Here is a 200,245-nt window from a genome sequence, read left to right as displayed (position 1 = left end):
CATTTCGCTGCATTCGTCGCCTTGCCCTGAACAACGGCAACACTCGCGCAGAGCCGTGCAGGATTAAATGGATGTCCACCATAGGCAGCTTCTTCACACCTCACCAAACGCGCCACAAGCATCACGATTTATGGCAATTCAGAATGATCAGACAGCCGTTGGCATTTTTCTTGAATGTTTACTTTCTGAAATCTGTCGACGCTTTGGCTCGACCATGTGCATTGCCGGTACCAGCGTAGGTACCGCTCATCATTGTTTTACTGTTGTGCAAACAGAGCATTGGCGCTCACTGACTTATGTCAGTGGGCGCTTTTTTTTTGCGTATTGGAAAGCCCTTATGACCCAGACTCACAGCACCGCCAGCATTACCCACACCACTTGCCCCTATTGCGGCGTAGGCTGTGGCGTAACCGTCCGTCAGCATGGCAATGTGCTCTCACCGGTATCCGGTGACATACAACATCCTGCCAATGCTGGCCGCCTGTGCGTCAAAGGGTCTTCATTACATGAAACCGTCGACCAGATTGACCGGCTGCTTTATCCCACGGTATTGGGTAAACGTACCAGCTGGGACAACAGCCTCAATCTGGTGGCCGACAAAATGCAGCAAGTCATTCATGATCACGGCCCGGATGCCGTAGCCATTTATGCGGCCGGACAAATCCTGACGGAAGACTATTACGTTGCCAACAAACTGATGAAGGGGTTTATCGGCAGCAGCAACCTGGATACCAATTCCCGCCTTTGCATGGCATCTGCCGTGGTTGCCCACAAGCGGGCTTTTGGCTCCGATACCGTGCCCGGCTGTTACGACGATCTCGAAGAAGCCGACCTGTTGATTCTGGTCGGCAGCAATGCCGCCTGGGCACATCCGATTCTGTTTCAACGTATCGCTGCCGCCAAGCAGGCCCGCCCCGAGATGAAAGTAGTGGTCATTGACCCACGCCGCACCGCCACCTCTGACCTGGCCGACTTGCAGTTATCGCTTCGTCCCGGCAGCGATGCCCTGCTGTTTAACGCCCTGCTGTGCTGGCTGAGTGATTACGATGCCCTCGACCACGATTTTATCCAGCAACACTCGGAAGGCTTTGCCAGTACATTACAAGCAGCGCGCGACAGCACCCCGGACTCATTGCAGGAATGCGCCCAACAACTGGGCCTGGACAAACACGATCTGGAAACATTTTTTCAATGGTTTGCCAGCACCGCCAAAACCGTCAGCGTTTTTTCACAAGGCATTAACCAAAGCAGCAGCGGCGTCGACAAGGGTAATGCCATTATTAATGCCCACCTCGCCACCGGACGGATCGGCAAACCCGGCGCCACTCCCTTTTCCGTCACCGGGCAGCCCAATGCCATGGGCGGCCGTGAAGTCGGTGGGCTGGCCAACCAGCTGGCAGCGCATATGGATTTTTCTGCCCCGGAGGTCGACCGGGTACGGCGCTTCTGGCAGGCTCCCAACGTTGCCACTCGCCCGGGCCTTAAAGCCATTGAGCTGTTTGATGCCGTCAAGCGCGGCGATATCAAATTCCTCTGGATCATCTCCACCAACCCGCTGGTCAGCATGCCGGATGCCGATGACGTCAAGGCCGCCCTGGCCCGTTGCGAACTGGTGGTCGTCTCTGACTGCATGGCCAATACCGACACCACGGCCGCCGCCCATGTGTTATTACCCGCCGCCAGCTGGGGAGAGAAAAACGGCACCGTCACCAATTCCGAACGCTGTATCTCCCGCCAGCGCAGTTTCTTGAGCCCTGCCGGGGAAGCCAAACCGGACTGGTGGATACTGGCCCAGGTCGCTCAGCGCCTGGGATTCGAAAAAGCCTTTGACTACCAGCACCCAGCCGAGATTTTTGACGAATACAGCCGCCTGACCGGCTTTGAAAATAACGGTGAACGCGACCTCGACCTGTCTGGCCTGAGCGGCCTGAGCCGGAGCCAGTACGATGCCATGGCCCCCACACAATGGCCGGTCAATCGCCAGTACCCACAAGGCCGCAAACGCTTTTTTGACGACCAGCGGTTTTACACCCCCAGCCAGAAGGCCCAATTTATTGCAATCACCGCGGCACTGCCCGCCTCCCGCCATCAGGATGGCAGCCTGATCATGAACACCGGCCGGGTACGCGACCACTGGCACACCATGACCCGCACGGCAAAATCAGCCCGACTGGCGCAACATATTCGGGAACCTTATGTGGATATTCATCCAGACGACGCCAAGCGCCTGACATTGGTCGATGGTGCCCTGGCCCGCATCAGTAATCACCGGGGGAAAATACTGCTGCGCACCAATATCACCACTAACCAGCGAGCGGGAGAAATCTTTGTTCCGATGCACTGGACCAGCCGCTACGCCAGCGCCGCCCGCATGGGCGTATTAATCGATAAAAGCTGTGACCCGTTTTCCGGCCAGCCAGAACTGAAATACACCGGTGTCGAAGCCGAACCTTTCCCGACCGCCTGGCAGGGCATGATACTCAGCCGCCATGACCTCGGCGCCGTTCCTTGTGACTATTGGGTGTACGGCCTCAACGACGGCTGTCACGGCTATGAAATCGGCGGTAACCAGCCTCTTGAACAGATACAAGACTGGGCACAACAGCAACTCCCCGACGCCGAATGGCTGACCCTGCATGACCCGGACACCCAACATATGCGGCTACTGGCGATTGTGGATCAACAACTGGCGCTGGTACTGTTTGTTCATCAGGATCAGGCCATTGGCACCCGCCAGTGGCTGGTGGAACAGTTTGCCCAGACCAGCCTGACCATTACGGAGCGTAAAGCGCTGCTGGCCGGACGCCCCCTAGAAGGTGTCGTTGATCAGGGGCGTATTGTCTGCTCCTGTTTCGGTATTGGTGAAAACACCATTCGTGACGCTATTCGCAGTGGCTGTCACTCCGCTGACCAACTGGGTGACACGCTGAAATGTGGCACCAACTGTGGCAGCTGTGTACCAGAACTGAAGGCCCTGATTCAAGACACCCACAGCGAGTGCAGTTAATCTGGACGACCTTGTTCAGCTTTTGGTCGATTTGGGAATCAGCTTCAGTAATGCCCGACCCTCGTCATCGGTCAAGAGCAGCCAGGTATCATGTAACCAGCGGTACTGACTGGCTCCCTGTAAGGCCGCCAAAAATCTCTGTTCCTGCATCATCAGGGCCGGAGCACAGGCTTTGCGGGTACTGATCAGTTGATCAAAACGGATATCACCATTATCCAGCTGCTGCCAGCGCCCGGAGTACTGATTGCAGCCGGAGGAACCACTCACCTGGCCATCCATCCCAAAATTCACGGTAATCATGGAGTAATCGATGATGCCGCCCTGGTTAATATCCTCCACCTGCCATTCAAGCGCCGATGCCAGACTGGTTGACGCCGATGCCACAGCGTCTTGCTGACCAGCCGTGGAATCGTTACTGACAGAGGCAGGGACTGGACTCTGACTGCTGCAAGCCCCCAAAGCGGCAACCATTATTATTGAGGAACATAGCCTAACGATCGTTTTCACAGCGACTCCCGATACCTTTTGTCAGTAAATTGAAAAGACCGATTATGACCGATACCATCCAGAAAATATCCGGATTATATAACCGCGACCATGATCAAATCAGCGCCCATGCCGTTGAGGCAACAGTGTCGGGGGGTATATCGAGGGTACGTCGAGCCAACATCGCAAGCAGACCTGTGGAACTCCAGTTCAGCCCAAACGACGGATGCGTGATACTTTTGTGTCATTCTTGTGCCCGAAAGTGATCACCACCTCTAAGGTTATTCCTAAAACAACTTAAAACTATCCCTTTTAATACTTGAGGGAAATAATAGAAGTTTGGGATAATACGCCCCCTGATTTTCAGGCTTGGCTACTTTTTAATCACAGCGGAGCAACCACTGCATGACCGAGTATTTACTGATTCTGGTCAGTACCATTCTGGTAAACAACTTTGTACTGGTACAGTTTCTCGGTTTGTGTCCATTTATGGGCGTTTCCAACAAGCTGGAAACCGCCATCGGCATGGGTGCCGCAACCACCTTTGTGCTGACACTGGCCTCGCTGTGCAGTTATCTGGTGTACACCTTCCTGCTGGTGCCACTGGAGCTGGTATACCTGAAAACCATCAGCTTTATTATGGTGATTGCCGTCGTTGTCGGTTTTACCGAATTGGCTATTCGGAAAACCAGCCCATTGCTGTATCGGGTTTTGGGTATATTCCTGCCCCTTATTACCACCAACTGCGCCGTTCTGGGCGTCGCCTTGCTGAACATCAAACGCGATAACAGTCTGGTTGAATCCATCCTTTATGGCTTTGGCGCTGCGGTTGGCTTCTCTCTGGTTATGGTGCTGTTTGCCGCCATGCGTGAACGTATTGCGGTCGCGGATGTACCCAAACCTTTTCAGGGATCGGCCATTGCCATGGTCACCGCCGGTTTGATGTCACTGGCATTTATGGGATTCACCGGCCTGGTCAGCATCTGACCAGAACGAACAAGGCACTACTATGACAACAGTTCTGATTGCAGTAACCGTACTGGCGATTCTGGCCCTGATTTTTGGTGCCATTCTTGGTTTTGCGGCAGTACGTTTCAAGGTTGAAGGCAACCCCATCGTTGACCAGATCAACGACCTGCTGCCGCAAACCCAATGTGGCCAGTGCAGTTACCCTGGCTGCAAGCCTTACGCCGAAGCCATTGCCAACGGCGAGAAAATCAACAAGTGTCCTCCCGGTGGCGAGGGTACGATTCAGTCTCTGGCGGATTTACTTGGTGTTGAGCCAGAACCACTGGATGCCGAACACGGTGCTGAAAAAGCCCTGCCCACCGTCGCGGTTATTCGTGAAGCCGAATGTATCGGCTGCACCAAGTGTATCCAGGCTTGCCCGGTAGACGCCATTATTGGTGCCGCCAAACAAATGCACACCGTCGTTGCAACAGAATGTACCGGCTGTGATTTGTGTGTTGAGCCGTGCCCGGTGGACTGCATCGATATGGTGCCGTTAACACCGACGACCAACACCTGGTATTGGCAAGCACCCACCCCCGGGGTTGAGTTGATTGCAACCGATCGTCAGCCCAATACCCACGACACCAGCAGTAATGACCACAAAGGACAAGCCGCATGACCCATCAGATTCAGCTGCACAGCTTTGATGGGGGCATTCACCCGGCAGAAAACAAACAGCAAAGCACCCGCACACCGATTCGCCCTGCACCACTGCCCGCCCTGCTGACGCTGCCACTGGGCCAACATATCGGCGCACCGGCAGTGCCTTGCGTTGCTGTCGGTGAACGCGTTCTTAAAGGTCAGCTTGTCGCGCACGCAGATGGTTTTGTCAGCGTGCCCCTGCATGCGCCCACTTCCGGTACGGTGGTGGCGATTGAAGACCGGCCGGTTCCCCACGCTTCTGGCTTGACCGCGCTTTGTCTGATCATCGAGCCGGATGGCCAGGAACAGTGGATCGACCACCAAAGCCTGCTGGATGAACTGGGGGTCACGTCTATTGAAGATATCGCCGCCAGTGATCTGGTTGAGCGTATTCGTGGCTGCGGTATCGCTGGTATGGGTGGCGCGGGTTTTCCGACCGCGGTCAAACTGGCCGTTAAACGTGACGATAACGGCAACAGCCCGATCAATACCCTGATCATCAACGGCGCCGAGTGTGAACCTTATATCACCGCCGACGATATGTTGATGCGTGAACGGGCCGACGAGGTGATTCATGGTATCCGCGTATTGCTGCATATTCTGGGTGCCCAGCGTTGTCTGGTAGGCATCGAAGACAACAAGCCAGAAGCGATTGCTGCGTTAAACAACGCATGCCAGTCGCTCGACCAGTCCAGCCAGATCAGTATCGTTGCCATTCCGACCAAATACCCGTCGGGTGGTGAAAAACAGTTAATCCAGATTCTGACCGGCGAGGAAGTACCCTCTGGCGGCATTCCCGCCAACCTGGGAATCGTCTGCCAGAACGTCGGCACCGCCAGCGCCATTTATCGTGCGGTTTACCATGGCGAACCACTGATCAGCCGCATCACCACCGTCACCGGTGACGCCGTCAGTGATCCCGGCAACTGGGACGTCATGCTGGGAACACCGGCATCGCACCTGTTGCAGTTATCCGGCTATCAGCCACAGCCATTGCCACGCGTCATTATGGGAGGCCCGATGATGGGCTTTACCCTGCCGGATGACTCGCTGCCGCTGGTCAAAACCAGCAACTGCCTGTTAGCCCCCAGCGTGACAGAAATGCCCGTTAACGAAGCCGCCATGGCCTGTATTCGTTGCGGTATGTGTACTCTGGCCTGTCCAGCCCAATTATTGCCACAGCAATTGTACTGGTTCAGCAAGGCAGAAGAATTCGACAAGGCCGAACAGCACAACCTGTTTGACTGCATTGAATGTGGTGCCTGCTCGTATGTTTGCCCCAGCCAGATTCCGCTGGTGCAGTATTACCGCCACGCCAAAGGGGCGATTCGTGAAGAACGCGCCGCCCATCAAAAATCCGAACAGGCCCGTGAACGGTTTGAACGTCGCCTGGCTCGACAAGAGCGTGAAGCGGCTGAAAAAGAAGCCAAACGCAAGGCCCGGGCCGAAGCCGCTGCTCTGGCAGCAGCCAATAAAAAAGCCGCTGCCGCGGCGGAGAACAGTGCTTCAGCCACTCCCGCCGCCAGTGGTGGCTCAAGCAGTAGCCCAGCGGCGGCGGCCTTGACCTCGCCAGCGCTGGAAAAACTACAAAAGCAGCTGACTGCCGCCCAGACCGCGATCAGCAAAACCAAAGAAAAACTCTCGGCCGCACAACAAGCGTTGTCCGCCGGGGACGAAGACCAGCAAACCAAGGTAGCAGCCCTGGAAAGTGCACTGGTCAAGGCCCAGACACGGATGAAAGATCTGGCCAAAGACATTGCCGCCGAGAAAAAAGCCCTCAAGGCGCAACCGGCAGCCGCGACAGATACCGCCGCCGGCCCCGACAAGGGCGACCCCAACAGCCCGGAACGGCTGCAACGCAAATGGGAAACCGCCCAGGCACGCCTGGATGCCGCCATCAAGCGACTGGAAGAAGCCAAGGCTCAAGGTCTGGATACAGTCGCAGCACTGGAAACCGGCATCGTCAAACAGCAACAGCGAGTTGATGAAGCCAAGGCCACCTGGCAAGCCGTAACCGGCGCGTCGGTAGCGACAAACACAGACAGCACCGAACCCAGCAGCCAGTCCTCCGCAGAGGCCGACGCAGTACGTACAAAAATCCGTGCCGCCCAAGACCGCCTCAACAAGGCACAGGAACGACTGGCCATGGCCCGAGAGCAACAACTGGATACCGTCGATGCCCTGACTCTGGGTGTTAACAAACAGCAGGACAAGCTCAACGCCCTGACTCAACAGCTGGCTGAGCTGGAGCAAACGGCCAGCCAAACGACTACCACAAGTGGAACCGACTAATGGCGTTGATGACCCTTTCTTCCCCTCACGCACACGGTAACAACAGCACCCAAAAGGTGATGCTGACGGTCACTCTGGCCACCCTGCCAGGGCTGGCGGTAATGACCGCCTTGTTCGGCTTTGGCACACTGATTAACGTGGTGCTGGCGGCACTGTTCGCGATCGCCACCGAAGCCCTGATACTCCGGATTCGTCAACGTCCGGTGATGTTCTTCCTGAAAGACAACAGCGCCCTGCTCACCGGAGTACTGATTGGCCTGGCGCTGCCACCGCTGGCTCCCTGGTGGATCACCCTGGTGGCCACGGCGTTTGCGATTATCTTCGCCAAACAGCTGTACGGCGGTATGGGCAACAACCCGTTTAACCCGGCCATGATCGGTTACGCCCTGGTGCTGATTTCCTTTCCACTGCAGATGACCACCAACTGGGCACTGTCCAGCCAGATGGGAGCTTCCGTTGCCGGGCTGGGTGATGCCCTGTCAGTAATTTTTGCCGGTGGCAGTGCCGACGCCTTTAGCGGCGCCACACCGCTGGATACCTACAAGCACCTGATCAGCAATAAAACGGCCACAGAAGTCCTGACCGACACCACCTTTAATGGCTGGCTGAACGGTGGTTGGGAATGGGTCAATCTGGCCTTTCTGGCCGGTGGTCTGGTGCTGCTCTGGCGACGTATCATTACCTGGCATATTCCGGTGGCCATGCTGGCCGGACTGTCGCTGTGCTCACTGATACTGGGATGGGACGCCGATATGTACACCCCGGCTTCACTGCACTTGCTCAGTGGCGCAACCATGTTGGGAGCCTTTTTTATTGCCACCGACCCGGTATCAGCGGCTACCACGCCACTGGGAAAACTGATCTACGGCGCCGGCATCGGGATTCTGCTCTATATCATCCGGACCTGGGGCTCTTACCCCGACGCGGTGGCCTTTGCCGTGTTGCTGATGAACTTTGCCGCTCCCTTTATTGATGCCTACACCCAGCCACGCACCTATGGTCATGCCAAGGCCAATCGCGGCCTGAAAAAACCGGAGGCCAAATAATGAAAGAGTTACTGGCTTCCATTCAGCGTAATGCCATTGGCCTGGGACTGTTTGCCATCGTCACCGCGGGTGCCATCGCCATCGCCCAGGTCGGTACAGCCGACCGCATTGCCCATAACATGCGTTTGGCGCAGTCCCGTGCGCTCAACGAAATCATCCCGGCCAATCAATACGACAATGACCTGCTCACCGACGTGATCAGCGTAAACCGGAACTTTGATACCCGGCTGTTGGGCCCTCTCCCCGACGATGCCAGTATTCATCTGGCGCGCCACCAGGGACAGGTGACGACCGTGATTTTGCCGGTGGTCGCGCCAGACGGTTACACCATGGAGATCGGCTTGCTGGTTGGTATTCATGCCGATGGCCGCCTTGCTGGCGTACGGGTAATCAGCCACCGCGAAACCCCTGGACTCGGTGACAAGATCGACCTGAAAAAATCCGACTGGGTCATGGCATTCAACGGCAAGTCATTGCTATCCCCAGCAGAAAGTGCCTGGGCCGTCAAAAAAGACGGCGGCGATTTCGACCAGTTTACCGGTGCCACCATTACCCCAAGAGCGGTCGTGACTGCGGTCAAACACGCGCTGCAGTTTTTCGAACAACACCAAACCCAACTGCTGGGCTATCCGCTGCCTGCATCGGCCAGCCGTGTGGAGAATCATTAATGGCTACCAAATCCCTGCGGGATATTTCCCTCGACGGCTTATGGAACAACAACCCGGCACTGGTCCAGTTACTTGGCCTTTGTCCATTGCTGGCGGTGACCGGTTCGGTTGTGAACGCCCTGGGCCTTGGCCTGGCCACCATGATGGTGCTGATTGGCTCCAACTTTTCGGTCTCGCTGATTCGTAACCACGTACCGGATGCGGTGAGGCTGCCTGCCTTTGTGATGATTATCGCCTCCTTTACCACGGTCGCCGAACTGGTGATGCAAGCCTTTACCTACGAGCTGTATCAGGTGCTGGGGATCTTTATTCCCCTGATCGTCACCAACTGCGCGATTCTGGGCCGCGCTGATGCCTTTGCCTGCAAAAATCCGATCCTTCCCTCCATCGTCGACGGCTTTATGATGGCGTTGGGTTTTACCGCCGTCCTGGTGGTGCTGGGTGCCATGCGTGAAATACTGGGTCAGGGTGTGATTTTCTCCAATATGCAGCTGCTGTTTGGAGCGGATGCCGCACACTGGAAAATAGAGCTGTTCAGCGATTACCCGGATTTTCTGTTTGCGATTCTGCCACCAGGTGCCTTTATGGCCATGGGCTTGCTGATTGCGGTGAAGAACATCATTGATGGCCGTATCAAAGCGGCGGCAGAAGCGGCCAAGGCACCAACGGAAGTCGGTGGCAAACGGGTACGAGTGACCGGCAAGATCGGCTGACCCACACAATATCACCGCAGGGCCCGGCTCCGTCCGTGGCCATGTCACCCTGGAATAACCGGAGCGGGAAATAACCAGAGGGAAACAACCGGGACACCCAAATCAGGATGGACTCAAAACACGGCTGCCCATCAGCGGAGCAGCCGCATCGCAATAACAGCCCCAGTCTCCAGCCCCTCCAGCAACCCTGCCGTTAAAACATCAGTGCCGCACTCATCCGTACCGTGCGCGGCTCCATTACATGGTAGTGCAAGCCTTCCTGCGCTTCGCTTTCTCCAGCCAGCTGGCTTTCGTACCAGTAGTCGATGTCGTGGTCATCGCTATCGAGCAGATTGAGTACTTCCAGACCAAACTGCCAATTCTGTAACTCCAGCTGTGTGGCGGCATTAAGCACCAGGTTGCTGCCTGCCCGTTCCGAGTTATCTTCAAGTAACGCACGGGGGCCAATGTAACGCATACGCAAGCTGCCAGACCATGGCTGAGCGGACGGCGTCGCGCCAATATAGGTCAAGCCAGCCTGAGCGACGGATTCCGGAGCACCCGGAATATAGTCGCCATCATCCGAGCTGTCGCGAAAGCGGGCGCGGGTATAAGCGTACTCCAGGTCGGCGTTCCAGGCTTCGGTAAGGTTGAGGTAGCCGGTCATTTCTATCCCTTGCCTGCGTGATGACCGGGTGGCTTCCGTGTTACCGGCGTCACCAACAAACAGCAGCTCGCTATCAAGATCCAGTTGCCACAACACCAGTGAAGCATTCAGGCGTTCGGCTATCAGACCACGCACGCCCAGTTCATAACCGATGGAGTCCACCAGTGGATCAACGGCATCAACGTCGCTGCCATCCGCCGGATCCACCTGAATAGTGGTACCGCGCGCATCGTTGGAGTGCAGCCCTTGCCCAATCGACAGATAGATTTCCCGGTTTTGATCCGGTGCGTAGACCAGGCTGCTTTTCAACGACAGATTAGTATCATCCGCAGTGCCGCTGTTGGCGCTCAGATCAACGCCGTTCTGGTTCACATCCACCCGGCTGTCTACGTCAAAATCAAAGTAGTCGTAACGTACGCCAATCATGGTGCGCCATTGCTCGTTCCAGTACAGCGTGGTATCGGCAAACAAGCCCAGGCTTTGCTGGGTCACTGCGTCGCTGCGAATGGTACCAAGGCGCTGGCGTTCAGTGGTGTGATACAGACCCACTTCATCAATATCATCAAGCTGGTAATCCGCCCCGATGCGGGTACTGGCAACCACACCGGCCAGCTCGGATTGCTGCCGATATTCGATCTGGCCGCCGTAGATCCAGCGATGATCGACCTGTTCAAACTGATCACCATTGTCGCTGTCATCCAGGTAATAAGTGAAGTTCGACCACAGGTTCATATTGTAGCGAATAGCGTAGGCCGACAGGCTCAGGTTGGCGCTTTGCCATTGGCTATTGATGCTGTAGCGGTCACTCTTGCCGCCGACAGTGTCGTCAAGCGAACCCAGTTCATCAATCTGGCCGCTGGCCACTGCCCGTTCCGGGATCTGATCGGCGCTGTTCCATTGGTTGTCGTAACCCATCAGGCTGATCGACCAGTCGCCACCGGCTAGCGGCTGGCGGTATTTCAGCCATACATTGGTTTTATCAATGTCTTCGCTCACATCCGTCCAAGGGCCATCGTAACCCTGTTTTTCCAGGGCGTAGAAGAAGTCCCCCGTACCGGTGTTAACACTGTCCATCAGCAAGCCGCGCTGATAGGCATCCTGCCCCAGGGTGATTTTGGCGAGGCCCTTATCCAGCCGGGAAGCCGTCGTGAACGCTGCGTTGCCGGAGCTACTGAAGTCACCAACGCTGGCGTCGTAACTGCCCTTCTGGTATTCCAGCGATTGAATTGCTTCAGGAATCAGGAAGTTCAGGTCGGTGTAACCCTGACCATGTCCGTGACTGCGCATATTGACCGGCATCTCGTCTACCAACACGGCAAAGTCGGTGCCATGGTCAAGATTAAACCCCCGCAGGAAATACTGGTTGGCCTTGCCCGAACCACTGTGTTGGGTCACCACCATGCCGGGGACCAGTTCCAGCACTTCACCGGTGCGCAGCAACGGGCGCACCTCAATGGCATCCTGATCAACGTACCCTTCGGAAGCAGAAATGGCCTCTCCCAGCATCGGTTTGCGGCCAAACACATGAATACTTTCCAGGTCATGATAGCTATCGTCCATGTCGATGCCATGCGCATGGACCATCGCTGACAAACAGGCCAATACCATAGCCTGCGGCAAGACAAGCAGTGTATTAACCGCTGAATAAATAGAGGCGGAGCGTTTACGATTCATAAAGATTCCCGGATTACGGCCGTGCTTGCAACGGCTTGCCAGCCACGGTGTGGACAGTGTTATCCGGGGGATTGAAGCATTACAGGCCAATACCGATAACAGCTCGGTGTTGGTCATCGGTTATTAAAGATTTGCTTTCCAGATTTGCTTTCCAGGTGCGCCTCTCCGCTAACATCAGCTCCAGTCTGGGGCTGGCAGCAAAAAACACCTTAACAAACACCTTAACAAACAACGGAAGGTGTAAGATTGGGTCATCAAGTGGAAAATACTCAATCTTTTATGACCGTCTCACTGAAACGCTGGCTTGGTTTTCATCGCTGTCACTCCCGCACCCCAACGTTGGGTGAACGGGAAATTCTGGTGATGGAGCTGCTTTGGCAGCAGAGTCCGCAATCAGCCCAGTCTTTACAAGTACAGCAAGAAAACATCAGCCTCAGTACAGTGCAGAGTACCCTTGAGCGTCTGCACCGCAAACACCTGCTGGCACGGGAGAAAAGCGGCCGCTCCTATCTATACCGGCCACTGCTGCAGAAAGCTGATCTGGTGGCCTGTTTGTTGTCTGATATAGCTACAGATCTCGGCGATGCCAACGGCCAGGCACTGGTCGCCGGGTTTGTCGACTATCTGTCGGCCACGACTCCGGAGGCTCAAGGACAGTTGCGCCAGGCACTGGAACAAGACACCCCCTCAGCCGCCAACCCAAGCAATGATCAATAATCTGGCTCCTGGACTGACCGATGTATTTCTTGGTGGAGCCGTAGCGCTTTGTGGTTCTGCCTGGTTGTGCAGCCTTCTCACCGACCGGGTGTTACGTTTCGGCACCAGCTCATCTGCCCAGCAAGAGCGCTGGCTCTGGTATTGGAGTCTGATGCCCTGGATGGTTGGCTTGTGTGCAGGCCTTTGGCTGGCCAATCCCGACTGGCTTGGCTTCTGGTTTATCCCCCACTGTCACGGCGATCTATGCGGCGTCCATGCACCAGAACTGATTGAGTATTCCGCAACGGCAATTAACAGCCTGCTGGTCCTGAGTCTGATATTGGCCATGGTGCTGGGGTCGCGCCTGTGGCAGTTACAGCGGCGGCATCGGCAACTGCAATTGATGCAGCACCTTTCAACTCTGGATCGCCAGCGCAATATTCGACTGGTGCCGTCGACAAAGCGTCTGGCCTGGTGTGTTGGCTTTTGGCAGCCGGTGATTTACCTGTCACAAGGTTTGTTTGATGAACTGACCGAACGCGAACGCCGACTGGTGTTGATTCATGAACACAGCCACCAATGGCGGCGCGACAATCTCAGGCGCTGGTTGCTGCAACGGCTGCTTTGGTGCTGGCTGCCACAGACCCGCCGTCGATTAATATCCATGTATCATCAAGTAACTGAACATATCGCCGACGAACTGGTGCTACAGCAAGGCTTTCAGCCACACGAGCTGACCAATCTGCGCGATCGCATGGCGACGAGCGATCCAGCATTGGCCTCCGAAACGGTTCTGCCATCAGCGTCGACAGCAACTGGCCGCTATCTGACAACCCTGCTGGCACTGTTGGCCATCGTACAAATATTGTTGTTCGGGATATTGCTGCACCCACTGCTGGATTATCTGTTTCTGCACTGAGTGATCCGCCACTCATAAACAGACATCCATTGTTGAAAGGATGCCTACATTCAGCTGAAATGGGTGTCCATCTTTAGTCGTGACACAGCAGGAAATTAAAACAACAAATCCCTGGCATCACATCTTTTTTTATAAAGGGTAAAGTCTTTGGCATAAACACGTTTTACCACCTCTATTAACTTGGGTGTATATAAAGAAGCAGGACTAGGGCACTTTCCTTGCCTCTTTAATATCGAAATATCAAAAGCATTTATTTGACTATAATCTTTATCATCCAATAGTTCATAACCATCAATACCATGCATGGTCAGTGGTCGAGCATCGATCACATCAAGAGAAATCTTCTCTTTTAATGTGCTTATCGCTTTGGAAAAATTTTCCAAAGAAAAATAATCAGAATATTCTTTATACAATAAAAAATCACTTTGTTGACACCAGTGAATATCACTATTCAAAATATCTTTCTTTTGCAAAGATAAAACAAATGACTCAAAGGTCAAATCATCTAATTCAATGTTTCGATTCAGAACATCCCGATACATCCAGGCATTTATCTCTTTCGCAACAAATTTATCAAGAAAAACGCTTGCCAGGCGCCTGAACGGGCAACGTAAAACAACAAATTTATAGTTGGCTCGCACTGCTTCTGCCAAAGAAGGCATAAATGTACCATTATTATTATGTATCCAATGGCCTTGCTCTATTCCATCAATACAACCATTAGCGACAGCAACAGATAGACGCATAGTTGAACAGCCATTTTTAGGTATAAAACTATAAATAGCATTAGCATGAAACAACGTCATTGCATGTTGCATCGCAAACTGGTGTTGATCATTTTTCGGCAGGGATAGCTGACTTCCAGATGAGTATTTAAACAATGACATAATAATCCTGATTCTGGTTCGAGTAATTTATTTTAAAATAAAATCACAAGAATTTACATAATACATTCATGATAATCAAGCCATCTTTTTACAATAGAGCCAGACGAACGAAATAAATCCGATAAAATCTATTTCAACTTGTGGTTATTGGTTCTATTCTTTAATTGCCATCCAACATTTTATTTGTAAGATTCAGCAGTAATTTCTGGGATTTTCATGAATAAACAAGCGATCAATCCGGACGAATAAGCCGGACAAAAATAAGCCGGACACCCACTATTAAACAGATACCTATATTTCATCCTTCCAATGGGTATCCATTCAAGAGCGTTAGTGGGTGTCCACCTTCAGCATCCACCTTCAGCATTAGTCCATCAATTCAAGTGCATTCAAGTGGGTGTCCATCTTCAGAAACTGACCATCCAGGTCGGCAACCAGCCCACCGCCCAGCGCTCTGCCAGTTTGTCGATCCCCAACAGCACCGCCAGACCCAGCAACAGCATCATGCTGCCCAACAGGTATTTGCCAGCACGACCACCGGAAATCATCCGGTTATTCAACCGTCGTAATGCCGCCGATGAGGTCAGCCCTGCAACGATCATTACCGCTGCGGTTCCCAAACCAAAGGCCAGCATAATCACAAAGGCCAATGCCAGATCCTGCCCTACCGACGCCAGTGCAATCGCCGCTCCCAACGTTGGCCCCACACAGGGCAACCAGACAATACCGGTTAACAAACCGGTGCCAAATGGCCCCATCCAGTCGAGTTTGGCGCTGTTGATATTGCGTCGCGACATCCACATCGACAAACGCAGGGTCAGCGCATCCGCCAACGGCCGGATCACCAGAATCAGCCCCATCACAATCAACAGTGCCGCCGAGAAGTAACGGAACAGTTCCGGGTCCAGACCCAGACTGACCAATACAAAGGTCAGCAGCGAACCGGCAATCGCGAAAGCCAGACTGAGCCCGGCTCCCATCGCCAGCACGCCCATCTTGCCATTGGCACGGGCAACCCCGACAGTCATCGGCAATAGTGGCCAGACACAAGGAGAAAGAATGCTGAGCATACCGGCAACAAATGCCAGCGGAATCGACGAAAACTCCAGCATGATCAGCAACCGATCCGTTGTTTCAAGGCATCTGTGATCACATTTTGCCGTGTTTCAGCGACACTGAACCAGCTACGTTCACCGCCGGTATACAACACAAAAGTGGACTGCCGTGGTGCCTTGAAATGACGCACCCATTCTTTTTGATCATCAAAGTCGACCTGTAAAATGGTCAGATCACACTGGGCATGCTCTTTCTGGAAGGCAGACAGTACTTCGCCCTGCAACTTGCAGGTCGGACACCACACCGCATGAATATCAACCAGCACCGGGGCTTGCTGCTCGACCAGTGCCTCAAACCGCTCTTGTGTGAAGGGTTCAAACAGGCCTTCGGCGGCGGTGGCCCAATGGGAAAAAAATGCCAGACAAGCCATCAATAGCCAGTTATTCCGGCTCGTCGTCGAGCGCAGGAAGTTAACAGAACGGGACATAAACATACTCTTGTAGTCAGGGAATTTACTTTACAGTCGTTTATCAGACTGTTTTCTTACAGGTAATTCCTGCTTCAACGCAAAAACCCCACAAAAAAATCGCTCCAAAACAGGGCAAAAAACAATCCCGATCGCCCAGAATTAATGCACAGCCAGTACAGTTCTGGATAAAAATGTCAGAACTGCGTCTTGTATTGCCCATTGTATTTTGCCGACCTAGCCACGATGCTGATCACAAGGGGTCATGAACGATTTCAGTGCATTATTTGAGCAACAGTAACTTATTGGCACTTTTATTGAATAACAGAGCGAAGCAAGCAAACGCTTTTATTACTCGATACTACTCACACAGGGAGCACACTATGTTGAAACAAGTGACGATGGCTGCAACAGGCCTCGTACTCGGTCTTTCTATGACAGCACAAGCCGGAACGCTGGAAGATGTACAGAAACGAGGTTCCGTATCCTGTGGTGTCAGCACTGGACTGGCCGGTTTCTCTCAAAAAGATGAAAAAGGCAAGTGGAGCGGTATCGACGTTGATGTCTGTCGCGCCGTTGCTGCTGCCGTACTGGGTGACTCTGACAAGGTTCAGTACAAGCCACTGACCGCCAAGGAGCGTTTTACCGCGCTGCAATCTGGCGAAGTCGATATGCTGTCCCGTAACACCACCTGGACCCTGACCCGTGACGTATCACTGGGCCTGAACTTTGCCGGTGTCAACTACTACGATGGCCAGGGCTTTATGGTTTCGAAAAGCCTCGGTGTCAGCAGCGTGAACGACCTTGACGGTGCTGCGGTTTGTATTCAGGCCGGTACAACTACCGAACTGAACCTGGCGGATTATTTCCGCGCCCACGGCATGAAATACACCGCGATCACCTTTGATACCTCCGACCAGACCCGTTCCGGTTTTGAAAGTGGCCGCTGTGACGTACTGACTTCCGACCAATCCCAGCTGTATGCCCTGCGTATTGGCCTGAAAAAGCCATCAAGCGCCATGGTATTGCCAGAAGTCATCTCCAAAGAACCTCTCGGACCCGTAGTACGTCAGGGTGACGACGCCTGGTTCAACGTTGTGAAATGGTCACTGGCTGCCTTGATTGAAGCTGAATTCCTCAATGTCACCAGCAGCACGGCATCCAAACTGGCCAAGTCCGGTACACCGGAACAACAACGTCTGTTGGGTAACACCGGCGACGCAGGCTCCAAACTGGGCCTTGACGCCAAGTGGGCCTATAACATCGTCTCTCAAGTAGGTAACTACAGTGAAGTCTTCGAGCGTAACGTCGGCTCTGGCTCACCACTGAAAATTGCCCGCGGCCTCAACGCCCAGTGGAACAAGGGCGGCATTATGTATTCCAACCCGATCCGCTGATCGCCACGATGACATTCACCCGCCTTTTGGCGGGTGAATGCGTTTTACCGGATACAGAGAGAGACCTATGACCAACGGTACGCGCCCTACCCAGCCTGCGGGCTCGGCTCCCGCGTTTTATAATAACCCCCGTTTCCGTGCCTTGTTTTACCAGCTGCTCCTGGTAATCGGGATCGGATATCTTGTATTTCTGATCATCAGCAATACCCTCGCCAATATGGAATCCCGGGGTATTCAGACCGGCTTTGATTTCCTCAGCACCACGGCCGGCTTCGACATTCTGATGACCCTGGTGGATTACGACGCCACCCATACCTACTTCGATACGTTTATTGTTGGCTTGCTCAACACCATACTGGTCGGTGCCATTGGTATTGTGCTGTCCACCATCATTGGCTTTTTGATGGGTGTTGCCTATTTTTCCAGCAACTGGCTGGTACAGCGCCTGTCAGTGGTGTACGTCGAAATATTCCGCAACATCCCTCTGCTGCTGCAAATTTTCTTTTGGTACTTCGCTGTCCTGGCGGCGTTACCCAGCGCCCGTAACAGTTACAGCCTTGGAGACGCTTTATTCCTGAATATCCGCGGGCTGTATTTGCCCAAGCTGATTAGCGAACCCGGTGCCGGTCTGGTGTACGGCTCGATCGTTGCGGCCATCATCGGTGTTTTTGCCCTGTACCGCTGGGCCAAACGCAAACAGGAACTGGAAGGTGTACAACTGCCGGTCTTACGTCTGTCACTGGCCTTGCTGATCGGTTTGCCACTACTGGCAACCCTGTTGTCCGGTATTCCTTTCACGCTGGATTACCCGCAATTAAAAGGCTTCAACTTCCGTGGTGGCATCACCGTTATCCCCGAACTGATGGCGCTGGCGGTTGCCCTGAGTATCTATACCGGTGCCTTTATTGCCGAAGCCGTGCGCGCCGGAATCCAGGCCGTGCCTCATGGCCAGACCGAAGCCGCACGCAGTATCGGCCTGAAAGACAGCCAGATCATGAAGTTGATCGTTGTACCACAAGCCATGCGGGTTATTGTGCCCATGCTCAACAGCGAATATCAGTCGCTGGTGAAAAACTCGACCCTGGCAACAGCCATCGGCTATCCCGACTTGTTTACCGTCTTTGTCGGTACCAGCCTGAACCAGACTGGGCAAGCCATTGAAATTGTCTTTATGACTCTGGCCGTCTACTTCGCCATCAATATGACCATTTCGTTCACCATGAACTGGTTCAACAGCAAAGTCAGCCTGGCAGAGAGGAAATAACCATGAGTCACCCGGTCGTACCCTCTGATACCACAACGCCAACTGGCGGTCGTATCTTTCACCCCAAAGCCGCTGAGCCAGCGCCCGTTACCGTTGTTGGCAAACAAGCCTGGCTCAAGAACAACCTGTTCTCCTCGCCACTGAACAGTGCCATCACTCTGGTTCTGCTGGCATTACTGGGGTCATTTATCCCGGCATTGGCCGACTGGCTGTTTATTTCAGCCCATATCAGTGGCCAGACCCAGGATGCCTGTACTGGCGACGGTGCCTGTTGGGTATTTATCAAGGTCTGGATACAACCGCTGATGTATGGCAACTATCCGGATGCCAGTCTGTGGCGGGTCAATCTCAGCCTGATATTGCTAGGGGCCGTATTATCCTCCCCTTACTGGTTGCCGCCGAAACTGCGCAACAAGGTCGATATCATGTTGCTGCTGGCCTTCCCTTTTATAGCCATTATCATTCTTGATGGCCGTTTACTGGGTCTGGAATACGTCAGCACCGCCTACTGGGGTGGTTTTTCTCTCAACCTGTTCCTGGCGTCTGCCAGTATTATTCTGGGGATGCCACTGGGGTTTCTATGGGCTCTGGGACGACGTTCCAATATGCCCATGGCCCGCAGCATCTGTGTGGTACTGATCGAATTTTTCCGTGGTGTACCGGTACTGGCACTGTTCTTTATGGGCTCGGTCATGTTGCCGCTGTTCTTCCCGGAAGGCACCAACGTCGACAAACTGTTGCGGGTCTGGATCGTACTGACGCTGTTTATGGCGGGGTATATGGCCGAAGTGTATCGCGGTGGTTTTCAGGCGATTCCATCCGGACAGTATGAAGCCTCCGCCGCCATTGGCCTGAGCTACTGGCAAACCACCTTGCTGGTGATTTTGCCGCAGGTGATCAAGGTCTCCATGCCGAATATTCTGGCCACCTCGGTCATGCTGTTCAAAAACACCACCTTCCTGATGATCATTGGTATTTTTGAAATTCTCAGTACAGCCCAGAATGCCCTTACCAATTCCAACTGGCTGGGTGGCTTCTCCACCGAAGCGTACCTGTTTGTTGCGGTGATTTACTGGATCTGCTGTTTCAGCATGTCGATGGTCGCCACCCGCATTGAACGCAAACTAGACACCAGCCACAAGTCCTGACTTACGGAAACCAAGCGATGAGTACCAATCTGAACAACAGCAACGTCTCTCAGGGCACAGCGCCGATACAGGCTCCCGGCGATGTCATCACCCTGGCCAGCCTGAACAAGTGGTACGGTGATTTTCATGTTCTCAAGGACATTAATTTCACCGTCAAGAAAGGCGAACGTATCGTTATCTGTGGCCCCTCCGGCTCGGGTAAATCGACCATGATCCGCTGCATCAACCGCCTGGAAGAATTCCAGCGCGGCGCGCTGATCGTCAACGGCATCGAAATGATCGATGACGTCAAAAACATTGAAGCCATTCGTCACGATGTCGGTATGGTGTTCCAGCATTTTAACCTGTTCCCACACCTGACCATTCTGGAAAACCTGACCCTCGGGCCGATCTGGGTGCAAAAAAAGCCCAAGGCCGAAGCAGAAGCCATGGCGATGAACTATCTGGAACGGGTCAAGATTGCAGAACAGGCGCTGAAATACCCAGGCCAACTGTCTGGCGGTCAGCAACAGCGGGTAGCGATTGCCCGGTCACTGTGTATGGCACCAGAAATCATGCTGTTTGACGAACCCACCTCCGCCCTCGACCCGGAAATGGTCAAGGAAGTGCTCGACGTGATGGTCGAACTGGCGGATGAAGGCATGACCATGCTGTGTGTTACCCATGAAATGGGCTTCGCCAAAAAAGTGGCTGACCGTGTGATCTTTATGGACGGTGGCGAAATCGTTGAAGAAAACACACCGGTTGAGTTTTTCGAACAACCAGAAACCGATCGCTTGCAGCTGTTCCTCAGCCAGGTACTGCAGCACTGATCAAACCCTCGATCGATGGGCTGCATTGCAGCCCATCACGCTGACCAATACCAACGCTGGCTATCCTTTTATCCTTTGTATCCCTGGCTTCGGCCCCCCGCCTGATAGCGTCATAGCGTCCTAACCCTGGTGGCCCAGTCGTAACAAAGACAAACCAGACACAGCATACCGACACCACCCTATCGTGGGTTTATTTCGTGGGTTTATTTCCTGGTTGCACCCACCTTGTTATCACAGAGCCAATCCAGCGCATCGATATAATTATCAAAAAAGCGCACTTCCCCAGCAATAAACCAACTGGCAATTCTGGCAATCCACTGCTGCCAGTCGGCATTACCATAAATGGCAATCCGCTCAAATTCGGAGCCATGCTTCAACCCCAGTTTGAGATCATCCCAGGCGGCCTGTAACTCCCAGCCTTCAAATTCGGAACCATCGATCATGATTCTGACCTTGGGATCATTGACTTCCGCCAGCGCCCCATCCAGCAACGGAGTAATGGTTTCATAATCGCGATGCGTCAGGATTCCCTGAGCCTTGAGAGAGATAAAAAACCGCTCATTTTCACGGTTGATTCCAATCGATAACCCATGCTGTTTACGCGTCATTGCAGCCTCCTTGATCAGACAGTCATGAAGAGATAAGTATCAGATTACCCAAGAATAAAACGACCACAAGCAGCTGCATCAAGCCAACTGCAACTCATCGTGCCAGAAAGCACCGTAGTCAAACCCCGCTAACTTCATACACTGTAGGGGACATCCATTTAATCCTGCACGGCTCTGCGCGAGTGTTGCCATTGTTCAGGGCAAGGCGACGAATGCAGCAAAATGACGAGTCCTTTTCAAATTCGTCAACACCGCACTGGACGGCGGCAACCTGCTCCCTTCGGGGGCTGCCGGATGATCTCGACTCGGTGTCGCCGACGTTTGACTTGACCCGTCAGGCCTGCAAGTCGGCTTCGTGATTCGAAACCATCCGGTAGCCCAGAGTAAGCACCGGATTATATGGATGTCCCCTGTACACTTTTACCCTGTCGATGGAGACTGAATCATGAGCGATACGACCTATACGCCTCCCAATGTCTGGACCTGGGAACCTGGCAATGGCGGCAAGTTTGCCAATATAAACCGCCCGGTAGCCGGAGCCACTCACGACAAGGAATTGCCTCGGGGTGAACACCCATTGCAGCTTTACTCCATGGGAACACCTAACGGCATCAAGATCACCGTAATGCTGGAAGAGCTGCTGGCAGCAGGAAAAACCGCCGCAGAATACGACGCCTGGATGATCCAGATTGTTGATGGCGACCAGTTCAGTTCCGGTTTTGTCGACGTTAATCCGAACTCCAAAATTCCAGCGCTACTGGATTACAGCGTCACACCACCACAACGAGTATTTGAATCCGGCTCCATCCTGATGTACCTGGCCGAAAAGTTTGATGCCTTTATTCCCACCGATGCCGCTGGCCGTACCGAATGCTTTAACTGGTTATTCTGGCAAATGGGCAGTGCCCCCATGCTGGGCGGTGGCTTTGGTCATTTTTACGCCTACGCCCCAGAAAAATTTGAATACCCCATCAACCGCTTCACCATGGAAATCAAACGTCAGCTCGACGTACTCGACCAGCACCTGGCACACAACACCTTTATGTGTGGCGACGAATATACCATCGCCGATATCGCCATCTGGCCCTGGTATGGCGCATTGATTCTCGGACGCCTGTACGATGCCGCCGAATTTATTGAAGCCGAGGGTTACACCCACGTGATGCGCTGGGCCAAAGCCATTGATGCACGCCCGGCGGTTAAACGCGGCCGTATTATCAACCGCAATTTTGGTGAGCCAAACGAACAACTGTTAGAACGTCATAACGCCAGCGATATTGATACCGCTTTGAACGCGGGTAAATAAAAACCGCCGGAAGTGCTCTAACAAACACAAACGGCACTGTTGTAGTGGTTCAATAATCCCGTACACCTCTCTTATGGTGGTAATCTTACCACTTACGTTGGTGCCCGAAATTATTGAACCACTACAGGTATGCTTTCTTAAGCATTCATATTGAACTTAAGTAAGCTTTCCAACCTTTAAAATTGGTGATTTCTTCCGCACCTTCTATTCCAGAAGGTTCACATATAAACCCGCTCACTTGACTGCCATTCGCAAGAATCACTTTACCTATACCTAGTGGCGCTGGAATGCATGCCACAAAGCTACCGAAGTTTTCAGTAGGTATAGACCAAACTTCCACTTCAATCGCTGAGCCTTTTTCTTTGTCTAAAACAAGCCCGGGCCTTAACGGCGGGCCACCGGCTAAGGCGTACATGCGATAACTGGCTGCAGTTTTTGTTTTGGCTTTCAACATGGCTCCACGCTCAACAAGTTGCCAATTCAATGGCTGCCCTGTTAAATGAGCACCACAAACCATCACATCAATGGTTTTAGTGCTTGTCACTGGTGTCGTATTTTTCGGTGTGGCGATGCTGTCTAGAGCCCCTTTTTTCAAAGGTAAAGCTTGCTGAATACGGTTAGCAATCGACATCAACTCTCTATCACTAAAAGTCGAACCGACTAAAGTAATACCAAAAGGCATACCACTTTCCATCATCATCGTCGGCACAGCGATAGAAGCGAGGTCTAATAGGTTCATGAAGTTGGTGTAATAACCCAGCTCGCTATTATGCTTAATCGGCTCTGCCAACATTTCTGAGACCGTGAAATGACGACCTGCGGTTGGCGTTAGCAAACAATCGACCTGCGCTATTTGTGCTAAACAATTTTGTTTTAAATCATTAATACGATACTGCGCTTTAAACAAAGACGTAGCAGGTGGTTTTCCACCGGGTGCAATAATTTCTCGAACCACAGGAAATATCGCCTCTGGCTTGTCGTCAATCAAAGGTTGAGCGGCAATATAACGCTCCGATACCCACGGGCCTTCATACAACAGTTTGGCGATTTCATCGAATGGGGCAAAATCAATTTCTTGGAATGAAAAACCTTCGTCCTTGAGTTTTGCCAAAGTGGCTTCATAAGCTTTTTGATAACCTTTGTCACCAAAGAATTTCAGCTGATGTTCTGGGATCACACCGACCATTAATGGCCCTGTTCGCAATCCATATTGCCTTGCTTGGTTCAAAAATGGATTAGCACGGCTGTAACCATCTCTTTTATCAAAACCTTCTGCTACTGATAAAACAAGATTCGCATCGTCTGTGTTGTAAGAGAAAATGGTGATGCAGTCCAAACTACGGCATGCTGGTACTAAACCGGTTGCCGATAACAAACCGATACTTGGCTTCACACCGACAAGATTATTAAAACAAGCTGGAATACGACCAGAACCTGCCGTGTCGGTTCCTAAACTGAATGAAGCTAACCCCAATGCAACCGATACCGCAGAACCTGAACTAGAACCACCGCTCACATAATCGTAATTAAACGCGTTATGGCACGCGCCATAAGGTGAACGTGTACCATTTAGCCCTGTTGCAAATTGGTCTAAGTTCGCTTTACCAACAGGTATAGCACCAGCATCAATAAGCTGTTGTACGACTTGAGCAGAAACGTCCGGTGTATAAGCAAACTCTTTACATCCTGCCGTCGTCGGAATACCTGCAAGGTCAATATTGTCTTTAATAACAAAGGGAATCCCCCACAATGGATGAGTACCCAAAGGTTTTTCTTTTAGACCTTCTAACCAAACAGATTGCTCTGCTTGCGATAGCTGATGAATCCAAATATTGTGGTCTTTATACTGCTCTGCACGCTGTCGAATATCTTCCATAATTTTCTCTGGTGTGACTTTTCCTTCTGCATATTGAGCGCGCAGTGCATCAATGCCCATATCAAGGCTATGTTCTATTTCGTTATTCATCGTCATACTCATAATTCTCAGTTCCCATTCTCTACTTATTTGCAGCTTCTAACACGACAATGGCTTGCCCTGCGCTGACTCGACTACCGTCGGTTAATAACAAATCCGTCACGACACCGGCTTCTGTAGCGTATAAAGGAATTTCCATTTTCATCGACTCTAAAATAACCAATAGTTCGCCTGCTTGTACTTCTTGTCCTACGGTTACCTCTGTCTGCCATAAGCTGCCAGAGACAGGGCTATCGATAACAATCGCGTCTTCATTCCATGTCACTTCACTTGCTACTACATCCGCTTCTTCACTATCAAAATGGAATTGGCCATTGGCGTGCCAATTCGCCAACTCCGTTTCGAAGGCCTCATTGCGTTGCTGCTTAAAAGTATCGATGCTGTCGCTTTGTTCCTCTATAAAAGCTTGATAGTCAGCCAGAGAAAATTCACTTTCCTCAATACGAATTGGGCTTTTGTTATTAGAAAAGCCACCATGAGGGAAATCGTCACGAATTTGTTGTAGCTCTTCATGACTCACCTCGTAGAAACGAATTTGATCGAAGAAACGTAATAGCCAAGGCTTGCTGAATTCTGTCGTTTGGCGGTAGCGGTTCCACATTTGCAGCGTTCGTCCCACGAATTGATAACCTCCAGGTCCTTCCATGCCATACACACACAAATAAGAACCGCCAATGCCAACGGAATTTTCTGCGGTCCATGTTCTCGCTGGGTTGTATTTGGTTGTCACCAAACGATGACGAGGATCCACTGGCGTTGCGACTGGTGCGCCGAGATAAACATCCCCAAGCCCCATTACCAAGTAACTCGCACTGAAAAGAATGTCTTTCACATCATTTATGCTGTCCAAGCCATTAATACGGCGGATAAATTCCAAGTTGCTTGGGCACCAAGGGGCATTCGATCGTACGGATTGGCTGTATTTATCAATGGCTTCTTGGCAGGCTTTATCGTCCCAAGAAAGCGGTAAATACACGATACGAGAAGGCACAGATAATTCCGTGAGTTTTTCGCTGAGTGCCATTTCAGCTTGCTCAAGATGCTCAAGTAATGCGGTGTAACTTAATACTTGGCTATCATAGTGAATCTGCAAAGAGCGAATACCTGGAGTGAGTTCTCGCATGCCTTTTAACGGATTTTGTTCTAGCCATTGCATTAAAGCATGAACGCGAAAACGTAAACGAATATCTAAAATTTGTTCGCCGTATTCCACTAACAAGAAATGATCGCCAGCAGCACGATAAACAATCTCGTCGCCAAAACGATCAGCAGGTAAGGTTTTCAGAATAGGACTCAAAACAGGACAAGGCATCGTCCTGTTTTGAATGCTTGTTAATTCAGACAAACCTTTATTTTGTTCCGCTTCTAACGCGACAGCATCTTCAATACTGACAGAGACAAAACGAATTTTATCTCCCGCACGCAACTGCCCAAGCTTCCATAAATCAGCCGTAATGACGGTTGCAGGACAAACAAAGCCACCCAAAGAAGGACCATCAGGTCCAAGAATCACCGGCATATCTCCGGTAAAATCCACGCTGCCAAAAGCATAAGCGTTATCGTGAATATTCGAAGGATGCAAGCCAGCTTCACCACCGTCTTTACGAGCCCATTCAGGTTTAGGCCCGATTAAGCGTACTCCCGTTCGGCTGGAGTTATAGTGAATTTCCCACTCTGTTTCAAAAAAGGTTTTAATGTCTTCATCGGTAAAGAAATCCGGTGAACCATGAGGACCATAGATAACACGCAGTTCATATTCATTAGTAAGTTCCCGCAGCAAACCAGACGGTACAACGGTGTTTGGTTCTTCTGTCACGGGTTCCAGTACATGAAGTACGTCACCCGTTTGAATCGCACGCCCGTTGTGGCCGCCAAATTGTCCTAGCGTAAAGGTGGACTTTGAGCCCAAATAATCTGGACAATCAAAGCCACCTGCCACCGCAAGGTAGCTTCTTGCACCACCGTCTTTGATTCTACCTAACGTCAATGTTTGACCCGCTGATAGCTCGATGACTTGATTAAGAGGAATCGGCTGACCATCTAACTTAGCGTCAATTTTTGCCCCTGAAAGCGCAATTTTTGTGTCATAACTGAAACATAACGTTGGCCCTTGGAGAGTAATTTCCATCGCAGCCCTGTCTATTGGGTTGCCTAATAAACGATTGGCTAAGCGGAAATGATAATTATCAAACGGACCAGAAGGTGGTACGCCGACATTCCAGTGATGCTCACGACCTGGAAAGTCCTGTAGAGTGGTTTGCGTGCCGCCACTTTGCACATCAATACGTTTTGGTTGATATTTAAACTCATTAAGATAACGGGTACTGACCTCTCCCTTTAAAAGAACAGGATCAACAACAAGATTACGTAGGTAATCTAAATTGGTTTCCGTACCATAAATAATACTCTCATCTAATGTGTTTTTTAGCGCTAGAAAAGCACTGTCTCTATCTTCTTTGTGAACAATAACCTTGGCGAGCATTGGATCAAAATAAGGCGATACTTGTATGCCTGTTTCTATCCAAGAGTCGATACGTACTTCATTGTCTTGGTTCTCAGGAAAGGACACCTGACTAAGTAAGCCAGACGACGGCTGAAAGTTTTTATAAGGGTCTTCTGCATAAACTCGAACTTGTACTGCATGGCCTTTGGCCACCAGATTATGACGTTTATCGTCTAAGGCCAAATCTTCCCCAGCGGCTAAACGAATCATCCACTCTACAAGGTCAACACCGTAGACTTCTTCTGTCACACCGTGTTCAACTTGTAAGCGAGTATTTACTTCCAAAAAGTAGAAGTCTTCACTGTCCATGTCATAAATAAACTCGACCGTCCCTGCATTACGGTACTTAACGGAAGACAGCAAAGATTCTGCTGTGGCATGAAGCTGTGCACGAACTTGTTGAGTTAAATGTGGGGCAGGACATTCTTCCACGACTTTTTGGTTGCGGCGCTGACTGGAACAATCTCGCTCCCCTAAAGCCAATGCTTTACCTTTACCATCGGCAAAAATTTGAACTTCTATATGACGCGCACGAGCGATGAATTTTTCTAAAAACACACCGTCATCGGCAAAGTTATTCGCGCCCAAACGCTTCACTGAATCGAAGCCGTCTTGAAGCTCCTTTTCATTGTGGCAAAGCTGCATACCGATACCGCCACCACCAGCGGTACTTTTCAGCATAACGGGATAACCAATATTATTAGCTGTCTCGCAAGCGGAAGTTAAATCTTTTAATAAGTCTGAGCCTGACAATAAAGGCACATTCGCTTGTTCCGCTAACTCACGAGCACGATGTTTCAGACCAAATTCCACCATTTGCTCTGCAGTAGGGCCAATAAAAGCGATACCTTCTTCTTCACAACGACGAACAAAGGTCGCATTTTCACTTAGAAATCCGTAACCGGGATGTATAGCGTTCACGCCAGATTGTTTCGCAATAGAAAGGATTTTCTCCATATCCAGATACGTTTCGCTGGCACTACCTTCACCCAATGAAAAGGCTTCATCGGCCTGTTTAACATGTAAACTCTTAGCATCTGATTCCGCATAAACGGCTACGGAGCCAATCTGCATTTTTTTCAGCGTTCGCAGAATACGGGTCGCGATCGCGCCACGATTAGCAATGAGTACCTTGTGAAACTCATAATTGGTTTTGCTCTGCATACTTTAACCTTGTTCGGGCCGTCCCGATTGCACTCTCATCACAATGGCCGTCCACTGTGCGTGTTATTATTCAAATCTCAATATGCCTCTCTTTTACTACCTTAAGCGAGACTCAATTAAGCTTCCCAAACTAATAAATTAATCGGTGTTGGGTTGTAACCATTACAAGGGTTATTTAATTGCGGACAGTTCGAAATCAGTATCACTATGTCCATCTGAGCTTTCATTTCCACGTACTTTCCAGCACCAGAAATGCCATCTTCAAACGTTAAACCACCCTCTTCCGTAACAGGCACATTCATAAAGAAATTGATATTGTGGCTGATGTCGCGTTTCGACAAGCCATACTCTGGATTTTCCGCAATCGCCAACATCCAGCTATCACGACAGGCGTGCATACAACGCTTTTCTAGGTCATAACGTATGGTGTTACTTTCTGTTGCACAGGCACCACCTAAGGTGTCATGTCGACCACAAGTATCTGCTTCAATGGTGATCATTACGTTATTTTCGTTGGTACGAAGCTCTGATCCAGCGGTCAAATAAACATTCCCTTGTTCACGAATAGTGTCAGTTGCACTATAACGCTCAGACGGTTTATTGGCGTTGTAAAAAAGTGTGTCCGCTGCTTGGTTACCTTCCAGGTCAACGATACGAAAATAACTGCCTGATTTGATAGTAGCGATAAAATAATCGCCCGCTTCAATATGAAAAATTTGGCTTGCTTCATTGGTATTTAATACGCTTTCTTTGATCATGGATTAACCCTCATAGCCAAGATAATAAAGTTCGTTGTTCGCAAAACCTCGTTCATTTTCTGGGCGAGAAATTTTGCAAAAATCGTCTGCTTCAACTGGCGCTGCTTTTTCTAATAGAATTGAAACTGGCTTTTTCGGATAGGTCGTTGCTTGGCTCAAAGGATGAGCACAAGTGTGCAGCATAACCAAAGTATCCATTTCAAAACGCAAAGTGATACGACTACCCGCTGGGCTGTTGTCTTCTACTAAACGCATATTACCATCAGCATCTGTGACAACTTTGCTAAACAAATTTAAGTTCGCAGTACTGTCCGCTTGAGTTAATCCGTATTTTGCCATCTCGACTAATAAAGCATCCGTACCATTTTGCAGCCATTCATTATGATCTTTTTGATAATCACGCTTACCCCATTTCGCTTCCACATGAGAGGCATGGCTGTTTCCGCTCACAGTTTCATGCCAACCTACTGAATCTTCGATGATGGAAGCGAAAATACGCCCCATATCGGAATACAGACAATGACCTTTTGTTAGCTTGAAAGTATGTTGTCCTTTTAATGTATCTGGCGCGTTATAACGCTCTAGCAAGTTCTCAGGGTTGTAAAAAACCATGCCAACATTGGCACCGCCTTCCACATCTGTTAGCGTCATTTGCATACCGCGACGCACTTTCAAAGACCAATGACTGGCTGCTGGAATAATAGTTCTGTAATTTTTCATTGCTTTTCCTTTTCAACTAATTACCAGTCATCAAACTGGCGCTTGGATCTACAGGATGAAGTCGGTCATCAATTTCCTCATAAAGGTCTTTTGAACCATGACCAAGCGGTAAATCGTAAGTAATGGAAGCCCCATAAGCATTTGGAGAATGCGGATCGTGGCGCACCTTATCGAATACCCAAAGTCTTGAGCCTAGATAAAACCCTTCTTTTAAGTCATGAGTCACCATAAAAACGGTTAGATTGTGATCTCGCCATAGTTCCAACACTAAAGCGTGTATATCGGCTCGGATACCAGGATCAAGGGCACCAAACGGTTCATCAAGTAGTAGAATTCTTGGTTTGCATATAAGCGCTTGGGCAATAGCAAGACGCTGCCTCATACCGCCAGACAGTTCATCGGGATAACGATGTAACGCATGATCTAAACCGACTTTTTCTAACATTTCTGTTGCTTCTTGCTTCGCTTGGCTCTTTTCTTTACCGAACAAGTAGCCCGTTAAAGAAGACTTTTGGAAACCTTTAGCAGCGATCACATTTTCCAAAACGGTCATATGAGGAAACACAGAATATTGCTGAAATACGATGCCACGATCTGGACCTGGCTCATTAGGTATCGATTTTCCATCCATCAACAATTCACCTGAACTTGGATCTTCAATACCTAAAATCATTTTCAAAAACGTACTTTTACCGCAACCAGACGCGCCGACTAACGTAATAAACTCACCTTCTTGAACCGTCACATCAACGCGTTCTAGAATGACATCTTTTCCATATTTTTTACCGATTTTCTTTGCTTGAATAATCGGATTAATCTGAGTATTAATTTGGCTCATGATTTCGCCTCCTGACTCCAAGGAAAGAGTTTTTTATTCACTAGTCCCAGTAAGTAATCAAACAAAAATGCCAATAAAGTAATCCACGCCACATAAGGTAAAATGACATCCATAGATAAGTAACGTCGTACTAAGAAAATTCGATAACCTAAGCCGTCCGTTGACGCGATGGCTTCAGCAGCAATCAAAAACAGCCAACCAGATCCTAATGACAAACGCACCGCATCGATCAATTTCGGCATCACTTGTGGCAAGAGAACACGGATTAAAATTTGGAGAGTACTCGCACCTAACGTTTGCGCTTTCACCAGCTGTTCGCTGGGAATCTCTTGTGTTCTTCGCTGAATATCCCGGGCGATAAAGGGCGTTATCCCCACGGCAATCAGAACAACTTTAGACATTTCCCCTAATCCCACGACGATGAATAAAATCGGTAAGAGAGCCAGAGGTGGTACTAACGAAATCACAGTTAAAAGAGGAGAAAAACCAGCAGAGACTAGAGGTAAAGCCCCTGTTAACAGGCCTACCAGCAAACCGATTACCGCCGCTATCGCAACACCTGACGCCAGGCGAATCAAACTGCTTAATGTGTCTTTCCAGAAAATGAGCTCCCCAGTTCGTTTACTGGGCTCAAATGCCATTCTGTACATGGCATCTCCCATTTGACTGAACGCTGGTAACAATTTGTCATTGGAATTAACCGCCAACCTTGCTTCCGATCCCATCATATAAACGATGATTAAAAGAAGAAAAGGAAGCAAACCCAGCAAAATCCCACGGGTTCGAGTCGGCTTATAATTGATCAGTTTTTTCATGCTATTACTCCTCAGTGTTTCCCACTTACCATTGGCGCTATTACCGTAACGCCAATGGTCGTATTGGAAATAGATTATGAGCTAATGCTTATAACTGACCGTTTTTGGCCATTTCCATATAAGTAGGATCAAAGCGAAGTTTTATATAGCTTGGGTCACCGAAAACGCCTGCAGGGGTTTCAATACCAATCACGCCGGCACCGGGTGCACCATCGCCTAGCAAGCCATGTTCAAAAGAGAACTCAGCGACGTTTTGCATTGTCGCGATAAGTTTTTCACTATTGGTTAGAGATAAAGCCGCTTCGGGTGTGTAGAACATCTCTGTGCTTGCTAACTGTGCATCATAACCAGCAAGATCCGTTTCAGAGGCTTCTGCCATGAAAGTACGTGTATCGATTGCTACTTTATCGCTGCCACTCATTAACTCCATGATTTCATACCAAGCGCCCACTAAAGCTTTACCTAGATTAGGATTCGCGTTTAGCGTGTCAGTATTGATCACCAATAGGTCAATAATTTCGCCTGGGATTTGAGAGGAATCAAACACCTTGTTGCTATTAGGCTGAGCTAGGATTTCACTTACTAGAGGGTTCCAAGTCACAACAGCCGTAATATCGTCAGTACCATAAACAGAAACCATGTCAGCATCAGATGTGTTAACAACATTCACATCCGCTTCTTTTAGACCAACCGTGTCTAATCCACGAGCCAATAAGTAGTGAGACACACTTAATTCAACAAGGTTAACTATTTGACCTTCGATGTCTGCAAGAGAGGTTTTATCTTTTAGAATGATGGCGTCATTGCCGTTGGAGAAATCACCTACGATTAACGCCGTGCTGTCCACACCACCTGCAGCAGGAATCGTCAATGCGTCCATGTTTGTCATGGTACAAGCATCGAACTGGCCTGTGGTGTATTGGTTGATAGATTCAACGTAGTCGTTGATTTGCACGACATCAATATCGATACCGTATTTGTCGCCCCATTTTTCGACGATACCTTCTTGAGCGCCATATGCCCAAGGCATCCAACCGACATAAATAGACCAACAAACTTTAAAAGAATCCGCCGCCATGGTATTGGCAGAAACAAGAAGGGAAAATAGTAGAACGGTTACTTTTTTTGAGCAGTATTTCATTAGAAGTCACCTTTTCAGTTTTAAAGTTACACATGGAGTACCCTTGGCAATAACGCCATGCGGTCTCCCGGGCTTTTATCCCGCCGTGTAACCCTGAAACATCAAGGTCGAAAGCTCTCGGACCAGTCTTCACTAAACTTTTCAGCCTAGCCGGAACCCTAGCTTTCTATTGAATTCTAAATTGTCTTGTCCGATATCACCAAAGATACTAACAAAAAAATTTAAGCATATAGTGTGCCAAATCAAAAACCACTTTAAAAACAAAGTGTTAGATTTTAATCATATCTATTTCACTCTACTCAAAGACAAGTATTGCTCTAAAATAGAGCAATACTGATAAGCATTGCTCTATTTAGGGTCTACTTGTAGTGGTCAACTAATCCCGGACAGTGTTTTGAGTTTTTCCTCAGCCTGCAACGGGCGAAATGCCACCATTGAATGCGTGAGATCGCTGTCGGTTGTAATAGCCCATCAAGTAGCTCCCGACATCTTTCTGGTCATCCGGCACCTCATTTATAGCGGCGATCTCACCACCTACGTGGTGTCCCGAATCATGGGACCACTACATACCACCCCGAATCGTAGGGACGCCCTCCATGGCTGCCCCAATATCTACTCCAATACCCGCTCCAATACCCAATCTAACAAACACAAACGGCACTGGTATGGCCACGGACGGCGCTGTTCCCTACCGTTCTGTCGCCATCGGTTATTTCAGTTTACGCACGCGTTTGGCAAATGGTGCCTTGCCTGCGCTGCCTTTTCCTGCGCCAGCGGCCTTGCCATTGACCACGCCTTTGGCTTTTTTCGCTGCGGCGCCTTGAGAGCGGGCTTTGTTATTGCCGCTGTCGGCTTTTTGCGCAACCGGTGCTTTGGTGGCCTTGCCTTGCACACCACGTCCTTTGGCGTGGTAGCCAGGACGCTGGCGGCTACCGGAAGGAGCATCTTCGGCGGGGATCAAGGCATCCGGGCCTTTACCAATCAGGTCATGGCGTCCCATACGTTTGAGTTCTTCACGCAGCATCGGCCAGTTTCGTTCGTCGTGGTAACGCAAGAAGGCTTTTTGCAAGCGACGCTGTTCAATGTCGCGGGGAATGGTCATTTTGGCGGTTTTGTAGCTCATCCGTTGCAACGGGTTACGTTCGGAGTGGTACATGGCCGTGGCCAGTGACATCGGTGATGGATAAAAAGTCTGCACCTGATCAACACGCATTTTCTGGCTTTTAAGCCAGCGCGCCAGGTTCATCATGTCTGAGTTTTCGGTGCCTGGATGGGCAGCAATAAAATACGGCACCAGATATTGCTCTTTACCGGCTTCTTTCGAGAACTTGTCGAACATGCGTTTGAAGTTGTCGTAGGTGCCCATCCCCGGTTTCATCATTTTGGTGAGGACGTTTTTTTCCGTATGTTCCGGGGCTATTTTTAACAAGCCACCCACGTGGTGGGTCACCAGTTCACGTACATATTCCGGATCTTCTACCGCCAGGTCGTAACGCAAGCCAGAGGCAATGGCGATACGTTTGACGCCGGGCAAGGCCCGCGCAGCACGATACAACTCGGTGGTCGGTTTATGGCTGGTTTTGAGGTTTTTACAAATACCGGGATACACACACGACAGCCGACGACAGTTTTTCAGGATCGTCTCGCTTTTGCAGTTGAGCATATACATGTTGGCGGTTGGGCCGCCCAGGTCGGAGATGGTGCCTGTGAACCCTGGTACCTTGTCACGGATTTCTTCAATCTCGTGAATGATGCTTTCCTGCGACCGACTCTGAATAATGCGGCCTTCGTGCTCGGTAATCGAGCAGAAGGTACAGCCGCCAAAACAGCCACGCATGATATTCACCGAAAACCGGATCATATCGTAAGCCGGAATGCGGGCATCACCATACGCCGGATGTGGAATGCGCTGGTACGGCAATGCAAAGACGGCGTCCATTTCGTCGGTTTCCAGCGGAATGGGCGGTGGGTTGACCCACACTTCCTGGGTACCGTGTTTTTGCATCAGCGGGTGCGCGTTATAGGGGTTGGATTCCTGGTGTAACACCCGTGAGGCATGGGCATACAGGGCGCTGTCGTTGCGTACCTTGTCGAATGAGGGCAAGCGAATATAGGTGCGGCTGTTGTCGTGTTCGACCTTGCGCTGCAATGGCATCGGGACAATTTTGACCGGCATGATATCGGTGTCGGCATCGGCCCCTGCTTCCAGCGCTTGCTGGTCGGAAGCACAGCTGTCGCTGTTGGCTTCTTTCATTTCATAGGGGTTGGCAATAACGTCGATTTTCCCCGGCCAGTCGATGCGGGTTGAGTCGATTTCAGTCCAGCCTTGTGGCGCGGCATCACGCAAAATGGCGGTACCACGCAGGTCGATAATATCCTTGATATCGCGCCCTTCGGCCAGTTTGTGGGTTAGATCCACCAATGCCCGTTCAGCGTTGCCGTACAGCAGGATATCCGCTCCGGAATCGATCAATACCGACCGCCGTACCTGATCGCTCCAGTAATCGTACTGGGCAATCCGGCGCAGGCTGGCTTCGATTCCGCCAATCACAATCGGAATATCCTTGTACACTTCACGGATTTTCTGCGAATAGACAATTACGGCCCGATCCGGACGCTTGCCCGGTTCACCGCCGGGCGTGTAAGCGTCTTCCGAACGTACCTTGAGATCCGCTGTGTAGCGGTTGATCATCGAGTCCATATTGCCCGCTGATACCCCAAAGTAGAAATTGGGTTGGCCAAGGCAGGTAAAGGCATCGGGATCGTTCCAGTCTGGCTGACAAATCAGGCCAACACGGAAGCCCTGGCTCTCCAGCAGCCGTCCGATGACGGCCATCCCGAAACTGGGATGATCGACATAGGCATCACCACACACCACAATAATGTCGCAACTGTCCCAGCCCAGCTGATCCATTTCCTCTCGCGTCGTTGGCAAAAACGGTGCGGTGCCGAAACACTCGGCCCAATAGGGAAAATGCGAAAACAGGTGTGGCACCTCGGTCGTGACCGGCTGCTGGTTGGACTGCGACATAAAATTCAAGCTCTTGTATACACGGACTGGCGGACGCCAAAGATTGGCTATTCTCCCAAAATTCGGCCCAAGACTGAAGAATAACCCAGTCAAATAGTCGGAAATTGGCGGTAATATCCCTATTAATTAACACCTGACCGCCTCAGCCGTGCAAAAGACCAGTATCTGATCACAAAAGCGTCATTGGCCGCTGCGTCCATAACAACAACAGGGAATCCATGCGCGCTTCTGTTATTCCAGCAAAAACTGCTAACATCCTTATTAACTTATCGAGATACAGCCCAACATAATGGCCCACCGTGAATCCCGAGCAAAACAGGGGAGCCCTCCGCCCCGAATCATGGTTGTTGATGACCAGGCCCCTCGGGCTGCCATCCTGCAACAGGCATTATCGGACGCCGGTTGTGAAGTCGTTGCCTGCCTCGCCAGTGCCCAGGGCCTGATGAAAAAGGTGATGGAACACCAGCCAGACGTCATTATTATCGACATCGAAAGCCCGGATCGGGACATGCTGGAGCATATGACCGTGCTGAATCAGCACAACCCCAAGCCGGTGATCATGTTTTCTGATGAAGACGACCCCGCCACTATTGAAAAAGCCGTACGGGCCGGAGTCAGTGCTTACGTTGTCGATGGTCTCAACCCCGCTCGCGTCAAGTCCATTATGGATGTGGCCGTCGCCCGCTTTCGGGAATTCCAGGCTTTGCGTGGCGAGCTGGAAAAAACCAAAAACCAGTTGGCCGACCGACGTCTGCTGGACGAAGCCAAAGCCTTGCTGATGAAGCAAAAAAACATGTCGGAAGAAGAGGCGTATCACGCCATGCGCAAAATGGCCATGGATCGCGGCCAACGTATGGTGGATGTCGCCAAAAACATTATTTCGGTAATGAACCTGCTGAACGGTTGACTATGACAGACTCTGATCCACTGGAAAAATCCAGCCTGATACTGGGCTACATGCCACTGAGCGACAGCCTGCCCCTACTGGTAGCCGATGCCCAGGGTTACTTTGCCGCAGAAGGCCTCAACGTCGAGCTGCAACAGGAAGTCTCCTGGGCCAATATTCGTGACAAGGTACTGGTCGGCCATCTCGATGGTGCACAAATGCTGGCCCCGATGTTACTGGCGACCCATTTGGGTCTGGGTGGTCTGAAAAAAGCCATGATGGCTCCCTTTGCCTTTGGCCTGAACGGTAACGCCTTTACGATCTCACGATCGTTAGGCCAACAGCTGGAAGAGCAGGCCTCCGGGCAATCTCCTGCAGGGGATGCTATCGCCTCAGGCAAAGCACTCAAAAAGCTGGTTCAGAACCGCCGTTCCCGGGGTGAGTCGCCGCTGATTTTTGCCACTGTTTATCCCTACTCCATTCACAACCTGTTGCTACGGGACTGGCTGGCCGCATCGGGCGTGGACCCGGATCAGGATGTGATTCTGGTGGTACTGCCGCCATCACAAATGGTTGATCATTTATCGCTGTCTCATATCGATGGGTTTTGTGCCGGTGCCCCCTGGAACTCAGTAGCGATCCAGCAAGAAGTTGGCGAATGCTTGCTGACTGGCCCGGACTTGTGGCACAGCGCCCCCGACAAGGTACTGGGACTGACCCAGGAGTGGGCCAATACTCACCCCAACACCACCCAGGCCCTGATCCGGGCACTGGACAAGGCCACTCTCTGGCTGGACGATCACCGCGAAGCCGCAGGAGCCTTATTGGCCGATGCGATTCAGATTCCGGTTGCAGCGGCTTTGCCAGCACTGGTAGGCGAGTTTGTTTACCGCCCCGGAGAATCCCAGCAGCAGCAGCCGGATATGCTGGTGTTCCACCGCTCATTGGCCAACTATCCCTGGCAAGAGCATGGCGTCTGGTTCCTGCAACAAATGCAGCGCTGGGGCTGGGTCAGTTCCGCCCTGGACTGCGAAGAAACTATCCGCGAGTGCTACCGTAGCGACCTGTACCAGCAAGCATTACAGCGGCCTGCACTCGTGGCAGAAGGTACCCGGCTGGCGCTGGATCATCGCGATCCGTGGCAGCTGGATGGTGTGGCCATGGCACCAACGGCGTTTAGTTATCATCGTTAATCCTGTCAGCAGAAACCACGACCAGAGACCACCGTCAGAAAACGCCCAAAACCGGGCTAACCTGGCCCGTTATTGCACCAGTCTTGTGCCGATTGATCAGGCGATGAGGGATTACCACTTGTTGGTCCAGCCTTGAGGTATTCACCAAAATACCACCCAAGGCCAGCTGTATGGGCATGACAGTGGTTTTTGTTTCTTTTTCCGGGTGATGCTCAGGTTTTGGCACATCGTTTGAATATCAGTCCTTATACAAGTCCAATGGCGGACTGCATTTAAAACACAGAATTCAAGCAAAGGCGCTACAACGTTTACACGTTGTGGCGCTTTTTTTTGCTTCAAAACCTGCTTCAGAGAGGAAATATGATGCGAGTAATTACTCCATTACGCCGAACATTACTGACCAGTGCTGCCATTCTGGCAACCGGACTGGCGACGCTGGCGGCACCCGCTGCGCTGGCAAAGCAGTACCCTGAGAAAGAAGAGCTCACGTTCGGCTTTATCAAACTGACGGACATGGCGCCTCTGGCCATTGCTTATGAAAAAGGCTACTTCGAAGACGAAGGCCTGTACGTCACTCTGGAAGCCCAGGCGAACTGGAAAGTGCTACTGGATCGTGTGATCGACGGCCAGCTGGACGGTGCTCACATGCTTGCAGGCCAGCCGTTGGGCGCCACCATCGGTTTTGGTACCAAGGCCGATATTATCACCGCCTTCAGCATGGACCTGAACGGCAACGCCATCACCGTCTCCAACGACATCTGGCAACAAATGAAGCCTTATGTCCCCATGGGAGCCGATGGCAAACCGATCCATCCAATCAAGGCCGATGCCCTGAAGCCGGTCGTTGACAAGTACAAGGCAGCAGGCAAGCCCTTCAATATGGGCATGGTATTCCCGGTATCGACCCATAACTATGAGCTGCGTTACTGGCTCGCAGCCGGTGGCATTCACCCTGGCTACTACGCCCCCGCCAAAGGCGATACCTCTGGCAAACTCAATGCCGATGCCTTGCTGTCGGTTACGCCACCACCACAGATGCCCTCCACCATGGAAGCCGGTACCATTTACGGTTACTGCGTGGGCGAACCCTGGAACCAGCAAGCCGTGTTCAAAGGCATTGGCGTACCGGTGATTACCGACTATGAAATCTGGAAAAACAACCCGGAAAAAGTCTTTGGTGTAAGCCAGCAATGGGCCGATAAATACCCGATCACCCACAAGGCCGTGGTCAAGGCACTGATTCGTGCCGCTGCCTGGCTCGATGCCGACAACAACGCCAACCGTCCGGAAGCCGTTAAAATTCTCTCCCAATCCAACTATGTGGGGGCTGATTACGACGTGATCGCCAACTCCATGACCGGCACCTTTGAATACGAAAAAGGCGACACCCGGGACGTACCGGATTTCAATGTTTTCTTTCGTTATAACGCAACCTACCCTTACTACTCCGATGCGATCTGGTACCTGACCCAAATGCGCCGCTGGGGACAAATTGCCGATGCCCAACCGGATAGCTGGTACATGGATATTGCCAAAAAAGTCTACCGTCCAGACATCTATGCCGATGCAGCCAAAGCCCTGATCAAGGAAGGCAAGCTGGATGCTGTGGATTTCCCGGACTTCACGACCGAAGACGGCTTCAAAGCCCCACAGACCCAGTTTATCGACGGCGTAACCTATGACGGTAAAGCCCCCAACGCCTACCTGAAAAAATTCAAGATTGGTCTGCAAGGCAACGACAAAATCTAACACTCGATAGATTTATCAGACCCCGTATCGACCCATACCAACAACAACGGTCGATGCGGCATACACGGCGGGGCGATGCCCCGAACGTCAGCAACCACCGTGCGACCCGGAGATATACAACATGAATATGGCACTGTCGAAATTGCCGTGGCTTGAGCCTATAGTGAAAATCCTGCAAGGCGACAACATCGGTCTGAATTTCCAGATCATCGCCAAAGCCATTGGTGTGCCGCTGGCCGGTATCCTGGTGTTCCTGATGATCTGGCACGGAGCCGCCAGTAATATCGAAACCTCGTTGGGTAATTTCCCCGGCCCTGCGGATGTGTACGAACAGAGCAAGGGCCTGATCAGCGAACACATTGCCGAGCGCGAAAAGGCAGAGGCCTTTTATGAACGCCAACAGCTGCGCAATGATGCCCGCGTGGCCGAAGACCCCGATTATGTGCCAAAGATTCGGGATTACACCGGCAAAGCCACGTATTTTGATCAGATCCTGACCAGCCTGATAACCGTCATGACGGGCTTTATTCTGGCCTCGCTGATCGCTATTCCACTGGGAATCCTGACAGGCCTGAGCGCCACGCTGAACGACGCGTTTAATCCGATTATCCAGATATTCAAACCCGTATCCCCACTGGCCTGGTTGCCACTGGTGACCATGGTGGTCAGCGCCGTATACGTCTCGGATGACCCGGCGGTGCCCAAGTCGTTTGTGAACTCCATGATCACGGTCATGCTCTGCTCGCTCTGGCCTACCTTGCTCAACACATCCGTGGGCGTTGCGTCCATTTCACAGGACTTGCAAAACGTCAGTCAGGTGTTGCGCCTGAACTTCATCACGCATGTCACCAAAATCGTCCTGCCCTCTGCCATTCCCATGATTTTCACCGGCTTGCGACTGTCATTAGGGATTGCCTGGATGGTACTGATTGCTGCCGAAATGCTGGCCCAGAACCCCGGGCTGGGCAAGTTTGTCTGGGATGAATTCCAGAATGGCTCATCCGACTCCCTTGGCCGCATCATGGTAGCGGTAATCACCATTGGCCTGATCGGTTTTGCCCTCGACCGTCTGATGCTCAGCCTGCAAAAAGCAGTGTCCTGGGACAAATCAGCCAACGTACGTTAAGCCATTAACACCGGAGAATTTATTATGAGCGTGATCCTCGACATCAGCCGCGTTGGCATCGAATTTCCAACCCCTAATGGCGCCTTCCGCGCTTTGCGCGACGTTGACCTGAAAATCAGACAGGGCGAATACATTTCCCTGATTGGGCACTCGGGCTGTGGCAAGTCCACGGTGCTGAATATCGTTGCTGGCTTGCTGCAAGCAACCGAAGGCGGCGTCATGCTCCACGGCCGTGAGGTCAACGAACCGGGGCCGGAACGGGCGGTTGTATTCCAGAACCATTCGCTGCTGCCCTGGCTAACGGCCTATCAAAACGTTGAGCTGGCGGTCAAAACCGTCTTCCAGGGCAAAAAATCCAAAGCCGAGATGCGCGCCTGGATTGAGCACAATCTGGAACTGGTACATATGACTCACGCCATGCACAAGCGCCCGGACGAAATTTCTGGTGGCATGAAACAGCGGGTCGGCATTGCCCGGGCACTGGCAATGGAACCCGACATTTTGCTGATGGACGAGCCGTTCGGGGCGCTGGACGCCCTCACCCGTGCCCATTTGCAAGACTCGCTGATGGACATCCAGAAAGAGCTGAACAACACCGTTATCATGATTACTCACGATGTCGATGAAGCTGTTTTGCTGTCGGATCGTATCGTGATGATGACCAACGGCCCGGCGGCGACCATTGGCGAAATTCTCGACATTGATCTGGAGCGGCCACGTAACCGCCTGGAACTGGCCGACGACCCTCGCTATAACCACCTGCGCCATCAAGTGCTGCGGTTTCTTTATGAAAAACACAAAAAAGTCGCCTGATCCGTCCTGATACACCTGCCCTCCGTCTTGCCCCAATCGTCACAGCAGCCACCGTTCTGATACTTTTATGTCAGAACGGTGGCCTGAAATCATGTCGTAATTCCTACAAACTCATCCTTTTGTCTTACAAAAAACAACAGTAAACGTTTGTTCTGACGACTTTATCCGTTCAAAACAGCGCCATTAAAGGTTTTTCACTCTGGTATGTAATTTGCCGTTATATAAACATATATATAACGAAACCATGGCTCAGATAATATTCACGAGCCAGGCAGCAACTAGCAATAGCAACCGCAGAGGATTACCCCGATGGAGCAGCGTTACAGGAAAGCAGTACCGGCCGGCGTCCTGAGTATTATGACCGCCATGGCGGCATCAGCAGACAACACCGATCGTTTCGAACTGGGGCGTATCGAAGTCAGCGCTGAACAGACATTACCAGCCACCAGCAGTGAATCAATCGACACCCAGGCACTCCGCGAAGAAAACCGGGAAACCGTTGGTGAAGCGCTGGATTTGCTCCCCGGCGTTACCCTCAGTACATTCGGTTCCCGTAATGAACAAACCCTTTATATCCGTGGTAACGACCTGCGCCAGATTCCGGTTTTTATCGATGGCATTCCAGTGTATGTACCCTATGACGGCTATGTTGACCTCGGCCGCTTTACCACCTACGACCTGGCTGAAATCAATGTCAGCAAAGGTTTCAGTTCAGTCTTGTATGGCCCCAATACCCTGGGTGGAGCCATTAATCTGATCAGCCGCCGGCCACAGCAAATATGGGAAGGCGATATCGGTATTGGTTATGCCAGTGGTGAGCAAGATGGCAGTGACAGCCAACGGGTCTGGATGAACATCGGCAGTAATCAAGGGCTCTGGTACAGCCAGATCAGTGCCTCCTGGCTCGACCAGAATGCCTGGGCCTTATCCGATGATTTTGAAGCCGTTGATACAGAAGATGGCGGCTTGCGTGACAACTCCTATCGCAACGACCAGAAAATCAGCCTGAAACTGGGCTACACCCCGAATAGCAGTGATGAATACGCCATTGGTTATATCAATCAGCAAGGGGAAAAAGGCACTCCTCCCTATGCCGGTACTGACAGTTCCACCAGTGCCCGTTACTGGCAATGGCCATACTGGAACAAGGAGAGCCTCTACGTCGTGACCCAAACCAGCCTGGGTGAAGGCCGCTATATAAAAAGCCGGGTGTATTACGATATTTTTGAAAACTCACTCTACAGCTACGATGACGACAGCTACAGCAGCCAGACCTATGGCTATGCCTTCCGCAGCTGGTACGATGATTACAGCTATGGTGCCAGCCTGGAATATGGTCAGCCACTGGGCAATCACAGTCTCAAGGCCGCCTTGCACTACAAGCTCGACCACCACGAAGAACACGATGACGACGACCCGAAACAGAATTATGAAGACGACATCGTCTCGCTGGCTGTGGAAGACACCTGGATGCTGTCGCCGCAGCAATACCTTGTAGCCGGTATCAGTCACGACCGCAGAAGAAGCCTGCAAGCGGAAGAGTACGATAGCGACACCGGTCTGATCAGCGATTTCGACAATAACAACGCCAGTGCCTGGAATCCGCAAATCGGCTGGTTTGCCCAGCTGGACAAACAGCGTGAAGTCCGTCTGACCCTCTCCCGCAAAACCCGCTTCCCGACCATCAAGGACCGCTACTCCTATCGCATGGGGTCGGCGTTGCCCAACCCGGATCTGGAAGCAGAAAAATCCACCATTCTGGAGGCTGGCGGCTCACAACTCTGGGGCGACTGGCTACGGCTGGACGGCACCGTTTTCTATAGCAAGATTCGTGATCTGATCCAGTCTGTTGACCTCGATGAAGACACCTACCAGCTGCAAAACATCGGCAAGGTCACCAGCAAAGGGCTGGAACTGAGCGCCGTCAGCTGGATTGGCGACAGCCTGCAACTGGATGCCAATTACAGCCTGTTGAAGCGCACCAACGACAGCTCCGACCTGGTCCTGACCGATGTACCAGACCACAAACTGCAGGGACGTATCAGCTGGCAGGCAACAGATCCTCTCCGCCTGGCCATTCGGGGCCAGTACGAAAGTGAACGTTACAGCGACAGCGATGGCACTATCGAGCTGGCCGCCTGGAGCCGAATCGACCTGACTGCCGACTACGATTTCACCCAGACCCTCAAAGGCCAGCTCGGCGTTACCAACCTCGGTGATCGCAACTACGCCCTGGATGACGGCTTTCCTGAACCGGGTCGTCAGTGGCATGCCAGCCTGAACTGGCAATTCTGAAGGGAGTGATACCGATGTTATATCGTCACCTGCTGCTGCCAGCGCTGTTGTTACTGCATACGCTGACCACCAGCGCCCAGACCATTACCCTGATGACCAGCTACCCGCAACCGGTCGTATCAGCATTTCAGCAAGCGTTTGAAGAACAACACCCAACCCTGCAACTCAATGTCCTCTGGCGTATGCCCTTTGATGCCCTGCCCTACCTGTTGCAACCGCAGCAGGGAGGCGTGGATGTCTACTGGACGCCATCCCAAACCAACTACCTGCGCTTAAAAGCCGCCGGTGCTCTGGCACCGTTAAAGCTGGATCGTACTGGCTTGCCGGATCATCTCGACCAGACCCGGCTGCGGGACATGGACGATACCTTTATTGCCAGTGAAATTGCCGGTTATGGTTTGTTTATCAACCCCCAACGTCTGCAGCAACTTGCCGTTGCCGAACCAACCAGCTGGCACGATCTGACAAACCCTCGGTTGCGGGGCACGGTCGCACTGCCGGTACCCTCGGCGGTCGGTTACGCGCCGATGCTGATCGATCAGCTTTTGCAGGCCGACGGTTGGCAACAGGGCTGGAACAACTGGCAAGCCATTGCCGCGAACAGCCAACTGGTTGATCGCCGTGGCAGTTTTGTTACCGACAAGGTCAGCACTGGCCAGGCAGCCATCGGTCTGACCATGGACTTCTTTGCCAACGCCACCATTGCCAGCGGCGCAGACGGGCGCTTTGTTTACCCGCAACAAACCGCCTTTAATCCAGCCCATATCGCCCTGATGACGGATAGCCGCCGGCCGGACGCTGCCCGGTTATTTATTCGCTTTGTGCTCTCGGAAGCAGGACAACAGCTGTTGTTTCACCCGGATATTCGCAAACTCCCTATACGCCCTTCGGTCTACCAACAGGCACCGGACAATATACCCAACCCCTTCGGCCTGGCACTGGACAGTCGTTATAACCCGGCCAAGGGCCTGAGCCGACGCCCCCTCACCAACGCCCTGTTTGATGCCGCCATTACTCATAATCACCCGGCGCTGATCGAGACCAGCCGGCTGCTGCATCAGGCCAGCCAGCTAGCTGCCCCGGAACCGGAAAACAACCCGATACTGCAACAGGCTTACGCGCTCTTTCATCGCCTGCCAGTGACCGAACCCGACGCTACCTCCGAGATACTGCACGATTTTCAACAACGAGAGCACAACCCGGCCGCCGACGCCCGTTGCCAGACACTGGAACAGCAGTGGCAAGGCGAGTTCGCCCGCCAGTATGCCGCCGCCGCTGATCTGGCTCGCCAGGTGATTGCCGGAGAGGCAACCTTATGATGCCACCTGTTGTTATAACGCTGCGGTTGCTACTGCTGTGGTTAATACTGCTGCCCAGTCTTGCCGCTGCGGATCCAATCACCAGCTCGGCACTGGGTCGACGGGCGCTGTCACAGCCAATGCCCGGATTAACAGCCACAGAGCTTGAACAGTTTCTGCAAGGACGCAGTCTGTTTGCCCAGATGTGGGTGATTTCACCCTCGGCGGATCAGCACGTCGATGGCCTAGGGCCGCTGTATAACGCCATCTCTTGTGCCAGCTGTCACCCCGGCAATGGCCATGGACGGGCACCCGACAGGCCCGGCCAGGCCATGCGCTCCATGTTGGTACGCCTGAGCTTGCCCGGCCACGATATCCATGGCGGGCCACGGCCTCATCCGTTCTGCGGTGACCAGCTGAATGAACAGGGCGTGCCCGGTGTGGCAGGCGAAGGGAAAGCCAGTGTGTCGTATCAGGAACAGGTAGTCCGACTGGCGGATGACACCGCAGTAACATTGCGACGACCACAACTCAATCTGTCCGCCAGCCGCTGCCAACCTGCCACAGAGCTACTGACCTCCGCCCGCATTGGCCCGGCGCTGGTTGGTCAGGGGTTGCTGGATGCCATCCCCAACGCGGCTATTTTGCAGCGGGCCGACCCGGAAGACCGTGATGCCGATGGTATCTCCGGCCGCCCCAATCCGGTTTACGATGTCGCCCTGCAACAAATGACGACTGGCCGTTTTGGTTACAAAGCCAACGTGCCCAATTTGCGCCAGCAGATTGCGTCGGCCTTTCACGGTGATCTGGGTATCAGCTCCTCTCTGTTTCCAGACCAGAATTGCACCGCGGCACAAACCGACTGCCAGACCGCCGCCACCGGTGGTGACCCGGAATTGAGCGACGAGCAACTTGATCAGCTGGTGTTTTATCATCAAACGCTGGCATTACCTGCCCGACGTCAGCCCGAGGCACCGAACGTACAACTTGGCGAACAGCTGTTTTATCAAGCCGGTTGTGAGAGCTGCCATCGAGCACAATTCAAAACCGCGGCCAATGCCAGCCCGGCGATTCTGGCCAATCGCACCATTCAGCCCTGGAGTGATTTGCTCTTGCACGATATGGGGCCAGAGCTGGCGGATAATCGCCCGGATTTTAACGCCAGCGGTCAGGAATGGCGGACGACGCCATTATGGGGAATCGGGCTCGCGGACAAGGTCTCCGACCACCCCGGTTTTCTTCACGATGGCCGCGCCCGTAACCTGCTGGAAGCGATTTTATGGCATGGTGGAGAAGCCAGTAAAAGTCGAACGGCCGTTACTCTGATGAGCCGTGAACAACGTCGGGCCTTGCTGGATTTTTTACACTCGCTGTAAAGCAGCTGGGGCCTGGTCTGGGGTCTGGGGCATCAAGCAGGAAGACAGGGTCAGGCAACATGCCCCAGAATCCACCAGGCTTCCGCCATCGCAATCAGCATCAGTAGCGCACTCAGCGTCTGCCAGAAACTCAAAGGATGTCGCTTGATCAAAGGCTCTCGGGTGTGTTGCTGCAACAAGCTGTTATTGGGCTGATAGAGGTCGGTACGAAACTCGGAAAAGGAATCATACCGTTGTCGTATCACGGGGTGTGCCGCCTTTTGCAATACCAGCTCCAGCCATAGCGGCAAGTCCGGGCGGTATTGCCGAATCGGTCGATATTGCCATTCATGCGTTGATTTGGCCCCACGCCGCCCAGCCTGCTCCATGGCAAAGGGTTGTTGGCCAGAAAGCATTTCGTACATCATCACCGCCAATGAAAACAGATCACTCTGACTGTTGGCGATACCATCAATCACATATTCTGGGGCGATATAATTCACCGACCCCAGCGGCATATCTTCATCGTCGAAAACGCCGGACTCTGCCAACCCCCGTACCATAACGGTGCCGTAATCAATAATCTTGATATTGCCGTCAGCGGCCAGAATAACGTTTTCCGGTTTAAGATCACGGTGCACCATACCCATTCGTTGCATAACCCTCAGGCCATTAATCAACTGGTCGGCCAAGGCCCGTACCTGGGGTAAATCGGCCATCGGGTGATCCAGCATCCACTGCCGCAGACTGCAGCCATCAATCCATTCACAGATGTGATACAGAAAGCGGCTGTTGGCCTGCTGCGGATACACTTTCATCAGGTTGGGGTGATCAAGGCGACTGCCGATCCACTGCTCCCGGGCAAAACCATCGAGATACACAGGGTCATCTTCAAAGTTGAGCGATGGCGCTTTAAGGGCATAAAAACGACCATCACGGCGATCGATTACTTTATAAAGATGGCTGCGGGCATTGGCATGTATCACCTGCGTCACCCGGTAATAATCCAGCGTTTGGCCAACAGCTAATACCGGTGGAATGACCCGGGCGCTGACAGCCCGTTGTGTTTCATCCAGCCCGGCAGCGGGCAAGGACTGAATCCGTACCATCACACAGGTCAGGTTGTCATCCGATCCGGCCTGCAAAGCCGCATCCAGCACGTCTCGACAAATATGCTCAATCTGATGCTGGCGCGTATCCGCTCCAACGCTCGCCATGGCTTGTTGCAGCTGCTCATGACTGACAAACCCGTGAACACCATCCGTGGTGAGCAATAATTGATCGCCAACCTGCAGATCACAGGTCAGATAGTCCACTTCCAGACGGGAGTCCATCCCTAACGCCCGGGACAAGGCCGAGCCACCCTGGCTATTGTGTACATGATCACGAGTGAGCGGTTCCAGCACCCCCTCTCGCCAGTGATAAATCCGGCTGTCGCCGACATGAAACAGGTGGGCCGTGCGGGACTTAAGCACCATGCCGCTAAAGGTCGTGACCAAACCATTGTGCCGGGCACTGGCCTGCTGGCCATGATGGAATAGCCAGGCATTCAGCGCCGACAGCACTCGGGCGGCAGCGGTTTTGACATCCCAGCTGTCTGGTGTGCTGTAATAATCCTGCAAAAAATGCGTCACGCTGGTGGCGCTGGCCTGCTGCGCGTTATCACTGCAACTGACGCCATCAGCAATACAGACTCCGATGCCCTTGTATTTGACGGCTGACAAGGTCGGCTGATAAAGCGCAAACGCATCCTGGTTGAGCACCTTGGTACCAGCGGTAGTGACACCACCAAACTGGATGTCTAATGTGTTGCTACTCATAATGGCTCAGGTCCAGGATCGTTTTGATCAACATCAGTTCACACTGATCATTTCGACAGTGCCATCGTCGTTTACTTCAGCCATATGGCCCTTGGGTTCTTTCATTGCCAACAGAGCAATAAAACCCACCACCGCCGTGCCTGAAATCACCATAAAGAAAGTCGAGTATTCCACCAGCGACAAGATCGTCAGATAGGTAACCGCTCCAACGTTACCATACGCCCCTGTCATACCGGCAATCTGGCCAGTCAAACGACGCTTGATCAGCGGCACCACCGCAAACACAGCCCCTTCCCCCGATTGCACAAAGAAAGAACACACCATGGCTGCCACTACCGCCAACCAGACCGGCCATTCGCTATCCACCATTCCCATCACCAGATAGCCCACCGCCAGACCCGCGGTCAGAATCAACAAGGTCGGTTTACGGCCAAACTTGTCAGATAACCAGCCGCCTCCCGGGCGCGACATCAGATTCATAAAGGCATAGGCAGACGCCACCATACCGGCGATCACCGGCGACAGATCAAAGGTTTCGGCAAAAAACAGCGGCAACATGGACACCACCGCCAGCTCGGAACCAAACGTGGCGAAGTAGAGAATATTCAATACCGCCACCTGCCTGAACTCATACCGATGCATCTCAGGCACGGCTTCGCTAAAGACGGTTTTGTTCACTTTCCAGACGTGTGATACCTCATAGGCGTACAGCAGCACCAAACCGATATAACACATCAGCGCCGTGGTCTCGGACAACATGCTCACTCCAGCAGGCGATAACTTCCAGGCCAGCAGCGCCATAGCGGCATACATCGGCACTTTCATGATCAGCAACAAGAAGAAATCTCCCTGGCTGGTCACTTCCATTGCTCCCATGTGTTTGGGTTTGAAATAGGTCGCGCCCTTGGGGGTATCGGTAATGTTCTGGTAATACACCACGCTGAACAACAGACTGATCAGCCCTGTCAGACCAATCGCATACCGCCAGCCATCATCTCCGCCAAACCACAGCGCAATCACCGGCAAACAAAAGGCCGCGGCGGCAGAACCAAAGTTGCCCCAGCCACCATAAACACCTTCGGCAGTGCCCAGCTCATTCGCCGGAAACCATTCACTGACAATACGAATCCCAATCACAAAACCGGCACCGATAAAGCCCATTAAAAAACGGGCAATGGCGGCTTGTGTAAAGTCCTCAGCCAGGGCAAACATAAAACAGGGAATCGAACACACCGCCAACAAGGCGGAATACACAATACGAGGGCCAAAGCGGTCGGTCAGCATGCCGATAATGACCCGCGCCGGTATGGTCAGCGCGACGTTCAGGATCAACAAGGTTTTGATTTCAGAAGGCTGCAATCCCAGGCTGGCAGCCATGGCCTGCAACATCGGGGCGTGGTTAAACCACACCAGAAAAGTGATAAAAAATGCCATCCAACTGAGGTGGAGGACTTTCATCTTGCCGGTAAACGACAACAGATTAAAACGTTCGGCGCTCATAACATGCTCTCTGATCCATAATACATACAGTAGCTCACGCCCCACGACGGCAAAGATAACCGGCACGGCAATACAACGAATTCAAAAAGACAGGAGAAACAAACAGAGGGAGTTATTGCACCGGAGCGGTAGCAGAACAGGCACCGTGTATAAGTTATCGAGACCTCATACAGACACGCAACAGCAGTTACTTTCCCAGCGATAACGACAGCCGGTGGCTATCGATCTCTGATCAGTTTTTTTGAATGCGCCGTTGCGTAAGTGTCAGATCACAACGCTGCGAATCTGACGAATAACCAATAACGAAGCAGGAAGAATGCCAATGATCATTGCCGATGCATCGGACCCGACAAAAATCAGCCCCCGGTTCCATCGTCTCCACCGTCAATCGGCATGACCTCTGCCTGAGCGTTGACCTTGGCAGCGGTCTTTTTTGTTGCATCAGTGCCCCAATCGCGGCTGTTTATACTTGCCAACACCTTTTTATCGCACCGATTTCAGGCAAAAAACCACAGTAAGGTTCTATTTGAGTGCGAAATCATTCTTTGCCACATCAGGCTACTGATACCTTTCTTACTGTCATAGCTGATTATTTTGCTGCCCAGAAAGACCACCTCACAACAGATACCCCCATGTTGAGCAGATCGGCAGGCTCCATACCGAGACCGATATCCACCCGCTCTGGCATAAAATCTGCTTTGATTCCACCACGTCGACGCCGCAGGTAACCTCCTGACTGATCAAAGAAGATCACGGCACACAACATCGACACACATATTCCCTATAGCAAAGGCGCTCCCAGGTTGACTGGTGAGCGCCTTTTTTTATGCGAAAAAAATGATATGAACAGCAATAGTCTCGTTATTATTGGTAACGGCATGGCCGCCAACCGGGTTCTGGAAGAACTGGGCACCGACCACCCGTTCGATACCATCCACGTACTCAGTGATGAGCATCTATGCCATTACAATCGCATCATGCTGTCACCCTTGCTGGCCAACGAAACCACCCTGGCAGCGATTACTCCCCACGATGCCAGCTGGTATCAGCAGCGCCGTATTCATGTGCACCTGAATACCGCGGTTACCGGGATCGATACAGAGTTACAGCAAGTGGTCACCGCGACTGGCCAGCACTTCGACTATCAAGCGCTCCTGATCGCCACCGGCTCCCGCTCCGCCATTCCCAGCATGCCAGGAACCGACGGCGACCAGCCCGACAACGTACTCGGCTTTCGTACCATGACGGATGTCGATGCCATGCTGGCAGCACTGCCGACCCTCAAACACGCCACCGTCATTGGGGCCGGTTTGCTCGGTGTTGAAGCTGCAGTCGGGCTCAAGGCCCAGGGCGTAGAGGTAACACTGATGCACCGCAACCCGGTGCTGATGAACCGCCAGCTGGATGCCACCGCCGCCACGATCTTGCAAGAGGAGCTGACCCAACGGGGCATCGATGTACGCACCGGCGTCTCACCACAATCCCTGAGCCTGAACGCCAACCGCGCCACAGCCGTGCACTACCGGCTGCGCAACCAGCCAGACACCGACACCACAACCATCCGACTCGACACCGACCTGGTCGTATTTGCCACCGGTATTTTACCCAACCGGGAACTTGCCGCCGCCGCCGGGATAACCACCCGCCGTGGTATCTGCGTCAACTCGCATATGCAAACCTCAGACAGCCATATTTATGCACTGGGCGAATGTTGTGAATTTGAAGGACAAACCTACGGCCTGGTCGCCCCCATCTGGGAACAGGCCAAAATCGTCGCGGCAGGACTGGCTGCCATCCCCCCTCTGGCATCTCCCTTACCCCGTTACGCCGAACAGCAGCATCTGACCAAACTCAAGGTCTCAGGGGTTGATATTCACAGCATGGGGCAATTTGAAGCCACAGGGCACGATCAGGTTATCCAGCTACAAGACCTGACATCCGGTGTGTATAAAAAACTGGTGATTCAGCAGCAGCGTATTGTCGGCGTGTTGTGCGTCGGCGATGTACTGGATTCCAACTGGTATTTTGACCTGCTTAGCCAGCAGGTTGATATCCGTGCCATCCGCGCCAACCTGATATTGGGCAAAGGATATTGCGATAACAACGCCGCCGGTTTGCAACACAGGGTTGATGCGTAGGGGCTGGCTTCGCTCATAGCCATTACTCGCCGTTGCCGACAGCCATGGCGAGCGTACCGCTTTATATGCGAATCCAGAATCCATGCGCTTTCACACGTCTTGCAGATCTCGACAGGTTGCCCTGCCTCTCTCACTGAAAAAGCCATATCAACGGTACGGATAGCGTTGGCTGACTACGCGGATAGTCGCTACCGGCCCATCCGCTTGTAATGACATGGCAATGACTCAGCAACCGAGAACTAGCCATGACTGAAAAACGCAGCCTGCCTGAATGGCGCGACTACATTGCCGGATGTCTGGATTTTCGTCCTGACGATGGTGTTTTCCGTATCGCCCGCGATATGTTCACTGAGCCGGACCTGTTCGATCTGGAGATGGAACACATTTTCGAGAAAGTCTGGATCTACGCCTGCCGCGAAAGTGAAATCGCCAACAGTAACGACTACATCACTCTGCGTGCCGGCCGCCAGCCGCTGATCGTTACCCGCGACAGCAAGGGCGAACTGCACGCCATGGTCAACGCCTGCCAGCATCGTGGTGCAACCCTGACCCGTCTGCAAAAAGGCAACCAGTCGACCTTTACTTGCCCATTTCACGCCTGGACGTACAAGAATGACGGCCGCCTGATGAAGGTGAAAGCACCGGGCGAATACGCCGAGGATTTCGATAAGTCCTGCCGTGGCCTGAAGAAGGCGCGGATCGAGTCCTACAAGGGATTTGTTTTTGTATCGCTGGATACAGAAGCCACGGATTGCCTGACCGAGTTCCTCGGGGATGCCCGTATCTTCTTCGATATGATGGTGGCGCAATCGCCAACCGGCGAACTGGAAGTACTGCCAGGCAAATCAACCTACACCTTCGACGGTAACTGGAAGCTGCAAAACGAAAACGGCCTCGATGGCTATCACGTCAGCACCGTGCACTACAACTATGTCGCCACCGTCCAGCACCGCAGTGAAGTGGATTCAGCCAACGGCAAGGGCTCCGACACCCTCGACTACAGCAAACTGGGAGCTGGTGACGCCGAAACCGACGACGGCTGGTTCGGCTTCAAAAACGGCCACACCATGTTGTTCAGCGATATGCCCAACCCTGCTGTTCGCCCCGGCTACGATACCGTCATGCCGCGTCTGGTCGAAGAACATGGCCAGCAACAGGCCGAGTGGATGATGCACCGTCTGCGTAACCTGAATATTTACCCAAGCCTGTTCTTTATGGATCAGATCAGCTCACAGTTGCGCATCGTACGCCCGCTGGCCTGGAACAAAACCGAGATCATCAGCCAGTGCCTGGGAGTAAAAGGCGAATCCGCCAAGGATCGCGAAAACCGTATTCGCCAGTTTGAGGATTTCTTCAACGTCTCGGGCATGGGTACTCCGGACGATCTGGTGGAATTTCGCGAAGCCCAGCGTGGCTTTCAGGCCCGTCTGGAACGCTGGAACGACATCAGCCGCGGTTACCAGGACTGGCAGTACGGTCCAACCAAAAATACCGCAGCATTGGACATCCAGCCTGCCATTACCGGCACAGAGTTCACTCATGAAGGCTTGTACGTTAACCAGCACGGCAACTGGCAAAACCTGATGCTGAAAGGCATCGATGCCAACCTGCTGAAATTGCACAACGACACAGGAGAGGGTCAGGAATGAGTACGCTACAACACCAAATCGAACAGTTTCTGTACCTCAATGCCGAGCTGTGTGACCAGCGTGACTGGGAAGGCTATCTGGCCATGTTCACCGAGGACAGCGAATTTCATGTGCCGCAATGGGACTCGGAATACGAAGTGACCACTGATCCGAAAACCGGTCTGTCATTGATGTATTACCCGACCCGTTCCGGCCTCGAAGACCGGATCTTCCGCCTGCAAACCGGTAAATCCGCGGCTTCCGTACCATTACCGCGTACCCAGCACCAGGTCCACAACGTCCGCATCAGCAAGCTGGACAACGACGTTCTGGACGTCAAAGCCAAGTGGCAAACCGTATTTACCCGCATGGGTATGACCGAGCAGTTCTACGGTGACGTGACTTACAGGCTGGTGCCTGCGGCAGGTGGCTGGAAGATCGCCCGCAAGCATGTGGTGGTGTTTAACGACACCATTAACTCGGTGCTGGATTTTTACCATCTCTGACGTCCAGCACTGCCGGAATCTGACACCTTTGAATCCGGGCAGCGGTAAAGCCCGGTATCTGCAAACCTGATAATGGCAAGACGCCGCCCGGTCTGTTACATGCAGACAATGGCGGCCCTCCAGAGGACCCCACCATGAAACATAATGTCGCCCTCAGTTTTGCCGATGGCAACACCCTGTTCTTCAAGGCCGGACACAATGATCTGCTGATGGACGCCGCCCTGCGCCATGGCGTCACCCTGCCGATCGACTGTCGTGAAGGTGTCTGTGGCACCTGCAAGGGACTGTGTGAATCCGGTCAATATGAAATTGAATACGCCGATGAAGAAGCCCTGACCGGGCAAGAAGCCGAGCAACGCTACGTACTGTCTTGCCAGACGCGTATCCAGTCGGACAGTACCTTCTACTATGACTTTGCCTCCAGCCTGTGCAACCAGACCGGTCAGCCAGGCAGTTTGAAACGCACCGCCACGATCACAGGCTTACAGGATGCATCCGCGGATTCCACTCTGCTAGCGCTGACATTGGCAGCCGACCAGACAACACTGAACTTCCTGCCCGGTCAATATGCCAACCTGCATATTCCCGGCACCGAACTGACCCGCGCCTATTCATTTGCCATCGGGCCTCAAGTCTCCGGAGAGCTGCAGCAGCTGACCTTTCTGATCCGTAAATTACCCAACGGCCAAATGGGTAAATACCTGCATCAGGCCCGTGTAGGCGACACCCTGGAGCTGGAAGGACCATTCGGCACCTTCTATCTGCGCGAACCGGACAAGCCCATGTATTTTATTGCTGGCGGCACCGGCTTGTCGGCGTTTCTGGCCATGCTGGATGTCCTGAAAGAGCTGAAAGAGCAGCCAGAATCCGTCAGTTATCCGATTCGCCTGTACTACGGTGTTAATCGCCTTGAAGATCTGTGCGAACAACACCGACTGGACGCCTACCGCACGCAACTGCCGGACTTTGACTGGACGCCTGTCGTCTCAAACCCCGCTAGCAACTGGCAGGGCTCTACGGGCTACATTCAGGAGCATTTGCCACTTGCAACGTTGCGTGACGCACCCTTCGATATGTATCTGTGCGGCCCACCGCCAATGATTGATGCTGTGACCCACTGGTGTGTCGACCATCACCTGGATAACGGCAAGCTGTATTCAGAGAAATTTACCGCGCCAGTCAGCTAGAGTTCGTTAGCTGACCGGCTCGCTCGTTTTCCTTCCTCGTTGCCTGATCGATTTGCGGACCTTGTGTCCGCTTTTTTATGTCCGCCAGACGGCGCGCCTGTTGCTGCATTCCAATCCGCTCCCCTCCTGCAGAGCATCGCTGACAATTCTCTGTTGCAGACAATCCCAACAATACCAAACTTCTGTTTTTATTGCGTTTTACGGATGTGCCTCGCCTTTTCCGGCTAGTGGGAGACGCCGTATCTTTACAGAATGATTGCAACACAACCACATCACTCAGGAGTGTTGCAATGACAGGAACCACGATTGAAATCACCAGTCCAGACGGCCAGTTCAGCGGTTATCTGGCTAGCTCCATCGATGGCAAAGGACCAGGTCTGGTGTTGTGCCAGGAGATTTTTGGCGTCAACGCCGACATGAAAGCCGCCGCCGATCATCTGGCGGAAGAAGGCTATACCGTACTGGTCCCGGATCTGTTCTGGCGTCAGCAAGCTGGTCTGGAACTGACCGAAGCTGATTTTGAAAAAGCCCTGTCGCTCTATCAGGCGTTCGATGAAAACAAGGGGGTGGACGATATCCAATCGGCTCTGGCCACCCTGGCACAACGCCCGGAATGCGAAGGCGATCTGGGTGTATTGGGCTATTGTCTCGGCGGCAAGCTGGCTTATCTGGCTGGTTGTCGCCTGCCCGAAGTTACCTGCGCCGTTAGCTACTACGGTGTTGGTATCGAGCAGTCTCTGGCAGACCTGGAAGGTCTGAGCGGCAAGCTGGTGCTGCATATGGCTGATAACGATCAATTCTGTCCAGCGGAAGCCCGTGAACAGATTCTGGCCGCGGTGGCGGACAACAAACAGATCCACGCCTTTGTCTACCCGGATACCGAACACGCTTTTGGCCGTGTCGGCTCCAGCCATTACAACAAAAGCGCTGCCCTGCTTGCCCATGAGCGTTCCATCAAGTATCTGCGCAGCACACTGGGGCCAGACTACGATCTCGAAGCCCTGTGGGAAGAACACATTCGCCACGAATTCGATACCCGTGACGTACCGGCGACCATGGCAACCATGGTGGCCGAACCTTATGTAAACCATATCCCCACCATGACCGGCGGCGTCGGCAGCAGCCAGCTGGCGCGTTTTTATCAATATCACTTTGTCCATGGCAACCCGCAGGACATGGCGATGATTCCCATCTCTCGCACCGTCGGCGCGTCCCAGGTGGTAGACGAGTTTGTCATGACCTTCACCCACGACTCTGAAATCGACTGGCTGGTCCCTGGCATCAAACCGACTGGACGCCAGGTCGAAATCCCGATGCTGGGTGTCGTCAAGTTCCGTGGTCCCAAGCTCTATCACGAACACATCTACTGGGATCAGGCCAGCGTACTGGTGCAGCTGGGCTTGCTGAATCCCGACGGCCTGCCGACGGCCGGGGCCGCCACCGCTCACAAACTGCTTGATGAATCCTTGCCTTCCAACACGCTGATGCCTTCCTGGGCCAGCAGTGCAAACAAAACCGTCGACTGAGGAAAACCCATGATCAATCTGAGCGATAAAACCGCCGTGGTCTGTGGCGGCTCCACCCTGATCGGCATGTCCGTTGTCAACGTGCTGCTGCAACAGGGCGCCCGGGTCTTTGTGCTGGATATCGATGACAGTGCCGAAGCCGAACTGGCCTCACTGGGAGCCACGTTCATGCCGCTGGATGTGACCGATGACGAGGCCATCAAGACTGCAGTCAGCCGTATTGGCGAGCAAGCCAGCGCGATCAGCCTGCTGATCAATATGGCCTGCAGCTACGACGACGATGGCTTTGCTTCCAGCCGTCAGCAATGGCTACGGGCACTGGACATCAATCTGATCAGCATGGCCATGGTCACCAAAGCGTTCCATGAACAATTGCAAGCCACCCGTGGTGCGGTGGTGAACTTCACCTCGATTTCCGCCGGGTGTGCCCAGACCGGCCGCTGGCTGTATCCGGTATCCAAGGCCGCTATCAAGCACCTGACCAAAGAGATGGCGATGGATCTGGCAGCCGATGGCATTCGTGTGAACTCGGTTTCACCGGGCTGGACCTGGTCCCGTGTTATCGACGAAGTCAGTGGCGGAGATCGCGCCAAAGCCGATGCCGTTGCTGCCGATTACCACCTGCTGGGTCGTCTGGGAGATCCGACCGAGGTTGCCAACGTCGTGGCCTTTCTCTGTTCCGACGAGGCCAGCTTTGTCACCGGTGCCGACTACGCCGCCGACGGTGGTTATGCGGTGATGGGCCCGGAACAGAACAAACCGGCAATTCCACGCCTGGCGGGCTAAGCCAGCCGGCCGATGATTTTTTAAACAGCCACACAACACCAAAAACAAAAAAAGTAATCACTTAACAAAACAAGGGTACTTATTATGCGCCGTATCGCTATCGTTGGAGCCGGTCAGTCCGGCCTGCAACTGGGAATGGGATTGCTGCAACAGGGCTATCAAGTCACCATGATCACCAACCGCACTGGTGACGACATCAGCAATGGCCGGGTCTCATCGAGCCAGTGCATGTTCGATGCTGCGATGAAAACCGAGCGGGATCTGGGCATCGATTTCTGGCAAGACAGCTGTCCACAAGTGGAAGGCATCGGCATCAATGTGATGAACCCGGAAGCGCCCGGCACCAGCCTGTTCAACTGGGCTGCCCGTCTCGACGCCACTGCCCAGTCTGTCGACCAGCGGGTGAAAATGCCGGTCTGGATGGACAAATTCATCGAGATGGGCGGCGAGCTGATTTTTGAAGATGTTGGTATCGACGCTCTCGATCGGCTGGCCAACGAACACGAACTGGTACTGCTGGCTGCCGGTAAAGGCGACATCGTGCGCTGCTTCGAACGCGATGATATAAAATCCGCCTTCGACACCCCCCAGCGTGCACTGGCACTGACTTACGTGCACGGCATGACCCCCAGCGAAGACTTCTCTCGCGTCGCCTTTAACCTGATTCCTGGCGTAGGTGAGTACTTCGTGTTCCCGGCGCTGACCACCACTGGCCCTTGCCACATCATGGTGTTTGAAGGTATTCCCGGTGGTGCCATGGATACCTGGCAAGATTGCAAAAGCGCCAACGATCACCTGCAAATGAGCAAGGACATCGTCTCCCGTTACGCCCCCTGGGAAGCGGAACGCTGCGGCAACATTACCCTCACTGACGACGGCGGCTATCTGGCCGGACGCTTCGCCCCAACCATTCGTCATCCCATAATGACCCTGCCGTCTGGCAAGCACGTCTTCGGCATGGCCGATGCCATTGTGGTCAACGACCCGATCACCGGTCAGGGCTCCAACAACGCCGCCAAGTGCACCGCGGTCTACCTGCAGTCTATTCTCAGCCGTGGAGAAGACCTGTCCTTCGACACCGAATGGATGCAATCGACCTTTAACAGCTACTGGGATTACGCCCGTCATGTGGTCGCCTGGACCAACAGCATGCTGACGCCACCGCCACCACATATCCTGCAACTGCTGGCGACGGCAACAGAACGCCCGGACATCGCCAGCCGAATCACCAACGGCTTTGATGATCCCCGCACCTTTTCCCCTTGGTGGTTCGATGCAGATGCCTGCAGCGAGCTGATGAAAAAAGCGGAAACCTGCTAAGGAGTCATTATGGAAACCCTGATAAAAACCGGGCTGCTCAGCGCCAGCGATGCCGACAGCCGTACCTTGCGTACCCTGTTTGGCCAGTTCGCCACCGGCGTGACCATCATCACGACGATGGCCGCCGACGATACCCCTGTCGGCCTGACGGCCAACTCCTTTTCGTCGGTGTCACTCGATCCGGCACTGGTGCTGTGGAGTCTCGACAAGCGCTCCCCCAACCTCGAACTGTTCCGTCATATCGAGCACTTCGCCATCAACATTCTGGGTGCCGATCAAGAGGATCTGTCAAACCGCTTTGCGCGGCCATCGGACGACAAGTTCGAGGACGTGGACTATTACCGCTGTGACAACGGCACCGCCGTACTCGACGGCGCTCTGGCCACTCTGGTGTGCCGTAACGAACGCCAGATCGATGCCGGAGATCACCTGATTTTCATCGGAGAAATCCACCACTACTCACTGGCAGGCGGTCAACCGCTGCTGTTCCACGGTGGCCAGTATCAGTCTCTGGCCCAAACCTGTAGCGCCTGACTTTTGCGGAGATAAACCATGAAGTATTCGACTCTATTGACTCGACCGGTGTCAGCACCGGGGCTGACCAAAACACTGCCACTGGCCATGGCTCTGGCGCTGACGGCCAGCCCGGCAGCACAGGCTTACGACCTGCCTGTTGTAAACCTGGGGTTGACCAGCTTTCTCGACGGTGGCGTACCGGCTGGGCCAGGGGTTTACCTGCAGGCCTATTACCAGAACTATTCCAGCACACGCCTGAATGATCAGGATGGCGAAGCTCTGGAACTCCCCAAAACCGATCTGGACTATCAAGTGTTAGTGGCCCAGATGACCTGGCTGTCGAACTATCGGCTGGGTAATGCCAGCCTCGGCATTAATACACTGGTGCCTTTCGTTACCTCCATGGAAGTGGATGACGGCATCAACAATATGGCGCTGACCGCACAATCCGGTACCGGTGACTGGCTGGTAGGGCCATTCATCCAGTTCGATCCGGTCATGGGCGATAATGGGCCAAAATTTGTCCAGCGTATTGAGCTCCAGTTCAATCTGCCCACCGGCGACAACGACACGGACACCAGCATCAATCCAGGTAACAACGCCCTGTCCTTTAATCCGTATTGGGCAGGTACCTACTGGTTCAGCCCTCAATGGACGGCATCAACCCGCCTGCATTACCTTTACAACGCCAAAAACACCGATCCATCCAGTGACTTTGGTGATGTCGAAAGCATGCAGGCGGGTCAGGCCTTCCATGCCAATGTGGCGGTCAGTCGCGACATGGGCAAGGGTTGGCGTCTGGGTATGAATGGCTATTTTCTGGAACAAATCACCGACACCAAAGTGGATGGCAAAACCGTGGCTGACCGTAAGGAATCCGTCTACGCCGTCGGTCCGGGGGTGATGTACAGCTTCTCTGCCGACAACCACATCGTCGCCAATGGCTACCGTGAGTTTGAGGTACAGAATCGTCCGCAAGGCAGTCGTATGCAGGTGCGCTGGATTCATCACTTCTGATTCCCGGTTCCGGCAACAGTTGGTCAGCTGCCATGGCAGCTGACCAACCGCTCTTTCCCTGCTCATGCTCCAGCGAGGTCATCATGCATAACAGTCAGCTTACCGACATCCAGACCAGTAGCCACAGCCGCTCACAAGCACATCTGTGGATGGAAAAGATCTGCGGCCCACATGCGCTCGATACCCGCATCGGTACCGAATCCCTCGACTTTCATTACCACGCTCGCCGGCTGCCCGGACTGGCGCTGATGTTCGGTGATATTTCCTATGGTACGGGAGTCAGTATTGGTGTGGATGGCCGTAACGGCTTGCAGGCCTACAGTATCAGTCTGCCCATCGAAGGAGAGCAGTTGCTCAAAACACCCGGATGCCAAACCCGGTCCGATCGCCGGCACGGGCTGATCCTGTCGCCGAATGCGTTTCAGCAACTCGATATGGAATCTTCCTGCATCAAGCAACAGCTGGTTATCCCGGCCTCTGCCATGCGTACGGTGGCGGAATCCTTGATCAATGAACCGCTCGAACAGCCGTTGCTGTTCGAGCCGTCACTGAACATGACCAACCCGGCACTGGAAGCCTGGTGGCAAATGGTGCAACAACTGATGGGCGACCATACCAGTATGCAGGCGCTCTACAGTCATCACCTGCTCAGTCGCGACCTGGAAACCAGTCTGATCAAGGGGCTACTCCTATCCCAGCCCAACAGCCTCAGTTCACGCCTGTCTGCAAGCCATACCGAACGCTCATCACTGCCCGGCTACCTGCAACGCGCCTGCCGCCTGATTCAACAGCATCTGGACGAAGACATCAGCATCGATGCCATGGTCGCCGCCGCCCGTGTCAGCCGCTTTACCCTGTTTGCTGCCTTCAGGGAGCACCTCCACAGCACCCCAATGAACTGGCAGCGCAGCCAGCGCCTTGACCGGGCAAGGGAACGACTACTCGCTGGTACAGGCCAACACAGTGTGTCAGCGGTGGCGCTGGATTGCGGATTTACCCATCTGGGACGATTTGCCAGCCAGTACCGGGAACGCTTCGGAGAACGCCCTTCCGACACATTGGCCAGAGCGCGCTCCATGCGGCCGGGCTAATCAACCATACGCAAACAAGAACATAACAAACCGGCAGGGAGTGCCAGCATCAACTAGCGGCGAAACCTCAACGTTTCAGATGGCAACTCATTAAAGCGTTGTCGATAATCCTTTGAAAAACGCCCCAGATGGCTGAACCCCCAACGAAATGCCACGTCGGTAATCGAAGTCATCCCCTGGGAATGCTTCAACGCCGCATTCACCTGCTCCAGCCGTAAATCCCTCAGCAGCGCCATCGGCGTTGTATCCCGATACTTGCGGAAACCAGCCTGTAATGAACGCACACTCACACCGACCTGTTCCGCCAACATCTCGACCGACAACGGCTGATCCATATTGGCGCGGATAAACTCCTCCGCCTGCTTGATGAAATATGGCGCCACCTGGGGCGTGCTCTGGGCGTGTAACTGATCAAACACATCACTCTCAATGCCGTACAGCAAGGCATTCAGCAAGGTGGATTCAAACTGCCGCATCACCAGCGGCTGATGGATCGGATGACTGCTTTCCAGCAAACCTCCCACCAGCATCATCAGCAACTGCATGACATATGCCCCACCTGGCGTATCAAAATCCAGCTGCGGCGAAAACACCGGCGAACGCTGACCCCAGCGATCCAGATGCTGACGACAATGATGCTCGAAATCCTCCCTGTCGATACGAATCACCAACTGCGGAGAACTCCCTTGCCACATCATCGACAGAGGCTGCTCGGGTGATATCAGTGAAGCCATCTCCGGTGAGGAAATAAAACGCTGGTTACTGCACTGGATTTCAGCGTAACCCTTCATCGGAATCTGGATCAGATAAAAATTATCCAGCCGACCCGGATCAATCTGCACACTGTGGTTGTACTCCAGCCGGTGCAGCGTCAGCTTGCCCAGCACCATCCGATGCATGGTGGCTCCGACCACATCCTGACCAGCACGCGCTGTCAGCTCATGCGGCTTGAATACCTTGCCGACCTCATCACATACAGCTCCGGTGTTGTTTAGCAGAAAGAGCTGGTTACGATGGGAAAACAACGATGTTTTCTCGATGGCCCCAGTGTTACTGATCTGTGCCTGAAACATGCGCGCCTCTGAGTAATTCTGTATCAGTCTGGTGCAAGGGTTTTTCACGGATTTTGCGCTATCCGGATATCCACTGCGCTAACGGGATAAATGCCCTGCTGACAGCAGCTTACTATCAGGCCACAACAGGAATCATTTTCCATTTCAATGGTTTAAAGCAAATGCCAGACCAGTTGCAGCCATTCCATACCGAGGAATCACCATGACCACTGCTATCATTCTGATCAAATGCACCAGCATGAAAATCGAGGCTATCAGCCAGGCACTGCTCGAACTCACGCCAATACAACAAGTGTACTCCGTTGCCGGAAGCTACGACCTTGTCGCTATCGCTGAAGCTGGCAGCAACGAACAGATCGCTCAACTTGTCACCGCTAACATCCATAAGCTCCATGGCATACAGGACACCGACACCATGTTCGCCTTCGCGTCACATTCCCAGAAAGACATGGAATCCATGTTTGATATGGGAAACGACTGATTCGTGGGATGAATCATTACGGATTGGAATAATTACGGACAGCCACAGAAGGCATCCCCACGCCGTCAATTTCAGACTCAGGGCAATGGCCAATGGATGGGCGGAGAGAAAACAAAAAGCCCTGTATTTCAATGCTATTCACAAGAAATACAGGGCTTTCTGAGGTTTGCTATTCGATGTTCTGAATCTAGACTCTGAGCAACGCTTTTACCAACCGTTCCGACAGCTGGTCTTCGGTGAACTGTGGCTCATTGGGTGGATAAAGGGAATCTTCTACCAGCTCAAACCCGTTATCACGAGCCAGTGCAAACAGCTCTTTCATTTTCAGGCACGCTTTTAACTGCGCACCCAGCTCTGCATCTTCACGCGCTTTTTCCGCAAAGGCCTTGATCACAGCAACAGACATTGATTTTCTTCCTATTTAATTTGATTGACTGACAATCCCTAATCGCAAATATCGAACCAGCTCGCGTACCAGCCTGACAAACAATATAAATATCTTTAAAAATCAAAAACTTAACAATAAAAATAAAATCAAGGACAGGGCCTTGCCTGTGACGACCCGTACCTTAGCCACCATCGTTTGTGGCTTTTACGACAGCGTTACGACAAAAGCCCCACATGGCCCACAAGCTCAGAACTTCAGTACCACACCGGCAGAAACGGCCTGAGGCGTATTACCTGCCGTTGTTTTCAGCTCATCGTTCATGCCGCCGTCAACACCTTGGTAGCTGGCATTGGCATCGTTCGCTGTCCGGGTATAAAGCGCATAGGTTTTCAGTACCTTGGACCAGGAGCGTTCAACAGCCAACGACGTCATTGTTGCACCGCTCGCACTGTATCCTTTGGCGCTTTCGGCGACCAACACACTGCCGATCCATTTGAAATCACCGTCTTGTAATGCCAGTTGACCACCCCAGGCCTTGCGATTCAGATCATCGGATTGCCTGAGATTTTCAGCCAGTAGCAGAGCTGTCCAGTGACCATCCTGATAACGGGAGGCCACACGGGTAACATGCAGATTGGCGCTGGTGCCATTTTTCCAGTAATCATGCGCGACCGCGGTAACAAAATTGCCCTGCTTCCAGGTGGCGCCAAGTGCTGCAAAACCCGCATCGTTATCGTCTACGGTGCCTTTGCTGGAGGTTGCTTCGGTGGAATACTGTGCCGATATAGCCAGCTGATGACCGCTCTGTTCCAGGTAATAAGTCGCCAGTAACATATTGGCAACCCGCTTGTCGGCCTTGTTGCCCGATGTTGCACCAGCGCCCATGATGGCACGACGGTCAGCTGCAGTATCTCCCAGCATTGCCATCGCGGAGACCGACTTGGCCAGCGTATCGTGATAACCGGCTTTGATTTCCCAGCGAGTGTATCCTTCTTGCTGCTCTTTTAACCCCAGGTAAGAGTTGCGAGTGGCGAAGGTGTCGCCGTCGTAACCATCCAGGTTGATTGTTTGTTCCAGCTGGTAAAACGCCACCAGATTATCCACACCCGTGGCTATCTCGCCCTTGAAACCAAGGCGCGATGAATTGGAAGACAGGCTGACATCACCATCCGACAGGCCGCTGTCGTTGTCGACCTCATCGGCCTCAACACCGGAGTCCATATAATTCAGTGCCATATGAATCTTGCCGTACACCTCTAGGGTGCTGTCAGACAGATCAATGGAATGCACATGGTTGGACATAACAAAAAAACAGGCCGCTATCGTTGTGACCTTGGAAAACAATTTCATAAAAAGAAGGTTCCAGATTGACTCAAATAGCCGTAATGGATTGGGTTATGCAGAGAAACCGGGCCTCAGCCTGTCCAGAATATTCCGTACTGGTATGACAGTTCACGGCCATACGGTCCGGCCCTTTAGCCATGACGGTGTATTTCTCAGGGCGGCATTGTCATCCAAATGACATCAATATGAAATATTACTGAAACCAAATTGTCATAAAAATTCCGGTTGGCAGGTCATTGACCAATCACCTGTCCATACTGGCAATCAATCATGACGGTCTGAGTAAGCAAGGGGCGGAGCAAAAAACACCCTGGGTTATTTCACCCGTGACTGGCCAGTCCGTTGCGGGCTGGCCTGTGTGTCTCTGCGTCCATACGATGGAAGGGGGTCAGAAAATCGGCTGGCGGCGTTATCGGGTCACCCCCAGAGCAGCCAGCAGTTCCTGATCGGAGAAGATATGTGCCCAGATTTTATCGAGGGCTTCGTTGACCCATTCTTCGTTATAACTGGCAACCGGTGAGGCCACCACTGAACGGCTCTCGCTCAACTGATACGGCTTGCTGAAATGACTAGGGCCATCCAGCACGCTGACGGTCAATTTCAGTTCAAAGGCGCATTTCGATACCACCACGCCTTCATTACAGGAATATTCAAAGGTGTTGATATCCAATTGTAATTTCAGCAGCTCCACCGTACTGTTGCCACCAAAACCCAACTCGGCCAGGGTGTTTTTCAGTCGTTTGGTCAGGGTGGTATACAGTGGCACCTCGGCAACCAGAGGCGAGTTTTCCGGCAGTCGACCACCACGGTATCCAATCAGGTCATCATCCACACCCCGATCATCCAGCACCCGCACCAGCGCATTACGTTCGCTACTGAGTTGGCCTGTGCCAACATCGGCTTGCTCGTTCAGTTCGATCACTTGGGGCGACAGAACACAGCCTGTCAATCCTGCCAGCAATGCAGCAACACCTACGACTCTTGTCAATCCAAACATGTTATTTCTCCGGCAGGTCGGCTTCGCGACGGTTAAAAACCCAGGTATTGCCCTGAGAGTCTTGCGTACTATAACGGTATCCGGCCAGATCAAACGCTTTCAGTTCCTCGGCCTTGTCGATGCGCTGGTCAATCAGGTAGCGCGCCATTAATCCGCGCGCTTTTTTGGCGTAAAAACTGATGATTTTAAACTGGCCATTTTTTTCATCCTTAAACACCGGGGTAATCAACTCGGCATTGAGTTGCTTGCTCTGCACCGACTTGAAATATTCATTGGATGCCAGGTTCACCACGGTCTGGCTGTTATGTTCGGCCAGCTCTTGATTAAGGGCAGCGGTGATTCGGTTACCCCAGAATTCGTAGAGGTTCTTGCCGCGGCCATTGTTCAGCCGGGTGCCCATTTCAAGCCGATAAGGGGCCATCAGATCGAGTGGTTTCAGCAAGCCGTACAAACCACTCAGCATACGTAAATGCTGCTGGGCAAAATCGAGATCATCCGGCGACAGCGTCTCGGCGGCCAGCCCGGTGTAGACGTCACCCTTAAACGCCAGCAGGGCCTGTTTGGCATTGGCGCTGGTCAGCGGTAACGTCCAGTTGGAATAGCGTTCTACATTCAGCTCTGCCAGCTTGCTGCTCAACCCCATCAAACCGCTGATCTCATCGGCAGAATACATCCGCAAGACATCGATCAACTCGGCCGAATCTTCCAGAAAACCCGGCTGGCTGCTGCGGGAAGTAGTGGCCGGTGTTTCATAATCGAGCGTTTTGGCAGGTGATAATAACGTCAGCATGGTGCAGGGATATCCATCCAAGTAAGCAGAATATTCGATAATACCGGCGCTGTCGTTGCAACCCAAGTATTGCTCAATAAGGTGGCAACTATTGATTCATATTAGCCCCGACTGTTCACTTTTCCACCTTATGCTACAATCCGCCGCTTTCCTGAACATCGGCCACGCCAGACACTGTTGTCCAAGCCGTTATCCACCCCTCCCAATCCGTTTGTCCCGGTTGTTTTATCGGGCCATGCTGATGGTTGTGATAACGACGCTGATACCGGCAGCGCCTGGCAGACGTTAACCGGAACCAATGCACACTCGCAGCGGCTCCACACGGCAAGAAAGCAAGAGGGTTTACCCAATGACAGTACAGGTTGGCATTATCATGGGCTCCAAGAGCGATTGGCCCACCATGCAACACGCCGCCGAGATGCTCGATTCTCTGGGCGTTGCCTACGAAGTAAAAGTCGTCTCTGCGCACCGGACCCCGGATTTGCTGTTCGACTACGCCAAAACCGCCCAGCCACGGGGCCTCAAGGTGCTGATTGCCGGTGCCGGCGGGGCCGCGCATCTGCCTGGAATGGCAGCTTCCCAAACCTCGCTGCCTGTCCTCGGCGTACCAGTGAAATCGCGGGCGCTGAATGGCCTCGATTCCCTGCTGTCGATTGTGCAAATGCCCGGCGGAGTGGCCGTTGGCACCTTGGCCATTGGTGATGCCGGCGCTAAGAATGCCGGCCTGCTGGCCGCCCAGATTCTGGCCACCAGCGATGCCGACCTGCTCAAGCGGGTAGATGACTTCCGGGCCAAACAAACAGAAACGATTCTCGCCGAACCAGACCCACGAGACGCATTCTGACCGAACCGGTACACTCTCGGGTGCTCCGGTTGTAGATTGTGTAAAAGCGGCCGCCCAATGGCCGTTTTTGCTATTTGAAAGCAGGCTATATTCGCCAGATCAAGGTAGTAAAACTTATGAACATCGGCATTCTTGGCAACGGCCAGTTAGGCCAGATGCTGGCCGCCAGCATCACCGACCTGACCGATATCCAGGTCAGTCTCTACGACTTGCGCGCCCACTCCGACGAGTCACTACAGGCATTTATTGCCTCCGTTGATATTCTCTCTTACGAGACCGAGAACATCCCCGCTGCCATCGTCAGCCAGCTCGCCAGCTGCGCCGACAAGCTGTTCCCCAGCCTGGAAGCATTAACCATCTTTCAGAATCGTTTGCTGGAAAAGAACGCCTTGCGGGCTGCCGGGATCGCCACGGCCGAATTTGCCGCAGTGAACTCCCTCGATGACCTGCAAGCCGCCATCGTCACACTCGGCTTGCCCATCGTATTAAAAACCACCACCGAAGGTTACGACGGCAAAGGCCAGTATGTGCTCCGCAGCGCCGCGGATGCCGAACCGGCCTGGGCGGCCATTGGCAACCGCGAACTGATCGCCGAAGCCTTTGTGCCTTTCTCCCGAGAAACCTCGGTGATCGCCAGCCGCGACCGGGATGGCAATATGGTGATCTGGCCAATGACGGAAAACGTCCATCACGAAGGTATCTTGCGCTATTCGCTCTACCCCGCGGCTGGCCTCAGTGAAGCCAAGGCGGAGCAGGCTCGCCACTATATTCGCCAGCTGGCCGATAGTCTGGACTATGTTGGTACCCTGACGCTGGAGCTGTTTGAAACCGACACCGGTCTGGTCGCCAACGAAGTGGCTCCCCGGGTCCATAACTCCGGTCACTGGTCAATTGAAGGGGCCGACACCAGCCAGTTCCGTAACCACATGCTGGCATTGGCAGGCAAACCACTGGGAAGCACCCAATCCCGCTACCCTGCCGTTGCCATGCTTAACGTGATCAGTGACGAGACCCCGACCGCCGCCGCCAGCGGAATGGCACATGTTTTTGTTCACTCCTATGGCAAAGAAGCCCGCCCGGCTCGTAAACTCGGACACGTCACCGTCGTTGCCAACAGTACCCATGAGCGCGACACCACCATCACCCAACTGGCCGGGTTGCTCCCCGCCGGTGTATGGCAGCAATAACAGGGAGTTTGTCATGGCCAAGTCACTGCAAGAACAAATGCTGGAAATGGGTCTGGTTAACCAGAAAAAAGCCAAGAAAAACGCCAAGGAACTGAAAAAATCAGCGCACTTGAAACGTACCGGCAGCGAGGATGCCCCGGAAGATACCCAGGCTGCTGCCGAAGCCGCACGCAAGGCCAAAGCCGCCCACGACCGCGAATTGAATCGCCAGAAAGAAGCGGAGGCGCAGCAAAAAGCCATTGCCGCCCAGATTCGCCAATTGATCCAGACCAATACGGTCGAGTGTGATGGCGACATCAAATACAACTTTTTGCATGATAAAAAAGTCAAACAGATGTACGTCAACCAGGCGGTCTGGGATCGTCTCAGTCGTGGCCAGCTGGCCATTATCCTGTTTGAAAAAACCCGCCAAGGGCCAACGTATCGGGTAATTCCCCTGCAGGTGGCTGAGAAAATCCGTCAGCGAGCTCCTGACCACTACATGCTGATTGCCGAATCCCAGGGCGATGACATGGATGAAGACGATCCATACGCCGCCTACCAGATTCCTGACGATCTGATGTGGTAACTGCCCGATACACGCCCGATAGCAATAGCCGGTGGTCACCCTGGCCACCGGTTTGTAAACTGCCGGAGACCAACACTGCCGGTTTTTGAAACACTGTCCAGGAATCTGCCGATGTACGTCACCACTACACCGAATATCGAAGGTAAACGCATCACCGCCTATCGCGGCATTGTCGCCGGTGAAACCGTGCTCGGAGCCAATCTGTTCAAGGACCTGTTTGCCAGTGTTCGCGACATTGTGGGTGGCCGCTCTGCGACCTACGAGAAAGAATTGCAAAAAGCCCGCGATATCGCACTGCAAGAACTGCAACAACGCGCGGCCGAACTGGGAGCCAATGCCGTTGTCGGCATCGATATCGATTACGAAGTCATGGGTAAAACCAGTGGCATGATGATGGTGTCCGCCAGTGGCACCGCAGTCATCGTGGAGTAGCCGGAGCCTGGGTCAATCTCGGTCAAAGCCAATCCCCCAGCAACAACTTGATCGCCACTACCAGCGTTACCAGCTCATACAAACTCTTGATGGTGCGATTACCGGCCTTGATCGACGAGTTTGCCCCGAGATAACCGCCAATCACTGATCCCAGTAACAGCGTGGGAATCCAGCTCCACTGTACCTCTGCCACCGATCCCATGGTCAGCGCTCCGGCACCGTTCCACCCCAGCCCGACAGCAACCAGTGTATGAGCCACCGCCAGCTTGTATTCCAGCCCGAACCAATACACCAGCCACAGCGTCACAAACAGGCCACTGCCTGCCGACAAGGCGCCGTTCATAATGCCAATCACCAATAACCCTGCTGCTCCCAGCACCATACCGGGCATATTGCGATGCCGGGATGCCGCTGCCAGGCCCAGTTGTGTCTTGAACATCGAATAGATCGACAGCGCCAGCATCAATACCCCCAGGGCAATTTCCGCCGGGCGATCGGCAATCCCGAGAATAAACAGCGCACCGCCCACCACCCCTGGCACTCCGGCCAGTACAATCAACGCCAGCAGCCAGGGCTGCAAATGGCCTTCCCTGAGATGCCGCCCTGTTGCGCCCACTCCCAAAGCCACCGTCGCCACCTTGTGTGTTGCCAGCGCCAACGGAAACGGCAGGCCGAGAAAAATCAGCATCGGCAGCTGAATCAGGCCAGCACCACCGCCAGCCAGCGCCGAAAACCAATTGGCGACAATCGCCAGTACCAGCAAAATAACGTATTCAATATAATCCATGGGTTATACACTGTCAGAGAGTAATGCAGCAGCCCATCGGCCGCTGCCTTGAACAGACCAGAGGAATGTTATGACCTACGCGCTTTACTACTACGATATGTGCCCGTTTTGCCAAATGGTGCTCCGCACGCTGCCAGGCTTGAAGGTCGATGTTGAGAAACGCAATGTGCAGAAAAATCCAGCCTTCCGGAAACAGCAGCAACAAGCCACTGGCCGCACTACCGTGCCTTGTCTGCTGATTACCGATGACCAGGGCAAGGAAGAGTGGATGTTTGAATCTGCCGATATTATTCGTTATCTGAAGTCGCTTTAAGCTGCTCCAGCACCACAGGGTCTGCCAGCATCCGGGTGACGGTATCCACCACCGCCTGGGTGTGCGGGTCCACTTCCAGGTTCACCGCATCCCCAACAGCTGCCTTGCCAAAGGTGGTGACATCCCGGGTTTCAGGGATCAGGTGCACCGAGAAACGATCCGCCTCGACCTCTGCAATCGTCAGGCTGCAACCATTAAGTGCCACATATCCCTTGTCGAGCAGGTAAGGTAGCAGCGTTGCCGGGCGTTCAAACCAGAGCACCAGGTTATTGGCCGATTCGATACGTTGCAGAATACGCACCTGGGCCATGACATGGCCGGACAGCAGATGGCCGCCAATCTCATCACCAATACGGGCCGCACGCTCAATATTCACCTCGTCACCCTCCGAGAGAGCCCCCAGGTTCGTTACAGCTAACGTCTGTCCAATCGCATCAAAGCTGACAGCCGCTCCTTCGATCGACCGCACCGTCAGGCAGGTGCCATTCAAAGCCACTGATGCACCGGTTTGCAACCCTTGCTGCAGCGCCTCAGGAAACATCAGCGTCAGGGTAGCAAAGTCTTGTTTGCTTTCAATCTGGCTCACCGCCAGCCGGGTTTGAACGATTCCAGTAAACACAGTTTTCTCCTCATCTATTCTTGCCAGCATTATGCACTATACCGCGCCAAGGCAGTGACAGCGGCCTGCGGCTCCTGCTTGAGACAGGTCATTCCAGTGACCATATCTGATTAAAATGCCAACCTCTTACAGCTGTCAGATAGCAACAGGGTGATATAATAATATCCTTGTCATGCGCTTGTGACAGGGTCTGCCACTCGCTACCTAGCGTGATGGGGACATCTATTTAATCCTGCACCGCACTGGACGGCGGCAACCCGCTCCCTTCGAAGGCTGCCGGATTAAATAGATCTCCCCTGATGCCTGCACAGAGGAAAATGTCATTATGAAAGGACAAAGGACAGGGTTGATATTGTCCGGCGGGGGAGCTCGTGCGGCGTATCAAGTGGGGGTTCTCAAAGCCATACACGAAATCCTGCCACGGGGTCACTACAATCCGTTTGATATTATTTCCGGCACCTCCGCTGGTGCTATTAATGGCATTGCCCTGGCCAGCTATGCAGAAGATTACCGTCGTGGTATCCGTCACCTGGAACGTATCTGGCGGCATTTTTCCTGCGACCAGATTTATCGCACCGATTTCCGGGGCATGTCTCACTCACTGGCACGCATGGGCCGCAGCCTGATCATTGGCCGGGGTTATAAAAACGATCCGGTATCGTTACTCGACAACACCCCCTTGCGCCAGCTGCTGAGCGAAGTCGTCAACTTCGCCGACATCCAGCAAGCCATCAAGGATCAATACTTGTATGCCGTCGCCATCAACTGTTCAGGCATCGACAGCGGTGAGTCCACCAGCTTTTTTGAAGGTCATCCAGAGATCCAGGACTGGCAACGCCAACGCCGTGTGGGGGTGCGCACCCGACTGAGCTGCGATCATCTACTGGCCTCCTCGGCCATCCCGATGATCTTTCCGGCGGTGTTTCTGGGCGACCAGTATTATGCCGACGGCGCCGTCCGCCAACTGGCGCCCATCAGCCCGGCTCTGCACCTGGGTGCAGAAAAAGTAATGGTGATTGGTGTCAGTGCCATTGCCCACCGCAACAAACCGGATATCCCGGATGATACCTATCCCTCCCCGGCCAAAATAATGGGACATATGCTGAATGCCGCCTTCCTCGATAGCATGGAAAGCGATATCGAACGACTGCGCCGTATTAACCAGACGCTCCAGCATATTCCCAGGGCAGTGCGCCTGTACGACGATATGGAGCTGCGGCCGGTGCAACTGCTCGAAATCAGCCCCAGTATCTCACTGGACATTCTGGCGGCGGAGCACGCCGACGAAATGCCCAGAGCCCTTCGAATGGTACTCCACAGCCGGGGAAACACTCGGCCAAATGGCTCCGGGATTCTCAGCTATTTGCTGTTTTCCGAGGGTTACTGCCGCCGTCTGATTCAGTTAGGATTTGATGACGCCATGACCAAACGCACCGATATTCGTGATTTTTTCAGGGACCACTTCGATGACAGCCCACTCGTCTGAACACACCACCACGCACCGGACTCACCCACACTTGCCCCGGCGTATTGTTGTTTTGACCGGAGCTGGCATTTCTGCGGAATCTGGCGTGCGTACCTTTCGAGACAGCGACGGCCTGTGGGAAAACCACCGCATTGAAGATGTCGCCACACCGGAAGCCTTTGAGCGCGATGCCACACTGGTACAAAACTTTTATAACGCCCGCCGGGCCCAGCTGAACGACGTACACCCCAATCCGGCACATCGTGCTCTGGCGAGCTTTGAACAACAGTTTCCGGGTGACTTTTTACTGGTGACACAAAATGTTGATGACCTGCACGAACGGGCAGGCAGCCAGCATCTGTTGCATATGCACGGCGAGCTAAAAAGCGCCCGCTGCAGCCGCACCCACAACGTCTACCAGCAGCACACCGACATCACGCCTGACAGCCGCTGTCCTTGCTGTAATACGCCCACCTTGCGGCCTCATATCGTCTGGTTTGGTGAAATGCCCCTGTTTATGGATGATATTGTCCAGGCACTGGAGCAATGCGATTTATTTCTCAGCATCGGTACATCAGGCCATGTATATCCCGCTGCCGGTTTTGTTGAAATTGCCAGTCAGGCCGGTGCCCATACCGTCGAGATCAACCTGGAACCCAGCCGCATCAAGGATGATTTTGCAGAACACCGATATGGCAAGGCAGGTGATGTATTACCCGGTTATCTACAATCCCTGCTTGATGCGCAATAGCGCCATATCATCCGGGCCAACACCCGCCGCTGATCTGCTTCGGTTTTGTGTCACAGCGCGGTATGATTTACAGATTGTTAAATACCGTTCCCAGAGCGACCACATGCTCTGGGAACGCTAGATTCATAACAGGTCGTTTCCATTTTTATTGAAAGGTATGCAATGACAACTCCAGCCAATCGCTCACTCTCGTCATCAGGGGCTCGCCGATTCGCAGGCATCCTTTTGTGCCTCTCGTTGTTCAGCCTGTTAGCCGCCTGCTCCGAAGCGGACAACAGCCGTCACACGCCAGCGGAACCTACCGCTCGACCGGGCAAGATATATGAAGTTGTCAGCAGTCAAGATGCGCTGTTACGCCGTTTTCCTGGCAAGGTTGAAGCCTCCGAAGAAGTATCCCTCGCCTTTCGGGTACCCGGTGAATTACAGACTCTTCCTGCCTTGGCCGGCAAGCAGGTCAAGATGGGGGACATACTGGCACGACTCGATCCGACGGATTACCAGCTCCAGCTGGACGAGCGTCAGGCTCGCTTTGAGCTTGCCAGCTCACAATTCCAGCGGATCGAAAACCTGTTCCAGAAAAACCAGGTATCCAAAGCGCAATACGACCAGGCAAGAGCCGATCTGGCCATCAGCAAGGCCGCGCTGGGCAGTGCTCGCAGCAATATGAACTATACGACGCTGAAAGCGCCTTTTAGTGGCGTGGTTGCTGAAGTTTATGTCGATAATCATCAATCCGTGGCCGCTGGTACGCCATTACTGAAACTGCAGGCCCGCGGTCAGCTGGTGGTCAGCATCCAGGTACCAGAACAATTGATGATTCAGATCAGTCGCTCTGGCAGTAGCTACCAGCCAGACGTGGTGTTTGATGCATTGCCAGGAAAGCGCTTCAAAGCCACTTACAAGGAACATAATACCCAGGCCGACCCGGCCACCGGCAGTTACCGCTTGCTGGTCACCCTGCCCAAGCCCGCCGACCTGAACCCGCTGCCGGGGATGTCGGCCAGTGTCTACGCCGACCTCAACCAGATTCTTGCGGTAGATACCGGCAATGTGTTGATTCCTTCCTCTGCCATATTCCAGCAATCCAATCAGGCAGACGGCAGCAAGCAAGGCACGGTCTGGAAGCTGGATGAGCACAATACCCTGGTTGCCCAAGCGGTAGAAACCGGCCGTTTGACCCAAGCCGGACTGGAAATTGTCGCCGGTCTGCAAGCGGGTGACCGTATTCTCGCTGCAGGTGTTCATCAGGCCCAGGCCGGTATGACCATTCGGCCATGGGTGCAGGAACGAGGCCTCTGATATGTCACAGCCAAATACTGCGCCTCTGAATGCCGCTACCTATTTTATCCAGCACACCACCACCAGCTGGATGATGATACTGATTCTGCTGGTGGGAGGCCTGATCAGCTACCTTGGCCTTGGCCGACTGGAAGACCCGACCTTCGTTATCAAAGAAGCGATGGTTTATACCTATTACCCCGGTGCCAGCCCGCTGCAAGTCGAAGAAGAAGTGACCGCCCGTCTCGAAGACACTATCCAGTCACTCCCCTACATCAAGCATGTGGATTCCATTTCCAGAGCCGGTCTGTCGCAAATTCATCTGGAGGTCAAATCGGAATATCCGGGGGACACTCTGCCACAGATCTGGGATGAATTACGCCGCAAGGTCAACGACAAGGCCAGTGCCTTGCCGCCGGGGTCCGTCGCTCCGATCGTGCTGGATAACTTTGGTGACGTTTTCGGCGTATTGCTGGCGTTGACCGGTGAGGGGTTTGGCTACAGTGAGCTGTTCGACTATGCCGAATATCTCAAGCGCGAGCTGATCACACTGGATGGCGTCTCGAATATCGATATTGCCGGTGATCAGCAGCAGCAGGTCTTTATTGATATCTCCCACGAACAAATGACCAACCTTGGCATCCCCCTGTCACGCTTGTACCAGCTGCTACAAACCCAGAACAGCGTCAGCAATGCCGGGCATATCCGGGTCGGCAGTGAGTATATTCGTATCCATCCGACTGGCGAATTCCAGAGCGTGGAAGAACTGAGCGAGCTGTTGATCAGTACACCGGGGTCCGACAAGCTGATTTATCTGAAAGACATTGCCCATATCAGTACCGGTGTCACGGAGAACCCAACACACCTGGAGAATTACCGGGGTGCGCCATCCTTACGTCTGGGTATTGCGTTTACCGACAACGTCAATGTAATCGAAGTCGGCGAACGCGTGCGGGCCAAACTGGCAGAGCTGGATGCCAACCGCCCACTCGGTATGTCACTGAATACGATTTACGATCAACCCGCCGAGGTGGATGCCTCGTCGCAGAACTTTGTCCTTAACCTGGTCTTGTCCATCGCGATCGTGATCGCGGTGCTACTGCTGTTCATGGGCGTCAGGGCCGGCCTGATCATCGGAGCCATTCTGCTGCTGACCATCCTCGGTACCTTTATTATCATGAAAAGCCTTGGCATCGACCTGCACCGGGTGTCATTGGGCGCTCTGATTATTGCACTGGGCATGCTGGTGGATAATGCTCTGGTGATTACCGAAGGCATTATGGTCGGCTTACAACGGGGTCAGAGCCGGATTCGGGCTGCCTTCGATATTGTCAAACAAACCCAGTGGCCATTGCTTGGAGCCACATTGATTGCGATCACCGCGTTTGCCCCGATCGGCCTGTCGCCGGATTCCATTGGCGAGTTTATCGGCTCGCTGTTTTATGTGCTGATGATCTCGCTACTACTCAGCTGGGTCACCGCACTGACGCTGACGCCGTTTCTGTGCAACCTGTTATTTCGTGAGTCCAGTGCTGCTCCCCACCGCACTGCGGACAACCGTGACGCCGATAACACCACGCCTTATCAGGGTGCCTTGTACACCGGGTATCGTGCGATCCTGAAAACCATGCTGAAGTATCGCGCCCTGTCCACCATCCTGATGGTGATGATGATGGTAGTGGCGGTACTCGGTTTCGGACAGGTCAAACAGGCGTTTTTCCCGCCATCCAATACGCCGATTTTTCTGGTTGATATCTGGCTGCCGGAAGGCAGTGATATTCTTGCAACCCAACAACAGGCACGTCAGCTGGAACAATGGTTGTTGCAACAACCAGGGGTTGAATTCACCTCGTCTACCGTGGGCCGTGGTGAGGTCCGGTTTATGCTGACGTATGATGTCGAGAAAGAATACGCCGCCTTCGCCCAGGTACTGGTACGTACCGAACACCGGGACCAGATCCCGGCTCTGATCACGGCTGCCGAGACGTTTACCGACACCGCCATGCCGGACGCTTTTATCAAGTTCAAGCGACTGGAGTTCAGCCCTGGTACACCGGCCAAAATCGAAGCCCGCTTTTCTGGCCCGGATCAAACCGAGCTGAGACGCTTGGCTGAACAGGCGGAACAACGACTGCGGGATCACCCGGCTACCGACAATATTCGCCATACCTGGCGTGAGCGGGTCAAGGTGATTCGCCCTCATCTGCAAGAGGATGCCGCTCGACGAGCCGGTATTTCCAGACAGAATCTGGATGACCTGCTGCAGCTAAGCTTCTCCGGCAAGCAGGTGGGTATCTACCGGGAAAGCACCCAACTCAAACCCATTGTCTTGCGACCACCGGAGCAGGAACGCCTGAACATCAATAATTTGATGGATTTGCAAATATGGAGCCCGGTATTCAGCCGCTATATCCCGGTTCAGCAAGTGGTTGACCGCTTTGATGTTATTTTTGAAGATCCGCTGATTTTGCGTCGCGACCGCAAACGAACCATCGAAGTACTGGCCGACCCTTCGTTTACCTCTGGGCTGACCGCTAACGAGCTGTTTTTACAAGTGCGGCCAGAACTCGAGGCCATTCCGTTGCCACCGGGCTACCAATTGGAATGGGGGGGTGAATATGAATCGTCCAACGATGCCCGGGCCAACGTATTCGCTTCACTGCCGATGGGCTATCTGGTGATGTTTATTATCACAGTACTGCTGTTTAATGAGTTGCGGGCAGCTCTGGTGATCTGGGCCTGTGTACCACTGGCCATTATTGGCGTTACCGCCGGTATGTTGTTGCTCGGCGCTGAGTTTGGCTTTCTGTCATTGATCGGCTTCCTCAGTCTGTCGGGCATGATCGTCAAAAACGGCATTGTGCTGGTTGATCAGATCCAATTGGAAAACCGCAACGGCAAGCAAGGTTATGACGCCATCTTTGATGCGTCGGTCAGTCGCTTACGACCCGTGACCATGGCGGCCCTGACCACGATTCTGGGTATGGTACCGCTACTGACCGATCCTTTTTTCAACAGCATGGCCGTGGTGATTGCTTTTGGCCTTGGTTTTGCCACCATCCTGACTCTGGGAGTTGTGCCGGTATTGTACAGCTATGCTCACCGGGTCAAGATTCCGGACTAATCCAGGCTAAAGTGCAGAGCGAGCGTATTGGCAATCTATCGAGAGTATGCCGATACGCTGCCCGCCATGCGGCAATCGATCATGGTGAAATAAAAAAACCGCGTTGCTGTGAACGCGGTTTTTTTATGTCCAGGTTGTTAGCCTGTACAAGGGCAGGTCATTGATTCACCAGGGTTAATAACGCTGTCCCCGGTAAAAACGCTTGCCCGTCCGGCTATCCGGCTCACTCTTCTGGGAGGTTACCGGCTCTTCGTAAGCCACTCCCCGGTAGGTCCGTTGCACAACCGTCTGGTCTCCAGTAGGTTGCTCCAGTCCAATCGATCGAAGTTGTCGAAAGGCGACCCCGCGATACATTTCTATGCGGGCCTCAAATCCATCAGGCACCGTTTCTTGCTGCAAGCGCAAGAAGGCCTTGCGCCCGGCCAGTGGCTGGGCTTCCAGAAAAGTAACCGCAGCCTGAAACAATTCACTCCGGCTACTCGATAAGGATTCCATTACCATCTGAAAAGCGGCTTCGGTATCTTTTCGCCACTTTACTTGCTTGCCGGTAATCACCTCGTATTTTAATGCCAGCGCAAACAATGCTTTTTCCGCTGGTGAATCCATTACTGCAATATTCATATAGTCTCTCCTGAGTTGTCTACTATCCCTTTCAGCGACAGAATCTCTGTTCTGGCAGACGTCCTACTACGTACTTCAGATACGTGAATTTCCTGCAAGAGCATTCCTCGCTCTTCGCCATCAGCACGCTGTATTCAGATAACTTGCTGTGCTGACGCACCACTCTGGCAAGCCCCCCCTCAGGACTGAAAATCAACGTATTGAAGGTGGCGTGAGGTTAAATCAATTGCCGTTTGAATGAATAGCCAAAGTCCGTCCAACACATGACTATCCTGTAATATCAATGAACTATATTCTTACAAAGATGACAATCTGGTATAAAAAAGCCATTAGTAGACCAAATAGTCCATTGCAATAATACGGAAAGTAAGTCAGAGGCTATCTTGATACCGATGTTGTTCTTTATGTTGATGAGGCTTGGCTGGAGTTAAGGGGACATCGATTTAATCCTGCACGGCTCTGCGCGAGTGTTGCCGTTGTTCAGGGCAAGGCGACGAATGCAGCGAAATGACGAGTCCTTTTCAAATTCGTCAACACCGCACTGGACGGCGGCAACCCGCGCCCTTCGGGGGCTGCCGGATGATCTCGACTCGGTGTCGCCGACTTTTGACTTGACCCGTCAGGCCTGCAAGTCGGCTTCGTGATTCGAAACCATCCGGTAGCCCAGAGTGAGCACCGGATTAAATAGATGCCCCCTACAGGGCAGCATTATTCGTTTGGCTATTTCACAGAGTAGTAGAAAATTTATCTAACTATTTGTTAAATAATCATTTTTTAGCAGTGAATCGTGGCTGGATTTTTTCTTTTCAAAAAAATGAAAGTCGGATTCCTGTTGATCTATGCAATAGCGGACATAATCTGCCGTGCTATAGTCGCCCAATTCTAACCCTTATTATTGCTGGAAAATCTATGCGACGTATCACTCGTGAGGATTGCCCGCCGGATACCCTTCATCGTCTTCTGGCTGGTGTGACTTTTTACAAAGAACTGATCAGTACCGATCAAACGCAATTCGAACTGCTGATGTCTCAGACCCAATTCGGTTTTGCCGAACAGGGAGAACTCATTCTGCACAAGGATGCCCCTGCCAATATTCTTTATTTTCTCTTGCGTGGCGAGCTGGAAGTGATGGCAGATGACAACAGCGAGACCATCAATATTATCAGCGCAGGAGAATTGCTTGGCGTAATGGCCATGGTGCTCGATGATCGTCGTTCGGCGTCGTTACGTGTTAAAACCCGCAATGCCATCCTCGCCGGTGTCGACTATGAGCATTTTCGTGATATTACCGATTTCTCGACGTTTTCCCTCGCCACCAAGCTGAGTTTTTTCCGCATGCTCACGGCGAATATCCGCTGGAACATCGAGAAAAACCGTTTTGCCAATCCATCCCACCCGCTGGTATCCCGGCTGCGTACCATCCCGCTGTTCTCTGGCTCACGAGATACACCGGAAGAACTGGAAGCTCTGCATGTACAGGCCCATGTACTGGCGGAATTGTTATGCGACTGGAATGCCACTCCGGCCGATACAACCCCGGCTACTTAAGCCCGCGCCCAAGAGGAAATGACTTGGATGTTGTTTCCACAGACTGACACCCGCCCGCACGACACTTTCTCGCCATCTTACCCCGCAGCCCCTCAAAAATGACGACTTTGTACGCCTGAAGGCTTGATTTTCGTACGATTATCAACACCAAAGTATTGCAATGTTCGTTAATTAACTACTATTTCACGAATGTTTTCTGCTCTAGAATAGCCGCCTTACTATTTTATTGGAGATGGATACTTCTTCCCTCTCAATACGGCTACCGTGATGTCTGGTGAACGAAGTCTTTCATCGATTCGGAGCCCGCATGACAGATATACTGCAATACCTGCTGATAGGCTTGGCCGTTCTTGGCCTGCTATCCGTTGTCCTCGAAGAAATCATCCATATCAACAAAGCACAATCGGTGCTCTTCTTTGGCGCTCTTGCCTGGGTCTTGCTGTTTGTATTCAGTAGCAGCAACCCTGATCCCGCCGAGCATCAGCGTGTGATTGATGGGCTGGAAGAAAATATTGGCGAAATCGCCAGCCTCTGGCTGTTCTTGTTGGCCGCCATGACTTTTGTGGTGTATCTGAACAAAAAAGGCATGATCGAAAGCCTGATTTACAAGGTACTGCCCAGCCAGATATCCGAACGCAAATTGTTATTTCTGACTGGGCTGTTCTCGTTTGTGTTTTCTTCGTTAGCCGATAACATCACCGCCACCCTGATTTCCATCGCCCTGATTCTGTCGCTGAACCTGCCGACCCCAAAAACCCTGCGTTTTGCCACTCTGGTGGTATTCGCCGTCAACTCTGGCGGGGTCGCCATGATTACCGGTGATGTCACCACCCTGATGATTTTCCTTGAAGGCAAGGTCTCGATCACCAACCTGCTGTTGCTGTCGATGCCCTCGCTGCTGGCTGTTTTGTTACTCGCCACCATACTGTCCGCTCCACTCACCGATACTGCCATCATTCAGCACAAGACCCATGTCCTGCAAAGGGTCGACTCCGCCATTGCGATTATTTTCCTGTTTACCATTCTCTCCACCATTGCCGGTAATGTGCTGTTTGATATTCCGCCGGTACTGAGCTTTCTGACGGGCCTGGCAGTGATGTTTCTGGTGGCGCATCTGTACGGTGAAGATACGGTCAATGATCCGATTCTGGATTACGTTCGCCAGATCGAATTCGATACCTTGTTGTTTTTCCTTGGCATTCTGTTGCTGGTCGGCGCGTTGAAAGAGATCCACGCCCTCGACACCTTCGTCAAGCTGTACGAGCACCTGCCCGCCTGGTCGGCCAACTACCTGATGGGGTTGTTGTCATCCTTGATTGATAACGTGCCATTAACCGCCGCCTTGCTGAAAGCCGACGTCAGCATGAACCTGGCCGAATGGCTGTCGTTAACTTACGCCGTGGGTGTGGGTGGTTCGTTGCTGATCATTGGTTCGGCGGCCGGGATTGTCGCCATGAGCAAAATTGAAGCACTGACATTCGGTACTTACCTGCGCTATAGCCTGGCCTTGCTGCTGGCTTATAGCGTGGGTTATATCGCCGTATTGGGGTTGGGAATGGCTATTTCCTGAGCCGGTAGATACCGCTGGATTTATGCTTGCCGGGGAGGCTTTGCCTCCCTGTGTTTTCGCCTATCGCCTATCGCCAATTTCCTTCTGCCTGCTCCAGCTTGTTGGTCTGCTCCAGCGTGTTATTGGCGGGTAGCGTTCAAGGTAAACGAAAACGTAGCTCAACTTCAGCGCCGGTAATATTTTCCCGCATTGGTTTGGTCTCCGCCTCTTCCGACTCATCCCAGTACAGTTTGCCCGACATATCCAGCACCGATGCAGGTTGCTGTGTATTAAATACATTGGGCAGCAGCGCCGGGTTGGTACTGAAATTGTACGGCTCTTGTTCAAGGCTATCGGGTAATCGCAGGTTTAATGGCGGGTTTTCTGACTGCAGCATATCCTCTTCCAGCGCTTGTTGCTGCTCGGTCGGTGGTTGCCACTCCGCCACATTTTCCTGGATTTTGACAACGGTATTCTTGTTCTTTGGTTGTTCCAGAGACGGTTCCCTGGACTGTACCGGCGATGGTTTTGAGGTGGTTTCCTGCTGCTTCGGGTCTGCTGCTGCGGAGGACACCGCCTTGATGGCGTTATGATCCGCTGACTGGCTCGCGCCGGTCTGGTCATGTCCCTGATCCGTATTCGCGGACGAATCAGACTCGGTCAGCGGGTCAGTGCCCGCTATCGCTGCCGAAGGCAAGGTTGCAGTCGCACCCACACCGGCCTCATCTGCACCGGCCTGAATAGCAGGTATCTGTTGGCCAGTCAGAGATAACGACGGCTCCACCGAATTTATTCCCAAGTGCTCACGTATTTCAGGGAAAAATGTCGGCCAATGTGGCTCCCTAACCTGCCAATATCCTGCGACCGCTACACCTGTGATCAATATCACCAATCCTGTGGTCAGACCTTGTTGCATGTATCCTCGTTGTTTCTGTCTATGTTGGCTGCCAGCGATCCGTCCGCTGACTTGACGCTACACGTCAACCCAACCGGCTCTCTGGCCAGCAGGTCATCGGGCAGACCGTCGAACGACGTTAAGGGGTAGAGTCTGGAAATAACCACCGGTTCCGCCGCTAGTCGCCGGAGCACAGCACTCCAGACTGCCATAGCAGCGTACAGCCACCCTGGTCAGCGTCTGCTGCCACTGCCTGGTCGCAGGCAACTCCCACCACCGCCACCAGCGTTTTCTGCTGCTGTAACAGCGGCCAATGCGGCCGTAACCAAGGGGGAATACCGGCTTCTTGCCAGAGTTGTTTCAATGATTTGGAAGGACGCCCTGGTGGTCGTAATCTTGGCGTGTTCGACCTCTGAGTATGCGCCTGAAACGATGCCTGAATCTGTAACAGATTCGTCAACTGATACTCCCCTGGCCTGATAATGCCCGCAGGTGTAGCACGATTGGCCTCTGCCAGCACCAGCTCACCAACCGACCAGAACAACAAGTGGGTGGTCGTCACCGGCACACCCGGATCGGTTAATACCAGGGTAGTGGCCGGGGTTATGGGCCAGTCACGCTCAGCCTGTACCAGATGCAAACGTCCCCGGAAGCGCCGCACCTGCACATCTCCCAGTTCTATCAGCACCTGTGCATCGGCCGCGGCATATAACGCCTGTTTGACCAGCGCACCCAGCCGGGCTTCACTGACGACATCAACACCGGCTTGCTGTAACCAGGCAAACAGTAATGGCTCGTGTAATACCGCCGCTTGCCCTTGCCAGGCCTGAATATCCAGACAGGGGCCGACACTGGCGGGCCATTGATCGGCAGCCACACATTGCGCCAGCACCGGTGCCAACAGATGGTCAAAGGCGGATTTATCCGCTGCCAGACGCCGTACCGTACGCTTGAGTGAGTGCTCACGGCCAGGAAACCGCTGCGACAATTGCGGTAACAGATGTTGCCGCCACCAGTTCCGTTCCAGCCGGGTATCCTGATTGGAGGGGTCTTCTATCCAGTTGAGTTGGTGTGTCTGGGCGTACTGACGCAATTGTTGCCGGGAGCAAGCCAGTAACGGCCGTAACAACCGGGGAGCATGGCCTTTGCCGTCTGACGACAAATAACGCACTTGAGGCATCCCCAAGCCGCCCAAGCCACTGCCCCGGGTCAGGCGGCTGAACAGGGTTTCGACCTGATCGTCAGCATGGTGCCCTAACAGCAGCCAGTCGTGCTCCTGGCAATAATGCTGAAAAACCTCGTAACGCGCTTGCCGGGCCGCCTGTTCAAGGCCGTCTTGACGACCTCCTAACGTGACCCGTTCAACCACCAGTGGTATTCCCAGTTGCTGACACTGTTGCTGGCAAAAATCGACCCACTCATCGGCTTCGGCCATCAAGCCGTGGTGAACATGGATGGCGTGTAATCCGGCGCATAACGAAGCGCCACCTTGCTGTTGCCACCAATGCGCCAGCAAATGCAGCAACACACATGAATCCATACCACCACTGAATCCAACCCAGATCCGACCGGCTGGCGTTATCCGCCGGGCCAGAATTTCTGCCAGTGACGTTGCCAGTAACCCGGACTCCGCCTCAGGGGTGCTTGCCATCACTACGCTCTCCCCGTCATCGTGCTGCTGTCGACATCAGGCTAGCCGAACACCAGTTCGACCGCTTGCTCACCAAATTCATAGCGTAGTTGCAGCAACTGTTCATCGGTTGGGTTAACCCGCCATTCTTCGCCGAGGCGAATGTCACAACGGGCGGTCTCGTTACGATAGTCCAGCACCACCGGGCAGCCTCCTTCCAACGGCTGTAATAACTGCCCAAGTGACCGGCAAAAGGTATCATCCAGTTGTTCACCATTCATGTGAATACGGATTGATTGGGCGAAATTCAAACGGGCCTGGGTGATTTCCATGGCGGAACGACCAATGGCTTTCAAACCACCAGAATACGAGTCGTTGCTGATCTGGGCTTCCACAATCAGCACCTTGTCTTTGGCAACCACTTCCCGTACCTGTTCATAAACATCTGAAAACAGCGCCACTTCCATCCGGCCAGAGCGATCATCCAGGGTGACAAAACACATGTTTTCACCGCGCTTGTTTTTCATCAAACGCATATCCACCACCAACCCGGCCAGTTTCTGCGGTTTTTTGCTGTCTTGCAGGTTGGCCAGTTTGGCAGGAGCCAGCTGCCGCACTTCCGCTTCGTATTCATCGAACGGGTGTCCTGTTACAAACAGGCCAAGGGTATCTTTTTCACCTTGCAGACGTTCTTTTAGCGTCCAGTCTCGCAGCTTGCGGAAACGTTCGTACGGATCGGCACCCACCGCTTCTTCGGCCTGTACCTCACCAAACAGATCCATCATGCCGGCGGCTTCGTTGGCAGCAGTCTGGCCGGCGCTTTTCATCGCGTCCTCGATACTGGCCATCAGCACTGCCCGGGGGGCAGCAACCGGCAGGGCATCAAATGCACCACAACGAACCAGGGCTTCGAGTACTCGTTTGTTGAGTTTTTTTCCGTCTACACGCTGACAAAAATCAAACAGGTCCTGGAAGGGTTGACCGGCTTCGCGGGCGGCAATAATGGCCTCAATCGGCCCTTCACCTACGCCTTTCACGGCTCCCAATCCGTATACAATCGCACCGTCATCATTGACGGTAAAACCGAAGTGCGACTGGTTCACATCGGGCAAGACCAGCTCCAGCCCCATTTCCCGACACTCTTCAAAGAAGATCACGACCTTGTCGGTGTTCTGCATGTCGGAGGTTAATACCGCCGCCATAAAAGGTGCCGGATAATGCTGTTTCAGCCACAGTGTCTGGTACGACACCACAGCATAGGCGGCCGAGTGGGATTTGTTAAAACCGTAACCGGCAAACTTCTCCACCAGGTCAAAAATTTTCATCGCCAGATCAGGATCGACTCCGGTATCAATGGCACCGCTGCGGAAAATATCCCGCTGCTTGGCCATTTCTTCCGGTTTTTTCTTACCCATTGCCCGTCGCAGCATATCCGCGCCACCGAGGGTGTAGCCGGCCAGTACCTGGGCGATTTGCATCACCTGTTCCTGATAAACAATAACGCCGTAGGTGGGTTCGAGGACTTCTTTCAGGCTTTCGTGTTCAAAATCCGGGTGCGGATATGCCACCTTGGCACGGCCGTGTTTCCGGTTGATAAAGTCGTCCACCATGCCGGATTCCAGCGGGCCGGGGCGAAACAGTGCCACCAGGGCGATCATGTCTTCAATGTTGTCAGGCTGCAGGCGGCGGATCAGGTCTTTCATGCCTCGGGATTCGAGCTGGAACACCGCAGTGGTCTGGGCTTTTTTAAGCAGGGTGTACGACGCTTCATCATCAAGCGGAATATGCTCAATCTCGACCGGGGGCAGATTTTCCTTGGCGCGCTTGCTGTTAATGGTTTTCAGCGCCCAATCGATAATGGTCAGGGTACGCAAACCCAAAAAGTCGAATTTCACCAGGCCGGCTTCTTCAACGTCATTCTTGTCGAACTGGGTCACCAGACCACTGCCGTCCGGCTCACAGGCGGTGGCGGAAAAGTCGGTCAGTTTGGTCGGCGCGATCACCACACCACCAGCGTGTTTACCGGTCTGGCGGGCGATACCTTCGAGCTTGAGCGCCATTTCCCAGATTTCCTGGGCTTCTTCGTCTTCTTCCAGAAATTCTTTTAGCGGGGCTTCGGCATCGAGGGCTTTTTCCAGCGTCATACCAGGATCACCCGGAATCAGCTTCGACAAGCGATCGGCCAGACCAAATGGCTTGCCCTGGGCGCGGGCAACGTCACGTACCACCGCACGGGCAGCCATGGTGCCGAAGGTAACGATCTGGGAAACCGCCTGACGGCCGTAAGTGTCTGCCACGTAGGCGATCACTTTTTCGCGGTCTTCCATACAGAAGTCGATATCGAAGTCGGGCATCGATACCCGCTCCGGGTTCAGGAAGCGTTCGAACAGCAGGTCGTATTCCAGTGGGTCAAGGTCGGTAATTTTCTGGGCATAGGCCACCAGCGAACCGGCACCGGAACCCCGGCCAGGCCCGACGGGAATATCGTGCTGTTTGGCCCACTGAATAAAGTCCATCACGATCAGGAAGTAACCGGGGAATCCCATCTGGATAATAATATCCAGCTCGAAGATCAGCCGTTCATCATAGGGTTTGCGCTTCTCACGGTATTCTTCGGAGTCTTTCGGAATACCGGCCAGAATCACCTCCAGACGTTCTTCCAGACCCACTTCGGATATCTTGCGGAAAAAATCCGCTTCACTCATACCTTCGGGGATCGGGTAATCCGGCAGGAAATATTTGCCCAGCAGGACTTCAACCGAACAACGCTTGGCAATTTCGACGGTGTTCTGGATTGCCGTCGGGGCATCCTGAAACAACTGGATCATTTCTTCAGCACTACGGAAATATTGCTGATTGCTGTATTCCCGGGGCCGGCGCTTGTCATCCAGCGCATAACCCTGGCCAATCGAGACCCGGGTTTCATGCGCTTCGTAATCGTCGGCGTAAATAAACCGCACATCGTTGGTGGCCACCACCGGCAACCGCAATTTGCCCGCCAGTACCAGGCTGGCTTTCACCAGCGCTTCGTCACCAGTACGGCCGGTACGCTGGATCTCGAGATAAAAACGATCACCAAAAACCCGCTGATATTCCAGCGCCAGTGCCTCGGCATCTTCCAGTTTGCCTTTTAATACCCGCTGGCCAATATCGCCTTCCCGAGCACCGGACAACAGGATCAGGCCGTCGTTTTTTTCGATCAGCCATTCCCGCTTGACCACCGCCTTGTCGTGATACTGGTTCAGGTAGGCCTGGGAAATCAGCTCACGCAGACCAAGATACCCCGCCGGAGTCATACACAATGCCGTTACCCGAAACGGCGCATAGCTGTCTTCCGGGTTCTCAAGCCATAAATCAGCTCCCAGAATCGGCTTGATACCTTGACCCAGACAGCCTTTGTAGAACTTCACCAGCGCATACATATTGCTCTGATCGGTCAGGGCCACAGCAGGCATATCAGCCGCCACGGTGGCACCAATCAGCTTTTTCACCCGCACTGTACTGTCGTAGAGAGAATATTCAGAATGAACACGCAGGTGAACAAAAGCAGCAGGAGACGACATAACAAAGGCCTGTAGTAATACGTAATGATGCGCAGTAGTGCGTCGTGATAATGGATAATCAAACACGGGCAGGGAGTTTACCGCAGATCACACCATCGGATGCTGCAGTGGGCGGGATTCCTGCTCAGCCTTGCTTACGAACAGGACAAGGCTACCCGGACAGGACCCACTCCTCAGACAAGATAGCGACTCAAGGCGGCTACCGTGACGCCACTGACAATCGCCGGTAACGGTTTTTTGACCAGCAGCATAACGCCTGCGGTGGTTATCAAGGCCAGCCGGGCACCACTATCACCGTTAATCACCATCGGCGTCAGCAAGGCGACCAGCACAGAACCAGACATGGCCTGAATAAATTGTTTGACCCGGTAATTGATGGGTACAAACGCCATTACATAAACGCCACCCCAGCGAGTGGCCAATGTCACCAGCGCCATCACCAGCACCACCAGCAAGGCCCCGCCTCCGGCGGTTTCAATGTCCACTATCTTGCTCTCCACCCCAAACAGTACCCACGATGCCGCCTGCCAGGGCACCAACAATCACATGGCTGTTATCGGGTAAGTACCAATATGCCAGCGATGATGAAGCCGCAGCCACCACCCAGATAAACAACATGCGCACATCTTTTTCACCACCCACAATCAGGGCAAGGAAAAAACACCCCATCACCATATCCAGCCCAAAACTCTTGGGATCATTAATGGCATTACCAAAATGCATCCCCAGCCAGGTACCCAGTACCCAAAAGAGCCACAGGGCAATCCCTCCCCCAAACAGCAGGCCCAGACCGGGTTTGCCGCGACTGAACTCCTGCATCGACATGGCCCAATTGGCATCGGAGGCCACCAGCATCATGCCGTAACGTTTTAACGGAGGCTGGTGCCGTAACCAGGGATACAGGGTTGCTCCCATCAACAAATGCCGGGCATTAATGGCAAATACGGTGATGATCATCGTCAGCAGCGGTATCTGTGCGCCCCACAATTCCAACGCTGCAAACTGGGCGGCTCCGGCAAACACCAGGGCACTCATCATCATAATGGTTGAGTCATGCAGGCCGGTCTGTGCCGCAGCCAGGCCAAAAGCCACGCCAAAGGCAGTGACCAGCACAGAAATCGGTGCCAGTTGCTTGAAGCCAGACCAGACCAGCGGTCTGCTGACATGGTGTAATTCGGTATGACGATGGGTCATTATCTAATCCTCTTGCGGCACAGGGTTATCGACACAGCGGCTATCACTCACAAAAACGGGCAATGGATAACAGTGAAGCCCACTCAAACAGAACGCCTGTGGCGGGTACAGACACACAACAACTCTTTTTGACCCGGACAGTAGCGGCAGGCAGAACAAGCGCCTACAGCGATCAAGGTAATACTTGCCAGCTATCTCCCGGCGCACATTCTGGCGGCAACTGCCATGGCCCGATACTGAGCCGGTGTAGTGCCAGCACAGGGTTCCGGAAACGGCCAAACATGCGTTTGATCTGGTGATAGCGACCTTCGGTCAGCGTGACCTGTACTTGCCGCTCAGCCATGATTTCCAGCAATGCCGGACGGGTGGTGATATTTTCGTAAGGGAAATACATGCCGGCCGCAAACGCAGCAATACACTCCGTACTGACCGGGTGCGCCAGCGTGACACGATACACTTTGGCGACCTTGTGCTCCGGGGACATCAGCCGCCGCGACCAGTCACTGTCGTTGGTCAACAACAGCAATCCACTGGAAGCCCGATCCAGACGCCCGACAATATGCAGCTGCTGCAGTTGTTCTGTCGCCAGCGGGCAACCTGGATGCTGGCACAACTGGTCGATCACGGTTGTATGTTCGTCATCGCGGGTCGCACTGACCACGCCTGCCGGCTTGTTCATCCCCAGATACACCGGCTGCTGCTGTTGCAGCACCGCAGCGTCCAGGGTTATCCGATGAAAAGGCCCAATCGGCTGGTTAATATCCCGCGCGACCACCCCGTCAACCGTGATACGTTGTTGCGCCAGCAGCAAACGTACATCACGACGTGAATACGTTGAATGCTGGGCAATAAACCGATCCAGGCGATAGCGACAACTGGCCATACACGCGTCGAAGCTCCGATGACGAAAAAGCCGGTCATGATAACAGTCGACCAGCGCAAATTGCAGCGACAATCACTCCTTCCTGCCGTTATCAGGACTGGATTCGCAACACGTTGACCAGTACGCTTTGCCGTCTCTGCTTGCAGTACGGGAAATACCATGTTTCGACACGGATGTTTTGCCCTGTCACTCCGCCGCCGATTCTGGTGCGGTGCCAAAAGCCATTGGCGATGCCGCTTGCTGCTGCCAGTCATCTGCGCCGGATTGCTGTCCTGCCCGCAGCTGCACGCAGGTGGTATCAACTGGCAAGGCGGGCTGACCTGGCAATACGCCCGCCTTTCGCTGGAAGAGAGTCACCGCCACTACCAACTCGACAATCATGGCCCTGCCGTTTCGGCAACAGCAACCTGGAATGAGCAATGGTTTATCGCTGGCAGCATGGATCGCCAGCAGGCCACCGATAACGGCCTGAACTACCAGAACCGGGGTGGATCAGTCTCTCTCGGCTATTTGTTTCAGGACGGCTGGCTACGGCTGGAAGGCTCTCGTTTCTACGAGGATTACGACGTTCAGTTCGGTGTGTTGGAGGATCGCCATACTGTGCGCCAAAACCATAACGATCGCTCCCTGTCCGCTGCTGCCAGCCGGGATTTCTGGCTTGCTGACCAGTGGCTGCTTGGCAGCCATGTCCAACTGGGGCACACCCTGAGTCACTCGAAACGCCGGGAATCGGTCGCCATCGTGGCGCCCGGCTCAAGGGAGACCGGGCGTCGTGTCATCAGCCTCCAGGCCGACGATACCCAGACAGGTGTTGATCTGGGTACGGGGCTGAGCCTGACCTGGTTACTGGAAGAACAACAGAGCCAGCGCTTGTGGGCGCCCGGCGTCGCGCTGGATTACCAACGTATCTTGAGTGGCGATCTGTTAACGCCCCCCGCCAGCGGCGGCCTCGCCTATCGCTGGCAGCAAACTGGCGCTCGGACAACAACCGTCAGGCAGCAATGGGCCAGTGCCAGTGTGTTTGTTGCCTTGCTGAATACTCACTGGCAACTCACCAGCCAGCTGGTCATGCCTTTGCAGACACCACACGACCAGCAGATTTCAATCGGTCTCGACTGGTTTTGGTAACCGTTAATAACGTTTTAAACGCAGTTGTTGCCGTATGGCATTACGCTGTTGTGGCGACAAGCTCTGAAAGCGCTGACGCAGTCGCAGCCGCTGCTCCGGCGTCGCCTGTTGATAATTATGCAAGGCATCGAGAATTTGCTGGCGCTGCTCAGGGCTCATATCGCGCAAGGTGTGCAACCGATCCCGTAATATCTGCCGCTGACTTTCTGGCAAACTCTGCCAGCGGCTGAAGCGCTCACTGACGGCCTGCCGTTCACTGTCAGTCATCGACTGCCAGCGTTCAACCCCACGCAACAACGCTTGCTGCCGCTCGTCATCCAGACTGTCCCAACGTTCGGATATCCCCTCCAGTAACTGCTGGGTGCTGTCGGGCAAGCTTTGCCATTCCTGTGCCTGCACGGGTTTTGATAACAGTACCCATCCGCTCAACAGCGCCATCAGCATGAGTATTGTCAGACTGATTCGCCGCGGCCACTGCAGTAATACCTGGGGATGCTCACTCTTCATTGTCCACCTCCGACCGCGTCCCGGTTGGCTCGGTTGTGTCTGGAAAACCTACGCTTGCTTGTGGCACAGACGCCGGGCTGCTGACCTCGGTATCTTGCGGGGTCAGAGGCGACGCCCCCAGCAGCATCATCGGATCAATCCACTCGTCATCAATCTCGACCTGATCGGCCAGATAGAGCAACAGTCCAATATCCGGCGTACTGTCCGACTCACGTTTCGGCGCACCCTCCGGTTCTGCCTGAACAGGCACCAACGGCAGCATCCAGCCCGCAGAAGATGACAGGGTTATTAGTGCCGCCATCTTAACCGGCCTTATCCAGGACTGGGGGATTGGCATTCGGTAACTCGCTTAGCCAATAGGCAAATTCCAATTGCTGCAGTATATCCCATTCATCTTCATCAAGCGCCGCCAACGCCATCATGTCATCCAGTTGCTGCTGTGCCTCGACCTGTGCCAGAGCGACAGTATCATGGCCCGACGGATGGGTACCTGCTGGCGCCCCCTTCCCGGCTTGTATCAACCAGATCACACTGGCCAGTATCAAGCAGGCCGTCACTCCCACTGGCAATAGCGGCCTGGAGTACCAGGTAGCGGACGTGGAAGTTCGACCTGTATCGGTGTCAGCCATGGCTTGCCCGAAAGCAGCCGCCCGTCGTTGTGCCAGTTGATCGGTCAGGGATTCTGGCAACGCCTCTGCCTGCTCATCCAGCAGTGCCAGAAGCTGTTGCTCTGTTACGGTTACCGTCACCGGTCCAGCCCTTGAGGTTTTATCCGCAGATTTCGATATCATGATACTCAGCCCATCTCATTCAATTTTTGCCGTGCTCTGGACAAATGGGTTTTGACACTGCCCTCGGAAATATTCAGCGCATCTGCCGTCTCCCGTACGCTTAGCCCTTCCCAACAGCGTAACAAGAAACACTGCTGTTGCTGGAAAGGCAGGCTCTCAATGGCGTTGATCAGCGCTTGCTGTTGACGACTGCTGGCCAGGGCCTGATCCGGCTCGTCGCGGCAATCACCCAGATAGCCATCCATACCATCGGCACTGCCAGTGTCTGGAACATCCGTCTGACTGCCCGACCAGAACATCCAGCGGCGCTGCTTCCGTTGCTGACGCAAGCTGTCGGCGAGACAGTGCTGCAAGATGCGGAAAAACAGCGGCCGCCATTCCGCTTCCTCCCGGTCGCGATAGTGGCTGATCAGCCGGGTCATCGCTTCCTGCACTACATCCAGAGCATCTTCATCATTGGCAGCAGCAAGCCGCACCATCCGAAAGGCCCGACGCTCAACCGAGATCAGGAAATCATTCAACCTGGCGGTCATACCATGTCTGTCTCCAAGCCAGTCACCTCCGCTTCCTTTTCTGTCTTTCAGCCTTGTTTTACTGGGTGTAATCCGTAGTAGAGAAGGCTTTCAGCCAGTGTCATCTCCGGCATGGAGGTAAAGCGGGTGTCGTGGCTACGGCGCTCGGTCACTGCTCCGTTCAGGGTGAATCCATGGCCGCTGCGGGCGCTAACCATACCGCTCACCACATCGCCACCGCGCCAGACGACACTGGCACCGGTCAATATTTCTGTTGCGGTAAACGTACCGGTGTTATCAAGACTGCCGTAGCTCACAATCGGTGTCGCGTTATCCAGTGTCATAATCAAGGCCAGGCCGCCACTGCCGGTATAGGGAACCCCATCAATGTCATAACGCGTTGTTTCTGTCACAGCCACCACCAGATCGCCAAATTCGCCGCTGCGGTGCCGCATGGGGCGAATCGCCAGGGTAATCTCTGCAGTATCAGTATCGGAATGGATCAACTGGCCACGAACACGATGCTCCTTGTCCGTATCGTCGCTGGCAACAACCATCAGGAAAGGTTCGACTTCAACAACAGCGGGATCACAGGAAAGTACTTCGTTGGAAGCCGCCAGATCCAGATCCAGTGTCAGAGCTGCCACGCTGTTACGGCCAACATTCAGTTCTCCCTCGCCAAAATCAACGGATACTTCCAGGGTACTGATGGTTTCGCCATGGGAATCTACCGCTGTCGCGTTATAAGACACACCAGTACGGTCCTGAACGACAATATCAGCGTCAGCATAATCAAGATTGACCAAGACGCTACGGTAATAGCCAGCCGGTATGGACGCGACCATCAGCAGCTCACTTAACTGCTGATACTGAACAAAATCCACTGCCGTGGCGGCAGGAAGAACATCCACCTCGGTGCCATCGTCACGAACCAGAGTGATACCCAGTACCTCAACCTGATAAGTCAGAAAATCTTCTTCTGCATCGGTCAAGGCAATTTGAACCGTGCCGGTTTCACCAGCTGCCGGAGCGCTGGCGCTATCATCCCCCACACCACCGCAACCTGCCATCAGGCTGGCTGCAATTGCCAGCCACCATGCCGTTGCTTTCATAGGCCACTCCTGAAACTGACACCTGCTTGCTGTTGGAATATCGCTATTATGTTGTTTCACGTATTCATATAACGGAGCAGGTTCGTTTCGGTTGACACAACAAAAAAACAAATCGAGAAAAACAGGGCAACAGGACAACCGCTTCCAACGGCGCGCCGCAAACAAGCGGGAGCCGTGTCAGTGTATCGGCCAGCAAGGCAGGCTCATGACCCGCATGTCCGTCATGGCAGCAAAGCCGCCCGGACGATTAAAGCAACGGATGACGCACTTCGATGGTGATGTGCTGTAATTGCGGATAATCGGCCAGATGCTGACGAATCCGGCTGGCGATCTCGTTCTCACTACTGGCTACCGACAACACCAACGCATAATGATCTGCCGATATTTTCCAGATATGGATATCGCGAATTTCTGCTCCAGCGGTCAGTATCCGGTCGATAATCTGTTGCCGGATTGGCGCTTCAATACTGCCATCCAGCAGAATGCGACTGGTATCTTTCAACAACCCCAAAGCCCATACCGAAATAATCGTCGCTCCCACTATACCCATCAGCGCATCCAGCCATAACCAGCCCAGCATCATGGCTGCCGTCAAGGCCACGATCGCCAGGATTGAGGTCAGGGCATCGGCCAGGACGTGCATATAGGCTGCCCGCAAATTATGGTCTTGCTCGTGATGCTCGTGATGCTCGTGATGCTCGTGATGATCGTGATGATCGTGATGATCGTGGTGATTATGATGTGCATGATGATGGGAGTGATGGTCTTTCAATAACCAGGCACTGGCCAAATTCACCAGCAAGCCAATGACTGCAACCGCAATCGACTCCGAAAAGCCGATTTCATGAGGCATAAACAAACGCTGAACCGATTCCAGCACCATCATCAGAGCCACCACACCCAACGCAACCGCACTGGCAAATCCCCCCAATACCGACACCTTGCCGGTACCAAAACTGAAATCCGCATCCATCGCATGACGTCGAGCATAGCGGTAAGCAAACAGCGTGATGGTAAACGCCGCCACGTGCGTTCCCATATGCCAGCCATCCGCAAGCAACGCCATTGAGCCATATGCAGTACCGACAATAATTTCGGCCACCATGGTGAATAACGTCAACCACAGTACCCAAAGCGTGCGGGTTTCCCCGGATTGTCGATCCGCAATAAGGGTTGGCTGATAACACAAACAATGATTGGATGAAGGCATAAGTCTGACTATTGGCTAATAAAAAAAAGAGTATAAATACCGGGGCATCACAGGCACATGGATGGATTACGCTGATAATACAGCGGGCCTATCCATCGACTAACCCTACCTGTTGGCTCTACCTGTTCGCGCTATCTATTGGCCTATCGAGCAACAGCGTTGATCGACACGACCAGACACACACAAGGTGCCGCAGAATAACGCTCACACCGCAAAAAATCTGCCCTGATTTACTCAACAACAACAGAGAAGCAGTGACAGATGGTAACACTATTGGCAGACTCCACGGATCTTCAACGGATGCCTATCATGAGCCGACGCCCCCCTATCCAGCCCGCCCTGAGCATCGCTGGACACACGATCGAACCAGGTACTACCTGCCAATTGAACCTGCCATTGGGAAGCCTGTATACCAGCACCGATGTCACCATGCCGGTGTACGTTCGTCGCAGCAACAAGCCAGGGCCGACATTGTTTATCAGCGCAGCGATTCATGGCGATGAACTCAACGGGGTAGAAATCATCAATCGCCTGATTCACGGCTCCCGATTACGCAACCTGCGTGGCACCCTGATTGCGGTACCTATCGTCAACGCCTTCGGGGTTATCAACCAGAGCCGCTATTTGCCCGATCGCCGGGATCTCAACCGCTCGTTCCCAGGCTCCAGCCGTGGCACTCTGGCAGCTCGTATGGCCCATATGTTCCTTAACGAAGTGGTGGCCAAATGTGATTACGGTATCGACCTGCATACCGGTGCCATTCATCGCTCCAACCTGCCCCAGATTCGCGCTAACCTGGACGATGATACCACCCGGGAAATGGCGCTGGCCTTTGGTGTTCCGGTACTGCTGAATGCCAACCTGCGTGATGGCTCGTTACGGGAGTCAGCCAACGAAATGGGGGTCAAGATCTTGCTCTACGAAGCAGGGGAAGCCTTACGCTACGATGAACTCTGCATTCGGGCTGGTGAGCGGGGAATTCTGCGGGTAATGCGCCATCTCGGCATGCTGCCGGCCAGCCGTCAGAAAAAATTTCCGATTGAACCCCTGATTGCCCGTAACAGCGGCTGGATGCGAGCCACCGACAGCGGCTTTGTGCGTAATCTCAAGCACCTCGGCGACAAGGTCGAAAAAGACGACATCATGGCTATTATCTGCGATCCCTTTGGTACCCAGCTCGATAAGGTTATCGCCCACAAGGACGGCATTATTATTGGCTGTCAGAACATCCCGCTGGTCCATGAAGGAGATGCCATGTTTAACGTTGCTTATTTTTCCGCGCCGGACGATGTCATCGAAAGCATTGAAAACATGCACGACAGCCTGCTGCCAGACGACATTCTGCTGCAAAACTGACCCATAACCCCAATCAGACCCGTATTCCTCAACAGCGGCAGGTAATACGGGTCAAACAGCTGGAGTGACAGGCCGAATGCTTAAAATCCTTCTCGTAATTCTTGCGGTAGTAGGCTATGCCTATCTCAATCGTATAGTGATGGGCTTTATCGAAGATCAGGGGCACAAAAGAAAAGTCAGTCTGAGTCGCGTGTTTTATTTGCAAAAAGCGCTGCAGATCACCCTGTTCACCTGCTTGCTACTGGTAATCGGGCTGGTGGTCGGGTTTGGCTATACCGAGCTGACGTTTGTACTGTCATCGGCGGTCGCCTTGCTTGGCGTTGCCCTGTTCGCACAATGGTCAGTGCTCAGTAACGTAACCGCCAGTGTGATTATCTTTTTCTTCTTTCCTTATCGTCCAGGCGACCGTATCCGCATTCTGGAAGAAGATTGCCCGGAAGCCGTGATTGAAGAAATCACTCTGTTTCATTTGCTCTTGCGTACCGACGATGGCTACGAATTGAGTATTCCAAACACCATGGTGTTTCAAAAGGCAGTGATCATGTCACAACGAGGGGAACGCTGGCTCTCGATTCGTCCAGCAGAAGACAAGCCACACAGTGCGGTCTTTCGGGAAGTTATTTCCGATCACCCTGGCCACCAGCCAGTACCAACCGACCAGGACCAGCCCAGACAGTAACACGGCTTGCAGGCTTATCAGAGACAGAAATTATTCAGAACGGGGATGATTTCGCCGAGCAGCCGACGTCAGGCAGGTTGACCCTTCTTTTCCACCCTGCAATTCACCGAATAGCAGGCACAAAAAAACGGGCACCAGGCCCGTTCTTTTATGTACTACTTAATTCACATCAGCGAATCAGATAGCAACGATGTTTTCAGCTTGTGGACCTTTCTGGCCAGGCTTAACAGTGAATTCAACACGTTGGCCTTCAGCCAAAGTTTTGAAGCCAGTGCTAGCAATAGCGCTGAAGTGAGCAAAAACGTCTGGGCCATTTTCTTGTTCAATAAAACCAAAGCCTTTTGCTTCGTTGAACCATTTTACTACGCCAGTTGTCTTAGACATTTTAATATTCCTGTATAAATAGAAGATAAGGCAGTGCGATTAATTCGCAAGCCAATCGCTGGAACTCAATTGGTGCTTATCTACTACAAACGAGGGAATATAAACTACTACTTCGAAGGGTACTAATAAATAAGGGCAATGCTTTCAAGCTGTGAACAAGTATACGCACAAATAGCTCCATGGCAACCATTATTTACCCTGCCGGAAAGTACCGACTCTCTCAACGTCTTCGACCTGCTTCACACTACCCCCAAAACAGCAGGCAACCACTTTTGCCGCAGAGCCAAACCCGCCACCAATCCGACTCAACCCGACCGATGGTATTCGGAACACCGCCCATCCTTGGCCTTATTCTCCACTCAGCTACTCTACAAAGAGAGCAAACAGCCTGTTTATCAACACAAACACTGCATTTTCATCCGTGTTGTAACAATAATTGATCAAGCTAGGGAACCAATAAAGAACTTGGTGCATACTAGACTCACAGTACCCAAATCACGTTAAACTTCAGGATAAAGCCCTATCAGGGCCGCTGCGTTTGCAGTGTGTATTCCAGAACCAGTTTAATAAGCTAAACTAGGCCGGAAACGCCTTTAAAATGCGGATTTTCGTATTCAGAAGCGCTTCTTGGGCTTTATATTGGGCATGCCGGCGACACCATGGTTGGCCTGTACCAGACAGCATGGTGTCGATTGACGATTCCTTACACGTTAGCCTGTCGACTCAAACATCTTACGCAACGGAGCACAACTAGATGAACAAAAAAAACTACCTTCTTTCAGCACTGACACTGGCCGTCATGGCTGGCTGCGCTAGCCAGCCATCCAGCGACACGGCGTCTGCTACGCTGGAAGATTTTCCGGAATACCAAAGCCTGAAAGAATCCCGTGACGAACTGGAGCAGGAGAACGCCAAGTTAAAGGCTGAAGTAGAAGAAACCAAGGCGATGGCCGCCGGACAGGTAGAGGACTCCCAATCCATGGAGTCCATGTCAATGACGCCAACGGCTGACTCTGTCATGCCACCCAATGCCGTACCTGGCCACTGTTACGCCCGTCTGGTTATTCCTGAAGAATACGAAACCCAGATGCAACAGGTCATGGTATCTCCTGAGTTATCCAAACTTGAGGTAGAACCAGCCAAGTACGAAATGGTGTCTGAAGAAGTTCTGGTCAGCGAAGAGTGGGAAGAGCTGGTCGTTGTACCCGCCACCTACAAAACGGTTACTGAAGAGGTTCTGGTCAAGGAAGCATCAACCAAACTGGTTAAGCTGCCAGCAGAATACGAAACCGTCGAAGAAAAAATTGTTATCCGTCCAGCCTACTCCACCTGGAAAAAAGGTAACGGCCCGATTGAGAAAATTGACGAAGCCACTGGCGAAATCATGTGTCTGGTCGAAGTGCCAGAAGAATCAAAAATCGTGACCAAAACCATTCTGGTAAAACCGGAACGTACCGAAGAAGTCGTTATCCCTGCTGAATACAAAACAGTTGAAAAACAAGTTGTTGATGTACCAGCACACACCACCAGCATCATTCACCCAGCTGTCTACGAAACTGTAGAAATTGAAAAAATGGTAGAAGCACCAAAAGAAATTGCTGAAACCATTCCTGCGGTTTATGAAGAAATTCCACAAACCGTCAAAGTCAAAGACGCACAACTGGAATGGCGTGAAATCCTCTGTGAAACCAACACCACAGAAGATGTTGTTGCTGAACTGCAACGTGCCCTGGAAGAGAAAGACTACAACCCAGGCCCTATCGATGGTGTTTACGGCTGGCAAACCATGAATGCAGTGACTCGTTTCCAAAAAGACAACGATCTGCCTTCTGGTCAACTGACCATTCAAACACTGCGTCTGCTGGGCGTTGCAAGCTGGGAATAATCCACTTGCCGGTGTAGCCATTCAATTGGTGTAACCACAAAAAAGGGCTGGCCATTTATTTGGCCAGCCCTTTTTTATTGGTGTTATAAAAGCCTGATGGCTTGGTCGCACTTACATATTCGGATAATTCGGCCCACCACTGCCTTCCGGTGTTACCCAATTGATATTCTGGGCCGGATCTTTAATGTCACAGGTTTTACAGTGCAAACAGTTCTGACCGCTGATTTGCAGCTGGTTTTTACCATCCGTTTCAATCACTTCATACACCCCGGCCGGGCAATAACGTTGTGCCGGTTCTGCGTATTTCGGCCAGTTCGAAGCCATTGGCACACTGGCATCTTTCAAGGTCAGGTGGCATGGCTGGTTTTCTTCATGGAAGGTATTCGACAAAAACACCGAGGTCAGCTTGTCGAAACTGAGTACACCATCCGGTTTCGGATATTCGATCTTGACGCACTCAGTGACGGGTTTCATTTGAGCATAATCAAGGTGATTGTCATGCAAGGTGAAAGGCAGCTTGCCGTTGAAGATATTCTGGTCGATAAAGTTGAAAGCACCGCCAATCAAAGTACCAAACTTGTGTAACGCCGGGCCGAAATTCCGGGTAGCGTACAGTTCTTCGTACACCCAGGAAGCCTCAAACCGCTCCGCATACCCCTGGAGATCCTTGCCGCCTTCGTCACCAGCAGCAACAGCGGCAAATATTTCCTCAGCCGCCAGCATGCCGGTTTTCATCGCCGTATGAACCCCCTTGATCTTGGCCGCATTCAGGGTGCCTGCATTACAGCCACTCAACAAACCGCCAGGGAAATGCATTTTTGGCAGGGCATTCAAGCCGCCCTTGGCAATGGCACGGGCGCCGTAAGAAACCCGTTTTCCGCCTTCCAGATAGTTCGCCAATACCGGGTGATGTTTGAGCGTCTGGAATTCATCATAGGGATTCAACCAGGGATTGCTGTAATTCAGATCCACGATCAGGCCAACCACTACTTGCTGGTTTTCTGCATGGTAGAGGAAGAAACCACCACCGGTACCGTCTTTACCGGCTCCGGTTAATGGCCAGCCCGCACCATGGATCACCAGACCGGGTTGATGTTTGTCGGCCGGAATATCCCACAATTCTTTCAAGCCGATGCCATAGTGTTGGGCATCAGCGTCTTTATCCAGTTCAAATCGTTGATATAACTCTTTACCCAGGCTACCCCGGCAACCTTCCGCAAAAATAGTGTATTTACCCAACAGATCCATACCGGGCGTATACATGCCGTCTTTCGGCTGACCTTGGGTATTCACCCCCATATCACCTGTTGATATTCCCGCAACCGACCCGTCATCGTTATACACAATGCCAGCCGCGGCAAAACCGGGATAGATTTCCACCCCCAGCGCTTCTGCTTGCTGGCCCAGCCAGCGACACAGATTACCCAGGCTAACAACGTAATTGGTTGTGCTGCCCAGATGCGCATTGTGCATGGTTTTAGGGATCATCATGCCGGGTAGCTTCACCGCTTTTTGCGGGTCTTTGAGCAAATACAGCTCGTCTTCGACTACCGGAGTATTCAAGGGTGCACCGAGTGCTTGCCAGTCCGGTAGCAGCTCATCCAGAGCACGGGTTTCTATCACCGCGCCGGAAAGAATATGCGCCCCGACTTCAGAGCCTTTTTCGACCACACAAATGGTCAGTTCCTGACCCTGCTCCTGCGCCAGTTGGGCCAGTCGTATCGAGGCACTGAGGCCAGATGGACCTGCGCCGACAATGACGACATCGTAGGCCATGGATTCACGTTGGGTCATAGCTATCTCTCACGGTTCACAGCAGCATTCAGGATGCTCGTTATTATTGATTCAGGACAAACATCGGATTATCCATAAAAAGACCTCTGACCAACCCGAGTTGGCCAGAGGAAAGCCGATAACCAAAAGCGCGTTACCGGCGAATTGTCGGAACAGGGTGAGCCCGACAATCCATGCTCATATCACCTTTGCTTCAAGCGATATATCCAGCCCCGGTCGATTTTGCATGTTCCGGGGTTGTTAAGGCAGAGCCGTTATCAGGGGCCTAGAACTGGTCGTTGGTCAGTCCCATGATGCTTTCGCTACCGGCCAGCAAGGCAGAAGCATGTGCCTGATGACGTGGCACCATGTGCTCGCAGAAGAAACGGGCAGTCACCAGCTTGGCTTGCAGGAATTCAGGATCTCCCTGGCCTGCATCCAGCATGGCTTTGGCTTTTTCTGCACTTCTCGCCATCAGCCAGCCACCAGTGACATAACCCATTTGCATCATGAAGTTGACCGCAGCACTGCCCAGCAAATGAGCATCAGAGCGCGCATTGGCCAGAATAAAATCACGGCTTTGCTTGGCGGTTGCCAACGCCGCGTCAAGCTGATCCAGAGCACTGTCTGGCAATACCGCGGCAGCCCGGGCAGACGCTGCAGTCGCCTCCATTTCGGTCAACAGGCCGGTCAGTACTTCACCGCCGTTGGACAGGGTTTTACGGCCAATCAGATCCAGTGCCTGAATCGCTGTGGTGCCTTCATAAATCGGCAGAATCCGGGCATCACGATAGTGCTGGGCTGCACCGGCTTCTTCGATAAAGCCCGCTCCACCGTGAATCTGTACTGCCAGGGAAGTCAGCTCCACAGAGAGTTCGGTACACCAGCCTTTGACAATCGGGGTATACAGCTCGGCACGAGCCATATGCGCCGCGGCGTCATCACCACCCACCAGACGGGTGCGATCCAGCTCGGCCGATGCCATCAGGGCCAGTGCCCGCATCGCTTCCGTGGTGCTCTTGATGGTCATCAACATGCGACGGATATCCGGGTGCTCGATAATGGCAATACGGCTGCCGTCTCGCAGCGTGCCCTGGATACGGTCCTTGGAGTACTGGAGCGCCAGCTGATAAGCCCGTTCCGATACCGACAGTCCTTGTACACCCACACCCTGACGGGCATCGTTCATCATGGTGAACATGTACTTCAGGCCCTGGTGCGGTTCGCCAACCAGATAACCCAATGAGTTTTCAAATTCCATCACACAGGTCGGGCTGCCATGGATACCCAGCTTGTGTTCCAGCGACAGGGCGCTCGCAGTATTCAGTTCGGCAGTGGTTTGGCCGTTTTCATCCAGCAGGAATTTCGGAACGATAAACAGCGAGATACCTTTCACACCAGCCGGTGCATCTGGCAGACGAGCCAGCACCAGGTGAATGATGTTCTCGGTCATCTGGTGATCACCCCAGGTGATAAAGATCTTGGTACCACTGACGCGATAGGCATCGCCATCCGCAACGGCACGGGACTTGATCGCCGCCAGGTCAGACCCCGCATCAGGTTCGGTCAGGTTCATGGTGCCAGTCCACTCACCGGAAATCAGCTTCGGCAAGTAGGTGTTTTTCATCTCGTCGCTGCCGTGGTGCGACAGTGCTTCGATTGCCCCCTGGCTCAACAGTGGACACAGGGCAAATGCCATATTGGCAGAATGCCAGATTTCATTAACCGCGGTGCTCAGCACCTTCGGCAGACCCTGACCACCAAATTCTTCCGGTGCATTCAGCGATAACCAGCCACCTTCTGTCATCTGCGCATAGGCTTCCTTGAAGCCCGGTGTCTGATGAACACCTTGCGCGTCGATACTGGCCCCTTTTTCATCACCTTCACGGTTTAAGGGTGCCAGCACACCGGCACCCAGCTTGCCAGCTTCTTCGACTACCGTGTTGGCCAACTCCATGTTGATGCCTTCCAGGCCAGCGTCTTCACACAGAGAGTCAAAACCAACCAGTTGGTCCAGTACAAATTCTGCGTCACGGTAAGGATGCTGATAATCACTCATAAATTGATTTCCTTGTTAGCCGTACCGCTCGCCCGTTCAGCGAGCGGCATTGGTATTAATAAAATGGGTGTTGATACATAAAAGCGTTTAATAAAAGGTGTTGCCATTGGCAACCATGGCCTTGATGCCATCAGTCAACTCGTACAACGGACCACATTCCGCATGGGTCTCAACCTGGGCAGCAAATACTGCGGCACCCAGGTTGTCGATATAGCGTAATGCACCACCCCGGAAACGTGGAAAACCCAGTCCCAGAATCAGGCCCATATCGGCTTCCGTTGCTGAAGCGACGATACTTTCTTCCAGACACCGTGCGGTTTCCAGACACATCGGTATCATCATACGCTCGATAATTTCAGCATCCGTGATCTCAGTGCTACGAGTGACGCGTTGAGACAAAATCGTGGCCACTTTTTCAGAACGACGCTTGTAACGCTTGCCATGTTCATCCGTGCCGTATTCATAAAAACCGACACCATTCTTCTGACCCAGAGCGCCCTGCTCCAATAAGGTTTCGATAATCGGGCGATCGTCGTGACCCATACGCTCAGGAAAGCCGTCTTCCAGTACCTTGTCGGCATGCACCATGGTATCCAGACCAATCACATCGGCCAGATAGGCCGGACCCATTGGCCAGCCAAACTGCTCCATTACCTGGTCGATCCGCTCAAAATCCACCCCGTCCATCAGCAGCCGGTTAAAGCCGTTGAAATAGGGGAACAACACCCGATTCACCAGGAATCCGGGGCAGTCGTTTACCACAATCGGGGTTTTGCCCATTGAAGCGGCAAAGGCTACGGTCGTCGCGATTGTGTCATCGCTGGTCTGGCTGCCCCGAATCACTTCCACCAACTTCATGGCATGCACTGGATTAAAGAAGTGCATGCCGCAGAATTTATCCGGACGCTGCAGACTCTCGGCCAGTAAATCGATAGAAATCGTTGACGTATTCGTGGCGACAATGGTGTTCTCGGAAACCTTGTGCTCAACCTCAGCCAGCACAGCCCGTTTGACATCAACCCGCTCCACAACAGCCTCAACAACATAGTCGACGTCGGTAAAGCCTTCATAAGTGAGTGTTGGATGAATAGCTGCCAGGATGGCTTCTTTTCCGGCCTCGGTCATGCGTCCTTTGCTGATACTGCGATCCAGAATGCTACCCGCATGACTGATACCCAGATCCAGCGCTTCCTGGTTAATGTCTTTCATCAGCATCGGCGTACCATTCAGGGCCGCTTGATAACCGATACCACCACCCATGATCCCGGCGCCCAGAACGGCGGCCTTGCCGACCAGATGGGCCTGCTTGGCCCAGCGTTTGGTTTCGCGCTTGAGGTATTGATCATTAAGAAACAGTCCAACCAGGTTTTTGGCTTCCACACCACTGGCCAGCTCACCAAAGATCTGGGCTTCCATCGCCTGTGCCTTGTAGAAATCTTCGGTCATGGCTGCGGTGATGATCGCCAAAATTGCAGGAGCAGCGGGATAACGAGGGTCCAGCTTTTTACCCAGCGTCTGCTGCAGGTTTGCCATGGCAGCAGCCGTCTCGGCGTTGTTTTCCAATGCTTCCTGTTTGCGATGGCGATTAGCCAGATAATCACGCTCGCCGGCGATGGCTTCTTGCAGCAAAGCACGAGCGCTGTCGAGCAATTGATCGCCATCAACAACGCTATCCAACGCACCCTGTTGCTGTGCCTGTGCTGCTTTTACCGGTTTGCCCGACAGAATCCAGCCCAGTGCCGCTTCGGCACCCACCAGGCGACTCAATCGCACCGTACCGCCCCAGCCAGGGCAAATACCCAGAGTGACTTCCGGGAATCCAAGTCTGGCGCTGGTGTCAGCAATGCGGAAATCGGCCGACAATGCCAGTTCCATTCCGCCACCCAATGCCATGCCATTAACGGCGGCGACTGTTGGGTAAGGCAGTTTTTCAATTGTATTAAACAGCCCATGAACCTTGCCGGCCCAACGGGAAATATCAGCAGCCGACAGACCAAATAACTCAGTAAACTCGGTAATGTCCGCTCCTAGCACAAAGGCCGGCTTGGCACTGCGGATTAACAATCCCTGTACATTCGCCTGGGTACCCAGCGCCGCCAGCGCCTGACCCAGTTCATCCTGAAGATGGGCGTTCAACACGTTAACAGAGGCTTCATGGGTATCCAAAACCAGCTCGGCGATTCCCGAGTCGGTCAATGTCAGCGTTACCGATTGTCCAGCATACATAGTGAGCTCCTTTTCTGTGATGGCTGAGAGTCAATGTGAACAACGACATTACTCTCAAAAACCGAACCATGGTGAAATCTGTGGTGTTAATACCCCAAACCTTGAGGCAACACCGCCTTTGAATAATGTTTCTATTATTGCGAGGAAAGGTGGTGCCAATATTGTTTAACGGCTCATTTTTGTACCATGAGACAGCACCACCAATCTTGATTCAATCCTGTATTAGTCGCGCGCAAACAGTGCCGCAATACCCTGGCCACCTCCGATGCACAAACTCACCATGGCGTATCGACCACCGATGCGTTCCAGTTCGTACAGGGCTTTGACGGTAATGATGGCACCTGTGGCGCCAATAGGATGGCCAAGTGCAATACCACTGCCATTCGGGTTCAGACGTTCCTGTGGCAGCTTCAGTTCACGAGCCACTGCCAACGACTGCGCGGCAAAGGCTTCGTTGACTTCATAGACATCAATATCGTTGGCACTCAAGCCCTGGCGTTCCAGAATCTGGCGCATCACCGGTACCGGGCCAATGCCCATGATTTTGGGATCAACCCCATGGACGGCGTAATCCACCAGTCGCCCAAGCACCGGGACACCTCGAGCCGTTGCCGCTTCACGCTCCATCAATACCAATGCCGCGGCGCCATCGTTAAGGCCAGACGCATTACCAGCCGTCACCGTGCCATCTTTCTTGAATACCGGGCGCAATTTCTCCATATCCGCCACACTGCAATCCATGCGGACATGTTCATCTTGTTTGAATTCTTTCGGACCTTTGCGCGACTTCAGTTCAATCGGCAAGATCTGGCTTTCGAAATAACCGTTTTCAATGGCGTTCTGGGCACGCTGATGACCCTGAGCGGCATAAGCGTCCTGATCAGCACGGGAAATATGGTATTGCTCAGCCACGTTTTCAGCGGTCACGCCCATATGAATATGATTAAACGGACAGGTTAACGCCGACACCATCGGGTCAATCATGGCGCCATCTCCCATACGCTGACCAAACCGGGCCGTCGGCAGATGATAAGGAGCACGGCTCATCGATTCTGCACCACCGGCAATAACCGTTTCTGCCAAGCCCAGTTGCACTTGCTGCGCCGCACTGATCACCGCCTGCAAGCCGCTACCGCACAAGCGGTTCAGCGTCAGTGCCGGGGCTGACTCACGTACACCACCATTCACGGCAGCCACCCGAGCGATATACATATCACGAGGTTCGGAGTGGATCACATTACCAAACACCACCTGATCCACATCATCCCCGCTGATACCGGCGCGCTTGATGGCCTCGGCGACCATTGCAGTTGCCATATCACACACGGGCGTCTCTTTCAGACTGCCACCATACGTACCAATTGCAGCGCGAACGCCACTGACCACAACCACTTCTTTCATTATTATTCTCCTTAATTTGACGATGATCATCGCTGCCAGACAACAAAGGCGGATGATGCGCTGACCAGACACCACATTAGCCAATAGCAGCCTTGGCAGCCCATTGCCACACCAGCCGAATTCTTAACATTTTCGGACATCAGCGTTATGCTCTGGGCTAAGCAACCACTATGGCCCTCTTTCTGTGACGCCACTATGACGTTTGAACATCGTTCTATTTCCATGCACTACGCCCGCACCATTGCGACTGCTGCTCGCCGCCATGGACTGAACGACCGGCAACTGTTGGTCGATGCCGGACTCGATCCGGCACTGGTGAGTGCCGCCCACAGCCACCGCATGACATCCGAACAATTTGCGGCCCTGTTGCTGGGTTACTGGCGTAGCGCCAACGATGAGTTTTTGGGTCAGACCCGCAACCCTGGCAAACACGGCACCTTTGCCTTGATGGCCAAGCAGGCCGTCAACGCCCGCAACCTGCGCGGCGTCTATCGTCATATCAGCCGCTTTTACGATCTGTTTACCGAGGAGTTCCAGCTCACGCTGGGTGAAGAAGGTGATGAAGCCTGGTTTGAAATGACGCTGACGCATCCGCAGCTGGATACAGATCATCTGTTTACCGAGTTTTTTCTGCTGCTGTGGCACCGCTTTCCCGGCTGGTTGATTGGTCGCTTGATTCCACTGGTGCGGGTTCAGGTCAATTATCCTCGCCCTGCCCATGGCCGGGAATACCGCCTGATTTTTCCATCGGATGTGATGTTCGAACAGCCCAGAATTGCGCTGGTTTTCGACCGCCAGTTGCTCAATGAACCCCTGGTACAAACGGAAGACACCCTGCGCCATCATCTCGAAAACGCTCCACTGGTGTGGGTCACACGGCCGAATTTTTTCCCGCATTACACGCGCAAGGTCAGTAATTACCTGCACCATTGCCTGCAAACCCGGCACACGCTCAATCAGGTCAGTATGGAAACCGCTGCAACTGAGCTGCACGTCACCAGCCGCACCTTGAGACGCAAGCTGACCCAGGAAAAAACCTCCTTTCAGGCACTCAAGGACAAGGTCCGGCAGGACCTCGCCATCCAGTTACTGAATCAGCCGGAACTCACCATCAGCCAGATATCCCAACGTCTGGGCTTCTCCGACCCTGCCGCATTCAGCCGGTCATTCAAGCGCTGGCTGGATATTCCACCGAAGGAATACCGCAAAAGCTGACGCGACTTGTATGCCTTGGGGAACCCTGGGGGCAGAGGAAGTATTGTCCGGTTTACACAGCCTTGTAGTGGCAAGTGCCAATATGAAGGAAAGGCGTGAACGCAACGCAGACTCAAAACAGGCAGAAATAAAACAGGCAGAGCGGGATACCCTGCCGGGCAAATAAAAGCTCGAAGCTCCCTCATGACCTGAAAGGAGTGGTAACAGGTCATAAGGGAAAGCCGCTGGCTACTACAACAACTTCCGGAGTCGGGGAATGTTCTCTCCAGAATCGCAGCCTGTCAGCGACACCAGGCTGCCTGTCACCTCCTTGTGACACAAGATGAAACGGGCGTTAGCCTGCTACTTCATCCACATCCACAGCACCATCCTTGGCCCACTGGCGCAATTTGAATTTTTGCACCTTACCGGTTGAAGTACGGGGTAATGCAGCAAAAATTACTTTTCTTGGTGCTTTGAAGTGCGCCATGTTCTGACGACAGTAAGCAATGATTTCGTCCTCATCGACCTTGACACCGTCCGCCAGCGTGACAAACGCACAAGGGATTTCACCCCATTTTTCATCCGGTTTGGCCACGACTGCCGCATCTTCAATATCGGGATGGCGGAACAGGGTTTCTTCCACCTCGATGGAAGAGATATTTTCGCCACCGGAGATAATAATATCCTTGGAGCGATCCTTGATCTCAATATAACCATCTTCGTGCCAGACAGCCAAATCACCAGAATGGAACCAGCCGCCTTCAAAGGATTCATCCGTTGTGCTCGGGTTTTTCAGGTAGCCCTTCATCACCACATTGCCGCGCAGGAAAATTTCACCGATGGTTTCGCCATCTTTTTCAACCGGTTGCAAGGTTTCCGGATCGGCGACCATCATGCCTTCCTGCATCGGCACCTGTACGCCCTGACGGGCTTTCAGACGGGCGCGTTCAGCAACGCTCAGATCCTGCCATTCGTCTTTCCAGCAACAGACCACACAAGGGCCATAGGTTTCCGTCAGGCCATAAACGTGCGTGACATCGAAGTTGATCGCTTCCATTTTTTCCAGCACAGATGGTGGTGGTGGCGCACCAGCGGTCATCACCTTGACGCTGTGATCCAGACCGGCACGCAGAGATTCATCCACGTTGGCAATCAGGTTCAGCACGATGGGCGCACCGCACATATGATCCACTTTTTCTGCCACGATCAGTTTGACAATATCGTCACCGCGCACATGGCGCAGGCAAACGCTGGCACCACCAATCGCAGCCATGGTCCAGGGGAAACACCAGCCGTTGCAATGGAACATCGGCAAGGTCCACAAGTACGTTGCATCAGCCGTCATACCCCAGGACAAGGCGTTGGAAGCAGCGTTCAGATACGCACCCCGGTGGTGATACACCACCCCTTTAGGGTCGCCGGTTGTGCCCGAAGTGTAGTTCAGTGTAATGGCATCCCATTCATTCGCCGGGCCACTCCAGCTGTCATTTTCGTCACCTTCGGCCAACAGCTGCTCGTAATCAAGCAAACCCAGCAGCTCGCCACCGTCAAAGGACGGATCATCGATATCGACCACAATCGGTGGTCTGGCCAACATATGCAGGGCTTTTTTGACCACCGCTGACATTTCGCGATCAACAATCAGCAGCTTGGTCTCGGCATGTTGCAGAATAAACGCCACGATCGGTGCATCCAGACGCGTATTGATGGAATTCAGTACCGCACCACACATTGGCACGCCAAAATGCGCCTCAAAATGTTCCGGTAAATTCGGTGCCATAATCGACACCGTATCACCCTTGCCAATTCCTCGTTTGCGCAAAGCACTGGCCAGCTGCACACAACGGCGATAGGTTTCATCCCAGTTACGGCGCACATCCCCATGAATCACTGCCGGTCGCTGCGGATAGACCAGCGCTGCCCGTTGCAGATATGACAGCGGACTGAGCGCCTGATAGTTGGCAGCTGCCGCGTCGAGGTGTTGGTCATAGATATTGTCAGTCATCGTATTTGCCTGCTGCTTTATGTTTGTTCCCATTTCAGTACACCGGGATCGATCTTGCCAAACCGATGCACCACCTCTACAGAGGTTCCTATTTGCCAACCCTGCTGGCGCTGAAGTTCCGTGCCATCACGCGCTGGAACTCGCCCACCACGCCACGACGAAACGACAAAACACACATAACAAAGATGGCTCCCATTATGATATGGATATAATTGCCCAGTTCACCACCGGAAAACAGTGTACTAATGGCGATCACGATCGCCGCTCCCACTACCGGGCCAAACAGGGTTCCCATTCCTCCCAGCAGCGTCATCAGCACCACTTCACCCGACATGTGCCAATGCGCATCGGTCAGACTTTCCAGCTCGAAGACCAGTGCCTTGGTCGACCCCGCCATGCCAGCCAGCGCAGCCGAAATCACAAAAGCCAATAACTTGTAATTCCCGACGCTGTAGCCCAACGATACCGCCCGCGGTTCGTTTTCACGAATCGCTTTTAATACCTGGCCAAAAGGAGAATGCACCGTGCGATACACCACAAAGAAGCCAAGCAGGAATACCGCCAGCACAAAATAATACATATTGAGGTTGTCGTTGAGATCGATCAGACCAAACAGCTCACCACGGGGAATCCCCTGCATGCCGTTTTCTCCGCCGGTAAAATCTGCCTGCAGATAGAAGAAAAACACCAGTTGGGCCAACGCCAACGTCACCATGGCAAAGTAGATCCCTTCGCGTTTCACCGACAGTTTGCCGAATACAAAACCCAGTATTGCTGAGGCCAGCGTGCCCACCAGCACACCCAGTTCCGGCGTCAGGCCAAAGTGCGTCATGGCATAGCCGGTGATATAACCACCGGTCGCCAGGAACGCTGCATGGCCAAACGACAACATACCAACAAATCCCAACATCAGGTTGAACGCACAGGCAAACAGTGCGAAACAAAGAAATTTCATCAGGAATACAGGGTACACCACCAGCGGAGCCAGCAAGCCAACGGAGATCAATCCCAGTATCAAAATCAGAGTCAAACCTCGTTGACGAGGTTGCGTTACTGCATTCATTTGGATTTGCGTCGTCATATCAGGCCTCTTTTCCGAACAGGCCGGAAGGTTTCACCAGCAACACCAGCACCATGACCATAAAGATCACTGTGGTGGATGCCTCGGGGTAAAAGTATTTGGTCAGTCCTTCGATAATGCCCATCATCAAGCCGGTCAGAATGGCACCACCGATCGATCCCATGCCGCCAATCACCACAATGGCGAACACCACAATCAGGATATTGGCACCCATATCCGGGCTGACGGAATACACGGGTGCCGCCAGCACTCCGGCCAGGCCAGCCAGGCCAACACCAAAGCCAAAGGTCAGGGTAATCATCAGCGGCACGTTGACACCAAACGCCTGCAGTAATGCCGGATTTTCTGTACCGGCTCGCAAATAGGCCCCCAGGCGGGTTTTTTCAATCACCCACCAGCTCGCCGCACAAACCAGCAGCGACACCAGAATGATCCAGGCGCGATACACCGGCAAATACATAAAACCGAGGTTATAACCGCCCTTGAGGGCATCCGGTATCGGATAGGATTGCCCGGAAGAACCGAACAAATGGCTGAACGTACCTTGCAGAATCAGGGCAATCCCGAAGGTCAGCAACAAGCTGTACAAATGATCCTGCCCGGCAATGGGGCGCACCAGCCAGCGCTCGATCAGCATACCAATAGCCGCTACGGCCAGGGGCACCAACACCAGCGCCAGCCAGTAATTCACACCCAGATGATGCAACGCCAGCCAGGCCAGAAAAGCCCCCAGCATATACAGCGCCCCCTGGGCAAAATTGATAATACGCAGCAGGCCAAAAATAATGGCCAGCCCCAGCGCCAGCAGCGCATAAAACGAGCCGTTGATCAGGCCCACCAGCAGCTGCCCCAGCAGGGCAAACAGATTGATTCCCATAAAGGTAACCATAAGGTCTTCCTCTAATGCGATGACGCCAGCCACCGCGTTCTTGTTCTTGTATCGGGTGTGAGTCCAGTCACCCCGGCGGCGCATAACCGCCGGGCCGCTGTCCTGTACAACCTGTGTCTTACCTGAACACGGACAGGCTTACTTGAAGTTGCATTCCGGCTTCATGGCACCAAAGGCCTGATCCCCCGGAATCACGTGCTCAATCTCGTACAGGTCGTTGGGGTTGCTGCGCTCGCTGCCTTTTTTCACCCGCACCTGGTACATGTCGTACACCATGCGGCCATCGGCACGCAACGCGGCGTTGCGCGCAAACATATCGTCCGGTTTCTCGGCTTTCATTTGCGCCATCACCGCCTTGCCATCATCCGTGCCCGTGGCTTTGATCGCCTTGAGGTAATGCAAGGTAGAGGAGTAGGCACCGGCATGCGCCATGGTCGGAATGGCACCGGTACGATCAACAAAGCGTTTGGCCCAGGCACGGCTGGCATCATCACGATCCCAGTAGAACCCTGTGGTCAGACGCATATCGCCAATAATGTCGGCATCAATGGCTTTGGTATCCGATGCAAACACCAGCAATCCCACCATGGTCGCTTGCTGGTTAAGACCAAATTCCGCCGCCCCCTTGAGTGAGTTGACAAAGTCTTTGCCGGCGTTGGCCAGAGCGACCACATCGGCACCGGACGACATCGCCTGCAATACAAAAGAGGAATAATCCGTCGTTCCCAGCGGTGCCCGGGCAGAGCCCACCACGGTACCGCCATTACTTTCAATAATGCCGGTGGCAACACCTTCTAACGCATGTCCAAAGGCATAATCAGCCGTAATGAAAAACCATTTTTTCTTGCCGCTATCCATCAGCGGTTTCACCGTACCCCTGGCCAGAGCCACAACGTCATAGGTCCAGTGAGCGTTAAACGGCGAGCAGGTTTTGGTGGTAAAGGTATTGGAACCGGCACCGGAAATCAGAATCGGCTTTTCATTCACGTTGGCCACCTGTGCCACTGCGCCCACAACAGATGAAGCCACCAGCCCATTGATCGCATCAACGCCTTCGCTTTCGATCCATTCACGGGCTTTGGCAGATCCCAGATCCGGCTTGTTCTGATCGTCCGCCGACACCACTTCGATTGGCTTGCCGAGGACGCTACCGCCAAAATCCTCCACCGCCATATTGACAGCATCAACGCAGTGGCGGCCGCACAAATCGCCGTACGTACCACTCATGTCGGCCAGTACCCCGATCTTCACCTTGTTATCAGACAGCCCGGTAGCCGCCTGTGCAGACAGCGCTGCAACCGACATCAAGGCCGCCACAGAACAGTGCAGTGCCAGCTTGAAACCCGCCTTCGGTGTATTGGTATTCCGTTTCATTTGAACCTCTTTTATTGTTATTAATGGTTATTTGTTTTAATGGCTTGCGTATCAAACGCCCAGCAGGGCATTCAGTTGATCCTGCTTTTCGTGCAGTTGGTGTTGTTGGATTTCTTCGACGATATGGCCGTGTTCCATCACGTAATGACGGTCGGCAATCGGTGCCGCAAAATGGAAGTTCTGTTCAACCAGCAGAATGGTCAGGCCACGCTGTTTCAGCTGCATCAGCACCTCGGCCAGACGCTGCACAATCACCGGGGCCAGCCCTTCTGTGATTTCATCCAGCAGCAGAATATTGGCACCACTGCGCATGATTCTGGCCAGCGCCAGCATTTGCTGTTCACCCCCCGACAAGCGGGTTCCCTGACTGTAGCGACGCTCCGCCAGATTGGGGAACATGGCGTAGATTTCTTCCAGCGGTACGCCATCCGAACGCACGTCCGGTGGCAACATCAGGTTTTCTTCCACATTCAGACTGGAGAAAATGCCCCGCTCTTCCGGGCAAAACCCCAACCCCAGCCAGGCGATCTGGTGGGCTGGCATCGTGATGGTTTCCTGGCCATTGATCACCACACTGCCGGTGCGGCGACCCACCATATTCATAATGGATCGCAGCGTGGTCGAACGACCTGCGCCGTTGCGGCCCAGCAGAGTGACCAGCTCGCCCTGATTCACATACAGGTCAACCCCGTGGAGAATGTGTGATTCTCCGTAAAACGCATGCAGGTCGCTGACCCGGATTTTTTCATCACCGATTCGATGAGGCTGGCCATTGGAATCATTCTTTGGCTGGCTCGATGTTGGAGTGCTCAATGTATCCGTCATGCCGCCGTCTCCTTGTCTGCTGCCACACCCAGATACGCCTCACGAACCCGAGGATCGTCTGACACCGTGACATAATCGCCTTCGGTCAGTACCGCTCCACGCTGCAAGACCGTAATCCGGTCAGCCAGCTGCGAGACCACTTTCAGGTTGTGCTCGACCATCAGAATGGTACGATTGTCTGCCACCGAACGGATCAGATTGGCGGTGCGCTCGACATCTTCCTGCCCCATGCCCTGGGTCGGTTCGTCCAGCAGCAACATCTCCGGATCGAGGGCCAGCGTGGTGGCAATTTCCAGGGCGCGCTTGCGGCCATAAGACAAATCCACCGTCACCACCCGCGCAAAATCCTGTAATCCCACAGACTCCAGTAACTGCTCTGCCCGTTCGTTCAAGCGATCCAGTACCGACTCCGGTTTCCAGAAATGAAAGCTGTTGCCTTCCCGTTGCTGCAACGCAACCCGGACATTTTCCAGCACCGTCAAATTGGGGAATACCGCCGAAATCTGGAAGGAGCGCACCAGCCCCTGACGGGCAATGGCTGACGACTCAATCGCAGTAATATCACGGCCGTTAAACAGGATGGTGCCGGAGGTGGGGCTCAGATATTTGGTGAGCAGGTTGAATACCGTGGTTTTACCGGCGCCATTAGGGCCAATCAGGGCATGGATATGACCGCGCTGAATATTCAGGCTAACGTCATCCACGGCGGTAAAACCTTTGAATTCTTTCGTCAGGTGGTGCGTCTCGAGAATATAATTATTGTTCATTTCTCGTATCCGATGAGGTTGAAATCTGCTTGTCAGCCGGGGTATCTCACCCTGGCCAAGGGCATATTCAACGAATGTCTAATTGGCAAATATTATTTTTATAACCCGGGAATTTATAACCAGCCCCGGTGTTCAATAACCAAACTAGACGCACATCGTGTCGTGAATTTTTCTCAAATGTATCCAAATGTTTCACGGCGACATTTTTCATAAAAAATAACCCACCCGGGACAGGACATATTCTTCATAAGCGCCGTTTATCCCGCATTGATCATTGACGGCTTGTGCCGCTCTCTGCATCAATAGAGGCTTTTGCCACGGTTATCTTTTTTTATGTCCTCCTCCACGGTTCATGCCACCTCCCAGCCGGTGATCAAGGCGCACAAGGCCCGCCTTGCGCGTCAGCTGTCGCTGATCATTCGTGGCATTCTGCTTGTGGTGTTTGTTTTTGTGTATTTCTATACCGTTCCGACAATCAAACAGCAGGTATTTGAAATAGAGCGTAATTCATCACGATTGGCACTGAATAACGTATTTGAAATTGCCGACCAGATGTATACCGGTGTCGAAGAATATCGGCAGCAGGCGCTGGACAACCACAAAGAACAACTGACGCTGGTCGTTGATTTGGCCGAGAATTTTTTACAATCCCATTTCCAGGAAGCCGCTAAACAAGGTATCCCGCTGGAACAGGCGCGACAAACAGCCTTCGCTTATCTGCGTGATTTTACCTTTGGCAATCAGGATTATATCTGGGTGGTGGATCATGATATCCAGGTTTTATCCCACCCGGATGAACGCTTTCAATACGATGGCGAGCAGCAGGAAGATGATACCCCTCAAAACATTCTGACCCGGGTTGTCAGGCAAGCCATGCAAGACGGCGAAGGCTATTACTATTATAAATGGTCCCGTATTGCCGGTGATGACGAGCTCGACAAGGTATCGTTTGTCCGGGACTACCCCGAATGGGGGTTTGTGATTGGCTCCGGGGTTTACCTCAACGATATCGAAATCGAAGTGCGCCAGCGTCGCCAGCAAGCCCTGATGGAGCTGCGCAATGCATTACAAGAAATCAAGGTCGCCAAAACCGGCTATATGTACGTCTTTGATTCCAACGGCCATATGCTGATTCACCCCAACGACAACCTCGATGGCGTTACCTTCACCACCCTGCAAAACCCGCTCAGCCAGCAACCGATCTATCAGGAACTGATGGCGGTGGCCGACACCGGCAACGAGTTGACCTATCGCTGGGACAAACCCGACGACCCCGACAACTACGCCTACGACAAGCTCTCGCTGGTGCGCTACATCGAAGGGTTCGACTGGTATATCTGCTCCTCCGTTTACCTCGACGAGCTGCAAAGCAGTGCTGATTTGCTCAGCGCGCGCATCATGATTCTGGCGGGCCTGACCATGTTGGCCACCCTGCTGATCTCCAATTTTCTGGTCAACCGCATTACCCGCCCTCTGGAACAGCTCGCCAGCACCGCACTCAACGTGCAACGTGGCGACTTGTCGGCCCGCACCGGCATTCAGCGCGATGATGAAGTCGGTATCCTCGCTTCCAGTATCGATGCCATGGTGCAACGGCTGCGACACAATATCGAAACCCTCGACGCCCAGGTCAAACAGCGCACCGAAGAACTGCTCGCCACCAACGCCCGGGTGCAGCGTATGAGCGCCGTTGGTCAACTGTCCGGCGGGCTGGCCCACGACTTCAACAATCTGTTGTCGATCATTGTTGGCAACCTGATCGTCGCCCGAGAGCATTACAGCGCCAGCAACCCGGAGCTGGACAAACTGCTCAGCCCGGCCGAACGCGCCGCCCGCCGGGGAGCCGATATCACCCATCGCCTGCTTGCCTTCTCGCGCCGCCAGCCGTTACAGCCAGAAACCGTCTCGATCAATGCCATGATGACCGAGGTGCTGGAGCTGCTGCACAGCGCCTTCAGCGGCCCCTATCGATTACACTACCGGCCACAACAACCGCCTCTGCAAGCCTGGATCAACGTCGACCCCGGCCACCTTGAAAACGCACTGGTCAATCTTGGCCTCAATGCCCGCGATGCCATGCACGATGGCGGCACCCTGACCTACAGCTGGAAACTGCGCGATATCCGCCAACCCATCGAACAGCAGTTCGACGAGATCGTGGCCCCCGGACGTTATATTGAAATCAGCGTCGCCGACACCGGCACCGGTTTCAGCCAGTCTGCTCTCGAACAGGCGTTCGAACCCTTTTTCAGCACCAAGGAAGGCAGCAACAATTCCGGACTGGGGTTATCGATGGTCTATGGTTTCGTCAAGCAGTCATTCGGGTATATTCAACTGCACAACCGCCCCCAGGGCGGTGCCATGATACGCCTGTTACTGCCCGCCAGTGACGCACCGGCCAACCCGGAGCTGAACGATAACGACAGTGACAACAGACCCAAACTGTCTCCAGGAGGACTGTATTTGCTGGTTGAAGACAACCCCGACGTCCGGGCCGTCATTCGCAAACAACTGATCGACCTCGGCCAACACGTGGTTGAAGCCGCCGACGGTAACGAAGCCCAGACCTTGCTGGACGACCTGCTGGCTAGCGGTGCCAATCCACTGACCGGAATGGTTAGCGACATCATGATTCCCGGCACCATGAATGGCCGCAAACTGGCCGCAACGTTACGCCGCCGCGCCCCTGAAGCCGTAATCCTGCTGGTCAGTGGTTACACCGATGATCCGGCCCAACAAGACCAGGGCCACGATGCCATTGACCAGCAAGACCCCATGCTGGTGCTATTACGCAAACCGTTTGACCGCCAACAACTGGGGCAAGCGCTGGAACGTGCCAGCACCCGCATCCGTCTACATCGTCAACACAGGAGTTTACCGTGAGCCAACAGGCGCTGATTTACCTCGTCGAGGATGACGCCGACATCACCGAACTGGTCAGAGGCGAACTGAACCGCTATGGCCACCAGGTACGCTGCTTTCGCACCGGAGCCCAGCTCACCAATGCGCTGCGCCAGCAACCACCTCGGGTGTGTATTGTTGACCTCGGCTTGCCAGACATCGATGGCCTGGAGCTGGTACGCCACCTCACCACCCGTGAAGACGTCGGCGTCATCATTATCTCCGGCCGCGACAGCCTGCCCGACCGGGTACTGGGGCTGGAACTGGGTGCCGACGATTACATCAGCAAACCCTTTGACCCCCGCGAACTGGTCGCCCGTACCAACAGCATCGTCCGGCGACTGGAAAAAAACGCCCGCCTGCAAACCAGCACCTTCGGCCCCGACAAGGACTCACCCTCCGTTGCCTGTTTTGCCAACTGGCAGCTGGATTGCGCCACCCTGACCTTACGAAAGGACAACGGCACAGAATTTGTCCTCAGCGCCGGAGAAATGGACCTGCTGGTGCGCCTGCTGAAATACCCACGCCAGATTCTCAGCCGTGACCAACTGCTCAAACACCACGACGAAGCTTTCGACCGCAGCATCGACGTGCGTATGTCGCGCATCCGCAAAAAGATTGAAGACGATCCCAAATCCCCACGTCTGATCAAAACCATTTACGGCATGGGCTATATGCTCACCAGCGATGTGCAATGGCAAAACGGAATCCACGGCGGGAACTAAAGCGTTCATGCCAGCGACCCTAGGATAACAACACCAGCACAGACACAGACAGTCCCTGCGCTGGCGATCCGCATGTACAGCTTGCCTTTCTTCTCTTTCCGCTATAATTTAACTAATCAACTGATCAGCTATATGGATAATGGCCATGTCCAGGCGCGGACGATCTATCGACCCCGAAAAACAGCAACGAACCCGGCTGGCGTTAAAAAATGCCGCTCGTGTCTTGCTGGAAAATCGTTCTTATCACTCACTGACAATCCGCGATATTGCCACTCAGGCCGACACTCAGTCGGCTATGGTGAGTTATTATTTTGGTGGCAAGGATGGCTTGTTCCGCGCGCTGATCGACGACAGCAGTGTTATGCGCCAAGAACAAGTAGATACCCTGATTGCCACGTTACCGGCCGATCCGGCTGCAGCCTTGCATCATCTGGTCTCTGGTCTGCTCGAGCTGATGTGCCTGGAGCCATGGCTGATCCGACTGGTTCAGGACGATATTTTTAATCAGGATTCGCAACTGCGAGAGCACTTCATGCAGCACATACCCATGAAGCTGGGCGCCAACCTGAAGCAGCTGCTGGCACAGCTGCAACAGCAGGGTCTGCTACGAGCGGATCTGGATATCGCCTGGGCAACCACCAACCTGATCAGCCTGATCATCTTCCCGATTGTGGCAGAACCGGTATTCAGCCAGACGACCGGCGTCGATCGCCAGACCCTGCATTCGGCGAGCTGGAAAGACCATATCTCCCGCTTGCTGCTGTCCGGTTTTGCCACTGACGCCACCCAACTTCCGGCCAGCCAACCGGACTCACCATCCTGTTCCAGCCCGGTATCACTGTGAGGATCTGCCCATGCCATCGATCTGGTTAAAGCGTCCATTTATACTGCCCATCATGGCGCTATCGGGAGTCGCTGCGCTGGTGATTGGCGCACAACTGAAACAGCCACCGCAGCAGGACAGCCACCAACGGCCCGGTGTCGCCGCTCACGTGATGGTGGCACATGCCGCTCCCATAATCCCTCGGGTAGTCGGCCATGGCGTGGTACACCCCACGGTACAATTATCTCTGGTTGCAGAGGTCGCTGGGCGGATTGTCTGGCGCCATCCTCAATTGGATCATGGCGCGCTGCTGGATGCCGGTACCGAACTGTTACGACTGGACGCTACCGACTACCAGCTGGCGGCCCGTCAGGCACAAGCCAATATTGCCTCGGCAAACGCCCAGATCGCACAACTGGAAATCAACGCCAGCAGCCTGCAGCACAGCCAGACATTAATGGAGCAGCGCCTGGCATCAACACGCAAGGAGCTGTTGCGCAAACAGGCCTTGTTGCAACAGGGTGCATTGCCTCAATCCCAGCTGGATGCGGAACAGCGCGCCGTCTTGCAAGCAGAGCAGGAGCTGGTCTCGTTACAGCAACAACTGGCTGTTTTGCCCGCCCAGCGTGATGTGCTTCTGGCGCAACAACAGATTGCCAACAGCCAGGCCCAGCAACAGCAACGCAATATCGATCGTACGACACTGGTGTTGCCAGTCGCCGCCCGGATTGCCAATACCGCACCGGAAGTCGGACAGTTTGCAGCCGTTGGCCAACCCTTGATCGAGGCCCAGGGCATTGATTCGGTAGACATTGAGGCCCGCTTTACGCTCAGTCAGCTGCGACCATTTATGCAGACTCTGGCCCGGCAAGCGGAAAACCATCCCGAACCACTTGCTGCAGGAACCGATCCAGCCTCCGTATCAACACCGGCATCTGTACCGGCATCAACACCGACAACCCAGGCCATCAACCGGTTAATTACTCTGGGGCAGCTGTCGGCACAAGTCGAATTGCCGATACTGGATGACAGCGGTACGCCACAAGTCTGGCAAGGTCAGGTGGTGACGTTTCGGGAAGGTATCGACCCACAAACCCGTACACTGGCCATTCTGGTACGTATCCCCAACCCATATCGCGATGTAGTGCCCGGGCAGCGACCGCCCTTGATTACCGGATTAAACGCCCGTGTCACGCTGCAGGCCCACGAGGTCGAAGCGATTGCCATTCCCTCTACCGCTATCCATGCCTTCAGTAATGAACAAGGCAGTGACAACAGCACCGTGGTGTATCTGCTGGATGATCAGCAGCGCCTGCAGGTTCAGACCGTCACGCCGCTGATGAGCATGGCGAACCAGACGCTGCTGGCCGCTGATGCCTTGCCGCCACACTGTCAGGTAATTTTGTCCGATGTGGTACCAGCGGTGGCAGGGACCTTGATTACTCCGGTGGCCACAGGCGCGGCAGAGGGACACTGAATCATGGCGACACCTTCCTCTTCCGGCAGCCAAACAGCCAATACCAGCACAGCCAACACCTCCAGGTCGGTCAATTCACTGACCGGATTTTTTGCGCATCACCCAACCGCAGCCAACCTGCTGATGGCCGCTTTTCTGATCCTGGGGTTGATCAGTCTGCCGCAATTACAACGCCAGACGTTTCCCGATACCCAGGCCTACGAAATCCGCGTCACAGTGCCATATCCGGGGGCGACTCCGGACGACGTTGAATCCGGTATCTGCCTCCCGTTAGAGGACGCCATGGACAGCATTGCCTACGCTGAAGAAATCCGTTGCGATGCTCGCGATAACGTCGGCCAAATGACGTTAAAAATGCAAAGTCAGGGGGATTTTGACGATTTTCTTGATGATATTCGCGCTGCGGTTGACGGGATCAGCAATTTCCCGGACGACGCTGAAACCGCCGCCATTCTGGAATTGGGCCGGACATCTCCCGTCGTCACCGTAGCGCTGAGCGCCGACTTGCCCACCACTCAGCTCAAGGATCTGGCCAAACAGATTCAAAGCCGAATGCAGCAAGACGCGGCGATTCCACTGGTCACTCTGGAGGGTTTCAGCGAACGCCAGCTACGCGTCAGTATTCGCACCGACACCTTGCGCCGTTACCAGCTCAGTCTGGACCAGCTGGCCGCAATCCTGCAAAAACAGAATCTCGATCTCCCCCTCGGGACCTTTGTTGCCCAGCCCACTGCCAGCACAGACTCGGCAAACCATTATGCGCGGGAATACAGCTTGCGCCTCAACGACCAGCAAACCGACGTTCAGGCACTGGGCAATCTGGTTATCATCAGTAACCCGGATGGGGCTGAAATCCGTCTGCGCGATCTGGCGACCATCACCGATACCTTTGAAGACAACGATCATCAAGTGATTTTTGATGGCCAGCGGGCGGCTCTGTTGCGAGTCGCCAAAAACAGTACCGATGACAGCCTGCGGGTGCTCGACGCCGTCGAAGCCTTTATCGACCGTGAAACCCCCTATTTGCCTGCTGGCAGCCACTTTGTGCTAACCCAGAACTTCACCGATATTGTCAAGGACCGGCTGTCGATGCTGATCAACAATGCCTGGCAAGGATTACTGCTGGTTTTTCTGACGCTGATGCTGTTTTTTGGTTTCCGCTATACTTTCTGGGTAGTGATGGGCCTGCCGGTAAGTTTTCTCGCCAGTTTTTTTCTGATGCTGCAGTTTGGCATATCAATCAATATGATGAGCATGGTGGCGTTATTGCTGGCGCTGGGCATTCTGATGGACGATGCCATCGTTATTGCCGAAAGCATCGCCGAGCAACGCCAGCGTGGTCTGTCGCCACTGGATGCCGTTGTAACCGGCACCCGGCGCGTCGCCCGAGGTGTCTTGTCATCCTTCCTGACCACCGTCATGGTGTTTGGTGCACTGATAGGACTGGAAGGCCAACTGGGACAGGTATTTCGCGTTGTGCCCATTGTGCTGATTGTGGTGCTCAGCATCAGCCTGATTGAAGCCTTCCTGATTTTGCCACATCACCTGCGTCATACCATGGAACATGAAGCCGGTTCAGGCAGTGGTGCCCAGGGTAACTTTCAAAAACAGGTTAACCGCCGCTTTGAACAGTGGAAACACGCACTTGGCTCACAACTCGAAATCGCCATTCGTTACCGTTACCTGACGGTTGGTATCACCATCGCCGTATTTTTGCTGTGCATCAGCATGCTGGTATCCGGCGTCCTCAAGTTTAATGCCCTGCCAGAAATGGACGGCGATGTACTTGAAGCCCGTGTGATTCTTGCCGCCGGGACACCGCTAGCCCAGACAATGGCAACCATGACAGAAGTGGAAGCAGCATTGCAGCGAGCGGTGCACACGCTGGACCAGCAAGAATCATCAACTCTGATACGTCACACTAACATCCGTTATAGCCAAAATGCCGACGCCTTTGAACAAGGCCCGCATCTGGCTACACTCTCAGTGGATTTACTCACCGCCGAAGCTCGCCATACCAGTCTGGATACCCTCACTGAACACTGGCAAGCCGAGTTGCCGGCCCTGCCACAACAAGTAACCCTGTCGATCACCGAACCGGCTCTTGGCCCGGCTGGGCGCGCCATCGAACTTCGTCTCAGCGGGGTTGACCGCAACAGCCTGCAGCAGGCTTCACGGCAATTGCAGTACTGGCTGGCCCAGTATCACGGCGTCTTTAATGTGTTTGATGACTCACGACCGGGCAAGCCGGAGCTTATGATCCAGCTGAAGCCCGAAGCCAGAGCCCTGGGGCTGGACGGGCACACCATTGCCAGCCAGTTGCGCACAGCCTACTCCGGCCTGGAGGTCACCTCCCTGTATCGTGGTGGCGATGAGCTGCAGGTCGTTGTGCAACTGGATAACCGCCACGACACCCTGGCCGACCTGGCGGACTACCCGCTGGTCAACCCCGCCACTGGGCAGATTATTCCCCTCGCCAGCGTAGCGACACTCAGCCAGCAACGGCATATCTCCCGTATTCACCGCATCAACCACCAGCCGACCATCACCCTGTTTGCATCACTCAACAAGCTCAAGGCCAATACCGGTGAAGTCGTGAACGATACCTTGCAGCACATGCTGCCTCAGCTGCAGGCAGAATATCCCGGCCTGCAGCTGTCTGTTCAGGGTGAGCTGCAACGCAGTGCTGTTACCCAGGACTCCCTCAAAACAGGATTATTGCTGGGACTGTGCGGCGTTTTTATTCTGTTGAGTCTGCAGTTTCGCAGCTATATCGAACCTCTGATCGTGATGGTCTCGATTCCCATGGCGCTGATTGGTGTCATCATCGGGCACCTGCTGATGGGGCATGACCTGTCGATGCCAAGTATGGTGGGGTTTGTCTCACTGGCGGGGATTGTGGTGAACAACGCCATTTTACTGGTCGAATTTGTCAAGCAACACGTCCGGGACGGCATGGATCTGCACGCCGCCGCCCGACAAGCCAGTCAGGATCGGTTACGCGCCATTCTGCTAACCACCAGCACCACCGTTGCCGGAACACTGCCACTGTTGTTCGAAACCAGCCTGCAGGCCCAGGTACTGATTCCACTGATTATCAGTGTGACTTTCGGCTTGCTGATTGCCACCTTTCTGGTGTTGGTGCTTTTACCCTGTCTGTATACGATTCTGGAGGATATACGGACTCGCTAGAAACCCATTCAGGGTATACGCCTCGAAGACAGTCAGCCGCTACGAATGCTCATTCATTCTCATTCTGGATAGGCTCAACCACCCTGACCGCGCCGCCACTCTGATTGGTCAAGGCCATTACAAACGCCTCCCGGTCACTATCGGCGACCAGCAGTGCCATACAGACCCGAGCCTGAAAGTCGCAATGCTCAATGGTAGTGCTGTATTGATCCAGCAAATGCCTGACAACGGCTTCCATTGGGTAGTCGTATTCCAGCGTCAGGCGGGTTTGCGGTACCCGTTGCTCGGTTGCCAGTGCTTCCAGCCCCTGCAACACGGCCTCTGAATAAGCCCGCTGCAGCCCACCGGTACCCAGCTTGATGCCGCCAAAATACCGCACGACAGCAACAACAATTTCTCCCAGGCCACTGTGTTGCAAGACTTTCAGCATTGGACGGCCAGCGGTACCGCTCGGCTCACCGTCATCACTCATCGACATCACGGTGGTATCCGGTGCTCCGGCGATATAGGCCCAACACACATGACGCGCCTGGGGGTGTAATTGACGCACCGAGCGAATAAACGCCTCCGCTGCGGCCCGGTCACTGGCTTGCCCGACAAAGGTTATAAACTGGCTGCGCTTGATTTCCAGCTCAGAGATATGGGGCGTTGGGGTAACAGGGACAGCATATACGGAGGTCATAACAGAACTTATAGGCAAGGAAAACAAGGAAATTCTGACGCCTAATGGCGTCAGTGTCGACGAGCAAGTCGCAGTTTCCTCAAGGGGACATATATTTAACCCGGTGCTCACTCTGGGCTACCGGATGGTTTCGAATCACGAAGCCGACTTGCAGGCCTGACGGATCAAGTCAAACGTCGGCGACACCGAGTCGAGATCATCCGGCAGCCCCCCAAAGGGCGCGGGTTGCCGCCGTCCAGTGCGGTGTTGACGAATTTGAAAAGGACTCGTCATTTCGCTGCATTCGTCGCCTTACCCTGAACAACGGCAACACTCGCGCAGAGCCGTGCAGGATTAAGTAGATGTCCCCTCAAGTATTGCCCGTTCCAGAGCCTAGAACGACAGCATCAAACCGGCAGAGACTGCTTGTGGCGACCGGCCTGGCAAGGTGGCCAGCTCATCACCGTGGGTACCGTCAACCCCCTGGAAGCTGGCATTATCTTCGTTATTGGTGCGGGTATAAACGGCGTAGGTTTTGATTTTTTTGGACAGTTTGCGTTCGACACCCAGCGATAACATCAAGGCACCTGTATCTTCGCTATGACGATAGCTGCCTGCTTTCATGACACTGCCAAGCCAGGTCAGCTGGCCGGATTTCCAGGCGCTCTGCAGTGCCCAGGCCTGACGGTCGAGAACGGTGACGCTGTGGTCGTCGGGCTGGTAGCGCAGGTTTTCCATCAAGCCTTGCAGGGTCCATTGCTCGCTCCGATAACGCGCCAGAAAACGCCAGCTGTCCGAGTCACCACTGGCCGAACCAATCGCCAGCTGCTGCCAGTGCTCCGTCGCGGCGGCCAGGGTCCAGTGCGCAGACGACCAGTCTGCCCGAGCACCCAGGTAGAGCCGCTGATTGTTATCGACGTAGCCAGATGACTTCACCGCATCCGGTGAATACTGCACCGCCAGTTTCATCAAACCACTCGCCAGCGGTGCCTGCCAGCGGCCCATCAGCATGTTTTCGACCCGCAGGTCCAGCACATTGCCCGTACCGGAACCGGCCCCCAGGATGGCCCCCCGATCAGCAACCGTATGCTTGAGCAGGCTGTAATCCAGCGCAATGCCCTTTACCAGGCTGTCGTGACGGCCTGCAAGCAACTCGCCCTTGCGTTTTTTATCCTCAGACCAACGCAGCCCCAGGTAAGTATTACGTGTCGCCCAGGTATTACTGCTGCTGCCATCCGGGGTAAGGTTCTGTTCAATCTGATAAAAGCCTGTCAGCCCATCGAGCTCGGTGGCTATTTCACCTTTCAGGCCAATTTTTGAAGAGTTGAACGACAGGCTGACATCCCCCGACGACAGTTTGTCAGTATTGCTGGCAGAGGCTTCAGCCGCGGATACATCGGAATCGAGATAATCCAGCGAGGCATGCAGACTGCCATAAAAATTAATGGAAGGATCTTTGGATGCCATCGCCGTTACAGTCCATGTGGTACCAAGCAACATAACGCCGGCGGTGAAATACTGGCTTTTTTTCTTCATTTTACATCGTCCTGAATGTCAATTAGTGAGGGTAGAGCGATTTGCAGGCCGGTTTTTCCGGTTGCCTCATCCGCTATATAAGCTAATATATAGCGGACTTAATAACCACATTTTTTATAGGGGTATTTGGCATGATTGCTAAACGGACAGCTTTTTCAACACTCCTCAAGCCGGGTAATGCCCAGCCTGAGAGCCACCCGCAGAGGGCTTGGATCATCCGCCGCTCCGCCCTGATGCTGGCCCTGACGCTGGGGCTGTCGACCGTGCAGGCCGACACGGTATCGGTGGCGGTGGCAGCCAACTTCACAGCACCCATGAAGCAAATCGCGGCAGATTTTGAGAAAAAGACTGGCCATGTCACCCAGTTGTCATTCGGTTCATCCGGCAAGTTTGTGGCGCAAATCAAGAATGGAGCGCCTTTTGAGGTGTTTTTGTCCGCCGACCAGCAAAAACCGGTCGTACTGGAAAAAGCCGGTATCAGCGTTGCGAACAGCCGCTTCAGTTATGCACTTGGACGTTTGGCGCTGTGGACCATAAAACCGGATACCGACCCCCTCGCCACCCTGCACAGTGGCAAGTTCAACAAACTGGCAATCGCCAATCCACGCCTGGCGCCGTATGGACTGGCAGCCACCCAGGTGCTTGAAGAACAAGGCCTGACCCAGAAAGTCAAAAGCAAATTGGTGCAAGGGGATAACATTGCCCAGACGTGGCAATTTGCCAGCACAGGCAATGCCGATCTCGGCTTTGTCGCGCTGTCGCAGATCAGTTACAAAGGCAACATAAAGGAAGGAAAGGCATGGGTCGTACCGCTCAAGCAACACGACCCGATTCGCCAGGATGCAGTGCTGCTGCAGAAAGGCGCAAACAACCAGGCAGCAAAAGAGTTATTGCAGTATCTGCAATCCGAGCCGGCCCATGTGATTATTCGCCAATACGGCTATGAGATTCCGCAATAAAGCCCGGCAATAACAAGTACCGACACAACCAGCACAGACCAACCTCGGCAACCGGCTTGCCGAGGCCAGCCACCGGCTTTCAGACATCGACCACCAGCACGACGCTGCTGGCTTCAAACAACGCACAAGCTGGTTGTTGTTGCTGCAATGCCAGTGCGTCGAGGCTGTGATTGGAAATCACCGCGCTGATGGTTTTGCCATCCGCCAAGGCCAGCACCACATCGGCATTGACTGCGCCTCGGGTAATGCGGGCCACGGTGCCCACCAACTTGTTACTGGTACTGAGTTGAATATCCAGGTCATTCGACAACATCACTGCCGGAGCCTTGATCAAGGCCACCAGCGTTTGGCCCGGGGTAATCTCCAGGCTACTGAAACTTTCGGCGGTAATTTGCGCCGTCACCAGATGATCTGAGGTAATCCGCAGCAAGACATCGCTGTTGACAGCACCAGGAACCACCGCTTCCACGACGCCCCGGAACTGGTTACGGGCACTGGTTTTTAACTGCCCGGCTCGTAGCAAGTCACTGATATCGTCAGTGACATCCCCCAGCGACTGAACCCGCTGACGGATACGCTGCAAGAAGATTTCGTGTGCTTCCTGCAAGATCAAAAAACCGGCTAACATGCGTTCGCCATAATCGGTCAATACCGTACCGCCCCCTCGCGCTCCCCCGGCCGCTCGTGCCACCAGAGGCTGATCAGCCATATTGTTCATGGTATCAATACGATCCCAGGCGGTTTTATAACTGACGCCCACCTGTTTGCCAGCAGCCGAAATGGAACCGGTATCGGCAATGGCCTGCAACAGCTCGACCTGTTCACGGGCAAAGGGACGTTCCTGCCCCTGCATCCAGATGCTGCCCTGCAAGGACGCCGACTGCAGCGGATTTGCCACAGCGCTCGCTGGCTGATCGGAGGTTTTATCAGAAGATTGATCGGGGGATTTCATAGGCGGGATACTATCGGGTAAGGGATTACACGTTATGCAAGACAGTAACATCCGGCGAAGCCATCACCAGAGTCAGCATGCGGGACAGGAGGGTGTCCCGCTGCAATCAAATCGCTCGGTCCGAGCGTTTGATAATGTCTTACTCTGAAATGGGCACGGCGTTGGAATTGGTTACATTCGCAAACACGGTATCAAACTCGGCATACGCCTTGCGCATCCAGACCTTAGTGCGCTGACGTTCCATCAGGCTCAGGCTGGCACCGGAGGCATCGCTCTGGTTCACAGCGGCCCAGAAGGACATTTCACGCTTGTTGATCTTGAACATGGTGGGGGCATGCAAGGCTGGCAAGGTCATGCTGAGAATACGCGCCAGATCATCCTCTTCGTTCAGGGCTGGCAGTGCTTCCACATCACGGAATACCGTTCCCCGGCCTTCATTCTTGACCACCACACAGTTCATGTAGTACTTGTACTTATCGAGAAATTTTTCCAGCAACTCCAGAGAATCCGGGCTATCGTCCACCACATTCCAGAAGACGATTGGAATATTCATCTCTTCACACATATCCAGCACGCCGTTATCGTCAATCCAGCGATCCAGAAAACGCTGGCTCTGGGCGGGCAAATCCACCACGACCTGTTGATCGGCTTCCAGCGCACACTCCATGATGGCATCGGTACTTTCAAACTGATCCAGCGTCAGAGCCTGAGTAAATTCCTTGTAATAACGAGTTGTCGTGGCGTGTGACTGGTCGGCATCCAGACCGGCGTAATGCAGCCCCTTGTCCAGACAATATTGAGATAATAAACGGGCAACGACGGATTTTCCGACACCGCCTTTCTCGCCACCGACAAAGTGAATCATGCTCATGATGAGTTCCTTACAAAAAATGGGTCAGAGCTAACATTTATACCACAGTCGGGCTGTCACACAGCAGACTGGCCATCCGGTTGGCCACATTTCTATAATGTCGCCTTCATTCCTTGATCTGCCCCGGCGACTCCCGGTTGCAGTCAGTCTAACCGGACGAATCCATGAGCAAGAAAAACCGCCGCGCTGTGCCCGAATATCAACGCCCGATTATCGAAACACATTTTCATCTCGACTACCTCAAAGAGGCACCGGCAGACACTATTCTGGCGGAAGCCCGCGCCATTGGGGTTGAACGTTTTATGACAATCAGCGTTCAGCCCGACAATATGCCAACGGCTCTGGCACTGGCGCTGGCCCACGACGATGTCTACGCCACTCTGGGGGTTCACCCCCACGAAGCCGCCTTGTTTGATGACGCCACCGTCGCCTATATGCGTGACCACGCAGCCAATCACAAAGTGGTTGCCGTTGGCGAAATTGGCCTGGACTATTACTACGACCACTGTGACCGCAGCGTGCAACGCCAGGTATTTTGCCGTCAGCTGGAACTGGCGATCGAGTTCGACCAACCCGTTGTTATCCATACACGGGAAGCCGATGCCGACAGCATGGCCATTCTGCAGGAGTACGCCCCGCAGATGCGCCGCAAAGGCGTGATTCACAGCTTCACCTCCGGGCTTGAGCTGGGCCAGCTGGCAGTGGAGCTGGGTTTTAATCTCGGCATCAATGGCATTGTCACTTTTAACAAGGCGGTTAATGTTCGCGAAGTGGTCGCCGCCACCCCACTTGAGCGGCTGCTGCTCGAAACCGATTCGCCTTATCTGACTCCCATGCCGTACCGAGGAATCGAGAACGCTCCCAAATATCTGCCCTTCGTTGCCGAAAAAATTGCCGACGTCAAAGGCCTGCCTGTCGAAACCGTGCTGGAGCAAACCTGGCAGAACGCCATGGCGACGTTCTTTCCAGCAGAGCTGGGCTAACCCGCTGCCCAAGTAATAAACTGACCCAGCAAATATCTGTGGGTCAGTCTTGTCGAGCCGTCACTATTGGCACATGATAACCAACGGCGACTCCAACTATGTATCCCGACGACAGAGTCGGCCGCTGGCATACGTTTCCATCGTGTGGCTGACAGCGTTGTTTTATCAATAGCGCGGTATAAACCTGACAGTCACTCCACAATCCCATCATGAAGACATTGAACTGTGGTGCACCCTCTGGCACTCTGGTTCGTTAATTGCCCACGTGCAAGAGCTAGACATGAAACGACCCACCAAAAAGGAAATACGCCAGCAGCTGAACGACGAGGTTGAACAGTATCTGCAAAAAGGCGGAGAGGTCAGCGAAGTGGTTCGCGGAGCGACGGGACTACAAAACGGGCGCTATGACGAACGCAGCATGGCTTTCGAAAAACCCAAAGAAGAACGCACTCCGGTACCCGAGGTCATGCAGGCCATCGACCAGCGCCGGGATTCCCAGCGCAAGCCTGGCCGGTCAGTAACCGCCACCAGCCAACCCCGTCGACGATTACGTAAAAAGATCATTTACGATGATTTTGGCGAACCATTACGTATTATCTGGGAATAACGGCCTTACTCCCCAACGTCCCGGATTCCAGTCTCTTCACGGATAGCCAGCAGAACCATGAGTAACCATTCACTGCTACTGACTCTGGCAGCTACCCTGCTGTTCTACAGTGCCTTTTCAAAACGCATCGACCAATCCGGTATCAGCGCTCCAATGCTGGTCACCCTGATGGGGATTATCGTCGGGCCACAACTGCTCAACTGGGTGCCCGCCGATATCCAGGCCAACGAACTGACCATGCTGGCGGAGTTGACGCTGGCCCTGATTCTGTTTACCGATGCCAGCCAGATCAAGCGTGCCCAGCTGGTGCGTTTCGAAATATTGCCGATTCGCCTGCTGGCTGTCGGTTTGCCACTCACCATGCTGGCGGGCTGGCTACTGGCAGTTCCTGTGCTGGAGTTGGCCTGGCTGCCTGCCGCCTGGCTGGCAATTATGTTATCCCCTACCGATGCCGCGCTGGCGCAAGCCATTTTTTCCGACAAACGTATCAGCTTGCCGTTACGCCATACCATCACCGTTGAGAGTGGCCTGAACGACGGCCTGGCATTACCAGTGCTGCTGTTTGTACTGGCGGTAATGAACGCAGGGGATTACGCCTTTCTCGACTCGATGCAGTGGCCGGTATTTGTCACACAGCAGTTTGTGGTCGGCGTATTGGCAGGGATTGTCGTTGGCCGCTGGGGAGGCCGACTGGTGCAATGGGCCGTCGATGCCCATGAAATGATGCCGCTGTTCCAGCGCCTGTCATCCTTGTCTCTGGCATTTCTGGCTTACTCTGGTGCAGAGTCTCTCGGCGGTAATGGGTTTATTGCCGCGTTTATTGCCGGATTGTTTCTGGAGCCGCAGCGAATAACCGTCATGAGCCGTTTGCGCGAATTTGGCAAGGCCGAAGGAGAAATGCTGAGCCTGCTGATGTTTTTCCTCTTCGGGCTGATTTTTGTCGCCGAAGCCTGGCCGTTGTTCAGTTGGCCTATGTTGGTATACGCGCTGTTAAGCCTGACTCTGGTGCGGATGATTCCGGTGCTGATTTCACTGACAGGCAGTGGCTTGTCGTTTGGGCAACGGGTGTTTCTTGCCTGGTTTGGGCCCAGGGGCATCGCCAGTATTCTGTATCTGATGCTGGCGATCCAGCAAATGGGGTATGCCAACCGTATTGCCGCTTACGAGACGGTGTTTGGTACCACGGTGCTGACAGTGCTGCTGAGTATTTTTATTCATGGCATTTCCACCCATGTCTGGAAACGCTGGCCGGGCTAGCAATCCCTGCTCAACCGGTGACTTGCCCACACAATGGCATCACAGCAACCGGTTTTTGGCCTCGATCCACTGCGACATATAACGGGTGCTTTTCAGGGTATGGTGCCGCAGCATGGCGCCGTAAAAGCCACTCAATCGATGCGCTTCCAGATTGGCTTCCAGCGTTTGCAGGCAAGCCAGCCAGCGCGGTGCATGTTCCGCAAAGGCGAAACGTTCGGGAGCTAATTGTAATGCCGCCGTGGCACAAGCGTTCCACAAGCTGTCGTTCTGATACAGCCTGACCGCCGAGGTCACAAACGCCGTGGCAGACTCCGCCACCAGCACCCCCTGAGTACCTGGTGTTAACCCACAGCCACCCTCACACTCGTACATGCCTTCAGCACCTACCGGAGTAGTCACTGCGGGGGTACCGGTAATGGCAGCATCCAGTAATTTGCCTTTAAGTCCGGCCCCAAACCGCAACGGTGCCAGCATTACACCGGCGGAACGCACCACTTCCAGTGCATCGTTTGCCCAGCCGGGCACATAAAAACCCAGTTTTTCATTCTGCAAACTGGTGGCTTTTTTGGGAGGATAAGCACCATACACATGCATTTCGGCCTGTGGTAACTGCTGACGAATCCCGGGCCAAATGGCTTCTCTGAGCCAGCGCACGGCATCCCAGTTGGGCTCGTGACGAAAGTTGCCGATACAGACAAAGTGCTGCCGCTGACTCCGTCGGGTAATGGGCTGCTGCCACTGCTCTGGCGACAACATAAACGGCAGGTAAATCAGCTGGGCCGCCGGTATCTGGAACTGCTGTTGCAGCCAGCGATATTCATATTCCGAGATCACCAACGTCTGGTCACAGCGCAAAATAGCCGCCACTTCCCGTATCGCCAGTTCGGAATAAACATGTTTCAGCCCCGGTTCAACGCCGTCTTTCAAAGCCTGGTGCCGGGCATGCCGCAAGCTGTGTACATCTTCCATATCCAGCACCCGCAGCGCGTTCGGGCAGTTTTCCTCGACCCGCCAGCCAAACTGTTCTTCCATCATAAAGCGGTCGAACATCACCAGGTCCGGCTGCAGCCCGGCGATATAGTGATCAAAGGTTGTGCTGTTAAGCTCCAGCCGGATGGCTTCAACGTTATAGTCTGCCAATGCCACGGCATGCTGGCTCCAATCGGCGGGAGATCCAAACACGATTTGGTAGCCCCCCGATTGCAACGCCGCCACCAGCTGCAACATTCGGCTGCCGGCGGCCGATGACGCAGGTTCTGGCCAGACGTAGCCGATAATCAGAGCGGTTTTCATAAAGCATTCCCATAACAAGAAACCATCAACGATCCACCATAAAACGCGGCAGTATAGGCAGCCAATGGCTGGATTGACACAACCAGCGGGCATAACCGATGAACCGGATTACTGGCGATCTAACGGTCGTTGGTTGCCGCTGTTGTCGTCGCCAGATAGTCCTCCAGCTGTCGCTCTCCATCGCTGCCAAACAACAGTTGACTGATCCGTGCCAAGGCCGGTGACTGTGCCAGCGCCGCTTTGCCCAGAGTCAGCTCCAGCATGGTACGGCGACGCAGAAAGTCTTCCAGCCGGGTGACCATTTCCAACCGCGCTGCCAGGCGCACTTCTGCCTCGCGCACGTCGTCACCATCCAGCATGGGCTGCAGCCATTCCGGATGGTCAGCCACATCCACCAGTAACTCAAAGGCATCGGTACCGTAACGTCGCCACCAGCGTTGTGGCAGGGTCTCCCGACCGTGTTCACACCAGTGCTGATCCAATCCCTGTGCGGTTGCCTGATGCCAGAAACCTTCCCGGCGGCGCTCGTCCGGTTCTCCAAACCAACGATCCGACAACGGTTGCAGTGATATGCCTAACGCGCACAGTCGCTCGTGAATTTCTTCGCCGACGTTAATACAGTCGGTCAGCTTGCCACCAAAAATACTGAGGTAGCTGGGATCTGCGCTCTGATCAATCGCATGTTTGCGTGACAGGTTCAGCCAGTCGTTATCCCCACGGTCGTCCTGCTGGCTTTCCGGGGAATCAGGAGCCGGACCAACCACCACCAGCGGCCGGACCCCGCAGCGTTCAGAGATGACATCGGCGATTGTCAGAGGCTGAGGCAGGTTCAAGCGTTGATTGACGTTATCCAGCACAAACTGGCGATCCGAATCAGTGACCACCGCCTCAGGCCGCTTAACCCGGGTATCCGTAGTACCCAGGCAGGTCTTGTTGCCCATGGGAATCATAAAAAACAGTCGGCCATCGCTGGCAAAAAATGCCAGTACCCGGTCTTCTTCCACCAACCGGGGAACAATCAAATGAATGCCTTTGGAATACACATGATGATGATTCATCGATTGCTGACTGTGCTGGTTATAATCATCCACCCACGGTCCTGTTGCATTCAACAATACACGGGAGCGAACCCGTGTTTTCTCGCCGCGGTACTGATCAACAGCCCAGGTGTGCCATTCGTCACCCACTTTTTGCGAGCCTGCAGAAGCCGTATAGTTGGCCACCACGGCCCCTTGTCGAACGGCTGTTCGAATAAAATCAAATGTCAGGCGAGCGTCGTTATCCACCAGCCAGGCGTCGGAATATTCCAACCCACCTTGAGCAATATCGGTGTTGATCAGTGGCTGACGTTGCTGCAAACGCCGTCGGGACAGGTATTCCGGCTTTAATGTGACACCGCGTCCAAACCCCCAGTACAACAAGGCACCCAGATATACCATCCAGGCCGGTTTGCGGAATCCTTTGGGTACTGTTGTCAGAAAGCGGATTTCCCGAATACGGCTGGGAAATCGCTGCATCAGGCGATTGCGACTGCGGCACAGTTCGTTCACCAGCGCCACTTCACCACTTTCCAGATATTTGATCCCGCCCCATACCAGGTTGGAGCTGTTGGCACTGGTGGCACTGCCAACGTCATGGGCATCAATCAGTGCCACCCGCGCACCATGGCTGGCCAAGGCCGCTGCGGATACAGCACCGTTAATGCCACCACCAACGATCAGTACATCAAAGCACTCACCATCCAGTTGTTTCAGAGTATCTTGTCGCAGGGTCACACGTTTTTCCTTATTGGCAGCAGGGCGTTTATTCCAGCACCACACGCTGCACGGCTTTTTGCCAGCCAGACAGCAGGGCCGTTCGCTGTGGCTCGCTCATGGTGGGTGTAAAGGTCGCGGTGCATTGCCACAAACGGGTAAATTCGTGGGTATCACCGTAGAGGCCGACAGCGCGTCCCGCCAGATACGCCGCTCCCAACGCGGTGGTTTCCAGCAGCGCCGGACGCAAGACTTCGGTATCCAGTACGTCGGCAAGAAATTGCAGCAACCAGTTGTTTGCCACCATACCGCCATCCACCCGCAATGACGTTGGCCGAATGCCTTCTTCTGCCATCACCGCAAACAGGTCGGCGGTCTGGTAACACACGGCTTCCAGTGCCGCCCGGGCCAGTTCGGCCTTGCCGGCCCCACGGGTCAGGCCAACAATGGCGGCACGGGCATCACTACGCCAGTAAGGTACACCCAACCCGGTAAAAGCGGGCACCAGGTAAACGCCTTTATTGCTGTCCAGTGCGCTGGCCAATCGTTCGGTATCGGACGCCCGTTCGATAATACCCAGTTCATCTCGCAGCCATTGCACCGTTGCTCCGGCAACAAAAATGGCTCCTTCCAACGCGTAGGTACGCTGGCCATCCAGCTGCAAGGCAACCGTGGTCAGTAATCCATGACTGGAGCTCAGGGGTTGGGTACCGGTATTCAGCAGCACAAAACACCCAGTGCCGTAGGTGCTTTTGACTTGCCCCGGTTCAAAGCAACACTGGCCGACACTGGCGGCCTGCTGATCACCGGCCACACCGGTAATGGCAATGTCTTCAGCACCGGTAAAACACGCCAAGGCGGTGCCAAAATCGCCAGAGCAATCCTGTACCTGTGGCAGCATCGCCGCGGGAATACGAAACAGCTCGAGCAGTTCTTGATCCCACTCACCCCGATGAATATTAAACAGATTGGTACGGCTGGCGTTGGTGGCATCGGTTACGTGCCGCTGGCCACCAGTCAGCTTCCAGATCAGGTAACTGTCGACCGTCCCGAACAGCAGTTCACCGCGTTCGGCCCGTGCCCGGGCACCTTCCACATGATCCAGAATCCAGGCGGCCTTGGTGGCCGAAAAATAGGGGTCAAGGCGTAGGCCAGACCGCGCCTGAACGTATTCATCCCCGACCTCTGCCCGCAGCTGATCACACAGCCGGGCGGTACGCCGGTCTTGCCAGACAATGGCCGGATAAACCGCTTCACCACTGTGCTTGTCCCATACCAGGGTGGTTTCGCGCTGATTGGTCATACCGATTGCGGCGACCTGACAGCCTTGTTCTCTGGCAGCGGCCAGCGCTTGCTGTACCACCGCACAGGTACTCTGCCAAAGATCATCAGGATTGTGCTCAACCCAGCCATCATCCGGATAATGCTGGGGAAATTCCTGCTGTGCCGTGGCAAGGGTTTGCAACTGCTGGTCAAAGACAATGGCCCGCGTACTGGTGGTGCCCTGATCGATGGCAAGAATACCTAAACGGTTGCCCATGTCATTCTCCCGTAACACCTTATTATATTGATCATCTGACCATACCAGTCGCTGTCACCAGGATACAGCCTGAGTCCGCCGAACCGTGGCATAAAATCGGCTCAAAAATATAACAAGTATTTGATTTATAAAGATAATTCAAGAATCAGCCGCACTTGATACGAAGCGACACAAGCGGACACTCCCGGTACCAACCCACCTCTGGCGATGCAACAGCCAGATACAAAAACGCCTCCCGAAGGAGGCGATTAGGTGGTGCGGCAATCACTGACAGATCAGATATGTTCAACCTGATCAATTTCATATTCCACAGTACCACTTGGAATCTTGACGACAACGGTGTCGCCTTCTTCCTTGCCAATCAACGCACGCGCTATCGGCGATGACACCGAAATACGGTTGGCCTTGATATCGGCTTCATCATCACCAACAATTTTGTATTTCACTTCTTCATCGGTATCGACGTTAATAATGGTAACGGTCACACCAAACAGCACCTTGCCGGTACGAGGAATGGAGTGAATATCGATCACCTGGCAATTGGATAGCTTGCCTTCAATTTCCTGAATCCTGCCTTCAATAAAACCCTGCTGCTCACGGGCTGCGTGATACTCGGCATTCTCTTTGAGATCGCCGTGTTCACGGGCATCCGCAATCGCCTGGATAACGGTCGGACGATCAACACTTTTCAGGCGTTGCAACTCATCGCGCAATGCCTTTTCCCCTTCTAGGGTCATAGGAAACTTCTGCATTTGCATTGACTCCTGATAACTTGGTTTATTGGCCGATGCTGGCATGCAGATCTTGCAGACGATGAACGTCTTTCAGACCTTCTGAACGCAGCGCTTCCACAATCGCTTCAGCACCTGCCAGTGTGGTGGTGTAATACACCTTGTGTTGCAATGCGCTGCGACGAATATCTGCTGAATCTGCAATAGCCTGGGCACCGTCTGTGGTATTGACGATCAGGTCGATGCCATCGTTCTTGATGGTGTCGACAATGTGCGGCCGGCCCTGGGTCACCTTGTTGATACGACTGGATGGCACTCCGGCCTCTTCCAGTACCCGTCGGGTACCGTCGGTACAGACCAGTTCAAAGCCGCATTCCACCAGCCCACGAGCAACCGCCACCAGACCGGCCTTGTCAGCTTCACGAACCGACAGGAAAGCAGTGCCACCTTCTGGCAAGTCTGCTCCGGCTCCCAGCTGAGCCTTGAAGAAGGCTTCGCCAAAAGTGGTGCCCGCTCCCATGACTTCGCCGGTCGACTTCATTTCTGGCCCAAGAATCGGGTCAACACCCTGGAACTTGTTGAACGGGAATACGGCTTCCTTGACGGAGAAATACGGTGGAATAATTTCCTCCGTAAAGCCCAGTTCCGCCAATGTCCGCCCCATCATGACCTTGGCAGCAACAGCGGCCAGCGATACACCGATACACTTGGAGACAAAAGGCACGGTACGTGATGCGCGAGGGTTCACCTCAATCACGTAGATTTCACCATCCTGCCAGGCCAACTGGGTATTCATCAGACCGACAACTCCCAGTTCCAGCGCCATGGCTTTCACTTGTTCGCGCATCAGGTCTTGCACTTCAGCCGGCAAGCTGTAAGGCGGCAGTGAGCAGGCGGAATCCCCGGAGTGAATCCCGGCCTGTTCAATGTGTTGCATGATGGCACCAATCACGACCTGTTCGCCGTCACAAACGGCGTCAATGTCCACTTCAATGGCGCGATCCAGGAAGTAATCCAGCAGTACAGGGGAATCGTTGGAAACCCGTACTGCTTCGTTCATATAGCGGCGCAGGGATTTTTCGTTACTGACGATTTCCATCGCACGACCACCCAGAACATAGGATGGGCGCACAACCAACGGGTAACCGATTTCGGCGGCACGGGTGACAGCTTCTTCCGGAGAAGTCACGGTGGCGTTAACCGGCTGTTTGAGACCCAGACGCTGGATCATTTGCTGGAAGCGCTCGCGGTCTTCTGCACGGTCAATGGCTTCCGGCGAGGTACCAATCACCGGCACACCACAGGCTTCCAGTTCGTTGGCCAGTTTCAATGGCGTTTGGCCACCGTACTGGACAATGACACCCTTGGGTTTTTCTTTCTCGACGATTTCCAGCACATCTTCCAGGGTTACCGGTTCAAAGTACAAACGGTCAGACGTGTCGTAGTCGGTCGATACGGTTTCCGGGTTACAGTTGACCATGATGGCCTCGTACCCTTCTTCCTTCGCTGCCAGCGCCGCGTGTACGCAGCAGTAGTCAAACTCGATCCCTTGGCCAATCCGGTTAGGCCCGCCACCGAGTACAATAATTTTGTCACGATCGGTCGGATTCGCTTCGCACTCTTCCTCGTAGGTCGAGTACATGTAAGCGGTATCGGTCGAAAATTCAGCCGCACAGGTATCAACCCGCTTGTAAACCGGGCGAATATTCAATTTCTGGCGATGCTTGCGGAAGGCTTTTTCAGAAATGCCCAACAAGGTTGCCAGGCGTTGATCAGAAAAGCCTTTGCGTTTCAGGCGATAGACAGCGCTGGCATCCAATGCCGTCAGGCTGCTGGCAGAAACGGTGGCTTCGTCCTTGATCAGGTCTTCTATCTGTATCAGGAACCAGGGATCGATTCCGGAATACTGGTAAATCTCATCAATGGTCAACCCCATGCGGAAAGCATCACCTACGTACCAGATACGTTCGGCACCCGGCGTGACCAGTTCGGAGATCACTTTGTCGCGAGCTCCTTCGTCTGCCGGGTTTACCTTGGGATCCAGGCCGGATGCACCAACTTCGAGACCACGCAGGGCTTTTTGCAAGGATTCCTGCTGGGTACGGCCAATCGCCATCACTTCACCCACGGACTTCATCTGGGTGGTCAGACGGCCATCGGCCTGAGGGAATTTTTCAAAGGTAAAACGGGGGATCTTGGTAACCACATAATCAATCGACGGCTCGAACGATGCCGGGGTTGCACCACCGGTAATATCATTCTGCAATTCGTCCAGGGTGTAGCCAATCGCCAACTTGGCTGCCACCTTGGCAATCGGGAAACCGGTTGCCTTGGACGCCAGTGCCGAAGACCGGGATACCCGTGGGTTCATCTCGATCACGACCATACGACCGGTTTTTGGATCCATACCAAACTGCACGTTGGAACCGCCAGTTTCAACGCCGATCTCACGCAGTACCGCCAACGAGGCGTCACGCATGATTTGATATTCTTTGTCCGTCAGGGTTTGTGCCGGTGCCACAGTAATGGAGTCACCAGTGTGAACCCCCATGGCATCAAAGTTCTCGATGGCACACACAATAATACAGTTGTCGTTTTTGTCGCGCACGACTTCCATCTCGTACTCTTTCCAGCCAATCAGTGATTCATCGATCAACAGTTCGCTGGTTGGCGACAAGTCCAGACCACGGGTACAGATTTCTTCAAATTCTTCCTTGTTATAGGCGATACCGCCACCGGTGCCACCCATGGTAAAGGAAGGACGGATAATACAAGGGAAACCCAGTGATTGTTGTACTTCACGGGCTTCTTCCATGGTGTGGGCAATGCCCGCACGTGGACACGCCAGACCAATCTTTTTCATCGCCTGGTCAAAGCGATCACGGTCTTCTGCCTTGTCGATGGTATCGGCATTGGCACCGATCATTTCCACGCCGAACTGTTCCAGAACGCCGGCTTTTTCCAGGCCGAGGGCACAGTTCAAGGCGGTTTGACCACCCATGGTCGGCAACAACGCATCCGGGCGTTCTTTCTCGATAATTTTGGCCACCGCTTCCACGGTGATCGGTTCGATATAGGTCGCATCCGCCATCGATGGATCGGTCATGATGGTGGCGGGGTTTGAGTTGACCAGAATGACGCGGTAGCCCTCCTCGCGCAGGGCCTTACAGGCCTGGGCGCCGGAGTAGTCGAATTCGCACGCCTGGCCAATCACAATGGGGCCAGCGCCGATGATCAGAATGCTGTTGATATCAGTACGTTTTGGCATTACTCAGTCAGTCCTGTGGTTATCCGTTGGCCTTGGCTTTGGCGGTTTCAATCAGATCAATAAAGTGGTCGAACAGCGGTGCTACGTCACGAGGGCCAGGGCTGGCTTCAGGGTGTCCCTGAAAGCTGAACGCGGGCTTGTCGGTACGGGCAATGCCTTGCAGCGTGCCATCGAACAGTGACTTGTGGGTTGCCTTGAGGTTATCAGGCAACGAACTTTCATCGACCGCAAAGCCGTGGTTCTGACTGGTAATCATGACCTTGCCGGTGGCCAGATCCTGTACCGGGTGATTGGCACCGTGATGGCCATGACTCATTTTCAACGTGGTTGCACCGGAAGCCAGTGCCAGCAGTTGATGCCCCAGACAAATACCGAATACCGGGATGTCGGTTTCCAGGATTTCCCGGATCGCTTCTATGGCGTAGGTACAAGGCTCCGGGTCACCCGGGCCGTTGGACAAAAAGATGCCATCCGGATTCATCGCCAGTACATCGGCGGCTGACGTTTGTGCCGGTACAACGGTCAGTTCACAACCGCGCTCGGCCAACAGGCGCAAGATGTTGTACTTGACGCCAAAATCGTAAGCGACAACCTTGAATCGGGTTTCGCTCTGTTCGCCATAACCTTCTCCCAGAGTCCAGTCGGTCTGGGTCCACTGGAAGGGTTCACTGACTGTGACTTCCTTGGCCAGATCCATCCCTTTCAAACCGGGGAAAGCCTTGGCTTCGGTCAGGGCCTGTTGTTGGCTCTCGTCACTCCAGGCATCTTCCGCTGCAATCAGACAACCGTTCAGAGACCCTTTTTCACGCAGGATACGGGTCAGGCGGCGGGTATCGATATCCGCCAGTCCGACCACGTTGTTGGCGCGCAGGTATTCATCCAGTGCTTGTTCGCTGCGAAAGCTGGAGGCCATTAATGGCAAGTCGCGAATAATCAACCCTTTGGCGGCAATACCAGCGGACTCAACGTCTTCGCTGTTGGTTCCGTAGCTGCCAATATGTGGGTAAGTGAGTGTAACAATCTGATTGGTATAGGACGGGTCAGTCAGGATTTCCTGATAACCGGTCATGGACGTGTTGAAAACAACCTCTCCAACAGACGTTCCCAAAGCACCGATACTGGTGCCCTTAAACAAGCTGCCGTCTTCAAGAGCTAGAATGGCTGGCGTAGACAAAACTGTATCCCCGAGCAAAGAAAAACAGGCGAAGCGAGGTACTAGGCAGGTACCCCATGCGTAAAAAAGCGGAATGCTGATCCGCTCATCGGCATTCCGCTAATTTCAGAAATTTTGTAATGGTCGGTGACTTCTGCAGGAGAAGCTCCGAGCTTTGATTAACCGGGAATTATACGCAAAAGACGCTTTTATGTCCATGGCGCTGAAGGTGTTCCGGGCGGTGTTCAGGTTATCTGCCCGGAATTCTGATAAAGCCCTTTTACATAACCGGAAAACACACCAGCCAGAACTCGCTTACACATTGTTACATACAATTTGAAACGGTATTTTGCTTCCAGAAACAGGCGATTTATTTACATAGTGACTATGGGTAGCCAGTTGCTGGACAGCTTGTCAGTTTTTTGCCGCGTATTCACCCGTACGGTACAGGCATTCCTGTTTGGCTTCAGGCGCGTAATGATAGAACACAAGAATGAGGGATTTTCATGCCTGTTGCTGTTGATGGTCGCCGACGGCTTGCTCCGGAGGAGCGCAAACGGTTACTACTCACACACGCTGTTGAGGTTTTTTCCCGGCGCGGTATCGGTCGTGGAGGCCATACAGATATCGCCGAATTGGGAGGGGTATCGGTAGCCACTGTTTTTAATTATTTCAAAACCCGTGACTCCCTGGTTATCAGTGTCCTGGATGAAATCGCCCGCTTTATGCTGGCGATGGCAGAAGAGGCTTTTACTGCAGAAGCAACCCCTCTGGCGCGCATTCGTGACTACTTCCAGCGCTTTTTACAAGCGTGTGAAGAACAGCCGGATTACATCAAGGTCTGGCTGGAATGGAGTGCATCACCAAGAGAAGTCGTCTGGCCTCGCTATTTGACACTGCAGTCAGAGTTGCTGCAGCAGTTATCCACCCAGATAGAAGCTGCCATCAGACAGGGTGAGCTGGAGCAAGGGTTAGCCGCAACAGAACGGGCCCGTTGGTTATGGGGTAACAGCCAGATGCTGACCGGGATGATGTTTGACCCACAAGGAAAACCCGACGATATCCATCGCATCGTCGATCAGGCGCTGGATCATTTACTGCGAGTAAAACACCAGCGAACCGAAAAGACTGCACGACCTGCCACGGCCGCCATGACGGCCTGAAAACCAGAGCCAGCCGAGTATCACAGGCAACCAACAATATCCGGTTGCCTGCTCTCACAGTCAGAAACCCAGCACATCCTGCATATCGTACAAACCAGCCCCCTGAGTGGGAATCCACAGAGCTGAACGCACCGCACCTCGAGCGAAGGTCATACGGCTCTGGGCTTTGTGAGTAACTTCAACCCGTTCACCTTCGGTAGCAAACATGACCGTATGATCCCCTACCACATCACCCCCACGAATGGTTTCAAAACCAATTTGCTTGTGCGGACGAGCACCGGTTTGGCCTTCCCGGCCGTAGCAGGCTACTTCTTTCAAATCCCAGCCCATGGTTTCTGCCACCACTTCTCCCATACGCAGAGCGGTACCGGATGGCGCATCGACCTTATGACGGTGGTGCATTTCAACCACTTCAATATCGCTCTCTTCGCCCATCACCTTGGCTGCCATACGCAGCAAATTCAGGCACAGGTTAACCCCTACCGAATAATTCGGGGCAAATACCACACCGGTGTGTTTTGCCGTGTCGGCCAGGATGGCTTTTTCAGCGTCACTGAAACCGGTTGTACCAATCACAATGCATTTGCCGTGGTGCTGGCAAAAGGCCAGGTTGGCCAGTGTCGCGACCGGGGTCGTAAAATCGATCAGCACATCAAACTGGTCAGCCACTTCGTCCAGGCTGGCGACGGCTGGAATACCCAGATCTTTCCCCAAACCGGCAATTGCGCCGGCATCAATGCCTAACATTGGGTCGTCGTGGCGTACAATTACGGCACCAATATCTGCGCCTTCCGCGGCATCAACAGCCTGAATCAGCACTCGTCCCATACGTCCGGCCGCACCGGTAATGGCAATTCGTGTCATGGTTGAATTCCTGATAAGAAAAAGCCCGAGGTGGCACAAGGTGCAACCGCGGGCTGTATTTGAATGTCAGCTTTTAATGGCCTCTAACGCCATTTCAAACGTCTTCGAAGAACCGTTTCACACCTTCAAACCAGCTCTTTTTTTGCGGCGCGTGTTTTTCGCCTGTCAGTGATTCCTGGAACTTCATCAGCAAGGCTTTTTGTTCATCGTTCAGGCTGACAGGCGTTTCAACCTGCACTCGACAGAGCAAATCACCGGCACCACCACCACGTACTGGCGCAACACCCTTGCCTTTCAGGCGGAACAATTTACCGCTTTGGGTTTCAGCTGGAATCTTCAGGCGTACCCGTCCATCCAGTGTCGGCACTTCCATTTCGCCACCCAATGCCGCATCCACAATACTGATCGGCACGTCGCAATAAAGATTGCGGCCGTCGCGATGAAACAGTGCATGTTCGCGCACACTGACCTGAACATACAGGTCACCAGCGGGTCCACCCATGGCGCCAGCTTCGCCTTCGCCCGACAGGCGAATACGGTCACCGGTATCCACACCTGGCGGAATCTTAACCGACAGGGTTTTGGTTTCTTCTTTTACACCACGGCCATGACAGCTGGTACACGGATCTTCAATGATTGTGCCCTGGCCATGACAGGTCGGACAGGTTTGCTGCACCGAAAAGAAACCTTGCTGCATCCGCACCTGGCCAACCCCATTACAGGTAGGACAGTGTTTCGGAGTGGTACCTGGTTTGGCACCACTGCCGTGACAAACTTCACAGCTGACCAGTGTTGGAATCCGCACTTTCTTTTCGACACCGCGAACGGCTTCTTCCAGCGATAATTCCATGGTGTAGCGCAGGTCAGAACCACGCTGCGGACCACCACGGCCACCGCCGCCAGCACCACCAAAAATATCGCCAAACACATCGCCGAAGATATCGCCAAAGCCTGCAGCACCAGCACCGCCGTATCCGCCACCACCCGCATTGGGATCAACCCCGGCATGACCGTACTGGTCATACGCTGCGCGTTTCTGGCTATCATTCAGGATTTCGTAGGCTTCCGTTGCCTCTTTGAATTTGGCTTCGGCATCCTTGTCATCCGGGTTACGGTCCGGGTGATATTTCATGGCCAATTTACGGTAGGCCTTCTTAAGGTCCTTGGCATCAATATCTTTTGATACACCAAGAATCTCGTAATAATCTCGTTTGGACATCGTCTTTCTTGCCTCAGATGGGAGCTATTGATCCAGCCATGTGAGACGCAAGACGGGAGTCAGCCCACCAGAGGTTGGCTGACTCCCGTCTCCCATCTGTCGTCTTACTTGTCTTTGACTTCTTCAAATTCAGCATCAACGACATCGTCATCCGCTGAAGAAGAGCCTGCATCAGCAGCACCGGCTTTTTCAGCTTCGGCCTTCTCGGCATACAGCTTTTGCGCCAGCGTACCAGAAGCTTCTGTCAGAGTGGTGGTTTTAGCTTCAATGTCAGCCTTGTCATCACCTTTCAGTGCTGCTTCAAGTTCAGTAATCGCTGTTTCAATGGCTGTTTTTTCTTCTTCCGTTGCCTTGTCACCGGCTTCTTCCAGCGTTTTCTTGGTCGCGTGGATCATGCCATCGGCGGTATTACGAGCCTGAATCAGTTCTTCAAAATGTTTGTCCGCTTCCGCATTCGCTTCAGCGTCCTGAACCATTTGTTCAATCTCTTCATCGCTCAGGCCAGAAGAGGCCTTGATCACAATCGACTGCTCTTTGCCGGTCGCCTTATCTTTGGCGCTAACGTTCAGAATACCGTTTGCGTCGATGTCGAAGGTGACTTCGATTTGTGGCGTGCCACGTGGCGCAGGCGGAATATCAGCCAGGTCAAAACGGCCCAGTGACTTGTTCTGGGCAGCCTGTTTACGCTCACCCTGTACTACATGGATCGTTACGGCAGTCTGGTTATCATCTGCAGTAGAGAACACTTGTGATTTCTTGGTAGGAATCGTGGTGTTCTTGTCGATAACCGGTGTTGCCACACCACCCATGGTTTCGATACCCAGAGTCAGAGGAGTAACATCCAACAACAGTACATCTTTCACATCACCAGACAGAACCGCACCCTGAATCGCAGCACCAACGGCTACCGCTTCGTCCGGGTTAACGTCTTTACGTGGCTCTTTACCAAAGAAATCGGCAACGCTCTTCTGTACCAGCGGCATACGGGTCTGACCACCGACCAGAATCACTTCGTCAATTTCACTGGCACTCAGACCAGAGTCTTTCAGTGCCATGCGGCAAGGATCCAGTGAATTCTTGACCAGCTCTTCCACCAGGCTTTCCAACTTGGCACGCGTCACTTTGACGTTCAAGTGCTTGGGACCAGTGGCATCCGCCGTAATATAAGGCAAGTTCACATCGGTTTGCTGACTGCTGGACAATTCAACCTTGGCTTTTTCAGCGCCTTCTTTCAGACGTTGCAGAGCCAATGGATCGTTGTTCAGGTCGATGCCGCTGTCTTTCTTGAATTCATCCGCCAGATATTCAATCAGGCGCATATCGAAATCTTCACCACCCAGGAAGGTGTCACCATTGGTGGCCAGCACTTCAAATTGTTTCTCGCCATCCACATCAGCGACTTCGATAATGGAGATATCGAAGGTACCACCACCCAGGTCATAGACAGCAACAGTCCGGTCGCCACCTTCCTTGTCGATGCCGTAAGCCAGCGCCGCTGCGGTTGGTTCGTTGATAATACGCTTGACTTCCAGACCGGCAATTTTACCGGCGTCTTTGGTTGCCTGACGCTGGGAGTCGTTAAAGTAAGCAGGTACGGTAATCACTGCTTCGGTAACGCTTTCGCCGAGATAGTCTTCAGCGGTTTTTTTCATTTTTTTCAGGATTTCAGCAGACACCTGTGGGGGAGCAAACTGCTCGCCACGTACTTCAACCCATGCATCACCATTGCTGGCTTCCATGATTTTGTACGGTACCATTTTGATGTCTTTCTGAACCACATCATCCTTGAAGCGACGACCGATCAGACGTTTGACCGCAAACAAGGTATTTTGTGGGTTTGTAACGGCCTGGCGCTTGGCAGATTGACCAACCAGTACTTCTTCGTCAGCGTAAGCGACGACAGACGGTGTAGTACGATCACCCTCTGCATTTTCAATAACTCTGGTCTTATCGCCATCCAGGATCGCCACACAGGAGTTGGTGGTTCCCAGGTCAATACCAATAATCTTACCCATGATAAATCTCTCCAAAACTCGAGCAGTGATCACTGCTTGCTTGTCTTTAACCGATTGCAACGAGGAACGTTGCGATGTATTTGCCTATGACTTGTATATGTGTCCGAAGCTGGCGCTTTCAAGGCATGCCATTAAATTTTTGCAACCTGCCATTCAGCTTGCAGAGCTGCCTTTACTCACAACAACCATTGCAGGACGTAACAAGCGACCGTTCATCAGGTAGCCTTTTTGCATCACAGCAACCACCGAATTGGGTTCGGCATCCGCGCTTTCGACCATGGTCATGGCCTGGTGGTGTTCAGGGTCAAACGGATGACCAACCGGATCGACCACATCGACATTAAACTTGGCCAGGGCCGACAGGAATCCGTTCAGCGTCATCTCGATGCCGTCACGAATGGCTTTGGTCGCCTCTTCTTCCGGTGCGGCCGCCAGGCCACGCTCCAGGTTATCCACGACGGTAACCATTTCGTTGGCAAATTTTTCCAGACCGAACTTGTGGGCTTTTTCCACGTCCAGTTCAGCACGACGACGTACATTTTGCATTTCGGCCTGAACGCGAAGAACCTGCTCTTTCAGATCAGCGATTTCTTGCTGGGCTGCTGCCAGCTGTGCTTCGACATCTGGCTGATCAGTGGCTGCCGCTTCTTCAGCCTCTCCGGTCTCAATACTGGCATCAGCTTGCTGATTTTCGTTTTGCAGGGCTTCGTCCTGATTTTTTTGCTCGTCTGACATGAAGTACTCCTCTCGTCGAAAAATGGCGCTCGCAGCTATATGGGGTTCCGCTCGTCGGATTCAAGGGTATAACCGTAAGAGAATTCAACTTGTCACTTGACAGTAACAAGTACTGTATATAAAAACACTGGTTATACATTCAGATAAAGGCGTTATTTTCATGCTCACCCATCTGTCTATTCATCAATTTGCCCTGGTTGAACATCTCGAACTGGAGTTTCAGCGCGGCATGGCCGTCATCACTGGAGAAACCGGTGCTGGCAAATCCATTCTGCTGGATGCTCTTGGTCTGGCGCTGGGTCAACGTGCCGATGCCGCCATGGTGCGACAAGGTGCTGAACGTGCGGAAATCTGCGCCAGTTTTTGCCCAACACCCAAGGCTCGTCAGTGGCTGGCTGGCCGCGATATTCCTGATGAAGAAGACCTTGTCTTGCTGCGGCGGGTTGTTTCGGCCGAGGGCCGCTCCCGCGGCTATATTAATGGCCGCCCCGCGTCTGCCAACGATTTGCGTGAGTTATCACAACATCTGATCGAGGTTCATTCCCAGCACGCCCACCAACGGCTGATGGAAAAAGACGCCCCTCGTGACATCGTCGATGCCTTTGGCAACCTGAAACCATTGGCCACCAGAGTCGCCAACTGTTTTCAGCAATGGCAACGTATGAAAAAACGCCTGCACAAGCTGCAGGAAGTCAGTAGTGAAGTCCAGGCTCAGCGTCAATTACTCAGCTATCAGGTAGAAGAATTACGAGAATTGTCTCTCGGCGTGACGGAGTTGGCGGATCTGGAGCTGGAGCATAAGCGCCTGGCCAATGCAGAATCCATGTTACTGGGCGGACAACAGGCACTGGCCGCCAGCACAGGTGACGACGGTGACAGCCAGGGAGCAGCCCAGATGGCCTGGGTTGCCTATCAGCAACTCTTGCGTATTGATGACCAGCACACCAGCCTGACAGAAGCACGTGACTTGATGCAGCAAGCCCAGATACTGCTCGAGGAAGCAGGTCACTCGTTACGTCACTATCTGGAGCAGGTAGACATTAACCCCCACCGGCTACAGCAGGTAGAGCAACGTCTCAGTGATATTTTCAGCATGGCACGCAAGCATCAGATCCAACCGACCGAGCTGTACGATCACTGGCAGCAGCAAGAAGCCGCACTTGCCGAACTAAGCATGTCAGACGAAGACCTCGCAGATCTGCAAGAGCAAGTGATCGCACTGGAACAGCGCTACTTGACCGAAGCGCAGACATTGAGCCAGGCACGCATCCAGGCCGCCGCCAGGTTGGATGCCAACGTATGTGATCAATTTGATGCCATGGCACTGGGGCGCACCCGGTTTGAAACCCATATCAACCCGCTGTCACTGAGTGAAGCAGGCAAGCACGGCATCGACCAGATCCGTTTTATGGTTCAAACCAACCCGGGGATGCCTGCCGGACCGCTGGCCAAAGTCGCCTCCGGAGGTGAGCTGTCACGAATCAGCCTGGCAATTCAGGTCGTCACCGCAGCCACCAGCGATATTGCCTGCCTGATTTTTGATGAAGTAGACGTTGGTATTGGCGGTGGCACCGCTGAACGGGTGGGTCGCCTGATGCGTGCTCTTGGTGAACGCGGCCAGGTCATGTGCGTCACCCACCAGCCCCAGGTGGCGGCGCAAGCACATCAGCACTTTATGGTCAGTAAGATTTCTGGCGATGAGTACACTCACACGCGTATTACAGAACTCGGCGACACCCAACGGACTCAGGAAATTGCTCGTATGCTGGGAGGTGTTGATATCACACACAGCACCATGACTCATGCCAAAGAGATGCTGGCACTGGTCAAACAGGCGTAGCGCTGGCTGACAAAGCAATAAAATGATACGGCCCAGCATGAATATTCATTAACCGGGCAAGATCACAGCACCGCCAACCGTCAAATAATCAGAGCGGCAAACCACACAGAAGCGCTATCAGAGAAAGGAAAACAGGCAGCAACGACGAATGTCGTCACCGATGTTACAGAGGCTTCGGCACAAAGGCACAAATCTGCCAACGACCGACGTTGGTAAAAAGCGGCCAAGGCCGCCATATCTGGGGAGACACATCACAGCCCCCTCATCTCCCCTATAAAACCAATGTCATCATCTGACATTGGCCAATACGGATTACTTCTTCTTGCGGATATAAAGCACCAGGCTGTGATCAACCAGGTCGTAACCGTGCTGTGCTGCAATTTCATGCTGCAACCGCTCGATTTCTTCATTGGTAAATTCAACCACTGTGCCAGAATCAACATCTACCATATGGTCGTGGTGACCTCCTTTATCCAGCTCAAACACAGAATGACCACCATCAAAATTATGGCGAGTCACCAGTCCAGCGCCCTCAAACTGGGTCAGCACCCGATAAACAGTTGCCAGCCCAACATCTTCACCTGCCTCAATCAATGATTTATAGACATCTTCAGCACTCAGATGCGCTTCCGGATTACATTCCAGAATGCTCAAGATTTTGATTCTTGGCAGAGTGACTTTCAGACCTGCTTTACGCAACTCCAGATTTTGATCGGACATTGCAACCCTCGAATATTTCACAGCGACTTGGTTCATCAGGTATCATCGTCCATCAATGCAAAAACGCAAACCTCCGGACGAGACAACAGCTGAATGATGCGAGCGACAATTCTGACTTTTTTACTTGGTTTTGCAACCCTTTCCGGCTGCGTTTTCCCAGGTGTACACAAGCTGAACATTCAGCAGGGCAATATCGTCACCCAGGATATGCTGGATCAGCTACATGCTGGCATGACGGCGCACCAGGTTGAATTCGTGATGGGCACCCCGGTACTGCAAAATCCATTCAACAGCCAACGCTGGGATTATATCTATACGCTGGAAGAGCGTGACGAAATCACCAAGCAATATCACATCCAGGTATTTTTTGATGATCAGGGCAATTATATGAACTACACCGGCACGCTGCCCAACGCGACGTTCTCGGAACAGAGCCAGCTGGATTCTCTGCCCCAGGAAGAAACCTCCGTCAATACCATCCCGGTCGAACTCACCCAGTAATGCGTCAAAATCACGCCAGGGCAAGCAGGCTACGCCTTTGCCTTGGCGGCACGATTGGCTCGCGCCTGCTTCGGGTCGATAATCAGCGGACGGTAAATCTCAATGCGGTCGCCGTCCTGAACCGCCTCAGCCAAATTTCTCACCGCCTTGCCAAAAATACCCATTTTGGCGGACTCCAGATCCAATGAAGGAAATTCCCGCTGAATACCAGAGAGACGGGCAGCTTCCAGCAAACTACTCCCGACAGGGACTTGCACCACCAGAATCCGCTGTTTTTCCGGCAACGCGTACGCCACTTCAACCGTTATTGTGTCAGCCATACACCACCTGAGCTCGCTTCACAAACGAATCAACCATCATATTAGCCACCTGTTTGAAGGCGACCCCCAAAGCAACACCGGTCAGTTTGTTTGCCACTTCAAATTCCATATCCAGGGATACCTTGCAGGCTTCCTCCGACAATTTTTGAAAATGCCAAATACCATGAAAACGGGTAAATGGGCCGTCCAGCAGCTCCATTTCCATCCGCTCCGGCTTGACCAGACGATTGTGGGTACTAAAACTCTGATTAATGCCAGCCTTGGCGATCGTCAGCCGAGCCTTGATAAAATCCTCACCCTCGTCAATCACCTCAGTCTGTCGACAACCATCCAGAAACTCCGGATAGCGGCGAACGTCATTCACCAGATCGAACATCTGCTCTGCACTGAACATCACCAGCGCACTGCGCGTAATGGTGGTCATGATACCTCTTGAATAAAGTTGAAAAACCGCTGACTTAACCGCCGCCAAGGCAACATCGAGACCGTAAACCATTCATCAAAAACAGCCCAACAGCCACGGGCAACAGACAACCCAGCCAACAAAAACTGCGCAAAGAATACCACTGAGTGGCAATAAAATGTTAGCTGAGAGAAACCCCTGCGTGTGGCCTTCCATTCTTCCACGCCAAAGCTCCTTGATAAAAAACACGCCATAATGACCCGTTCACCACTGGCCAGCGAATGTTCCCCAGGCTGGCAACGCAGTCAGAATCCAGATCCCAATCAACACCTCACACCACTCATACCGGTTTTATCTGAATTCATGTTATTCTCCTGACCAACCTGTGGCTGTATTGTTAAAAATTCTTCAGCTGTATCAAGTTGAGAACAACGCCAAAAACAGACGCTGATGCCACAGCATCCGACCAGACAAGTCCCACACCGCCCAGAGACATTCCTGTTGACAGTATGAGTACCAAAAAAAAGCCAAAAGCCGCCAGCTCGACCATCGCCTTGAACAAACGGGCTCGCCATGACTATTTCCTTGAAGACAAGCAAGAAGCTGGAGTGATGCTCAGCGGCTGGGAAGTCAAAGCACTGCGAGAAGGCAAGTGCCAGCTACTGGATTCATACGTCACCTTCCACAAAGGCGAAGTGTGGCTCACCGGCGCACTGATTACGCCGCTGAACCAGGCATCCAGCCACATCATTGCGGAACCCAGACGAGAGCGCAAACTGCTGCTCCACGCCCGTGAAATCGAACGGCTGGAGCAAAAAGTACTGGCCAAAGGCTATACCTGCGTCTGCACCGCCCTTTACTGGAAAGGCCATCGCGTCAAGGCCGAAATCGCCCTGGCCAAAGGCAAACAGTCCCACGACAAACGCGCCGCCAGCAAGGACCGCGACTGGGCCAAACAAAAAGAACGCATCATGAAACACTCGGTACGCTGATTTATCCTGTTTTCCAGGTACTGGTTCGATAGGTACTTGGCAAAACCCACGGATAGACGTATAGTTCCGCTCTTGCTACGCGAAATACTGCGTTGCCACAACAGTCAGAACATTACCTGCAAGGGAACCTGGCCGATAAAAAAGCCTATGGGTTTCTGACTGGACAGAAGGGCTGTTGCCCTGGGCTCACAAGCCTGAACAACACCGATTTTGGGGATGATCCGGATTCGACGTTGATTACAAAGCTAGTGGTGCATGCCGAGAGGGTAAGACGATCTCGTAAATCAAACGTTTTACATTTATATAGTCGCAAACGACGAAAACTACGCACTAGCTGCTTAATTGCAGCTTACCTCTGAACCCCGGTGCCTATAACAGGGGGACGAGGGCTAAGCCCTATAGGATCGCTTGGATGCTTCGCTCGGAGTTGAAGAGTTAAAACCAATCGAGCTCGTTCTGAACGCCCTGCCCCTCGGGCCGTGACGAACTAAATGAATAGAGACGGCTAAGCATGTAGATCTCCTAGTGGAGGATTGGCGGACGCGGGTTCAACTCCCGCCATCTCCACCAAATACGAAACCCCAACTGTTATCAGTTGGGGTTTTTTATTGCCTGTACCCCGCGCTACAGGTCCTATGAGGAAGGCCAAGAGCCTTTACGATAAAAAATGACCACTACCAAACACCTTATTCAGAGCTAAGCAGTTTGCACAAAATATAACCCCTACGGAAAGAGTTTGTGCGGATCAGCCAACCAGAAAAAGGCAATACAAGCCCAAGCATCAGATCTCCGGCTCATGCTTGTGATTTCATGATTGCAATAGCCTTCCACGCAGCATAGACATTGTCTTTGAATCTGACCTGTATCAAGACTGCCTTACTGGCCGGCGTTATCCTGAATGCAGTCACCAAGGAGATTTACATGCCGATAGAAGCCCATGACCTGCACCACGATTTTCCAGAGTTGAGTGAACAGATTCGTGATTTGAAGATGAATGACCGTCATTTCGCCAAGCTGTTCGAAGAATACGATGTGCTGGACAAGGAAATACGCCATATAGAAGAACAAAAAGAAGCTGCTTCTGATGAACGTCTTGAAACGCTGAAGGTGCGTCGTGTTGCACTGAAAGACGAGCTTTACACCATGCTGAATCAGGCCGTTGATAACGCCTGATAGTGCTGGCCCGCTCCCCGACTCTGACTGACGTATCTCTCAGTCTCCGGCTAACGCCTCGCTTTTGCGGGGCGTTTTTGATGGTGACCCCAAACCAGATCCAAAATATCGGATGGCAGGCTTTTGCTGATACCTGTGGCTGCGCGCTTTATATATAACACCCAAATGCACTTTAACTTAACAAGCCGTCTCTCCGCCAGCATCACAGCCTGACGGCTTGCCTGCATGATGGTCCGATGCATCCGGTTCCTCTTGAATGGGAGTGTCGGAAGTGTCCGGTTGTCGGGCAAGCGCTTTCAGGCGTTTGCGCGCCGCTCGCCGTGCAGCAAAGAAAGCCGACAGCATCTGGCCACACTCTGCCGCCATCACACCACTCTCAATCTGGAAGGTATGGTTAAAGACAGGATTAGCGGCTAACGGTATGGCGCTGTGAACTGCACCGGATTTCGGTTCAGATGCCCCATACACCAGACGTTCGATACGACTGTGAACCAACAAGCCATAACACATGGTACAGGGTTCCAGGGTAACGTACAGGCAAGCACCACTGAGCCGGTAGTTACCAATGGTGGCGGCAGCTTCACGTATTGCCAGCATTTCGGCATGGGCACTGGGGTCAAGATCGGTAATCTGGCGATTACGTCCACGACCAATCACCTGACCATTCAGCACAACCACGGCACCGACCGGTACTTCACCATCGTCAGTAGCGGTTTGCGCCAAGGCCAGCGCCAGGGTCATGGCTTCTTCATCACTGCTGATCAGCGATTGTGATGACATCGGCCTATGACTCACTGATTTTGCCTGCGGCTGTTATTTCTCTCACGACGGTTATTAAACCCATGGTTTGGCGTCTGTACTGTTAAAACAGGCAGCATGATACCCACTGCCTAATCGAAAGCCAGTACCGTTTTGATGCGCCGTTTTTCGTGTTCAATAATCCGCCTCAAGACGGTTTGTGCCAGCAAGCCTGTGATCGCGCCCACCATACCGGCAACCGTTGACAAGATGGCTTTGGAAATACCAGCCGCCATGGGTTTGGGGCTACCGGCACCGAGTTGCACCATGACATCAAATACTTCAATCATGCCTGTGACCGTCCCCAGCAAACCCAGCAGAGGACAAATAACAATAAACATCCGGATAGTAGTGAATCCTGCATCCAGCCCCATCGTCAAACTGGCCAGCAGTTCCTGATGAATCTGTCGAGAGATCCAGCTGTGTTTACAAGAACGGGAACACCATTCCTGCTGTGCAATGGCGCATCGGGCCGGATGCACTGCCACCACATACAAGGTGCGTTCGATCAGGTACGCCCAGAGTAAAAAGATAACCGCCATAATGGGGTAAATCACTTCACCGCCGCGTTCCAGAAACAAGCTGATTTCTTCCATTAGCGCAGACTCCGGCATGCTATTGAAGTCATCAGCTTATCGTGTTGGCAAAACAAATAATCAGGTTGTTGGGCCAGCTTTGAAGTACATCAAACCTGACGGACAATTCATCAGATCGTCATTCGTTTGATGAGGCAGTGTCATGTATCGGGCTTATTATCCGCCAGATTTTTTCACCGTAAAACCACGCCGGGTCAGCTCAGACATCAGCAAATCACGCTGCTCCCCCTGAATTTCAATAACACCATCCTTGAGTACACCACCAACGCCACATTTCTTTTTCAGCTCTTTGGCCAGTGTCTTAAGCTCGGCTCCGATCAGCGGCACTCCGGTTACCAGAGTCACGACCTTGCCACCACGCCCTTTGGTTTCTCGTGCCAGACGCACAATCCCGTCACCCTGGGGTTGCTCTGGCTCTCCGCAGCGACACTGTGCCACGGCTTCCCGACATGCGGGGCAGGTACGTCCAATTTCAGTGGAATAGACCAGTCCACCGCTGTTTTTTTGCTTGGCCATGTGATTCCTCATTGTTGCTACCGCAACGCTAAATCATTCACAGCCATTCGGCAAATCAACTTGCCGCAGAGCTGGCACTGCTCGATAACGTTGCCACAGGAAATGTCAGCATCACCTGGGTACCGACCCCCAACTCACTATCAATGGTCAAATCCCCACTATGATAAGCCATCACAATAGCGACCTCAGCCAACCCCAAGCCGTTTTCCGGCACTCCCCAATCCGCATGGATCCAGCTGTTCACCGCGGTAGCATCCATGCCCTCCCCGGTATCCCGGATGGATACACATACCGTGTCGTTCACGGTTTCGAGGCGAATGGTTATCTTGCCCGACTCACTTCCAAGGGCTTCACGGGCATTGGCAAGCAGCTGCCGAAATGCCAGACGAACCTGACTCTCAACACATTCAATTCCGGGGATAGGCGTTGTTTCAATTACCAGGTTGATACGTTCATTGAACGACTGCTCCGCGACCACCTTCTGCATCAAGGCAGCCAGATCCAGGCTCTGTCGAGGCTCTGGGCTGGCCAGAACATGTAGTTCGTTGATTCTCCGGTGGACTTGCTCCAGATTGGTTCTGAGCCTGACCAGCTGGCCCGGAGGATGATCGCGACCATCGGATGCCAGCCATTGCTTCACTTGCTGCTCAGACTCGGCCAGTGGCTGGTTGGATTCTTCTGTAATGGCCGCAACCAGATACCCCAACGATGCCATTTGCTGCGAGTGAGACAACAGTCGCTGGGTACGCTCCAGTTCATCAAAACGCTGCTGCAGCTGGCTCTTGCTGTTTTTTAACGCCCTGTTACAAGCCTGCATCTCATGTTCCAGCACTTGCTGCTCTTGACGGGCGTTTTGCTCCTCTTGCTGGCAACGCCGCAGCTCCGCTGCTGTAGACGTTAACAAGTAATTGATCTTGCCCGTTAATGCCTGCAATTCACACAGCCTTTCCTGACATATCACCGGGGGCTGCTCAGTACAACCGGGTACAATCCCCTGGAGTTGCCGAATCAGCTCACCCAGCGGGCGAGTCAGTCGCTGATAGAAAATCACCACCAGCGCCAGCACCAGCAAAAGGTTACGTACCACCTCCAGTGCCATGGTCATCGCTGCTCGTTCTCGAAACTCGGTATGAATTTCACGCTTATCAATCCAGACGGTCAAACTGCCTATTTTTTCAAAATGTGCTTCCACCAGATTATTGCCGAGCAGGTCGACTGTTTTTTCCAGCAAGTAAGGCTGCAGCAGATCATTTTTCAGATCATCAGCCGACAGTCCACGCCGCTGGCTATAACCAGACAAGTCATCGTCGACATACACTGACACAATGGAGCGATCCAGCATCAACCCTTCAAAAATCAGCTGAACGGCGGTGTTATGGTATTGCTGCAGTGCCAATGCCAGCTGATCGCTCTGATACACCAGCAAGGTATCCAGATTGGTCTGAAAACGTTCTTTTTCTATTAGATAATCGATGCGAATTTGTACTGCACTGAACAGCACACTGAGAACCAAGCTGCATATAAGAATGTAGCCTGTCAGTTTACTTGCTGCTGAAGGAAATTGAGGTATCACAGTTGCCATTGCCTGATTCCGCTGGTTCTACCTGAGTATAGCCGCCTCCGCTGCCGCTGTTTGGAGCGGACACTCGGCAAAAACGACACTGCATCACAACACTGGCCTGCTAATCCAGTGGCAAAGCACTGCGATCGACCACCTTACGCATTACAAAACTGGAATGAACACCGCTGACACCTTCAATACGAGTCAGCGTTCCAAGCAATAATTGCTGAAAGGCTTCCATATCACGGACAATAACCTTGAGTACATAGTCTGCCGACTGACCGGTAATCAGATAACACTCCAGTACTTCAGGGCAAGCATCCACCGCAGCCTCAAAGGTAGCAAATCGTTCCGGTGTATGTTTGTCCATATTAATATGTATCAACGCCAGCAAATCCAGGCCCAGTTTTCGGGCGCTGACATGAGCACGATACCCTTCAATCACGCCGCTGTCCTGCAATGCCTTGACCCGGCGAGAACAGGGCGAGGGAGACAAGCCAACCTGATCAGCCAGTTCCAGGTTCGACAAGGCTCCATGCTGCTGCAACAGCGCCAGAATACGCCGATCGGTACGATCCAGAACAACCAGGTCACGAGCAGATCGACTCATGCAAATCTCTCCATCAATATCTTTGAGGAAGCCGCAGAAAAAGCATCTTTTACCAAGCCTAAAAGCAACTCAGCAATTTATCACCAATAATTCAAGATATAGAACAATATTCACAAAAACAACCGTGCAAAACCACAACAATTAACAATCTTTCATCCCGTACTTCACTTTACACTGTACCCAGTTTCATCACAGCAATCTGAATACCAGTACGGAGCCACCATGAGTCATCATAAATACAGCAACCCGGACTTCAATCCGGAAAAATACCCGCGTTTTCCTGTTATCCGGAAAAGCGATCGCCGCTGGCCCAATGCGGAAATCAAGGCGGCTCCGCTGTGGTGCTCTGTCGACCTGCGTGATGGTAACCAGGCGTTGATTGAGCCCATGAACGTTAGCCAGAAACAGGCAATGTGGCACTTATTGGTTGATATGGGCTTCAAGGAAATTGAAGTCGGCTTCCCTGCTGCATCACAACCGGACTTCGATTTTGTCCGCTGGTTGATCGAAGAAAATCGTATTCCGGATGATGTCACGATCCAGGTGTTGGTACAGGCGCGTAATGATCTGATCGAACGCACCTACGAAGCCCTTGATGGTGTGCGCCGCGCCGTGGTCCACGTGTACAACTCAACCTCTCCGGTACAGCGCCAGAAAGTCTTTAACCTCGACAAGGCCGGTATCATCGATATTGCCCGCAAAGGCGCTGCCAAGGTACAGCAAGTCGCACGGGACTATCCGGCAACAGACTGGACCTTCCAATATTCACCAGAAAGCTTTTCCGGTACGGAAGTCGACTTCGCCGTCGAGGTGTGTAATGCCGTCATTGATGTTTGGCAGCCCACTCCCGAGAAAAAAATCATCCTCAACCTTCCTGCCACGGTTGAATCGGCCATGCCCAATGTATTTGCTGATCAAATTGAATGGTTTTGTGATCATGTTGAAAAACGCGATAGCCTGTTAATCAGCATCCACACCCATAACGACCGGGGTTGTGCCGTAGCCGCAGCGGAAATGGCCATTCTGGCCGGAGCCGATCGTATAGAAGGCACCTTGCTGGGCAATGGTGAGCGCACCGGGAATATGGATATCGTTACCATGGCCATGAACCTCTATAGCCAGGGCATCGACCCGCAGTTGGATATCAGCATGGCTGACGACATTATCAGCACCGTCGAAGCCTGTACCAATATCAAGACCCATCCGCGCCACCCCTGGCTTGGAGAACTGGTATATACCGCTTTTTCCGGTAGCCACCAGGATGCCATCCGTAAATGCCTCGCCGTGCAAACAGCGAGTGAACACTGGGATGTCGCTTATTTGCCAATCAATCCGGAAGATATCGGTCGCAGCTACCAGTCTGTCATCCGGGTCAACAGCCAGTCGGGCAAAGGAGGAGCCAGTTATTTGCTTGAGCAGGAAATGGCCATCACCTTGCCACGCTGGGTACAGATTGAACTGGCCCAACCTGTGCAGGCATTGGCTGAACGCAGTGCCAGCGAACTGCAAACCGACGATATCGTCAGCTTGTTCCGCCGCACCTTTATGACCAGCCATGGCCAGTTGCAACTCGACAGCTACACCCTTGAAGGCAGTGGCAGCCAGACCGCCGTTCAGGCTTGCCTTAACGACGGCAGCAACCTGATCAGCTTGCACGGGCACGGCAACGGTGCGATCAGTGCCTTTACTGACGCCATCCACCGCGCATTAGGTGTGTCGGTCCAGATCGTGCAATTTGATGAGCAATCATCCGGTGAAGGTTCGGATGCCGGGGCTGTCGCCTTTATCCAGGCCAATATCAATGGCCAACGCTACACTGGCGCGGCAGAAGACGAAGACACATTAAGCGCCAGCATGAATGCCGTTTTGGCGGTGGTGAACCAGTCTATCGCCCAGTAGTCTTCGAGAGAACAGCATCGGTGCAAAACTAACGACTGCAAGGCTTGCACCGGTGCTGTTCTCTACTGTCTTTTGTATAACTAACTAACGTATCACCGACAGCCAATACCGCAACGTTATAAGATAAGCCCGCCCTGCCCTCAGCGTTTTACGCTTACAGCGGTATTTCCCGCCCGTTTTGCCAAAAAAACCACCTGACAATTATGTCATTTTACTCAACACACTGTTTTTATAGACTTAAGTCGATACCGAAAGATGGTACTTAGCACGCATAAAGCCATACTATTTGGCACGTATTGGCATAAAAAAGACATGAAATACGCCAATCGGATATTACTCTTTATATAACCGGGACTTTTCTATGGCTACAGATTCACGCATGCTCTGCACGGCACTCTCTGATCGACTTATGTCTGCCGAAGACGCCGCCGCACTGATACCTGCTGGCAGCACCGTTGGCATGAGCGGCTTTACTGGCGCAGGTTACCCTAAAGCCATTCCTGCTGCTTTGGCTGATCGTATAGAAAAACTGAACAACGCTGGCGAAGAATTCCGCATCAACATCTGGACTGGCGCGTCAACCGCACCGGAACTGGATGGTAAGCTGGCGGCCGTCAACGGCATCAATATGCGTTTGCCTTTCCAATCAGATCCAATCTGCCGTGAAAAAATCAATAACGGCAGCATGGATTACATCGATATCCACCTGTCCGAAGTATCCCAGTACGCCTGGTCCGGCTTCCTTGGCAAAATGAACATTGCCGTCATCGAAGTCACTGGTGTACTTGAAGATGGTCGCCTGATCCCTTCCTCTGCGGTTGGTAACAACAAGACCTGGATCGAACAAGCTGACCACATCATTCTGGAAGTCAACAGCGCTCAAAGTGCTGGTCTGGAAGGCATGCACGATATCTACTACGGTACTGCCTTGCCGCCGAACCGCAAACCTATCCAGATCAGCAAGCCTACCGACCGTATTGGCAAGCATTATCTGGATTGCCCAACCGAGAAAGTCATTGCGGTTGTTGAAAGCCACGCTCCCGATCGTAATTCAGCGTTTAACCCACCAGATGAAATTTCGCGCCGCATTGCCGGCCATATCCTCGAATTCTTCGAGCAGGAAATTGCTCTGGGACGTATGCCGAAAGAATTGCTGCCAATCCAATCCGGTGTGGGCAACATTCCTAACGCCGTACTGGAAGGTCTTGATGCCGGCCCATTCAAACAGCTGACTGCTTTTACCGAAGTAATCCAGGACGGCATGCTGGCCATGCTGAAATCCGGCACTCTGGCAGCCGCGTCTTCTACCGCCTTCTCACTCAGCCCGACCGCCATGGACGAGCTGAACAATAACATCGACTTCTACCGGGAACGGATCATCTTGCGTCAGCAAGACATCAGTAACCACCCGGAACTGATTCGTCGTTTGGGCGTGATCGCCATGAATGGCCTGATCGAAGCCGATATGTACGGCAACGTCAACTCTACCCACATTATGGGTAGCCGTATGATGAACGGTATTGGTGGTTCTGGTGACTTCGCCCGTAACGGTTATCTGTCGATTTTTGTAACGCCATCAACCGCCAAAAATGGTGCCATCTCTGCCATCGTGCCAATGGTTTCTCACGTTGACCACACGGAACACGACGTCAAGATTCTGGTTACCGAACACGGTCTGGCGGATTTGCGCGGCCTGTCTCCAAGACAGCGTGCACACGTCATTATAGAAAAATGTGCCGATCCAGCCTTCCGCCCAGCCTTGCGCGATTACTTTGATCGCGCCTGCGCCAGTGGTCGTGGCATGCATACTCCGCATTTGCTGGGTGAAGCATTAAGCTGGCACCAACGTTACGAAGAAACCGGCCATATGTAAGACGATGTAATATCGTTTTGATGGTTTCCAGCCATCAGGTGTCAGCTCCTGACCCTGATGGCTGATCTTCTTCAGATGCTAGCTATTCAGTTCTGATATCAAGCTTTCTATTCTTTTCCAGCCCTGCACTCAGACAGTCCCAACACCAGCCACAACACCAGTCACTATGACTGCAACCCCTTAACACCGTCCCTGTGTGTCAGATCAACGTTATCGCTGTAACGACTGCCATTCCGACTCCGTCAACCAGCTTGCTTCTGGCAACCCCAAAGATAACGCCAACCGAACCAGGCCGTGCAACCAGCTGCATGCATTCGCTTGTGGTATTTCGCCCAGCCGCGCCGCAGGGTGATTACTGAATCCCAGTACCTGACTGCTATCCAAATGCAGGCGACGACAATGCCCAATAAACACTTCCGGGCGCATATCACAGAAAACCAGACGCTGACGTACAATCTCGGGGAACAGACCACTGATAATTTGATCATCAACCTGACAACCGGCTTCGGCTGAATCCCTGGCGTGGCGAAACCGGCCAGGCTCCAGCAAGTACACCAATGAATGTGGCCGTTGATGCTGTTGCAAGCGCTCACTGATCTGTAATGCCTGCTGCAAAGACTGATAACCACTGGCCACCAGCTGAATTTCCGCAGCACAATGCCCATGCAAACACACAGCCCCATGACTGACCAACTGCTCTGCCATCGCCGGTGTCATAATAGAGGCAACCGGGCCATCCGGAATGACTAGCTGCATCACCACTCCAGTCTCACCGTAGCAGCTCTTTAAAGCCGCCTGCGCAGTATTGCCATCCGGGATCAACAGCACCCGCATCTGATCGGCACTTTGCGACAACAAGAGTTCTGTCATTTCAGGAGCGGCAGGGTCATGACGACAAACCAGTGGCAAGCCAGCCCAGGGGGCGGCTTCATCATCCAGCTTTTGCCGACGGGCAAAGGCAATCGCCTGTAACACCGGCTCCAGTATGGCAAGACCGGCAGACTCGTGTGTCACCAGCATATTGATGCCCATCTGATTGCCCAAGCAGGCATTGACCAGTAATTCACCATCGTGATGATGAAGCAAAGCTCCGGCTGTTCCGGCACTGCGAAGCCCCAACCGCTCACAGCTGATCGGCAATGTCTTTTGTACAGCACCAAGGTGGCTCGCCAGCCGAGGCCGTAATGCCGGATTAATTTCACAGATATCGGCGAAGTAACGATCCAGCACTGACAACACGTCATGCGGTTGTTGCGCACCTTGCCAATGCGGGTCTGGACGGTTCACCGTTACCATAAAAGGTCGTAATGGCTGACGCGGCTGTCGTAGTACTGCAGCCTTGGCAGGCCAACCGGTACTGGCTGCTGGCTCAATTGCGACTGCAATAACCGGCTGGCACACCAGCGTAAGCCAGGGCAACCAGTGTATATCGGCAGTCTGTCGCAACGGCCACTCCGCCTCAGCTTCCAGCAATGCACAAGCAATATTGACTGGTCTGGTATCGGTTAATAACAGCTCATCACTATCCACGAGCTGCTGACCATTGTCCGCAACCCAGACCGGAATCAATACACCGCTATCCTGCCGGGACCACCAAGCCAGAGTACGTCCCATTCGCTCTTTTAATTCGTCAATATCGCCATCCATCACCAGCAAGGCCACTTCTCCTGGTAACGGTTGATGGACAGCCTGAGTTACCAAGGTATCCAGCGGTGCTCTGGCTCCCATCAGTTCAGGCGAAATCCAGGGGCCAGGCAGAATCTGTTGCTCTGTATCCCGGCCAAATTCCTGTTCAAAACGAGTCCAGCCATCAAGAGTCAACGGATAACGCTGTTGGCGGGCACGGTTTGCACTGCCAGTAAGTAACTGCCAGATTTCCAGCGCCGCTCCCATGCCTGGCAGAGCCGATAACCAGTCGCGGCGCTTGCCCGTCAGGTGGTTGATCAACATACCCGCAGCGGCCAGTTGCATCAGTACCTGCCACTGAGCGGCGGAACCTGGCATGGATAAAAACCCGGCTTGTCGTTGCAGCGCCGGAATACGGTCATACAGCTGATCAGACAACCGCTCGGCCACCCACAAGGCTTCCGTCACCCGACTCATCGGCACAGAACAACCGGCCTGTGCCAGCGCACGAGACAACCGACCGGCGTCCGAGCTAACATCCAGACTGCCGCCGGTTTCTTTAAGTACCATTCGTTCACGTGCCATCACGCTCTCCAGACCAATCATTGCCAACAGTTAAAGACACATCCACCCGCTGCCAACACAAAAAACAGAATAAAACCCACCTGCGCCATCGTTTTAATGGATCCATACCCGGCGCAATCTGAACCGGTCATCGGCGAGCAGGCTGTTATTACTGCAGCGGATTTCAGCTACTTTATTAGTCTAGGAGCAGCCACTCTCTGGTGTCTTGCCGTGCATCAACCCCTGCCGTATCAATCACAGTGAGAGAGCAGCCATAAAAAAACCGCCCGAAGGCGGTTTCAGAAAGCAGTCAGTCCGTTTTCGTCAGCTAAAAATCAACGAAACCGGTGCACCGCTCAGATATCAAGCAGGTTGCTCGACACCCTTCATGGTCAGTTTGACACGACCTTTTGGATCAACATCCATTACGTGTACGTTAACCATTTGACCTTCTTTCAGGTAATCGGTCACGTTCTCAACACGCTCTTCGCTGATCTGAGAGATGTGCAACAGACCATCCTTGCCAGGCAGAACGGTGATGAAAGCACCAAAATCGACGATTTTGCTGACTTTACCTGTGTAGGTAGTTCCTACTTCGATATCCGCAGTGATTGCTTCAATCATGCTGCGCGCCAAATCAGAGGCTTCTTTACCAGCCGCAAAGATCTTGATTTCGCCATCATCATTGATGTCGATCGAAGCACCGGATTTTTCCGTAATATCACGAATGGTCGCGCCACCTTTACCAATCACTTCACGGATTTTATCGGAAGGAATCTTCATGGTGCTCATGGTCGGTGCGTTTTCAGCCAGTGTTGTACGTGGCTCAGCAATCACAGTGTTCATCTGACCCAGAATGTTCAGACGGGCTGCTTTGGCTTTTTCCAGAGCAATTTCCATGATTTGCTCGGTAATACCTTCGATCTTGATATCCATCTGCAAGGCAGTGATACCTTCATCAGTACCAGCCACTTTGAAGTCCATATCACCCAGGTGATCTTCGTCACCCAGAATGTCAGTCAGAACGGCAAACTGTTCGCCTTCCTTGATCAGTCCCATGGCGATACCAGCAACCGGGGCCTTGATCGGTACACCTGCGTCCATCAGTGCCAGGGAAGCACCACACACGGACGCCATGGAAGAAGAACCGTTGGATTCGGTGATTTCTGACACAATACGAATGGTATAAGGAAATTCGTCTGCTGTAGGCATCATTGCCTGGATACCACGACGGGCAAGGCGACCATGACCAATTTCACGACGGCCTGGCGTACCCAGACGGCCAGCTTCACCAACAGAATATGGAGGGAAGTTGTAATGGAACAGGAACGGATCGTCCTTGGTGCCGTGCAGGAAGTCGATCATCTGTGCATCACGGGCAGAGCCCAGAGTGGTCACAACAATCGCCTGGGTTTCACCACGGGTGAACAGAGCTGAACCGTGCGTGGTGTTCAGTACACCGGTCTCGATGGTCAGAGGACGAACGGTATCGTTATCACGACCGTCAATACGTGGCTCGCCATCGATAATGCGTTTGCGCACAACTTCGTATTTCAGCTCGCCCATCATGTCAGCGATATCGTCAGCGGAGAAACCTTCTTCGCCTTCTGCTGCAGCCAGTTTTGTAATCGCGTCAGCCTTGATCGCGTCCAGCTTGCCGTAACGCTCCATCTTGTCAGACGTAGTATAGGCTTCACCGATCGCAGCTGCAGTCTCTGCTTTTACTGCTTCGTACAGCTCAACGTTCTTGGCTTCAGCTGCCCAATCCCATTTGCTGACACCCAGTTCTTCAACCCACTCACTGATGGCCGTGATAGCAGGCTGGAAACCTTTGTGGGCAAACAGTACAGCACCCAGCATTTCGTCTTCAGTCAGTTCGTCGGCTTCGGATTCCACCATCAAGACGGCATCTTTGGTACCGGCAACGATCATATCCAGCAAGGAATCTTCCAGCTGAGTCTGAGTCGGGTTCAGGATGTAACCCTTGTCCTCAATAAAGGCAACCCGTGCACCACCGATTGGACCATTAAAAGGCACACCGGATACTGCCAAGGCAGCGGAGGTAGCAATCATGCCGCACATGTCTGGATCAACATCTTTTTCAGACGACATAACCGTGACGATGACCTGAACTTCGTTCATGAAGCCATCGGCAAACAAAGGACGGATCGGACGGTCAATCAGACGGGAAGTCAGTGTTTCTTTTTCTGAAGGGCGGCCTTCGCGTTTCAGGTAACCACCAGGAATACGGCCTGCAGCGTACATTTTTTCCTGATAGTGAACCGACAGCGGGAAGAAATCCTGGCCGGGTTTGGTTTTCTTGGCAGCTACGACAGTAGCCAGCACCTGGGTTTTACCCATGGTAACCAGTACCGCACCATCGGCTTGACGGGCAATTCGGCCAGTTTCAAGCGTGATGGTGTCGTTACCGAGTTGGAACGTTTTGGTATTAGCGACAGGTTTGTTGCTCATGTATTCATTTTTCCTGTAAATCAAACGAAGCTGCATCACCGCCGGTGCTTCTAAGCATTGGCCGTTGCACGAGCCGGCTTCCCTTCCCCCACGCTGACAGCAGAACGGGGATATCGGGTTCCCTGACGGGAACCAACGACAAATGGTTAGAAGCACCACCGCGTTCTTGCGGGGCTGGCACCACAGTGATAACAGAATTTAGAGGGAGTATAGACAGCCGCACAAGCGAGCTACAGAAACAACAAAAGCCCCGGAGGGCTTTTGCTGCAAGCGAGATTAGCGACGCAGACCCAAACGCTGGATCAGATCCAGGTAACGGTTAGCATCTTTACGCTTCAGATAGTCCAGCAGCTTACGACGCTGGTTAACCATGCGAATCAGACCGCGACGGGAGTGGTGATCTTTGCCATGCTCCTTGAAGTGACCTTGCAAACCCAGAATGTTATGGGTCAGCAGGGCAACCTGAACTTCCGGTGAACCGGTGTCGCCTTCGGCAGTTTGATACTCTGTAACGATCTCAGCTTTTTTCTCAGCAGATAATGCCATGTATAACTCCAACATAATGTGCATCAGGTAAACCTGACGTTAAAAAAGACATCGCTACCGTGCACATTAACAGTAGTATGCCGTTGCAGACCTGACCAACCACGAGAAGGTCAAATGCTGCAGATACTGGCCATAACCAAGGCTTGATCAGCCTTGTACCGGCACTTGTAATTGTACTGAAGGTGCTGCATTGAGGCTAGTATTAAGTGCTTGCCGCAGCAGGTCTTTATACGGTAGTGCCTCAGCGTCGCCACCCCAGCCGCCTTTATGCGTCGTCGTCTTCAGCAGAAGCCTGATTGGCCTTGTCCTGATCACGGGCCTGACGAATCAGACCAGTCAGGTGGTGTCCCCGATCCATGCTTTCATCATAGTGGAAACGTAACATCGGCGTCACACGAGTCGTCAGAATACGGGCCAGTTCGGAGCGCAGATAACCGGCGGCGTCATTTAAAATGGCGACGGTCTGTGCCTGGATTTCCTGATCGGTTTCTCCCTTGGCACCCATCACGGTGAAATAGATATCGGCATAGCCGAGATCCTTAGCCACCCGCACGTCATTCAAAGTCACCATTCCCAGGCGCGGATCTTTCATTTCAAACTGGATTTTCAAGGCCAGTTCGCGCTGAATCTGTTCCGACAAACGGGAGGTTCGACTGTAATCTTTTGGCATGATATTTCTCTCTTGCTGCGGCTATGGGCGCAGGCTACAGACGCCAAAGCCCGGCAAGGCCGGGCTTTGTCAAAGGGTCAGACCCAAAGTACACAAGGTACTTGATGGATCACAGAGTACGGGCAACCTCTCGGACGTCAAATACTTCAATCTGATCGCCAGGGCGAACATCCTGATAGTTTTTCACGCCAATACCACACTCCATACCCTGGCGAACATCAGCCACATCGTCTTTATAACGACGCAACGATTCCAGCTCACCTTCATAAATCACCACGTTTTCACGCAGCACACGGATTTTCTTGTTCCGATGCACTGTACCTTCGGTCACCATACAACCAGCAATCTGGCCGAATTTTGGTGAGTTGAAGACATCGCGAACTTCGGCGATACCAACGATTTCTTCGCGCAGTTCCGGCGCCAACAAACCAGCCATCGCCTGTTTCACGTCATCCAGCAGATCGTAGATCACGCTGTAATAACGCATATCCAGGCCGCTGTTTTCCACGATACGACGGGCAGCATTGTCAGCCCGTACGTTAAAGCCGAAAACAACCGCACTGGAAGCAACCGCAAGAGTCACGTCGGTTTCCGTAATACCACCCACTCCGGACGATACCACGTTTACTTTCACTTCATCGGTAGCCAGCTTCTGCAAGGAAGACACAATGGCTTCCAACGAACCCCGAACGTCGGTTTTCAAGACGATATTCAGTACCGCTGGAGCACCTTCGCCCATACCACTGAACAAGGCGTCCAGTTTTGCGGCTTGCTGACGTTGTTGTACCTGCTCTTTGGCCTTGTTCTCACGATATTCCGCTACTTCGCGGGCTTTCTTCTCGTTTTCAACCACCATGAAGCTGTCACCAGCATCCGGAGTGCCATTCAGACCCAGGATCGCAACCGGAATAGACGGGCCGGCTTCATCAACCGGCTTGCCGTTTTCGTCCAGCAGCGCACGGGCGCGGCCATAACAGGTACCGGCAAGCACGATATCGCCTTTTTTCAGCGTGCCGTTCTGCACCAGCATGGTTGCAACCGGACCACGTCCTTTATCAAGACGGGATTCCACAATAACACCACAGCCCGGGCCGTCGAAGTGTGCTTTCAGCTCCAGTACTTCGGCTTGCAGCAACACCGCTTCCAGCAGCTCGTCGATACCCAGACCGGTATGGGCAGAAACCGGGATAAAAGGTACATCGCCACCCCAGTCTTCTGGCAGTACGCCACGAGCGGACAATTCATTTTTGACACGGTCAACATCCGCGCCTTCCTTGTCCATTTTGTTGATCGCAACAACCAGAGGAACTCCGGCAGCATGGGCATGCTGTACGGCTTCTTCGGTTTGAGGCATCACGCCGTCATCGGCGGCAACCACCAGAATAACCACGTCGGTTGACTGGGCACCACGAGCACGCATGGCAGTAAACGCCGCGTGTCCCGGTGTATCCAGGAAGGACACCATGCCGTGATCTGTTTGCACATGGTAGGCACCAATATGCTGGGTAATACCACCGGCTTCTCCGGCCACCACTCGAGTACGACGAATGTGATCAAGCAACGACGTTTTACCATGGTCAACGTGACCCATAACCGTTACGACCGGCGCCCGGGTTTTTTCTTCACCCTCGTAAGATACGGAGTCTGTAACGTCTTCTTCCAGCTGATTGTCAGAAATCAGCTTCGCCACCTTGTGACCCATATCTTCAACCAGCAGAGTCGCGGTGTCCTGATCCAGCGTCTGGTTGATGGTCGCCATAACGCCCATACCCATCAGACTCTTGATCACTTCACCGGCTTTAACACTCATACGGGAAGCCAGTTCGCCGACTGTAATCGCTTCTGGCAATTCAACTTCACGAATAACCGGTGCTGTTGGACGGGTAAAAGCGTGTTCGTTGTTGTTTTGCTGTTGCTGACGGCTACGGCTGCCCTTGCCTTTAGCCTTGCTGCGACGACGACCGCTATTCTGGCCACCCTCGGAATCCATATAACGGCTGTTTTCGCGGGTATCGGAACGCTTCTTGTCGACCACCTTGCCTTTCTTGCGATGCTCTTCCTGACGTTGCTGAGCAGCTTCTGCCTCTGCACGTTTTTGCGCGGCATCTTCTTCAGCAGTCAGTGGCTTGGCCTTGACGCGAGCGGTAGCAACCGGCTTGCTGGGACGTGCGGAACGATCATCGCGGCGAGGCTGGGGTGCCGGCTCTGTTTTGGCTGCTGCAGGCTTGGCCTTGGCGGCAGCAGCGGCTTTGGCAGCCGCCGCGGCTTTTTCGGCGGCAGCTTTTTCAGCAGCAGCCTTGGCAGCCAGCGCCGCCTTGGAGTCAGCACGCGGAGCAATACTGACCCGCGCGGTTTGTGTGATGGGCTTGCTAGCCGCCTCGGCCTGGGCACGAGATTCAGCTTCGGCTGCACTGCGCGCAGCACGTGCTGCCCGTTCTTCGGCAACACGACGTTCAGCAACACGAGCCGCTTCGTCAGCCGCCTTGGCTTCTGCAGCCAATCGTTCTGCTTCTGCCTGACGTGCTGTTTCAACGTCTTTATCCATTTCATCCCGTTTCACGTAAGTACGTTTTTTGCGTACTTCGATCGATACGGCTTTCTTGCCACCCTGACCGGTTTTCAACGTTGTGGTCACCTTGCGTTTCAGAGTGATTTTCTGGGGTGCCAGTTCATTGGCACCACCGTGGCTCTTTTTCAAAAAAGTCAACAGGCCGGCTTTTTCTTCATCCGACACTCTTTGTTCTGCTGCGGTCTGTGGCAGGCCCGCTTCTTTCATTTGGGACAACAAGCGATCTACGCTGGTCCCCACCACGTCGGCGAGTTCTTTAACTGTTACTTCTGCCATGCGTTTCTCCTATGCCGAGTGAGTGGATTAATCATTGCCCTCAAACCAGGGCTTGCGTGCGGTCATTATGAGGTCCGCCGCTTTCTCCTCGGTCATATCCTCAATGTCCATCAGGTCGTCAATGGATTGCTCGGCAAGATCTTCCATCGTACAAATACCTTTGCTGGCCAATACCAGCGCCAGATGTTTTTCCATGCCCTCCATTTCCAGCAGATCTTCTGCTGGCTGCGACTGTTCGAGCTTCTCTTCCGAGGCCAGAGCCCGGGTCAGTAGCACGTCTTTGGCGCGAGTACGGAGTTCATTAATCATGTCTTCATCCAGCTCTTCAATGTCCAGCATCTCGTCAATCGGGATGTAGGCAATTTCTTCCAGCGTGGTGAAGCCTTCTTCAACCAGCAACACCGCAAAATCTTCTTCGATGTCGAGAGTGTTAATAAAGTTATCAATATATGCCGACGCTTCCTGATCCTGCTTCGCAGCAGCATCTTCGATGGTCATGACATTGATTGTCCAGCCCGTCAGCTCGGATGCCAGGCGGACGTTTTGTCCACCACGCCCGATGGCCTGAGCCAGATTGTCGCTTTCTACCGCCACATCCATGGTGTTGGTTTCTTCATCCATGACAATGGATGCAACGTCTGCCGGAGCCATGGCATTGATAACCAGCTGTGCCGGGTTGTCATCCCAGAGCACGATATCAATCCGTTCGCTACCACCCAGTTCGTTGGTAACAGCCTGTACACGTGCTCCGCGCATACCAACACAGGCACCGACCGGATCTATACGCTTGTCATTGGTTTTGACAGCAATTTTGGCACGAGAACCGGGGTCACGCGAAGCCCCTTTGATTTCAATCACCTCTTCGGCGATTTCAGGTACTTCAATACGGAACAGCTCGATCAGCATCTCTGAAATGGTGCGACTCAACATCAATTGAGGGCCACGGTTTTCAGGGCGAACCGCATTCAGGATGGCGCGGACACGATCCCCCATGCGCATGATTTCCCGACCGATCAGCTGATCTTTGGGCAGCAAGCCTTCAGCGTTGTTGCCAAGATCAACGATAACATTGTCGCGAGTAACCTTTTTGACGGTACCGTTAACAATCTCGCCAACACGATCCTGATACTGCTCAACAATCTGGGCACGCTCAGCTTCACGTACTTTCTGAACAATAATTTGCTTGGCGGCCTGCGCAGCAATACGACCAAAATCCGGATTTTCAACCTTGACTTCGTAGGTGTCGCCGGGCTGGAGATTGGTGTCGATGTCATGCGCTTCCTGCAAGGTCAATTCATCTCCCAGACCCGGCACCACATCATTGCTAACAACCAGCCAGCTACGATAAGTATCGTAGTCACCGGTCTTGCGATCAATATCAACCCGAATGATCGCTTCTTCATCTTCGTAGCGTTTCTTCGCGGCGGCGGCCAGTGCCGATTCAATGGCCTCAAAAATAACGTCTCGCGATACGCCTTTTTCGTTGGAAACCGCTTCCGCGACCAGGAGAATTTCTTTACTCATCTTCCAGCCTCGCTGCTATGCAACCTTAGTTATCAAAATTGGGAACAATATGAGCCTTTTCTATCAGCTCGACAGGTAACAGGTATTCATGATTATCAACCAACAGCACAATATCCTGTTCCTCGATACCCTGAAGACGCCCCTTGAATTTGCGGCGTCCATCAAAGGGCATACGCAAACGCAGTTCGATTTCTTCACCGACTGATTGCACGTACTGATCCATGGTGAACAATGGACGATCCATACCAGGGGAAGAGACTTCCAGGGTGTAATCCTGAGAAATCGGATCTTCTACATCCAGTACGCTACCGATCTGGCGGCTGACATCCGCACAATGGTCGACCGTAATGCCGTCTGCATGGTCAATGTACACCCGCAACAGCGTATGGCGCCCCTGAGCGACCAGCTCAAGACCCCAGAAGACAAACCCCATTGATTCAACAACAGGAGCCAACATTTCCAGCAAGCGGGCATCACGAGCCAATATTTTTTACCTCTCAGAAACAAAAACTGGGCACCTAGTGCCCAGCCCGATGTTGTTGCCTGATGACCAGACAACAGATCTGCCAAATCTTTACACCGGACGTTATCTATCATCCGGTATTCGTCACAAATCGGTGTTTGACTGTGACGACAGCTACTAAAAAGCCCCTGACATGAGGGGCTTTAGGGCAGCTTGAGTCGACGTATTATAGGGCGTTTCGACCGTAAAAGCGAACGACATCGCTTTTACTCAAGCTGGATTGGTGCGGATAGCGAGACTCGAACTCGCACGAGCATTGCTCACCACCCCCTCAAGATGGCGTGTCTACCAATTCCACCACATCCGCATCAAAGACTTGCCAGAGGATCAACCAGTCGTGTTATTCGACGCTTGGTTGATCACTCGCAGATGCATCCAATTCCGGTGCATCCACAGCAGGCGCGTATTCTTCCACAAGTGGGGTATCTTTCTCAAGCTTTTCAATCACTTCCTGGGCAGGAATACCTATATTCGATATTTTTTCGGCATTTTGCTTGGCATAAAGCCCCAATCCCAAGCTGGTAACAAAAAAAGCTGCCGCCAGATACGCCGTTGTATGGCTGAGGAAGTTACCGGAGCCGCCACTGCCAAAGACAGTTTGTGATGCACCAGCACCAAATGAAGCACCGGCGTCTGCACCCTTGCCTTGCTGTAACATCACAAAACCAACGATACCAAGAGCCAACAGGATGTGAACAATGAGAATGATAGATTCCATACTTTCCTAAGCCGTGCAAATTTTCAGAAATTGGTCAGCATCCAGTGAGGCACCGCCCACCAGACCACCATCGATATCAGGTTGAGAAAACAATTCTCCGGCGTTGTCTGCTTTTACGCTACCGCCATAGAGAATTTGAGTTGTGGCAGCCAGGCTGGCATCGCGCCCTGCTAACTGCTCACGTATAAACAAGTGTATTGCCTGGGCTTGTGCCGGAGTTGCCGTTTCACCGGTGCCTATCGCCCAAACCGGCTCATAGGCCACGATCACGGACTGCCATTCAGCATCACTCAAGGATGCCAGCAACAGTGACAGCTGTGTGCCAACCACCTGCTCGGCATTACCCGCCTGCCGTTCGGACAGTGTTTCGCCAACACAAACGATCGCTTTCATGCCGGCAGCCAGTACTCGACGGGTTTTCTCCAAGACCAGCGTATCAGTTTCGGCATACAGGGCACGACGCTCGGAATGACCGACAATAACGTAGCGGCAACCCATGTCTGCCAACATGCCGACCGACACTTCACCGGTGAAGGCACCTGCTTCTTCACTGGCACAATTTTGCGCGCCGACCTGAACCTGACTGTGTTCAAGTCCGGCGACCACCTGACCCAGATACGGAAACGGCGGACAAACCACCAGATCGCGCTCCGGTGCATTCACTGCGGCAACAGCATCAAGCCATGCAGCCGTTGTGTCGCTCGCAGCGTTCATTTTCCAGTTACCGGCAATCATCAAGCGACGCACAGGACACTCCCAAATTCAAAGAGCGCAGATACTATCCAAGAAGTGCCTGCGAAACAAGCCGAAGCGCATATTCACAAAGGATACACTCACTTCGACCACCTGTATTCCAACCATTTCAGATGTCCAGTTCTGCTTCGACGACATCTGCCAACTGTCTGGCCAGTGTTTGCGCCAATACTTCTGTCTCTGCTTCAATCATCACTCGCACCACGGGTTCTGTTCCGGAAGGGCGCAGCAACACCCGGCCTCGTCCTGCCAGAGTGGATTCGGCATCCATCACAGCATGACGGATAACATCCGATGTCTGAATATCTACCTCCCGGCGGCGGGGCACATTAATCATCACCTGAGGCATTTTAGCCATGCGCTTGTGCCAGTCATGCAACGAAGTGCCTGTTTCCATCAGCGCGGTCAATACCTGCAGGGCAGCAACAATGCCGTCCCCAGTGGTCTGAACATCCAGCGCCAGCAAATGCCCGGAAGATTCCCCCCCAAGACGCCAGCCATGCTCATCCAGTTTCTGCATCACATAACGGTCACCGACTCTGGCTCGCACAAAAGGAATATCCAGCTCCTGCATCGCCAGCTCCAGCCCCATATTACTCATCAGGGTTCCGACCACCCCTCCCTGCAAACGACCGGATTGCTGTGCATAAGCCGCCATGATGTACAACAACTGGTCACCATCAACCAGTTCACCACGATGATCAACCATAACCACCCGGTCACCATCCCCATCAAACGCGATACCCAGATCAGCACTTTCTTCCAGCACCTTGCACTGCAATCGTTTCGGTTCAGTGGAGCCAGTTTCACGATTAATATTAAATCCGTCGGGCTGATTTCCCAACACCACAATATCAGCTCCCAGCTCGGAAAACACCGCAGGTGCGATCGCATAGGTAGCGCCATGTGCGCAATCCAGCACAATCTTCAAACCGCGCAAATTCAACGAACTGGCCGTTCCTTTACAGAATTCGGTATAGCGGCCAGCGGCATCGTTGATCCGGACAGCCTTACCTAGCTGCTGTGATTCCACACAGACCATGGGTTGCTGCAGATAATGCTCAATGGCACCTTCCGTCTCATCAGGCAGTTTTTGCCCAACGCCAGAGAAAAACTTGATGCCGTTATCGTAATAAGGGTTATGGGAAGCACTGATAACAATGCCAGCCTGGGCACGAAAAGTTCGGGTCAGATAGGCAATCCCCGGGGTTGGAATCGGCCCCAGCAAGGCAATATCCACCCCCGCCGCCGACAGCCCGGCTTCGAGCGCCGACTCAAACATATAGCCAGAAATACGGGTATCCTTGCCTATCAGGATTTTGCTTTTTCCTTGCCGAGAAAAGACCTTGCCAGCGGCCCAGCCGAGCCGCATGACAAAATCAGGAGTAATTGGTGACTCACCCACCCGGCCGCGGATACCATCGGTACCAAAATATTGTCTAGCCATGACGCACCCCCAGAGTTGCCGCTACTACCTGCATTGCCTCTACGGTCTCCCGTACATCGTGTACGCGTAAAATGCGCGCACCCTTCATGGCACAAATCACAGCTCCGGCAACACTGCCGATCATGCGCTGATCCGGCTCCGTCACACCGGTTACTTCTGCAATCATACGTTTCCGAGACAGGCCCGCTAACAATGGCAAGCCTAACCGGCTCAGCCGCTGCAGATGACACATCAACTCATAGTTATGGTCACAGGTTTTACCAAAACCAAAACCCGGATCAATCAGCAATTGGCTTTTATCTATTCCGGCTGCGACGCAAGCGGCAATGCGTTGTTCAAGAAAATGGCAGACTTCATCCACCACGGACTCATAGCGAGGGGCTTGCTGCATGGAATCAGGCTGCCCCTGCATATGCATCAGACACACAGGCAACCTACTGGCTGCCGCCGCTTCGATAGCACCATGACGACTCAGTGCCCGCACATCATTGATCATATGGGCACCCGCCGTGGCGGATTCAGTGATCACCGCTGCGGTGCTGGTATCAACCGAAATCACCACATCCAGCTCTCTGGCTATCGCCTCAACGACCGGCACGACACGATCCAGCTCTTCCGCCGTAGACACCGGATCAGCCCCTGGGCGGGTAGACTCACCGCCAACATCGATTATCCCGGCACCTTCAAGAACCAGTCGCTCGGCCTGACGCAAAGCAGCATCCAGGCTGTTATAACAGCCACCATCAGAAAATGAATCCGGCGTTGTATTCACAATCCCCATCACCACCGGGCGAACCAGAGACAGTTGGCGTTTACCACATTGAAGAATCACTGCATTTTTATCCGTTCAGATAGTGGAGAAACATCCTGTTTTCCACACACTTGTCACCGAACCGGCGTATCCACCCCGGCCATCGCATTATCAGGCTGAATAATCAGCAAACATTATTGGCAATACCCAGAAACGGAAAGAGCGGCCATTGCCGCTCCTTGCCAAGCCTCACAGAGACGGTCAGCGATCGCTGACTGACTCTCCTTCGGCATCATCCTTTGGATCCTTTGCCATATCGCGACTTTCTTCGCTGGCAGGTGCGGATGGACCCGATGAGTTACGATCATCCCAGGACTTCGGTGGGCTAGGCTTGTGCCCGGCCATGATTTCACTGATTTGATCAGCATCAATCGTCTCGTATTCCATCAAGGCGTCTTTCATCAATTCAAGCTTGTCCCGATGCTCTTCCAGGATAGCCGCCGAACGCTTGTAACATGTATCCAGCAAATCCTTGATTTCAGCATCGATGACCCGGGCCGTTTCATCAGACAAGTGCGACAACTGGCCACCACCACCTGAACCCAGATAACCTTGCTGTTCTTCTTCGGTATACAGCTGTGCGCCGAGTTTCTCGGACAGGCCCCACTTGGTGACATAATTACGCGCATACTTGGTCGCGCGCTCAATATCATTGGAAGCGCCAGTCGTCACGCCATCCTTGCCCAGTGTCATCTCTTCAGCAATACGGCCACCATAGAGCGAGCAGATATTACTTTCAATACCTCGCTTGCTGATTGAATGTCGATCTTCCTCTGGCAAGAACATGGTGACACCCAATGCTCGTCCGCGAGGAATAATGGAAACCTTGTAAACCGGGTCATGCTCCGGCATCAGGCGTCCGACAATGGCATGACCAGCTTCATGATAGGCTGTATTGGTTTTTTCTTTCTCCGACATCACCATGGTCTTGCGTTCAGCACCCATAAGGATTTTGTCCTTGGCCTGCTCGAACTCTTCCATGGTGACGCGATTACTGTTGGCACGTGCAGCAAACAAGGCTGCCTCGTTTACCAGGTTGGCCAGATCCGCACCTGAAAATCCAGGTGTACCACGGGCAATCAAGGAAGCGTTGACGTTGTCAGCCACCGGTACTTTGCGCATGTGTACTTTGAGAATCTGCTCACGCCCCCGGATATCTGGCAAACCAACCACCACCTGGCGGTCAAAACGACCAGGACGCAGCAATGCAGGGTCCAGCACATCCGGACGGTTGGTTGCAGCAATAACGATAATACCGTCATTGACTTCAAAACCATCCATCTCAACCAGCAGCTGGTTCAGGGTCTGTTCACGCTCATCATTACCCCCACCAATGCCAACGCCACGGGAGCGGCCAACGGCATCGATTTCGTCAATAAAGATAATACAAGGAGCCTGCTTCTTGGCCTGATCAAACATATCCCGTACACGGGATGCACCAACACCAACAAACATTTCGACAAAATCAGAACCGGAAATCGAAAAGAACGGCACCTTGGCTTCACCAGCAATGGCTTTCGCCAACAGGGTTTTACCTGTACCGGGTTGACCCACCATCAACACACCACGGGGAATCTTGCCTCCCAGCCGTTGGTACTTGCCTGGATCACGTAAAAACTCAACCAGTTCTTTGACGTCTTCCTTGGCTTCGTCGCAACCGGCGACATCTTCAAAAGTCGTCTTGATCTGATCTTCGCTCAGCAATTTGGCTTTGCTTTTACCGAAGGCCATCGGGCCGCCCCGACCAGAACCTCCACCTTGCATCTGCCGCATAAAAAACATGAATACCGCCAGAATGATCAGGATTGGCAAGGATGCCAGCAGCAGCTGGGTAAAGAAGCCTTGTTTCTCTGGCTTCTCACCCACTACCTTCACTTGATTATTCAGCAGGGTATCCATCAGCTTATCGTCGTACGCTGGCAGCACGGTTTCAAACGATTCACCATTGCTGCTGATGCCAGTAATGTTCTGACCCGCGATGGTGACGCGTTCAACCTGGCCGCTTTCAACAGCAGTGATAAATTCTGAATACGACAGTTCGTTACCACGTCCGACGTTCTGGAAGTTGTTAAACACCATCATCAGGACCGCAGCAATCACTGCCCACAGTACGAAATTCTTTGCCATGGGTGGCACTACCTCTCTATTACAGGCTTATGACGCCTTGATTCTTCTTAGCTTAGCAAGCATCTACTAGCCACGGAAACCTTTCGCAACAATATAGACTTCCCGAGACCGTGGCCTGGATGCCTTGGGCTTGCGAATCAGCACTTTGTCAAAGGATGAACGAAGATCTTTGAGGTAATCATCATACCCTTCTCCCTGAAATACCTTGGCAACAAAATTGCCGCCACGGCTCAACACTTGCCGCGCCATATCCAGCGCCAGCTCAACCAGATACATCGCACCGGGCTGATCAATCGAACTTACCCCACTCATGTTGGGGGCCATATCTGAAATTACAAGGCTCACCGGGTTGGAGCCAATGCGTTCCATCAACACATTAAATACTGATTCTTCAGTAAAATCGCCCTGAATAAAGTCAACACCGGCTATCGCATCCATAGATAAAATATCAGAGGCAATCACCACACCCCGCTCTCCCACCCGCTGCACCACCACCTGTGACCAACCACCCGGAGCCGATCCCAGATCGATCACCGTCATGCCGGGGCGAATCAGCTGGTCTTTTTCATCCAGCTCTATCAGTTTATAGCTGGCACGGGTTCGATAACCATCCTGCTGTGCTTTCTGGACATAAAAATCATCCACATGTTCCTTTAACCAGCCTGCACTGGATTTCGATCGCGCCATAGGGGTTTGCCTTCCGGTCAGATATACTCTTGCATCATGCCCTGCTTGTCAGGGGCCCCGCTACCGGGGCAAACTATTTTAACACTCTCATCCGAGGGCCGGACAAACAAATGCCGCTCACCAACGAACAAAAAAAAGCGTATCGCGCTATTGGACACAACCTGAACCCGATTGTTACCGTCGCCAGCAATGGCCTGAGCGAAAACGTACTCGATGAACTCAATCGGGCACTGGACGACCATGAACTGATCAAAATCAAGATTTCGGTCGGTGACAGGGAGCTGAAAAAAGAAGTAATCGCCGAGCTGTTAAAGCTTAGTAAAGCCATACTGGTACAGCAAATCGGCAATACCGCCTTGCTGTTACGCCGTAACCCACGCGCCAAAATCAATTTGTCCAACCTGCAGCGTGGCGACCACAAACTGTAAATATCAAGGCTCCACTTCACACCCCGACCGAGACAAATGCTCACAGCACCGATCGGGGTGCAATCATGACCCAGACAACCCCCAGCACACACAGGGCATGCATCAACATCATCTGCAGCTTCCACCAGGGCATCAGGCCAAAATACGCCAATGACAACAGCAGCATAGCCAGCAGTATCTGGGTCATCCTTGATTGCGGGTGTAAAACACCATCAAACACAGCCAGAGCAATCATCAATAGCGCCACAGCGATACCCACCAGTATCATGCCATGCATTACCACCAAGCCATGCTGTGGAAAATACCCTTGCTGTCCCAGCAGCGGCCGCACCAACCAGGTACAGATCCAGAGACCACCCAACCAGACTGTCCGCAGTAACATCAAATAATCCCGAACCACAAGAAGCCCCCATCAGACTGACTGGATTAATTCCCTTGTACTCACATGATCGATCACAGCAAAAAACGCCAGAGGAAAAACATTCGTGAAAATCTGGCATATAAATCCAATCTGTCGATAATAAGATAAAAACAAGGTAATCCTACATGACAGATATCCTGATCACAGGCACCGGCCTGTACACACCTAATGACAGCATCAGCAACGAGGAGTTGGTAAGCGCTTATAACACCTGGGCAGAGCAGCACAACCAACGTAATGCCGACGCCATTACCGCAGGCCAAGCCACCGAAGCTCCCCTCTCCAGTGCCGCCTTTATTGAAAAAGCCTCCGGCATCCAACATCGTTACACCATGCACAAACAAGGGATGCTGGACCCATCACGTATGCGGCCAACCTTTACAGCCACCCAGCCAGGAGAACCACCAGAGGCTGTTATTATGGGTATGGCAGCCGCTCGCGATGCCTTGGCTGCCGCCAAGCTGCAAGCCGCTGATATCGACCTGCTGATCGTCGCCTGCACAAACCACCAACGCGCTTACCCTTCCATCGCTGTAGAAATCCAGCACAGACTTGGCTGCTCAGGTTACGCCTACGACATGGGCATTGCCTGCTCATCGGCTACCTTTGGGCTGATTAGCGCTTACAACGCCCTCAAAGCAGGAACTGCCAAACGTGCATTATTGGTAAACCCGGAATTTGTAACACCTCAGGTCGATCTGACTTCACGTGACAGCCACTTTATTTTTGGTGATGTCGCCACCGCCGCCGTTCTCGAACCGGCTGATGCGGCCCACCCCAAATCCGGCTTCAAAATTCTCGACACCCAACAACTCACATCTTTTTCCGACAACATTCGCTGTGATGGCAACTACACCGACCACTGTCAGGATGCCCTGCCGGAGAGCCGACCCTACTTCAAACAGGAAGGTCGCAAGGTATTCAAGGAATTGCTGCCACTGGTAACCGACCTGATTGAAAACCAACTGACGCACAATCACCTGCAAGCCAGCGAACTGAAACGGATGTGGTTACACCAGGCCAATATCAATATGAACCTGTTTGCAGCCAAAAAGCTGCTCGGCCGACTCCCGGAACCACATGAAGCTCCAATTGTACTGGATGAGTTTGCCAATACCGCCTCTGCCGGTTCAGTTATTGCTTTTCACCGCCATCATGATGATTTTAACCCGGGCGACAAAGGGCTGATTTGCTCCTTCGGGGCAGGCTACTCCATTGGCAGCCTGTTGATTGAGAAATGCTGACACCACACCCCATACCCAAAACACGTCAGCGCAGATGTAAACACCAACTAACAGGAATTGACTCATGTCTTCACAAGAAGAAGTTGATTGTCATTATTTCCTTTATTTCAAGTAACCTTCATTAGCGTTAAACAAAACGCTGTGTCATCTTACCCGGCACTTTGAAGAACATGCCATAACAACGAGGAAGCGTGCATGACTCGCCAACATTCTTACGATCGCGAAGCCCTTTTAGCTTGCGGTCACGGTCAACTTTTTGGTGAAGGGAACGCCCGTTTGCCATTGCCTAACATGCTGATGATGGACCGCATAACCAACATCAGCAACGAAGGCGGACATTATGGCAAAGGTGAAATTGTTGCCGAATTGGATATTGACCCATCTCTGTGGTTTTTCGACTGTCATTTTGAAACAGACCCGGTTATGCCTGGCTGCCTTGGCCTGGACGCCATGTGGCAGCTGGTTGGATTTTATCTGGGATGGCGTGGCAACCCGGGCCGAGGACGCGCACTGGGTAGCGGTGAGGTTAAATTTCGTGGCCAAGTACTGCCAACCGCCAAAAAAGTGACCTATCGCATCAGTATCAAACGTGTGATGGAGCAAAAACTGGTCATGGGTATTGCGGATGCCAGCATGGAAGTAGATGGTCGCGAAATTTATACCGCCAAAGACCTGCGTGTTGGGCTATTCACATCAACAGAGAATTTCTGAGGCTCGCCACAAGACTGATTCCACACCACGGTACGCCGTGGTGACAAACACACATCAGCACTACTTACTAATAACAGATATCCTTAGCAACACTCCACGGCAAAGTCGCACACAGCAAGGGCATTCGATTAACACTCCTGGCTGCTTTAATTGCCCGATTAAACGTATCACCACCAGGTAATTGAACCTGACGTATAATCCAGCGTTGCTGGTCAGCACGCAATTTCTCCCAGGCAATAAAAGCGTACCGGAACAGATTTCTGTATAAGCCGCGTTCATTTGGCGCTATGTGCATCAGCTGATCCAAGCGCATCTGAATGCGTTCTGCTGGAGCGTTATAGGCAATTTCTGCGGATAACGCAGACAAGGGGTAATAAGGCCAATCCGGTCGGATTTCTGCGGCCCTATCCCAATAAGCCGCCGACTGCATCAACATCTCGCTACGTGCTTCATCACTCAACAGCACTCCCTGTCGATGCAAAAAAGAACCTTTTGCCTCATAAATATCAGGAATACCCACGATATCCAGCTGCTCTGCAGTATCGAGCCAGCCATTACTTCCAGAGGCTGATACCTCCGCACGCTCCCCAATCAGTACAAGAGAATGTACAAACGATAAATAAATGCAGGCAACAACAACGGGAAGGGCTAAAAGCCAAAAGAAACGTCCGAACACACCCAGCCATGCGGGTGCGTTCGCAGTAGCAACCGCCCTGGAATCAGGACGGTTTATCATCAGCGGTGTAACCATAGGCATCGTAATAACCAGCATAGTAGCCATAGCTACTGTAACGAGCTTCCTTGTTTACATCCAACTGATTCAGCAACACACCAAAGATACGAGCGTTTGAATCGTCCAGCTTGCTCAGACTTCCTTTCACCCATTTATCCTTGGTCGCATCCGCTTTCACAACGTACACCACACCATCAACCAGCGTTGAAAGATACAATGCATCACTGACCAGGCGCATAGGCGCAGTATCGATAATGATACGATCATAACGGCCACGCAAGGTGTTCAGTAATTGCTCAAAATTACGAGAGCTTAGCAGTTCCAGCGGGTTTGGAGGAATCGGTCCTGACGGAATAACATCAATACTCAAATCTTCCAGGTGATGAATACATTCATCCAGTGCATCCGGATACGCCACCGCATTCGACAGACCTTTACTGTTATGAGGCAAGCCCAATTTCTTCGCCAGAGTGGGGCGGCGCATGTCAGCATCGATCAGCAAGGTTTTTTCCATCTGACCATAAGCCTCAGCCAGGTTGGCAGAAGTGGTCGTTTTCCCTTCACCAGGCACCGACGATGTTAACAGCACCACCTTGGCTGAATGCTCCAGGCCAGCCAGCGTCAAACTGGTACGCAACGTCCGTACCGACTCCGAAAAACCATGCAAGGCATCATCAGAGAACGCCCGTACCAGTCGCCCTTCCTCAAGCCCCAGTTTTTTTAATACTGACGCCTCAATCATAGGCAGCATACCCAATAACGGCATACCCAACTTACGGTCAACATCTTCAGCATTTTTGAGCGTTGCATCCAAGGCATCCAGCAAAAACGCCAACCCAACCCCAAACATTAAACTGACTATCATCGCCAAGGCAACCACCAGTTTTTTATTGGGCTTAACCGGTGCATTAGGCAATACCGCCGGGTCAGAAATACGGGCATTGGCAGTTTGCAAATCACCGGTTTCCGTGGTCTCACGTATACGATTAAAAAATGTCTCGTACATGGTCCGGTTGGCATTCACTTCACGTGTATATTCATTCAAGGCAAATTCTGTGCGATTCAAATTCCGCACATCCTCGATTTTGTCCGCCAAGGCTTGCTCTAATGCTGCTTCTTTGGTTTTAGCTGAAGCATATTCAGTTTCAATAGCGGCAGCCAGCCGTCGCATTTGTGTTGCTACTGATTCACGCACAGCATCCAGATCCGATTGCGCGGCAATCATTTTGGGGTGCTTGTTACCATAACGTTTGGAAAGCTCAGATACTTTTAATTCAGCCTGGGTTTCATTTCCCCGAAGATTGACTACCAACGGGTTACTGAGAATCACAGGTAAACTGCTCAAACTGTTATAACTACGATCTTTTAACGACTGCAGTTGCTGATAAACAGTTTCCGCTTCCAGCCGCTTGGAACTGGCATCCACCAACCGCTCAGTAATTTCATCCAGCTGTTTTGACACCAAGGTATCCACACCAGCAACATCAATCAGGTTATTGGCTTCACGATAATTCTGCAGCTTTTGCTCCGAGGCTTCCAGTCGCTGCTTTAAACCACCCAAGCGTTCTGTCAACCAAACAGCCGCCTGCTGAGTCAAGCCAATACGAGCTTCCATTTGCGACTGAATATAGGCATTCGCCATCGCATCTGAAGCTACCTGCGCCAGCTTTGGATCACGACTTTCTACTGATATTTTCACCAACTGGGTTCTCGCTAACGGCGCAATAGACACAGATTTCCAGAAGGTATTAACTGTAACAGCAAGAATAGCCGCTTCAGTAGGAGGTTCCCTTTCTCCGACAATATATTCACGTAGAGAAAAAGATTTTCTATTCGCTGGGTGAAAGGGATTAAATTCCGGGTTTTCTACCAAATTCAATTCAAGCGCCACTCGCTTGGCCAACTCCCGAGACTTCAGTATTTCAAACTGGGTCTGAAAATATTCGGACGATTGACCATTCAAGCCATATACTTCTTCAATCGATAAAATTTTGGCTTCTTCTGCTTCAATCAATAATGTAGTGGTAGCCCGATACACAGGCGTCATCGACATTACCACCAAAGCGGCAATAACAGTCGCCACAACACTGAGAGCAATAATTTTGGTCAAATGGCGACGAAACACATGCCAATAATGCATCAAATCGATAACTTCGACTGATTGAGGTACTGAAGAACCAAACTCCAGTGTTCTTTCATTCATATTCATATACCAATCAGAAGAAACTCTGCTCCACAGTAATCACATCGCCAGGTTGAACAACATCGTAAAGCTTTAACGCCTTCTTCTTTTTACTTTGCTGTTGCTTTTCACTCACCGATTCATAAGGGCTTTGGTCATGCATGACAAAAATTTTGCCTTTGGAAGCACGCTCAGTGAATCCCCCCGCAATAGAAATAGCCTTATCAACCGTCAACCCAGGGTGAAAAGCATAATTCCCTGGCCTTGCTACCTCGCCAGTGACATAAAACGGCCGATACTCTACGATAGACACCGTCACACTGGGATCCAGTAAATACGGACCCTTCAAGCGCTTGACCAGATTTAACTCTAGTTCTTTAGGGCTGAATCCAGCAACGGTCACATCACCCAACAACGGGAAAGAAATATCACCAGACAAGCCAATACGCACGTTCAAACTCAAGTCTGGCTCATCATACACACTGATTTGAATAACATCACCAGCACCTAAACGATACTGACTGGAGTCCGCCAATGTGGCGAAGGAGAGAAAAACAAGAACAAACAGGCTGGGCAACCGCAGCATTAGGACATCCTGTAAACAACTAACCAAAAAAATCACCGGCCATAAAACTGACCGATGATTTACAAGCTTCAAGAGGTGTTAACTCAGAATGCCAAGTTAAGACCCACTGATAAGACTTGCTGCTCATAATCAAGGCCAGAAGCATCGGAGCTTCGAGACGTTTTTTCCAAACCAGCAGTTACATCCAGCATTTTATTTGGCGAGAAAATTCCTGTCACACCCATAGCCGTTGTCGTATCTTGACGATCTTCATCATCACCACTGGCCACTACGAAGTTATCCTTGTTCAGAGATAACTTGGCATTCAAAGCCCATCGGGGAGAAAAAGTATGATCCCAACTCAACTTGGTATATTGATTGGCATTGTAGTTGCCTGGCCCGGTAGTCTCTTTCGCTGACTCACTAGTGGTGAAATTCAGTACAGAATACGTTTTAGGAGACCAAGTAATACCTGCCTCCCAAGCAAAGCGGCTATCACTATCCACATCCTCACCATCAAAGTCGCGAGTTGTGGTACCAACTTTCACATTACCAGTTGTTTTACCGGCAATATCCCAACTGGCACCGGCCAGCAGCGTCATAATGCTACCATCCTTTTCCTCGATAGCTGTATCAGTATCGTAGGCCAGAGTCGCATTACGTAACTCAAATAAAACCCGTGTTGCAGAGCTGACTTTCAACCCCAGCTCAGCGCCAATTGTTGTTTTGTCATAGTTCAAATCGTCGGTGGCTGAGGCGTTATTGGAGTATTCCTTGTTAAACATAGCCCCATACACAGTTACATTGGCAAACGCGCTGTCTGCACCATAAGTGTAGTAACCATCGATCGTTGTATCCTTGTACACACTGGGGTCAATTACAGTTTGCCCTTCCAATGAGCCAGAACCACGTGGATCATGGCCTTTATTCAGAGAGAAATTCAATCCCAGTTCCTGACGGGACGTCATTTCGATTGCGCCTCCAAAAGTCAGCAACTGATCAAGGTAATTATCATCGGAGTCGGCATCGTAGGAAGCACTTTCCACTTCATAATAAGCCGCCAGCTGAGTAGCGCCCAAGTCTGCCGCCAAGCCAACATTAGGTCGGATCGTGGTAATTGTTGAGCCTGTTTCATCATCTTCTTGTAGGTAGATGTTGCTATCGTCACTGATGGATACTTCCACACCAGGCAGCAATGTCACCCCACTTCCAAGCATAATTCCATCTGGTTGAACTGCATATGCCGTCGTGCTCACGGACGCCATTGCAAACAAAGGTAGCTGCCAAGCTTTCATATCAATCCTCTCATAACTGGCTTGTATAAGTTTTACGTCTGCCAGAGTCTCTGGCGTCCAAAATTCGGGCAATTATGACCGTTACTTACAGAAATTAACAGCGAGCAAATTCCCATTCACTCCAAAACACGACTCATCGACAATTCTCTTGCCAGTGCCGTCACAAGAACAGGCCATTCTCTGGTATCACGCAACAAAACAACCCAGTCGTTCATAAAATTCCAACAACATCCTTACCAAAACCAAGCTACCATACCTTGTCTTCAGAGGTTGCGTACAATGATTAATTCTCGAAAAAACCAACCCAATCCCGACAAAACTTCACTCACTATCCATTGCTTTTACAAAACAGGCACTGGCGCGATACTACATTCAGGATGTGAACAATATATGAAAGAGAGTGACTCCAGTCAAAAACACGTCACACTTAAAAGCAGCAATGCTGGCAAACATCATTGACACCCAATCGCTCCTGTACTTCGATCGCATAATGATACTTGGCATAAAATCAAAGTATCCCAAGGGTCGAATCAGTGAACATGACTTCCTGTGAATCCTTTGAAAAAGGTCAAAAACACAATTTTGACATCCATCCACAGTGACCAGTTTCTAATATAATCAAGGTCATAATCCACGCGGCCAGACATTTTATCCAGCGTGTCTGTTTCACCCCGGTAGCCGTTAATCTGCGCCCACCCAGTGATCCCCGGTTTCACCTTGTGACGCAGCATGTAATAGGGGATCAGCTTGCGATACTCTTCATTATGAGCCACTGCATGGGGGCGAGGCCCAACCACTGACATACGTCCCTGCAACACATTGATAAACTGCGGCAGTTCATCCAAGGATGTCTTGCGTATAAATGCCCCAACACGGGTAATCCGTGCATCCCCTTTACGAGCCTGAACAACGGTATCGGAATTTTCCATCACACTCATGCTTCTGAATTTCCACACCTGAATCTTGCGACCATCCAATCCGTATCGGTATTGTTTGAAAATCACAGGGCCGGGCGAGGTGTACTTTACCGCAGCAGCAATAATCAGCATAGGCAGAGCAATCATACTCAGTACACAAAGAGAAAACGTCACGTCAAACAGGCGCTTCAGGACGTCGTTAAAACCAAAGATAGGGGTATCGTAAACACTGATAGTCTGCATGTTGCCCACCTCACTCAAGCGAGCATGAATCAGATTGTAGGTAAAAAAGTCTGGTATCAGATGAACAGATGCGGTGGTATCCCCACAATGCTGCAAAATTTCATCTATGCGACCTTGAGCCTTGAGCGGTAGCGCCAGAAAAATCACCTCGAACTCGCCATTACGCGTGCGGGTGATCAATTCATTAATGCGGCCTTCCAAGTGAATGTCCGGATACTCTTCCAGTACCCGATTACTGCTGCGATCATCAAAGAAACCACCAAACTCGTAACCCAGCTCAGGGATAGATTCCAATTGCTCGCGCATGGCCAGGGCACATTCATTAACACCAACGATGGCTGCTCGGCGGGTGTTAACCCCCTTGGCTCGCAAATACCCCAGGAAACGACCAAATCCCAAGCGCCACAGCATCAACAACAGCAGGCTGGACAACATCCAGCCCCCCATCACCACTCGGGAATAATCAGCCGTTACCTTGGCAAAAAAGGCAAGTGCCATCAAACCGACACAAACCATCAGCCACACCGCCCCTGCAACAGAAAGAATACGCAGAGCCGAAGTGCCACGCCAGGACCGATACACCCCAAATGATTCAGCCATCAACAAGTAAGCCACGGCTGCCAGCAAACCAGTCGACACATACACGGAGGTCATGGGCTGGCTGTAAGCCCACAAACACAGTGGTAACAGCCCCAGGATCAGCACAACATCCAATAAACGAAACAGAGCGCTATAAGTATTTTGATACGATCGAATCATTCCCTGAGCTGTCATCACACGTCTCTCATTAACATTGTTTGACTCAATCTGAACACATCCATAACCATGCCTATCCATCCACTTCTGATTTACTGCTTACCTACTTCTCCGTACCCGGGCTTTTACCTACCTACACCCAGGCTGCTATCTTTAACGGCCCGTCCAATCCACTCCAGCCATCACATGGAAAAACAACATCAATCTTACAGTCGTCACCCTGTGCAGCTAGCAAAATTATCCTGACTACACCGTGAAGTGTCCATCACTTTAAAACAGCAACAACATCAATTCTTCCTCAGACAGTCCAGTAGCAGCACCCAAAAACACTGACGGAAGCTATTTTCTGACACACACATCGTGCGCCTGACCACAGCCCAGGAAATTATCCTCCAGAAAAATCCTCACTCTCCTGAAAGACGAGTTACCCCGCAACTGCCGCTATAACCACTCGGGCATCAGGCAACATCGTCTGTAACCGGCTTTTCAGTGCCTGCTTGGCAGCGGAGTCGCCATGCACAATCCGGATATCCAGCGACGGATATCGCATCCGCCTGACAAAGTTGATCAAGTCTGGCTGATCCGCGTGGGCACTGTACCCTGACAAGGTCTGAATATTGGCTCGAATGGTTACACGATCTCCATCCAAAACCACGTACCCTCCCTCCGGCCCCCAGTACTGGATATCCCGCCCGGGTGTCCCTTTGGCCTGATAGCCTACAAATAGTACATCTGTGCGTTTATCGGGCAGCAGTGCTTTCAAGTAATTCACAATACGCCCGCCAGCACACATGCCACTGGCAGCAATTACAATTGCTGGCCTGCCAGTACGCCGCAAGTAGTCTACCGTTTGTAGATGTTCTTCATGGGAATTGATCGTTAATAATTGCTCAAATGACAATGGATGACGACCTCGCGCCTCCGCATCCCACAAGCGACTCAAACGGCGATACTGACGTGTAAATTCAGCCGACTCGCTTGCGATCACAAGCCAAGCTCTCAGTACCAATATCCAACTCAATATATGCCGACCCGAGGATATGCCCGGCCACCCGAAAACGGGCCTTCACCGGTGCTGAAGACTGCTCAAAACCCGCAACATCAAACCAGTGATCATAATCCATCGGTACCAGTTGCGACGCCAGCGCACCGACTACCCCATCGATAATCGAACGATTACGAGTCACCCCGACTTTAAGTGCATCTTCAATCACCATCGGCAGCAATTCACAGGTCGCTGAAGTTGCATAGATTGGCCCATCAAATCCAGCCGCCAGCAAATAAGGAATACGCCCAACGTGATCAATATGACAATGCGTGACCAGTAATGCCCGGACACTGCCTACCTCAAAACCAATACGCGTACGATCCTGTTCACTGTCCGGCTCGCCGGATGCTGTCGCCTCAGCTCCCTGAAACAAGCCACAGTCGACCAGTAACGACTCCCCGCTGTCGACAGTCAATCGGTGACAAGAGCCTGTTACACCAGACACGGCACCGTGATGCTGAAGATGGTACATTCTCCCTCCTTGGGACAACCCAAAAGGACATCACCCCAAACGGTACGATCTTTTTTATTCAGATGTCCTGCTGGCTAGTCCATTAGCCAAGTTTTGCAATATTAATAAAAACCAATGGTTACTGATCAAGCATCCCCACCAAATAAATCCCGGGTGTACACCTTGTCTTCAACCCCTTCAAGATCCGCTGACAAACGATTCGCCACAATCACATCACATGTCTGCTTGAACGCATCCAGGTCACGAATGACCCGAGAGTGGAAGAAATGCTCTTCTTGAAGCACCGGTTCATAAACCACAACTTCAACACCCTTGGCCTTGATACGCTTCATGATGCCCTGGATCGCCGACGCTCTGAAGTTGTCTGAGTCCGACTTCATTACCAAACGATAAATACCAACTACTTTGGGATTCCGTCGCAAGATAGCTTCTGCAATATGATCTTTACGAGTTCTGTTGGCATCCACAATGGCTCTCACCAGATTACTTGGTACTTCTTCAAAATTGGCCAACAACTGCTTGGTATCTTTCGGCAAACAATAACCACCATAACCAAACGATGGGTTGTTGTAGTGAGATCCAATTCGAGGGTCAAGGCCAACCCCTTCGATAATTTGACGGGTGTTCAGACCATGGGTTTCTGCGTAACTGTCCAGCTCATTAAAATACGCTACACGCATCGCCAGATACGTATTGGAAAACAACTTCACGGCTTCCGCTTCAGTTGAGTCGGTAAACAGTACATCAATATCCTGCTTGATCGCAGCATCGGACAGCAATTTGGCAAACACCTGGGCACGTTCAGAACGCTCACCAATAATAATCCGTGAAGGATACAGGTTATCGTACAGTGCCTTGCCTTCACGTAAAAACTCTGGCGAAAAAATCACATTGGTGCAGTTCAATTCCTGCTTCAAGCGCTTCGTAAAGCCTACTGGAACCGTCGATTTCACCACCATCACAGCGGTGGGATTGATCGCCATCACATCCCGAACCACACTCTCTACCGTAGAGGTATTAAAGTAGTTGGTTGCCGTGTCGTAATCCGTAGGTGTTGCAATCACAACATAAGAGGCATCGGCATAAGCTTCTTGTTTATCTAGCGTCGCACGAAAGTTCAGCGGTTTTTCGGCCAGATAATGCTCAATCTCAGCATCCACGATAGGAGACTGCTTCCGGTTCAACATCTCGACTTTCTCTGGAATCACATCCAGAGCAACAACTTCATTGTGTTGGGCCAGCAACATGGCATTGGACAACCCGACATAACCTGTGCCTGCAATGGCGATTTTCATAACATGTATCCATAAACAATAAATAAAATTATCAAGCCAACAAGCGTTAGCGACACGAGTACAACCTACCCACTAACGATCCGTTGTACCCGCTCCAGACACTGATTAACCAATGTCTTCGCTTTTATATAATCATCTGCCTCGGCATAACAACGCAATTCTGGCGCATTACCCGATGGCCGCAAATGCACAATATCACCAGAAGACAAGGTAACCCGCAAGCCATCGGTTGTATCCACCGTTATCGCCTCACCGGGTAAATGCAATGACTCCAGCATCGCATCAAGATTATTGGCCCAGTCGGCAATTAGTGCCTTACTGCTAGTGGTTGGTACATCCTTGATGCGATCGCTGGCGGTAAAGCGCTCGGGTAATTCAGCCAACAACGCACTGACTGGTTTGCCCTGCAATGCACTACCAGCCAGCAACATCAGTGCAGGCAACAGCGCATCACGAGTGGGCAGTGGAGCAATAACTGAATTCTCCATAGCCACGGCACTTTGTAATAAAAACCCACCGTTGGCTTCAAAACCCGCAACCCGGTCAAATTGCTTTGCCAAATCCGCCATCCCCTCAATCACATAAGGCGAACCAATACGCGTACGTTTTACCTCAGCAAATGAACCGCTTTTTTCAATCGCGGTATTACAACTGACTGGCACCGCCAACGCCTGGATATTCAATGCCCGAGCACACAACAATCCAAGAATATCCCCTCTGAGCCAATGGCCATGCTCGTCTGCGATCAAAGGGCGATCGCCGTCACCATCGGTTGAGAAAATCGCATCCAGATTGTATTCAGCCGACCAGGCCAGCGCCTGTTGTTGATCTTCTTCAGAGACAGCTTCGGTATCGATAGGCACAAAGGTATCGGTGCGCCCCAGAGAAATCACCTCAGCCCCCAGACGTCTGAGTACATCCGCATTCAGCTCACGACCGGCGGCGGAATGCTCATATAAACCAATACGCTTGCCCTGTAGCAAATCTGCCGCAAACAAGTGTGTATAACGCTCCATATACAATTGACGCGCCTTAACCGATTCGTCTGGCAACAATGGCAATACCGATGGAATCTCAACCTCAGCCTGTAAAATAGCCTGCTCATCCACCTTGGTGATTTCACCATCCGGGCGATAAAACTTGATGCCATTACGATCAAAAGGAATATGACTACCCGTAATCACAATAGCTGGAACACCATCCTGCATGGCTTGCAAAGCCAGCGCTGGCGTAGGTAACACGCCATAATAATCGACTTCGACACCCAGCTTCACGGCAGCTGCAGCACACGCAGCAGCCATTGCTGGACTGCTGGGGCGGCGATCAATCCCCAGCGCTACCCGCTCAACAGTAAACTCCTGCTTCATTACATGCAGAAAGGCCTGTGTAAACGCGGCACACACCGGATCAGTAAATTGTTCAACCAGACCACGAGCGCCACTGGTGCCAAACTGGATACCACTGGCCGCCAGGATATTATTGGAAGTTAACAACATCGATTACCCACACCTTTCTGTCTGTTTTTGATATTCCATTATAAAGCTGACTGATAAATCAGGGCACCTATCAGGCTCGGCCGTACAAGTCTTTGAAACGTACAATGTCGTCTTCTCCAAGATACGATCCGGACTGCACTTCGATCATTTCAAGCTCGATCACACCGGGGTTTTCCAGTGCATGTACCTGACCGATAGGAATATAAGTGGACTCGTTTTCTGTCACCAGATACGTTTCTTCACCATTGGTTACTTTTGCCGTACCAGATACCACAATCCAGTGCTCAGCCCGATGATGATGCATTTGGACCGATAATTTTGCACCTGGCTTAACCGTAATACATTTAACCTGGTAACGTTCGCCATTATCGACGGAATCGTATTTGCCCCAAGGGCGATAGACTTCCCGGTGCTGCTCGAACTCAGAGCGCCCCTGTTGCTTGATTTGAGCCACAATTTTTTTGACTTCTTGCACCTTGTCTTTACTGGCAACCAGCAAGGCATCCGGTGTATCGACCACAACCACACCATCCAGGCCCAATGTCGTCACCAGGCGAGCACCGCTATAGACAAAGCTGTTGGTGGTATCTTCCAGAATAACGTCACCGCTGCCCAGAGTGGCATTACCGTTTTCGCATTTATCAGCAATATCCCAGAGAGCAGACCAGCTACCCACATCGCTCCAGCCAGCATCCAAGGGTGCAACCACAACCTGAGCCTCATCGCCATCCAAAGCCGACAGTGGCTCCATAATGGCGTAATCAATGGACTCATCCGGGCATTCCGCAAAGGATTCAGCATCGACCCGAACAAAGTCCATATCTTCTGCCGTGGCTGACATCGCTTTCACACAGGCAGCATGAATATCCGGACGGAAGCGCTCCAGTTCTTCCAGATAACGATCGGCCCGCACCATAAACATGCCACTGTTCCAGAAATAATTTCCGGCATCCAAGTATGCTTGCGCTGTTGCTGCATCTGGCTTCTCAACAAATTGCTGTACTGCCAGGCAACCACCGTCAACTTCCGCTCCCGCCTGAATATAACCATATCCCGTCGCCGCTTCAGTGGGAACAATACCCAAAGTACCAAACTGGCCTGCTTTTACGGCCGGCAGCAGCTGCTCTGCCGCAGACTGGAATGCTTCAATATCCTGAATCACATGGTCAGCAGCCAGAATTAGTAGTACCGGCGCATCTTCACCATCAGGTAAATCTTTCAACACCTGCAATGCAGCCAATGCAATCGCTGGTGCCGTATTACGGCCAACAGGTTCAAGAATAATTGATGTCTTTTTACCACCCAACAGCATTTGTTCCGCCACAAGAAAACGGTGCGCTTCATTACAAATCACCACAGGATCCTGATTTGACAAGCCATCCAGGCGTGCCGCCGTTTGCTGCAACATGGTTAATTGCCCACTCAGCTTCAAAAACTGCTTGGGGTAGGCCGTTCGAGACAGAGGCCACAAACGAGTGCCGGAGCCACCGGCCATGATGACGGGGATCATAAATAAATTCCTTGTACGGTCATTTAACATTTAATTTTTGGTCTTTGTCACAAAATTATATGACTATTCAAAAAAATTCAACAACACTCATTTAAAAGCATAACTCCTTCCATCATTGACTATAGAACAGCTCACGATAGCAACTCCAAATAAGGCTTTAGCATAAAACACTAACGAACAACCAACGCTTGTCTCTACACCTTCATTTCAGCACAATATATTAAAACCAACTCAAAATTTGATCACAACTCAGCCAGTCAATTCCTTATAATGAAAGACAATTTCCTAACGACAAAAGCCATCCTAAAAAGTAATTCACACCTAAAAAACTATCTCAACAACAATTCATCCAACCATAGTGCTGTTTTCTCATCACTCAAACTTCGTTCCCCGAAATTCTTAATGCCTTCGAGGGTAAGGTGATCACCATCACGCCAGTATATAAAATCACAACTAACTATATCTTTTTTTGGATCAAATGAAAATATTTCCATTTGAGAGTGATATAAAATAGATTTTCTCTCATATATTTTATTTTTAATTTCTCGCTCAAGCCGTAAAAAATTTTCTTCTTGACCTCTTCGTAACTTAAATGAATAGTCACACCCTTTGTTGACAATATAATTAATAGAAAAATGTGGCTCTATTCTAGGCCCATACCACACTACTTTAGTTTTTTCCGAAAACAACTCCAAGTAATCGAGGACCAAATCGATAGCATTGAAATCGATAGAAAGCATTCCCATGCTGCCTTCTGCTTGAACCCTATTAAAGACAGCACGTTCATGCAACATACCTTCTGGTCTGAACAATTGGTATCCGGCTTGTTCAAAAATAACGACTTCAAAAATATCCGGATCACTTTCCATCAACTTCACAAACTCCAGATAAGGACATTCAGAACCCATATCCTGGACTCGACAACCACCCTTGGTTGTTCCAAAAACAAATGGATATCCTGTATAAACAGATTTAAACATATCAAAAGTATTAACACTATGACTGTCACCTGAAATAGCAATTCCAGGCCCATATTTTTGATAACAATCATTCAATCTATTTACCACCAATTCATTTATTTCCCATACATTAAAAATACAATCTTCATTATCACGATTTATTTTTAAATCAGTTATATCCTTATAAAGATTATAAGTTTTTATTTGTACTTCATCATGCATTCTATTCCATAACTTCTCGTGCATGGGCACAGTAAGAGCCAGCCCTGCCAACCCCACAACACCAACAGATAAACCTGCAGAACGAGAAAACACATATTTTCTTGAAAATCTTTTCCGGTCCCGAAATGGCAACTCAATATACTTCCAGCTCAGGTAAGCAGCAACCACGGTAATAATGAAAAATTCACACATAACTAGCACTGGTGGCTCTGCATTATAATAATATCGTGCAAAAGCAAAAACCGGCTGATGCCAGAGATATAAACTGTAACTAATTAATCCAACACTGACCATAAAACGGGAGGATAGTAACTTTCCTATGATATCCGCTGAAGAAACACAGCCAATCAAGAGTACCGTCCCAATCACTGGTGGTATTGCCGCAAGTCCAGGGAATAAGATTTGATTGTTGTAAATCAACATAGTTCCTACTACTAATACAACACCAATCCATCGCAACAGCGCTACTACTCTACAAGGAAAATTTCGTATTTTATCTATATTGACTGCAAGATATGCCCCTGCCAGTAATTCCCAAGCCCTTCCAGGAAGTAGAAAAAAAGTAGCTGATGGAGCTCTTTGTATTAACCAATGAGAAAATATCAAGCTACCCAAAATACCAACCAATATAATACCCGACAAATACTTTCTACCAGAAAGCCGAAATATAAAAAGTAAAACTAGCGGAAAGAAAACATAATACTGCTCTTCTACTGCTAAACTCCAAGTATGGAGCAATGGCTTTAATTCTGAGTCAGAATCAAAATAACCACTTTCCATCCAAAAGCCAATATTGGATGAAAATCCAACAGTCAACATTAGACTTTTAAGATATGCATCCATATCAGATGGTAGCATTAGCCACGCTGCCAGCAAACTTGTCACGATCAGAACAACAATCAATGCCGGAAATATTCGTCGAATACGGCGATCATAAAAATCAATCAGACTATATCGACCAGAACCCATATCATTTACTAAAATCGTTGTAATCAAAAAACCACTGATCACAAAAAAAACATCGACACCAACATAGCCACCAGGAAGCAAATTAAAGCCGGCATGGAATAACATAACAGGCAGTATTGCCAATGCCCTAATACCGTCAATTTCCGGTCTATACTTCATTTTAGCCTCATTCTATTCAAATATCTTATTCTGCGCATGATTAATGATCAGTTATTTTTTTGAAAATAAATTTTCAAATAAAAATCGTTTAGGAGGTTTCAAAATAAAATTAATATTAAAAAATATGGCCATTTTTAGCATCACCAATGGAAGAACTACTCCAAACATCATTGCTGCAATAACATGAATATGAAAATCATCAATACCAAAGGCCGCAGCCAATATGATTCTTATTCCGCTAGTAGCAAAAATATGTAGCAAATAGATAACCATACTCATCGAACCTATATATAACAAAACAGGAATATCAAACTTTGACAAAAAGACAGAGCAAGAGATCACAAACCCAATAGATATGAAAGCTATTATCATTGACAACCCCCCCCTATCAAGGTAAGTAAAGCCAAGATAGACATGAAAGTACCATTGCATGACTAAAAAAAGAATCCCAAGCATCGGGAGAAAAAACAAATTTTTACCGCCTACAAGATTCATCAATGTCCTAGAATAAAAAGAAAATATAACTCCAATCATAAAATAAACAAGATAATTTGCATATGAAGAAATCACCCACATACCTAAAAAGCAATCAGAAAAAATCATCATAATCATAGAAACAAAAAACAACCACCACAAGCACTTCCGCCCCCCAATATAATAAACAATCCCAACCAGAGCAAAAATAAAAAACAAAGCATACAAAAACCAAAACTGTGCTCTCGGAATCCATATAGAAAAAATATCCCAAGCCTCAACACTACCATTAGTATATCCAGAAAATAAATACTCTATTGCTCCTTGCACTAACGACCATAAAACATAAGGATATAAAATTGTATCTATTTTATTTCCAAAAAATTTACCAACTCCTCTTTTATCAAAAACATGAACCATATAAATACCAGACAAAAAGAAAAAAAGCGGCATATGAAAACTATATATAATCGAATCCAGAGTATTCATATAAAACTCAGGCATAGCTATACCCGCACTATCCAGTCCGCGTACAGCATGCCCAAAAACCATCAGCAAAATCCCAATAGCTTTGGCATAGTCTACCCATATATCTCTTTCTGTCGTCATATTTTCAATAATCCTCTACATTCGTATAGATTTTACTTTAGACTCTTAAAAAACACACGAATTCTAGAAAGCCTTAAAAAGAAAAACTTGATTTTTTATTTTAACAGAAGCCACACACAAGAAATATTTCATCGATTAATAGCCAAACTTATCAAAAATCAAAGACTCTCTATCTCTGACCAAGTCAATAGTGTCTTTATCATAATAGTCAATATAGTTTGCACTTCGCTTTGACGTATTACTCTTAGGCCTCTGAATAATTTTTTCCCTTTGTTCTTCTTTTATCACAACATTCAAATCATCCAAAGCTTGCAATAAATCCTTTTCCAGTGACTCATTTCTGACAAAATTTCTAATCAGACATTTTTTCTGTTCAAAATCTGCCACTTCGGCAAGATTTAAAAATGGAGGGACTCGTTCATTTTTAGCAGTACAAAATAAATCCAGATAACGAAATGTCAATAATCCAATATGCTCTGCTGCACCAGATACTCCATATCCTTCTCCAAAATCATAATAAAATTCTGGAGCATTTATCATTCTAATCCATTCACGGAAATTTTTCTTATTATTACGATCGGAATATACCCTCTCCCAAGCATTTTGATTTTTATTACGCAGATGCCAAACTTCCTTAAATGCAACCTTGGCATCCTGCTTCCAGCCTAGGCCCATAACTGAGCGATTACCATTAGTTGAATTAGTATAGACGGAACCTTTTCCATCACAGCCGTAGGACCACAAAGAGACATACCAATCTAATGGATTTCTAACAGAGCCAATAAAAGAAACATTCTCTTCGATCATTGCTCGTGGTACTTTATTATGTTTACCAATAAAACTCCCACCAACGACATCCATAAGAATTTCACGAATATGAGTGCACGCCGTTTTGTGCAATTCCAGAAATATAATATTATCGGAAACAAACATACTTAACTCCTGAATAAGTTATCGCCAAGCAAACAATGGGAAAAAACCAAGTCGCCGTTTAACCATAAATAATGCCATTATATTTTGCATAGCTATTGCAAATGCAGTTGCATAAGCCGCACCCTCCACACCCCATTGCCAGGTTGCTCCCACTGCTATCAGTATGGATGAAATGCCTGAAATCAAAGTTATTCTACGAAAATCTTTATCATGGCCACTCATGTTAAGTAAATACCCCACAGAACCGGTAGCCACATTAATCATCTGCCCAGTAGCCATAATAATTAACAAGTGAGATCCCGCCGAATATTCAGGACCAAAAAGCAGCAACACTTTGTCTGAAAAGAAAATAGCACAAAAAAACAAAGGCATTGCAGCCAAAATCATTACTAACGTAGAATTTCTAGCCAAGCTAGATAGCTCCTCTATTTTTTGTGCCTTCCATAACTTTGCAAATCTAGGAGCGACTGTCATATTAATTACAATTAATACAAAACTAATCAGACCTGCTGTTCTTTGTGCTGCAGATAAATATGCAAACAGTTCAGGCTCAACAAAAAAACCTGCGGTTATATTAGCAGACCACTGAACCAATAAAATCATAGTTGCTGCAACCCAAAGATTTGAACTGGACTTCCATAACTCTCCATCAAACAAGCTCTCTTTTGGCCTTCGAAAAACATCAAATATGATAGTTTTGTCTATCGCACTCTGGCGATACCATAACCAAACAGCCAATAGTGAAAAAATAATTGAAGAAAACATAAACAGCTCAAATGCAGCTTTTGCATCAATCGTTCCTCTATCAAAATAAACAACCAGTGCAAAAACAACAAACAACAACCTAACACCCAAATTTTGCAGAACATTGGCAATAAAAAACCGCTGAATACCTTGAAATGAAAAACCAAAAAGACATACCAGAGTAAGAAATGGCAGAGTTAAGCATACATACCGAAGAATTGGTGTAAAAGCATGATCTCCATACACATTAATTGCTACTGTTTCAGACAACAACAGGCCAAGCAAGCAGGCAATACCCACCAAAATAACCACCCAGATTGACCCCCTAGCAAAACGGAGAGTTGTTTCATTAGTAATACCTTCCGCCCCAAACGACCGAACCAGAACGTTATCGAGTCCCATTCTAAAAAATGAAGACCCAACGGTAACAAGACTAAGAGCAAAAAGAAACATTCCTGCTTCTATAGGTGTCATCAGCCGAGTAGCAAAAGCTGTTATTAAAAAAGTAATTCCAACAGAAGCAATCCTAAGAACGCCATTGATTATAGTATTGAGGAAAATCCTGTTCATTTATTCTATCTCTGCAAACGCATTTCATAATCACTAATCAAAAGTTTTTTCTCTCTCGCTAGTAAATACAAGTTATAATCATCTGCATACAACCCCTTAACAATTAATTCTATTTCTTCTTTTTCTTCCTGACAAAGGTAATTTTCCATTTTTTTCTGAGTAGTAACATTATAACTAACAATATCATCACTTATATGATTATTGTTTTTTAAGTACTGCTCAAGCTCATCAATATCCTCAATCGCATATACTCTATCTACTATTTTATTGCCACTATCATCTAATATAAACCAACTTTGAGGCCACAAAGCGTAATCATATTTATATATATTATTGAAATTTGGCTTAAGCCAGTTTTTAACAAATGATGAAAAATCATTAAAATCTGATCCAGAATAAAAATCAGCACATTCAACTTCCACATCATTAGTCCCACCTGATTTAAGAAATCGGTAAGCAGAATACAGACGATCCATAGGATCTCGCACTAAACTAATTGATATTTTTGATGTTCGTAGTGAAGGATCTGTCTTATATATAAAGCCAGCCATTTGATGCCCTATTGATTTTTT

166 protein-coding genes, 1 tRNA gene, 1 other RNA gene, 1 pseudogene and 1 riboswitch (1 of these 170 running past the window's edge) are annotated in these 200,245 nt (G+C 52.3%); of the genes and pseudogenes, 70 read left to right on the top strand and 99 right to left on the bottom strand.

Annotation, left to right across the window (positions count from 1 at the left end; translation table 11 throughout):
* Positions 1-239: hypothetical protein (locus tag Q8W32_RS05770; RefSeq protein WP_305414112.1), on the top strand; the 239-nt coding region annotated here is incomplete at its 5' end.
* Positions 240-337: 98 nt separating this feature from the next.
* A complete protein-coding gene (locus Q8W32_RS05765) occupies positions 338-3,007 on the top strand; it encodes a nitrate reductase (RefSeq protein WP_305414111.1) in 2,670 nt (889 codons plus the stop codon).
* Positions 3,008-3,022: 15 nt separating this feature from the next.
* On the opposite strand, the gene Q8W32_RS05760 is transcribed toward Q8W32_RS05765, so the two are convergent.
* Positions 3,023-3,391 (bottom strand): META domain-containing protein, encoded by a 369-nt coding sequence (locus Q8W32_RS05760; protein WP_303434562.1) that lies wholly within the window; start codon positions 3,389-3,391, stop codon positions 3,023-3,025.
* A 507-nt stretch (positions 3,392-3,898) separates the two neighbouring features.
* On the opposite strand from Q8W32_RS05760, the gene rsxA reads away from it, so the two are divergent.
* From rsxA to Q8W32_RS05730, 6 genes are read left to right on the top strand one after another with little or no spacing between them, the layout of a single operon-like run.
* Positions 3,899-4,480: an electron transport complex subunit RsxA gene (gene rsxA, locus Q8W32_RS05755; protein ID WP_303434563.1), complete on the top strand. Its 582-nt coding sequence runs from the start codon at positions 3,899-3,901 to the stop codon at positions 4,478-4,480.
* A gap of 22 nt (positions 4,481-4,502) precedes the next feature.
* Complete coding sequence (gene rsxB, locus Q8W32_RS05750) at positions 4,503-5,123, top strand: electron transport complex subunit RsxB (RefSeq protein WP_303434564.1); 621 nt, start codon at positions 4,503-4,505, stop codon at positions 5,121-5,123.
* Positions 5,120-7,438 carry an electron transport complex subunit RsxC gene (gene rsxC, locus Q8W32_RS05745; protein WP_305414110.1) on the top strand — a complete coding sequence of 773 codons (2,319 nt, stop codon included), beginning with the start codon at positions 5,120-5,122 and terminating at the stop codon, positions 7,436-7,438. Before rsxB ends, rsxC begins: the two co-directional genes overlap by 4 nt.
* A complete protein-coding gene (gene rsxD, locus Q8W32_RS05740; protein WP_303434566.1) occupies positions 7,438-8,484 on the top strand; it encodes an electron transport complex subunit RsxD in 1,047 nt (348 codons plus the stop codon). The genes rsxC and rsxD overlap by 1 nt, the downstream gene beginning before the upstream one ends.
* Positions 8,484-9,152, top strand: coding sequence for an electron transport complex subunit RsxG (rsxG, locus tag Q8W32_RS05735; RefSeq protein ID WP_305414109.1), 669 nt, complete (start codon positions 8,484-8,486; stop codon positions 9,150-9,152). The genes rsxD and rsxG overlap by 1 nt, the downstream gene beginning before the upstream one ends.
* Complete coding sequence (locus tag Q8W32_RS05730; RefSeq protein WP_303434568.1) at positions 9,152-9,865, top strand: electron transport complex subunit E; 714 nt, start codon at positions 9,152-9,154, stop codon at positions 9,863-9,865. The genes rsxG and Q8W32_RS05730 overlap by 1 nt, the downstream gene beginning before the upstream one ends.
* 193 nt (positions 9,866-10,058) lie before the next feature.
* On the opposite strand, the gene Q8W32_RS05725 is transcribed toward Q8W32_RS05730, so the two are convergent.
* Positions 10,059-12,185 (bottom strand): TonB-dependent receptor, encoded by a 2,127-nt coding sequence (locus Q8W32_RS05725; RefSeq protein WP_305414108.1) that lies wholly within the window; start codon positions 12,183-12,185, stop codon positions 10,059-10,061.
* Between the two features lie 258 nt (positions 12,186-12,443).
* Between Q8W32_RS05725 and Q8W32_RS05720 the strand changes: the two genes are divergently transcribed.
* Together Q8W32_RS05720 and Q8W32_RS05715 are read left to right on the top strand one after the other, a co-directional pair.
* Positions 12,444-12,902: a BlaI/MecI/CopY family transcriptional regulator gene (locus tag Q8W32_RS05720; RefSeq protein WP_305414107.1), complete on the top strand. Its 459-nt coding sequence runs from the start codon at positions 12,444-12,446 to the stop codon at positions 12,900-12,902.
* Positions 12,892-13,800, top strand: coding sequence for a M56 family metallopeptidase (locus Q8W32_RS05715; protein ID WP_305414106.1), 909 nt, complete (start codon positions 12,892-12,894; stop codon positions 13,798-13,800). The genes Q8W32_RS05720 and Q8W32_RS05715 overlap by 11 nt, the downstream gene beginning before the upstream one ends.
* Before the next feature lie 95 nt (positions 13,801-13,895).
* On the opposite strand, the gene Q8W32_RS05710 is transcribed toward Q8W32_RS05715, so the two are convergent.
* The 3 genes from Q8W32_RS05710 to Q8W32_RS05700 all read right to left on the bottom strand — a co-directional run bounded on the left by Q8W32_RS05710 (position 13,896) and on the right by Q8W32_RS05700 (position 16,230).
* Positions 13,896-14,687, bottom strand: a complete 792-nt coding sequence (locus Q8W32_RS05710) for a sulfotransferase family 2 domain-containing protein (protein ID WP_305414105.1) — start codon at positions 14,685-14,687, stop codon at positions 13,896-13,898.
* 407 nt (positions 14,688-15,094) lie between these two features.
* Positions 15,095-15,799: a cytochrome c biogenesis CcdA family protein gene (locus Q8W32_RS05705; RefSeq protein ID WP_303434573.1), complete on the bottom strand. Its 705-nt coding sequence runs from the start codon at positions 15,797-15,799 to the stop codon at positions 15,095-15,097.
* Between the two features lie 2 nt (positions 15,800-15,801).
* Positions 15,802-16,230 carry a thioredoxin family protein gene (locus tag Q8W32_RS05700; protein ID WP_303434574.1) on the bottom strand — a complete coding sequence of 143 codons (429 nt, stop codon included), beginning with the start codon at positions 16,228-16,230 and terminating at the stop codon, positions 15,802-15,804.
* A gap of 362 nt (positions 16,231-16,592) precedes the next feature.
* Between Q8W32_RS05700 and Q8W32_RS05695 the strand changes: the two genes are divergently transcribed.
* From Q8W32_RS05695 to Q8W32_RS05680, 4 genes are all read left to right on the top strand, one after another.
* Complete coding sequence (locus Q8W32_RS05695; RefSeq protein ID WP_305414104.1) at positions 16,593-17,606, top strand: amino acid ABC transporter substrate-binding protein; 1,014 nt, start codon at positions 16,593-16,595, stop codon at positions 17,604-17,606.
* A 67-nt stretch (positions 17,607-17,673) separates the two neighbouring features.
* Positions 17,674-18,870, top strand: coding sequence for an amino acid ABC transporter permease (locus Q8W32_RS05690; protein ID WP_305414103.1), 1,197 nt, complete (start codon positions 17,674-17,676; stop codon positions 18,868-18,870).
* 2 nt (positions 18,871-18,872) lie between these two features.
* The gene (locus Q8W32_RS05685) at positions 18,873-20,018 is read left to right on the top strand and encodes an amino acid ABC transporter permease (RefSeq protein WP_305414102.1); all 1,146 of its coding nucleotides are present in this window, start codon (positions 18,873-18,875) and stop codon (positions 20,016-20,018) included.
* A gap of 17 nt (positions 20,019-20,035) precedes the next feature.
* Positions 20,036-20,830 (top strand): amino acid ABC transporter ATP-binding protein, encoded by a 795-nt coding sequence (locus tag Q8W32_RS05680; RefSeq protein ID WP_303434578.1) that lies wholly within the window; start codon positions 20,036-20,038, stop codon positions 20,828-20,830.
* Positions 20,831-21,033: 203 nt separating this feature from the next.
* Here Q8W32_RS05680 and Q8W32_RS05675 read toward each other — a convergent pair whose 3' ends face one another.
* Positions 21,034-21,438, bottom strand: coding sequence for an STAS/SEC14 domain-containing protein (locus Q8W32_RS05675; RefSeq protein ID WP_305414101.1), 405 nt, complete (start codon positions 21,436-21,438; stop codon positions 21,034-21,036).
* A gap of 445 nt (positions 21,439-21,883) precedes the next feature.
* Here Q8W32_RS05675 and yghU point away from each other — a divergent pair, with 445 nt between their 5' ends.
* Positions 21,884-22,744, top strand: coding sequence for a glutathione-dependent disulfide-bond oxidoreductase (yghU, locus tag Q8W32_RS05670; protein ID WP_305414100.1), 861 nt, complete (start codon positions 21,884-21,886; stop codon positions 22,742-22,744).
* 145 nt (positions 22,745-22,889) lie between these two features.
* Here yghU and atzF read toward each other — a convergent pair whose 3' ends face one another.
* From atzF to Q8W32_RS05630, 8 genes are all read right to left on the bottom strand, one after another.
* Complete coding sequence (atzF, locus tag Q8W32_RS05665; protein WP_305414099.1) at positions 22,890-24,722, bottom strand: allophanate hydrolase; 1,833 nt, start codon at positions 24,720-24,722, stop codon at positions 22,890-22,892.
* Between the two features lie 19 nt (positions 24,723-24,741).
* A complete protein-coding gene (gene uca, locus Q8W32_RS05660; RefSeq protein ID WP_305414098.1) occupies positions 24,742-28,386 on the bottom strand; it encodes an urea carboxylase in 3,645 nt (1,214 codons plus the stop codon).
* 116 nt (positions 28,387-28,502) lie between these two features.
* On the bottom strand, positions 28,503-29,144 hold the full coding sequence (locus Q8W32_RS05655; protein WP_303434583.1) for an urea amidolyase associated protein UAAP2: 642 nt from the start codon (positions 29,142-29,144) through the stop codon (positions 28,503-28,505).
* A 3-nt stretch (positions 29,145-29,147) separates the two neighbouring features.
* On the bottom strand, positions 29,148-29,864 hold the full coding sequence (locus Q8W32_RS05650) for an urea amidolyase associated protein UAAP1 (protein WP_305414097.1): 717 nt from the start codon (positions 29,862-29,864) through the stop codon (positions 29,148-29,150).
* A gap of 16 nt (positions 29,865-29,880) precedes the next feature.
* Positions 29,881-30,702, bottom strand: a complete 822-nt coding sequence (locus tag Q8W32_RS05645) for an ABC transporter ATP-binding protein (protein ID WP_305414095.1) — start codon at positions 30,700-30,702, stop codon at positions 29,881-29,883.
* Positions 30,699-31,517 carry an ABC transporter permease gene (locus tag Q8W32_RS05640; protein ID WP_303434586.1) on the bottom strand — a complete coding sequence of 273 codons (819 nt, stop codon included), beginning with the start codon at positions 31,515-31,517 and terminating at the stop codon, positions 30,699-30,701. Before Q8W32_RS05640 ends, Q8W32_RS05645 begins: the two co-directional genes overlap by 4 nt.
* Before the next feature lie 88 nt (positions 31,518-31,605).
* Entirely contained in the window at positions 31,606-32,658 is a 1,053-nt protein-coding gene (locus Q8W32_RS05635) for a putative urea ABC transporter substrate-binding protein (RefSeq protein WP_305414094.1), read from the bottom strand.
* 62 nt (positions 32,659-32,720) lie between these two features.
* Positions 32,721-32,831: riboswitch (guanidine-I (ykkC/yxkD leader) on the bottom strand.
* A gap of 536 nt (positions 32,832-33,367) precedes the next feature.
* The gene (locus tag Q8W32_RS05630) at positions 33,368-35,689 is read right to left on the bottom strand and encodes a YgiQ family radical SAM protein (protein ID WP_303434588.1); all 2,322 of its coding nucleotides are present in this window, start codon (positions 35,687-35,689) and stop codon (positions 33,368-33,370) included.
* 340 nt (positions 35,690-36,029) lie between these two features.
* Here Q8W32_RS05630 and Q8W32_RS05625 point away from each other — a divergent pair, with 340 nt between their 5' ends.
* The 8 genes from Q8W32_RS05625 (at position 36,030) to Q8W32_RS05590 (ending at position 46,425) form a co-directional block, all read left to right on the top strand.
* A complete protein-coding gene (locus Q8W32_RS05625) occupies positions 36,030-36,596 on the top strand; it encodes an ANTAR domain-containing response regulator (protein ID WP_303434589.1) in 567 nt (188 codons plus the stop codon).
* Positions 36,597-36,598: 2 nt separating this feature from the next.
* A complete protein-coding gene (locus Q8W32_RS05620; RefSeq protein WP_305414093.1) occupies positions 36,599-37,768 on the top strand; it encodes a CmpA/NrtA family ABC transporter substrate-binding protein in 1,170 nt (389 codons plus the stop codon).
* A gap of 363 nt (positions 37,769-38,131) precedes the next feature.
* A complete protein-coding gene (locus Q8W32_RS05615; protein WP_303434594.1) occupies positions 38,132-39,517 on the top strand; it encodes a CmpA/NrtA family ABC transporter substrate-binding protein in 1,386 nt (461 codons plus the stop codon).
* 121 nt (positions 39,518-39,638) lie between these two features.
* Positions 39,639-40,643, top strand: coding sequence for an ABC transporter permease (locus Q8W32_RS05610; protein ID WP_303434591.1), 1,005 nt, complete (start codon positions 39,639-39,641; stop codon positions 40,641-40,643).
* 24 nt (positions 40,644-40,667) lie between these two features.
* Positions 40,668-41,456, top strand: a complete 789-nt coding sequence (locus tag Q8W32_RS05605; RefSeq protein WP_303434592.1) for an ABC transporter ATP-binding protein — start codon at positions 40,668-40,670, stop codon at positions 41,454-41,456.
* Positions 41,457-41,765: 309 nt separating this feature from the next.
* A complete protein-coding gene (locus tag Q8W32_RS05600; protein WP_305414092.1) occupies positions 41,766-43,751 on the top strand; it encodes a TonB-dependent siderophore receptor in 1,986 nt (661 codons plus the stop codon).
* A 14-nt stretch (positions 43,752-43,765) separates the two neighbouring features.
* Positions 43,766-45,070, top strand: coding sequence for an ABC transporter substrate-binding protein (locus tag Q8W32_RS05595; RefSeq protein ID WP_305414090.1), 1,305 nt, complete (start codon positions 43,766-43,768; stop codon positions 45,068-45,070).
* Complete coding sequence (locus Q8W32_RS05590) at positions 45,067-46,425, top strand: di-heme oxidoredictase family protein (RefSeq protein ID WP_305414089.1); 1,359 nt, start codon at positions 45,067-45,069, stop codon at positions 46,423-46,425. The genes Q8W32_RS05595 and Q8W32_RS05590 overlap by 4 nt, the downstream gene beginning before the upstream one ends.
* 50 nt (positions 46,426-46,475) lie before the next feature.
* On the opposite strand, the gene Q8W32_RS05585 is transcribed toward Q8W32_RS05590, so the two are convergent.
* Positions 46,476-48,224, bottom strand: a complete 1,749-nt coding sequence (locus tag Q8W32_RS05585) for a bifunctional protein-serine/threonine kinase/phosphatase (RefSeq protein ID WP_305414088.1) — start codon at positions 48,222-48,224, stop codon at positions 46,476-46,478.
* A 33-nt stretch (positions 48,225-48,257) separates the two neighbouring features.
* A complete protein-coding gene (locus Q8W32_RS05580) occupies positions 48,258-49,724 on the bottom strand; it encodes a NarK family nitrate/nitrite MFS transporter (RefSeq protein ID WP_303432344.1) in 1,467 nt (488 codons plus the stop codon).
* Between the two features lie 842 nt (positions 49,725-50,566).
* On the opposite strand from Q8W32_RS05580, the gene Q8W32_RS05575 reads away from it, so the two are divergent.
* From Q8W32_RS05575 to Q8W32_RS05530, 10 genes are all read left to right on the top strand, one after another.
* Positions 50,567-51,862 carry an NAD(P)/FAD-dependent oxidoreductase gene (locus Q8W32_RS05575; RefSeq protein ID WP_305414086.1) on the top strand — a complete coding sequence of 432 codons (1,296 nt, stop codon included), beginning with the start codon at positions 50,567-50,569 and terminating at the stop codon, positions 51,860-51,862.
* A 245-nt stretch (positions 51,863-52,107) separates the two neighbouring features.
* Positions 52,108-53,511 (top strand): anthranilate 1,2-dioxygenase large subunit, encoded by a 1,404-nt coding sequence (gene antA / locus Q8W32_RS05570; RefSeq protein WP_305414085.1) that lies wholly within the window; start codon positions 52,108-52,110, stop codon positions 53,509-53,511.
* Positions 53,508-53,996 (top strand): anthranilate 1,2-dioxygenase small subunit, encoded by a 489-nt coding sequence (antB, locus tag Q8W32_RS05565; RefSeq protein ID WP_305414083.1) that lies wholly within the window; start codon positions 53,508-53,510, stop codon positions 53,994-53,996. The genes antA and antB overlap by 4 nt, the downstream gene beginning before the upstream one ends.
* 134 nt (positions 53,997-54,130) lie before the next feature.
* On the top strand, positions 54,131-55,183 hold the full coding sequence (gene antC / locus Q8W32_RS05560; RefSeq protein WP_305414081.1) for an anthranilate 1,2-dioxygenase electron transfer component AntC: 1,053 nt from the start codon (positions 54,131-54,133) through the stop codon (positions 55,181-55,183).
* A 290-nt stretch (positions 55,184-55,473) separates the two neighbouring features.
* Positions 55,474-56,709 (top strand): dienelactone hydrolase family protein, encoded by a 1,236-nt coding sequence (locus Q8W32_RS05555; protein WP_305414079.1) that lies wholly within the window; start codon positions 55,474-55,476, stop codon positions 56,707-56,709.
* A 9-nt stretch (positions 56,710-56,718) separates the two neighbouring features.
* A complete protein-coding gene (locus Q8W32_RS05550; protein WP_305414078.1) occupies positions 56,719-57,495 on the top strand; it encodes an SDR family oxidoreductase in 777 nt (258 codons plus the stop codon).
* Positions 57,496-57,579: 84 nt separating this feature from the next.
* Positions 57,580-58,815, top strand: a complete 1,236-nt coding sequence (locus tag Q8W32_RS05545; RefSeq protein WP_305414077.1) for a styrene monooxygenase/indole monooxygenase family protein — start codon at positions 57,580-57,582, stop codon at positions 58,813-58,815.
* Between the two features lie 9 nt (positions 58,816-58,824).
* On the top strand, positions 58,825-59,349 hold the full coding sequence (locus tag Q8W32_RS05540; protein WP_305414075.1) for a flavin reductase family protein: 525 nt from the start codon (positions 58,825-58,827) through the stop codon (positions 59,347-59,349).
* An 18-nt stretch (positions 59,350-59,367) separates the two neighbouring features.
* Complete coding sequence (locus Q8W32_RS05535; RefSeq protein WP_305414073.1) at positions 59,368-60,348, top strand: transporter; 981 nt, start codon at positions 59,368-59,370, stop codon at positions 60,346-60,348.
* A gap of 83 nt (positions 60,349-60,431) precedes the next feature.
* Positions 60,432-61,439: an AraC family transcriptional regulator gene (locus tag Q8W32_RS05530; protein WP_305414071.1), complete on the top strand. Its 1,008-nt coding sequence runs from the start codon at positions 60,432-60,434 to the stop codon at positions 61,437-61,439.
* A 53-nt stretch (positions 61,440-61,492) separates the two neighbouring features.
* On the opposite strand, the gene Q8W32_RS05525 is transcribed toward Q8W32_RS05530, so the two are convergent.
* Positions 61,493-62,512 carry an AraC family transcriptional regulator gene (locus Q8W32_RS05525; protein WP_305414070.1) on the bottom strand — a complete coding sequence of 340 codons (1,020 nt, stop codon included), beginning with the start codon at positions 62,510-62,512 and terminating at the stop codon, positions 61,493-61,495.
* Between the two features lie 202 nt (positions 62,513-62,714).
* On the opposite strand from Q8W32_RS05525, the gene Q8W32_RS05520 reads away from it, so the two are divergent.
* The gene (locus Q8W32_RS05520; RefSeq protein WP_305414069.1) at positions 62,715-62,993 is read left to right on the top strand and encodes an Lrp/AsnC family transcriptional regulator; all 279 of its coding nucleotides are present in this window, start codon (positions 62,715-62,717) and stop codon (positions 62,991-62,993) included.
* Between the two features lie 187 nt (positions 62,994-63,180).
* Here Q8W32_RS05520 and Q8W32_RS05515 read toward each other — a convergent pair whose 3' ends face one another.
* From Q8W32_RS05515 to yaaA, 4 genes are all read right to left on the bottom strand, one after another.
* A complete protein-coding gene (locus Q8W32_RS05515; protein WP_303432340.1) occupies positions 63,181-63,399 on the bottom strand; it encodes a Nif11-like leader peptide family natural product precursor in 219 nt (72 codons plus the stop codon).
* A 228-nt stretch (positions 63,400-63,627) separates the two neighbouring features.
* Entirely contained in the window at positions 63,628-64,731 is a 1,104-nt protein-coding gene (locus tag Q8W32_RS05510) for a porin (RefSeq protein ID WP_305414066.1), read from the bottom strand.
* A gap of 403 nt (positions 64,732-65,134) precedes the next feature.
* Complete coding sequence (locus tag Q8W32_RS05505) at positions 65,135-65,722, bottom strand: YajG family lipoprotein (protein WP_305414064.1); 588 nt, start codon at positions 65,720-65,722, stop codon at positions 65,135-65,137.
* Between the two features lies 1 nt (position 65,723).
* Positions 65,724-66,512: a peroxide stress protein YaaA gene (gene yaaA / locus Q8W32_RS05500; protein ID WP_305414062.1), complete on the bottom strand. Its 789-nt coding sequence runs from the start codon at positions 66,510-66,512 to the stop codon at positions 65,724-65,726.
* Positions 66,513-66,861: 349 nt separating this feature from the next.
* Between yaaA and purE the strand changes: the two genes are divergently transcribed.
* The 4 genes from purE (at position 66,862) to Q8W32_RS05480 (ending at position 69,543) form a co-directional block, all read left to right on the top strand.
* Entirely contained in the window at positions 66,862-67,356 is a 495-nt protein-coding gene (purE, locus tag Q8W32_RS05495) for a 5-(carboxyamino)imidazole ribonucleotide mutase (RefSeq protein ID WP_305414060.1), read from the top strand.
* A gap of 116 nt (positions 67,357-67,472) precedes the next feature.
* A complete protein-coding gene (locus Q8W32_RS05490) occupies positions 67,473-68,543 on the top strand; it encodes a 5-(carboxyamino)imidazole ribonucleotide synthase (protein ID WP_303432331.1) in 1,071 nt (356 codons plus the stop codon).
* A gap of 13 nt (positions 68,544-68,556) precedes the next feature.
* On the top strand, positions 68,557-69,111 hold the full coding sequence (locus tag Q8W32_RS05485; RefSeq protein WP_303432329.1) for a DUF2058 domain-containing protein: 555 nt from the start codon (positions 68,557-68,559) through the stop codon (positions 69,109-69,111).
* A 111-nt stretch (positions 69,112-69,222) separates the two neighbouring features.
* On the top strand, positions 69,223-69,543 hold the full coding sequence (locus tag Q8W32_RS05480) for a heavy metal-binding domain-containing protein (RefSeq protein WP_305414056.1): 321 nt from the start codon (positions 69,223-69,225) through the stop codon (positions 69,541-69,543).
* Positions 69,544-69,565: 22 nt separating this feature from the next.
* On the opposite strand, the gene Q8W32_RS05475 is transcribed toward Q8W32_RS05480, so the two are convergent.
* Entirely contained in the window at positions 69,566-70,330 is a 765-nt protein-coding gene (locus tag Q8W32_RS05475) for a sulfite exporter TauE/SafE family protein (protein WP_305414054.1), read from the bottom strand.
* A 70-nt stretch (positions 70,331-70,400) separates the two neighbouring features.
* Between Q8W32_RS05475 and Q8W32_RS05470 the strand changes: the two genes are divergently transcribed.
* Positions 70,401-70,643 (top strand): glutaredoxin domain-containing protein, encoded by a 243-nt coding sequence (locus tag Q8W32_RS05470; protein WP_303432325.1) that lies wholly within the window; start codon positions 70,401-70,403, stop codon positions 70,641-70,643.
* Here Q8W32_RS05470 and Q8W32_RS05465 read toward each other — a convergent pair.
* Complete coding sequence (locus Q8W32_RS05465; protein ID WP_305414052.1) at positions 70,618-71,262, bottom strand: riboflavin synthase subunit alpha; 645 nt, start codon at positions 71,260-71,262, stop codon at positions 70,618-70,620. The genes Q8W32_RS05470 and Q8W32_RS05465 overlap by 26 nt on opposite strands.
* A gap of 325 nt (positions 71,263-71,587) precedes the next feature.
* On the opposite strand from Q8W32_RS05465, the gene Q8W32_RS05460 reads away from it, so the two are divergent.
* From Q8W32_RS05460 to Q8W32_RS05445, 4 genes are all read left to right on the top strand, one after another.
* Positions 71,588-72,748, top strand: coding sequence for a patatin-like phospholipase family protein (locus tag Q8W32_RS05460; protein WP_303432321.1), 1,161 nt, complete (start codon positions 71,588-71,590; stop codon positions 72,746-72,748).
* On the top strand, positions 72,729-73,478 hold the full coding sequence (gene cobB, locus Q8W32_RS05455) for a Sir2 family NAD+-dependent deacetylase (RefSeq protein ID WP_305414049.1): 750 nt from the start codon (positions 72,729-72,731) through the stop codon (positions 73,476-73,478). The genes Q8W32_RS05460 and cobB overlap by 20 nt, the downstream gene beginning before the upstream one ends.
* A gap of 225 nt (positions 73,479-73,703) precedes the next feature.
* A complete protein-coding gene (locus tag Q8W32_RS05450) occupies positions 73,704-74,777 on the top strand; it encodes an efflux RND transporter periplasmic adaptor subunit (RefSeq protein WP_305414047.1) in 1,074 nt (357 codons plus the stop codon).
* A 1-nt stretch (position 74,778) separates the two neighbouring features.
* On the top strand, positions 74,779-77,880 hold the full coding sequence (locus Q8W32_RS05445) for an efflux RND transporter permease subunit (protein ID WP_305414045.1): 3,102 nt from the start codon (positions 74,779-74,781) through the stop codon (positions 77,878-77,880).
* Between the two features lie 174 nt (positions 77,881-78,054).
* Here the strand turns inward: Q8W32_RS05445 and Q8W32_RS05440 are convergent, their stop codons facing one another.
* Complete coding sequence (locus tag Q8W32_RS05440) at positions 78,055-78,501, bottom strand: hypothetical protein (protein ID WP_303432313.1); 447 nt, start codon at positions 78,499-78,501, stop codon at positions 78,055-78,057.
* Positions 78,502-79,410: 909 nt separating this feature from the next.
* Here Q8W32_RS05440 and Q8W32_RS05435 point away from each other — a divergent pair.
* Both Q8W32_RS05435 and nhaD read left to right on the top strand, forming a co-directional pair.
* Positions 79,411-80,049, top strand: coding sequence for a cyclic nucleotide-binding domain-containing protein (locus tag Q8W32_RS05435; protein ID WP_303431902.1), 639 nt, complete (start codon positions 79,411-79,413; stop codon positions 80,047-80,049).
* 307 nt (positions 80,050-80,356) lie between these two features.
* Entirely contained in the window at positions 80,357-81,619 is a 1,263-nt protein-coding gene (gene nhaD / locus Q8W32_RS05430; RefSeq protein WP_303431901.1) for a sodium:proton antiporter NhaD, read from the top strand.
* A gap of 136 nt (positions 81,620-81,755) precedes the next feature.
* Here the strand turns inward: nhaD and Q8W32_RS05425 are convergent, their stop codons facing one another.
* The 6 genes from Q8W32_RS05425 to Q8W32_RS05400 form a co-directional block, all read right to left on the bottom strand.
* Complete coding sequence (locus Q8W32_RS05425; RefSeq protein WP_305414041.1) at positions 81,756-82,382, bottom strand: hypothetical protein; 627 nt, start codon at positions 82,380-82,382, stop codon at positions 81,756-81,758.
* A 289-nt stretch (positions 82,383-82,671) separates the two neighbouring features.
* Positions 82,672-84,144, bottom strand: a complete 1,473-nt coding sequence (gene tilS / locus Q8W32_RS05420; RefSeq protein WP_305414039.1) for a tRNA lysidine(34) synthetase TilS — start codon at positions 84,142-84,144, stop codon at positions 82,672-82,674.
* Positions 84,145-84,185: 41 nt separating this feature from the next.
* On the bottom strand, positions 84,186-87,686 hold the full coding sequence (gene dnaE, locus Q8W32_RS05415) for a DNA polymerase III subunit alpha (protein WP_305414037.1): 3,501 nt from the start codon (positions 87,684-87,686) through the stop codon (positions 84,186-84,188).
* Positions 87,687-87,859: 173 nt separating this feature from the next.
* Positions 87,860-88,171 carry an AzlD family protein gene (locus Q8W32_RS05410; protein WP_305414035.1) on the bottom strand — a complete coding sequence of 104 codons (312 nt, stop codon included), beginning with the start codon at positions 88,169-88,171 and terminating at the stop codon, positions 87,860-87,862.
* On the bottom strand, positions 88,161-88,880 hold the full coding sequence (locus tag Q8W32_RS05405) for an AzlC family ABC transporter permease (protein ID WP_303431896.1): 720 nt from the start codon (positions 88,878-88,880) through the stop codon (positions 88,161-88,163). The genes Q8W32_RS05410 and Q8W32_RS05405 overlap by 11 nt, the downstream gene beginning before the upstream one ends.
* A gap of 172 nt (positions 88,881-89,052) precedes the next feature.
* The gene (locus Q8W32_RS05400; protein WP_303431895.1) at positions 89,053-89,835 is read right to left on the bottom strand and encodes a pseudouridine synthase; all 783 of its coding nucleotides are present in this window, start codon (positions 89,833-89,835) and stop codon (positions 89,053-89,055) included.
* An 87-nt stretch (positions 89,836-89,922) separates the two neighbouring features.
* On the opposite strand from Q8W32_RS05400, the gene Q8W32_RS05395 reads away from it, so the two are divergent.
* A complete protein-coding gene (locus Q8W32_RS05395) occupies positions 89,923-90,891 on the top strand; it encodes a hypothetical protein (protein WP_305414033.1) in 969 nt (322 codons plus the stop codon).
* 3 nt (positions 90,892-90,894) lie between these two features.
* On the opposite strand, the gene Q8W32_RS05390 is transcribed toward Q8W32_RS05395, so the two are convergent.
* The 6 genes from Q8W32_RS05390 to dmeF form a co-directional block, all read right to left on the bottom strand.
* Complete coding sequence (locus Q8W32_RS05390; RefSeq protein ID WP_303431893.1) at positions 90,895-91,398, bottom strand: DUF3106 domain-containing protein; 504 nt, start codon at positions 91,396-91,398, stop codon at positions 90,895-90,897.
* On the bottom strand, positions 91,388-91,699 hold the full coding sequence (locus Q8W32_RS05385) for a hypothetical protein (protein WP_305414029.1): 312 nt from the start codon (positions 91,697-91,699) through the stop codon (positions 91,388-91,390). Before Q8W32_RS05385 ends, Q8W32_RS05390 begins: the two co-directional genes overlap by 11 nt.
* 1 nt (position 91,700) lies before the next feature.
* Positions 91,701-92,147, bottom strand: a complete 447-nt coding sequence (locus tag Q8W32_RS05380; RefSeq protein WP_305414027.1) for a hypothetical protein — start codon at positions 92,145-92,147, stop codon at positions 91,701-91,703.
* Between the two features lie 47 nt (positions 92,148-92,194).
* Positions 92,195-92,722: an RNA polymerase sigma factor gene (locus Q8W32_RS05375; RefSeq protein ID WP_305414025.1), complete on the bottom strand. Its 528-nt coding sequence runs from the start codon at positions 92,720-92,722 to the stop codon at positions 92,195-92,197.
* Positions 92,723-92,769: 47 nt separating this feature from the next.
* Positions 92,770-93,813, bottom strand: a complete 1,044-nt coding sequence (locus Q8W32_RS05370; RefSeq protein ID WP_305414023.1) for a DUF4382 domain-containing protein — start codon at positions 93,811-93,813, stop codon at positions 92,770-92,772.
* A 247-nt stretch (positions 93,814-94,060) separates the two neighbouring features.
* Positions 94,061-95,023, bottom strand: coding sequence for a CDF family Co(II)/Ni(II) efflux transporter DmeF (gene dmeF / locus Q8W32_RS05365; RefSeq protein ID WP_305414021.1), 963 nt, complete (start codon positions 95,021-95,023; stop codon positions 94,061-94,063).
* Positions 95,024-95,332: 309 nt separating this feature from the next.
* Here dmeF and Q8W32_RS05360 point away from each other — a divergent pair, with 309 nt between their 5' ends.
* Together Q8W32_RS05360 and Q8W32_RS05355 are read left to right on the top strand one after the other, a co-directional pair.
* Positions 95,333-96,379 (top strand): succinylglutamate desuccinylase/aspartoacylase family protein, encoded by a 1,047-nt coding sequence (locus tag Q8W32_RS05360; protein WP_303431887.1) that lies wholly within the window; start codon positions 95,333-95,335, stop codon positions 96,377-96,379.
* A 76-nt stretch (positions 96,380-96,455) separates the two neighbouring features.
* Positions 96,456-97,058 (top strand): mechanosensitive ion channel family protein, encoded by a 603-nt coding sequence (locus Q8W32_RS05355; protein ID WP_305414019.1) that lies wholly within the window; start codon positions 96,456-96,458, stop codon positions 97,056-97,058.
* Between the two features lie 177 nt (positions 97,059-97,235).
* On the opposite strand, the gene Q8W32_RS05350 is transcribed toward Q8W32_RS05355, so the two are convergent.
* Positions 97,236-97,442, bottom strand: a complete 207-nt coding sequence (locus Q8W32_RS05350) for a cold-shock protein (RefSeq protein ID WP_303431885.1) — start codon at positions 97,440-97,442, stop codon at positions 97,236-97,238.
* Between the two features lie 754 nt (positions 97,443-98,196).
* Here Q8W32_RS05350 and Q8W32_RS05345 point away from each other — a divergent pair.
* Positions 98,197-99,327, top strand: a complete 1,131-nt coding sequence (locus Q8W32_RS05345) for a peptidoglycan-binding domain-containing protein (protein ID WP_303431884.1) — start codon at positions 98,197-98,199, stop codon at positions 99,325-99,327.
* 111 nt (positions 99,328-99,438) lie between these two features.
* On the opposite strand, the gene Q8W32_RS05340 is transcribed toward Q8W32_RS05345, so the two are convergent.
* The 4 genes from Q8W32_RS05340 to bktB all read right to left on the bottom strand — a co-directional run bounded on the left by Q8W32_RS05340 (position 99,439) and on the right by bktB (position 106,786).
* A complete protein-coding gene (locus tag Q8W32_RS05340) occupies positions 99,439-101,121 on the bottom strand; it encodes an electron transfer flavoprotein-ubiquinone oxidoreductase (RefSeq protein ID WP_305414016.1) in 1,683 nt (560 codons plus the stop codon).
* Between the two features lie 265 nt (positions 101,122-101,386).
* Positions 101,387-103,159, bottom strand: a complete 1,773-nt coding sequence (locus tag Q8W32_RS05335; protein ID WP_303431882.1) for an acyl-CoA dehydrogenase — start codon at positions 103,157-103,159, stop codon at positions 101,387-101,389.
* An 87-nt stretch (positions 103,160-103,246) separates the two neighbouring features.
* Positions 103,247-105,385 (bottom strand): fatty acid oxidation complex subunit alpha FadB, encoded by a 2,139-nt coding sequence (gene fadB, locus Q8W32_RS05330; protein ID WP_305414014.1) that lies wholly within the window; start codon positions 105,383-105,385, stop codon positions 103,247-103,249.
* Positions 105,386-105,607: 222 nt separating this feature from the next.
* Positions 105,608-106,786 carry a beta-ketothiolase BktB gene (gene bktB / locus Q8W32_RS05325; protein ID WP_368501362.1) on the bottom strand — a complete coding sequence of 393 codons (1,179 nt, stop codon included), beginning with the start codon at positions 106,784-106,786 and terminating at the stop codon, positions 105,608-105,610.
* A 195-nt stretch (positions 106,787-106,981) separates the two neighbouring features.
* Between bktB and Q8W32_RS05320 the strand changes: the two genes are divergently transcribed.
* Positions 106,982-108,001, top strand: coding sequence for an AraC family transcriptional regulator (locus tag Q8W32_RS05320; protein WP_303431880.1), 1,020 nt, complete (start codon positions 106,982-106,984; stop codon positions 107,999-108,001).
* A gap of 334 nt (positions 108,002-108,335) precedes the next feature.
* On the opposite strand, the gene Q8W32_RS05315 is transcribed toward Q8W32_RS05320, so the two are convergent.
* The 6 genes from Q8W32_RS05315 to Q8W32_RS05290 all read right to left on the bottom strand — a co-directional run bounded on the left by Q8W32_RS05315 (position 108,336) and on the right by Q8W32_RS05290 (position 114,924).
* Positions 108,336-109,988, bottom strand: a complete 1,653-nt coding sequence (locus Q8W32_RS05315) for an acyl-CoA synthetase (protein ID WP_305414010.1) — start codon at positions 109,986-109,988, stop codon at positions 108,336-108,338.
* 88 nt (positions 109,989-110,076) lie between these two features.
* Entirely contained in the window at positions 110,077-111,051 is a 975-nt protein-coding gene (locus Q8W32_RS05310; RefSeq protein WP_303431911.1) for a branched-chain amino acid ABC transporter permease, read from the bottom strand.
* Positions 111,052-111,070: 19 nt separating this feature from the next.
* Complete coding sequence (locus Q8W32_RS05305) at positions 111,071-111,958, bottom strand: branched-chain amino acid ABC transporter permease (protein WP_303431877.1); 888 nt, start codon at positions 111,956-111,958, stop codon at positions 111,071-111,073.
* A gap of 138 nt (positions 111,959-112,096) precedes the next feature.
* Positions 112,097-113,332 (bottom strand): ABC transporter substrate-binding protein, encoded by a 1,236-nt coding sequence (locus tag Q8W32_RS05300; protein ID WP_303431876.1) that lies wholly within the window; start codon positions 113,330-113,332, stop codon positions 112,097-112,099.
* Between the two features lie 51 nt (positions 113,333-113,383).
* The gene (locus Q8W32_RS05295) at positions 113,384-114,157 is read right to left on the bottom strand and encodes an ABC transporter ATP-binding protein (protein WP_368501361.1); all 774 of its coding nucleotides are present in this window, start codon (positions 114,155-114,157) and stop codon (positions 113,384-113,386) included.
* Complete coding sequence (locus Q8W32_RS05290; RefSeq protein WP_305414008.1) at positions 114,154-114,924, bottom strand: ABC transporter ATP-binding protein; 771 nt, start codon at positions 114,922-114,924, stop codon at positions 114,154-114,156. Before Q8W32_RS05290 ends, Q8W32_RS05295 begins: the two co-directional genes overlap by 4 nt.
* Positions 114,925-115,257: 333 nt before the next feature.
* Here Q8W32_RS05290 and Q8W32_RS05285 point away from each other — a divergent pair, with 333 nt between their 5' ends.
* From Q8W32_RS05285 to Q8W32_RS05265, 5 genes are all read left to right on the top strand, one after another.
* Entirely contained in the window at positions 115,258-117,807 is a 2,550-nt protein-coding gene (locus Q8W32_RS05285; protein ID WP_305414006.1) for a cache domain-containing protein, read from the top strand.
* The gene (locus Q8W32_RS05280) at positions 117,804-118,550 is read left to right on the top strand and encodes a response regulator transcription factor (protein WP_305414004.1); all 747 of its coding nucleotides are present in this window, start codon (positions 117,804-117,806) and stop codon (positions 118,548-118,550) included. The genes Q8W32_RS05285 and Q8W32_RS05280 overlap by 4 nt, the downstream gene beginning before the upstream one ends.
* A gap of 145 nt (positions 118,551-118,695) precedes the next feature.
* Positions 118,696-119,394 (top strand): TetR/AcrR family transcriptional regulator, encoded by a 699-nt coding sequence (locus tag Q8W32_RS05275; RefSeq protein WP_305414002.1) that lies wholly within the window; start codon positions 118,696-118,698, stop codon positions 119,392-119,394.
* A gap of 10 nt (positions 119,395-119,404) precedes the next feature.
* On the top strand, positions 119,405-120,850 hold the full coding sequence (locus tag Q8W32_RS05270) for an efflux RND transporter periplasmic adaptor subunit (RefSeq protein WP_305413999.1): 1,446 nt from the start codon (positions 119,405-119,407) through the stop codon (positions 120,848-120,850).
* Positions 120,851-120,853: 3 nt separating this feature from the next.
* The gene (locus Q8W32_RS05265; protein ID WP_305413997.1) at positions 120,854-124,042 is read left to right on the top strand and encodes an efflux RND transporter permease subunit; all 3,189 of its coding nucleotides are present in this window, start codon (positions 120,854-120,856) and stop codon (positions 124,040-124,042) included.
* Positions 124,043-124,091: 49 nt separating this feature from the next.
* Here the strand turns inward: Q8W32_RS05265 and Q8W32_RS05260 are convergent, their stop codons facing one another.
* Both Q8W32_RS05260 and Q8W32_RS05255 read right to left on the bottom strand, forming a co-directional pair.
* Positions 124,092-124,724 (bottom strand): YigZ family protein, encoded by a 633-nt coding sequence (locus Q8W32_RS05260; protein ID WP_303431869.1) that lies wholly within the window; start codon positions 124,722-124,724, stop codon positions 124,092-124,094.
* Between the two features lie 372 nt (positions 124,725-125,096).
* On the bottom strand, positions 125,097-126,239 hold the full coding sequence (locus tag Q8W32_RS05255; protein ID WP_303431868.1) for a porin: 1,143 nt from the start codon (positions 126,237-126,239) through the stop codon (positions 125,097-125,099).
* Between the two features lie 131 nt (positions 126,240-126,370).
* Between Q8W32_RS05255 and modA the strand changes: the two genes are divergently transcribed.
* Entirely contained in the window at positions 126,371-127,198 is an 828-nt protein-coding gene (gene modA, locus Q8W32_RS05250) for a molybdate ABC transporter substrate-binding protein (RefSeq protein WP_303431867.1), read from the top strand.
* A 79-nt stretch (positions 127,199-127,277) separates the two neighbouring features.
* Here modA and Q8W32_RS05245 read toward each other — a convergent pair whose 3' ends face one another.
* Positions 127,278-128,150 (bottom strand): TOBE domain-containing protein, encoded by an 873-nt coding sequence (locus Q8W32_RS05245; protein ID WP_305413994.1) that lies wholly within the window; start codon positions 128,148-128,150, stop codon positions 127,278-127,280.
* Positions 128,151-128,289: 139 nt separating this feature from the next.
* Positions 128,290-129,021, bottom strand: a complete 732-nt coding sequence (locus tag Q8W32_RS05240) for a division plane positioning ATPase MipZ (RefSeq protein WP_305413992.1) — start codon at positions 129,019-129,021, stop codon at positions 128,290-128,292.
* A 164-nt stretch (positions 129,022-129,185) separates the two neighbouring features.
* Here Q8W32_RS05240 and Q8W32_RS05235 point away from each other — a divergent pair, with 164 nt between their 5' ends.
* The 3 genes from Q8W32_RS05235 to Q8W32_RS05225 all read left to right on the top strand — a co-directional run bounded on the left by Q8W32_RS05235 (position 129,186) and on the right by Q8W32_RS05225 (position 131,868).
* A complete protein-coding gene (locus tag Q8W32_RS05235; RefSeq protein WP_305413991.1) occupies positions 129,186-130,004 on the top strand; it encodes a TatD family hydrolase in 819 nt (272 codons plus the stop codon).
* Positions 130,005-130,284: 280 nt separating this feature from the next.
* Positions 130,285-130,611, top strand: a complete 327-nt coding sequence (locus Q8W32_RS05230) for a hypothetical protein (RefSeq protein ID WP_303431863.1) — start codon at positions 130,285-130,287, stop codon at positions 130,609-130,611.
* Between the two features lie 57 nt (positions 130,612-130,668).
* The gene (locus Q8W32_RS05225) at positions 130,669-131,868 is read left to right on the top strand and encodes a sodium:proton antiporter (RefSeq protein ID WP_305413990.1); all 1,200 of its coding nucleotides are present in this window, start codon (positions 130,669-130,671) and stop codon (positions 131,866-131,868) included.
* A 39-nt stretch (positions 131,869-131,907) separates the two neighbouring features.
* Here Q8W32_RS05225 and Q8W32_RS05220 read toward each other — a convergent pair whose 3' ends face one another.
* The 6 genes from Q8W32_RS05220 to carA all read right to left on the bottom strand — a co-directional run bounded on the left by Q8W32_RS05220 (position 131,908) and on the right by carA (position 141,628).
* A complete protein-coding gene (locus tag Q8W32_RS05220) occupies positions 131,908-133,161 on the bottom strand; it encodes a glycosyltransferase family 4 protein (protein ID WP_305413988.1) in 1,254 nt (417 codons plus the stop codon).
* Between the two features lie 119 nt (positions 133,162-133,280).
* On the bottom strand, positions 133,281-134,936 hold the full coding sequence (locus Q8W32_RS05215; protein ID WP_305413987.1) for a glycerol-3-phosphate dehydrogenase/oxidase: 1,656 nt from the start codon (positions 134,934-134,936) through the stop codon (positions 133,281-133,283).
* 28 nt (positions 134,937-134,964) lie between these two features.
* Entirely contained in the window at positions 134,965-136,455 is a 1,491-nt protein-coding gene (glpK, locus tag Q8W32_RS05210) for a glycerol kinase GlpK (protein ID WP_305413985.1), read from the bottom strand.
* Positions 136,456-136,730: 275 nt separating this feature from the next.
* Positions 136,731-137,207, bottom strand: coding sequence for a transcription elongation factor GreA (greA, locus tag Q8W32_RS05205; protein ID WP_303431858.1), 477 nt, complete (start codon positions 137,205-137,207; stop codon positions 136,731-136,733).
* A gap of 25 nt (positions 137,208-137,232) precedes the next feature.
* Complete coding sequence (gene carB, locus Q8W32_RS05200) at positions 137,233-140,454, bottom strand: carbamoyl-phosphate synthase large subunit (protein WP_305413984.1); 3,222 nt, start codon at positions 140,452-140,454, stop codon at positions 137,233-137,235.
* A gap of 19 nt (positions 140,455-140,473) precedes the next feature.
* Positions 140,474-141,628 (bottom strand): glutamine-hydrolyzing carbamoyl-phosphate synthase small subunit, encoded by a 1,155-nt coding sequence (carA, locus tag Q8W32_RS05195; protein ID WP_303431856.1) that lies wholly within the window; start codon positions 141,626-141,628, stop codon positions 140,474-140,476.
* A 485-nt stretch (positions 141,629-142,113) separates the two neighbouring features.
* Between carA and Q8W32_RS05190 the strand changes: the two genes are divergently transcribed.
* Positions 142,114-142,770, top strand: a complete 657-nt coding sequence (locus Q8W32_RS05190) for a TetR/AcrR family transcriptional regulator (RefSeq protein WP_303431855.1) — start codon at positions 142,114-142,116, stop codon at positions 142,768-142,770.
* A 60-nt stretch (positions 142,771-142,830) separates the two neighbouring features.
* Here Q8W32_RS05190 and dapB read toward each other — a convergent pair whose 3' ends face one another.
* The 4 genes from dapB to grpE form a co-directional block, all read right to left on the bottom strand.
* Positions 142,831-143,634: a 4-hydroxy-tetrahydrodipicolinate reductase gene (dapB, locus tag Q8W32_RS05185; protein ID WP_305413983.1), complete on the bottom strand. Its 804-nt coding sequence runs from the start codon at positions 143,632-143,634 to the stop codon at positions 142,831-142,833.
* 94 nt (positions 143,635-143,728) lie between these two features.
* Complete coding sequence (gene dnaJ, locus Q8W32_RS05180; RefSeq protein ID WP_303431853.1) at positions 143,729-144,853, bottom strand: molecular chaperone DnaJ; 1,125 nt, start codon at positions 144,851-144,853, stop codon at positions 143,729-143,731.
* A 104-nt stretch (positions 144,854-144,957) separates the two neighbouring features.
* Positions 144,958-146,868, bottom strand: coding sequence for a molecular chaperone DnaK (gene dnaK, locus Q8W32_RS05175; RefSeq protein WP_303431852.1), 1,911 nt, complete (start codon positions 146,866-146,868; stop codon positions 144,958-144,960).
* A gap of 153 nt (positions 146,869-147,021) precedes the next feature.
* Positions 147,022-147,603 carry a nucleotide exchange factor GrpE gene (gene grpE, locus Q8W32_RS05170; RefSeq protein ID WP_303431851.1) on the bottom strand — a complete coding sequence of 194 codons (582 nt, stop codon included), beginning with the start codon at positions 147,601-147,603 and terminating at the stop codon, positions 147,022-147,024.
* A 160-nt stretch (positions 147,604-147,763) separates the two neighbouring features.
* Between grpE and recN the strand changes: the two genes are divergently transcribed.
* Positions 147,764-149,443: a DNA repair protein RecN gene (gene recN / locus Q8W32_RS05165; protein ID WP_305413979.1), complete on the top strand. Its 1,680-nt coding sequence runs from the start codon at positions 147,764-147,766 to the stop codon at positions 149,441-149,443.
* 312 nt (positions 149,444-149,755) lie between these two features.
* Here the strand turns inward: recN and fur are convergent, their stop codons facing one another.
* Positions 149,756-150,163 (bottom strand): ferric iron uptake transcriptional regulator, encoded by a 408-nt coding sequence (gene fur, locus Q8W32_RS05160; protein WP_303431849.1) that lies wholly within the window; start codon positions 150,161-150,163, stop codon positions 149,756-149,758.
* A 93-nt stretch (positions 150,164-150,256) separates the two neighbouring features.
* On the opposite strand from fur, the gene Q8W32_RS05155 reads away from it, so the two are divergent.
* Positions 150,257-150,664, top strand: a complete 408-nt coding sequence (locus Q8W32_RS05155; RefSeq protein WP_303431848.1) for an outer membrane protein assembly factor BamE — start codon at positions 150,257-150,259, stop codon at positions 150,662-150,664.
* 29 nt (positions 150,665-150,693) lie between these two features.
* Here Q8W32_RS05155 and Q8W32_RS05150 read toward each other — a convergent pair whose 3' ends face one another.
* Positions 150,694-150,984 (bottom strand): RnfH family protein, encoded by a 291-nt coding sequence (locus Q8W32_RS05150; protein WP_305413978.1) that lies wholly within the window; start codon positions 150,982-150,984, stop codon positions 150,694-150,696.
* Positions 150,977-151,408 carry a type II toxin-antitoxin system RatA family toxin gene (locus Q8W32_RS05145; RefSeq protein WP_303431846.1) on the bottom strand — a complete coding sequence of 144 codons (432 nt, stop codon included), beginning with the start codon at positions 151,406-151,408 and terminating at the stop codon, positions 150,977-150,979. The genes Q8W32_RS05150 and Q8W32_RS05145 overlap by 8 nt, the downstream gene beginning before the upstream one ends.
* Before the next feature lie 488 nt (positions 151,409-151,896).
* Between Q8W32_RS05145 and smpB the strand changes: the two genes are divergently transcribed.
* The 3 genes from smpB (at position 151,897) to Q8W32_RS05130 (ending at position 153,552) form a co-directional block, all read left to right on the top strand.
* Entirely contained in the window at positions 151,897-152,379 is a 483-nt protein-coding gene (smpB, locus tag Q8W32_RS05140; protein ID WP_303431845.1) for an SsrA-binding protein SmpB, read from the top strand.
* 212 nt (positions 152,380-152,591) lie between these two features.
* Positions 152,592-152,949: a transfer-messenger RNA gene (gene ssrA / locus Q8W32_RS05135) on the top strand.
* A gap of 351 nt (positions 152,950-153,300) precedes the next feature.
* Complete coding sequence (locus Q8W32_RS05130) at positions 153,301-153,552, top strand: YdcH family protein (RefSeq protein ID WP_303431844.1); 252 nt, start codon at positions 153,301-153,303, stop codon at positions 153,550-153,552.
* 294 nt (positions 153,553-153,846) lie between these two features.
* Here Q8W32_RS05130 and tadA read toward each other — a convergent pair.
* The 5 genes and pseudogenes from tadA to Q8W32_RS05105 all read right to left on the bottom strand — a co-directional run.
* Positions 153,847-154,332 (bottom strand): annotated as a pseudogene (gene tadA / locus Q8W32_RS05125) (tRNA adenosine(34) deaminase TadA); the annotation flags it as partial.
* 110 nt (positions 154,333-154,442) lie between these two features.
* On the bottom strand, positions 154,443-154,946 hold the full coding sequence (locus tag Q8W32_RS05120) for a MotA/TolQ/ExbB proton channel family protein (protein WP_303431843.1): 504 nt from the start codon (positions 154,944-154,946) through the stop codon (positions 154,443-154,445).
* Positions 154,947-155,102: 156 nt separating this feature from the next.
* Positions 155,103-155,462 carry a translation initiation factor Sui1 gene (locus tag Q8W32_RS05115; RefSeq protein ID WP_303431842.1) on the bottom strand — a complete coding sequence of 120 codons (360 nt, stop codon included), beginning with the start codon at positions 155,460-155,462 and terminating at the stop codon, positions 155,103-155,105.
* A gap of 55 nt (positions 155,463-155,517) precedes the next feature.
* Positions 155,518-156,963, bottom strand: a complete 1,446-nt coding sequence (locus Q8W32_RS05110) for a sensor histidine kinase (RefSeq protein WP_305413975.1) — start codon at positions 156,961-156,963, stop codon at positions 155,518-155,520.
* A 181-nt stretch (positions 156,964-157,144) separates the two neighbouring features.
* Positions 157,145-157,633 carry an Lrp/AsnC family transcriptional regulator gene (locus tag Q8W32_RS05105; RefSeq protein WP_305413973.1) on the bottom strand — a complete coding sequence of 163 codons (489 nt, stop codon included), beginning with the start codon at positions 157,631-157,633 and terminating at the stop codon, positions 157,145-157,147.
* Between the two features lie 222 nt (positions 157,634-157,855).
* On the opposite strand from Q8W32_RS05105, the gene Q8W32_RS05100 reads away from it, so the two are divergent.
* Positions 157,856-159,532 (top strand): 2-isopropylmalate synthase, encoded by a 1,677-nt coding sequence (locus tag Q8W32_RS05100; RefSeq protein ID WP_303431839.1) that lies wholly within the window; start codon positions 157,856-157,858, stop codon positions 159,530-159,532.
* Positions 159,533-159,893: 361 nt separating this feature from the next.
* Complete coding sequence (locus tag Q8W32_RS05095; RefSeq protein ID WP_303431838.1) at positions 159,894-161,405, top strand: acetyl-CoA hydrolase/transferase family protein; 1,512 nt, start codon at positions 159,894-159,896, stop codon at positions 161,403-161,405.
* Positions 161,406-161,615: 210 nt separating this feature from the next.
* On the opposite strand, the gene Q8W32_RS05090 is transcribed toward Q8W32_RS05095, so the two are convergent.
* From Q8W32_RS05090 to rlmE, 14 genes are all read right to left on the bottom strand, one after another.
* Positions 161,616-163,616 carry a hypothetical protein gene (locus tag Q8W32_RS05090; protein ID WP_305413972.1) on the bottom strand — a complete coding sequence of 667 codons (2,001 nt, stop codon included), beginning with the start codon at positions 163,614-163,616 and terminating at the stop codon, positions 161,616-161,618.
* A 342-nt stretch (positions 163,617-163,958) separates the two neighbouring features.
* Complete coding sequence (gene pnp, locus Q8W32_RS05085) at positions 163,959-166,067, bottom strand: polyribonucleotide nucleotidyltransferase (RefSeq protein WP_303431836.1); 2,109 nt, start codon at positions 166,065-166,067, stop codon at positions 163,959-163,961.
* Between the two features lie 276 nt (positions 166,068-166,343).
* The gene (gene rpsO / locus Q8W32_RS05080; RefSeq protein WP_303431835.1) at positions 166,344-166,613 is read right to left on the bottom strand and encodes a 30S ribosomal protein S15; all 270 of its coding nucleotides are present in this window, start codon (positions 166,611-166,613) and stop codon (positions 166,344-166,346) included.
* A 265-nt stretch (positions 166,614-166,878) separates the two neighbouring features.
* Entirely contained in the window at positions 166,879-167,283 is a 405-nt protein-coding gene (gene rbfA, locus Q8W32_RS05075) for a 30S ribosome-binding factor RbfA (RefSeq protein WP_303431834.1), read from the bottom strand.
* Positions 167,284-167,392: 109 nt separating this feature from the next.
* Positions 167,393-170,128 (bottom strand): translation initiation factor IF-2, encoded by a 2,736-nt coding sequence (gene infB, locus Q8W32_RS05070; RefSeq protein WP_305413969.1) that lies wholly within the window; start codon positions 170,126-170,128, stop codon positions 167,393-167,395.
* Between the two features lie 27 nt (positions 170,129-170,155).
* Positions 170,156-171,652, bottom strand: coding sequence for a transcription termination factor NusA (gene nusA, locus Q8W32_RS05065; protein WP_303431832.1), 1,497 nt, complete (start codon positions 171,650-171,652; stop codon positions 170,156-170,158).
* A gap of 25 nt (positions 171,653-171,677) precedes the next feature.
* A complete protein-coding gene (rimP, locus tag Q8W32_RS05060) occupies positions 171,678-172,139 on the bottom strand; it encodes a ribosome maturation factor RimP (protein ID WP_303431909.1) in 462 nt (153 codons plus the stop codon).
* 257 nt (positions 172,140-172,396) lie between these two features.
* Positions 172,397-172,482: transfer RNA gene (locus Q8W32_RS05055), tRNA-Leu, on the bottom strand.
* Positions 172,483-172,515: 33 nt separating this feature from the next.
* Entirely contained in the window at positions 172,516-172,893 is a 378-nt protein-coding gene (gene secG, locus Q8W32_RS05050) for a preprotein translocase subunit SecG (protein ID WP_303431831.1), read from the bottom strand.
* A gap of 6 nt (positions 172,894-172,899) precedes the next feature.
* Positions 172,900-173,640, bottom strand: coding sequence for a triose-phosphate isomerase (gene tpiA / locus Q8W32_RS05045; protein WP_303431830.1), 741 nt, complete (start codon positions 173,638-173,640; stop codon positions 172,900-172,902).
* Between the two features lie 115 nt (positions 173,641-173,755).
* Positions 173,756-175,093 (bottom strand): phosphoglucosamine mutase, encoded by a 1,338-nt coding sequence (gene glmM / locus Q8W32_RS05040; RefSeq protein WP_305413968.1) that lies wholly within the window; start codon positions 175,091-175,093, stop codon positions 173,756-173,758.
* Entirely contained in the window at positions 175,086-175,925 is an 840-nt protein-coding gene (gene folP / locus Q8W32_RS05035) for a dihydropteroate synthase (RefSeq protein ID WP_303431828.1), read from the bottom strand. Before folP ends, glmM begins: the two co-directional genes overlap by 8 nt.
* A 180-nt stretch (positions 175,926-176,105) precedes the next feature.
* On the bottom strand, positions 176,106-178,031 hold the full coding sequence (ftsH, locus tag Q8W32_RS05030; protein ID WP_303431827.1) for an ATP-dependent zinc metalloprotease FtsH: 1,926 nt from the start codon (positions 178,029-178,031) through the stop codon (positions 176,106-176,108).
* Positions 178,032-178,097: 66 nt separating this feature from the next.
* Complete coding sequence (gene rlmE, locus Q8W32_RS05025; protein WP_303431826.1) at positions 178,098-178,718, bottom strand: 23S rRNA (uridine(2552)-2'-O)-methyltransferase RlmE; 621 nt, start codon at positions 178,716-178,718, stop codon at positions 178,098-178,100.
* A gap of 110 nt (positions 178,719-178,828) precedes the next feature.
* Between rlmE and yhbY the strand changes: the two genes are divergently transcribed.
* Positions 178,829-179,146 carry a ribosome assembly RNA-binding protein YhbY gene (gene yhbY / locus Q8W32_RS05020; protein ID WP_305413967.1) on the top strand — a complete coding sequence of 106 codons (318 nt, stop codon included), beginning with the start codon at positions 178,829-178,831 and terminating at the stop codon, positions 179,144-179,146.
* Positions 179,147-179,186: 40 nt separating this feature from the next.
* Here yhbY and Q8W32_RS05015 read toward each other — a convergent pair whose 3' ends face one another.
* On the bottom strand, positions 179,187-179,528 hold the full coding sequence (locus tag Q8W32_RS05015; protein WP_305413965.1) for a hypothetical protein: 342 nt from the start codon (positions 179,526-179,528) through the stop codon (positions 179,187-179,189).
* A 164-nt stretch (positions 179,529-179,692) separates the two neighbouring features.
* Between Q8W32_RS05015 and Q8W32_RS05010 the strand changes: the two genes are divergently transcribed.
* Together Q8W32_RS05010 and fabA are read left to right on the top strand one after the other, a co-directional pair.
* Positions 179,693-180,811: a beta-ketoacyl-ACP synthase III gene (locus tag Q8W32_RS05010; RefSeq protein WP_305413963.1), complete on the top strand. Its 1,119-nt coding sequence runs from the start codon at positions 179,693-179,695 to the stop codon at positions 180,809-180,811.
* A gap of 195 nt (positions 180,812-181,006) precedes the next feature.
* Positions 181,007-181,522, top strand: a complete 516-nt coding sequence (gene fabA / locus Q8W32_RS05005) for a 3-hydroxyacyl-[acyl-carrier-protein] dehydratase FabA (RefSeq protein WP_303431822.1) — start codon at positions 181,007-181,009, stop codon at positions 181,520-181,522.
* Between the two features lie 67 nt (positions 181,523-181,589).
* On the opposite strand, the gene Q8W32_RS05000 is transcribed toward fabA, so the two are convergent.
* The 15 genes from Q8W32_RS05000 to Q8W32_RS04935 all read right to left on the bottom strand — a co-directional run.
* Positions 181,590-182,279, bottom strand: coding sequence for a hypothetical protein (locus Q8W32_RS05000; protein WP_305413961.1), 690 nt, complete (start codon positions 182,277-182,279; stop codon positions 181,590-181,592).
* Positions 182,242-184,464, bottom strand: a complete 2,223-nt coding sequence (locus tag Q8W32_RS04995) for a polysaccharide biosynthesis tyrosine autokinase (protein WP_303431820.1) — start codon at positions 184,462-184,464, stop codon at positions 182,242-182,244. Before Q8W32_RS04995 ends, Q8W32_RS05000 begins: the two co-directional genes overlap by 38 nt.
* 7 nt (positions 184,465-184,471) lie before the next feature.
* Complete coding sequence (locus Q8W32_RS04990) at positions 184,472-185,023, bottom strand: polysaccharide biosynthesis/export family protein (protein WP_303431819.1); 552 nt, start codon at positions 185,021-185,023, stop codon at positions 184,472-184,474.
* A gap of 83 nt (positions 185,024-185,106) precedes the next feature.
* The gene (locus Q8W32_RS04985) at positions 185,107-186,297 is read right to left on the bottom strand and encodes an outer membrane beta-barrel protein (RefSeq protein ID WP_305413959.1); all 1,191 of its coding nucleotides are present in this window, start codon (positions 186,295-186,297) and stop codon (positions 185,107-185,109) included.
* A 530-nt stretch (positions 186,298-186,827) separates the two neighbouring features.
* A complete protein-coding gene (locus Q8W32_RS04980; protein WP_305414114.1) occupies positions 186,828-188,231 on the bottom strand; it encodes an undecaprenyl-phosphate glucose phosphotransferase in 1,404 nt (467 codons plus the stop codon).
* A gap of 406 nt (positions 188,232-188,637) precedes the next feature.
* Entirely contained in the window at positions 188,638-189,201 is a 564-nt protein-coding gene (locus tag Q8W32_RS16580; protein ID WP_370693671.1) for an MBL fold metallo-hydrolase RNA specificity domain-containing protein, read from the bottom strand.
* Positions 189,179-189,733, bottom strand: a complete 555-nt coding sequence (locus Q8W32_RS16575; protein WP_370693670.1) for an MBL fold metallo-hydrolase — start codon at positions 189,731-189,733, stop codon at positions 189,179-189,181. Before Q8W32_RS16575 ends, Q8W32_RS16580 begins: the two co-directional genes overlap by 23 nt.
* A 125-nt stretch (positions 189,734-189,858) precedes the next feature.
* Positions 189,859-191,028 (bottom strand): nucleotide sugar dehydrogenase, encoded by a 1,170-nt coding sequence (locus Q8W32_RS04970; protein WP_305413958.1) that lies wholly within the window; start codon positions 191,026-191,028, stop codon positions 189,859-189,861.
* A gap of 65 nt (positions 191,029-191,093) precedes the next feature.
* Complete coding sequence (locus Q8W32_RS04965; RefSeq protein WP_305413956.1) at positions 191,094-192,524, bottom strand: phosphomannomutase; 1,431 nt, start codon at positions 192,522-192,524, stop codon at positions 191,094-191,096.
* Positions 192,525-192,594: 70 nt separating this feature from the next.
* A complete protein-coding gene (locus Q8W32_RS04960; protein WP_303431813.1) occupies positions 192,595-194,034 on the bottom strand; it encodes a mannose-1-phosphate guanylyltransferase/mannose-6-phosphate isomerase in 1,440 nt (479 codons plus the stop codon).
* Positions 194,035-194,363: 329 nt separating this feature from the next.
* Positions 194,364-196,343: an acyltransferase gene (locus tag Q8W32_RS04955; protein ID WP_305413954.1), complete on the bottom strand. Its 1,980-nt coding sequence runs from the start codon at positions 196,341-196,343 to the stop codon at positions 194,364-194,366.
* Between the two features lie 51 nt (positions 196,344-196,394).
* Entirely contained in the window at positions 196,395-197,426 is a 1,032-nt protein-coding gene (locus Q8W32_RS04950; protein ID WP_303431811.1) for an acyltransferase, read from the bottom strand.
* 135 nt (positions 197,427-197,561) lie between these two features.
* Entirely contained in the window at positions 197,562-198,359 is a 798-nt protein-coding gene (locus tag Q8W32_RS04945; protein WP_303431810.1) for a sulfotransferase family 2 domain-containing protein, read from the bottom strand.
* Between the two features lie 18 nt (positions 198,360-198,377).
* Positions 198,378-199,673 carry an oligosaccharide flippase family protein gene (locus Q8W32_RS04940; RefSeq protein WP_305413953.1) on the bottom strand — a complete coding sequence of 432 codons (1,296 nt, stop codon included), beginning with the start codon at positions 199,671-199,673 and terminating at the stop codon, positions 198,378-198,380.
* A gap of 5 nt (positions 199,674-199,678) precedes the next feature.
* Positions 199,679-200,245, bottom strand: partial view of a sulfotransferase family 2 domain-containing protein gene (locus Q8W32_RS04935; protein ID WP_303431808.1) — the 3' portion only. It continues 210 nt past the right edge of the window; 567 of the gene's 777 nt are visible here — the last part of the coding sequence; its start codon lies beyond the right edge, outside the window; its stop codon occupies positions 199,679-199,681.

Source organism: Oceanobacter sp. 3_MG-2023, from assembly GCF_030688925.1.
GTDB lineage: Bacteria > Pseudomonadota > Gammaproteobacteria > Pseudomonadales > Oceanobacteraceae > Oceanobacter.
The sequence above is the reverse complement of the archived record's forward strand: the minus strand, read 5'-3'. Positions and strand labels throughout refer to the sequence as shown.

Excerpts from the sequence above, each read along its gene's own strand:
- Q8W32_RS05765 (WP_305414111.1), top strand. The coding sequence starts at position 338 with ATGACCCAGACTCACAGCACCGCCAGCATTACCCACACCACTTGCCCC.
- rsxA (WP_303434563.1), top strand. The coding sequence starts at position 3,899 with ATGACCGAGTATTTACTGATTCTGGTCAGTACCATTCTGGTAAACAAC.
- rsxB (WP_303434564.1), top strand. The coding sequence starts at position 4,503 with ATGACAACAGTTCTGATTGCAGTAACCGTACTGGCGATTCTGGCCCTG.
- rsxC (WP_305414110.1), top strand. The coding sequence starts at position 5,120 with ATGACCCATCAGATTCAGCTGCACAGCTTTGATGGGGGCATTCACCCG.
- rsxD (WP_303434566.1), top strand. The coding sequence starts at position 7,438 with ATGGCGTTGATGACCCTTTCTTCCCCTCACGCACACGGTAACAACAGC.
- rsxG (WP_305414109.1), top strand. The coding sequence starts at position 8,484 with ATGAAAGAGTTACTGGCTTCCATTCAGCGTAATGCCATTGGCCTGGGA.
- Q8W32_RS05730 (WP_303434568.1), top strand. The coding sequence starts at position 9,152 with ATGGCTACCAAATCCCTGCGGGATATTTCCCTCGACGGCTTATGGAAC.
- Q8W32_RS05725 (WP_305414108.1), bottom strand. The coding sequence starts at position 12,185 with ATGAATCGTAAACGCTCCGCCTCTATTTATTCAGCGGTTAATACACTG.
- Q8W32_RS05715 (WP_305414106.1), top strand. The coding sequence starts at position 12,892 with ATGATCAATAATCTGGCTCCTGGACTGACCGATGTATTTCTTGGTGGA.
- Q8W32_RS05710 (WP_305414105.1), bottom strand. The coding sequence starts at position 14,687 with ATGTCATTGTTTAAATACTCATCTGGAAGTCAGCTATCCCTGCCGAAA.
- Q8W32_RS05705 (WP_303434573.1), bottom strand. The coding sequence starts at position 15,799 with ATGCTGGAGTTTTCGTCGATTCCGCTGGCATTTGTTGCCGGTATGCTC.
- Q8W32_RS05700 (WP_303434574.1), bottom strand. The coding sequence starts at position 16,230 with ATGTCCCGTTCTGTTAACTTCCTGCGCTCGACGACGAGCCGGAATAAC.
- Q8W32_RS05695 (WP_305414104.1), top strand. The coding sequence starts at position 16,593 with ATGTTGAAACAAGTGACGATGGCTGCAACAGGCCTCGTACTCGGTCTT.
- Q8W32_RS05690 (WP_305414103.1), top strand. The coding sequence starts at position 17,674 with ATGACCAACGGTACGCGCCCTACCCAGCCTGCGGGCTCGGCTCCCGCG.
- Q8W32_RS05685 (WP_305414102.1), top strand. The coding sequence starts at position 18,873 with ATGAGTCACCCGGTCGTACCCTCTGATACCACAACGCCAACTGGCGGT.
- Q8W32_RS05680 (WP_303434578.1), top strand. The coding sequence starts at position 20,036 with ATGAGTACCAATCTGAACAACAGCAACGTCTCTCAGGGCACAGCGCCG.
- Q8W32_RS05675 (WP_305414101.1), bottom strand. The coding sequence starts at position 21,438 with ATGACGCGTAAACAGCATGGGTTATCGATTGGAATCAACCGTGAAAAT.
- yghU (WP_305414100.1), top strand. The coding sequence starts at position 21,884 with ATGAGCGATACGACCTATACGCCTCCCAATGTCTGGACCTGGGAACCT.
- atzF (WP_305414099.1), bottom strand. The coding sequence starts at position 24,722 with ATGAGTATGACGATGAATAACGAAATAGAACATAGCCTTGATATGGGC.
- uca (WP_305414098.1), bottom strand. The coding sequence starts at position 28,386 with ATGCAGAGCAAAACCAATTATGAGTTTCACAAGGTACTCATTGCTAAT.
- Q8W32_RS05655 (WP_303434583.1), bottom strand. The coding sequence starts at position 29,144 with ATGATCAAAGAAAGCGTATTAAATACCAATGAAGCAAGCCAAATTTTT.
- Q8W32_RS05650 (WP_305414097.1), bottom strand. The coding sequence starts at position 29,864 with ATGAAAAATTACAGAACTATTATTCCAGCAGCCAGTCATTGGTCTTTG.
- Q8W32_RS05645 (WP_305414095.1), bottom strand. The coding sequence starts at position 30,702 with ATGAGCCAAATTAATACTCAGATTAATCCGATTATTCAAGCAAAGAAA.
- Q8W32_RS05640 (WP_303434586.1), bottom strand. The coding sequence starts at position 31,517 with ATGAAAAAACTGATCAATTATAAGCCGACTCGAACCCGTGGGATTTTG.
- Q8W32_RS05635 (WP_305414094.1), bottom strand. The coding sequence starts at position 32,658 with ATGAAATACTGCTCAAAAAAAGTAACCGTTCTACTATTTTCCCTTCTT.
- Q8W32_RS05630 (WP_303434588.1), bottom strand. The coding sequence starts at position 35,689 with ATGTCGCAGTCCAACCAGCAGCCGGTCACGACCGAGGTGCCACACCTG.
- Q8W32_RS05625 (WP_303434589.1), top strand. The coding sequence starts at position 36,030 with ATGGTTGTTGATGACCAGGCCCCTCGGGCTGCCATCCTGCAACAGGCA.
- Q8W32_RS05620 (WP_305414093.1), top strand. The coding sequence starts at position 36,599 with ATGACAGACTCTGATCCACTGGAAAAATCCAGCCTGATACTGGGCTAC.
- Q8W32_RS05615 (WP_303434594.1), top strand. The coding sequence starts at position 38,132 with ATGCGAGTAATTACTCCATTACGCCGAACATTACTGACCAGTGCTGCC.
- Q8W32_RS05610 (WP_303434591.1), top strand. The coding sequence starts at position 39,639 with ATGAATATGGCACTGTCGAAATTGCCGTGGCTTGAGCCTATAGTGAAA.
- Q8W32_RS05605 (WP_303434592.1), top strand. The coding sequence starts at position 40,668 with ATGAGCGTGATCCTCGACATCAGCCGCGTTGGCATCGAATTTCCAACC.
- Q8W32_RS05600 (WP_305414092.1), top strand. The coding sequence starts at position 41,766 with ATGGAGCAGCGTTACAGGAAAGCAGTACCGGCCGGCGTCCTGAGTATT.
- Q8W32_RS05595 (WP_305414090.1), top strand. The coding sequence starts at position 43,766 with ATGTTATATCGTCACCTGCTGCTGCCAGCGCTGTTGTTACTGCATACG.
- Q8W32_RS05590 (WP_305414089.1), top strand. The coding sequence starts at position 45,067 with ATGATGCCACCTGTTGTTATAACGCTGCGGTTGCTACTGCTGTGGTTA.
- Q8W32_RS05585 (WP_305414088.1), bottom strand. The coding sequence starts at position 48,224 with ATGAGTAGCAACACATTAGACATCCAGTTTGGTGGTGTCACTACCGCT.
- Q8W32_RS05580 (WP_303432344.1), bottom strand. The coding sequence starts at position 49,724 with ATGAGCGCCGAACGTTTTAATCTGTTGTCGTTTACCGGCAAGATGAAA.
- Q8W32_RS05575 (WP_305414086.1), top strand. The coding sequence starts at position 50,567 with ATGAACAGCAATAGTCTCGTTATTATTGGTAACGGCATGGCCGCCAAC.
- antA (WP_305414085.1), top strand. The coding sequence starts at position 52,108 with ATGACTGAAAAACGCAGCCTGCCTGAATGGCGCGACTACATTGCCGGA.
- antB (WP_305414083.1), top strand. The coding sequence starts at position 53,508 with ATGAGTACGCTACAACACCAAATCGAACAGTTTCTGTACCTCAATGCC.
- antC (WP_305414081.1), top strand. The coding sequence starts at position 54,131 with ATGAAACATAATGTCGCCCTCAGTTTTGCCGATGGCAACACCCTGTTC.
- Q8W32_RS05555 (WP_305414079.1), top strand. The coding sequence starts at position 55,474 with ATGACAGGAACCACGATTGAAATCACCAGTCCAGACGGCCAGTTCAGC.
- Q8W32_RS05550 (WP_305414078.1), top strand. The coding sequence starts at position 56,719 with ATGATCAATCTGAGCGATAAAACCGCCGTGGTCTGTGGCGGCTCCACC.
- Q8W32_RS05545 (WP_305414077.1), top strand. The coding sequence starts at position 57,580 with ATGCGCCGTATCGCTATCGTTGGAGCCGGTCAGTCCGGCCTGCAACTG.
- Q8W32_RS05540 (WP_305414075.1), top strand. The coding sequence starts at position 58,825 with ATGGAAACCCTGATAAAAACCGGGCTGCTCAGCGCCAGCGATGCCGAC.
- Q8W32_RS05535 (WP_305414073.1), top strand. The coding sequence starts at position 59,368 with ATGAAGTATTCGACTCTATTGACTCGACCGGTGTCAGCACCGGGGCTG.
- Q8W32_RS05530 (WP_305414071.1), top strand. The coding sequence starts at position 60,432 with ATGCATAACAGTCAGCTTACCGACATCCAGACCAGTAGCCACAGCCGC.
- Q8W32_RS05525 (WP_305414070.1), bottom strand. The coding sequence starts at position 62,512 with ATGTTTCAGGCACAGATCAGTAACACTGGGGCCATCGAGAAAACATCG.
- Q8W32_RS05520 (WP_305414069.1), top strand. The coding sequence starts at position 62,715 with ATGACCACTGCTATCATTCTGATCAAATGCACCAGCATGAAAATCGAG.
- Q8W32_RS05515 (WP_303432340.1), bottom strand. The coding sequence starts at position 63,399 with ATGTCTGTTGCTGTGATCAAGGCCTTTGCGGAAAAAGCGCGTGAAGAT.
- Q8W32_RS05510 (WP_305414066.1), bottom strand. The coding sequence starts at position 64,731 with ATGAAATTGTTTTCCAAGGTCACAACGATAGCGGCCTGTTTTTTTGTT.
- Q8W32_RS05505 (WP_305414064.1), bottom strand. The coding sequence starts at position 65,722 with ATGTTTGGATTGACAAGAGTCGTAGGTGTTGCTGCATTGCTGGCAGGA.
- yaaA (WP_305414062.1), bottom strand. The coding sequence starts at position 66,512 with ATGCTGACGTTATTATCACCTGCCAAAACGCTCGATTATGAAACACCG.
- purE (WP_305414060.1), top strand. The coding sequence starts at position 66,862 with ATGACAGTACAGGTTGGCATTATCATGGGCTCCAAGAGCGATTGGCCC.
- Q8W32_RS05490 (WP_303432331.1), top strand. The coding sequence starts at position 67,473 with ATGAACATCGGCATTCTTGGCAACGGCCAGTTAGGCCAGATGCTGGCC.
- Q8W32_RS05485 (WP_303432329.1), top strand. The coding sequence starts at position 68,557 with ATGGCCAAGTCACTGCAAGAACAAATGCTGGAAATGGGTCTGGTTAAC.
- Q8W32_RS05480 (WP_305414056.1), top strand. The coding sequence starts at position 69,223 with ATGTACGTCACCACTACACCGAATATCGAAGGTAAACGCATCACCGCC.
- Q8W32_RS05475 (WP_305414054.1), bottom strand. The coding sequence starts at position 70,330 with ATGGATTATATTGAATACGTTATTTTGCTGGTACTGGCGATTGTCGCC.
- Q8W32_RS05470 (WP_303432325.1), top strand. The coding sequence starts at position 70,401 with ATGACCTACGCGCTTTACTACTACGATATGTGCCCGTTTTGCCAAATG.
- Q8W32_RS05460 (WP_303432321.1), top strand. The coding sequence starts at position 71,588 with ATGAAAGGACAAAGGACAGGGTTGATATTGTCCGGCGGGGGAGCTCGT.
- cobB (WP_305414049.1), top strand. The coding sequence starts at position 72,729 with ATGACAGCCCACTCGTCTGAACACACCACCACGCACCGGACTCACCCA.
- Q8W32_RS05445 (WP_305414045.1), top strand. The coding sequence starts at position 74,779 with ATGTCACAGCCAAATACTGCGCCTCTGAATGCCGCTACCTATTTTATC.
- Q8W32_RS05440 (WP_303432313.1), bottom strand. The coding sequence starts at position 78,501 with ATGAATATTGCAGTAATGGATTCACCAGCGGAAAAAGCATTGTTTGCG.
- Q8W32_RS05435 (WP_303431902.1), top strand. The coding sequence starts at position 79,411 with ATGCGACGTATCACTCGTGAGGATTGCCCGCCGGATACCCTTCATCGT.
- nhaD (WP_303431901.1), top strand. The coding sequence starts at position 80,357 with ATGACAGATATACTGCAATACCTGCTGATAGGCTTGGCCGTTCTTGGC.
- tilS (WP_305414039.1), bottom strand. The coding sequence starts at position 84,144 with ATGGCAAGCACCCCTGAGGCGGAGTCCGGGTTACTGGCAACGTCACTG.
- dnaE (WP_305414037.1), bottom strand. The coding sequence starts at position 87,686 with ATGTCGTCTCCTGCTGCTTTTGTTCACCTGCGTGTTCATTCTGAATAT.
- Q8W32_RS05405 (WP_303431896.1), bottom strand. The coding sequence starts at position 88,880 with ATGACCCATCGTCATACCGAATTACACCATGTCAGCAGACCGCTGGTC.
- Q8W32_RS05395 (WP_305414033.1), top strand. The coding sequence starts at position 89,923 with ATGTTTCGACACGGATGTTTTGCCCTGTCACTCCGCCGCCGATTCTGG.
- Q8W32_RS05390 (WP_303431893.1), bottom strand. The coding sequence starts at position 91,398 with ATGAAGAGTGAGCATCCCCAGGTATTACTGCAGTGGCCGCGGCGAATC.
- Q8W32_RS05385 (WP_305414029.1), bottom strand. The coding sequence starts at position 91,699 with ATGGCGGCACTAATAACCCTGTCATCTTCTGCGGGCTGGATGCTGCCG.
- Q8W32_RS05375 (WP_305414025.1), bottom strand. The coding sequence starts at position 92,722 with ATGACCGCCAGGTTGAATGATTTCCTGATCTCGGTTGAGCGTCGGGCC.
- Q8W32_RS05370 (WP_305414023.1), bottom strand. The coding sequence starts at position 93,813 with ATGAAAGCAACGGCATGGTGGCTGGCAATTGCAGCCAGCCTGATGGCA.
- dmeF (WP_305414021.1), bottom strand. The coding sequence starts at position 95,023 with ATGCCTTCATCCAATCATTGTTTGTGTTATCAGCCAACCCTTATTGCG.
- Q8W32_RS05360 (WP_303431887.1), top strand. The coding sequence starts at position 95,333 with ATGAGCCGACGCCCCCCTATCCAGCCCGCCCTGAGCATCGCTGGACAC.
- Q8W32_RS05355 (WP_305414019.1), top strand. The coding sequence starts at position 96,456 with ATGCTTAAAATCCTTCTCGTAATTCTTGCGGTAGTAGGCTATGCCTAT.
- Q8W32_RS05350 (WP_303431885.1), bottom strand. The coding sequence starts at position 97,442 with ATGTCTAAGACAACTGGCGTAGTAAAATGGTTCAACGAAGCAAAAGGC.
- Q8W32_RS05345 (WP_303431884.1), top strand. The coding sequence starts at position 98,197 with ATGAACAAAAAAAACTACCTTCTTTCAGCACTGACACTGGCCGTCATG.
- Q8W32_RS05340 (WP_305414016.1), bottom strand. The coding sequence starts at position 101,121 with ATGACCCAACGTGAATCCATGGCCTACGATGTCGTCATTGTCGGCGCA.
- Q8W32_RS05335 (WP_303431882.1), bottom strand. The coding sequence starts at position 103,159 with ATGAGTGATTATCAGCATCCTTACCGTGACGCAGAATTTGTACTGGAC.
- fadB (WP_305414014.1), bottom strand. The coding sequence starts at position 105,385 with ATGTATGCTGGACAATCGGTAACGCTGACATTGACCGACTCGGGAATC.
- bktB (WP_368501362.1), bottom strand. The coding sequence starts at position 106,786 with ATGAAAGAAGTGGTTGTGGTCAGTGGCGTTCGCGCTGCAATTGGTACG.
- Q8W32_RS05320 (WP_303431880.1), top strand. The coding sequence starts at position 106,982 with ATGACGTTTGAACATCGTTCTATTTCCATGCACTACGCCCGCACCATT.
- Q8W32_RS05315 (WP_305414010.1), bottom strand. The coding sequence starts at position 109,988 with ATGACTGACAATATCTATGACCAACACCTCGACGCGGCAGCTGCCAAC.
- Q8W32_RS05310 (WP_303431911.1), bottom strand. The coding sequence starts at position 111,051 with ATGAATGCAGTAACGCAACCTCGTCAACGAGGTTTGACTCTGATTTTG.
- Q8W32_RS05305 (WP_303431877.1), bottom strand. The coding sequence starts at position 111,958 with ATGGTTACCTTTATGGGAATCAATCTGTTTGCCCTGCTGGGGCAGCTG.
- Q8W32_RS05300 (WP_303431876.1), bottom strand. The coding sequence starts at position 113,332 with ATGAAACGGAATACCAATACACCGAAGGCGGGTTTCAAGCTGGCACTG.
- Q8W32_RS05295 (WP_368501361.1), bottom strand. The coding sequence starts at position 114,157 with ATGACGGATACATTGAGCACTCCAACATCGAGCCAGCCAAAGAATGAT.
- Q8W32_RS05290 (WP_305414008.1), bottom strand. The coding sequence starts at position 114,924 with ATGAACAATAATTATATTCTCGAGACGCACCACCTGACGAAAGAATTC.
- Q8W32_RS05285 (WP_305414006.1), top strand. The coding sequence starts at position 115,258 with ATGTCCTCCTCCACGGTTCATGCCACCTCCCAGCCGGTGATCAAGGCG.
- Q8W32_RS05275 (WP_305414002.1), top strand. The coding sequence starts at position 118,696 with ATGTCCAGGCGCGGACGATCTATCGACCCCGAAAAACAGCAACGAACC.
- Q8W32_RS05270 (WP_305413999.1), top strand. The coding sequence starts at position 119,405 with ATGCCATCGATCTGGTTAAAGCGTCCATTTATACTGCCCATCATGGCG.
- Q8W32_RS05265 (WP_305413997.1), top strand. The coding sequence starts at position 120,854 with ATGGCGACACCTTCCTCTTCCGGCAGCCAAACAGCCAATACCAGCACA.
- Q8W32_RS05260 (WP_303431869.1), bottom strand. The coding sequence starts at position 124,724 with ATGACCTCCGTATATGCTGTCCCTGTTACCCCAACGCCCCATATCTCT.
- Q8W32_RS05255 (WP_303431868.1), bottom strand. The coding sequence starts at position 126,239 with ATGAAGAAAAAAAGCCAGTATTTCACCGCCGGCGTTATGTTGCTTGGT.
- modA (WP_303431867.1), top strand. The coding sequence starts at position 126,371 with ATGATTGCTAAACGGACAGCTTTTTCAACACTCCTCAAGCCGGGTAAT.
- Q8W32_RS05245 (WP_305413994.1), bottom strand. The coding sequence starts at position 128,150 with ATGAAATCCCCCGATCAATCTTCTGATAAAACCTCCGATCAGCCAGCG.
- Q8W32_RS05240 (WP_305413992.1), bottom strand. The coding sequence starts at position 129,021 with ATGAGCATGATTCACTTTGTCGGTGGCGAGAAAGGCGGTGTCGGAAAA.
- Q8W32_RS05235 (WP_305413991.1), top strand. The coding sequence starts at position 129,186 with ATGAGCAAGAAAAACCGCCGCGCTGTGCCCGAATATCAACGCCCGATT.
- Q8W32_RS05230 (WP_303431863.1), top strand. The coding sequence starts at position 130,285 with ATGAAACGACCCACCAAAAAGGAAATACGCCAGCAGCTGAACGACGAG.
- Q8W32_RS05225 (WP_305413990.1), top strand. The coding sequence starts at position 130,669 with ATGAGTAACCATTCACTGCTACTGACTCTGGCAGCTACCCTGCTGTTC.
- Q8W32_RS05220 (WP_305413988.1), bottom strand. The coding sequence starts at position 133,161 with ATGAAAACCGCTCTGATTATCGGCTACGTCTGGCCAGAACCTGCGTCA.
- glpK (WP_305413985.1), bottom strand. The coding sequence starts at position 136,455 with ATGGGCAACCGTTTAGGTATTCTTGCCATCGATCAGGGCACCACCAGT.
- greA (WP_303431858.1), bottom strand. The coding sequence starts at position 137,207 with ATGCAGAAGTTTCCTATGACCCTAGAAGGGGAAAAGGCATTGCGCGAT.
- carB (WP_305413984.1), bottom strand. The coding sequence starts at position 140,454 with ATGCCAAAACGTACTGATATCAACAGCATTCTGATCATCGGCGCTGGC.
- Q8W32_RS05190 (WP_303431855.1), top strand. The coding sequence starts at position 142,114 with ATGCCTGTTGCTGTTGATGGTCGCCGACGGCTTGCTCCGGAGGAGCGC.
- dapB (WP_305413983.1), bottom strand. The coding sequence starts at position 143,634 with ATGACACGAATTGCCATTACCGGTGCGGCCGGACGTATGGGACGAGTG.
- dnaJ (WP_303431853.1), bottom strand. The coding sequence starts at position 144,853 with ATGTCCAAACGAGATTATTACGAGATTCTTGGTGTATCAAAAGATATT.
- dnaK (WP_303431852.1), bottom strand. The coding sequence starts at position 146,868 with ATGGGTAAGATTATTGGTATTGACCTGGGAACCACCAACTCCTGTGTG.
- grpE (WP_303431851.1), bottom strand. The coding sequence starts at position 147,603 with ATGTCAGACGAGCAAAAAAATCAGGACGAAGCCCTGCAAAACGAAAAT.
- recN (WP_305413979.1), top strand. The coding sequence starts at position 147,764 with ATGCTCACCCATCTGTCTATTCATCAATTTGCCCTGGTTGAACATCTC.
- fur (WP_303431849.1), bottom strand. The coding sequence starts at position 150,163 with ATGTCCGATCAAAATCTGGAGTTGCGTAAAGCAGGTCTGAAAGTCACT.
- Q8W32_RS05155 (WP_303431848.1), top strand. The coding sequence starts at position 150,257 with ATGATGCGAGCGACAATTCTGACTTTTTTACTTGGTTTTGCAACCCTT.
- Q8W32_RS05150 (WP_305413978.1), bottom strand. The coding sequence starts at position 150,984 with ATGGCTGACACAATAACGGTTGAAGTGGCGTACGCGTTGCCGGAAAAA.
- Q8W32_RS05145 (WP_303431846.1), bottom strand. The coding sequence starts at position 151,408 with ATGACCACCATTACGCGCAGTGCGCTGGTGATGTTCAGTGCAGAGCAG.
- smpB (WP_303431845.1), top strand. The coding sequence starts at position 151,897 with ATGAGTACCAAAAAAAAGCCAAAAGCCGCCAGCTCGACCATCGCCTTG.
- Q8W32_RS05130 (WP_303431844.1), top strand. The coding sequence starts at position 153,301 with ATGCCGATAGAAGCCCATGACCTGCACCACGATTTTCCAGAGTTGAGT.
- Q8W32_RS05120 (WP_303431843.1), bottom strand. The coding sequence starts at position 154,946 with ATGGAAGAAATCAGCTTGTTTCTGGAACGCGGCGGTGAAGTGATTTAC.
- Q8W32_RS05115 (WP_303431842.1), bottom strand. The coding sequence starts at position 155,462 with ATGGCCAAGCAAAAAAACAGCGGTGGACTGGTCTATTCCACTGAAATT.
- Q8W32_RS05105 (WP_305413973.1), bottom strand. The coding sequence starts at position 157,633 with ATGAGTCGATCTGCTCGTGACCTGGTTGTTCTGGATCGTACCGATCGG.
- Q8W32_RS05100 (WP_303431839.1), top strand. The coding sequence starts at position 157,856 with ATGAGTCATCATAAATACAGCAACCCGGACTTCAATCCGGAAAAATAC.
- Q8W32_RS05095 (WP_303431838.1), top strand. The coding sequence starts at position 159,894 with ATGGCTACAGATTCACGCATGCTCTGCACGGCACTCTCTGATCGACTT.
- Q8W32_RS05090 (WP_305413972.1), bottom strand. The coding sequence starts at position 163,616 with ATGGCACGTGAACGAATGGTACTTAAAGAAACCGGCGGCAGTCTGGAT.
- pnp (WP_303431836.1), bottom strand. The coding sequence starts at position 166,067 with ATGAGCAACAAACCTGTCGCTAATACCAAAACGTTCCAACTCGGTAAC.
- rpsO (WP_303431835.1), bottom strand. The coding sequence starts at position 166,613 with ATGGCATTATCTGCTGAGAAAAAAGCTGAGATCGTTACAGAGTATCAA.
- rbfA (WP_303431834.1), bottom strand. The coding sequence starts at position 167,283 with ATGCCAAAAGATTACAGTCGAACCTCCCGTTTGTCGGAACAGATTCAG.
- infB (WP_305413969.1), bottom strand. The coding sequence starts at position 170,128 with ATGGCAGAAGTAACAGTTAAAGAACTCGCCGACGTGGTGGGGACCAGC.
- nusA (WP_303431832.1), bottom strand. The coding sequence starts at position 171,652 with ATGAGTAAAGAAATTCTCCTGGTCGCGGAAGCGGTTTCCAACGAAAAA.
- secG (WP_303431831.1), bottom strand. The coding sequence starts at position 172,893 with ATGGAATCTATCATTCTCATTGTTCACATCCTGTTGGCTCTTGGTATC.
- glmM (WP_305413968.1), bottom strand. The coding sequence starts at position 175,093 with ATGGCTAGACAATATTTTGGTACCGATGGTATCCGCGGCCGGGTGGGT.
- ftsH (WP_303431827.1), bottom strand. The coding sequence starts at position 178,031 with ATGGCAAAGAATTTCGTACTGTGGGCAGTGATTGCTGCGGTCCTGATG.
- rlmE (WP_303431826.1), bottom strand. The coding sequence starts at position 178,718 with ATGGCGCGATCGAAATCCAGTGCAGGCTGGTTAAAGGAACATGTGGAT.
- yhbY (WP_305413967.1), top strand. The coding sequence starts at position 178,829 with ATGCCGCTCACCAACGAACAAAAAAAAGCGTATCGCGCTATTGGACAC.
- Q8W32_RS05015 (WP_305413965.1), bottom strand. The coding sequence starts at position 179,528 with ATGTTACTGCGGACAGTCTGGTTGGGTGGTCTCTGGATCTGTACCTGG.
- Q8W32_RS05010 (WP_305413963.1), top strand. The coding sequence starts at position 179,693 with ATGACAGATATCCTGATCACAGGCACCGGCCTGTACACACCTAATGAC.
- fabA (WP_303431822.1), top strand. The coding sequence starts at position 181,007 with ATGACTCGCCAACATTCTTACGATCGCGAAGCCCTTTTAGCTTGCGGT.
- Q8W32_RS05000 (WP_305413961.1), bottom strand. The coding sequence starts at position 182,279 with ATGCCTATGGTTACACCGCTGATGATAAACCGTCCTGATTCCAGGGCG.
- Q8W32_RS04995 (WP_303431820.1), bottom strand. The coding sequence starts at position 184,464 with ATGAATATGAATGAAAGAACACTGGAGTTTGGTTCTTCAGTACCTCAA.
- Q8W32_RS04990 (WP_303431819.1), bottom strand. The coding sequence starts at position 185,023 with ATGCTGCGGTTGCCCAGCCTGTTTGTTCTTGTTTTTCTCTCCTTCGCC.
- Q8W32_RS04985 (WP_305413959.1), bottom strand. The coding sequence starts at position 186,297 with ATGAAAGCTTGGCAGCTACCTTTGTTTGCAATGGCGTCCGTGAGCACG.
- Q8W32_RS04980 (WP_305414114.1), bottom strand. The coding sequence starts at position 188,231 with ATGACAGCTCAGGGAATGATTCGATCGTATCAAAATACTTATAGCGCT.
- Q8W32_RS16575 (WP_370693670.1), bottom strand. The coding sequence starts at position 189,733 with ATGTACCATCTTCAGCATCACGGTGCCGTGTCTGGTGTAACAGGCTCT.
- Q8W32_RS04970 (WP_305413958.1), bottom strand. The coding sequence starts at position 191,028 with ATGAAAATCGCCATTGCAGGCACAGGTTATGTCGGGTTGTCCAATGCC.
- Q8W32_RS04965 (WP_305413956.1), bottom strand. The coding sequence starts at position 192,524 with ATGTTGTTAACTTCCAATAATATCCTGGCGGCCAGTGGTATCCAGTTT.
- Q8W32_RS04960 (WP_303431813.1), bottom strand. The coding sequence starts at position 194,034 with ATGATCCCCGTCATCATGGCCGGTGGCTCCGGCACTCGTTTGTGGCCT.
- Q8W32_RS04955 (WP_305413954.1), bottom strand. The coding sequence starts at position 196,343 with ATGAAGTATAGACCGGAAATTGACGGTATTAGGGCATTGGCAATACTG.
- Q8W32_RS04950 (WP_303431811.1), bottom strand. The coding sequence starts at position 197,426 with ATGACGACAGAAAGAGATATATGGGTAGACTATGCCAAAGCTATTGGG.
- Q8W32_RS04945 (WP_303431810.1), bottom strand. The coding sequence starts at position 198,359 with ATGTTTGTTTCCGATAATATTATATTTCTGGAATTGCACAAAACGGCG.
- Q8W32_RS04940 (WP_305413953.1), bottom strand. The coding sequence starts at position 199,673 with ATGAACAGGATTTTCCTCAATACTATAATCAATGGCGTTCTTAGGATT.